The organism is Paenibacillus sp. J22R56, assembly GCF_056269375.1.
Map to the genome: position 1 here is coordinate 403,701 of NZ_JBWDNV010000002.1, position 230,686 is coordinate 634,386.

Consider the following 230,686-nt stretch of genomic DNA (forward strand, 5'->3'; position numbering starts at 1 on the left):
AGAAGTACATGATTTGCTTCACAAATATTCAGGTCGTCCAACTCCGCTTTATTATGCGGAACGGTTAAGCCAGCATCTTGGCGGCGCTAAGATTTACCTCAAGCGCGAAGACTTGAACCATACAGGCGCTCATAAGATCAATAATACGATTGGGCAGGCGGTTCTTGCGAAACGTATGGGTAAAACAAAGGTTATCGCTGAAACTGGCGCAGGTCAGCATGGTGTAGCATCAGCTACCGTTGCAGCTTTGCTTGGTCTCGAATGCAAAGTGTTTATGGGCGAGGAAGACATGAAGCGCCAGCAGCTGAACGTATTCCGTATGCAGTTGCTTGGTGCAGAGGTTGTTCCTGTACTATCTGGCACGCGTACACTTAAAGATGCTTGCAATGAAACGCTCCGCTACTGGGTCAGCCATGTAGATGATACGTTCTATATTCTTGGTTCTGCGACAGGTCCGCATCCATATCCAATGATGGTTCGCGACTTCCAGCGGATTATTGGGGATGAATCACGGAAACAAATCGTGGAAGTAGAAGAACGTCTTCCAGATTACATTGTTGCGGCTGTAGGCGGCGGCAGCAATGCCATTGGTATTTTCTATCCGTTTATTGGAGATGAATCCGTTCGTCTTGTTGGGGTTGAAGCGGCAGGACGCGGTATTGATACAGAAGAACATGCAGCAACGATGACGATGGGCAGCCACGGCGTGTTCCAAGGATCATTCAGTTACTTGCTGCAAGATAAGTTTGGTCAGGTACAGCCGGCACATTCGATCTCAGCGGGTCTGGATTACCCTGGTATTGGTCCAGAGCATGCTTACTTGAAGGATTCTGGCCGTGCAGAGTACTTCCCGATTACGGACGCAGAAGCGCTTGATGCGCTGCAGCTGCTGTCCCGCACAGAAGGCATTATCCCAGCGTTGGAATCTGCTCATGCGATCGCCCAAACGATTAAGCTTGCTCCAACACTCGATCAAGACAAGATCGTTGTTGTAAGCTTGTCCGGCCGTGGTGATAAAGACGTGGAAGCGATCATGGGATATCTGGGAGGTGCAGAGGCATGAATTTGATCGATACTGCTTTTGCAAAATTAAAACAAGAAGGAAAGACAGCACTTATTCCTTTCTTAACGATCGGGGATCCTGATATCCCTACATCTATTGCGATTATTAAAGAACTCGAGCAAGCAGGCGCCGACATGGTGGAGCTTGGTGTTCCTTACTCCGATCCTCTGGCAGATGGTCCAGTTATCCAACGGGCATCTGAGCGTGCGCTGCAGAACCGTATCTCGATTCTGGACTGTATTGAAACAGCTGCACAAGCCAGAGAAGCCGGCGTTCAAATGCCATTTATCTTGTTTACTTACTTCAATCCCGTGCTGCAGTTTGGCCTGGAACCGTTTATGAACCTAGTTGTTGAAAAAGGAATCAGCGGCTTGATCATTCCTGATCTTCCGATTGAAGAAGACGAAGAAGTTCGTCAATTGGCAGAATTAAAAGGAGTTCATTTGATCCCGCTTGTTGCGCCAACTTCTAAGGATCGTGTAGTTCGGATCTCGCGTAAGGCACGTGGCTTCGTCTATTGTGTATCGTCACTTGGCGTTACCGGCGTCCGCGCGGAATTCCACAGCGGTATTGATGATTTCCTTGCTACTGTACGTGAAGCAACCGAGCTTCCGATTGCTGTAGGCTTCGGGATTTCGAGCCGTGAGCAGGTTCAGCGCTTTGAGAGCATCTGTGACGGCGTTGTTGTTGGCAGCGCCATCGTTCGTAAGATCGAAGAGTCACTGCCACTTCTGACCGATGAGAAGCAAAGGGAAGCAGGGCTTACACAAATCCGCGAATTTGTTGCTGGATTAAAGGGCTAATGAGTTAGGACAGAGCAAATCGCTCTGTCCTTTTTCTATTCTCCTATTTGCACTAAAGAAGTGCTCAAAAGACAGTACCTTTGTCATATTCTGTCCTAATTTACTTGCATACCCTTTAAAACCTTTACGAGATGTGAGACAATAGAAAACATGCAGTTAGCCAATAAGACAAAGAGGTGAATGGCGATGCAGCCAAAAAGTAATATTGTGCATCTTCCTGTTTATCAGCCAGGGAAACCGGTTGAGGACGTTAAGAGAGAGCTTGGATTAGAGGAAGTAATTAAGCTTGCTTCCAACGAGAACCCGTTTGGTTATTCCGAACTGGCGAAAGCAGCTATCATAAATGAGTTAGGTCAAATTGCCACATATCCGGATGGTGCCAGCTTTGAGCTGAATGCAGCGGTTGCGAAAAAATTTGGGGTAGAGTCTAACCAGATTATTTTCGGTAACGGATCAAGTGACATTATACTTATGCTTTGCCGCACTTATCTCGCACCTGGCGATGAAACGATCATGGCAGATGAAACGTTCTCCCAATATAAGCATAATGCAGAAATCGAGAATGCGCGCATTATTGAAGTACCTTTGAAAGACGGCAAACATGATCTCTCGGCTATGCTTGCCAAGACTAACGACCGTACAAAGCTCGTATGGGTATGTAACCCGAATAATCCGACAGGTACTATTGTCAAGGAAGATGAGCTTACTGCTTTCCTCGATAAAGTGCCTAAAGATGTTCTTGTCGTGCTGGATGAGGCCTATTGCGAGTTTGTTGATGAGCCAGGTTTCCCGGATGGAATCAAGCTTTTGAAAAATTATCGTAATTTGATCGTCCTGCGCACATTCTCCAAAATTTATGGACTGGCATCGCTCCGGATCGGTTACGGGATTGGTCATGCAGATGTGATTCAATACATGAATCAAATTCGCGAACCCTTTAATACGAACCGACTTGGACAGGTTGCAGCAACAGCTTCCATAGCAGATGATGACTTTGTCACGTTCTGCCGTGAACAGAACAATGCGGGAATTAAATATTTCTACAGCCAATTCGATCGGCTTGGTCTGAAATATTTCCCTGCATTCGGCAACTTTATTATGGTGGATGCAAAACTTCCGTCTGCTGAAGTATTCCAGGCATTGCTCCGCAGGGGGATTATCGTTAGACCTCGTTGGACTTATTATCCGACCTATATTCGTGTATCTATAGGCACTCCGGAACAGAACGAGAAGTTTATTGCCGCTTTCGAGCAAGTTCTTCAAGAAGCGGCGGTGCGCGGATAGCCTTATGACAAAGATTGCGATATTTGGAGTAGGATTAATTGGAGGATCACTAGCGCTTTGCTTTAAAGGCAAGCCTGGTCTAACGGTAGTCGGATATTCGAACCGTCAATCCTCTGTAGAGAAATATATGAAGCGGGGAGTCGTTGATTATGCAACGACTTCCTTGCAGGAAGCAGCTGAGGGAGCCGATTTTATATTCCTATGCGTGCCTGTAGGCAACCTGGAAGAGTATGTTACAGAACTCAGCAAGCTTAACTTGAAGCCGGGCTGTATTATTACAGATGTCGGCAGCACGAAAGCTTCGGTTGCTGAATGCGGCAAAAGACTGGAGCTGAACGGAGCAACGTTTATTGGCGGCCATCCTATGGCAGGCTCCGAGCGTTCCGGTGTAGAAGCGGCATCTACAAATCTGTTCGAGAATGCTTTCTACGTGCTTACACCTGATGAATCAACATCAGTAAATGATTTGGAACGCCTTAGAAATCTGCTTGTGCATACAAGAGCGCATCTTGTAAGCGTAGATTCCAAGTCTCATGACGAGATTGTTGGGGCGATCAGCCATCTTCCACATATGATTGCAGTAGCGCTCGTTAATCAAATTCGTGGCTACAATGAGAATAATGGTCTGTACGAATTGCTCGCGGCAGGCGGATTCCGTGACATTACAAGAATTGCAGCCAGTGACCCGGTTGTTTGGCGGGACATCCTCATTAATAACCGTGAGGTGCTGCTTAAGCTTCTCAAGGATTGGAATGGTGAGGTCGAGCGATTCGCTGTTATGCTTGAATCTCTAGACGGAGATGCAATAGAGGAAGCCTTCCAGACGGCGGGTGAATTCCGCAGTAAATTGCCGGAGCGCCGCAAAGGGATGATTCATTCCTTATACGATTGTTATGTGGATGTCCCCGATCATCCAGGGATTATCGGCAACATCGCTAGTGAGCTTGGCAGTGCCCGGATTAATCTTAGCAATATTAATATCATTGAGAGCAGAGAAGATGTTCCTGGTGTTCTTCGTTTATCTTTCCGTACACAGGAAGATCTGGATCAAGCGATGCAGCTGCTCGATAAAACCGGATATACCGTTCGCCAATAAAACCTCGAAAGAGGTTTTTTTGTTGTGTATGAAAAGAGTAAGGATTTCTCTATACGTGGTTGTTAACCGCAAATGGTTGGATAACGCTTTCAAAAAAAGTTTAAGCGTTTTCAAAAAAAGCATTGACTTAGTGGAAGCGTATACATATAATAAAAGTACAGTATGGTTTCTCTCCACTCCTATCCAAAACTATAGCGTTCATCATGAACGCTGACCACTCTTCGGAGTGGTTTTTTTTTGTTCATTTTATTGGACGAGTATATCCTTCTTATTCCGACAAATTCCTGCTTTTAAAGAAATGAGAGTTTACTTATTTTTTAAGACTAATGCAGGTTCGTATGTTACAATACGTAATGACAGTCCTGTTGTTAAAATATGGATGAAAACCCTTTTTGTCGAAAGAAGAAGGAATTTGACTATTGAGCATCGAATTACATACATCGTATTTATTGAAAATTTTAATGATAATGACCGCAACTTTTCGCTTCCGGTTCGGTACAATGTTACATAATCGAACTGGGAAGAAGAATTCGCAGGTGAGGAGGTTCGCCTGTCATGACTGATTCCCAATTAATACGTGAGATCAAGGACGGAAACATCGAGCTTTACTCTGAGCTGATGCGACGTTACCAACGAAAGATATTATCTTTTATCTATCATATGTTGAAGAGTGCAAAGCTGGAGCTGCTTGCGGAAGATTTGTGCTCGGAAACTTTCTATAAAGCATACCGCAGCCTTCATTCTTTTCGTGAGGTAGATGCTTCTTTTTCAACATGGCTGTATACAATTGCACGTAATACGGTACTTAGTGAGCTGCGTAAGCAAAAGTCGGCTCATGTACCATTAGACGAGTCTAATATGATGCCTGCGGCCCCGCCTGACCAGGTACCTGAGCAGCATGTGCTGCGCAGTGAGCGAATGGCGATGGTTCGGGAAGCTATTAATAATTTACCTGAGAAACAACGCTCAGCACTCATTCTGAGGGAATATGATCAGCTCGACTATCAAGAGATTGCTAATATCTTGGGTCAAACGGTGAGTTCTGTAAAATCGTTGTTATTCCGGGCAAGAGCCAGCGTAAAGATGCAGCTTGAGCCTTATTTTGGCGAATCGCCGATGATGGAAGAATACGAGGGGATGAACACACGATGAAATGCGATGACGTACAAGACAAGTTCGATCTCTTCGGGGATTTTTCTGAGGAAGATGTCGAGCGTGAAGCGATGGAAGCTCATTTGCTCGATTGTGAGCACTGTGCAGAACAATACCGTCTATGGGAAGAAAGCGAAGAAATGATACGCATGCTTTCGGAAGAAGATGAGGTTGTCAGTGCTCAAATGGAACATGTGAATCGCAGCGTCATGGATCGCATTTATGCTGAACAATCGTGGCTGTTGCCTGTATCTCAGAAAAGCTATCATTTTTCGCCTGCTTTTAGACGTAACTTAGCCATTGTGCTGGCTGCATGTTTGACTATTTTTACATGTACATTGATCTTCTTCATTAAAGGCAATGAGAATGGCACTTCCGAAGAGAAGATGGCGCAGTTGACTGGTTTAATGGATACAGCTAATGCTTCTGGCAGTGACTTTGTTATTAGTGCTGAATTTGAAGTGCCTGTGGCGAGTGTCAGTGATCCATTCGTGCTGCAGGTCGTCCCGACCTTCCCGCAATATTGGATCGCTCTATCGCTTTTAGGTGTAGTTATGTCATTATTAATATTGAACTGGTTGTCTAGAACTCGAAGCTGATGCAAAAGCTTAGGACATGCGAAGTCTCTGTTGGGCTTCTGTAATTATACCTCTAACCGTGATCGTCATCTTCAAATGACCACGATAGAGGTTTTCTCATTTCCGCAGGAAAGCAGGGATAGTAAGATGATTATTGGAATGGTTCGTCACGGTAATACCGATTGGAATGCACTGGGAAAAATTCAAGGTCAAACAGATATTCCTTTAAATGAACTCGGAATCAAGCAGGCGAATGCACTGGCTGAACGGTTAAGCCATGATGAGAAGCTGTGGGATGCTGTTATTTCCAGTGATCTGCAGCGGGCTCGTCTGACTGCCTCTGTAATTGCTGAAAAGCTGGATATTCCTCTTCTTGATGGCGATTCAAGATTGCGGGAAAGAAATTTTGGCGAAGTCGAAGGCCTTATCTTACAAGAACGGATTGATCGCTGGGGAGAAAATTGGCGTGAGGTTGCACAGGGCTTGGAATCCGATGAGGAAGTCCGTGCCCGTGGCCTAGCTTTTATAGCGGAGTGGCAGCAGCGCAAGCCGGAAGGACGGCTGCTTGTGGTGTCTCATGGCGGATTCCTCGCGCAGATGTTCGATACGTTATGTGCCGATATGGAGAAACAGCATCTCGGTAATTTATCCTATTCGATTCTTCAGTTTAAGGACGAGCAGTGGCAGCCATTGTTGTATAATTGTACTCGTCATTTGGAGCAGGAGAAGGAAGCTCCGAGTTTGAAGAAGTGATTTTTGATTAATCGACTGATGTGTCCCTCTCGGGAATGTATCTCCTTCCGGTCGCTGTTGTCATTTTGAATTTTGATTAAAGATGTTATTTGTTTATTCAAAATGACAAAGGCGAGCGCTTCGCTCCTCCAGGAGATACAATTCGCCGTTCATTCCCTCGTCAATTATATTGTTTTAACAAGTTATGGGCTGCCGATTATTGGCAGCCCTATTTTTGTAGTTCTGAGAAGTGCCACGCTGGATTTCATCCAACGTGATCACTGTATTTGCTGTTACTCGCTCGCCTATGTTGGATTTGATACAGTCAGATGAACTCGAAAGCTCCAGTAACCTCGTTACAGATGAATAAGGTTGGAGGGAATCCAACGTATGGCCACGAGGCTTGGAGAAAGATAGATAATGTTGGAGTAAATACAACGTGTGTGTGACCAGAGCATTATGGGTACTGAAGCAAGGTTATAGAGGATGTAATGGAGTAGATAAATTTGCAAGCGAGCAAAGGAGGCGGGACGGAGCAAGAAATGTTCTGTAGAAGCGAGATTATGCTTTCGAAGTAGCTTTCTTTCAGAAAGGCTTTTAAGCGTTCGCTTTTGATTACCGGATTCCTAACCTTAACCACAACTAATCGAAGGAATCCGGAATCAATGGCGATCGAAGAACATTTCTTGCGCAGTCCAAGCACAGCCCTCGCCATCGCGATGTAAACCTTTTTCACACAAGTAGTTTTAAAATTCAAATATTTTCCCATAATGATACTAATTATTGCTAGCGAATCAAATAACAAGCTCGCGAAGCAGAGCTTAGGCGGCGCGGGTATTTACGGAAAGGAGAGATTTAATGAATTTGTCGGATATGCTGGGCTATGCTGATATTCAGCAATTAAGCCGGATCGCTACCGTGTATCAATGTGAGTGCAATGGTCACTCCAAAAATGATTTGATTCAGTCTATTCTCTCAACCGTAAGCCGGAAAGATGTATTTGAAGCGCAGATCAGCAGTATGAAACTAGACGAAATGCGGTTCTTGAACTCTTTGCTGTTCGAATCGAGAGATTCATTCAGTCTAGAAGAGCTTGTAGCGAGGGTTCAGCAAAGCAAGTTTGGTGAACTGGAGCCGCCAGCGGAAGAGCCGCCGCCGCAGAAAAAAACGAAACGTACCTCTAAGAAAAAGCAGGCAGAAGCAGAAGCGCCTAAAGAAAGCGGACCGCGGGAGATGATCTCCAGGTTTAAGCATCAGGGCTGGCTGTTTAATGGTGTAACTGGAACGAACCGTTATATGTTCCAAGTTCCGCAGGATCTACGAACAAGATTTCGTGATACGCTCCGTAAAAAATTCGCAGCTGAGCTGCATTATACGGATGAGCCGCAAGTGTACCGGGATGAGCAGATGCTTGCACAGGATGATATTTATCATCTGCTTCATTATATTTATCACAATGAAGTGCAGCTAGCTGCAGATGGCTCAATGTACAAACGATTCAGTGGACAAATATTAGAGAAGCTGGCTATCCAGGAGGAGCTGCCATCCAAAGGCGAATGGCGCTTTGGATACGGCCGACATTTCCACCATTATCCGAACCGGATGTCTCTCCTTTATGACTACTGCAGCTATATGAAGTATTTCGCAGATAATAATCTGGTACTTGCTCTATCGACGATTGGTGAAGAGCGGCTGCATAACAAACCGGTTAATGAAATGGAACAGCTGTATAAGTTTTGGTTGAAACTCTACAAAGGACCTATCCCTAATTTGCTGGCACTTGTTCATTGGATGAACAGCTTGGCTGAGCAATGGGTTACAGTCGCATCGCTTCGCAAAGTACTCGTACCCTTCATTAAACCGTTTTATTATGATACGGCGGATATGGTACTTGATGTTCGACTGATTGGGATGATGGTGCATCTGGGCATGCTGCGCGTTGGTGAACATCAGGAGTATGGACCAGTTGTCCGGATGACGAAAATGGGAAGAGCGCTTATCGCAGGAGTAAGCCTCGAAGATCAAGATCGTATGTTTCTCTATTAGAATTTCTATGAAACCAACTAGGCGATGGCATATTAATTGGAATGGGGGCAATCGTACTTATCGGCGCGCAGAATGGTGAATATGCTTAAAGTAGGAGCCGGTTCGATTGTGACAGAGAACGATGTAAGTTGACCTATACTCTTTCACTTTAATCACCGCGTGACGAAAGTCGAAGACGATAGGATCTCTTAAACGCCGGTTTGGAGGTGTATCCTATGGACAAAATGAAAGTTGCGTATGAAGCAATGCTAGGTTTAGCAGCGGAAATGGTATTAGATGAAGCCGTCCACAAATTTCGCTCCGATCAGATTTACAAAGGGATTGATCAAGCGTTAGCTGTTGGGGACGAGGATACGTTCTACCGTTTAGCTGCTCAATTAAATCAATTGAAAAGCTAATTTACGCAAATAGAAACTTCCGCCCTATGATGGAGGCAAGCAATCCGTCATAGCTGCGGGAGTTTTTTTGTTTGCAATGATTGGCAAGATCCCCCTTTATGGGTAACATAGAGGGATGGGTTCAATTTAAGCAGGGAGAGGGAGCAGGAATGAAGTTTAGTGATATTGCAGATGAACAATGGGACGAGCTTAAGCCATATCTAGACACTTGTTTGCTGCCGGTAACAGGCATGACGGGGATAGAACAGCCTCATGAAGCGCGAGTAGCGCTTGAACAATTGAGGGATGTTATGGATCTGATCGAAATTCCGTTTAAAGGAAGGATCGTTACTTATCCTGCATTGCATTACATAAGCGAAGGCACTGATCAGAACATCGTCTCACGAGTTTGCCGTTCATTGAAGGAAACAGGATTCCGATTTGTCATTGTCATTTCCGCGAAGAATCAAGAAGGGCTGACATGCCCGGAAGCGGATCTAATCATTTGCCCGGAACAAGATGGAGCGGCACCAACTGCGGCATCTGTGTCGAAAGCAGTGGTGGCAATGTGGAATCCCGGCGAATCCTAGTCGGATGTCAAGCTGTGAACATGGTCTTTTTGAATAAAAAAAATGGGATTTGGGGAAACAAAAGTTATGGCAAGGTTAATTGTGACAAATTGCCAACAAATTTATGAATGGCATTTTATAGGTAAACAAATCGCGAGCCATATTCTTGACGCTCCCAAGCACCTAGGCTATTATAGTGTATGTCCTAGTTCGTCAAGCGTTTTGCCGTGTGGCTGAACGCGAGAAATGGTTGGCAAAGGGGGTTAGAACAGAAGATGAGTAACCACGAACATCAAGAAACCGCGCATCGTCCGGTTCAACGCAAAGAGATGTCCCGGCGTCAATTTTTGTCGTATACACTCGGCGGTACGACTGCCTTTATGATGGGTGGCGCGGTTTTGCCTATGGTCCGTTTTGCGGTTGATCCTCTCTTAGCAAAAAAAGCAGAGGGTACATGGGTTAAAGTAGTTGAAGAGAGCAAAATAACAAGTGAGCCTCAAGAATTCAAGTTCCAAATTCATCAGGTCGATGGTTGGTACGTAAGTGATCCGGAGCTTTCAGCATGGATTACGAAAGATGCGAATAACCAAGTTTTTGCACTTTCGCCAGTTTGTAAGCATCTGGGTTGTACGATTGGCTGGAATACCTTAGGCAAACATGAGTATGACTGCCCATGCCACGGTGCAAGATATACCGTAGATGGTAAGAACCTTGCAGTTGCTCCAAACCCATTAGATGAATATGAAACGAAAATTGAAAACGGTTTTGTGTACTTAGGTCCTGTTAAGAAAAACTCTCGGGTATAGGAGGCTGATAGCAGATGTTTAAATCGATGTACAACTGGATTGACGAACGTCTTGATATTACGCCGCTATGGCGGGATGTTGCGGACCACGAAGTTCCTGAGCATGTTAACCCTGCTCATCACTTCTCCGCTTTCGTATACTGCTTTGGCGGTTTGACGTTCTTCATTACTGTAATTCAAATTTTGTCCGGCATGTTCCTTACCATGTACTATGTACCGGACATCATCAATGCTTATGCAAGCGTTGACTATTTGAACCATAAAGTAGCATTTGGTGGGATTGTTCGCGGGATGCATCACTTTGGAGCAAGTTTAGTTATCGTTATGATGTTTTTACATACCTTGCGTGTATTCTTCACCGGTTCGTATAAAGCTCCGCGTGAAATGAACTGGGTCGTAGGGATGCTGATTTTCTTCATTATGTTAGGTCTGGGCTTTACAGGTTACCTGCTGCCTTGGGATAACAAAGCTTACTTCGCGACGAAGGTTGGCGTACAGATCGCAGAATCAGTTCCGTATATCGGACCTTATATCGGTGAATTCCTGTACGGTGGCGACATCGTTGGCGCGCAAACGCTAACACGGTTCTTCGCGATTCACGTATTCTTCTTGCCTGGCGCTCTGATCGCAATGCTCGCAGCGCATTTCCTGATGATCCGGAAGCAAGGCATCTCTGGACCACTTTAAGCGAAGGGAGGATTTATTATGGCGCACGGTCATAAATCGAACGAGAAGGTCGTTTATGTTGGCGACTCACGGGTGAAGAAAAGCAATCATCCAAACATTCCGCCAGATTATACGTCCTACCCCGGTAAATCGGAAGCGTTCATACCGAACTTCCTGCTTAAGGAATGGATGGTCGGATGTGTCGTTCTAGTCGGGTTCCTGACATGGACAATTGCTGAGGGTGCACCGCTTGGTTATCCAGCGGATCCTACAAACGCAGCTTTTATCCCAATGCCAGACTGGTATTTCTTGTTCCTGTATCAGTTCCTGAAATATCCATGGGTATCTGGTGACTATATCGTACTTGGTACAATGGGTGTTCCAGCTGTAATGTTCGGCGGTTTACTGCTTGCTCCATTCCTGGACACAGGTAAAGAGCGCCGTTTCTATCGTCGTCCTATTGCTTCATCTCTTATGTTTCTGTCATTAATTTCCTGTGTGTATTTGACCGTTATTTCTTGGAATCACTACACGCATGAGATGAAGGCTACGAACTCGATCCCTGAGCATCATGTTCGTGAAGAGAAAGCACGTGAGGCCCACGAAAAAGGCCAAGAAGTACCAAGCGCAACGAAGAATGAAGATAAGGCAGTTGCACTTGTTGATGCTAACGATCCAGCAATGGATATTGTAAAGAAAGCGCAATGTGTAACTTGTCACGCAGCAGATCTGAAAGGCAATCCACCGCAAATCCCAGCTTTGACTGGTGTTGGCGATCGTTTGTCGAAGGAAGAACTAGTTGAGACGGTTACGAATGGTCGCGGCGGCATGCCATCCTTCAAAGGCACACTGACTGCAGAAGAGATTGACCAATTAACAACTTGGCTGTCGAAGCAAAAAGCACCAGCTGAATAATAGCAGCACCTTGAAAACCTGATCGTATTTATACGATCAGGTTTTTTTCGAAGTTTTCCTTACTATATGGGTAAAATGGAGGGACGTATATTCCAATGGGGTTACCGATATCTTGGTTTTGGAGCAGATCGTTTCTGTTGAATCGCCTCTTTTTATGGCTGATGTTTATTTGTAATTTCCTAGGTACCATCTATGGGTACATTTGGTATGGAAATCAAATTGAGGACACTCTCAGCAGCCATCCGCTATGGCAAATTGTTTTTGTGCCGGATAGTCCGACGGCAAGCTTGTTTTTCACCATCACCCTACTGTATTGGCTGTTTCCACCGCGTGGTAACTCCAAATTTGTTAATGGCGCAAGGATGATTATTGAGGGTCTGGCGGTCGTTACCTCTATTAAATATGGGATCTGGGCTGTATCGATGATTGTTGCGGGCAGTATGCAGGGAGATCCGCTGCATTGGGAGCATTGGATGTTAATGTGTTCACATTCGGCAATGGCTATTGAGGTGCTTTTATACGCTAGGTTTATGAAGGCTAGAGTAGGGGCTGCTGTTATCGGTACCTTATGGCTTTTGCTTAATGATACGGTGGATTATACCTATGATGTCTTCCCATGGCTGTCAGATTCCCTCATGGATAACCTGACACAGGTGAAGTGGTTTACGTATAGCTTAACGATCTTCAGCTTTATTGTTGGAGGTTTAGCTTTAAAGGCAAAAAAACAGACATAAGGATGGACATCCCTTCATAAAGTGGTCATAGCAGTGGCTTACGAAGTAAGAATCACCGCATAGGCAAGTTGGACTGGCCTATTATGCGGAAATTCTTTCTAGCAGATGCTTACGATGTAAGAATCACCGCATGAGCCAAGTTGGACTTGGCCTCTTGTGCGGCAATTCTTTGTAGGAGGGATGTCCATGAAGATACGAATTGCACTGCCCTTATTCTTATGTATCGTCATGACCGTCTGTTCGGTTACGGTTGCTAAAGCCTTTCCATCGGAACGGATTGGGACAGGTCATGCTAACGAATCACGGAGTGGGCTGCTTCGTCTGGACGAGACGGCTACAGCTTTATACGAAGCTGCTTATAGGAACAATCGCCAAGCTGGCTATAAATATGTGCAGCAACTCGCCAAGCTTGTGGACAAACAAGAAGTTCGGCAAGCCGGACAAGCTGCTGGATGGATGTTGATGGAGGATAGTATCTCATCTATCGCATTCACGCTAAAGAACGGTAAGATGACTTCGGATTGGTTAACAGCTTCGGCGCGTATCCATCTCACAACTGATGCGCTGCTGCGTCCGGAACATGCCTTATGGCTACAGTATGAGAAAGTGATGCTGGAGGATTTGGAGCGTGTAAACCGTTCATGGAACAGACAGACAGATGACGGTGCTACTGCAGCCCGCGCTGCGATGAACAGCTTTAATGAACACTTGCTGCGGATTGAAGCAGCTGCTTCGATGCAGAGGCCAGCGGATCGGATTGAGGAATTAAGGGAACGCATGCATTATACCAATGTCCTTCTTGAAGCGGGGATGAAAGGTCAGACTAAGCAGGACTGGACGGACAATTCGATTCAGGATTTGGAATATTCTCTAAACCGGTTATTCGATAACGGTCATTCCGAAGAAGAAGAACCGGTCATCGCCCCACCAGGTGAGGCGAATCCGATTAGCTGGATCTTGCTGCTAGGCGCAATCATTATGGCCGTTCTTACGTACATAGGCTGGCGCAAATATAAGCAGCAGCCATATGGCATAAAGCCGCTCTCCTAATTCTCATTCTTCTTTGAAGCCTTCACCAAGTACATCATGAACTTCGCTAATTACAGTAAAAGCTCTGGGGTCGATACGGCGTATAATGTTCTTAAGCCGGCGCATTTCTTGCCGCTGAACAACGCAGTAGACGACCTCTTTTGATTGCCCGGAAAAAGCGCCGAGTGCTGGCATTAAAGTAACACCTCGGTCAAGCTCGGAAGTGATCTGGGCAGCCATTTCCTTGCCATGCTCGGTAATAATCGAGAAAGATTTGGCCGCATACGCGCCATCTTGAATAAAGTCAATCAGCTTGGATGCGACAAAGACAGTAACGAGGGTGTAAAGTACTTTCTCAATTGGAATATAGAAAAGCGAGATGCCAATGATAATGGCATCAGTAAGTAAAATAAACTGCCCCATACTGAAAGCTTTGCGCCTTGAAGCAATTCTGGCGATGATATCGACGCCGCCGGTTGTTCCTCCTGCCCGAAAGACGATACCTAATCCGCCGCCTAACGTCACACCTGCATAAAGAGCAGCCAGCAGGTAGTCATGGGAATTGCTTAACGTAACGATCCAGCCCTTTTCAATCATCCATTCCATCAATGCAAGGAAACCGGATAGTGAGATAACACCAACAAGGGTGTAGGCCATTTCGCCAAGGCCTAGCTTCCTCCAGCCAATCACAAAGAGCGGAATATTCAGAATCAGGGTTGAGATTGAGAGCGGCCAGCCGGCAGCGTAGTTGAGCAGGACGGCGATACCAGTCACGCCGCCTTCCATCAGTTGGTTTGGTATCACGAAATAATGAAGCCCAAAGGCATAGATGGCTGTACCCAATAGAATGGGTAATATGGTTCGAAGTTGAAGCATGTATTTCTGCGGCATATGAGGAACTCCTTTTAGGTTCATGAACAAGCTATTTAAGTATTATAGCTTAATGAACGGCTCAAAAAACATTGTTTTCAGTGCTTCTTTACGTTAACATAGGTGTTATTAGCGTTATACATAAGAAAGAAAGGGTCATCAGCAATGACAGATAAATCGTTAGCCGATATCCAGCGCGAAGTAGATGCCTATATCGGTCAATTTAAAGAAGGCTATTTCAGCCCATTAGCTCTTATGGCGCGAATGAGTGAAGAAGTAGGCGAGCTCGCCAGAGAAGTGAATCACTATTATGGTGAGAAGCCAAAAAAGCCTAATGAAGAAGAAAACTCCATTGAGATGGAGCTTGGCGATATTTTATTTATTTTGTCCTGCTTTGCGAATTCCCTCAACATTGATCTGACGGAAGCGCATAACAAAGTCATGAATAAATTCAATACTCGGGACGCTGACCGCTGGACGAGAAAAAACGCCGAACAGTAGAACACCCTCCTACATATGCTGTACCATCAACCTGTGTACAAGGAGGATGGGCATATGGACGGGGAAAGCTGCGTGAAGAAGGCGTATGAGTTTATTCTAAATAGTGATTTCGAACAGGCGATTTATTGGTTCGAGCAAGCGATAGCGGCAGAACCTCTAAATGCGAGCTATCAACATAAATGTGCGGTTTCATGCGCCAGAAGCGGCAAATGGAGCAAAGCGCATCAATATGCGAAGCAAGCAATAGAGCTTGATGGTAATCATCCCGAATATTTATATCATCTGCATACGATTGAGTCGAGACTCTTGGTATCCTCGGCTGAGCTTAAGCTAGCTGAAGTACCATCTCGGTACCTGGATGCGCTGCCCCTGCTTCAGCAGGCGGCTGAGCTTGACCCACTTAGCTTCGAGGCCTTTTATTTACTTGCATTGACATACTCGGAGATGGGCCGTATTGAAGATTCGGTGGTTAATGCCAGAGAAGCAATTAGACTAGATCCCGGACATTCCGCAGCGCGTAGATTGTTCGCTGATGTAAATCGGAAGCGCAGGATGATGCGCAGACGGGTGATGGGCAAACAACAACAGAAAGATTAGGTGATCTTGGTGGCTATTAAGGTAGCAGTAATCGGAGCAAGCGGCCGAATGGGCCGTGAAGTTGTGAAAATGGTGCTGGAGGACGAGGCGCTTGAGCTCGTTGCTGCTGTCGCTCCTTCAGCAGGTCCTGTGGATGCTGGACTATTTGCAGGGAAATCGAATACAGGGGTTATCGTTAGTGCAACGATTGAAGAAGCACTAAGCGGCGCAAAGGCAGATGTACTAGTTGATTTTACAGTGCCTGCGTTAGCTTATCAGCATACAAAGGTCGCGATTGAATATGGCGTCCGGCCTATTATGGGTACAACAGGCTTCACGCCTGAACAAATCGAAGAGCTGGACAAGCTTTGCCAGGAAAAAGGGCTGGGTGGCTTGATTGCCCCGAACTTCTCCATTGGCGCCATTCTGATGATGAAATTCGCAGCAGAGGCATCCAAATACTTGCCGCATGTCGAGATTATTGAGTATCACGGCGATCAGAAATTGGATGCACCATCGGGTACATCCATCAAGACTGCTGAATTGATCTCACAAGTACGCGAAGAGCTTCGTCAAGGTAACCCGAATGAAGAAGAAGTTATCGAAGGGGCTCGCGGAGGTTACTATAATGGCTTCCGTATACATAGTGTAAGGCTGCCAGGCGTATTTGCTCAGCAAGAGGTTGTATTTGGCGGCTATGGTCAAACGCTGAAAATTCGTCATGACTCTTATGACCGCGCTGGTTACATGCCAGGTGTTAATGTTGCGATCAAAAAAATCATGACATACAGTGGTATGATTTATGGTTTCGAACATGTAATGGACTAATTTCTTATACAGCGTAGAAAGAGTGGGGATTGTAGATGTTGAAAATTGCTTTTATCGCGCATGACCGCAAAAAAGAAGAAATGGTTAACTTTGTAACTGCTTATGAAAGCGTGTTTGCTCCCCATGAATTATTCTCGACGGGTACAACGGGTACTCGGATCATGGAACAAACAAGCCTTAAAATACATCGCTTTATGTCCGGTCCTCTTGGCGGTGACCAGCAGATCGGTGCCATGGTTGCACAAAATGAGATGGATCTTATCATCTTCTTGCGTGATCCGCTTATGGCGCAGCCTCACGAGCCGGACATCATTGCTTTGCTTCGTCTTTGTGACGTGCAGGGCATTCCGGTAGCAACCAATGTGGCTACGGCAGAGCTGCTCGTAAGGGCACTTGCACGCGGAGACTTTGCTTGGCGCGAGCTTGTACACAAATATAAACCAGGTATTGATCAGCCATGAGTGAGCCATTAGATCTTCTCGTCTTTGGTGCTCATGCGGATGATGCAGAGATCGGAATGGGCGGCACAATTGCGAAATATACGGCTGCTGGTAAACGGGTTGGAATTTGTGATTTGACCGAAGCGGAAATGTCTTCAAACGGCACCGTGGAGCTTAGGAAGCTGGAAGCTTCCAATGCTTCCTCGGTGCTTGGTCTATATGCCCGTACGAATCTGGGACTGCCAGATCGTGGTCTGGAAATGACAAAGTCACATATTGATGCAATCGTAGCAGAAATCCGCCGTACCCGGCCTCGGATAGTATTCGCCCCATATTGGGTGGATCGTCATCCTGATCATATCGCTTGCAGCAAGCTAGTTGAGGAAGCCGTATTTAATGCCAAACTTCGTCGTTACATGCCAGAGCTGCCGGCTGTTCAAGTGGAGCAATTGATTTATTATTACATAAATGATGTTGATAACGTTTCGCTTATGGTAGATGTGTCTAAGTATTACGATGAGAAGCGACAGTCTCTTATGGCTTATCAGTCACAATTCCAGACAGCTGCACCAGGTGAAGACCGTGTCGCAACACCGCTGACAGATCGTTATATCGAACGGGTAGAGGCTCGCGACAGCCTGCTTGGTCAAACACGAGGCTGGAAGTATGCGGAAGGATTCGCGATTAAGCGTCCGCATGCGGTGGAATATTTTTAACAAAAGGTAAAAAGTGATGGACGACATAACATAGAACATTGTCGAATATATAGATTATCATCATGTTATGAAAGGGCGGACGACTAATATGGCACGTAAACTCAAAATTGGAATCACGTGTTATCCTACCCTGGGGGGTTCCGGCGTCGTTGCAACGGAACTTGGAAAATTAATGGCTGAGCGCGGCCATGAGATACATTTTATTACGCACAGCATACCTTTCCGTCTCGGGAAATTTCATAAAAACATTTTCTTTCACGAAGTAGAAGTCAATGATTATTACGTCTTCCGTTATCCGCCATATGATTTATCCTTGGCAAGTAAAATGGCACAGGTTGCGAAGATGGAAAAGCTGGATCTGCTGCATGTTCATTATGCCGTTCCACATGCCGTTTGTGCTCATCTGGCGAAACAAATGCTTGGAGATGGCTTTAAGACCGTAACGACCCTCCATGGTACGGATATTACCGTGCTGGCACAAGATGAGTCGCTGAAGGATCTGATTCGTCTTGCCATTAATCAGAGTGATGCTGTAACAGCTGTGTCACAGGATTTAATTAATGAAACAAGACAGCTTCTCGATATTACTCGTCCCATTGATCTAACTTATAATTTCGTCGATAAACGGGTGTATTACCCGCGGGATGCAGTATCTCTTCGCGCCGATTATGCGGAGCCACACGAGAAGATTATGATGCATATTTCCAACTTCCGTCCTGTTAAGCGTGTAAGTGACGTTGTAGAAATATTTGAACGCGTGTCCAAACAACTTCCTGCTAAGCTGCTTCTTGTAGGCGAAGGCCCTGAACTGTCCAAGATTCAGTGCAAGATCAGACAAATGGGCTTGGAAGACCGTGTTCATTTCCTTGGCAAACAAGAAGATGTCGCACAGGTTATTTCAATGGCCGATCTATTGCTGCTTCCTTCGGAGAAAGAGAGCTTTGGTCTAGTTGCCCTTGAAGCAATGGCATGCGGCGTACCTACGGTTGGTTCGAATGCCGGTGGTATTCCGGAGCTTGTTACTCACGGAGAGACTGGCTACTTATGTCCGATTGGCGATGTGGAAGGGATGGCAGGCTTTGCAACGCAGCTGCTTAAGGATGAGAAGCTTCATAACTCCTTCAAGGAAGCATGCCTATTCCGTGCACGCAATGAGTTCTGTAACGATGTAATTACGACTCAATATGAGCAAATATATTACCAGGTTTTAGGGATTGAAGCCGATCTTCCAATTCCGGTATGCGAAGCTTAGAAAAGGAAGGGGAGTGCCGAAACATATGGGGATACGCTTCAATTTGCCGACCATCATGCAGCAGGCAATACCCGTACTCGAAAAGCTTGGGGATCAAGGCTATGAAGCGGTATTTGTTGGTGGCTGCGTTAGGGATACGGTTATGGGGCTTTCAATCAAGGATGTAGATATTGCTACATCGGCGAGACCAGAGCAGGTATTGTCTTTATTTCCCCGCTGTATTCCGACCGGTCTCCAGCATGGCACAGTAACTGTCCTGCATAATGGCATTCCTTATGAAGTGACGACCTACCGGACAGAATCGGAATATGAGAAGCACCGCCGTCCAGCGCAAGTCGAGTTTATCGACCGTCTGGACGGCGATTTGCTGCGCAGGGATTTAACGATTAATGCAATGGCGATGTATGCTGATGGTGAGCTCTATGATCCATTTCAGGGCATAGATGATCTGCGACACAAGATGATTCGCTGTGTAGGTGATGCGGACGCGAGATTTCAGGAGGATGCGCTCAGGATGCTGCGAACGATCCGGTTCGCTTCCCAATTCGGATTCGCCATTGCTCATCAGACTTGGAGAGCTTTAATTAGACATCGTGAGCTGCTTTCATTCATCGCTATGGAGCGTGTTTTTGCAGAGCTTGACCGTATGATGAGCGGAGGTGTCCCACAACATGCGTTACACCTGCTCTCAGTAAGCAGACTGCTGTTTTATTGCGGTACCCCGCTAGTCGCAGCGGACAAGCTTGGAGAAGCTTATCTGACTAATCCAGATGGTTTTAAGCCTTTTACTCAAATACACGAGCTTCAACATTCAGATATGCGTTATGCTGCACTGCTTATGGTTGATTATATAACGACTATAGAGGCAGAAGAGACATTAAAGGCACTACGTCTGCCAACAGCTCGCGTGAACTCGATTATGGCCGTCCTGCACATGCATTCAGAATTGATTATGAAGCAGGATGAAGATTTGCGGCTCATATGGACAAATGCCGTTATTCAATATGGTGAAACAGCGGCTCGTGGGTGGTTATCCATTGCACGATGGGATCCGCATCAAGTTCTTCACCCCTATGCGAACCTCTTCATGGAATGGTTAGACAACATGCCGGCAATAACTTTAAAGCAGTTAAAGCTGAATGGCAAACAGCTCGCAGGAGGCTTAAATCAAGAGCCTGGAACGTGGATGGGACGGATGCTGCAGCAGCTCCTCCTGCAAGTTGCATTAGGTAAACTGCCGAATGAACAAGAAGCGTTACTTGCGCAAGCTCAAATATGGAATTTCGAGGATTGATAAAGATGTCAACCAACCGATTGCTTGAATTGTTTGAACAAAATCCTGGCGAGTATGTATCTGGAGAATTGATCAGTCAGCAGCTAGGTGTCAGCCGTACGGCTGTTTGGAAGCAAATTAAAAAATTGGAGTCGATTGGCTATCAGTTTGACGCTTCGCGTCGGTTAGGATACAAACTGATTTCTTCGCCAGATACCTTATCGGTACCTGAGCTGCTCAGTCAAATGAAATCGAAAATATTTGGCAGCTCGATCCAATGGTTCGAGTCTGTTGATTCTACGCAAAATATAGCGCAGAAGCTGGCGGAGGAAGGTGCGCCGGAAGGTACGCTTGTCATAGCGGAGCAGCAGCAGAATGGCCGCGGTCGAATGGGGCGTGGCTGGGTATCCCCGCAAGGGAAAGGGATCTGGATGAGCATGATCCTTCGTCCTTCGACTCCGATTCATTTTGCACCACAGCTTACACTGCTTACTGCTGTCGCGTTATGCCGCAGCTTGCGAAGAGTGACAGAGTTATCAATAGGTATCAAATGGCCCAATGATTTGTTAATCGAAGGCAAGAAAATCAGTGGGATTTTGCTGGAATCTACAGCGGAAGATGAGAGACTGCGCTATGTTATCGCAGGAATTGGCATCAGTGTCAATCTGGAGAAGACGGATTATCCGGACGAAATGCTGAATAAGGTTACCTCGCTCCGTATTGTCAATGGCGGGGACGGCTTTGATCGGACGACGATTATTACCGACTTTTTGCATGAATGGGAGCAGCTTTATTTGCTTTATTTGGACAAAGGCTTTGGTCCAATTATTACGTTATGGGAAGCGTTATCGGTATCTCTGAACCAACCTGCACGACTTATAACCCCTCAAGGTACAATTGACGGCGTTCCGATTGGTCTTGATGCCAGCGGTGCATTAACTGTACGCAAGGAAGACGGAAGCACGGTTGTTGTGTTTTCCGCAGAAATGGGCGAGCCCGTACGCTAAGGGGCGTTTACGGGCACACCTTTTTTTGTTACTATAAGAGAAGCAGGCGGTATCTGGTAAGAGCTGCACTGCTGAGGGTAATAGATGTTGTGGATTAGCAAGGCAAACTCTGCTCTGAGCCGTAGGGACCGAGACAGAAGGAAGCAAAGACTTAGCATACGTTTCCTTTTTAGTTCGGGAACCTTTTTAGCAGCGGCTAAAAGGTTTTTTTGTGTTTATCCTAAAACTTAAAAGGGGATGAAGCGTAATGAGGAAGCGTCTGACAATTACCAACCTCAAGAAAATGAAGCAGGACAAAAATCCAATCTCAATGCTGACCGCGTATGATTATCCGTCTGCCGTATTGGCGGAGGAAGCTGGTCTGGATGTTATTCTGGTCGGCGATTCATTAGGGAATGTTGTACTTGGGTACGATACAACGATTCCGGTCACGCTCGAAGATATGATTTACCATACACGCGCCGTAGCACGAGGTGCCAAGAATACGTTTATTGTTACGGATATGCCTTTTATGACTTACGGCATCGGTCGGGAATCTACGCTGCGTAATGCAGCAAGGCTGATGCAGGAAGGCGGAGCCCAAGCTCTTAAGCTGGAAGGTGGTACGGATATTGCCTTTGAAGTAGAGGCGTTGGTTAAAGCCGGAATCCCTGTTATGGGCCATATCGGTTTAACTCCCCAATCAGTTCATCAGCTTGGCGGTTACAAGGTGCAGGGCAAGCTTGAACGCGAAGCAGAAAAACTGATGGAGGATGCCAAGGCGCTTGAAGCTGCTGGAGCATTTGCTATCGTGCTGGAGCTCGTTACAGAGCCTTTAGCAGAAGCCATCAGCAAAGAATTGTCGATCCCAACCATTGGCATCGGCGCAGGGCGTGGCTGTGATGGTCAGGTACTGGTTTATCATGATATATTGCAATATTCATCACCTTATATCGAGAAGAAAATGGTCAAAACGTATGCAGATATCGGATCTACAATCCGTAATGCCATCAGCAGCTACGTAAACGAAGTGAAAGCTGGCGCTTTCCCTGCGGAGGAGCATTCCTTTGGCGCTAAGTCGGCAGCCATCAATCATCTATATGGTGCGGGAGCAGTTTCAAATAACAGCAGTAATCAAGCAAGCGGAGAGGAGTCCCCCAAGCGTGATTTTGTGTCGAACCATAGCTGAGCTAAAAAACGAACTTATTAAAATCAAACAATCATCCAATCACCCAACTATTGGTCTTGTACCAACTATGGGATTTCTTCACGAAGGTCATGCAAGCTTAATGCGTCAATCGGTGGCTGAGAACACAGCCTCGGTATTATCAATATTTGTAAATCCTATGCAATTTGGGCCTAATGAAGATTTTGAACGTTATCCGCGGGATGAGGAAAGAGATCTCGCTATTGCCAAAGAGAATGGCATCGACATCGTCTTTATGCCGGAAGTGAAGGAAATGTATCCCGTGAAGCCTCGTACTTCAGTTATCGTAAGTCAGCTTACGGAACGATTATGTGGTGCTTCAAGACCTGGACATTTCGACGGCGTTGGGCTTGTTGTGAGCAAGCTTTTCCATCTCGTTCAGCCTGATCGAGCATACTTCGGTATGAAGGACGCTCAGCAGATTGCGGTTATTCAGCAAATGACAGACGATCTGAATTTCCCGGTGGAAATCATTCCTTGTCCAATTGTAAGGGAACCAGATGGACTTGCGCTTAGCTCGCGTAATGTTTATTTAACAGCCGAGAATCGGCAGCAAGCGGTTGTTTTATCGCAGTCTTTGGCTCTTGCGAAGCAATGGGCGAATGAACCGGGTATTAAATCTGAAGAGCTGGTATCACGCGTTAAAGCCAAAATCAACGAAGCAGGTCAAGCGGAGATTGATTATGTAGAATGGTTGACTTATCCTTCTTTGGAGCAGCCTTCTTGGAATGAGCCGATTGAGCTTGAAGAAAGCAAATATATTCTGGCACTTGCCGTAAAATTTGGTTCGACTCGATTAATTGATAATGCCTTATTTGTACCAAATGTAGTCGCAGAGGTGAAGGATCATGTATAGAACAATGATGAAATCAAAGCTTCATCGGGCAACCGTAACAGAAGCAAATTTAAACTATGTAGGCAGTATTACGATTGATGAGGATTTAATGGATGCAGCAGACATTTGGGAAAATGAGAAAGTACAGATTGTAAATAACAATAATGGTGCACGGTTTGAGACGTATGTCATCACGGGGCAGCGCGGATCAGGTGTTATTTGCCTTAATGGTGCTGCAGCTCGCCAAGTTCAGCCTGGAGACCAGGTTATTATCATTTCTTATGCATCCATGACCGACGAGGAAGCAAGAGTGCATAAGCCGATTGTAACCATTCTGGACAGTGATAACCGACCACTCAAAAATCTGTCTGAGGAAATACACGCGACGGTTCTTTAACGCTTCAGTTCCAGCACTATGTAACGATTGGCACGGGGTATGAAAAGCCCTGCCGAAACAAAGAATGAGCATAACACTCCTCAATTCTTTGGTGAAGGCGGGATGCGTAATATGTTTCAGCAAATGTTCGAAGCCATGAATGAAATGCTTGACCATCTTATCGATGTGTATCCAACTGCAACCGGTGATCAGAAGCTTCAATATGACGAGCAAATGGCAACCCTCAAAAAAATGAGCGATTCCCTCGTCGAACAATGGATTGAATTCGAAGAAAAGTTTTCTTGTTTTGTGGAGCAGCAATCAGGTTCACCTGAAGTTCCTCCATCGAAAATAACACCGCCGCCTTCCATGGCCATGGAGAGCAGCACAGAGTTAGGCGAGACCCAAGCGGCATCATCGTCAGTGCCTTCGGTGCCTGAAACAGTCAAGCAGACAGAGAAGCCAGAACCGGCTGCTGCCGAAGAAGCTTATAACGCTGAGCTTGATATGGAAGTTCCGTATGAGTACGCCATGATGATTTCGAAAGGGCAGGGATATTATAAATTATTTATGTTTTCCGATGCTGCCACTCATTTTCAATCAGCGGTCTCAACCCTTCCGGAATGCAATCTGGCAAGGCTGTATCTGGCGATGACCAATATGCATCTTCAAAACTGGAGTGAGGCGCAAAGACATTTCCAATTGCTGATTTCATTAACGGACTATCCGAAATGGCGTGCTTTAGGCTATAATGCCCTTGGGTGCATTCAAGCGATCTATATGAATATGGAGCAAGCAGAACGTTTTTTCCTGAAGGCATATGAAACTTGCCCAAGCTTTAAAGACCCGTTAAACAATTTGAAATGTTGTAAAGAAACGCCGCAGCAATTATCCTTATTTTTCGGCAGTACCGAGCTTTGCTGCTTATGAGGGGATAGAAAATTAATGAAATTTGCAGTATTGGATTTAGAGACGACAGGACATGGCGTTGGAGACGATATCCTTCAGGTCGGATTAGCCGTGCTGAATGAAGACCTTGAAATTGTGGAAACGTTTAGTTCCTTCGTTCGTCCTACAATAGAAATTCCGGCATTTATAACGCAGTTAACAGGGATCGATGCTGCTATGGTAGCGGACGCTCCCGAGCTGGATGAGGTGCTTATGCAGCTCATCCCTCATTTAGAGGATGCCGTACTCGTTGCTCATAACGTAAACTTCGATGCTGGCTTCCTGAATCAAGCGCTCGACCGATGCGGGTATCATCCCTTTATCGGTCGCAGGCTTGATACGATTGAGCTGCTTAGAGTTCTGTATCCTTCGATTACTACGTATCAGCTTGGCGCTGTAACGGAGCTGTTTGGCATTACCCATGAACAGCATCATCGGGCAGACAGTGACGCGGTAGCTACAGCGCAGTTATTTGCCCTATCGGTACGAAAGCTCAGACAATTGCCGCTGCTTACTTTGCAGCGGCTATCCTTTCTTATAGACAACGGAAGCGATCTAAGCTGGTTTATGGCCGAAACCCAAAAGCAAGCTGAGCTTCACACCTCCATTGATATGAATACTTATCAATATTTCAATCAGTTTGCCTTGAAGGCTGGCGAATGGACCGAAGAGCAGCCAGCACGTGCAGACCAGGAAGCGGATCAGCTCAAGGATATGTCTTTCGAGCAGTATTTGGATGGCATCAAGCAGCGTTTCATGGAGAAGTACCCGAACTATGAGGAACGGGAAGCGCAGACGACGATGTTTCATGAAGTATATGACTCGCTCTGCAATGAACGGCATCTGCTTATTGAAGCGGGTACAGGAACCGGCAAATCACTTGGTTATCTGATTCCATCTCTGTACTACGGGATTAAGCAGGAAAGCAAAATTGTTGTCAGTACCCATACCATCAATTTGCAGGAGCAGCTGAGGCATCGAGATGTACCGCTTCTTCGTGAAATACTGCCTTTTGATTTCCGTGCCTCCATCTTTAAGGGAAGAGGCAATTATTTATGTCTGCGTAAATTTGAAAGTAAAATTAATGCGAAAGATCTAGTTGCTCCCATTGATGATGCGATTACAGCTTCTCAAATGGTGGTCTGGCTCAGCGAGACCGAGACCGGAGATCAAGAGGAACTCAACTTTGGCAATAAAGGATCTGACTTCTGGTCGACGGTGGCCAGTGACGCGGATTCCTGTTTAAATCGCCAATGTCCATGGTTTAAGCGTTGTTATTATCACCGCGCGAAGCATGAAGCCAATATTGCTGATGTATGCATAACGAATCATTCCATGCTGTTTACGGATGTTCAAGCGGATCATAGGCTTCTTCCATCGTATAGCCACTTGATTATTGATGAGGCTCATCATGTTGAAGAGGTAGCCGGCAAACATCTTGGCATGCAAATTAATTACTTCTCCTTGACTCATCAAACGACGAGATTATTTAAAGATAACCGTTCTGGTCTCTTGCCAGCACTTAGACTACGTCTGCAGCAGGAGGATGATGAGCGGGTACAAGCATGGACGGAAACCATTGATACGGTTATTCCGATTTTCCAAGACGTCAAGGAGCATTGGGATAAGCTGTTTGAGCTCCTGTATGCCTTCGTTGGCGAGTCTGGAGAGGCCGGCAATGATAACGGTCAGGCCGTTTGCCGTTTGCGCAGTGACACCCCGAAAACAGGCTGGGACGATGTGTTGAATATAGAGACAAATGTGCATACCGAGCTCAGCCGGGTCGTTAAGACAGTGGATAAAATGGCATCGGATATTAAAGAAAGACTCGATGACCAGACGATTCAAGGACTTATTACCGACCTCAATGGCGTTGTTCGTGATTTGACGAGAGTGAAGGATGATCTGCGTACCTTCCTCAAGATGGAGCAAAATTCGGAAGTGTATTGGATTGAAGCGAGTATGGCTTACCGTTATCGGTCTGTCCATCTTTATGCCGTTCCGGTGGATGTCAGCAAACAGCTTCAGCAATATTTCTTTGATGTGAAGGACAGCATTGTGCTAACTTCTGCAACATTGTCTGTTCATAAATCGTTCCAGTATGCGGAGGAGCAGCTTGGCCTCGAAGGGTTTGAAGAAAATAACCGGCTCAAGACCGTTCAGCTTCCCTCGCCGTTTAATTATCGCGAGCAGGCTCTGGTCATTATTCCACGGAATTTCCCAACCTTGAAAGGTGCTGGGAGCGATCAGCAGTTTACTTCTATGCTTGTAGACTCGCTTGCGGATGCAGCAGTAGAGACAAAAGGACGCATGCTTGTGCTATTTACTTCATATCGGATGCTGAAGCAGGTCTATGAGCCGCTTAAAGAAGCTTTGGCAGGTTCGGGTATTCAGGTCCTTGGACAAGGCATTGACAGCGGTAATCGGACAAAGCTTACGAGACGGTTCACCCAGTCACCCGAAACGGTTCTGCTTGGCACGAGCAGCTTCTGGGAAGGGGTGGACATTCCAGGTGAGGCTTTAACCTGTCTTGCCATCGTCCGCCTGCCGTTCCAGCCGCCGAATCATCCGCTTGTTGAAGCGAAGTCGGAGCTGCTGCAGAAGCAAAAGCAAAATCCGTTTATGAAGCTGTCTATCCCACAAGCGGTTATCCGCTTCAAACAGGGCTTCGGAAGACTTGTTCGTACAACGAAGGACAAGGGGATTGTTATTATCTACGATACGCGAGTCATTGATACGTATTATGGCAAACATTTCCTTTATTCATTACCAGGACCGAAGATTGAAACCATGCATACGGATCAGATGGTAGCGCGAATGCGGGAATGGCTGCAATCGGAAGAGGGGGCAAACGGGTGAAGCAGGCGAAAATATCAGAGGCCGTCGTCAGACGGCTGCCCATCTATCTGCAGGTGTTAAACGAATTGTACAACCGTGAAGTGCAAACCGTTTCCTCGCAGGAGCTGGGACTCAAGCTAGACCTCAATCCCGCCCAAATTCGGAAGGACCTTGCTTATTTCGGTGATTTCGGCCGTAAGGGTATCGGGTACGACGTCTCCTATTTGATTGAGAAGATTCAACAAATCCTAAAGCTGGACCAGCGGATTAATGTTGCACTCGTTGGTGCTGGTAACCTAGGACATGCATTATGTAATTACAATAAGTACTCCAAAGACAATATGAAAATTGTCGCCGTATTCGATGACCATCCTAGTAAGATCGGGACGATGATTAATAATCTTCCCATCATGCCTATGGAAAAGCTGAAGGCTGTCGTAGAGGAAAATAATATCCGGATCGGCATTATTACCGTGCCCGGTCCGGAAGCACAAAATGTAGCGAATCAGTTCGTAGAAGCGGGGATTGAAGGGATCTTGAACTTTGCACCGGCTATATTGCGGTTACCAGATCATATCCGGATTCACCACGCAGACTTTACAAGAGAATTACTGAGCTTGGCTTATTATTTGAACAAAGAAAGGAATGAACTTGAAGATGGCTCAATTATGGATTGAAAATGGCCTGTTCGTGACGATGAACGATACCAATTCGGTCTTCCGGGGACACATGGTAGTAACCGACGATCAGATTACATATATCGGTGAGACAGCTCCAACTGGGCTGGATGAGAAAGTAGAACGATTAGACGGCAGCAAGCTTGCTTTTATGCCGGGCCTTATTAATACACATGGTCATGCAGCTATGTCTCTGCTCCGTGGTTACTCCGACGATCAAAACCTGCAAGTATGGCTCGAGCAAAAAATGTGGCCGATGGAAGGCAAATATATCGATCAAGATACTCGTGCTGGCAGCGCCTTGGCTATTGTCGAGATGCTGAAGACGGGTACAACAGCGTTTGTTGATATGTATGACAGAATGGATCAAGTGGCTGCAATGGTTGAGCAATCGGGTATTCGCGGCTGTTTGACACGTGGCGTTATTGGTCTTTGTTCCGAGGAGATCCAGCAGGCGAAGCTGACAGAAGCAATCGCATTCGCGCGGGATTGGAACGGCAAAGCAGATGGACGTATTACGACCATGATTTCACCACATGCCCCTTATACTTGCCCGCCTGATTACATTGAGAAGTTTGTCCAAGCTGCTCATGATTATGATCTGCCTGTTCATACACATATGTCCGAGACACTTGCTGAAGTGGAGCAAAATGTCCGGGATTACGGTACTCGTCCTGTCGAGCATCTGGATAAGCTGGGCTTTTTCTCGCGGCCGGCACTTGTTGCCCATGCGGTACATTTGAATGATGAAGAGATTGCATTGCTGGCTGACCGTAAGGTAGCCGTATCCCATAATCCTGTCAGCAATCTGAAGCTGGCAAGCGGCGTAGCTCGTGTACCTGAACTGCTGCGTGCAGGCGTTACTGTGTCGCTTGGTACGGATAGTGTTGCGAGCAATAACAATTTGGATCTGTTTAAAGAAATCAAATTTGCTGCTTTGCTGCACAAAGGAGTATCCGGTGATCCAACCGTTATCCCTGCTATGGAGGCATTACGCATGGGTACGGTTTATGGTGCACGTTCCATATGGCAGGAAGAAAAAATTGGCCAATTGGTTGAAGGCAAAAAAGCAGATTTCATTGCCATCGATATAGAACAGCCTCATTATTATCCCCTGACAGATATCGTATCGCATCTTGTTTATTCCGGTTCAGGAAGAGATGTTAAGCATGTGTGGGTGGATGGACGTAAAGTTGTTCATAATGGCGAGTGTACGCTAATGGATGAAGAGAAGATCCGTTACGAGGCACAAGCAAGCTTCGAGCGGCTGCTGCAAGCATAATGAGAGCGACAACTAAAAAACGTTCTTCGGTCATGAGTCCAAAGCGCTGGCTGGCCGTGATTCTTGTTGCCTTGTTGGCTGTTATCGCAATTGTAATCATGTACTACAATACGATTCAACAGCCATTCTGGGACTCAGAGAATCCGATTCGCAAGCAAGCTAAGGAAGCAGCAAACTTGACCAAAGTAACGTCCATCACGAAGCAGGTATGGGATACGACTTCTTGGATCGTGAAGGGCGAGAATGACGCGGATGAAGTGATTTATGTATGGTTAATTGGTCCGGATAAGACCGTGCAGATTGTTAAGGAAACTGAAAGTGTACTTAAAGCCTCAATCAAACAAGCTGTGCTGAAAGCCAAACCGGATGCAGAATTCAAACGGATTCAGCCGGGAACGTTAAATGGACAGCTTGTGTGGGAAGTCTTCTATTCAGAAGGCCATAACCCCGAGAAATACAGCTACGCATTCTATGATTTCCGTACGGGAACGTATGTGACGGAATATCATCTTCCTGCCAAAACAGCGAGCTAGCCGCGTAAGCGGCTGGCTCCTTTTCCTGTTTTTACACCGCCCTCTTGATGTCGATATATGATATACTTTCGTATAGCAGAGATGATATACGGAATTTTATATTAACGCTTAAAGAGGAGGAGTAAGAATGAAACTTCGCATTGTCCCATTCGTGTTGTCCGCTGTAGCTACAGCATTGCTGCTGTTTGGCGGGTGGATGTTATATAAGCAGTTTGCTGTCGTTTCTCCTTTTCAGAAGTCTATCGGACAAGTTGAAGGTGTCGCCTCGGCGAATGCTCCTACTATAGATCAAGATCATGTGTCAGTACAGGTTACGCTTGAGCCGGATGCGAAATTAAAAGATGTCTATGAAAACATTGCTAAAGAAGGCAAGGATGCTATTGGTGACCGCGATTTGCAGCTTGATATTACTAATGCAGTTCCTAGTAGTCAATTAGATAAAGTATGGTCTTCGGTGTTATTTAATGTTGCAGAAGCGATGGAGAAGAAGAATTATTCCGAAATTCCGAATGCTCTTCAAAAAGCAGCTGCTGCGAATGCAGGTGTCCATTATGAAACAGCACTTGATGACAATAATGTCTATATCACACTAAAGGATGATACCTCAACGAAGTATGTTGTACTTCCGCGCGTTCCTGCACAGCTGGAGGTGTCAACTTATGCGTAAATACGGGATTGAGATCGCAGCCGGCTTTGGCTTAATGCTGTTTATTTTCCTGGCTTTTGAAGGAGTTAATGTGATGCCCGTCTTGTTACTAGCTGCTTTAGGAGCAGGGGTATGGTTCACTACGCGCGGCAAAGGCCGGATGATGGCTAGTTCAGGTGCGAAACGCAGCAAAGAGCTTCGTCTGGAATCGATGAGCTTTGACCAGATTGGCGGTCAGGATCGAGCAAAACAAGAGTTAATTGAAGCCCTTGATTTTCTTGTTAAACAAGAGGAGATTGCTAAGCTGGGTATCCGTCCGATGAAAGGGATTTTGCTCACGGGCCCTCCGGGTACTGGTAAAACTCTACTTGCGAAGGCCGCAGCTCATTATACCGATTCGATTTATTTGGCTGCCTCAGGCAGTGAGTTTGTTGAGATGTATGTGGGTGTAGGTGCAGGACGGATTCGTGATTTGTTCAAGGAAGCAAGGGAGAAAGCGAAAAAAGCCGGTAAGAAAAGTGCCGTTATCTTTATTGACGAGATTGATGTCATCGGTGGTAAAAGGGACGGCGGTCAGCATAAAGAATATGATCAGACATTGAACCAGCTGCTCACAGAGATGGACGGTATTCATTCTGATGAGGCACCACGTATTCTTATTATTGCAGCAACGAACCGGAAAGAAATACTCGACAGCGCTTTGCTGCGTCCGGGTCGATTCGACCGTCATATTGGAGTTGAACTGCCGGATAAAAAAGGGCGCCTTCATATTTTGCGTCTGCATGCGGCGAACAAACCGCTTAATGAAGGTATTAATCTGGAACGTATTGCTTCTGAATCCTTTGGTTTTTCAGGCGCACAGCTGGAGAGCGTAATGAACGAAGGTGCGATCTACGCTATGCGTGAGAACAGTGAGACCATTCTGGAGTCACATCTGGCAATGGCGATTGATAAAGTGATGATGGGTGAGAAAACAGACCGGGAATCAACGGCTGAGGAACGCGAACGCGTGGCGCTTCATGAACTAGGTCATGCCATTTCAGCAGAGCTGGTACGTCCAGGCAGCGTCTCGCAGGTTGCTTTATCCCCGCGTGGTCAAGCGCTTGGTTATGTCCGTCATAACCCGCAGCAGGATCGATATTTGTACACGAAGGATTTTCTGGAAAGCCAAATCATGATCGCGCTTGGCGGAGCTGCAGCAGAAGAGATTTTCTATGGCGGCCGCAGCACAGGCTCACGCGGTGACTTTGATCAGGCAATGAATATTGTTCGGACAATGGTCGAATCTGGGCTCACTGAGCTTGGTATTATTGATGCGAACATGATGACCCCGGATAAATGGGCAAGTATTACGAGCTCCATTCTGGATGAACTGATGGTGAAGACGAAAGCAATGCTGGAAGCAAAAAAAGAAGTGTTTACCCAATCGCTGGACGTTCTGATTCGAGATGAAACCCTTAGCGGTGATGAGTTCCGGACATTACTAAGTCAGCTGTCAAAAAGCGCATAAGAATAAGGCTTCTTAGCTTGGCTAGATATACAAAACGAACGGCAGGGTGTTAGACCTGCCGCTCGTTTTGCTGTTCACCAAATCATCACCAGTTGCCTTCTTTATTTGTGTAAAAAAGGTTATAATGGATTTGATCGATAGGTAAAGAGAATGATTCTCAATGCCGCAAAAAAGAGAATAGTTACAAGGAGAGAAACAAAAGAATTATGGTTATTAAAAAGATTGGTGTCATCGGCGCCGGAACAATGGGTCAAGGAATTGCAGAAATGCTTGCTTCTAAAGGGCTGGATGTGTATTTAATCGAAAGCTCTGAGGAACGCTTAACATACGGTATGCAAATGATTGAGCTCAACTTAGAGAAGCAAATTGAGAAATGGGCTCTCACGCAAGCTGAGAAAAAACTGATCCTGAATCGCATTCATCCTTGCCAGACATATAACGAACTGGCAGACTGCGAACTGGTCATTGAATCCATAACAGAAGATCTGGAAAGCAAGAAGCTCGTGTTTAAACAGCTGGATGAGATTTGTGATGAGTCAGTAATTATTGCGAGCAATACCTCCACGTTAAGCTTAACGGAGCTGGCAAGTGTAACTAGCCATCCGGAGCGTGTCATTGGCCTCCACTTTATTTATCCCGTATCCAAGATCGACCTGGTCGAGATTGTGCGTGGTCTGAAAACCTCCGATGCAACATTTGATTCGATGAAAGAATTCGTTGATGAAGTCATACAGAAAAAAGGAATCATGGTGTTCGAGTCTCCAGGCTTTGTGACGACTCGTCTTATTTGTCTGTTCATTAATGAGGCCCTTCATGTACTTGAAGAAGGCGTTGCATCAGCTGAAGATATCGATAATGCAATGCGAATCGGTTATTCTTTCCAAAATGGTCCGTTCGAGATGGCTGACCGATTTGGACTTGATTCCATCCTTGCTGCACTAGAGCGTATGTTCCGGGAATACGGGGAGCTGAAATACCGTCCGTCCATTGTATTGAAGAAAATGGTACGCGCTGGGCATCTTGGTGTGAAGTCTGGCGTAGGATTTTTCAAATATGACAAGGATGGGGACCGTATCTAATGAAAGTACTCGTAATTAATGCAGGAAGTTCCTCGCTGAAATATCAGCTTTATAATATGGAGACGGAAGAAGTGCTTGCAAGCGGGCGTGTAGAGCGGATCGGCATGGATTCTTCGATCGTTACTCATGAGCCTCCAGGTAAACCGGATGTCACACAAGTTAGTGAGATTCTTGATCATGTCACAGCGGTTAAAAAAGTTGTCGATATGCTGATTCATCCCGAACATGGCGTTGTAAAATCAATGCAAGAGATTGATGCTGTTGGTCATCGTGTTGTCCATGGCGGCGAAGTGTTCAAGAGCTCGGCACTTGTTACCGCTGATGTGAAGCAGGAGATCCGCAAGCTGTTTGATCTTGCTCCACTTCATAACCCAGCCCATATGATGGGGATTAGCGCGGTAGAAGCAAATATGCCAAATGTGCCGCAAGTGGTTGTATTTGATACCGCCTTCCATCAATCGATGCCTAATACTTCTTACCTGTATCCAATTCCTAAAGTCCTGTATCGTCGTCATAAAGTACGTCGTTATGGCTTCCACGGGACATCACATCAATATGTAAGCCAGCAGGCTGCTGACTTCCTTGGCAAGCCGCTTGAATCGCTGAAGATGATCTCCTGCCATATCGGTAATGGCGCAAGCTGTACGGCGATTCTGGATGGCAAGTCTTTTGATACAAGTATGGGTATGACCCCCCTTGAAGGTCTGATGATGGGTACGCGCAGCGGTGATCTTGATCCGGCTATCGTTCCATATGTCATGAACAAAGAGGATTTGACCTTAAACGAAGTAAATTCCATGCTTAATAAACATAGCGGCATGCTTGCGATCTCTGGGATCAGCAGCGACATGCGTGAGATTGTAGAAGCAATGGGCGAAGGTGATACAAATGCCAAGCTGGCATTTGATATGTATACGTATCGCGTACGGAAATACATTGGTGCCTATGCTGCAGCGATGAACGGTGTAGACATTATTTTGTTCACAGCAGGCGTTGGCGAGAACTCGAATGTTCTGCGCAAAGCGGTATGCGAAGGCATCTCGTTCCTAGGCGTTGAGCTGGACGAAGAGCGTAATAATGTACGCAGCAAAGAAGTCCGTCAAATCTCGACGGATACATCACGTGTGAAAGTTCTTGTTGTTCCAACGAACGAAGAGCTGCTGATTGCCCGTGATACGTATACGATTGTTAAAGGCGATTCGAAATAATCGAATAGAGTAGTAAGCTTCGGAGGGATCGGTAATTATGAGCAACGAAGACATGTGGAAAGCCTATTCGCGCGGCATGGCGGCCGTAATGAATGAGGGCGGAGTGCATGTGTCCGCACTGCTGCTCCGCTCATACCGCCACTTGAATCTTTCTGAGGCTGAAGTGATGCTGCTTTTGCAGCTGATGCTGTTCCGTGAATCGGAAGGCATTGAGTTCCCAACGATGGAGCAGCTCGCAGAACGGACAGGCTCTACAGAACGAGTTGTTGAAACAACCATTGGTCGACTGATGAAGGAAGGCTTCCTTACGATTGATGAGCAAATTGATTCCATGTCGGGCATCCAGTCGGAGACGTATAACTGGAGCGGATGGATGCTGAAGGCTGCAGAATGGGCAGCAGAAGAGAAGCGGGAGTCGAGGAAGGCAGAGCGCCGAACGGTGAAGCGGGCGCCTGATCCTGGTAACATATTCTCCGTCTTTGAGCAGGAATTTGGCCGGCTGTTATCACCGATGGAATGTGAGACGATTACAGGATGGGTGGATCAGGACCGGTATCAGGATGAGTTGATCCGTTTCGCCTTGAAGGAAGCTGTCTTTGCCGGCAAGCTTAACTTCCGATACATCGACCGTATTCTAATTGAGTGGAGCCGCAATCGGGTGACGAATGTGGATGAAGCTCGCGCACATTCTCAGAAATTCCGTGGACCACGCGGCTAGCCATTATAACGTTTATAACAAGTAAAAGCCTTGTATTCTCTTTTGGAGAGTACAAGGCTTTTTTTCGTACCTGTGCTTATCCGGCTTGACCAAAGAAATAAAATACGGCACCTAAGACGACAGTTAACACAACTGTAAGAAATACCATTCGTGGTGCAGGCTTAGGACCGTCTCGCAGTACTTTTACACCAAGGGGCACAAGCGCTATACAAAGACCTGTAACTGCGATGATTGAGAACATGGTTGTGCCTTTTAGCACACCAAGTGGAAGAGCAGACATAAGTGCTAAAGCGATAGATCGGAGTAATCCAAGCGTCTTGGACCTATACGCGCCAATGGCAAGAACAATCCATCCAAGTAGAATCGCTAGGTTAAGAAAACTGAAGATATGATAAGCGCCATAAGAATCGGCAACAGAATTGGTTGCTGGTTCGAGGCCTTCAATACGAACCAATTGATAGGCTAAATGATCAACCCCAGCATGGAATATCCGGGCAATCAGGCCAAATATAACGAGGAGGCCTCCCCATTTCGCCCAAACTGGTTTTGTTTGTTGAATCATCCTTATAACGGTTAATATGGCAGGCCATAGGAGCAGAATGCCAGCGTTAAAGGCACTGAATGACCAAAACATTAATCTCGGGTACTCTTCAAAAGCCTTCAACTGATCGGGAAAGAAGAAATGGAATCGGCTTCGTAACAGTACACCGACTAGAAAGAGAATTGGTCCTGCTATTAATGTGATACCGCCAATATATCGGCCAGGGAACCAGCCAGTGTTTGCTGCATTGGCATTGTTCGGAGACGGATTCATCTTCTTATAACTCCTTTGTGGACTGGTTATGGTGCGAATTGCTTGCGATATCGCAGCGGTGAAATACCCGCATAGGCTTTAAAGCAGTTCGAAAAATAAGGCTGGTGACGAAAGCCGGTTTTGTCCGCAATATCTGCAATTGCCCATTCTGTCTTGATTAAGAGCAGCTTGGCCTGTTCTAACCGGTATCGATATAAATACTCCATTGGAGAGCAGTGATAGATTTCTTTCATACATCTGACGATATAGTTGGGATGAAAATGTAGAGCTTCAGCCAGCACCGCATTGGTTAGATCGGATTGGTAATGCTGACGGATATAAGCCTCGGTTTTATTGGCAAGCTTCATGGCTGATGAATCCGCATTAGAACGATCTTGTCTTTCTTCCAATAAACCAATCAGCTCGATAAATAATTGCTGCTCCAGCCAATAGACACCTCTTTGATGCTCATTGGAATAGGCTAATAACTGATAGAGATGCCGTTCTGCTAAAGCAAATTCCGGTGGTGCGGCATACTGGGGAAGATGAATGAGATATGGATTTTCCCATGATTGACGAATGGGAAGTGGCATACTGGCTGGATCTGATTCATGCTGTGTCCATTCTCCCTTGAAGTCGAAGTGAATCCAATAAAAGTCGGTGTCACTATCACAAGGCTTGACGGAATAGTGATACTTGTTAGGCAACAAGAGCAGCGTTTCTCCTGCATTAACCTCCCACTGCTTGTTTTCTTCGCCGATGTACAAGGTTCCTTTGACCACCCACAACAGATCAAACATGCCTAGATTCCTACGATCAGGATGCTGGTCGCCAGGCTTGTATTCCGATAGTCCGGTTGTAATGTAATAAGGGATAGGAGGCAGTTGTAAGGAAATATAGGAGGTATCAATCATATGGGAACCACTCCTCCGGCAGTGTGATATTTTATATAAAATAGGGTCGTTTTATAGGTAGTTTCCTTATCCTTTCAAGAATAAACTAGAAATCAGAATGAATCAAATTTTTAATATTCGATCAGGAGGAACTTTCATGGCGAAGCAATTAAACGGACAGCTGGGAAGCAGTGAGGTACATATTAAGGATGCATTTTGGAACCGCTTTACCGAATTGGTACGTGAGACGGTTATTCCCTATCAATGGGATGCACTGAATGACCGAATTGCGGATGCAGAGCCAAGTTATGCGATTCGTAATTTCCGCGTAGCGGCAGGGCTTGAAGAGCAGCCTTATGGCGGCATGGTGTTCCAGGACAGTGATGTTGCGAAATGGCTGGAAGCCGTTGGTTATTCTCTAGCGAATCATCCTGATGCAGAACTGGAGCGTACGGCAGACGAAGTTATCGATCTCATTGCGATGGCGCAGCATGAGAACGGATATTTAAATACGTATTTTACAATTAAAAACCCGGGCAAACAGTGGACCAATCTCTATGAAGCACATGAACTGTACTGTGCAGGGCATATGATCGAGGCTGCAGTTGCCTATTATGACGCAACTGGCAAACGCAAGCTGCTTGATGTGATGTGTAAGTTTGCCGATTATATTGATTCGTTATTTGGTATAGAGCCCGGCAAAATGAGAGGGTATGACGGCCATCAGGAGATTGAGCTGGCTTTAGTGAAGCTTTATCAGACGACAGGAGAAGACCGTTACTTGAAGCTTGCTCAATTCTTTATTGATGAGCGTGGGGCGGAACCGAATTTCCTGATTGAAGATATTAAACAGCGTGATGGGCTCAGTCTATGGACAGGAAGAAATATGCCTATTCCAAAGGTAGAGCAATTAGCTTATAACCAGGCGCATAAGCCGGTACGTGAGCAGGTGGTCGCAGTTGGCCATTCCGTCCGCGCAGTCTACATGTACACGGCAATGGCTGATCTGGCAAGACTAACAGGTGACCAGCAGCTTCTTGAGGCATGCCAGCGTTTGTGGAATAACATGACCAGAAAGCAGATGTATATTACAGGAGGGATTGGTTCAACTCATCACGGCGAAGCCTTTTCCTTCGATTACGATCTGCCTAATGATACGGTGTATGCGGAGACTTGTGCATCCATCGGCCTTATCTTCTTTGCACAGCGTATGTTGAAGCTGGAAGCAAAGAGCGAATACGCTGATATCATGGAGCGGGCGTTATTTAACAATGTCGTAGGCAGTATGTCGCAGGATGGCAAGCATTATTTCTATGTTAATCCACTTGAAGTATGGCCGAAGGCTTCTGAGAAAAATCCGGGTCGTCATCATGTGAAAGCTGAGCGCCAGAAATGGTTCGGCTGCTCTTGCTGCCCTCCGAATGTGGCACGTCTGCTTAGTTCATTAAACGATTATATTTATACCGTATCTGCCGCAACAAATACGATCTATACGCATCTGTTTATTGGCAGCATAGCTCAGTTTGAGCTTGATGCCGGCTCTGTCACATTAAAGCAAGAGTCAGAGCTGCCTTGGAAAGGGAATGTCCGTTTCGAGTTTACGGAAGTACCGGGTGCAGCAGTAACACTAGCCCTTCGTATTCCTTCCTGGTGCAGGGAGAAAGCAGTACTCCGTATTAACGGCGAAACAGCCGATTACGAAGCAGAGAATGGCTATGCTCTTGTTAATCAAAATTGGCAGCAAGGAGATGTTGTAGAGTGGGAGCCAGCTATGGAAGCGCAGCTGACAGCGGCTCATCCGGAGATTCGGGCAAATGCCGGTAAGGTTGCCATTGAACGTGGACCACTTGTCTACTGCCTGGAGGAAATCGACAACGCAAGTCCACTTGCAGCCGTATCCCTTGTGACCTCCTCCGCTCTGGCAGTAAACTTCGATTCACAGCTGCTTGGTGGAGCGATTGTCATTGAAGCGGAAGGCCGCTTGGATGAACAAGGGTCCTGGCAGGAAGAAACGCCATATCGCCCTTATGGGCTGCAGCAGGCATCGCTGCCGGTAAAATTGAAGGCTGTGCCTTACTATTTGTGGGGGAATCGTCAGCGTGGCGAAATGACCGTTTGGATTCGAGCGTAGAGTTAAGGTGGAATAGAAGAAGGCATACGAATTTTCGTATGTCTTTTTTGTTAGAAATGGGATGGATAATAATGGTATGATAGTGATGTTAATCATTTACCAGGAGGGGATTTTGTTGAAAAATAACCACGAGATCGATTATTTCATTCATGGCGATGATATGCAGTTTGTAGAAATTGAGCTGGATCCTTCAGAGACGGTTATTGCGGAAGCAGGAAGCCTGATGATGATGGATGACGGCATACATATGGAAGCGATATTCGGTGATGGCAGCAGTCAGTCTCAGAGTGGATTCATGGGTAAGCTGATGAATGCTGGCAAACGGATTTTGACGGGTGAGAGCTTATTTATGACGGCTTTTACGAACGAAGGCTACGGTAAGAGGAAAGCGAGCTTTGCAGCACCATACCCAGGAAAAATCATACCGATCGACCTTAATGCTGTTGGAGGTAAAATGATTTGCCAGAAGGATGCTTTCCTCGCTGCAGCGAAAGGTGTATCTGTAGGCATTGAATTCCAGCGGAAGATTGGAACAGGTTTCTTTGGCGGAGAGGGTTTTATAATGCAGAAGCTCGAGGGTGACGGCCTTGCCTTCATGCATGCTGGAGGTACGATTATCCGTAAAGATCTGAATCCAGGTGAAAAATTGCGTGTGGATACCGGTTGCTTAGTTGCCTTCACGCCTAGTGTTAATTACAGTATTGAGATGGTGAAAGGCGTTAAGACCTTCTTATTTGGCGGAGAAGGCTTGTTCTTCGCAACATTAGAAGGGCCAGGTTCCGTCTATATTCAATCGCTGCCGTTCAGCCGGTTAGCAAGCCGTGTATTTGCTGCGGCTCCTCGTGGCTTCGGTACAGGCGGCAAGGATGAAGGCAGCGCAGCTGGCGGCATCTTTAACATGCTGAAGGGCGATTAATACGAATGATAGAGGTGATCTCATGCAATATGAATTTAACCGGCTGTGGTTAAAGAACAAATTCGAAGAGATCGAGCGGCGTACCCTAAAAGCGCTGGATCAGCTTAATGATGAGCAGGTGAACTGGAGCCCGGATTCCGGAAGCCATAATATTTCGACCTTGATCAGGCACATGGAAGGCAACATTTTGGAGCGGGTTAACAAAGGGATTCTTTTTCAAGATTTTGTGCGCGATCGGGAAGCCGAATTAAAGCCTGTTTTTATGAAGAGAGATGAGTTAGTACTCAAATTCCGCTCTCGAATGCAGGTTGTTATGGATACCATTCAAACGATGACGGATGAGCAATTTGAACAAACACAGACTATTCGCGGCAAGAAACGAACAAATCTGGATATACTGCATCAATGCGCGGCACATTTTTCTGAGCATATGGGACAAATCTTTTATATTGCGAAACAGCAATTGAAAGAAGACTATAAATCGACATCAATCTAAGAGGAGCATGGCAATGCAAAGACATACTCATCTTGGGGTATATGGCGTATTAATAAGAGATAATAAAGTACTTCTAATAAAGAAATGCAGGGGACCTCACACAGGCAAATGGGATTTACCGGGAGGTTCTATTGAGTTTGGAGAAGAGCCTTATCAGACACTTCTGAGAGAATTTGAAGAGGAAACTGGGCTTACTGATGTTCAGGGATCGATACTCGATTCTTTATCCTATACCCTCATTTATCCTTATCGCGAGAATGTTATGGAGGAGCTTCACCATATCGGTATCCTATATGATGTTCAATTGCTGAAGAATGACGTGGAGCTCAAGACAGATGGGGATGGTCAAGACTCCCTGGGTGCAGCCTGGATCGATCTAAATGAAATTCGACAATTCCCAGTAACTCCATTTGTAGAAAAAACTCTCTTTAGCCGCATAGACAATTCAAGTAAGTTTTGCTAAACTGTTCGACGGTGCAATTTTATGGTATCCAACTTTCATGGAGAAGGGGACTATATATGGACAGAACAGAACTTGCAAGAGAGATTATCCAGACGTCAAGACTGACGGGAGAATTCAAGCTGCGTTCAGGGAAAACATCGAATCATTATTTCGATAAATACTTGTTCGAATCCAATCCCGTAATTCTAGCTGCGATTGCTGAACAGCTTGCACCCCTAGTTCCTGAAGGAACAGAAGTATTAGCCGGACTTGAGATGGGCGGTATTCCGATCGCCACAGCACTTTCCCTAAAGACGGGTATTCCAGTAGTCTTCGTCCGAAAGAGAGCGAAGGAGTATGGAACCAGCAAATTAGCAGAAGGAATGGATATTACAGGCAAGAAGGTCTGTATTATCGAGGATGTGATCACAACCGGTGGTCAAGTACTGCTAAGTGCTGCAGATTTGCTCACTCATGACGCGGAGCTGAAAGAAGTATTATGTGTCATTGAGAGAGACCCGGCCGGAAGAGCCAACCTCGAAGAAGCGGAATTCGTGGTTCACTCCTTATTCAAGATGGAAGAGTTATTTGAGTCTGAAGAAATAAGCCTATAAATAAAGAACTGGTCCTACTCGTTACGAACGAGAGGGCCAGTTTTTTTATTAGTGAGTAGGGGATATTAACAAACAAGGCAGTTCTACATGTTTGTTTCATGAAGAAAGGGTGCTCATGTTTGTTCCTTCAAATAGGTATATATGGTTTACTTTTAACATTACTTGCGCCTAGCGTAAATGATGTTGATCAAGCCAATATCTTGATTCAGTCCATTCAATTTTCCTCTCCGGATCTGATAGGCATACATAAAGCTGAACTATTTACTTCAAGTCCAAAAAGACATCAAAATCTAACTCTAAAGATTGATAATAAAACGGTTCAGCAAAATATATATTGGAACAGTAAAATCATGATCGGTGATGTAGATGATGATCGTGTTAATGAGATTTTCTTGTACGAATATTCTGTAGGCAGTGCGGGGGCTATGGGACTAACTGTGTTTAGTAGGGTTCATAATCAGTGGACCCGTATTTTCACCGATCCCAGAATAAATGAGGAAGGAGTAGAGCATCGATTTTCAAACAAGTATCTGGGAAAGAATCAACTGCAGTTCTACGATAATTTAACCCAACTTTCTGGGATTCTGGATATGTCGCGCTATGATTATTCACAAGAGCAGTTGAAAAAGATGATGCTCCAAACGGATCCCGTCTCCGAATATATCATTCATTATGAAAATATAGGATGCCAAATCGAGACTATGCGCTGGATATTTGCTAATTCTCATCCTACAACTGTTTTATCTGTTCATGATTATTATCAGTATCGCTTTAGAGAACATTCGTTTAGCCTCTATGAGACTAAAATCCTCGAGAATGACACGGTGTTGGGAGTTAAGTCATACCCTTTAAATGAGTCTTGATTCTACAAAAGATAAAGCTGCCCCTGACCATTATTGCAAACGGCCGTTAGGGCAGCTCTTTTTATATCTAATTTACTTTTTGCCGTTCAGCATTTCCCAGCGGTACACGTATTCGAAAAGGAATTCGAACGCTTCAATATGGCGTTTTGCTTCGAATGCATTTGCACCCCATGCGTAGATGCCATGTTTGCGAAGGATAATACCTGGGATCCGCTTGTCGAGACGCTCCGTTACTTCTGGAACGATACGAGGAATTTCTGCAAAGTTGGAGACAATTGGAATATCGATATGAGCTTCCTCATCCCAGATGTTCAGTCCCTTGATCAGCTCAACGCCGTCTACGGGAACTGCTCTGCGTTCCCAGAACCACTCGGACATTACAGCACTATAAACGGAATGAACGTGGAAAATGGCTCCTGCACCGGTTAAACGGTAAATCTCATTATGGATTAACGTTTCAGCGGAAGGCTTAAGGTTTGTTGCTTCGCAAGCTTTGCCGTTCTTGTCTACGAACAGATAATCCTCTGGCGTATGTACGGTTTTGTCTTTGCCGCTTGCTGTAATGGCGAAATAGAATTCATCCGGCGTAAAGTCACCTACACGTACCGACAGGTTGCCGCTAGTTCCGGCAAACCAGCCGCGGGAGGCGAATAGTTCTTTAACGCTGCGCAGGTCGGCGAGCGCCTGTTGTTTGTGTTCCAGCTTAATATCTGTAAAAGCCATATTAGACCGCCCTTTCTTTCTTCAGCTCATGCACAATATCATGGAAGGTTGTGAATTCGGTATGCGGGAGTCCAAGCTCCTTGCATTTTTCGGTAAGGTACGCACGTGAGAAGACAACTTCCGCAAGCTTTGCACCCTCAAAATCCGTCACGCTGTCCCCGATAATGATACGCTCATAATGACCATTTGCGTAACGGCGCATGATGGTTGTTTTACACATCCCGCAATCATTCGTACAATGTCCGTCACAAGGATGCGGCCATGTAATCTCGATCTGTTCACCGCTGAAATCACTGCCGTTGCAGTAAATATGATCCTCAGGAATACCAAAGCGGGCGAGAACCGGGAAAACAAAGAAGTCGATGCCGCCGCTTGTCACGTAAAACTCAATTTGTTCATCCTTACAATATTGAAGCAGCTCCGCAAAGCCGTCACGAATCTGAACATTGTTAATGCCATATTCGATAACTTCCTGTTGCTTGGAAGTGGGGAGAAGTCGGAACATTTGGCCAACGCCATCGCGGATTGAGATTTTTTGAGAAAGTACACTAGTTGCAATCTCTTCCCAGCCCGGCGGGTTGAAATGCTTAATAATCGCTACGATATTATCGTTGACGGTGATGGTTCCGTCAAAGTCACAGAAGATGATACGTTTCTTAGCTGTTGTCATTATTCTTTAATCCCCCATGCATCAATCGCTCCTTGAAGTGCTTCATTGCCTGGCTGTGCTGCAGCTTCGCGAAGTGGTACTCCGTTCATTGCTGCCGTAATCGCACTGCGGAAAGCTTGCCCGCCAGCAGCAGTTCCCATTGGATGACCGTGGATGCCTCCGCCTGCATTCACGACAACATCGGTTCCGAAGTCACGCAGAATAAGTGGTACAAGTCCAGGGTGAATGCCTGCCGATGGTACAGGGAAGCTTGTACGAAGCGTTGAGGACGGCGCGAGCAGCGCATCCTTAACAGCCAGATTCTCTTCCTTCGGCATAACAACGGAGCCATACGGAGAAGGGAAGAGAACTAGATCAGCCCCAGCAAGACGCATCAGCTTGCCAAGCAGCACGGAAGCGCCGATTCCGTAATGTGGTGACGGATAGAAGGCACCTGCAAGTGCAGGGTGAGCTGCGATTGGCACATTAATCTCTGGATCTTTGCTCAGCTCATGCAGAACATCATAACCATAAGACAAAACGTTAAACAGCAGGGCATTGGCGCCTGCGGCAATCGCTTTGCGGGCTTGGCTTGCCAGCTGTGAGGTAGGGCCAGTCAGGTTAACGGCATAAAGCAGCTTTTGTCCCGTTTCCTGTTGTGCTTTACGAGCAGCCTCCATACACACTTCTACACGCTTCTCAAGTGGAGTGAGTGGATTCTCGAACAGAATCTCATCATCCTTGATCAGATCAACGCCGCCAAGCGCCTGCTTGTAGAACTGCTCCTGCAGATTTGGCAGGTCATGACCAACTACGGATTTGAAAATACTCATCAGAAGTGGACGGTCATGAACTCCAAGCAGCTGACGTACACCTTCCAGCCCAAATTTCGGGCCAGGGAACGCAGATTGAAACTCATCCGACACATCAAGGTCAATCAGCTTGATTTTGCCGTCCATTGACAGCTTGCCGAAGATGGTCACGAGCAGGGCAGGGATGTCTCGGCTGAAGTTGATATCCGGATAAGCGATTCGAATATCGGCATACCGTTCGCCGCCTGCTGGTTCATGAACATCAACGGACAATACTTTGCCCAGATGCTTTTCCATCTCAGCTTTGCGCGCTTCCGGAAGCTCTGTCCAGCTGCCAACGGTCAGACCAACAGCGATGGATAATGCTTTTTTATCAAAATCCGCTTTCTCGTCATAGCTGCGGTAAGTTGCAACACACATTTGATTCATTAGGATAACGTACTCCTTTCGATATCCGCTCCGATTTCACCGGCGCGTTCAGCGGAACGCAGCATGCCGCGTACGACAGCTTCTGTCAGTCCGCTCTCCGTCATCGTTTCAATTGCTGCTTGAGTTGTACCGTTCGGGGAAGTTACTTTACGCCTTAAGTCAGCTGGTTCTTCACCTGTTGTACGCACCATCTCGGCTGCACCTAGAACAGTCTGTACGATCAGATCTTTGGCTTGATTGGCAGGAAGGCCAAGCTTAGCTGCAGCTTCCATCATTGCTTCCATGAAATAATAGACATAAGCAGGACCGCTGCCCGATACACCTACGATGGAATCCTGCAAGGATTCTTCAACAACCGCATTGATGCCGATCGATGCGAACATCGTTTCTGCCAGTTGACGCTGCTCGGTAGTTACAGAACCCGAATAGCTGATGCCCGTAACGCCAAGACCAATCGTGCTAGATGTATTTGGCATTGTCCGTACAATGGCTGCTGGTCTGCCCAGAACACGCTCCATAGAGGAAATCGAGAATCCGGCAATGACGGAGACGATAAGTTGATTGTCCGAGAGCAAATGTTTAATGGATGAAATCGCAGTAACGGCATCTTTTGGCTTCATGGCCAGAAAAATAATATCTGCATCTTGGAGGAACTGTTCGTTACTCGAGCCGTTTAATACGGTTTGAACGCCGTACCGTGACGACAGCTCATTCAAGCGATCGGCATTTTGCCGGTTCAGCATCGAAATTTGTTCAGGCTTTGTAAGCTTCTGATTAATAAGACCACGTACAATTGCTTCTGCCATTGAGCCTGCTCCATAGAAGCTGATTTTCAAAGCTTCGATATTCGCGCTGGCATTTGTTTTTTCCATAGATAACATATCGTTTCCCTCCAACCTATTCACTGTATCTTTAACCGCGGATTTGTCCGTTGCCGTAAACCCGGAATTTCGTTGATGTTAGAGCAGGCAAGCCCATTGGGCCGCGAGCATGGAGCTTCTGTGTGCTGATGCCAATCTCTGCACCAAAGCCAAATTCGAATCCATCTGTAAAGCGGGTAGAGGCGTTATGATATACCGCAGCCGCATCAACCTCCATCAGGAACCGCTCTGCATGAGCAACATCTTCCGTTACGATACATTCCGAATGTTTCGTACTAAACTTACGGATATGGTCAAGTGCCTCATCTAAGTTTGCTACAATACGAATATTTAAAACATAATCGTTATATTCCGTCGCAAAATCTTGTTCCGTCGCAAGCTTCACCTGAGCAATGCGCTCGACGGCTTGTTGATCACCACGTAATTCAACATTTGCGGCAAGGAAACGATCAGTAATTTGGGACAAATGACGTTCGGCAAAAGCTTTATGCAGAAGAAGCGTCTCCATCGAGTTGCATACGGAAGGGCGCTGTACCTTTGCATTAAAGGCAATTTGTTCTGCCATATCATAATCGGCGCTTTCGTCCACAAATGTATGACAGATACCTGCGCCAGTCTCGATTACTGGCACCGTTGCATTCTCAACCACGTTGCGGATCAGAGCCGCGCCGCCGCGTGGGATAACCACATCAAGCAATCCGTTCAGCTTCAGCATTTCGTTAACAGACGCACGATTTGAATCTTCGATGAGCTGAATAGCATCTTGAGGCAGGTCCGTTGTGGTGAGTGCATGACGCAATACTTCAACAATACGGCGGTTCGATTCAAGGGCAGCAGAGCCGCCGCGAAGCACAACGCAGTTGCCAGTTTTTAGACATAGGCCAACCGCGTCAACCGTCACATTCGGACGAGCTTCATAGATCATTCCGATTACACCAAGTGGTACACGTGTTTTCTCTACACGAAGGCCATTCGGACGATCGAATTGCTCGAGCAGCTCGCCAACAGGGTCAGGAAGGTCAACCACTTGCCGCAAGCCCTCAGCAATTCCAGCAACCCGTTCTTCATTCAAAGCCAGACGGTCAAGCAGGGAAGGGCTAGTGCCAAGCTCCCGTCCGCGTTCCAGATCTTTACCATTTGCTTCAATAATAGAAGCTTGATTTTCAATAAGGGCATTAGCCATCGCTGCAAGAGCTGTATTTTTCTGCTCGGTTGTCATTTTGTTCATGACACTGGCCGCTGCTTGCGCTAGTGTTGCTTTTTGTCTCACTTCGCTAGTCATCGTAAATTCCTCCTTAAATAAACTCATAAATCGATTATCGCAGCGATACCCACTCATCACGATGGATGACTTCAATCCTGCCAACATCAACCCTGCGCTTTACTTCTTCGGTACTAAGTCCGGCGACCGCCTGGATCTGCCAAGCTTCATAGTTCACGACTCCACGACCAATTGTTTCTCCCGTAAGGCTGGTTACTTCAACGACATCCCCAGAGTGGAAATCACCTTGAATGTCACGAATGCCTGCTGGCAGAAGACTTTTACCACCAACAAGCAATGCATGTTCAGCGCCATCGTCAACTACAATGCGTCCATGAGGCATGGAGTGGAAGCCAAGCCATTGTTTCTTCATCGGGAGACTATGTAACTGGGTATCAAAATAAGTGCCTTTGCCAACGCCATCAATAGCTGACTGTAGATCGCCAGGCTGTTGAACTTTCCCGATAAAAGCTCTGACGCCGCCGCGCATGGAGATCCGTGCAGCCTCAATCTTGGAACGCATGCCGCCGGTACCAACGGCTGATCCGGCCCCGCCTGCAAGCTGCATAATCTCTTCTGAGATTTGATCTACCCGTTCGATCTTAACGGCTTGTGGATTTTTACGAGGATCTTCTGTATATAAGCCATCCATGTCTGTAATCATGACCAGCTTGCTAGCTTTCGTCATGGCAGCGACTAATGCGGAAAGCTTATCATTATCACCAAACTTCAGCTCAAGCTCATCGGTAGCAACCGTATCATTTTCATTAATAATCGGAATAATGTGCAGGCGAAGTAATTCTTCAATTGTCTTGAGAGCATTTTGGATTCGTTTCCGGTTGGAAAAGTCTGCCCGTGTCAGAAGAATTTGAGCGACACCAATGCCGTACTCTCCAAAGGCTTCTTGATAAGCTTGCATGAGGAGCGCCTGGCCTACTGCAGCAGCAGCTTGCTTCTCATGAACGAGTTTTGGCCTTGAAGCGTATCCGATTTGGCGAAACCCCGCAGCTACTGCACCGGAGGTTACGAGGATAAGAGGACATCCTTGCTTATGAAGTGCAGCGAGCTCAGCAGCGAAATAGGTGATTTGCTCGCGGTTAAGGCCGCCTTCTTCTGAGGTTAAGGAGCTGCTACCGATTTTGACAACGATTCGTTCCGACATGTTCTCATCCCATTTCATGGCAAAATAAAAAGACCTTCGTCCTGTAAAGGACGAAAGTCTATAGCTTCCGCGGTACCACCTTTGTTGACCGAGCTAACACACTCGATCCATCTCAAGCCTCATAACAGGAGGCGCTGTCCAGCTCTCGCCGGCCGCTCGGGGGTTGGATTCAGCAAGGAGCCGAGGCAAATCTTGCAGCCTAATGAATTTGCTCTCTGTTCACGGCCATTCTCGCTTACTAGTCCCGTCATCACGTTACATCTTTAGTTAGTGTTAGCATATCATGATCAAAGATTGCTGTAAAGCAAGGCAAACGCCATATAAACAGGCAGCAGACCGGGGGTTAGCCGATCTGCTGTACCTCATTAAAAGATGCCTAGTTTGCCAATCCGTTCGATGGCTTCAATTAACCGTTCTTCACTTGTTAACAGGCCTAAACGGACGTAACCTTCACCATGTGTGCCAAAACCATTACCTGGCGCAACAACAACGTCTGCCTGCTCAAGAACTAGATCCGCAAATGATTCGGAAGTATAACCTTCCGGTACAGGGAGCCAACAGAAGAAGGAACCGCCAGGGCGATCCGCTTTCCAGCCGATTCGATCGAGGGCGCCAAACACCGCTTCACGGCGGCTTTCATATTTCGCTGTAAGCTCAGTAACACAATCCTGAGGACCTGTAAGCGCAAGTGCTGCCGCTTCTTGAATGCCGCCAAACAGACTGCAGTAGTAATGATCCTGAATCAGGTTAATCAGCGATACAACCTTTGCATTACCAATCGCAAAGCCTACACGCCAGCCTGCCATGTTATAAGTTTTTGATAAGGTGTAGAATTCAACGCCAACTTCCTTCGCTCCAGGCGTTTGCAGGAAGCTGACGGGTTTCTTGCCGTCAAAGCCGATAGCGCCATAAGCAAAATCGCTAGCTACAACAACGCCCGTACGGCGTGCAAATTGCACCGTTTCTTCATAAAAGTCCGAATCAGCAATGGCACCAGTAGGGTTATTCGGATAATTAATAAACATCAGCTTTGCACGCTTCAGCGCTTCGTCATCTATTGCTGAGTAGTCAGGCAAGAAGCGATTGTTAGCCGTAAGCGGCATGAAGCTCATCTCTGCACCGGAGAGAGCAACACCAGACCAATAGTCCGGGTAACCTGGATCTGGAACGAGACAGACATCACCAGGGTTAAGAAGACATTGGCTGATTTCAACCAATCCTGTCTTACCGCCAAAGAGGATAGCCACTTCAGTAGCAGGATCAACGTCAACACCGTAGTCTTCCTTGTAACGCGTAGCTACCGCTTCCTTCAGGAAGGAATAACCGCTGAAAGGCGGGTACCGGTGATACATTGGATTAGCCGAAGCCTCTTGCATCTTGGCCACAATATGGGGAGGGGTAGGCTGATCGGGATTGCCTTGCCCCAGATTGATTACATCACGGCCTTTGGCTGCCTGTGCATTTGCTTTGCCAACAAGCTTGGCGAAAAATTGAGTAGGCAGAACCGTCATGCGGTCTGCAGGTTTTATCACATGTTCATTAATTTGAGTCTCCATTTGCTCACACTCCACCATAAATGCTCTCTAATCGAATAACGACATTAGATTAAATGTAGCATGGCAAAACCTTAATGTCGAGTGAATTAGTCGGCATAGAGCGATGAAATGGTGTTAGACCATAAAAGCCTATGTTGCAGGAATACCGACCTTCTTAATAAATGGTGTAATATCTTCTTTGAAGAGAAGGAGGTACGGTCTGCGCTGCTCATCAAATACGAGAAGAAGCGGCGGCTTGCCATCACAATAGAATAAGAAAACATCGTCAGCCACCAGCTTCGTTCCGTTAACAGCAATCGTAACGGGCTTCTCTAGAGGTACACGATAAACATAATTGCAGCTGTCATCATTCGTAAGCTGCGGGGCGAGGCCAGTTATGGAAGCAATCCATTTGTTTGCAAATTCTTGATATTGCTTGTCATTAGGCGTTGAAAGTACAACTTTACCTGCTTTCACATCAAACACTTGAACAGGCTTAAATGGCTGATCCTCTGGTGCTGCAGCGAAGGCAGAGGATGCGTATACGAACATTAAAGATAGTACGAGCAGCAGGGCTGCCAATCGTTTCTGGCGCATATTTGTTCTCTCCTTTAACGGGAATGATTAACCTCTTCTCCATTAATCTGTCCATCTTGACACAGAACCATGAGAAGGTATCATTAGGGAAAAGCATTTTAAGTGATATTTTATATAAGAAAGGACCTGACACAAATGACACAACCATTAAGAATTGCGTTATTGCAAATGAACATAGAGGTAGGACAGCCGGAAGCGAACTTTGACAAGCTGGCAGCGATGCTGGAGGAAGCAGCTTCCCAGACAAATAAACCTGATGTTATTGTTTTTCCAGAAATGTGGAATACGGGGTATGCCTTGACGGAGATCACGAAGCTTGCTGACCCTTATGGAGAGCGTACAATTACATACTTGTCGGAATTCAGCCGTCAGCACAGCATTAATATTATTGCTGGTTCGATTGCGGAAGGTCGAGAAGAGGGTGTATACAATACGATTTTTGCCTTTGACCGGGAAGGTAATCAGATCGGGGATTATTCGAAAATTCACTTGTTCCGCCTGATGGATGAGGAAAAATATTTGGCAGCAGGGGATAAGCTGGGCAAGCTGGAGATAGAGGGTGCAGGCGCCGGTATGATGATCTGTTATGACATCCGGTTCCCGGAACTTGCACGGAAGCTTGCGCTTGATGGCGCAAAGCTGCTGTTTGTCCCGGCAGAGTGGCCGCATCCACGGCTGCACCACTGGCGGACACTTCTAACTGCTAGAGCAATCGAGAACCAAATGTTCGTTATTGCCTGCAACCGCGTAGGTATTAGTGGAGAAACTCATTTCTTCGGCCATTCGATGGTTCTTGACCCATGGGGCGAAGCAATCGCAGAAGCGGGCGAAGAGGAGACCATCGTTTATGCGGAGATCGATTTATCTCTAGTAGATACCGTACGCGGCAAAATCCCCGTATTCGAGGATCGCAGACCTTCCTTATATTAGAGGAGCAAAGTTTATTTATATTGACTGATTGTCTTTGTCATCGTTTCAATAAACGCCACGGCCGCTTTGGACAAATAACGTCCTTTGCGGCTGGCAATAATCAATGTACGAGTGGGATGACTTTTAAGCGAAAGATAGACGGGAACAAATTCTCCGCCTGCACTCCGGGTCAGCATCTTTGGAACAAAAGTGATCCCCATCCCGCCAGCTATAAGCGACTGAACGGTCTCGATATTACTGCTCTCAAACACGATATTTGGAGTAAAGCCGCCTTGCTGGCACAGGTTAACTAATATTTGCCTGAAGCCCTGGCCTTTCTTCAAGCCTACAAACGACTCGTCTCGAAGTTCTTCGATTGAAATCTCATCTTCCCGGCTGGCCAGAGGATGGTTAGGCGGTACCGCAAGACAGATTTCCTCTTCCATTAAGGGTTCCCATTCCAGTGACTGGTCCACCAAAGGCAGTGTAAGCAAACTGATATCTGTTCCTCCGCTTGCCGTCAGCTGCTCCAGCTTAACAGTCGTATCCTCTACCAATACCACATCAATCTGTGGATACAGCTCACCAAAGACAGGAAGAACTAGCGGCAATATATGCGAGCCTGTAATAGGCAAAGTGCCAACAACGAGACGGCCGCGTTTCATTTGTGCCATATCATCCATTTCCTGCTTTAATTGCTCAACCTCATCAAGGATCGACTGCGCTTTATCCACGAATACCTGACCCGCCTGCGTTAACTCAACAGAGTTGGTGGTGCGTCGGAATAATAGAACGCCGAGTTCTTGTTCCAGTTTGGATAACTGCTGGCTCAAAGAAGGTTGTGCAATATGCAGCTTCTCAGCAGCACGGGAAAAGTTTTTCTCAATTGCAATTTGTATCACATATTGTAGTTGTCTAAGTTCCATTACCATCATTCCCCTTATAGTCCAAATGAGAATAGTTATCGTTCTTTTATAGTTATTGCCTATAATCATTATAGATATTATATCTTGGTTCAATCAATACGGAAATGCTATGCTAGGAACATCTAATAGAGCAAAGCGATGATTCGCTTGAACGATGGGGTGAGTATAATGACGAAAAGAACACTATTTGAAAAAATCTGGGATAATCACGTCATTCATCAGGAAGAGGGCAAGCCGAGCATTATTTATATCGACCTGCAGCTGGTGCATGAAGTAACATCGCCGCAAGCATTCGAAGGTCTTCGTATGACTGGCCGTAAAGTTCGCCGTCCTGATCTGACATTCGCAACAATTGATCACAACGTGCCTACAAAGGATCGCTTCAACATTAAAGATCCAATCTCCAAGCAACAAATTGATACACTGCAGCAGAACTGTAAAGACTTCGGTGTTAAGCTGTTCGACCTTGATAACATTGACCAAGGCGTTGTACACGTTATGGGTCCTGAGATTGGTCTGACACATCCAGGCAAAACAATCGTTTGCGGCGACAGCCACACTTCGACTCACGGTGCATTTGGCGCACTAGCATTCGGTATCGGAACCTCCGAAGTTGAACACGTAATGGCTACACAATGTTTGCAACAGGCAAAACCAAAAACAATGGAAATCCGCTTCAACGGCAGCCGTAAACCAGGCGTAACAGCAAAGGACTTGATCCTTGGTGTTATCGCAAAATACGGTACAGACTTCGCAACTGGATACGTTATCGAGTACACAGGCGAAGCAATTAGCTCCCTGACAATGGAAGAGCGTATGACTGTCTGCAACATGTCGATTGAAGGCGGCGCACGTGCTGGTCTGATCGCACCGGACGAAACAACATTTGAATACCTGAAAGGCCGCGAGTACTCGCCAGCTAACTATGAGGAAGCGGTACAAGCATGGAAACAACTGACTACAGATGAAGGCGCAACATACGATACTATCGTTGATTTCGATGTTGATTCCTTGATCCCGCAAGTAACTTGGGGCACTAGCCCAGGCATGGGTACGGACATCACTTCTTCCGTTCCATTCCCGCAATCTCTGCCGACTGAGAATGAGCGCAAAGCAGCAGAAAAAGCGCTTGAATATATGGATCTGAAACCAGGTACGCCAATGACAGAAATCGAAATCGACTATGTCTTTATCGGTTCTTGTACGAATGGCCGTATCGAAGACCTTCGTGCAGCTGCTGAGATCGCTCGCGGCTACCAAGTAAGTGAGAAAGTTACAGCAATCGTTGTTCCAGGTTCAGGCCGCGTTAAGCTGCAAGCCGAAAAAGAAGGCCTCGATAAAGTATTCACAGAAGCTGGATTCGAATGGCGTGAAGCAGGCTGCTCGATGTGTCTTGCGATGAACCCTGACGTTCTGGAACCAGGACAACGTTGTGCATCGACATCGAACCGTAACTTTGAAGGTCGTCAAGGCCGTGACGGACGTACGCATCTGGTATCGCCAGCAATGGCAGCTGCTGCAGCAATCAAAGGCCGCTTCACAGATGTACGTGACTGGAATGTTAAATCCGAAGTGTTGAACTAATTGAACGTGTGAGAGAGGGGTATTACCGATATGGAAGAATTTAAACAACTGACGGGCATCGTTGCCCCGGTCGACCGCGTAAACGTCGACACGGACGCTATCATCCCTAAACAATTTTTGAAGCGCATCGAGCGCAGCGGGTTTGGCCAATTCTTGTTCTACGAATGGCGTTTCCATAGAAACGGCGAGGTAAACGTTGATTTCGAACCAAACAAACCACGTTACCAAGGCGCTTCCGTCTTGATCTCCCGTGCGAACTTTGGCTGCGGATCTTCCCGTGAGCATGCACCTTGGGCGATTCTTGACTACGGCTTCAAAGTTGTTATCGCACCATCGTATGCAGATATTTTCTACAACAACTGCTTCCAAAACGGCATTCTTCCAATCAAGCTGAGCGAAGAGCAGGTCGAAGACCTGTTCCAACGTACAGCGCAGCATGAAGGCTACCAATTGACGGTTGATCTTGAGAACAAAAAGCTGACAGACGAATACGGTCTGGATCTTGCGTTCGATATTGATGAGCACCGCCGCCAGTTCCTGCTTCAAGGTCTGGATAATATCGGCCTGACACTGCAGCACGAAGATAAAATTACTGCTTATGAACAAAAGCGTCCTGCCTATCTTGGTTAATAGATGGACTTGGAAAGAGGGCAGCTCTTCATTAAAAGAAGAGTTGCCCTCTTTTTTCCTCTATACGCAACTTTTTCTGACAAGAAGCGTCTATTATTTCGTCTAGCAAAGTCGAATGAGCACATTCGATGCAGGCAATTTCAGTCATCGAGGTGGAAAATGAAAAAGAAGTTTGTGCCTATTTTGTTGTTTATGTCGGTTTTGTTTTCTTTATTCTCTGGAGTGGGACAAGCTGCTACTGCAAAACCGGTTGTACCCAAGCTTTATCTGAATGATCAATTACTTACCCCAACTGATGATCCCCAGATTGTAAAGGATGTAACTCTTGTTCCTATCCGGGTCGTATCGGAAAATATGGGGTATAAGGTGGATTGGTCATCAGCCACGAAGAAAGTTACCATACATAACGGACAAAACGAAATTATCCTTACTATTGACGACAACACCGCACTCGTAAATAACAACAAGGTGCAAATGGACATGTCCCCAAAACTTCAAAACGGAAGAACGACATTAATTCCCGTTCGTTTTGTAAGTGAGCAGCTTGGTGTCACAGTGAAGTGGGAGCAAAGTACAAGGTCTGTCTTTTTGTACAAAACCGTTGAGCCAGAACAGCCAGTGGAAACACCTGATCCTGCTGAGACAAGCACAATTACGTCCATCCAGTATGACAGCAATTTCGGCATTATTATTAATTATACCGGTAAGATAACGGCAAATAATCCTTTTAAGCTCGACAATCCGAAGCGTATTGTCATCGACTTCCCGAATACAACTTATTCAGATATGCTCTCCTCGCAATTCATGGGGGCAGAAGCACGTGTTAGTGTTACAGATAATCCGTATTTAGCAATGTTCCGATATTCGGTGTTTTCTACGAATCCTGCAACAGCTAGACTAGTGCTCGACTTGAATACGGATATTGATGCCGATGCTACGGTTCAAGATGATGGGGCTGGGGTACTAACCATTAATCTCACAGAGCCAACGACGACTACCCCAACAACACCGGTAGACCCGACGCCTCCAGTTACTACGCCTGGGGATAAAGTTTATAACGTCGTTATTGATGCTGGCCACGGGGGCACAGATCCTGGCGCACAAAGTATTAATGGACGTTGGGAGAAGGAAGCAAATCTTAGCCTTTCTCTCAAAGTAAAAGCATTGCTGGACAAAGAAAAATATATTAAGCCGCTGCTCAGCAGACCGGAAGATAAATTTGTCACACTAGCGGGCCGTGTTACGTTCGCTAAGAACAATAAAGCTGATTTGTTTATATCCATCCATGCTAACAGTAACCCGACAGCAAGCGTTACGGGTACCGAGACGTATTATACACGCGACAGCAGCAAGGCGCTTGCGAATGTCATTCATAAGCATCTTGTAAAAGCAACTGGCCTGAAAGACCGTGGTGTGAAGTATGGAAACCTTCACGTTACAAGGGAAACAACGATGCCTGCTATTTTGCTTGAAACCGGCTTTTTATCTAATAAAGGTGATTCCGATATTTTGTACAATGACGCTGCACAAAACAAGATGGCAGCCGAAATCGTAGCTGGGATTAAAGAATATCTGAAACTTTCTTAAGAGAGCGGGGGGATTCGAAATTGCGTAAACCGGCATTTATCATTCTGTTATTCATTGTTATGTTAACAGCAGCTTGTGGGAATACGAATAAGCCAGGCGAGCAGTCAGGCGGAAGCAGTAATACCAATGCCAATGTGCCGTCACCAAGTCCAACCGTAGAAGCGGCCGCAACAGCAGAGCCAACGCCAACTCCTGTTACGACGGAGGAAGCAACCTTCTCCTCAGAGCCGGTTAATCCAATTGAAATTTATTATGCGGATACGGAATTAGAGAAGTTGATTGTTAAGGAAGTCAATTTGTCTTTTGAATCTGGTCAGGATCTGGTGAAGAAAGCCCTGATGGCCTTGCAGGAGGATGGACCAGAAGGAAGCGTTGCATTATGGAAGAAGATAGAGTTTAAAACGATAACGTTAGATGATAATAACGCGGTCACCATTGATATTCACCTTCCTGACGAAGCTAGACTTGGGTCGTCTGGCGAGCAGATGTTACTGGATTCGCTTCAGAAGACCTTGTTCCAATTCGATTTTGTACAATCTTATGATCTCTTAGTAGATGGACAAGCCTTGGAGAGCCTGATGGGCCACTTCGATCTTGAACATCCAACGGTTCGATCAACTAATAATTAGTCATTTTCTAAGGAGGATTATTCATCTATGCCTATGCATTCGTCCCGTTCCAAACTTATTGCCGGCGTATTAGCTTTCTCCTTGCTTGCCGGAGGCACTTCCATCGTACTTCCAACTCAACAGGCTTATGCTGCTGCAGTTTCCAATACTCCATTCACAGATTCCATTCCTGCTTGGGCAGAGAAGCATGTTGCTAAGCTCGCGCTGCAGGGTATTGTAAATGGTTACAATGTCACAGGAGGGGCGGAATTCCGTCCTTTAAAAAGCGTTACACAGGAAGAGGCTGTTGTAATGGCTCTTCGTTTCGCAGGTCTTGCGGATGAAATCAAAGCGGATGATATAATTGCATACCCGGATTCTTTCAAGGTAAGCAATTTCTTCAAGCCTTATATTCTGCTGGCCTTTAAGAAGGGCTTACTTGATCAAAATGAAGAATATGCTAGCGCCGCTGCCAATCCTAAGCTGGCGTGGGGTTCAACTCCTGCATCGCGGGAATGGGTAACGAAGCTGATGGTTAAAGCCATTGATAAAAAAGACTTAGCAGATGATCTTAGCAAGACTGCCTCTACCTTTGCTGACGGCAGCCAGATTACTCCGAAGTATTTAGGTTATGTGAATGCAGCGGTGTCGCTCGAACTGGTGAAAGGCGTTTCCGCTACAAAGTTTGATCCAAAAGCACCGGTCAACAGAGCGAGTCTAGCGACATTGTTCAGCCGTGCTGAAAAGCAATATCAAGTGCCGTACGAAGGTCAAGTGAGCGGCATCGTTACTGCTCAAACGGCAACGTCCATTACTTTGTACAGCGAAGGGAAAGAAACCAGCTACACGCTGGATTCAAGTTCCTTGTTCTATACGGCGGACAGCGACAATCCAATTAAGGCTGGTGATATCAAGCTTTACACCGATATCACGCTTATTGGCAAATCGGGTAAAGCATTATATGTAGAATCACAAGGTACCGAGCAGCATGTTAAGACAATAACCGCAAAGCTGGACCGTGTGAATACAACGGACCGTTACTTCTATGCTTGGGTTAATGATGAGCCGGTAAAATTCCCTTACAGCAGCGCAGTAACGATAAAGGACAGCACAGGAAAGACGCTGACAGTTTCCGATCTGAAGCGTGATACCAATCTGACGATTGTCGAAGATACATTCCGTACTACTCCTCAGGTTGTTTCTATAACAGCTGAGGCACAGACGGTTGCTAATACGGCGACAGGTCAATTTTATTCAGCGGGCAGCGGCCTGATTAATTACCTGGTAGATGGTAACCTGCAGTCCAAGTTCCTGGCTGATAATGCGGAAGTTATTATTAATGGTATTGAAGAGCCTACCGTCAGTGATCTGCTGAAAGGAATCGATAATATTAAGCTTACCTTGAATGATGAGCAGGAAGTTACGCGTATCGAAGTGGTTAACCGGAATGTCTCGACACTTGATTCTGCAACGGTTGTAAACTACAGCGGCGATAACAAACTGCTTACGGTGGTTGATCCTGTCACTACGAATGCAAGTGCATTGTTCCTGACGGATTCTAGTAAAATTGATTACAATGGATCGTCCATTACGGTCAGCCAAGCGAGGGCGTATCTCGTTGCGAATAGAAAAGTTAAGATCACATACTCGGGAAAAAATATTATCTCGTTAAGCTTTATCTATAAACAGACTGGTACACTCGTTTCGGTAAACTCAACTGACAAGTTACTGTCTGTTAAGCTTGATACAGGTGAGAAGGTAAGCATTCCTTATACATCGCCGCTGCTTCAAATTCCTGGTGTTTCGGTGCCGACATTATCCAGTTTGCAAGCAGGAGATACAATTACTGTGCTGCTTGATTCAAATCAAGAGAAAGCAGCAACTATTCAAGTGCACAAGACGCTGCAATATCAAGTTACAGCCGTTAATACATCGACTAAGCTTGTCTCTGTGAAGACCGCTGATAACGCGTCAAAAGATATTTCGCTTGTGAATGTTCCGATTACGGATGAGAATGGTACTGCCGTAACGATAAGTGCGCTAACGAACGGTACGATTATTAATGTCCCTTACATCGGCAGCACGATTTTGTCTGTTAAGCTAATCAATATGAGATATGGCACGGTATCTTCCGTTTCGGCAAGTAGTTTGTCTGTCACAGAAGCGAATGGCACGACAAGCACTGTATCCCTGTCTAAAGGGGTTAAAGTAATTAAAGGCACTCAAACGACGTATTCTACCTCAGCAATTGCATCAGGCGATATCATTCAAGTGTACAAGGACGAGAATGAGCAGGCGATCGTAACGGTTGCTGTGGGCGAGAAGCGTACGTATTGGAAATATGATGCTCCTAATGCAACAATCTGGACATACAAGACAACTTCGGAAGATAACGGCAACTTCAGTTATATTACTTCTGACACGAAAATTTTGTATAATAACGCAGCCATTCAAGTTACGGCATTGAAGGATGGCGATTCGATTACCATTTACTCCTTCAACAATAAAGCTCTCAAAATTGTAAAATCTTAATGTAAAAAGAGCTAAAAGTAGTCTAAATTCTTATATTTTGTGAAAAAACCATCCAATAGGGCGGTTTTTTCTTTTTTTCAGGCGTAATAAGGTTGCGCCGCGTGACAAATTTCGCTACACTTTGAACGATAGTGTTTGGGATTAGGAGAGAGACGATGAATGCGAAGCAGAAGATGCGACATATATTGGATACGTTAGCGGAGATGTTCCCCGATGCACATTGTGAATTGCATCATAGCAATCCGTTCGAATTGACCCTAGCGGTCCTGCTGTCGGCGCAATGCACGGATGAGACGGTAAATAAAGTAACTGTCAATCTGTTTCAGAAATACAAACGGCCGGAAGACTATTTATCGGTGCCGCTGGAAGAACTGGAGCAAGATATTCGCCGAATTGGGCTATTCCGCAGCAAGGCATCCAATATTCAAAAGCTATGCCGCATCCTAATCGATAAATATGAAGGGGAAGTTCCTTCGGGGCATGAACAGTTAACGGAGCTGCCTGGCGTTGGACGTAAAACCGCTAACGTTGTTGTCTCGAATGCGTTTGGCGTTCCAGCGATTGCCGTAGATACGCATGTCGATAGGGTATCGAAACGCCTTGGCGTGGCTAAGCTGGATGATACCGTTCTCGAAGTTGAAAAGAAGCTGATGAAGCTTGTGCCTCGTGAGGAATGGACGCTTACCCATCACCGGCTTATATTTTTCGGCCGCTATCACTGCAAAGCACAAAACCCGCAATGTCCAATATGCCCGCTGCTTGATTTATGCAAAGAAGGAAAGCAGCGTATGAAGCCGGGCGGACAAACGAAAACTAAAATTAAGACAACGAAACCGAAAAAAGCCAGTGAAGGATGATGACAAATGAAATGTATTTCCGTGTATACGAATAATTTTGAGCTGTTCTCTGATATTTATGAGCAAGTCCTGGAATCACCACCACAAGAAAACGAAGATATTCTAGTAGAGGGCGTAACGGTTAGCGGTTCCGGCGACGTACCTGACCAGTATATCGAGCGTATGCGTGCAAAGCCTGAAGTTGTAGTTATGAAAGAGAAAGAACGTAACATTATGATTTTGCAGCATGGTAATGTATTTGAAATTTGCCTGCCTGCTGAAGAGGAAGCTGTATAGACAATGATGGAAACGACAGTACGAGGCATGACGGATGCGCTGCTGCAGGCCGCTTCAGAGATGCAAGCGGCAGGCGACAGTCTGCACGAAAAGCAAGTATTGGAGTTAAACAGTAAGCTGGCCGAGGGCCGGCTTACTGTTGCATTTTGCGGGCATTTTTCCGCGGGGAAATCAACGTTAGTCAATCGTTTGTGCGGCGCTCAGCTGCTGCCATCCAGCCCGATTCCGACGAGTGCCAATGTCGTTGCGATTCGCGGTGGAGAGACAGCTAAGGCCAGCGTGGTCAGCATCAAGAATGGTGAGCATGTTAGTGTAGATATTCCGCTCGAACAATTAGACGCCTATTGCAAGGATGGCGAAAATATCGAGTCTGTCTCGATTTACTATCCAACAGAGCGTCTTGGCAATCATACGGTACTTCTTGACACCCCGGGTATTGATTCAACGGATGATGCGCACAGAATGTCGACCGAGTCGGCACTCCATTTGGCGGATGTAGTTTTTTATGTAATGGATTATAACCATGTCCAATCCGAGATTAACTTCGCATTTGCGAAGCAATTGAAGGACTGGGGCAAGCCCTTATATTTTATTGTTAATCAGATCGATAAACATCGTGATCGTGAATTATCATTCGAGCAATACCGGAAGAGTGTAGAGGAAGCGTTTCAAGCTTGGCATTTGGAGCCAGCTGGAATCGTTTATTTGTCGTTACGCCAGCCGGACCACCCTCATCAAGAGTGGGAACAGCTGGAGCTGCTGCTGTCTCAATTGGCAGCGGAGAAAGTGTCTTTAGCCGCTTACAGCGTGGATGCTTCGCTGCGGCATCTTGTTGTTGAACACGAGAAATGGTGGGATATGCGGGATGAGCCGGAGCGGGAGCGTCTAATTGCCGTGGCAGGTGGAGAAGAAGCGGCTGCCAAGGTGAAGGAAGAGATGGCTCAGCTTGAAGCAGAGAAGCACAGACTTGCGGCTGAACCAGATCGTATTCGTACGGAGCTTCGGCGGAGTGTACAGTCGCTGCTCGATAATGCGATTATTACGCCTGCTCCACTTCGGGATAAAGCACATGTCTTCCTCGAAAGCCGGAAGCCTGGGTTTAAGACAGGTCTCTTATTCGCCGGGGCAAAGACAGCTGCGGAGCAAGAGCGCAGACTGGAAACGTTCCGCACCGAATTTGGCTCGCAGGTTAATGCTGCAGTAGATTGGCATGTGAAAGATATGCTGCGCAAAGCAGCGGAGAAGGTTGGCTATCCAGCCGAGCGCATCGAGCAAGAGCTGATCGCATCCTTGTCATGGCAGCCTGAACCTCAGTGGCTGGTGGAGAACGTGAATACCGGTGCTACTTTCGGCAACGAGTATACGATGGTATATTCCCGCGAGCTTGCCGCGGAAGTGAAATTGATCTACCGCAAGCACGCATTCGATATTATCGACGTGCTTGTGGAGTATGTTACCGCTGCGAGCAAGACCGGAGCGGATGAGGCAGCAGCTCAGCTAGCGGCGCTAGGCTCGCAAGCTGGCGCGCTGGCGCAGCTTGCAGCGCTGACGCAGCGCGCTGCCGCGCATGCGGCGCAGCTCGCCGCTGCGCTGCCGCCGCGCGTGCAGCGCCCGGCGCTGCCGGCGCCACGCGCCGCAAGCACGCCAGCGGCGAGCGCCGCGGCTGCGCCAAGCGGCAGCGCCGCAAGCGCCGGCGCGTCAGCGCAGCCACGCGCTGCAGGCGCCCGCGCAGCTGCGCCGCAGGCGGGCGCCGCACTAGCGGGCGGCGCAGCGCTCGCGCAGCAGCATGGCGCTGCTGCGCGGCTAGAGCGCGCGGCTTCGCTGCTCGCGCCTTACGCGCCGCTGTCCGCCTCTGCGGACGCGATGCGCGACAAAGCGAACCGGCTGCGTGATAGCCGGTTCACCATCGCGCTGTTTGGTGCATTCAGCGCGGGTAAATCTTCGCTCGCGAACGCCTTGCTCGGCGAGCCGGTACTGCCGGTGTCGCCGAATCCGACGACCGCAGCGATCAACCGTCTCGTACCGCCTACGGCAGAGCACGAGCATGGCACAGCTCTTGTCGTCATGAAGTCGCATGACGCCATTGTAGAAGACCTGCGCTATTCGCTCGCTTTGCTTGGCGAAGACGCGTCAGTAGCAGCACTGCCGAATGCATCGGCTATCATGCTGGCGATTGATATGCTGACGCCAGATGCTATTCATGCCGGCGGACGGCCGCATTACAGCTTCCTTCGTGCAGCACGTAAAGGCTGGGAGGCGCATGAAGCGCTGCTTGGCACACAAATTTCTGTATCGCAAGAGGAATACGAGAAATTTGTTGCTGAGGAATCCCGTTCCTGTTTTGTCAGCGAGATCGAGCTTCATTATGACTGCCCGCTGACACGTCAAGGCATCGTACTCGTAGATACACCAGGGGCCGATTCTGTTAATGCCCGTCATACCGGTGTTGCTTTCAACTATATTAAGAACGCGGACGCCGTTCTGTTCGTTACCTATTACAACCATGCCTTCTCGCAAGCGGACCGTCAGTTCCTGATGCAGCTTGGACGGGTGAAGGATCAGTTCGAACTGGATAAAATGTTCTTCCTAGTTAACGCGGCTGACCTTGCAGCTGATGCTGAGGAGCTCACAGGCGTTCTGAGCCATGTGGAGACGAATCTGCTCCAGCACGGCATTCGAAATCCTCGTTTGTTCCCGGTATCCAGCCTTCAAGGACTGGATGGGAAGGTGGAAGGCAATGCAGAGCTGCTTAAGCAGTCTGGTATTGAGGCCTTTGAGCAATCGTTCCTCGGCTTCGTACAGAATGATCTAGGTAAGCTGGCTGTAGATGCTGCTGAGCAGGAAATTACAAGAGCATCTTCTACTGTTTCAGGATGGCTGAAAAGCGCAACGGGCGACGCAGCTTCTCGTCTGGCCGAGAGTGAGCGGCTTGGGAAACTCCAAGTGGAGGCCAATAGCAATATTGCAGCATTCCAGGAAAATGATCCGCCAGCACAACTGCTTCAGGAGCTTAATGAGCTTCTGTATTATGTCATTCAACGGATTCAGCTTCGTTTTGGCGAGTTTTATAATTATGCATTTAACCCTTCAACCCTTCAGGATGACGGTCGTGATCTGCGTAAAATGATCTGGACGGCATGGCTTGAGCTGCAGCGCCAGGTACAAATGGAACTGTCGCAGGAGTTGCAGGCCACTACGCTTCGCGTAGATCGCAAATTAAACAGTCTTCTGAAAAAGCAGTATGCTGCTCTCACTGAACAACTGGAATCACTGATTGATGGCTACAGCAGCGCTGCTTACACAGCCAAAGATCTCCCAACGCCAGATGCTGCTTCCGAATGGCAGATGACGGGTGTGGATGCCAAATGGTTGTGGGCTCGCTTTAAATCGCCTCGTCATTTCTTTGAGGGAGAAGGCAAAGCGGTACTTCGCAAAGAGCTGGAGACGTCTATTTCTCCAGCGCTTCAACTTTGGATGAATGAGCATATCGACAGTTGGTCAGGCTTATACACGGGCTTATGGAGACAATCAGCGGATGAGACTGGTGCTGCATTAGCTGAGGATCTGTCCCGTTATGTATCCGGTATGCAAAGATCATTATCCAACGAAGCGGATACGGAGCAGCTTCGTCAGCTTCATGAGGAGATTCTCGTCCTCCAATCGTCAACAAAAGCTTAATGTCTAACGCATTTATCTCTTATTGCCCACAATGGCTTGTTTAGCCGTTGTGGGCTTTTTTTTGTTACAGCTGGTTCTTTGGATGCTGATCGCGCACATTACATTGGAACCACTTCGTAAAAAGACAATCCAACGTTGGTGGTGGAGTGGTTTCATGTGTAGACATTAACCGGGGATACACGCTGATATAGTCGGGTTTTTGACCGAAAAACACTGTTTTTTTAATGGGATTTTATACACGTTCTCCTATAATGAAGGGGTCAATTACCATTTTTTAAAATATAAGAGTGTATAAATTTACTTTATACTACGCTTATATTTCACCCGCGAAACGATGCTGCTCCTCCTAAGGACGGCGCAGCCGTTTACGCTTGCTTTACTAGGAATAAAGGAGGAGGCTTAGTTTCGTTAGCTTTTGTAAGCGTTTTTATCACCACATTTGCGCTAGGAGGAAGAAGTTAAATGACGAAGCGATTAAACGGTGAAAAAGCATTGCGAAAAGTAATGACAGGTGTTTTAGCCATATCACTAACGATATCAGGAACCGCGTCGGTATCAGCCCAAGGTTCCGATTCCATTCATCAGTCGGAGGGGGTCCAGGGACGCGTGCAATTAGAATATTTGGATCGTGGGCTTGTAGCTGCAACGACATCTCAAGGTGTTTTTGTCAGCTGGAGGCTGTTATCTAATGAGGTAACGGGAAGCACAGAGAAAGGACTTACAGGTCCAGCCTTTAACGTGTATCGGGATGGGAAAAAGATTGCTACGGTGACGGACAGCACGAACTATTTGGACACTGCTGGTATAGCTTCATCGAAGTATTACGTGTCGGCTGTTACGGCTGGGGCGGAGACGGACCAGAGTGCTGCCGTAAAGCCATGGGCGGATGCCTATTATGATCTAAAGCTGAACAAGCCTGCGGATGGTGTAACGCCTAAAGGTGAAGCTTACACGTACTCGGCTAATGATATGAGCGTAGGTGATGTTGACGGCGATGGACGATATGAGTTTTTCGTCAAATGGGATCCGTCCAATTCCAAAGATGTCTCACAACGGGGTTACACAGGCAAAACCTATATCGATTGTTATACGTTTGAAGGAAAGCTGCTATATCGGATCGATCTTGGTGTGAATATCCGTTCAGGAGCGCATTACACCCAGTTTCTCGTCTATGATTTTGACGGTGACGGCAAATCCGAAATGATGTTTAAGACGGCTCCAGGCACTAAGATAATTAATTACGGCAACGATGGAAAAGTCGTATCCGAAAAATATATTACGATGCCGAAATCAGATATTAAAGCCGGCTATAGCAATGAAGACGATTATCGCTTGAGCGCCGATGGCTATTATGATCACGTAGTAGACATGTTCATGGGCTGGAGCGAGCGGGAAGAAGTGAAGAACGGCAGCTGGCCTAAGACGCTGGAAGAGTGTTTTGGCATCGCGCCGAAATACAGTTATCCGTTGTCACTTGAAGATGCTCAAAGCCTGACGGACTACTTCATGGACGTGTACGCGCCAAGCCGTAGCGTCAATAATAAGCTGCGTGAATTTGAGGGCTTTATCGTGGACGGACCTGAATATTTGACCGTATTCGAAGGTGAGACGGGCAAGGAGCTTGAGACGATTCCATTCAAGACTGCTCGTGAGGATGATGGTCTGTTATGGGGAGATTATGCTATGGGCCGCATCGAGCCTGCCAACCGGGTAGACCGCTTTCTTTCAGGCGTTGCCTACTTGGATGGACAGAATCCATATGCTGTATTCGCACGCGGGTACTATACGAGATCGACCCTCGTATCTTACGGGTGGGATGGTAAACATCTTAAGGAGAATTGGTATGTAGACAGTGGTTTTACGCCAATGACTAATCCGTTCAACGATGGTCCTCATGGCAGAGACGGGACAGATCCAGAGTTTGGCACGTTGACGACACAAGGCGCGCATTCCCTTAGTGCTGCAGATGTAGACGGGGACGGTAAGCAGGAGATTGTCTATGGCTCCGCTACGATCGACCATGATGGAAGTCTGCTGTACAGCTCGATGGATGTTATGCCGCCGCAAAGCGCTGCACCTGGAACGATCGCGAGACTTGGGCATGGTGATGCGCTGCACGTAACCGATATTGATCCGAACCGTCCAGGTCTCGAGATATTCATGGTACATGAGGGAGGCGCCTACGCCCCATATGGATACTCGCTGCGTGATGCAAAGACCGGCAAAGTGATTTACGGCGGCTACACAGGCAAAGATACAGGGCGCGGCATGATTGGCGATGTAGATCCAACTAAGCCAGGTCTGGAAACATGGGCAGTAGGGCTCTGGTCGGCAGACGGTCAAAAACTGGGGAACACAGCGCCAGGTACGAATATGAGCATTAAGTGGGCGGGAGATATGTCTACACAAATGGTAAACGGTGCGATTGATGTTACGCCTACCATTGAAGATTGGACAAGAGGCACACTGTTGAAAGCAACCGGAACGCTTACGAACAACTATACGAAAGGTAATCCATCGCTTGTGGCCGACATCTTTGGAGACTGGCGCGAGGAGCTGCTTGTCCGTACGGCAGACAGCAGTGCGATCCGAATTTACCTGAGCACCGAGTTAACAGACAGAAAGATGTACACTTTGATGCATGATCCGCAATACAGAGCTGAAGTAGCACGCCAAAACACGGCCTACAACCAGCCTTCGTACACGAGCTTCTATTTTGCTTCGGACACGAATTTCGCGAACGTACCAATTCCAAAAGCTTCACTCCCAGGTCTGTTCAACAGCCTGCAGGACAAGCTGAATGGTTATATGGATGACGGGATCGTAAAAGGAGCTATTGCAAGTCAGTTGTCTAATTCGCTTAAGCAAGCGGAGCAGCAGTACGATAAAGGTTCGATGGACAAAGCCGCTGATTTTATTGACAAGTTCTTATCTCAGCTAGAGAAACGTTCAAGCAAAGACAAGGTATCAGACGATGCTGTCAAAAACCTGACTTCGACTGCAAAGCTTCTGCTTCAACAGTGGTCGTAACAACCATCCAAATCAAATAAAAGTGCAAGAGCCCCGGATCGAAATATCCGGGGCTTTTGCTGTTAACCTGCTTTAACTTCACCACTTAATCATAACCACCTTCTGCTGCAGGCAATGCTTTATAGGCGTCTTTGTCTTCAACAAGCTGTTGAATGTATGTTCTTAATTCCAATAATTGTTTTGCCTCGTCTGATACCGTACAATGTTCATCCGTCCACGAGAACGATTTCGTTTCACCACTAACAGTTACTCTCCAGCTGTCCGTATTACTAGGTGTCTTGGAGCAGCCTTCTTGTCCTGTGAAATCTTTTGTCTCCATAATATTGAGCTCTTTCATCTTGGCGTAAATACTCTGCAACTCATCTTTACTAAAAGTAACGTCTGCAGCCGCAGTGCCTTTCGTAATGAGATCCTTTGTGACCTTATGGGTATAGGTGTTAATTTCATTCTTGTTTACTTCTCCGTATCCGAAGCTGACTGAGAAATTGAAATCCTCAGGCATTTCCGCAGGCATTTCATGCTTTTGATTATTAACTTCTTCTGTACAGCCTGATAGAAACAAAATGGAAAAAACAATCGCTAACAGCATCTTTATCATCCTTATCCCCCCGATACAATGATAACGATTACCACCAGTGATATGTTGCGTTCGTTTATCTCAATAGATCTTGGTAATTTGGCTGGAGACTAGTGTTTAAGTTCTCATCAACGATTAAAAAACGGTTTAATAAGCGCTACAACCTTTAACGGTTCATAGCGATTTTCTGGTGATAAATGTTCCAATTGAGGTATCTCTATAACTTCTGACTTTGCGATCGTGTTGTTTAGGGTATGGATCATATCCTTGACGGCCTGAGGGCTTTTTCCTCCGTATGCAAGCAGAACCTCAGCTTGTAAAGGTTGATAATGGTGATAAGTTTCTGCCAGTCGTTTCACTTCCTTATGCTCCAACAAATTTTGCTGCAGCAGAGCTTTAAGCCCTCTCCAATGCTCTCCACGAATAAAGAGTCTGAGCATTAATTTTGCGAACCATAAAGGCAGCTTGGATAGGGGAGAATGGCCAGCCCCTTGCACAAAATGAGCGAACGCACTCCGATTATCTTTCTTCTGAATCGCCTTTTCATAATCTAATAACCAGTTCCATTCTTCAGGCTGAGATTGGAGAACAACACCAGGTTCATACAAGGCGATGCTCGAGAAAAGGTTAAATAATCGAGCGGTCTCCAAGGCAACGAGCCCTCCGTAGCTGTGTCCAAATACCATTTGCGCTTGAGTGGCTTGCTGCACGGCAGCAACATCTTCACATTCTTTTTCCATGGAATACTCCAGGCCTTGAGGTCCGCTCATCCCACGTCCACGCCGATCCATCAGGTGAACCCGGTAAGTTCCAGCTAATTCAGTAGCCAACGTTGTGAAGTGGCTGGAATCACTGAGGGCACCGTGAATAATAAGCAGGTCAGGTCCTTTTCCTTTGCTTTGATACCCGATAGTTGTACCGTCCTGTGAAATGACAGATGATCTTTCAAAAGCAACCTCTGTAGGAATATTCATGTGAACCTCTCCGTTCTATTTTTTGATTGAAATTTAATTCAATAATAAAAGGAAGACAAGTTATACGTCAACTAAAAAATTGCAATCTCAAGAAGATCAGCTACAATTGAATATAAATTCAATTAAAGGAGTACGTTGATGCCAAAGCAAAAGGAACAGTTCGACGAGATGAGATTACATACGATTCAAAAAATAAAATTGGCCGGATTGAAATTATTTGCAAAGAAAGGTCTGGCAGCCACGAATATAAAGGGAATTGCGAAAGAGGCAGGCATCAGCTTGGGATTGATCTACCATTACTATAAATCAAAAGAGGAGCTGTACTTGTCTTTAGCCAATGAGGCGATGGAAAAGTCACAAAATGCTTTTGATGAAATAACAAGACAATCAGGCAGCATAAAGGACAAGATCTCTTCTTTTATTGACTCCTACTTAAACGGAGTGCAGAAGGAAGACGGGATTTATTATTTTATTATCATTTCTCAGCCTTACCTAACGGGGAATGAGGAGGAAGATCAGAAGCTGAACGAAAAGAAGATGCTGGCGATCAAAAATTTAGAAGTGCTTATTCGAGAGGGACAGAAAACAGGTGAATGTGTCCAGGGAGATCCTTTTGAGCTCTCTGTCACTTTTATATCCGCAACCCAAGGTATTGCTTCCTTCAAACTGATGTTTGGAGAATCCTTTGTACTCCCGGAAAAAGATCTTCTGCTGCGGATATTAATAAAATGATCATTCCGTTCTGCCTGTTACTCCCAATACCTGTATAACTGCCAACTGGCTGCTTACCTTTGTTTTTTTCATAATGAAATAGAAGATGACAAGAACAAGGAGGCGCTATTGATGCGTGCAATGATCATTCCTCAATTTGGTGATGCTGAAGTATTGACCCTTACGAATGTAGAGGTTCCTATGCCGGGACCATTCGAAGTAACGATAGATGTGGCGTACGCTGGTGTTAATTATGCCGAAGTGTTATTCCGTAAAGGGGTTGTACAGGACCTGCCACTTCCCTTCGTACCGGGAATCGAAGTGTCTGGCACCATTCGTGAAGTAGGAGAGCAAGTTACAGGGTTATATGTTGGTCAGCAGGTTGCGGCACTTTCCATTGTAGGTGGAGGTGGCTATGCGGAGGTTGTAAAAGTGCCGTCTGATCTTGTGTTCCCGCTCGCTGAAGCGGGGAATCAGGCGATAAATATGATTAGTGCGGCTGCATTCCCGTCGAATGTAACGACAGCGTATATGATTATTTCGAATGTATCACGCATGATGCAAGGGGAAACAGTGTTAGTCCATGCTGCGGCAGGAGGCGTAGGCAGTGCGATTGGCCAAGTAGCCAAGTCGCTGGGCGCCGGACTTGTTATTGGAACTGTTGGAAGTGTGGAAAAGATGGCATATGCTAAGAGTCTTGGTTATGATGCGGTGTTTTTACGGGGAGAGTTTGAAGATCAGGTGAAGAAGCTTACTGACGGGCAAGGGGTTGACATTGTTGTTGATCCGGTTGGCGGCAGTATGCGTGAATCTTCTCTACAGCTGCTTAAGCCTCTTGGACGGCTGATTGCAATGGGGAACGCAAGTGACGCCGAAGATGTGAAGCAATCGCTCAATGAATTATGGTTTTCAAGTAAAGCCGTATTAGGCTTTAATCTTCAGCTATTGAGTATGGTTGCTCCCCAGCTCGTGGCGGATTCCGCACGCAAAGCTCTAGCTTTGGTTGCTAGAGGGGAAGTAAAGGTAGATGTTACGGATCTTTTACCGCTGCACAATGCCTGGGAAGCCCATAAACAGATTGAAGAAAGAAGATCAACAGGGAAAATCGTTTTAAAAGTAGGCTCCTGACAGAGACAAGGTAAATACTTATCGCCGGAGGAGCAATTGTAATTTTTCATTCGTATCAGTTCCTTCCGTTGGAATATACACACAGCAATGTGCAGTGCCATTTCCATTAATTTGCGAGAAGGAGTTTATGTTAAAGGAGAGTAACCCAGCTTCCGGATGATAAAGCCGAATCGTCTTGATCGTCTTATCCATAATATCGTGCGTTGACCATAACTCGCGAAATTCCGAACTAGCACTACTTAGTCGGTCAATCAGCTTACGAAATACCAGATCGGTTAGATTCTTTTCATAGCGTCCACGAAGAACGCCAGCTGTATACTGGGCGTATTCTTCCCAATCCGGCATTGATTTGCGCATTTCTTCGTTTGTGAACGTAAGCCAGGCCATACATCTATCCTCTTCAGGTATGGAGGAGAAATCACAAATGATACGGCGAGCAGCTTCATTCCAGTTCAATACTTCTGTACGGTCTGTCGCAATGAAAGCAGGATAAGGAAGCTGATGAATGATTTTCTCGATGTCAGGCGAGAGCTGCTGCATAGATGGAGCGGGAGTCGGAAGCTCCAGACTAGCAAGGTGAAGCATGTGAAGATGCTCATTCTTGCTGAGCCGAAGAGCATTGGCGACACTGTCTAGTACTTGCCTGGATGGTGTTGACGCCCGACCTTGCTCCAGCCAGGTATACCAGGTTGTACTGACATGAGCAAGTTGAGCAACCTCTTCACGGCGGAGGCCAGGTGTCCTTCTTTTGCCATAACCCGGAGGAAGACCAGCTTCGGAAGGATTCAATTTCTCTCTGCGTGATTTAAGAAATTGTCCGAGCAGCATGGCTTTTTGCTTATCCATTGCGTTGTACCCTCCTCAAATAGTCATAACAATCATTATACTCGAGGAGAAAAATGTAACAATATATAAAAGACGCAGCCCATTTGGTCATAGGGCTGCGTCTTTATTTTTAAATATGTGGGTTTGCCCTATTTTACATATATTTGTGTGTTTCTGTGCAAAAATGGAGGAATTGCCACACATCTAGGTTGATTTTTGATTATTTAGGAGGATACCCCGTTAATCTTTTCTAATTCGCCATAATCGGCGGTTTCAGGTAAATATACGTGATTATCTACCGTTTGCCGGGTCATGGCAGTACCTGCTAATATTCATCACATACAAAGGTGTAACGGCTTTATCGTGTTCTATTTTGCGCCGGAGGTCGTTACATACTGTAGAAAACTTTTAACAATAAAGAACGGGGAGATGGATTTTACTTGGACGTCTTTAGGCAATTGAAACGGTTTTATTGGGTTGAGCGGAAGTTTCTGCTATCATCAATTTTTTGTCTGATGTGTGCGACAGCGCTTGGTCTGGTCTATCCGAACCTGCTTCGTTATTTGATCGATGATGTCATTACACCAAGGGACTTTGACAAAGTGCCGATGCTGGCCCTCTCCGTTGTTGGGGTAGTCACGTTCAAAGGCTTAATGCAGTTTTTACACGGATTTTTTGGCGGAAGACTTGGCAACCGGGTGACATTCCGGCTTCGTAACGCCTGTTACGACAAACTTCAAACGCTTTCATTCCAATATTACGACAAAGCGAAGACAGGCGATTTGATGTCCAGGCTGACGGCAGATCTTGAAGCAATCCGTCAATTTATCGGCTTTGGCTTTGCTCAAATCTTAAACGTAGTGCTCATGATCGTGTTTGGCGGAGCCATGATGATGTCGATCGATTGGAAGCTGACGCTAATTACGCTCGTCACCATCCCGTTTCTTGCATTCACAGCGATCCGATTTGAGAAAAGAATCCATCCAGCCTTCCGCGAAATGCGTAAAGCGATGAGTAATCTGACGACTGCTGTACAAGAGAATATTACAGGTGTACGGACCGTCAAATCATTCGCACGTGAGCCGCATGAGGTTGATAAGTTCTCGAAGCGCAATGAACAGTACCAAATGAATCAGATTGGAGCATCTTCGATCTGGGCGAAGTTTTTCCCTTCAATGGAGCTTCTCGCCAACCTAAGCGTTGTTATTTTGCTTATTGCGGGCGGTACATTAGTAATCCAGAAGACCTTATCACTTGGTGAATTAGTCGCGTTCTTCAGCTTAATCTGGTACATTATCGGCCCAATGTGGGGCATCGGCTTCCATATTAATAACTACACCCAGTCCAAAGCTTCTGGCGAACGGGTGATGGAGCTGCTTAATACACATATTCATGTCAAAAGCATTGAAAACGCGGTTGAAGTGGATAGTGAGATCGTTAAAGGGCATGTCCGTTTCAACCATGTAACGTTTAATTATCCGGACAAAGCTCCTGCCTTGACCGATATTACAATTGATGCGCCGGCAGGAAAGGTTATTGGCCTCTTAGGGGCAACCGGTTCCGGCAAATCGACGATTATTCAGCTGCTGATGCGAGCGTATAATGTAAAAGAAGGTACGATTACGCTCGATGGTATTGATATTCGGAACTTGGATGTGGAAAGTCTGCGCAGCCAGATCGCACCGGTATTCCAGGAAACCTTCCTGTTCTCGGCATCGATCCGGACTAATATCTCTTATGGCGTAAGAAATGTATCTGACGAACAAATTATTAAGGCAGCGAAGATGGCCAAAGCACATGATTTTATCATGGAGCTCCCGCTTGGGTATGAGACGATTGTCGGCGAGAGAGGGATGGGCTTATCGGGAGGTCAGAAACAGCGGATTGCTATTGCTCGCGCGCTTATCCGTAATCCGCGCATTCTTATTTTGGACGATGCAACGAGCGCGGTGGATATGGAGACCGAACATGAGATTCAAGCCGGCTTTAAGGAGCTGATGGCAGGGCGCACGACCTTTATTATTGCGCACCGCATCTCATCGCTTCGCCATGCTGACGAGATTATTGTCTTGGACAAAGGACATATCGTTCAACGCGGCACACATGATGAATTAATTGCACAGCAAGGAGCTTATCGCGAAACATATAACATTCAGTATGCCGATCGGCCGCTTGCGAGTTTGAATCCTTCAGAGTCGGAGCGGAAAAGGAGCGTAGTTCAATGAGCAGTTCCAATAAAGAATTGAAAGATAGAATTAAAAATGCAAGCGATAAATCTGAACGGTTTATTTATCAAGATGATGAGGCTATCGAGAAACCGTTCAACTGGGCTCAAATGCGGCGCTTGTTCTATTATATGAAGCCTTACAAACGCCAGTTAATTCCTGTTATTATTGCGATGATTATTGGTACCATTACAAGGCTGACAATCCCAGCATTAACCATTATGGCGATTGACAAAGCGATTGATCCACCAAGCGGCGATCCTAGCTACAGCAAGCTGTATACGATTGCAGCAATAATGGTTGCTTTGTTTATTATTCAATGGGCATCTAACTCGTATCGGATTAAGTACACGAACATAATCGGGCAGAAAGTCATTTATGATCTCCGCCATCATCTATTCCAGCATATTCAGAAGCTCTCGTTCCGGTTCTATGACAAGCGGCCTGCCGGCTCGGTTCTTGTTCGGGTAACGAATGACGTTAATGCGTTGCAGGATTTGTTCACGAACGGTGTTGTCAACTCGCTTATGGACTGCGTGCAGCTTGTTGGTATCGTTGTAATCCTGCTGGCTTGGAACTTCAAGCTAGGTCTTGCGGTTATGATTACCGTTCCGATTATGTTCCTCGTATCGTCTACGCTGCGCAAACGTATTCGGTTTGCGTGGCAGGACGTTCGGAAGAAGCAGTCGCGAATTAACTCCCACCTTAATGAGAGCATTCAAGGGATGAAGATTACGCAGGCTTATGTACAGGAAAAAGAAAACATGCGCTTCTTCGATAACATGAACGCTGTAAACGTTAAAGCGTGGAACAAAGCCTCTGCGCTTAACCAAGCGTTTGGTCCGGTTATCGAGATTACTTCCGCCATCGGAACGTTTATTCTGTTCTGGTACGGCTCTTACTTAATTGAGCATCAAGAGATAACAGTAGGTCTCCTTGTAGGATTTGCCAACTATGTGGGCAACTTCTGGGACCCGATTAACCGACTTGGTCAAGTGTATAACCAGCTGCTTGTGGCTATGGCTTCCTCGGAGCGTATATTCGAATTTATCGATGAAGAGCCAACCGTTGCAGAGCTTGGTAATGCCATGCCACTTGCCAGCATCCGCGGCGATGTGAAATTCGATAATATTATTTTCGAATATGAGAAAGGCCGTCCCGCGCTTCATGGTGTCACTATTGACGTCAAAGCTGGTCAATCGATTGCGCTTGTTGGTCATACCGGCTCGGGCAAAAGTACAATCATTAACCTTTTGTGCAGGTTCTATGATCCGGTTCAAGGAAGTATTCGCATAGACGGTCAGGATATTCGTAATGTGACGATCGACAGTCTTCGTTCGCAGGTTGGTCTAGTTATGCAAGACACGTTTATCTTCGCTGGAACGATCCGCGACAATATCCGTTATGGCAGATTGGATGCAACTGACAATGAAATTGTTGAGGCAGCAAAAGCGGTTCACGCACATGATTTCATCATGTCGCTGCCTGACGGCTATGACACAGAGGTGGAGGAACGTGGCAACGTGCTCTCCATGGGTCAGCGTCAATTGCTTTCTTTCGCCCGCGCCTTGCTGGCAGATCCACGAGTTCTTATTCTTGATGAAGCAACAGCAAGTATTGATACGGAGACAGAGCTTAGAATTCAAGAAGCTTTGAAAGCACTATTAAAAGGCCGTACGTCCTTCATGATTGCTCACCGTTTGTCTACAATTCGCAATGCCGACGAGATTATCGTTCTGGATCATGGCCGGATTGTCGAGCAGGGTAACCACGAAGCGTTAATCAGGAAGAATGGCATTTATAATGGTCTTATCGAGGCGCAATATCGATTCTTGTCGGCGTAGTATTGATTTTTAAGTGAAGAACCTCCACAATGGAAGAAAAATAACCCAGACCTCGAGGGATGCCGCTGGCATCTCCTCGAAGTCTGGATTCTTCCGGGAGGTTCTTTTTTATTATGTATGGATCACCACTGATGGCGGATGCACGCAAACTTCTTCTGCTCGGCTCGGGCGAGCTTGGCAAGGAGGTTGCACTTGAAGCACAGCGCCTAGGCGTAGAGACAATTGCAGTAGACCGTTATGCGAATGCGCCGGCTATGCAGGTTGCCCATCGTTGCCATGTTACCGATATGCTTGACGGAGCTGCAATCAGAAGAATCATCGAGGATGAGAAGCCTGATTTTATCGTTCCGGAGATTGAAGCAATTGCTACAGAAACACTGCTGGAGCTTGAGAAGGAAGGCTTTAACGTCATTCCGACTGCTCGTGCTACACGTCTTACCATGGATCGTGAAGGTATTCGCCGACTAGCTGCTGAAACGCTTGGTCTGCCCACTGCTCCTTACCAATTCGCTGATTCGCTTGATGAATTGAAGCTAGCGGTAAAGGAGATTGGCCTTCCTTGTGTCATTAAGCCAATTATGAGTTCTTCTGGTAAAGGGCAAAGTGTATGCGAGACGGAAGCTGACATTGAGAACTGCTGGAACTATGCGATGGAGGGCGGACGTGCGAAGAAAGCACGGATTATCGTTGAAGGTTTTGTTACCTTTGAATCGGAGATTACGCTGCTAACTATCCGTTCCGTTTCGGGGACAAGCTTCTGCGCACCAATCGGCCATGTTCAGAAGGATGGCGACTATATCGAATCCTGGCAGCCGCATGCGATGACAGAGGAGCAAATTAAGCAAGCGGAAGAGATTGCTTTGCGTATTACAGATGAGCTTGGCGGTTTTGGCTTATACGGCGTAGAGCTGTTTATTACGAAAGAAGGTGTCTTGTTCAGCGAGGTTTCTCCTCGTCCGCATGATACTGGAATGGTAACCATGGCGACACAAGATCTGTCTGAATTTGCGCTGCATGTACGCGCGATTCTTGGCTTCCCGATCCCAACTATTCGTCTGTTGACACCAGGGGCGACACACACGCTGAAAGCGGATCGTGAGTCGTCTTCATTCCGCATTGGCGGAATCGAATCGGCACTTGCGCTGCCTAATACACAAGTTCGAGTATTTGGCAAACCGGAGACAAAGGTTGGACGCCGGATGGCTGTTGCTTTAAGCACAGCAAACGATACGGATGAGGCTCGTGACCTGGCCCGACAAGCAGCTGAATCTCTTCATATTCAATACGATAATTAAGACGATAGTGCGGCGGCTTTCCTTGATCTTAAGCAAGGAGAAGCTGCCGCTTTTTTACTCCAGCATGAATGGAACATGACAATTACGTGCATGAATAATTTAGCGTGGGACGCGAATTTATGTTATTCTGTTAATCCAACAAGCGCTTTAACCGATATTGATAGAGGCACGCACTTCATAACAGACGTTCTCTTTAGCGTCTTTACTAATCGGGACAAGTTGAATTAAAATAGCTTGAAGATAAGGTAACGTGAAGCTTCGCAAAATTTAGGAGGCATACCCATGGCAGAGCATATAGATACTTTCGCAAAAACAGCGGCCCCGGAACGGAACTATGAGGCCGATGATATACAAGTGCTCGAAGGCTTAACCGCTGTAAGAAAGCGGCCAGGCATGTACATTGGCAGCACAAGCAGCTCAGGCCTTCACCATCTGGTTTGGGAAATCGTTGATAATGCCGTGGACGAGCATTTGGCGAAATTTTGTTCGGCAATTGATGTGACACTGCATAAGAACGGTGCAGTGACCATACAGGATAACGGGCGCGGTATTCCAACAGGAGTGCATAAGACAGGAATTCCGACTCCGCAGGTTGTGTTCACAATCTTGCATGCGGGCGGCAAATTCGGCGGCGGCGGATATAAAAAATCCGGCGGCTTGCACGGGGTTGGTGCTTCGGTAACAAATGCATTATCCGAATGGCTTGAAGTAGAGATTTTCCGTGACGGGAAAATACATAAGATGCGCTTCGAGTATTGGGTCGATGACAAAGGCAAAGAGCATGTCGGCGAACCGGTAACGGGCCTTGTTATTGCTGGCAATACGCATCGTACGGGAACAAAAGTAACGTTTAAGCCTGACGCTCGTGTCTTCCAAGGTGGAATATCGCTGAACTATGATACGCTTGCAGAACGGCTGCAGGAAATTGCTTTCCTGAACTCCGGCCTTAAAGTGTCGATCAAGGATGATCGCAGCGGCAAAGAGGATGTATTCCATTACGAAGGCGGCGCACGTCAGTTCGTACAATTTTTGAATGAGGATAAGACAGTACTTCACGAGGTTGTCCATTTCGCAGGGGAAAAGGACGAGATTGAAGTGGAAGTAGCACTTCAGTATAACGATGGATATACGGAAACGATCGCATCCTTCGTGAACTCGATCCCGACACGCGGCGGTGGTACGCATGAGACCGGTTTCAAGACTGCTTATACCCGCGTAATGAACGATTATGCCCGTAAAACAGCGATGCTGAAAGAGAAGGATAAAAATCTCGAGGGCAATGATCTGCGTGAAGGTATGATGTCCGTCATTAATATCAAGATGTCTGAGGTAGAGTTCGTCGGCCAGACGAAGGATCAGCTCGGCAGTGCTTCGGCGCGCAGCGCAGTGGATGCAGTTGTGTCCGATAAAATGCAGGTATTCCTTGAGGAGAATCCGCAAGTTGCACAAATGCTCCTTAAGAAGGCTGTACAAGCCTCAAGGGCTAGAGAAGCGGCACGTAAGGCACGTGAAGAGATCCGCAGCGGCAAGAAGAAGAGCGAAAGCTCCAATCTGAACGGCAAGCTGACACCAGCACAGTCGAAGGATGTCACAAAGAACGAGCTGTTTATCGTCGAAGGTGACTCCGCGGGCGGTTCTGCGAAGCAAGGCCGTGATTCGAAGCATCAGGCGATTCTGCCTTTGAAAGGCAAGCCGATGAATCCGGAGAAAGCGAAGCTGCTTGATATTCTGAAGAACGATGAGTATAAAGCGATTATCTCCGCGATTGGAGCGGGTGTTGGTCCGGAATTTGATGCGGATGAATGCAATTACAATAAAATTATTATTATGACCGATGCCGATACCGACGGCGCGCACATTCAGGTGCTGTTGCTGACCTTCTTCTATCGGTATATGAAGCCGCTGATCGACTCGGGACGAGTCTTTATCGCTCAGCCTCCGCTTTACAAAATTACACGCAAATCCGGTAAGCTGGAGACGGTTCGTTATGCTTGGACAGATGAGCAGCTGCAGAACTATCTGAAGGAATTCGGCAAGAACTTTGAGCTGCAGCGCTATAAAGGACTAGGAGAGATGAATCCCGATCAGCTGTGGGAGACTACCATGGATCCTGAGACTCGGACACTGCTCCAGGTACAGATCGATGATGCAGCTAAGGCTGAGCGCCGTGTATCCGCGCTGATGGGCGATAAGGTCGACCCACGTAAACGCTGGATTATCGAAAATGTAGATTTCACAGAATATGTTGAATAGGAGGTAACGGCATGGGCATGCTGGAACAGTTTTTACCGGCGTATTTGGAAGAGGTCGTAGGTGACCGCTTCGGCCGTTATTCGAAATATATCATTCAGGACCGCGCCATTCCGGACGTAAGGGATGGACTTAAGCCGGTGCAGCGCCGTATCCTGTACGCGATGTATGATTCGAACAATACACCTGATAAGCCGTACCGCAAATCAGCGAAGACCGTCGGTGACGTAATGGGTAATTACCATCCTCATGGTGACTCTTCGATCTACGAAGGTATGGTACGTATGGCACAGCCTTGGAAAATGGGCCATGTCCTCGTAGATGGACACGGCAACTGGGGCTCGATGGATGATGATCCTGCAGCGGCGATGCGTTATACAGAGGCGCGTTTGTCGCCTATCGCTATGGAGATTTTGCGGGATATCGATAAACGGACCGTTCAATTTAAAGATAACTTTGATAACACGACGAAAGAGCCGGTTGTACTGCCATCTCGTTATCCGAACCTGCTTGTGAATGGCACAAGCGGGATTTCGGCAGGCTTCGCAACGGAAATTCCACCGCATAACCTGAGGGAGACGATTGATGCCTGCATTGCAGTCATGGCTCGTCCGGATATGCCGGTAGAAGATCTGATGGGCATTGTGAAAGGCCCCGATTTCCCGACAGGCGGCGTTATTATGGGCGAAGAGGGAATCCGCGAGGCTTATACCACAGGTAAAGGCCGGATCCATATCCGCTCAAAGGTTGAGATTGAGGATGTACGAGGCGGACGTCAACAGATTACGATTACTGAAATTCCGTATCAGGTCGTCAAATCTCGTCTTGTCAGCGCGATGGAAAATATCCGTCTTGAGAAAAAGGTCGAGGGGATCTCTGAAGTTCGAGACGAGAGCGGCCGTAATGGCCTGCGTATTGTCGTGGAGCTGAAGAAGGAAGCCGATGCGAACGGAATTCTGGCTTATTTGCTGAAGAAAACGGATCTTCAAGTGACTTATAACTTCAATATGGTTGCGATTGTGAACAAAGCACCTCAACAGCTGGGCATTAAACAGATTCTAAGCGCTTATATTGCCCATCAGAAGGAAGTTGTCACTCATCGTACCCAATATGATCTAGAGAAAGCTGAAGAGCGTGCACACGTGGTAGAAGGGCTTGTGAAAGCTCTGAATATCCTCGACGAGGTCATTGCAACGATTAAAGCCTCGAAGAACCGTGCTGATGCGCAAAATAACTTGGTTGCTAAATACGGCTTCTCCGAGCGTCAAGCCGATGCGATCCTGACACTCCAGCTATATCGTCTGACGAATCTTGAGATCACATCGCTTGAAAAAGAACTTAAGGAAATGCAGAAGAAGATTGCTTACCTGCGTTCCATTCTGGAGAGCGAGAAAAAATTGATTGGTGTTATTCGAGACGAACTAATTGAAATCCGCGACAAATTTGGCATTGACCGCCGTTCGTCGATCCGCGGCGAAGTGGAAGAGCTGAAGGTGAACCTAGAGGTTATGGTGCAGTCGGAAGACGTAATCGTTACCCTCAGTGAAGAAGGTTATATGAAGCGGACAAGCATCTTGTCATTCACTCGTTCTGGCGGAGACTTGCAAACAGCAGGAGTGAAGGACGGCGATGCGATCAGCAGCGTATATGAAGTGAACACAATTGACAACTTGCTGCTGTTCACACGCAAGGGACAATATTATATGCTTCCTGTTCATCAGATTCCAGAGTTCAAGTGGAAGGATACCGGTACGGCTGTTGTCAATATTGTACCGATTCCGAAGGATGATTCCATTGTAGCTATTATTCCGGTTAAAGATTTCAATGTGCCAGGTGCATCACTTGTCTTTGTAACAAAACGTGCGCAAGTGAAACGGACTGAGCTGAAGGAATATATGACGACGCGTTCTACCGCGATCGCTGCCTCGAAGGTAGCCGACGGTGATGAAGTTATCCGTGTCATGCTTAGTGACGGTTCAAAACAGCTGCTTCTGGTAAGTAAACTTGGTATGAGCATCCGGTTCCATGAGCATGAAGTGAATCCGATGGGACGGGTTGCAACAGGCGTTCGCGGTATGCAGCTAAGAGAAGATGATGAGCTTATCGCAGCCGATTGGGTTGCTGATGATGAGGGTGAAGTACTGGTCGTGACAGATTTGGGTTATGCCAAACGTACGCTGCTGCTGGATTATCCGCTTCAAGGCAGAGGCGGCAAAGGCGTTCAGACGTTTGAGTTTAAAGAAGGCAAGCGTGTGAAGCCAAATGGTTCAGCACTTGTATCGGCTCTCTACTGTAAGGAAGAGATGAACATTATAGCGCTTACATCCTCTGGAGGCCAGCTTGAGGCATCATCGGAGAAAGCGCCAATCGAGGATCGGAAGTCTATCGGGCGAATTCTGCTTCCGGTCGAGAAGAATGATGTCATTACCACGATCTTCGTTAAACCTGATTTATCCGCTCAATCGTAAGGGCGGTTAGGTGGATCAAAGCGTTCAATTAATCGAATAATCGCGTCAAACATGACCCACATTGGTACCAGCTCATCCGGGCGGTCGAGCCACTGTGGGTCTTTTATTATGCCGTAGGCTTTGATTTTACGAATGATTTCAGCTTTTTGGTCATCCATCGGGATCACTCCTTCGCACACCATTTCGACGTATAGGTAAAGCGCCTATGCCATTGTATGTCTACTCCTGTCATAATGTTCGACTTTATAGCGATTAATGACTCAAATTATTAATTGGGTTAACCTTTTATTCGACATTTACGAATGCTATAATTGGTATAAATGAGAGATTTGGACAGAAAGCGGGTGTAATTATGGTTTCTGAAGAATTTACTCGTCTGTGGACAAAGATGACAAGAGATTGGAAGGATAGTATAGAAGAGGGGCTTGCGCCTCTAACGGAAGGGCAGTTGAACGTGCTGGATATTTTACTGCAGCATGCACCGATGAAGCCTTCTGAACTTCTGCAGTACTTGGCTACAACGCCGGCTGCGATTACAACGCTGCTTGATCGAATGGAGCGCAATGAATTAATTGAACGTTCAAGAGATAATCAGGATCGAAGAATTGTATGGGTAACTGTAACGGAGAAAGGAAAGAGTGAGGCCCAGCGTGGAACGGAAATTCGTTCCAAATTAATTGGTGAATCGCTGGACCGTATATCTTCCCATAACCAGCAGCTGCTTGTATATCTGCTTGGCAAGGTTGCTAATGCGTAGTACATATTTAAATATTAACTTATAAATAATGCCTTATTGCACGTTCAGCATGGATCTCAGACGATTACGAAGTACCTTGATCTGCTGCTTCATGGAATCATAATCCTGCTTCGTTAGTAAGCTGTCGCTGGCAGCTGCAATTGTCTGTTCAACCGGCAAGATGCGGAATCGATAGTAGCTATCCGGCTGGTAGCGATGCACATAGGTTGGAGTTGACTCAATATCCGATAGCTCAATCGAGCCGTCGGATTTATTTTTTCGAATGGTTACTTTAAAGATCACACCGTAATCTTTCGTATCGCCCCGCTGTGCAGATATGAAGTTCCCCATAGAATAAATGATTAGTCCTTGTCTGGCATGACCAGATGCATCTGTAGTGTCGAGCACTTCATAAGGCTGAATGACATGCGGGTGAGAGCCGGCAATAATATCTGCTCCCTCAGCTACAAGCTTGCGGGCAAGCTGTTTCTGCTCCTCATTAGGCGTTGTCTGGTATTCGATGCCGAAATGCAGGGCGACCGTGACAAAGTCGGCTCCAATCTCTTTCAAGTGATGGATATCATTGATCATTTTTTGCTCGTCAATCATTGAGACGGCGTAAGGCTTGCCTTTCGGCAGCGGAATGCCGTTAGTGCCATATGTATAAGCGAGCAGTCCCATCTTAATTCCGTTATGTTCCACAATAACAGGGGTATCCGCTTCTTCTTGTGATTCAGCAGTTCCTTTTAAGACAAATGGATACTCTTTCAAATGCTGCAAGGTGAGCATAAGCCCTTTATCGCCTTTGTCTAGCGAATGATTGTTAGCATTGGTCAAGATGTTAAAGCCGGCATACTGGAGTGCGTCCAGCAGCTCTACAGGTGCGTTAAAGCTCGGATATCCCGTATAGCCATAGTTTGAACCTGCAACGGGAGTCTCCAGATTAGCCATTACCCAATCACCTTGCTCAAGGATTGGCTTTACTTCTTCAAAGAAATAATTGAAGTTGTACTTCTTCGTTTTCTTATCATAAGCACCTGGAAGCTCTGGCTTATGCATCATGATATCGCCAACACCCATCCATACAGCTTCATCGTATTGCGGCGTTGGCACCGGTGTTGGTGTCGGCTCTGGCGTCGCAGTTGATACGATGGTTGGTTCTGGCTGGCTCGTAGGCCGCGGATTCGAGGCGGTATCTGTAACGTGAGTATCCTGCCTCAACGTAGTTGCTAGAATAAATAGAATTCCAGCAGCTGATAGTAATAAAAGAATAAAATGAATAGTCAAGCGCTTCTTGCTTCGCATTCTGCGCATGAAGGTCTAATCACTCCTTTATAGGAACATTTTGGATGCTTCCTCAAGCTGTTCACTTGTCCACCAGGACCAAGCCGGTGAACCATACGGGATGGAGCGGAAGCATTGGCGTTCCTTCGTGACCGGATGTGGAGCCTCAACGGAAGTTGACCACAGTGCAATATCGGATACATTAGCCGTGTTAGGTGCTCCATATTTACGGTCTGCAACGAGAGGACAGCCGATATACGCCATTTGGGCACGAATCTGATGTGATCTGCCCGTATGCAGCTTCACAGCGATGAGAGAGTAGCCTCCGGCTTCAGCACACACTCTATATTCCAGAATGGCTTCTTTTGCTTCTGGTGTTGGATCCTTATAGACGGTTACCTGATTACGCTTGGCGTCTTTCCAGATATAGTGTCGGAGCCGATCCTGCTCTTTGGCAGGTTTGCCGTGAACAACACAAATATAGGTTTTCCCGAACGTACGACTACGTACTGCTTCGGATAAGCGGGATGCTGCCTTAGAGGTTTTGGCGAACAGCATAGCGCCTCCAACCGGGCGGTCAAGTCGATGAACAAGGCCGAGGAATACATTCCCCGGCTTGTTATGACGGATTTTCAAATCCTGTTTAATGAGAGTCAGCATGTCAGGATCCCCGGTCTCATCCTCTTGAGAAGGGATACCAGGGAGCTTGACTACGGCAATGATATGATTATCTTCGTACAGCACCGGAATAACCGGGCTCATGCTACCGGTCATTATTCCGACTCCCAACGTCCCAGGATGCCGCAAGGCAAGTTCAGGCCGGATTGCGTGATAGGAAGACCAATCTCGCCACAGTTAATGACGCCGCCAAATTTGTTCTTCATTGTTGTATGGAGCAAATTGTGCAGTACAGACGGAGATAGACCAGTTGTGTACGAGTTAATCAGCATGAACAATGGGTTATCCGATAAAATCGTCGTACAGAACTCGAGGAAGGGATACAAATTCTCTTCGAGCTTCCAAGTTTCGCCGTTAGGTCCACGTCCGTATGAAGGCGGATCCATAATGATCGCATCATATTGGCGGCCGCGGCGCTGCTCACGTTGTACGAATTTAAATACGTCGTCCGTAATATATCGAATTGGAGCATTTTCAAGGCCGGACAATTGTGCGTTTTCTTTTGCCCACTGAACCATACCTTTAGAGGCATCCACATGCACGACATCAGCTCCAGCAGCTGCAGCGGCAACCGTAGCACCACCGGAGTAGGCGAACAGGTTCAACACGCGAATTGGACGTCCAGCCGAACGGATCTTGTCCATCATCCAGCTCCAGTTCACCGCTTGCTCAGGGAACAGACCAGTATGCTTGAAGCTTGTTGGTTTGATGTGGAACTTCAGCTCGCCGTAAGTGATCGTCCAGCGTTCAGGCAAGCTGGATTTGAATTGCCATTGTCCACCGCCGGAGGAGCTGCGATGATAATGTCCGTCAGCTTCCTTCCAAGCACCGGATTCATTGGCGATAGGCCAAATAATCTGTGGATCCGGACGGCGGAGAATATATTGCCCCCAGCGTTCAAGCTTGTCTCCAGCCCCTGTGTCGATGACCTCATAGTCGGTCCATTTATCTGCTAAGTACATGTTATAGTAATCCTTCCTTGGTGTATAATTTTCGTTGTATTATAATGAAGTCTTCGACTATTATAACGAAGCGCACAGAATGAAGCAATTAGGCTAATGCTTACGAAGTAAGAATCGCCACAAAAAGCACGTGTCAATTCTTTTTAGGTTAATGCTTACGTCGTAAGAATCGCCACAAAAAGCACGTGTCAATTCTTTTTAGGAGGGTACCTATTATTCGAAAACAAGGGTGGTTAATCGGTTTAACTGTAAGTATGCTGCTATTTATAGGGGCAGCGATGATGGCTACACGCTCGAAGGCCTCATCGTTTGATGTATCAGTAGCAGATTGGTTTGCGAGTATACATAGTGGAGCGTTGACGGATGTATTTCAAGCCATTACGTCACTGGGCTCAACAATAGGCATCATTGTTATTACTCTTGTTTTAGCCATATGGCTTGCATGGAGACAAGGGTGGAAAGGAGCAGTGCTGCTGATTTCGGGGGTAGCTGTGGCCTATGTGGTGAACACACTTATCAAATCAGGATTTGATCGTGCAAGGCCGGTAGCGGCTTGGGGGATTGAGGCGGATGGATCCAGCTTTCCGAGCGGAAATGCGATGCTGGCGATCGTGATGTACAGCTTGGCGGCCATATGGATTATTCAAGACAGAGGGCTTAATCATATAGCTAAGCGCATGATTACGGTTGTCGCTGTGGCTCTTATTATTTTAATGGGAGCTTCCCGTCTGTACTTCAGCGTTCACTATGCAAGCGATATTATAGGTGGTTACGCGGCAGGATTTGCCGTTGTGTGCCTGGTGATGGCTGTTACAGGACGAAAGAGGCTTAACAGCCGCTAGTCCTGCAGACAGCGGCTATCTAAGACTCTCGAATAGCATCTAACATTTTGTCGATTGATACTTTGCGTTTGTCCTCGTCCATGGTGTTGAGCAGCCGAATGATTTCAAACGTATCCGCTGCAAATGGAGACTCCGCACCTCGCGCATCGCCATCAATAATATAATCCGTGGTGACTTCAAAAAAAGCCGCGAGTTTAATCAAAGTCTCATAAACGGGCTGCCGGTTGTTGATCTCGTAGTGGCTGTAAGCGGATCGCGTGATGCCGATGGATTGTGCAACTATCTCTTGCGACAAGCTTCTTTGCTGGCGCAGCTCCTTTAGGCGATCTCCCATCGTCAAGGTCATTCGCTCCTCACATTGGATATAAAGATTGGCAATATGTTACACTCACTACTAGTAATTTATGATACAAATCGTATCATTGTCAAGCTTTAAATGGGAAAGTTACTAATAAAAATAGAATATTTTAGAAAGAGAGATGGGCTTGGAATGGTTTTGATCTTTGAATGTGAATGCGGCAATAATACAGGTTTGTTTGCAACCGGTGACCGTGATGAAACGGGCAGAGAGTTTATTGAGCTTGAGGATGATGACCGCTTGACGTATGTCGTTGGTGAGGATGGCGTTTTATTCAAATGTAAGTTCTGCGGGTACACTTACCGCATGGATAAGCTGTAAGTAAGAAATTGATTGAGTGTCAAATGCTGTGTGACGGGGCAAGCCTTCGGCAGTGATCGAGAAAAACAGGCCACGGTTCACATTGAACCGTGGCCTGTTTTTTGTCAGTGTCCAATGAATAAGTCGCAAAAACTGTACTGCAGTGGGTAAGAGTTGGTGCAGTGCGGAGAAAGCGCCCGCCCACTAGCTGAAACGAATGTCATGTTCTTGCCCTGGGGCGGTGAATTGCAGCAGCTTTTCGCCTTCTATAATTAGTTCAGCCTGTTCCTCATTAGTTAGCAAACGGAAGGGCTCGATGAGGAGAGAAGCTTTATTTCGTTCTCGCTCGATTTTCCATATACCAGCGATGAAACCGTTCAGTAGGATCGTTGCACGCAGGATGCCATTAGCGGTGAAGATTCGTTTGGCATATGTGATATCCATCACCCGTGATCGATCGACAACTCCAAGAAGCATTTGATCGAACTCGCCAAGGAAGCGGACTGGTGGAGTTACGTCGGCGTCAGGGCGCGGTGCATCAGGAAGATCAAATAACTCATTGCCTTGTTCGTCCCGGAATGTAAGGAGCTGTGGACGCAGCTTTTCGAAATGTTCTTTGAGACGCGTGAGTCCACACCATGCCTGCATATCCTTTACCGTCGCTGGCCCATATGCAGCGAGATAACGCAGTATTAGATTGTCCGTATCGACATGTTCACTAAGGGATTGTCCCAGCCAGACTTCTGAGGAGGTGTGGGTTGCTTGTCCGCTTTCTCCCCACAAACCACGTGGCGGTATTTGAATGAGTGGAACGTAGTTGCGTACAACAGCAGCGAGGGCTTCACTATTAACACCTGGCCACTGGTCAGCTAGAAATTTACCTAGCTCACTGAGTGTGCGTGCTTCATCCTCGACAAGTTTTCTGCCCTCAAGTGCTACGCTGTCCAAATCGATTCCAGACAAAGCCTTGCCAAAAGATCCTTTTAATCCTCGTTCGAGTACAGGCTGTACCCATGGTCTGAGCAATAGACAGTCTTTAGCAGATACAAGATGCAAAGTGGAGCGCATAAGAGCGATCCTCACAGCTTCACGATTTTGAATTAGAGTAGACAATTGTGACTGATCAAATCCATTCAGTCTTGTCCAAAGAGAGTAATACGGCGCGTTTGGAGCTTGAGCCTGCAGGCCGATAAACCATTCCAATGTATCATGTACAGACATATCCGAACGCGATAACAGCATTTGCCTTGCGAGCAAAGCTCGATTAATAGCCAATGCACTTAATTTAGGTGTCTCCTGAGTCAACCTGTATCCACCTCAAAGTAGGATCATATTTCCATTTAGATTATCTTTCTTTGTATTAAGTTACAAGACGGATAAGGTGAAAAAGTTACTAAATAGAAACATTTTCCATAAAGTCGGCGTTTAAACAATATGGAAAACGCATAGTTTAGGAGGGAATGAGATGAGTTCGGTATGCGCTATGAACTGGAACCAGGCGAGGAACAATTACTTATACATTAAGTGAAAAAAGCCGAATCCAGAAGCCATGAGGCTCACTGGATCCGGCTTTTTTATCAGGAAGATACTGCGGTGGTTGATGACTTCACGGTCTTGCTTCGTTTGCCTGCGATCATACTTACGCAGGAGACAATTAAGAAGAGGACCATGGCAGCGGCAGCGTATCTGTACATCTCTGCATAGCTAGTAGCGGAGGCAATAATGCCTAGCAGCATCGAGCCGGCAGCAACGCCGAGGTCAATCGTGTTGTAATACAAGCTGTTGGCAAAGCTTGTTTGATGTGGTGCAGCCTCACGCAGCATCCATGCTTGTGTCGTCGGCTGAATGGCGCCAAAGCCAAATCCGTACAACAAGGCCGAGATAATAATGAGTGGCATCGAGTGTGCATAAGACAGAATAATCAAGCTGGCAATGACGATAAATGCAGAAGGTATAAGGACGAGCATTGGTCCGCGGCGGTCGAATAATTTGCCGGATATCGGACGAATAACAAGAACGGTAAACACAATAAATAGGAAGAACAAGCCGATCTGCTCAATATTTCGTTGTGCACCATATAAGGCAATAAAGCCAAGAATACCGCCGTAAGTTATCGACATCAGCATGTTCAATACGGCAGGTACCATCATGCGAGCAGTCGAAGATGATCGCTGCCCTTGATCGGCAGTAGTCTGAACCGGAGCTGGTTGAATTCTGGCAGGCTGCTGCGGAATACTGCGTGTAAGCAGGAGAAGTGGAATTATAATGACAAGGGCGATTGTACCGATCACAGACAAAGTAGTAAATCCGGATTGTTTGATGACGGAGAGGCCAATCATCGGACCAAGCGACATCGCTAAGCTTGTGGAAATACCGAAATAGCCGATCCCTTCACCCGTTCTTTTCTTTGGAATGATCTGTGTAACTAAAGTAGGGATAATTGTACTAGTCATCCCGAAGCCAACCCCGAAGACAGCCCGCAGAATTAATAATACAGTCATGGATTCAGCGAACGGATAGAGGATAGTGGCTATTGTTGCGAGAACAAGTCCGGAAAACAAAATCACGTTTCGATGAACGACACGAAGCAGCGGCGTCATTGCAAAGCGTGTAACGATCGCTGCTAAGGCGAACAAGCTGGTGACAAGACTTAAGGTGAAGTTATCTGGATGGAATTGTTCTTTTGCATAAGTAGGGAACGGAGACAGCAGCATTTGCAGGCTTAGAAATAACAGCAAATAACTGGCGGTCAACGTAATAAAAGACTTGGTCCAAAGTTTCTCTGGATGTATGTTCATGGTGTATCATTGCTCCTTTTCATGCTCCAATAAGCTGGTTGTATGGTCGTTAAGTTTTCTTAGCAGTTGATTCATAAGCTCATATTCCTCGATGGACATCACTTGCGCGATCTCAGCAATGGTGCTGTATTCAATAGGTTCAATCGCATCCGCAGTTTCTTTGCCTTGCTCGGTAATAAATACCTGGAAAGAACGGCGGTCATGCTCACTAGCGCGCTTCGTTACAAAGCCTTTCGCCTCAAGCGTATCTAATATACGAGTAGTTGTAGGCTTATCCTTGCCCGCCCGATCTGCAATTTCCTTCTGGATTAATCCGTCTTCCTCTCGTACGCGGAAGAGAACAGCCCATTGTTCAGGAGTCAATCCAAATTCCTTGATGCGGCCTGCAAAGAAATTCGTAAGCTTTCGATAGGTGGCACCAAGCAAGAAGCCAAGCGAATGATCCAATCCCTTTTGATGCATTTTACTCACGCTCCAAATTAGTTGTTACAACAACTATATCTCTGACAACTAATTTTGTCAAACCGCAAATACAGGATTGGAATTTCTGAAATGGGGGAAAATAAGCGGACTACACATAGAGGAGTAAAGCCAAAAATGAGAAAAAAATCAGCATGGATCCATATGTTATGGATCGCGGCCGTTTTGTCTTTGCTGGTCGCCCAGCATCCGGCTGACGCGCTGGCCGGGCCATTTCATTTTGGATTCAAGAAAAGCGTAGGCGGGCAGCTGCCTTCGATTAATGAAGAGGGCTTCAAAGATGTAGTGATGAAGCATGGAGCGATTTTTCTAGGAGACACGACCAAGAAGGAACTGTATCTCACCTTTGATAATGGGTATGAGAATGGCTATACGGCTAAAGTATTGGATGTGCTCAAGGAGAAGCAGGTGCCTGCTATATTTTTTGTAACGGGGCATTATGTGAAGGATCAGCCTGAGCTGGTGAAAAGGATGACGGCCGAAGGGCATCTTGTAGGAAATCATTCATGGACTCACCCAGATATGACACAAATTTCAGCCGAACAAATTCGTACCGAGCTGGAGAAGGTGAGGGAGCAGGTCAATACGCTGACCGGGCAGCAGGCTATGACTTATTTGAGGCCGCCAAGAGGGATCTTCAGTGACAATGTGCTGGCGGTAAGTAAGGAATCCGGCTATACGAACGTATTCTGGTCCGTTGCTTATAAGGATTGGGATGTAAACATGCAAAGAGGAGCGGGCTTCGCCTATAATCAAGTCGTCGCACAGCTTCATCCCGGAGCGGTCATTTTACTTCATACCGTGTCCAAAGATAATGCCGCTGCGCTCGGATCGATTATCGACGAAGCCCGCAAGCAAGGTTATGAGTTTAAGAGCTTAGATCAAATGTCTGTTAAGACTTATGGCAATTAACGTGCAGCAAGGTGCTCGGACGGTTCAAGAATAACGGACCAGCCAAACGGATCTTCTACAGTACCTCTTTGAATACCGGTCAGCGTGTCGTACAGCTTTTGCGACAGCTCGCCGGTATTTCCTTCGTTAATGACATAACGAGTACCTTCCCATGTCAATTCCCCGATTGGAGAAATAACCGCGGCAGTACCTGTTCCAAATGCTTCGACAAGGCGGCCTTCTTGATGAGCTGCTACAACCTCATCGATCGACAGCTGTCTTTCAACAACAGGCACATTCATATGCTTAAGCAGACGGATGATCGAATCACGTGTGATCCCATCGAGAATACTGCCATTCAGTGCAGGTGTAACCACTGTACCATCAATGTTGAAGAAGACGTTCATGCTGCCTACTTCTTCGATATATTTACGTTGAACACCATCGAGCCAAAGAACCTGAGATGCGCCTTGAGCTGAAGCTTCTTCCTGCGCTTTCAAGCTTGCCGCGTAGTTACCGGCAGTTTTCGCGTTGCCGACACCGCCGCGTACGGCACGAACATATTGGGATTCCACATGGATTTTAACAGGATGAATGCCTTCCGCGTAGTAAGAGCCAACCGGTGACATGATGATCATAAACATGTATTGTGTCGAAGCATTAACGCCAAGCTGTGCTTCCGTTGCAATAACGAAAGGACGTACATACAGAGAAGTTTCCGCATCAGATGGGATCCAATCGCTGTCTGTCAGAATAAGCTGCTTCAGCGCTTCAAGCGCCAGTTCTTCGTCTACTGCAGGAATGCTAAGACGTTCATTGGAACGATTAAGACGTGCCATATTTTGCTCCGGACGGAACAGACGGATTTTGCCATCACCGGTTAAGTAAGCTTTAAGGCCTTCAAAAATCGTTTGACCGTAATGGAACACTTTCGCTGCTGGATCAAGCGAAATCGGCTGATAAGGCACGACGCGCGGGTTATACCAGCCTGTAGCTGCATCATAATCCATAATGAACATGTGGTCGGTATAATACTTGCCAAATCCAAGCTCAGATGCTTTTGGTTTCGGTTTTTTGTTCGTAGAAAGTTCTATTGTGATGGTTGGTTTCATCGTATTTGATCTCTCCTTGTTGCTAGTTATAGTTGAATCGTACCATGCCAATCGATATATTTAAAGTATCTGTTTTATTGTGAACACATACCGAAAAGGTATATTGGGGGCTGGCTATGGATATACGACAGTTAAGGTACTTTCTGGCGATCGCCAGAGAAGGACAAATCACTCGTGCGGCGAAAGCGCTCAACATGGAGCAGCCTCCGCTGAGCCGTCAGCTTAAGCTGATGGAGGATGAACTAGGTGTTACCTTGTTCGATCGAAGCGGGAAAGGGCTTGTTCTGACCCATGCCGGCGAGCTGCTGCAGAATAAAGCAGAACGGCTGCTGCAGGAATTTAACGAGACCATTCATGAAGTGAAAGAGCTGGATGCTGGACTTCACGGCACACTTGCAATCGGCTCTGTTGTGTCCTGTATTTCCTTGCTTCCGAGGCCTATTGAGCAATTCCGCAGGCTGTATCCTAACGTCACATTTAAAATATGGGAAGGGGACCATTTTATCCTCGGCAGTCTGCTTGAGAAGCGGGATATTGAACTGATTGTTGCGAGGATCCCTTTCGAATCGACCTTACATACACAGCCTTACTCGGTCTTGCCGCTGCCTTCCGATCCCTATGTGGCCGTACTTCCATCCGGCTGGGTAAGTGACCCGAATAAGCACACATTATTAATGAGTGAGCTTGCGGATCTGCCGTTCCTGACTCTTAAAACCGACAAAACCATCGCCATGCATCATCGCGTTATGATTGAGGCAAGGGCTCATGGCTTTGAACCAAAGGTAATCTGCGAATGCTCTAGTGTAGCAATCATCGTAGCGTTGGTAGCAGCCGGCATTGGAGCAACCGTATTTCCGAAGTCGGTCATGGCTTCTTTTCCTCTTCCATCTATAAAGATGCTCACGATATCAGATGCAGATTTTCAATCAGATGTCGGTATTATTTGGCTGAAGGATCGGTATTTATCCAGAAGTGCACAGAACTTCATCCAGCTGTTCGAAGAATGAAAAAAAAGGATGCAGCATCGTATGCTGCATCCTATTCTTTAGTTGTTCACTTTGATCTCAAGCAGTTCATATTTAATGACACCAATCGGCGCATCAACTTTGATAATATCTCCAACTTTTTTGCCGACTAACGCTTGGCCCAGAGGGCTCTCATATGAGACTTTGTTATTAAATACGTCTGCTTCTGCGGGACCAACAAGGCGGTATTCGATTTTCTCAGATACCTCAATATCGTTCAGAACAACGCTCGAGCCAACTCCAACCTTCGACGTATCTACTGAGTTAGATACACGTGCAGTCTTCAGCATTTTCTCCAGCTGTGTGATTCTTGTCTCCATAAAAGCTTGGTCATCCTTGGCCGAGTGGTACTCGCTGTTTTCTTTCAGATCGCCATAGCTGATGGCTACTTTAAGACGGTGAGCAAGCTCGGAACGTTTGACGGTCTTCAGCTCTTCAAGCTCTTCCTCAAGTTTCTTAAGACCTTCGGGTGTTAGAATGATTTCGTTTTTTGCCAAACCCCACAACTCCTGCCATTTATTTGTATCTTCTGAATCGCTTTCTACATCTTACACTATCCATGGTGGAAAAGAAACTTGGGCATAGCTCCCAATTGCACGGAAAATCTAACAATTTTCTAACTTTAAAGCAATGGAAAACTCAAATTTATAGTGTAGGATAAATCGTGCTGGCATCACGTTAATCTTTTACTAAGTGTGACCTCGCTCAAAAATGAAAAAAGGCAAACCCGCTGAAAGGCGGGGACGCAAAGCCACGGGTCTAAGCCGAAGCAGGTAATTGCAGCTGGTATGATCGCCGGGCCGCTCACGGAAAGCAGAGGTCTTTTTGTTGTGCCAACCGACAACAATGAGAGGGTGCATAGAAACAGATGAAGAAGAGGTTCAAATTCCCCCGAATATTCCAGACACGCAAGATTGCGCATCGCATGTTGATTACCACGCTGATTATCGCCATAGCGATCGTTGCGTCCATGTCTGTTGCGTTATTCCTTTCCAACTCCTCCTTATTTAAAAGCCAGATCAAGAAGGACCTCGCCCTGCAGGCGGATGTAATTACGGCAAGGATGGACGAGGAATTACAGTCGAAAGTGACCAAAATAAATGCGTTAGCAGGAATCGGACAATATTATGGTCAAGATGCACAGAAGCATGACGAATTGATCCAGCATTTTATAAAAGAAAATCCTGATTTAATGTCTCCAGGCTTTTCCCTCGACATGACGGGCAAGAATTTCACAGTATCAGGAACAGGTGACCGGATTGATGTATCTGAGCGGCCTTATTTCAAATCAGTGTCTGAGGGCAAACTAACGGTTAGTAATCCGCTCGTGAACAAAGTTGATCCTTCCAAAGTTTCTATTGTCATCGCCGCACCACTTATGCAAAACGGCAAAGCTTATGGATTCTACATATTTGGTTATGAGATCAATGCTGCAGCTGCAATTGTTCGTGATACGAAGGTTGGTGAAACAGGTTATGCCATCTTAATGGACAACAACGGCCTCGTTGTCAGTCATCCGAGAGCAGATTTGGTCATGAACAAAACCGTATATGACCTGAACATGCCTGCAACTGTGAAAGCATTCGAATCTGCGAAACAAGGAAATAATACGAACTATTCCTTTACCTTTGATGGCGTGAAAAAAATCGGCTATGCCGAAGCGACAAAGAATGGTTATGTGATTCAGCTGTCGATTCCGGAGAAAGAAGCGATGAAGCCGGTAACGGATATGCTGTGGAAAACAATTGGAGTTGCATTAGTGGTGACGCTGTTGGCGTTGATTGCTACCTATATCTCAGCAACTCAAATGGCGAAGCCAATCGTGTACATAACGAATGTCATTAAAGTGCTCGCAAGCGGCGATTTAAGGCCAAGGCTTGAAGTGAAAACGAAAAATGAACTGGGCACTCTAGCGGATCATATGAATCAAATGCTGGATTCCTTCTCGGATACCATTGGCAAAGTAAGCTTTGCTGCTGAACAGCTCGCTGCATCCTCGGAAGAGCTGACGGCAGCGTCTGTTGATTCTGTCGATATTTCCAGCCAGATCGGTGAAGCGATTAACAATGTTGCAACTGCCGGAGAGAATCAAATGGTAGCTGCGGAGCAAACTTCAACAGCGATGGAAGAGATGGCTAGCGGTGTGCAGCGGATTGCAGAATCGTCCTCTGTTGTTGCAGAAGCATCTCAAACCTCACTGGATGAAGTTCAGCTTGGACAAGTTGCTGTTACACACGCTGTTGAACAAATGAAGCTGATCCATACTTCCGTTGGCAAGTCGGCTGAAGAAGTGCGTGAGCTGGAAGTGAAATCGAATCAAATCGGCAATATCGTATCCGTTATTCAAGAGATTACGAATCAGACACAGCTGCTGTCACTTAACGCTTCCATTGAAGCAGCAAGAGCAGGGGAGCACGGCAGAGGATTTGCCGTTGTTGCGAATGAAGTGAAAAAGCTGGCGGAACAATCTGCTCATTCAGCGTCTGAAATTACGAAGCTGATTCAAGAAGTACAAGGAACAACGGTAAGAGCGGCACATGCGATGAATCAAGGGGTTGAAGATGTCGGAATCGGCTCCGAGCTGATCAATGAAGCTGGTGAAGTATTTGGCAGAATCACAGCGACCTTCCAGGAAATCTCCAGCCAAATCCAAGAGGTATCAGCTGCATCGGAACAAATGTCCGCAGGCACAGAAGAGGTGACAGCGTCTATGACAGAGATTGCTACCATGACCCAATCGACACATAGCCACTCCCAAAGTATATCGCTGGGCTCGCAAAAACAGGTGGCCTCGATGAAAGATATTTCTGCATCTGCGGAAGATCTTAGCCATATGGCACAGCATTTGCAAGAAGTGCTGTCGAAGTTTAAGACTAGCTAGAAATTTTTGATTCTTACTGCGAGAAATGGTACATTATTGAAGGATTGCCATTGAGCAATCATAATACGAGTCGTACAGGGAGAGATCTAGATGTCCGTTGATGCTTATTTGAACTTTAATGGGAATTGCCGAGAAGCGGCGGAGTTTTACGCAGTAGTATTCGGTTTGGACAAGCCTAAGCTCATGACATTTGGTGAAGTGCCACCGCATCCGGATTATCCATTGCCTGAAGAAGCAAAAAACCTGATTATGCACACTCGCCTGAACATTGGTGGAAGCAATGTGATGTTCTCCGACGTCTTCCCTGGTATGCCGTTTACTGTAGGTAACAATATTACTCTGGCATATGTTGAAGACGAAGAAGAAAAAATTCGTACGGCATTTAACCGATTGAGTGATGGCGGTACGATCGTTATGGAGCTTCAAGAGACGTTCTGGAGTAAACTGTATGGACAGGTTACCGATAAGTTCGGTATTCAGTGGCAGTTTAACTTGGGAATTAACGAGTTCTAATACTTGTCTAACAAAATAGGGGGAACCAGTTGTCTATAGGACAAGCTGGTTTCTTTTTTTATATTGAAAAAGTGGCTATTTCATTATAGGAACAAATGTTCTATAATGGTGATATGGAGAACACTAATAATATGAGATTGTCGAAGAGGGGAACACCATTGGCTGAGCCGTTAAAAGAAATGTATCATGAAGCCTTTCTAAGGCAATTTACCGATAAATTAAAGGTCGCATACCCTTCATTTGATATAGAATCGTTTGTATCACAGGTAATGAATGAGGCGTGGGAACAATTAGAGTTGAAAGGACGGATTCGTCAAATTGCCGTCGTGCTTGGCAAGCATTTGCCTTCCGATTATAAGGATGCGTTAGCTGTTTTGTATGCCATATATGAGGAATGCTCGGGCTTTCCTTATTTATTTTTCCCGGATTTTGTAGAGGTGTATGGAGGGGCAGAGGAGCATTGGGAGCTGTCTATGCAAGCATTAGAACGATTCACTACCAAATCTTCGGCAGAGTTTGCTGTACGTGTGTTTTTGCTTCGAGATCCGGAACGTATGGTCCGACAAATGTTAATCTGGGCTCAACATCCTGATGAACATGTACGCCGATTGGCAAGTGAAGGCTGCAGGCCGCGTCTGCCATGGGGACAAGCACTTCCTGTCTTCAAGAAAGATCCATCGCCGATTCTTCCAATTCTAGAGTTATTGAAGGAAGATCCATCTTTGTATGTCCGTAAGAGCGTCGCTAATAATCTGAATGATATTGTTAAGGATCATCCGGATGTTGTTATCGAGACAGCCCGCAGATGGAAGGGACAGCACCCCTATACGGATTGGATTATCCGGCATGCCTGCCGGAATTTGATACGCAAAGCTCATCCGGAGGTACTCGCTTTGTTTGGCTATGCAATGGAGGCGGAGGAATCAGATCCGATCATAACTTCGGCATCCTTGCATGCTCGTCCAGCGTTGTTGGAGATTGGAGATACCTGCCGTCTGGAATATGAGCTGCAAGCCAAAGACGGTGAGCCGATGCATCTACGGATTGAATACGGCATAGATTTCGTGAAATCTGGAGGGAAAACTTCTCGTAAGCTGTTTCTCTTATCAGACAAAACCGTTCCAGGCGGTTCAACGCTCTCGGGCAGCAGAGTTCATCGTTTTGCAGACCTATCAACCCGCAAACATTATGCTGGAGAGCATCGTATCACCTTGCTGGTAAACGGAGTTGAAGTGGCAAGCTCGACAGTTGAGCTGGGTGCCGCTGAAGTAGAGTGAAAAAAGAGAAGAGCTATGTCGCAGCCTTAGGCTTCGGCATAGCTCTTTACTGTAAATTGGTAGAAGGCAGCAGAGTATTTCTCCATGACTTGCGCTTCACGGACAAGCTGAAAGCCATGCTGCTCATATAATTGGCGAAGGGAAGGGCGATCAGAGGCACAATCCAGCTTCAGATAGCTTTTATGTAAGTTATGTGCACGATTTTTAGCGAATTCAAGCATTCTGCTAGATAATCCGGACTTCGCATATTTTCTTCTGATGCACAGCTTGTGGAGATAGAGGGAATCGTTGGACAGATCCTCCGGCCAGAAGAAGCTGTCTTCTTCTTGTAAGATCATGACGGCGGCGACTTCCCCGCCAATTATGGCTGCATACACGTTGTCTTTGGTTAGGCCGTGTAATAGTTGATCTAGTGTTAGATCGGACTCATCCCACATCGGAACGTTATTGTTTGCGATCCATCTTGCCCCTTCAGTCAAGACATCAATAAAAGAGTTTAACTCCGAATCATGAATTCTTCGAATAGTTATTTCCATTTCGTGTTGTCTCCTTTTAGAAGGAAATCATTCCGCCTCGTTCGTCAAACACGGCAGTGGGATTCCACGCCACTTCCCATAGATTATTTTCCGGATCTGCGAAATACGCGGTTCTTCCTCCCCAGAATGCATCGCTAGGTTCCCGTAATATTTTTCCGCCAATTTCCCGGATTTGTTCAATGGTGGAGTCTACTTGAGACGGCTCGTCCACATTAATAGCATACGAAACAGCAGAGTAAGATTGTTTATCCTGAGTGAACGTTACGCCGGCATCTTGGGCTAATTCTTCAATCGGGAACAAGGATAGGATTACACCTGCAGTAAGAAAAGCGGCATATTTATCCGAGCTGCTCGGAGTTTCTTGCCATCCTAAACGCTGGTAAAAGGCACGGAGTGCAGGCAAATCATAAGCACCTATGGTTATTAGGCTTACTCTTTGTGGAATCATCGGTGATTCTCCTTCTGAGGAAGATGGGATAATGCTCCAATTATATCTTGTTGTATTTTAGGGTGGCAATATCAAAAAAGTGAGTCGAATATTCGTGCTGGAGTAGTTATGATGAAAAGCTTTACAACGTAACTATATAGGTTGTAGTAAATGGAGTTGTCGGTGGATTTTTTATTAGAGTGGGACAGTGTGTGCATTTTACTCCACTAGTTGGTGGATTTACATTGCGTTGATCGGGAATCGAACAGGTACAGCGGATAAAAGGAGGTGCTGTTAGTGAAGCGCCGCAAGCTGAATCGAGCACATTCTGGATCCTCACGGAAAATGAAGGGATTTGGTCATGATACAGGGACAGTTTTGCTGCTTCTACAAGAATTGAGAGCCATTATTCCAGTCTTATTCCAAGAAAATGCGACTGAGAATGTCGTTTTGCATTTACGGGATATTTTGGGACGGCTGTTAACATTGACCCACGCTTCTCGAATAAAAAATGCCAATAAAGCCCGGCTGCTGGCCAAATTGGAGCTTACTCTAATTGCAGCAAAGGTCACGCCTTTTGCACCATTAAGTGTAGGAATGGCTTTACAACAACTGATGGATGTTCTGTTGTCGATTGTGAAGCAGGGATGTTTGGATCCGAATTATACGAGTAAGTTTATTGCCATTATCTTATCTATTCAGGTCATGATTACGAATGGACTTAGATGCCATTGTCCACCTGGTCCTACTGGACCAACTGGTCCGCCAGGACAGACAGGGCCAGCAGGATTGGTTGGTGCGACTGGAGCAGCTGGAGCAATAGGAGCAACAGGAGCAACTGGTGTACAGGGAGCCATGGGAGATCCAGGTGCAGCGGGGGCAACTGGAGCAACAGGGGCGACTGGTGTTGGGGAGATGGGAGCGACTGGTGCAGTTGGGCCTACCGGACCGACAGGCAGCAGTGGTAGCGATACGGGTGAGACGGGAGCGACCGGAGCAACAGGTGCGACAGGGGCAACTGGGGCTACGGGTGAAACTGGGGCTACGGGTACGACGGGTTTTGGGCAGACAGGGACGACGGGTGCGACAGGGGTAACGGGAGTTACGGGAGCGACTGGTGATACCGGTGCAACAGGAGTAACGGGCTTTGGGGAGACAGGAGTTACGGGAGCAACTGGGGCAACAGGTGCAACGGGCGAAATAGGATTATTAGGGGCAACGGGTGCGACAGGGCCAACGGGAGCTACAGGAGAAACTGGAGCAACGGGAACAACAGGTGTAACGGGTGAAACCGGAGTGACAGGAGCGACAGGAGCAACAGGGGTCACGGGAGCAACAGGAGCCACCGGAGCGATGGGCGAAACTGGTGTAACAGGAGCAACTGGCGAAACTGGAGCAACAGGAGCAACAGGTGCAACGGGAGCGACAGGGGCAACAGGTGCAACGGGAGTTACGGGTGCGACAGGAGCAACTGGCGAAACAGGGGCAACAGGAGCAACGGGAGCGACAGGTCCAACTGGAGCGACTGGCGAAACTGGAGTAACAGGAGCGACTGGCGAAACTGGAGTAACAGGTGCAACGGGTGCGACAGGAGCCACGGGAGCAACAGGGGCAACAGGGGCAACGGGCGAAACTGGTGCCACGGGAGCCACAGGAGAAACAGGAGCCACAGGAGGAACAGGAGCAACGGGAGCAACAGGAGTTACAGGTGCGACAGGAGCAACGGGAGCGACAGGTGCAACGGGATCAACAGGGGCAACAGGTGCAACGGGAGCGACAGGTGCGACAGGAGCAACGGGAGCGACAGGTGCAACGGGATCAACAGGGGCAACAGGTGCAACGGGAGCGACAGGTCCAACTGGAGCGACTGGCGAAACAGGGGCAACAGGAGCAACGGGAGCGACAGGTGCAACAGGAGCGACTGGCGAAACTGGAGTAACAGGAGCGACTGGCGAAACTGGAGTAACAGGAGCGACTGGCGAAACTGGAGTAACAGGAGCGACTGGTGAAACTGGAGTAACAGGAGCAACAGGAGCTACCGGAGCAACAGGTGCAACGGGAGCGACTGGTGCCACGGGAGCCACGGGAGCAACAGGAGTGACGGGAGTAACAGGCGAAACAGGAGCTACCGGAGCAACAGGTGCAACGGGAGCGACTGGTGCCACGGGAGCCACGGGAGCAACAGGAGTGACGGGTGCGACAGGAGCAACGGGCGAAACAGGTGCAACAGGTGCAACAGGTGCAACAGGAGCCACCGGAGCAACAGGAGCAACGGGAGCAACAGGGGCGACGGGAGTAACAGGCGAAACAGGAGCTACCGGAGCAACAGGTGCAACGGGAGCGACTGGTGCAACGGGAGCCACGGGAGTAACAGGTGCAACAGGTCCAACTGGAGCGACTGGCGAAACTGGTGTAACAGGAGCGACTGGCGAAACAGGAGCCACCGGAGCAACAGGTGCAACGGGAGAGACAGGCGAAACAGGTGCAACGGGAGCAACAGGGGCAACAGGTGCAACGGGAGCGACAGGTGCAACGGGAGCGACTGGCGAAACAGGAGCAACGGGAGCAACAGGAGTTACGGGTGCGACAGGAGCAACGGGAGCAACAGGGGCAACAGGTGCAACAGGGGCAACAGGGGCAACAGGGGCAACAGGTGCAACGGGAGCGACTGGCGAAACAGGAGCAACGGGAGCAACAGGAGTTACGGGTGCGACAGGAGCAACGGGAGCAACAGGTGCAACAGGGGCAACAGGTGCAACGGGAGCGACAGGGGCAACGGGAGCGACTGGCGAAACAGGAGCAACGGGAGCAACAGGAGTGACGGGTGCGACAGGAGCAACGGGCGCAACAGGAGCAACGGGAGCGACAGGTGCAACGGGAGCAACAGGTGCAACGGGAGCGACTGGCGAAACAGGAGCAACAGGAGCAACAGGTGCAACGGGAGCGACAGGGGCAACGGGCGAAACAGGAGCGACTGGTGCCACGGGAGCAACAGGTGAAACGGGAGCGACAGGTCCAACTGGAGCGACGGGTGCAACGAGCGAAACAGGTGCAACGGGAGCGACAGGGGCAACAGGGGCTACTGGAGCAACGGGAGTAACAGGAGCAACGGGAGCAACAGGGGCGACGGGAGTAACAGGCGAAACAGGAGCTACCGGAGCAACAGGTGAAACGGGAGCGACTGGTGCCACGGGAGCAACAGGAGTGACGGGTGCGACAGGTGCAACGGGCGAAACAGGAGCAACAGGTGCAACAGGTGCAACAGGTGCCACGGGAGCAACAGGAGTGACGGGTGCGACAGGAGCAACGGGCGAAACAGGAGCAACAGGAGCAACAGGAGCAACAGGAGCAACAGGTGCCACGGGAGCAACAGGTGCAACAGGAGCAACGGGCGAAACAGGAGCAACAGGTGCAACAGGAGCAACGGGGGCAACAGGAGCCACAGGCGAAACAGGTGCAACAGGAGCTACCGGAGCAACAGGAGCAACAGGAGCAACAGGAGCGACAGGTGCTACGAGCGAAACAGGTGCGACGGGAGCAACGGGAGCAACGGGAGCAACAGGAGCCACGGGAGCAACAGGAGCCACGGGAGCAACAGGAGCCACGGGAGCAACGGGTGAAACAGGAGCCCTCGGAGCAACAGGTCCAACTGGAGCGACAGGCGAAACAGGTGCCACGGGAGCAACAGGAGCAACAGGAGCAACAGGAGCAACAGGAGCGTCAGGTACAACAGGAGCAACGGGAGCAACTGGAGTAACGGGAGCAACGGGTGCCACGGGTGCAACAGGAGTAGCGGGAGCGACAGGTGAAACAGGAGCAACAGGAGCCCCCGGAGCAACGGGTGCGACAGGTGCAACAGGAGCAACGGGAGCAACAGGGGCAACAGGGGTAACGGGAGCGACAGGAGCAACGGGAGCAACAGGGGCAACAGGTGCAACGGGAGCGACAGGGGCAACAGGAGCAACGGGAGTAACAGGAGCAACGGGAGCAACAGGAGCAACGGGAGTAACGGGAGCGACAGGAGCCACAGGAGCCACGGGTACAACCGGAGCCACAGGCCCAAATATTTTGTCTGAAGGTTTTTCTGGTTTTATTAGTACGTTAAGTCTTTCTGCTAGTCAGCAATTGACGAACTGGTCGACGGCATCTCCTTATTTTCCTAGCGCAAACTTTAATGCGACGACCGGAAACTATACGGTTCCGGTAACGGGTCGTTATGAGATACTTGCGACGATTAACTATTCTACTTCGGCTGCTATTTCCCTTTCTCTAGGTGCAGGCGTCAATCCAGCCTTTGCTGTTCAGCGAACATCGCCTGTGGCTACGACCCTAATTAGCGGATTGTTTCCATTACTCAACATAAATGTGACTCTCCTTAATCTTCGAGCGGTATTAGGCAATGGAACCGTTACATTGTCAGGGGATGTTACTTTAACAGCAGGAGATGTGATTGGTTTGTTTTATGTAGCAGATGGACTTACTATCAATTTAATATTAGGAGGTGCCAACACTGGCGGTATTGTTTGGAGCATGCACCGTTTAACATAAAAGTAGTGAGCGGCCAGATAGCCCAGGGAGCTAATGGCTGCTCTTTTTTTTGCTTAATGATGGTAAGTCGTAATACTTTTACCATGTTCGTGAATTAGCAATTATGTGAAAATCCGAGTATGAAGTTGCTAATGAAGGGATGATCCATATGGCGGTTATACAATTAACATCTACTAACCCGAAAGTGTCTTTTATTATAAAGAAAAATCCGAATTCCAATATGCAAATTAGATCGGTTCGTAAAGGTCTTGCCTGTGGCTGGTACTCAAATGAGTTGACCTACAATGTGTACTTCAAAGATGCAGATAATGAAGTGTCCTATAAAGAAAATGAACAAGATCAATTCGAATATCTGAATGTGTCCCGATACAACACGGCATTATTTCCTCTGAATGCAATTAATGAGTATTTCTCTGCCCCATTTAAAGTTTGGGATGACCGAGATGTAGAAGGTTATAAGCATACGTTCTTCATAAACATGATCCATGTCGAGTGGATCCGATACATTGATTTCTTCGAGAAGCATATGAAGGATTTCAGCTTCGAGAGCAAGCAGCTTTCTCACAAAAGCTATTCTTTGACCATAACAACTAACAAAAGTATTTATCACCTGCTTCATGTTGTCAGCGTTTTATGTCTATTCCTGGCTATGTCGGGCAAAGAGTACTTTGATGTGAATGACAGTATTCTGGAAAAATATATTCATAGTATTCATGTCATCGATGCTCCGTTCTACATACGGAGCTTGTTCGTAAGGAACTTCTTATCGTCTAAAGCTAATTTCAAAAAATATAAATCTGATCTGGAGAAAACGGATCGTTATGAAATCGACTTCGATTTTGGCAATACAGCACTTCAAAGAAGAAGCTTTATCGGTAGTTCTCTTCCATTTGATAAATCAATCTTGGATGTTGGCTGTGGGGAAGGCTATTATGCCATTCCATTCTCCGGGAAAATCGAAGGGAATTATTATGCTATCGATGTAAATGAGGAATTACTAGAAATCGTTGAACGGAAAGCAGCTGCCAAAGATATCGATAATATTATTTTGTATCGCTCCATTCATCATTTCGTGGAGGAATACAGCGGAGAACAAGTCGATATAATTATGACCGAAGTCATTGAACATATGAGTCAAGATGAGGCTAAGCTGCTGATTCAATATATTTGTGAACATATTGATTTTGATCGTTTTATTATAACGACACCTAATGCTGATTTTAATCCATTCTACGAGCTTGAAGGCATGAGACATGAAGATCACAAATGGGAGATGGGGCAACAAGAATTCAGACAATGGTTTTCGGACGTTTTACAAGAGGTCAGATGGGATGTGGATTTCGTCGCAATCGGCGATGGGGTGAATCAGATTCAAACCACACAAGGAGTTATGTTGAAGAAAAGGGGGGCTTAGCAAGTGCAAATCACATCAAAAGTTCATACTATCTTTATGCTAATCGGATCTACGGAATGCGGGAAGACGACTTTCACTAACGAAGTGCTGATTCCTGGTCTTCAATTCCAATATGAAGAAAGAGGAGCTAAAGCGAATATTCAATATTTATCATCAGATGCTATCAGGCAAGAAGTGCTTGGTTTTGAATATGACAAATATGATCGTGTCATGCTGGAAGCGAGTGATCAGGCTTTTCAGCTGCTATTTACGAAACTAAGATTAGTCACCTCTTTCCCTGTGAATGCGGATTTTGTTATTGTGGATACAACGGGATTAGCCGAAGAGTTCAGAACTAAAGTTAAAGAGATTGCCCAGGAAAATAATTATAATCTGGAAGTCATTTTGTTTGATTATAGAAATCGCAGTGATTATTATGCATCTGAGCGTTCTAAGAAACTCATTACTTCTCACATAAACCGGTTGAAAAAAGATGTTCTCCGTTCCTTGTCCAAAGAAGGCTACTCGCAGGTTCATAAGATCAGAGCGAAAGATTTCTATTCGGTAGCGGAGCAGAAAGCAAATGCTGATTATCGGGTTAAGGTAGAGAACTTGGAGGAGTATTTGTCCACTACATTGCCTAAGGACAATAAGTACATCATTGTAGGGGATATTCATGAATGTATAGATACGTTCATAGACTTGCTTCGCAGTCATGGATTTAAGATAGAAGGCAGCAAGCTTATCGCCGCTGATCGGGTAAAAGATACGAAAATTGTGCTTGTAGGAGATTGGATCGATAAGGGGAAACATACGAGGGAAACGGTGCAATTTCTGTATGAGAATAAAGAGCATTTCTTCTTCGTGCTTGGGAATCATGAGAACTTTGTCTATAAATATTTGAAAGGTGATGTACAGGGTGTAGATCAAGAGCTGCTGCACACCTATTTCGATTCTACACAAGCACTCGCAAGTGATTCTGATTTACTGCATAAGTTTAACGAGCTGGTTTCGATCTCCAAGCCATTCTATCGTTCATCACCTGATGATTCGGTAGCATCCTTTTATGTTACACATGCACCATGCAAAAATAAATATATTGGCAAGCTGGATGCTCATTCGATTCGACATCAGCGGAATTTTCGTATAGATAGAGATACAGAGCTTGAACCTCAGCTTACTTTCTTGAAAGAAGAAGCCGTAAGTAATCATCCTTATCATGTGTTTGGGCATGTAGCTGCTAAAAATGCTTTTCGGATTAAAAACAAAATTCATGTGGATACGGGTAGTGTTCACGGTAACGCTTTGACTTCCGTAAGCCTCACATTCAAACCATTTTTCAAATCCCAGCCCTCAAGGCAAGCGGTTATGACAGATGATCTAAAGCCATTATTTGTCTCGCAAAGAAAAGTGAAGCTTGAGGATTTGGGAGAAGTTGAAATACGACGTTTGCGTTACTCTTCACATAACAAGATCAGCTACATTTCAGGGACAATGGCACCGGCGGATAAAGATGAAGCAGCAAATGAATTAGAGTCAATGAAGCGTGGACTACAATATTTTAAGGAACGTGGGGCGAAACAAGTCGTTCTGCAGCCCAAATATATGGGTTCTAGATGCAATATTTATCTTCATCAGGATATTGAACAATGTTTTGCGATTAGTCGAAATGGCTACAAGATTAAAAAAGTTGACTTAACGGAAGTTTATAGTCGTCTATTACACAAGTTCGGCGGATACATGATAGCGAACGATATTTCAATGCTTTTGCTCGATGGGGAGCTGCTTCCTTGGCAGGCCATGGGGGAAGGACTTATTCAAAGACAATTTAAGCCAATTGAAAAAGCTTTGGAAACGGAGCTCTCTTTTCTGAAACAAAATGGATTTGATGAAGCTCTTCTCCAGTTAGCGAATGAATATCATGCAAGCGGATTTGAACAGGATCAATATCATATTTCTAAGACCATATTAAGTGAAAAATATGGCTCACATGTTTATCAGAACTATAAATATCTTCATGCTGTTTTAGAATCGCATATTCCTATCGAGGCTCATCAGGATGCTTATGAAACCTATAAGATGCAGATGGAGCTTTATGCAGAAGCAGGAGATCTGGTCTACAAGCCATTTGCTTTGTTAAAAATCGTTTATCATAACGGTAAAGAACAAATTCCGGATTGGAAAACTTCTGAAATGTACACTTTCTTATCTGATGATGAACACTTGTTAATCGATTTAACGGATGAAGATTATGTGGAGAAGGGCGAGCAATTCTTCTCGAGGTTAACAGTAGATAAACAAATGGAGGGAGTTGTCATTAAACCTGAAAGTATGGATGACCATCTTATTCCTTATATGAAAGTTCGAAACGCGGAATATCTATCCATTATTTACGGTTATGATTATCGATTCCCTCACAAATATAACAAGCTGATGAAACAAAAGAATATTAGTCAAAAGTTGCGTACTTCAATGACGGAGTACCGGTTAGGCCAAACCATGCTTGAAATTCCAAATACGGAGATTTCGCCGGACAATAAAAGGTACAAAGAAGTTGCTGCAAGTCTGCTATTCGAAGTTGCTAAGGAGAAAGAAATAGATCCAAGGCTTTAATGATTATCTGAACGCACCTAACCGGTGCGTTTTTTTACTAGCTAATATCTTAACGTACATACAAGCTTTCTCTTTTTTTCATATAATCTAGTATTCATGAACAAAAAGGGTGAGCTAGAGTATGAGTGATGGGATAACGGGGCTGACGGGTCAGACCGGACCTGCAGGGCCGCAGGGAATTGCCGGGCCACCAGGGCCGCCGGGGTTAACAGGAATGACAGGGATGACGGGAGCGACTGGTCCGACAGGACCTACCGGGTTAACCGGACCTAGGGGGCAGCAGGGTATTCAAGGACCTCCAGGGCCAGCAGGGCTGCCGGTTAGCAGCTTTGGAGATGCAGGAATGCTCTCTGAAGTTAAAATAGTAAAAGGTGAGCCAATCGTAGTTACAGATTTCTTTGAATCGGAGAATGCAGAGCTTCAAAGCGGTTCGATTGTTGTACCAGATGCAGGACTCTATCTTGTTACTTATTCGGTCAACGTTACGCTGCAGCCGGTGTCGGAGATTACTTTTATTATTGCTGTAGATGGTGATCTGGAAGGGAAGACACGAGGCAGACTTGCTAACGGTAAGAATAACGATTCAATAACAGTAGGACTCAGCAGAACACATCTGTTATCCCTATTGCCTAATTCCGCGATCACCTTGGCATGTGAAAATATGAATGGCACGGTAACGGCTTTTGAACCGGTTTTAACGGTTATCAAACTTCGAGATTTTTAGAATTTCCAATATTTTATAATAGATGGCTATATGTTATCCTCTCTATATCACAATGATAAGGGTGAAGCAGGTGGCCGTTTCTAAGAAGGCTCAAAAGGTTTTGGATCAACATTGTATCCGATTGGAGCAGGAACTCCCTAATGTGGTCGAAGCTTATCATCTATTTGGCTCGGTTTCATTAGGAGCATTTCAAGAAGGGCTAAGTGATCTTGACGTTGTAGTTGTTACCAGTAGACCGTTAGTCGAGCGCGAAGTGCAAGCTCTGGAGCAGATCCATCGTGAGCTGGAGGAGAAATTCCCAACGATTAGTCTGGACGGCAGATATGTCGTGAGGGAGGATATAGAGAACCTGGCTTATAAAGATTGTCCTTATTACTATTTTAATAGCGGGAAGCTAGTGGGTATGGAGAGACTTTACAAGAACTCGATAGATGCATATCAGCTCAAGCAGTACGGTATCCCAATCTTGGGCAAAGATCCGCGTATGTACGATTACACTGTCGATTGGGACATTTTAACTCAGAACTTGAAACGGAATATCGAACAGTATTGGATGAATTGGAAAAGAAAGGTCGAGAAGTTCCCTTCCAAAAATTACTTTGGCATGTTGTATAAAGGTTGGATGATCGAGTGGGGTGTCTTAGGGGTCTCACGTATCTATTATTCCATTCGGGAACAGGACATGATCTCTAAGACCGGAGCTGGTGAGTACGCCCTTCAGCATGTCCCGGCTAGATGGCATCGCATCATTCAGGAATCGATACAGTTACGCAGTGGCTCGAAGAGGTCGTTGTATCGCTCTAAACTCCAAAGAAGGAAAGATGCACTAGCTTACATGGATTATCTAATGAAGGAGTGTTTACGTGAGTAAGATTGAAGCGGTTATCTTTGATCTAGATCAGACTTTACTCGATAAGCACGAATCCTTAATTCAGTTCGCAAATCATCAATATGAAGCTTTTTCATTAATGTCCTGCAACGTCGGTAGAGAGCTATTCATTGAGAAGTTTGTGGAGCTGAATCATGCTGTTCGACCAAAAGATGAAGTGTATGAGGAGTTAATCGCCTTTTTCCATATCGAGAGCGCTTTATTTCCTTCTCTGTTAGAAGACTTGGACCGTAACTTTCATGAATTTGTTATTGGATACCCTGGTTTAGTGGATATGCTGCATGCGTTGAAAAAAGAAGACTGCAAAATTGGCATGATTACGAATGGGAGAGCCTTTTATCAGCTGAGCAAAATCAAGTCACTTGGAATTGAAGGTTATTTCGACGATATTATTATTTCTCGTGCAGTAGGATTAAGAAAACCAGATCCTGCAATCTTTCAATTAGCTCTTACTAATCTCGAAGTCTCCGCAGAACGAACGGTATTTGTAGGAGATAACGTTAAGGCAGATATGATGCCGGCAAAACAATTGGGAATGAGAACGATATGGAAAAGTGAGGCTGCTCAAAGTGAATATGCGGATGTGGTCTGTGATAATTTGTTTGAACTGCCAAGCATAATTGCAAAGTTTGCATAATAAAACCGGGATACTAGACGAGTGCCCCGGTTTCGTTGTTTTGTTATTTCGCTGCTAGGAATTTCTCCATTTCAGTACGGTTGGTGCCATCTTCAGAAGGAACCGTATTGGTTACACCCCAATAATCACGTTGGACGGTTTCTTTATTAGGGAAAGCGTATAAGTCCAGATCATGAAGGATACGATGCATGAAGCGCAGGGCGTCCGGGTCATGCTTTTCACGGGCAATATTGGCTAGATCGACTAAAGTATTCATATCTAATTGCAAGCCCTGAACGCTCGATAGCGCCTTACCGATTTCCTCATATTTCTTCGTATTGAATGCTTCTGAGGTTAAGAATTCATTCCATGCATCGTCATTGTCAGATGCGAAATTATCCAGACCTCCTCCAGTAACCTTAAGGTCAAAGGCTGCATGGAATTCTTTTATCGTCGTAATCGCACGGCCTTCTGTTGAGTTTGCCTCAAAATCAACCTGAGGAACATGCAGTGGTTTGTTCGTAACTGCGGTATTTGATTGATCAGCAGCCTCGACTTTATCTCCATCGCCCATCGCTTTCAGAACGAAATTAGCGCCAATTGCCCCAGCACCACATATCAGTACGAAAGCGATAGCCGCTCCAATTAAATTCTCTTTCACTCTCAAAAGGTTAATCCTCCTTAGATGACTGTTAGGAATAGTAAACTTTAGTTTACCAAAATATAATTTCTAAAAGGTTTCTCTTAAATTATTTTAATAATTATTTACTTCGAATATAGGTTTCGTAGAAGATTGCTAGAATAAGACGGTCATGAATGTTTTTCCTTATTTATACAATTGTACGCATTTTTGTTGGGTTGGTTGCGGTGCATAAAAAGAGAAAAGAAAGGACCTCAGCTTCATGCTGAAGTCCTTTCTTACGTTAGTCACTTACTCAGATAGAAATTGGAATGACTTGAAATGGAATTGACTTCCCGGAAGGAAGATAAAGGTGACGGTCTGAGGACCGGTAATACGTTTCAGTGTATATTCGCGCTCGCAATAATCTTCGGAATAAGCGAATTCCAGGAGCTGTTTCGAATCGCCATCGGGACCGCTGAACAGGACATGAATCGTATTGTTGTCGATTGGAGACTGTCCATTAATTACGAGCTTAGTCGCTCCCACATCTCCAAAATCCATATCCTCAAACACCAAGGAAACGTTATTGCCGATATTTTGAATGGAATCGCCAGCCAGTGTGTAGGTATCCCCATAGATCTGATTATTATCCAGTGCATCAAGGCGTTCAAAGGCTTTAATAGCTTTGTAGAATTGGAAACCTTTCAGATGGATCTTGCGATTCAGCACAAAACTCAGGGAAGTAATACCCTTCAATTTCCGTGGCAAACGGTAGGTCTCTTCTTGATAGACATTCCATTTGGTCTCCTTATGATAGGATACTTGGGTGATCAAAGATGCGTTTGGCTCGCCAGGAATACCTTCCCAGATATCCATCAAGAACTGTGCGCTGTCCAAAGAGAAGATCGGTAATGTCAATTCATCCGTACCATAGCTGCCGAAATCAATATTGTCAAAGCAGATCCAGCTCTCGCCATCTCTGCTAGTCGCAACTCCACGTTCATTGCCATTTGTTAGATTGCGGCTTGACTCGCTATGATAACCGGCGGATACAAACTCATACGGATTAATAAAAGCTTGTCCGACGCCGTTAATCCGGAATTCCATTAAGGAATAAAGCCGGGTTTTGTCAGCACCATTCTTCGTCGCACAGCGGATATAGAAATCCCCATCGCTTAAGGCTGTTACGATAGCTTCTTGGCCGTTTGCCTGCAGGCTTGCGATATTTGCATCTACTCCGGCTACATTCGTAACCCGCCATTCGATCTCTTTATAAGTCGCATTGCTAGGGTGAGTAACGACTTGAACCGGAAGGGAGCGGGTATCAGCAGTAAGTTCATTACCTTGCGGGCAGATGATCTCCAGTTTACGAACTGGAATTTCATCTGTCTCCAAAACTTCAACGCCAGCTGCAGAAGACATAGCCGGGTTATAAGCATACAACGAATATTCTGCTGCAGAATCGGTAGTAGCCGTTACAGGAGCAACAGATGTTAGTGTAATCGCGCTGGTCGTTAAGCCGTTGGAGGCTGCACGAACTGTAATTGTTCCGCTCTCCAATGTTGATGCGATAACAGCGAGCAGCTTGCCGCTGAACATCCGGCGGTTATTTCCTTTGTACGAATCATAATCCGTACTGTCTCCATTATCCAACCCTACAAGTCGGCCAGGTCCATCAACCGATACGTGTATCCGATTATTCGCATTATCTACCGGCATACCTTGGTGGTCGAGAGCAGAGATCTCGATGAAGATCAGATCGGAACCATCGGCGGTTACTGTATCTTTATCTGGTGTGAGCTGGATAGCGGCCGCATCTCCGAAAGAGGATTTCACATCGGTTGCAATCGTGTTGCCGGACTCATCGTAGGCAACTGCACGCAGGACACCCTTCGTATAAGGGATTTGCCATTCACCAAGCAGTTTCTGTCCATGAGCATGGTCGATTTCATAGGTACCCATCGACAAATTATTAAAGAACAGCTCAATCTTTGGTGCATTCGAGCATACACGTACATCAATTAATTGACCTTCAGAGAAATCCCAATATGGGAAAATATGAACCATTGGCTTCACTTTATAATTGGTCCATTCCGCTTGATAGATATAGAACGAATCTTTCTTGAACCCAGCGGTATCCAGCTGTCCGAAATAAGAGTTCTTCGTATGGTAAGGGGTTGGCTCACCAATATAATCAAAGCCGGTCCACAGGAATTGTCCCATCGAGAAGGTTGCATCACGGTCTGCAATGATGCAGGCTTCCGTACTTCTTGCCCCCCAGCTGGTGGAGCTGTTGCCAAGCGACGAGCATTGCTCATCATCATCCGCCAAGACGGATTGGGCAAGAGGGAAGTGGTAAATACCGCGGCTTTGTACCGTCGAGCAGGTCTCACTTCCATAAATGAACCAGTCCGGATGTTCTTCATGATGCTGCTGATAATATTTGTCTCCGTAGTTATAACCGGCGAACTTGACCAAATCCGCGCACTTCTGGGCGTTCTCCCATGGCATATAGTTAGAGCCGATGGTGACAACAGCATTGCCCTTTGGATCATGATAGTGGACCTTGTCCCGAAGCTCAATTGTAAGAGCTTGTCCACGTTCATCAGCATGGGTATCGTAGATTTCATTGCCGATACTCCACATCAGCATGCTGGGATGATTACGGTCTCTGCGAACCCAGCTGGCAATATCCTTTTCCCACCAGTCGGCATAAAATCTCGCAAAGTCATACGGTGTTTTCGCCCGTTCCCACATATCGTACGCTTCGGATACGATAAGGACTCCCATCTCATCGGCTAATTCCATTAGCTCTACAGCAGGCATGTTATGAGCAGTTCGAATGGCGTTTACGCCCATTTCTTGAAGAAGGGCAATTTGTCTTCTTAATGCCGTTTTATTCACGGCTGCGCCTAGGCAACCTAAATCATGATGTTGGCAGACACCTTGGAGCTTGACGTGACGGCCATTGAGGAAAAATCCTGTTTCCGTATTAAATTCAAATGTGCGGAAGCCGAAGGTTTGTTGTTCGACATCGATAACGACATCATCGGCAATAAGTTCCGTCTGAAGCTTATAACAATTCGGCTGTTCGATATCCCATAGGAGTGGATCCTGAACCGTCAGGATGCTGCTAAAGGTTACCGTCTGATCAGCTTCTGATTGGACGGAAACTTCAGCTTGGCCAATAATAGATGAGGATGTATCGAAAATACTGTGGCGGAGCTTAAATTCTGCTGCACTAGACTGTTTCGCAAAAACGACCTCGGTATCCACCTCAACGGCCCACGCCTCACCTTTATTGGCAGCGGAAATATAGATTCCATCAGAAGCAAGATGTGTATCAGGAGAGGTGATCAGCCATACGGGACGGTAGATCCCTGCACCAGAATACCAGCGGGAGTTCGGAGACTCATGAATAACCTGGACGTAGATTTCATTGTCACCATTTATTAAATAAGAAGTAATATCGAGTTCAAATGTTGAGTAACCATTTTTCCAGGTACCGGCTTCGCGTCCGTTGACGTAAAGGGTCGAGTTCATGTAAACGCCTTCAAATCGCAGCGAATAACAGAGGTGAGGGTTGATCTCAGTAAGAGTTATGGTTTTGCGATACCAGCCAACACTGTTCTCATACAGATTGTTCGAATCATAGATCAGCCAATCATGTGGGATGGTGATGGGGGACCAAGGAATCTCACCAGCTTTAATCGTATCTATCTCGGTTCCTAGCGGATGCTTGGAGAAATACCAATCATTATTCAGCTTTTGTTTTTGGCTCATGGGATGAACTCCTTTCAATCTATCAATTCTACTTCGATAGTGGCATTGAAGTGCCTTGAAGTGCAATGAAAATACAAAAGAAGTAATATTATTCGAGTATATCATTTAATTATTAAAGTAAAGACCGTAGGAAGTATTGAATTGAATAATGAGATTAAATCCTATAGAATTAAGGCATAAGTCCCATTTTTGTAAAACTATCGGATGAATTCGAGGAAGAGCAGGGGAGCTGAGGAAGATCTCGACAATTCGATCCATCTTATTGTGTGCTAAGTTATCACAGCAGTTCGTAGCAATCTTGACAGAAGAAGGCAAGAAGTGGAACGGAAAGATCGAGAAGGTGGAAGATAAGTTTGTGCAGCTTCGATATGATGACAGCATGCTCATTCATGTACCCATCTGTATGATTGAAGAAGTAACAATGGCATAATAAAGTCGCGGGGCAAGCTGAGTCAGCTTGTCTTTTTTTACATAGTAGTAAGCCGTTATCCTTGTGCATGAATTGTCGGATAGACAGGAACAGCTTTTGCTATTCTATTGATGAGGAAAGGAGGAAGGCAATGAATACGCTGGACAATATGAATAAAGCCTTGAAATATATTGAAGACAATCTGACAGAGGAGATTGATTTCAAAGAAGTAGCGAAGCGGGCGTGCTGCTCTGAATACCATTTTACAAGAATGTTCTCATTCCTTGCCGGAGTAACGTTATCCGAGTATATCCGCCGCCGGCGCTTGACACTCGCAGCCTTTGATCTTATGGATTCGTCATCTACTCGAGTTATTGATATTGCTGTCAAGTATGGTTATTCTTCACCAGATTCATTCACGAAGGCATTCCAAGGCGTACATGGGATCACACCGTCTGAGGCGAGACATAGCGGCCAGTCTCTCAAAGCTTTTCCACGTATGTCCTTTCAATTATCTGTGACAGGGGGAGACGAAATGAATTACCGGATTGAAGAGAAGGAAGCATTTAGTATCGTTGGCATTATGAAGAGGGTTCCGATCGTATTTGAGGGAGTGAATCCAGAGATTGCTGCAATGTGGCAAAGCTTGAATGAGGAACGGATTAATAAGATGAAGTCTTTGTCCAATATTACTCCGAAGGGTCTGTTAAGTGCCTCCGTTCATTTCTCAGAAGGGCGTATGGAGGAAAAAGGGGAGCTGGATCACTATATCGGGGTTGCAACTACTGAAGCTTGTCCGGATGAATTTAGTGAGCTGAAGGTTGCTCCAAGCACCTGGGCTGTATTCGAAGCCGTTGGTCCATTCCCAGCAACGCTTCAGAATATTTGGGGCCGAATCTATTCGGAGTGGTTCCCGTCCTCGAATTATGAAGTGGCCGAGGGTCCAGAAATCTTGTGGAACGAGCATAAGGATATTACATCGCCGACCTATCGGAGCGAGATTTGGATTCCGGTGGCGAAAAGAGCATAGCTGCTTATAATGGAGGGCACCTGTAGAGGGTGCTCTCTTCTTTTCGTAAATAGATAGGTTGAAAATTATTTGGTTAATTTTAACAAGAAGATATGCCATAATAGCCTTATTGAATCTAGGGAGGGAATCATGTGATCAAGCGTTCATTGGAAGAGATCGGAACCATGATCCAAAGAAACGGTGTTACTGCTTCTATTCGTTCTCCTGAACCTATAGGCATCCAAGGCGTCTCCATTGATTCCAGAACCGTAAAGGAAGGCAATTTATTTGTCCCAATCGTAAGAATCGATGATGGACATAACTATGTTCTGAAGGCATTCGAGAACGGAGTAGTCGCTGCGTTATGGCAGGAAGATCATGATCCCATGCCGGAGGGTGTACCGTTAATTATCGTGAATAATACCTTGAAAGCTTTGCAAAATCTTGCTCAAGCCTATCGCGAACAGCTTAGCTGTAAAGTGATTGGCATTACCGGGAGCAATGGTAAAACGACTGTCAAAGATATGACAACATCGATATTAAGTACCAAATATAAAGTTCATAAGACACACGGTAACTTTAATGGCATGTATGGTCTTCCGCTCACTTTATTAGCAGTTGAAGAGGATACCGAGGTCGTAGTTCTCGAGATGGGAATGAGCAATGCTGGCGAGATAAAAAATCTATCCGAAATTTCAAAGCCAGATTATGGTGTTATCACGATGATTGGTGTATCACACTTGTCGAGTCTTGGCTCGAGAGAGGGAATTGCATCAGCTAAGCTGGAAATACTCGAAGGCCTGAATCCTAATGGAGCCATTCTTATAAATGGAGATGAGCCTCTGCTCACCGAAGCACTGCCGAAATTGCAGCTTGCTGAGTCTATTTCGGTTATCCGTTTTGGAGAATCTCATCATAATGATTACTTTCCATTGACCATTAGCCAAAATTCAAACGGTCTTACTTTTACTATGAACGGATATAAGAATGAGTTTTTTGTCCCTTTGCTTGGACGTCATAATATAGTTAATGCGCTTGCTTCCATCGCGTTGGCAGAACGTATGCAAATAAAAGAACAGGATATTCAATCTGGGCTTGCGCACTTAGAGATAACTGGAATGAGGATGGAGAGGATCAGCTCTCCAAGTGGGTTTTTAATAATTAACGATTCGTGGAATGCAAGCCCTGTGTCGATGAAGGCAGCTATTGAAACCGTAGCGAATCTTGAGGGCTATCATCATAAGGTTTTGGTTCTTGGCGATATGATGGAATTAGGAGAACAAGAGCAACAATTTCATGAGGAAATAGCTAACAGTATTGACCCGTCCCACATTCATTCCGTTTTTACCATTGGAAATTTAAGCAGAGCGATTGTTGATACCTTACGTAATAAGGATTTTGAAGGAGAAATAAAACATTTTACTAACAAGGAAGAGCTAGTGTCAGCATGTAACCGCATATTGAGAAATAAGGATGTCATTTTAGTGAAAGGCTCACGGAGCCTGAAGCTTGAGGAGATTTGTGAAGCATTAAATCAGTAATTATTAGGAGGCAGCATGAACAGCGGTTTTTTATTGGATACAGAACACAACAGGCGTAATACGCTCAGGCAAACGAAACGAGCGGCGCTTACCGCCCTGCAGGGATATGAGCTGGAATGGGACTCTATTCATTTCATCCAAGTGTCTGAGCATGTCACTTTCCGAGTTGATTGCGGGAAGTGTGATAAGTACTTACTTCGGATACATGCAGGGAACAAATCAGCTGAAGCAACGCTGTCCGAATTGGAATGGTTAAATCACTTGAGGCGTAAGGAGATTATAGTACCAAATGGGGTCATGAATCGGGAGGGCTCACTCATCACAACCATTCCAGTTGAAGATGGCCAAACTTACTATGGAACCTTGCTGCGCTGGGTTAATGGTGAGCGCCTAGATAAATGGTCACTTACCGATGAGCATATTCAACAGATGGGGATGCTGATGGCAGACCTTCACACAGGGAGTTCTGATTTTGACGCTAGTAGAGAATTTACTCGTCCTCACTGGGGCAGCGACAGCTTTAAACGGGATTGGGAGCATTTGCAGCGGCATCATCATTCCTTTATTACAGATGATGCTTTTCAACTGTACACGATTGCTGCGGCAAAAGTCGCGGATATGCTTGATACCTTTGTAGCAGAGGAACAAGATTATGGTATGATTCATGCGGATTTGCACAGCGGAAATGTTGTGTTTCATAATGGCAAACCGTACGCAATAGATTTCGGAAGATGCGGCTTTGGCTATCATACTTATGACATCGCTCAATCAGTTATGGGGCTTCGACCTCATCAAAGAAAGCTTTTTATAGAAGGCTATGAGAAGGCTCGACTGCTAAGCAGCAAGGCTATTTCGATGCTTGAGTGCTTCTTCATTATGTCGATCATCGAAGCCTACAGTTTCCATGCGGAGAACGAGCTTGAGACGGAAGGCTTAATCGAGGAACAGCCATACGCTAGAGCAATATTGAATGCCTATCTGAACGGTGAACCTTTCTTGTTTCAGGTGCTGAATGAATAATTATGAATGACAGGAAGCCATCTACAAGTAGGGCTTCCTTTTTCATGGTTCAGACAATGTCGGTTGATTACGAGTCAATAAGCTTCAAACTAATGATGCAGCCTATAATTCCTGCTATGAACAAGATTCTCTTCGGATTACGTGGTTCCTTGTAGAAAAGCATGCCAACAATTGCTCCTCCAACTGTACCGATTCCTGTCCATACCGCATATCCGGTGGAGAGGGGGATTGTCTCTAAAGCTTGAAGCAGCAGCTGGAAGCTGATAATGAATGCAGCGATCATCAAGAGGTTGTTTGGCCAGTTGTTCTTCTTTGCGACCTGTTTGATTCCGATAACCCCAACGACCTCCAGTAATCCCGCTATGATCAAAATAGTCCAACTCATTGTTTTCGTCCCCCATCTGATGTTAGCTTCAATCCAATAATGAACACCAGCAGAAGCAAAATAATACCGATTTTGAGCAGTGAGATGTCGCCATTCTCAAAGATAGCTTCAACGGTCACTGTCCCGATGGTCCCGATGCCTGCGAACACCGCATAGGCCGTGCCGATCGGGATGACTTTTGCTGCGCGAATGATGAGATCAAAGCTGACGAGCAAGGAGACAAGGACGATTAAGGAGGGGACCGCTTCATACTTGAAGCCGGATGCCCAGACGATCTCCAAAGCACCGCCAATGGCGATATATAACCAAGCTCGATTTTGAGAGAGTACTTTTTCTTTTTTTAAAGGCTCCTCAGTCATTCCGGGTCACATCCTTCCAAATAATAATCAACAATACGATCAATGTAAGCCATGGTTGCTTGATCAAGGCCAAGAACCTTCTCCGTTTCGCCATCTTCATGACGAATGTAATTCCAATACTTATCAACGAGAGAGTCGTTATCCCCGAACCAGCTTTGCATGATACGGATCAATCTTTCAGCCAATTGCTGCGAAATCTCGGAGTGAGACGGCTCATCAAGATGGTTATGGATATCCAGCAGCAGCTTAACCCACTCTGCATTACGAGGATCATCCGAATCGATGCGTGGGAGCGAAGAAAGGGTCTGCAGCTCATCATCTCTAAAAACTGACTGACGCTGAGTGTATTGGGGCTGCTGATCTGCGGACGGTCTATCTGCTTGCAGAGAATGAATAAATTGCAGCAGCTCAGAAGCGTCGATCTTCCTTCTCAACTCTATGGTATGAAGGGAAACATGCAGCATCCGATCCAGCAGAGCTAGACATAACAGACCCAGCTTATCGTAATATTGCAAGGTTCTTACCGAAATTCCTGCCTGTTTCGCAAGCTCGCCAATTCTGTACATAAGAGGGATGCTCCTTCCCTTGAATTAAGTTATTTGTATTATAAAGCATGACGTATACGTAATAGTCAAGGGTGAGGGTAGTGGTTTCAACTATCGTTTTTGATGAAAATAGTTGTTGCATTTTGTCATATTGGCTTTTATAATAAAAACATCTTAAAATTAAGATAATTAAATTAAAGATAAATACCTGGATGAAGAGGAGGCGGGCCACATGAAAGATTTCGTGTCCGTAGTTACGGAGAGAAGATCTGCAAACAAATTTAATAAAGGTATCGCTATTGAGGATAAAGAACTGAATGAAATCTTTGAACTAGTCAAATACGCACCGTCATCTTTTAATTTGCAGCATGCTCATTATATTGTTGTAAGGGATGAAGAGCTTAAGCAACAGGTTTATGAAGCCGCAAATAAGCAATATAAAATTCAGACCGCTTCTGCAGTCATTCTTGTTCTTGGTCATATGGATGCACACCTAAATGCTGCGGAAATCAACGAGGGATTACTGAACTTAGGAGTCATAAATAAACAGGAATTTGATTTTACTGTTTCTTCGGTTCAGCAATTTTATGAAGAACGTGGGGAAGCCTTCAAACAAGATGAGGCGATTCGTAATGCTAATCTTTCCGCTATGTTATTTATGCTCGCAGCCAAAGAAAAAGGATGGGACAGCAGCCCAATGATAGGCTTTGACTCTGAAGCAATCAAAACACTATTAAACGTCCCGGATCGCTATGTTCCTGCACTGCTTATTGCAATTGGGAAAGAAGATACATCAAGCCGCAGAATACGGGGTTATCGCAAACCGGTTGGTGAGTTTGTTAGCTTTGAACGTTTTTGATTACATAAGTGTGAGGTAGAAAGGGTGAGTAAACAGAAAAGGATGCAGTCCTAATGGGCTCCATCCTTTTTTGTTTGATTTATAAGAGATCGGCACGAAACCTGCTTGCAAGTAAACGGGTAGCTTGAGTTGGATCAATATCGTAGACTAACAGCGCTTCTGCTCCAAGCGGAGCTGCGCACAAGCGTTCACCTGAAGGTGAGATGAGAGCTGATGAGCTTTTTTGATTGTTCAAGGAGTAGTTCACACTGGCAAAATAAATGTTATTTTCCGTGCTTCTGCCTATCATGGCTTGGTTGTAAAACTCAGGATTATCAACATCCCCAGTAAATTGCGGGTGGAAAACAATGCTTGCTCCTCTAATGGCCGCCCATCTTACGGTCTCCGGATATCTCCAGCCTTCATGGCAAATGACAATTCCGAATTTGATCTGTTTGATTTCGAACAGATGGCGGCACTTACCCGCGACATACCCGAAGAAGTCCTCGCCCGGATCTATTTGGTTCTTTGTCTGGTAGCCTAACAGCTCACCTTGCTCATCGATGACGAAGGCGACAAGGTGCAGGCCAAGTTCATCCTGCCATTCCATCGGTAAAATGACTGCGATCCCAGCTTGCCGTGCATGTTCACGGACTTCAGCGATAGCGGATTGTTGGAACTCATGATCATAAGCATCAACCTCGTACCCGACGCCTCTTAAGCCTGGAATAATAGATTCAGGGAAACAGATCAGATCACATTTTTGCTGGGAAGCTTGTTCAATTTGCTGTTTAACTCGAGTTAATCCATCTTCAGCAGAGTGGGGGAATTGCGTTTGTGCTAATCCAATTCTCATGATTGTCTACCTCTCCTCAGCGAACTTGTCATGTGTAAGTATAGCATGTAAATTTATTGTTTTTATAATCAATTAGATATATAAATAATGTTTAACGTATATTATAATCCAAATATAAAGCGCTTTCATAACTATGTGAAATCTGCAGCTTCCATAAGGCGTTTGCCCCAACTTACATCCTCTATGCAGCGCCTGTCTGTATCCCACATCATGCTAGGCTCCATTCATTCCGATCATCCAACCAGACCCCTCAAATGCTATGCAAATCACACCTTGGAAGGAGGTGGATTCGCACACGATCCATATGCAGTAGAGTATGACAAAGCTAGAATGAATGCAGGGCGGAGGCTGGATTTCGACTGCTTATTTCCCGCTTCCGATCTTATACCGAAAAGAGGCAAAGATAATGGGAATGAACGTAAAAAGGGTGTGGATTAAAACAATAGGCTTAGCCTTATTAGCCTGCTTGATGCTAATGGGGGAAGCTAGTGCATTTGGTCCTTCAACGATGTATACATCACCTTCAACAGATCCTGGGCCAGGAACCTTGTATCCTAGAGCGATCCGACTGCAATACAATGGAACTTCCAACGGTAACATGCTTGCTACCTTTGAGCATTATGTAAATGGAACACCAACATTTCCGATCTACCGCAGTACGGACGGCGGTGTAAGCTGGACTCAGATTTCCCAGGTTTCGGATACGGTAAATGGTTGGGGTATGCGTTATCAGCCATTCTTGTATGAGCTTCCGCAAGCCATTGGCAGTATGCCAGCAGGCACGTTACTGTGTGCGGGTAACTCCATCCCTTCCGATCTATCGCAAACGAAGCTTGATCTATACAAAAGTACGGACAAAGGCTTGACCTGGACATTTGTAAGTTCAATTGCAACTGGCGGGAAAGCAGATCCAAATGGTTCTTACGATCCAGTATGGGAGCCGTTCCTGTTTGTAGCCAACAACAAGCTCATTATGTACTACTCGGATGAGCGCGATGCTGCACATAACCAAAAACTTGTTCACGTCACTTCGACTAACGGTACAACTTGGAGCTCCGCAGTTGAAGACATTGCACTGGCAGATTCGACGAAACGTCCAGGTATGTCTACCGTTGCAAAGCTTGGTAATGGCAATTACATCTTGACCTATGAATACGGCGGATCACCAAACGGCAACTTTGCGGTTTATTACAAAATCTCGTCCAATCCGGAAAACTTCGGAGCTGCTACAGATCCAGGTACTGTACTTAAAACAAGAGACGGTGTTATTCCTTCAAGCTCTCCTTACGTTGTCTGGCTCTCTGGCACTGGACCAAACGGAACAATCGCTGTATCATCCAACTCCAGCACAGATCTCTATTTGAACTCGGAGAACGGTGCTTCAGATACGTGGACGAGAGTAAGTACAGTTGTGCCACAAGGTTACAGCCGTGCCTTATTGCCGATGGCTGATAACCACAACGTGCTTATTTTGACAGGTGGACCACTAGGCAGTGGACATAACTCGGTTAGATACGGCAGCAAAGAGTTAGGTGACGCCGCGCAAATTCACCAGCTGGAATCCAGCCGGTATGCAGGATACTATATGCGCCATTATAATTTCTTGGCTCGAATTGATACGAACCCTTCACCGATCAATGATTCCAAATTCCGAATGGTGCCTGGCCTGGCAGACTCCGGAGGTGTATCCTTCGAATCTGTCAACTTCCCTGGCTATTACTTGAGACATTATAACTATGTGCTTCAAGTGAGCCGTAACGACGGAACAACAACATTTAATCAAGATGCTACGTTTTATCAGACAGCGGGTCTTGCGAATTCGGCACAAGTATCGTTCAGGTCGTATAACTTCCCGACTTACTACATCAGACAATTGAGCTATACCAGCATGCGGATTGATCCGCTTAGTGCGTCAAGTTCGACGACAGATAAACAGGATGCTACGTTTATTATTCATTAAGATAGAGGGCTGCCAGGCGACTGGCAGCTTTTTTAGTGTGAAGGGAATTGAGTAGTGAATCTATCTAAATATGGTAAAATGATAGGGATCTATAAGAAGGTTTACCTGATACCAAATCACTTGGAAGAGGTGTGGAAATGATTGCTTTAGGCTCACTGAGCATTAATGTCATTACTTTATTCGTTGAAGATCTGCAAGCTGCAAAGTCGTTTTATGAACAGGTATTCAGCATTCCAGTCGTTTATGAAGACGACAACTCCGCCGTGTTTGACTTCGCCAACATGAGCATTAATTTGCTTCAGAATTCCGCCGCCCACGAGCTTATTGCTCCTGAGGTAGTCGCAAGCAGAGAGAATGGATCGCGGTTCCAATTCACAATTCGGGTTGATGATGTGGATGCTGTCTGTGCTGAACTCAATGCACGTAGTGTTCCCCTTCTCAACGGTCCTATGGACCGGCCGTGGGGTGTACGCACTGCAAGCTTCACGGATCCAGGCGGACATATTTGGGAGATAGCGCAACAGTTGACTTAATAGTGCTCAGTATTTTTAATGCTTGTAAAAATCCCCGGCCCTCGCCATAAGCGAGAGCCGGGGATTTATCCATTTAACCCTGCTTCAAACGAAGCATCATCGTCCAAAGATCAGAAGATTCATAGCCGAGGCGCCAGGCGGCAACGCCGGCGAGGTCGTATTTTTTAGCAATATTAATTCGTGCTTGTACGCTGCTTGCGGTCTCCGCCCAGAATACATAGGTGAAGCCGTCTTTCACGTATTTGTATTTCGTTTGACCTGGAGTAGCAGGATCGGAGACACCAACTGCGTTCGTATCTGCGATCAGCTTCGGAATGTCGCTCATCAGGACTGCACGGTTGCTGACAAGATTGCCAGAACCGTCGACTTTCCACTCTCGTACATAGAATGGAATACCAAGCATCAGCTTACTGCGAGGTACACCGTAGGTAAGGAATTGCTGAACACCAGCTTCCACCCAAGGCAGGCTCGCAACGGATCCTGCTGTTGATGCTCCGCTCCAATGCTCGTCATACGCCATGATGATAATTGTATCCACGACAGCAGCAAGAGCCGCATGATCATAAGCGGTCAAATGATCCCAGGACACGTCCCCACGCGGAAGATCGATGGATACTTTTAAGCTTTTTGCGTGAGCAGCCTTCGATAGAGCAGTGACAAATGAGGTATATGCCGCTCGATCTGTACCCGCTACTTCTTCGAAATCGATATTAACCCCGTAAACACCTAGTGCAGCAAGCTTTGTCACAAGACTCGAAATAAACTGCTGTTGAGCCTTGGAATCCGCGAGGAAAGCCGTTGTCATCTGCTTATCGAAATCGTTTGAGACAAGGGGCATCACTTGTATGCCATGCGACTCTAAGCTGGTTACCACCGCAGGATCGGATAAATCCGTTAGTGAACCGGCAGCATCTTTGAGCTCGAACCAGGAAGGGGAGTCGATCGACAATCCTTGAGTCTTTGCCGTCTGGTTCAAGATGGTCTCACTGTTGGAAGAACCATTCCAAGCCAGATAGACGAGGCTCTTCGTGTTGCTCCAAAGCTTGCGTCCATCCGCGTTCTGGACATAGCTGTTTGAATATCCTTTCGCATAAGCAACTGCTGAAGCTCTCGAGAAGAATGATTTCAGTTTGGTATCGCCTTGATAGACGGCTAAGTAAGGCACGCTTGTCCACCAAGTTGTTCCGTTATGTTTGACTTCCGAGTTTCCGTAATATTTGGCATATTGCAAAGCGGGATCAAGTGCAACAAAGGATTTAATGGTTTTGCCGCTTTGCAGTACATCGTAGGTGGGCACATTCGAGTGCACAATAAGGCCGGAAACATTATTAACAACGGTGCTGCTAGGAATAGCTGAGGCTGCTTTTATCGCATCGTATAGAAAAGCATACGTTTTTGTCCCCTTAACTTGGACCTTATCTACCTTAATAGAGTAGACGGCATTGCCGCTTCGTATTTTCTTCTCCGTTGCTTCCGTCATATTGTCCCAAATCCAGCTGTTAGAAGACAACTCCATAATATGAGCATTTGTCCAACTCTTTGCTTCCTTTTTTGCCGCATCTAACGTCGTGAAACCCCAATTCGTATTGGTTTTATCACCTTGATAGAGCTGATATTTCGGATAAGACTGATAAATCCAGCCCGGGCTTTCGAGATCCCGGATATGTACGCTTTTCAAATTCTTGGCTGCGGCCAGTGCCTCATTGTACGTGCGATACTCCCATTTCGTGCTGGAAGTGCCGCCTTGATAAATCTTGTACTTGGGCAGATTGTCCCACACCCATACACGGCCCGTAATCGCTTCCACATGACTGTACTCAAAGCTTGAAGCGTAAGCGATCGCCTGCTTATCGGTAGCAAATTCACGCAATGCTCGATCGTTCTGATAGACGCGATACTTGGTCATTGTGCCGGAAACCGGGCTAGCTGCCATGCTGGTTACACAAAGTCCAATGGTTTGGGCAACAAACAGAAGCAGAACTGCCGCCGATAGTTTTTTAAACATGCTGTTCTATCACTCTCCTCTCAAAGTCTACTAAATTAGACGCAATTGAGCCGATTAGGTTGCGATAAAATTTGGCATGTTCTCCAGTGTAAATATTGCCAAGAGTTCGAGCTTGACAGCACTGATGGATAAAAGTAGTGGAAAAGAATAACAATAAGGCCATGAAGGAAAAAGCTGGATGAGGTGATGAGATGGCACAGCTGTACGAGCGGCTGAACCTGAAGGAGCTGCTTGATGGTGATGGCGTTGAGCCATTAGAGCTTGAAAAAAGCTTACGCGAGGTGTGGGGCGTTAATCGATATCTCGGAGGTAATCCCGCTTTGTTTGTTCATTTGGAAAAGCTTATGCGGGGGCTTAATCAAGCAGAGCCTATTCGAGTGCTTGATGTCGCGACTGGGCTTGCAGATCTGCCAATTGCTTTTGTGAAATGGTGTGAGAAAAGAGGTCGGAAAGCGTCTGTTGTTGCAGTCGATAATCATCCACAAATTATAGAACTCGCAGCACGCAGGACAGATGCCTATCCGTCAATTGAGGTGCTAAATGCAGATGGAACAGCTCTTCCCTTCGAGGATAACAGCTTTGATATTGCCTTTTGCAACCTTGCCCTACACCACTTGGACGAAGGATCTGCGGCGAAGCTGCTAGGGGAAATGTCCCGCGTTACCCGTTCAGGCTGGGTAGTGACGGATTTAGAAAGGCATCGGCTTGCTTATTGGGCTGCTAAGCTGCTCGCTAAGTTTGTCTGGAGGAGTCCGGTGACGCGGCATGACGGGCCGCTATCGGTACAGCGCTCCTTCACTCAACAGGAAGCGAAGCTACTGGTCCATCAAGCTGGTGTCAAAGCTACAGTACATAAGCATTTTCCATTCCGCTTGGCAGTTGTTGGTCATGAATAATTATGATGTGATCGTAGTGGGGGCAGGCCCATCCGGAAGCACATTGGCGAAGTTACTTGCGGGTAGTGGTGCTCGCGTCTTAATGCTTGATGCAGAATCCTTCCCGCGTCGCAAACCATGCGGAGAATCGCTTAATCCTGGTGCAGTTGCTGCATTGGGAAGAGTGGCGGGATACACGAATGTGGAACAAGCTCTTGATTTTCCATACAGCCATTTAAACGGATGGCGGGTTGTAAGCGGACGAACAACGCTTGAAGCAGCTTACCCAAAAGGGGTTTTTGGCATAGGCTGCCGTAGAGAAGTAATTGATCAATGGATGGCCCAGCAAGCCACTCGGGCAGGGACGATTTTCGAGCATAGTACGAGAGTTGAACGCTTGATCTGGGAGGGAGAGAGGGTAACGGGTGTTGTTGCCCGTTCTCCTGAAGGCAGACCTCTAACCATACGTGCAGCTATTGTGGCAGGAAGTGATGGTCTTCGATCAGTAGTTGCAAGAAGTGCCAAAGTGAACCGATATGGTTCTCTTCGAAAGGCAGCATTCACCATGCGGCTGAATGGGATGCAAGGTTTAAACGGTAAAGTTGAACTATTTACAGGGCCGCTTGGAAAAGTAATTGGTCTTGCCCCTATTGGTGGTGGACAAGCGAATATGACCGTTGCATTAGATAGTAACCAAGCGTCGGCACTTGCGGGGCGAGAACGTTCTGCCTATGTGCTCCAAGAAGCGAGAGCGATACCGGAGTTATTCGATCGCTTAGTGGAGGCGGAGATTGAGGGAGAAGTATTGGCATGCGGACCATTCGACCGTCCAGTTCTGCCACATTTCATTGAAGGTATGGTTCTGCTCGGTGATGCAGCGGGTTATTATGATCCATTAACCGGGCAGGGGATATATCGGGCACTCAGAAGCTCCGAGCTTGCGGCACCGGCATTACTGCAGTCGCTTCAAAGTGGAAGATCGGAGCCGATCCGGCAATTTGTGGTTGATCGTAACCAGGAATTTGCATTTGGCACCAAGTTGCAGCACTTCATAGAGCGCCTAAACAGGCAGCCGCTCTTATGGAGGTCAGCCTTAAGGTTAGTGGGGGCAGTACCACTCCTTAGGAATAAGCTGGCGGAAGTAATAGGAGATTGTCCGAAGGAGACAGAGCCATGTATACCCGTAATGAAATCACCATAAATTGCGATCAAGAAACGGCATTTCAATATGCTCGGCAGGTGGAAAGATGGCCATTGCTGCTTCCGCATTATCGGGGAGTTCAGTTTGAAGAGGGCAGCAGCGATCAAGGCGGACTGGTGATGATGAAGGCGGTTAGACCGTTTAAACCATTCAGGTGGCCAGTATGGTGGGTCAGTCAGATGGATATCGATCAGCAGCGCCGCACGGTCTTTTACAAGCATGTTCGAGGTGTAACGGCAGGAATGGAAGTGGAATGGCAGATTGAGCCGCAAGGGCAGAAGGATCAGGTGAAAGTCGTTATTATCCACCGTTGGCTGCAGCCGCCATTTGGCCGAAAGCTTGCTTCGGGGATGATTGGCGATTTATTCGTCTATGCCATAGCGGATCGAACGCTGCAAGGACTTAAGAGGCAAATCGAACAGAAAGAAAAACAGGAAGAGGTGAGCTGATATGGCAGAGATAAAGGCGGTTGTGACTGGGATTGGCTGTGTAACGCCTATTGGTATAGGTGTAGAAGCATTATGGATCGGTGTGCAGCGTGGAGAGAGCGCTGTTAAACCGATTGATAGGTTTGTACCGGAAGGGCTCCGCAGCCGGATTGCTGCGCAAATCCCGCATTTTGATGCAACGGCTTTTATGGATAAGAAGCGTGCACATCGGATGGATCGTTATTCGCAGCTGGCGGTTGCAGGAGGCATTATGGCGCTTCGTGATGCAGGACTGGATGCGCAAGATATAGAGTCGGAGCGGGCTGGTGTATATATGGGATCTGCACTTGGAGGGATCGCGTTTGCTGAAGAGCAGTGCAGCCAATATATGCAGGGTGGATTTCGATCAGTTTCACCAACACTTGGTTTCTCGGTATTCGGAGGAGCGGCTTCCTGTAATCTTGCGATGGAATTTGGCTTTACAGGTCCTAATGAGACCAATTCGATGTCCTGCGGCTCTGGGGCAGTTGCGATCGGACGAGCTTTGCAGGCTATTCAGCGAGGGGAAGCCGATGTTGTTATTGCAGGGGGCTCAGAAGCGCCGCTTGCTCCTTTATCGTTTGGTGCATTTGATATGCTGCGTGCCATGTCCACACGTAATGAAGAGCCGTCAAGTGCGAGCCGGCCATTCGATCGGAACCGTGATGGCTTCGTTATGGGTGAAGGTTCGGCCATTCTCGTTATTGAGGCAGAGCATCATGCCCGTGCTCGTGGCGCGCGAATTTATGGAGAGCTTGCTGGATTCGGGTTAACGAATGACGCCCATCATATGAGTGCACCTCTGCCAAGCGGCGCACAGGCGGCAAGGGCGCTGAAGATGGCACTTGCCAGTGCAGATATGTCGCCGGATGATGTCGGGTATGTAAATGCACATGGTTCTTCTACGATGCTGAACGATGTGACGGAATCGAAAGTGATTAGAAGTGTATTTGGCAGCCGGCCTGTTGCCGTTAGTGGTACGAAAGGATTGTACGGTCATCCGCTTGGAGCTTCCGGTGCGATTGAAGCAGCCATTACGCTGCTATCCCTCAGTAACGGCTGGCTTCCGCCAACGACGAATTTACTTGATCCTGATCCGGAAGCGGAAATCGATCTGGTTGCACGGCATGCAAGAGAGGTTCGAGCAGACGCGGCAGTATCTAATTCCTATGGCTTCGGCGGCGTGAACGCCGTGCTTGCGTTCCGCAGAGCATAAATAAAGGGCATCTTCCCAAAAAGGGAGATGCCCTTTCATTTTTACATCACCCGATACTCTGCGCTTCTTCTTTGAAGGTTGTGCCCTTTGCTGTTAACCGATACAGACCATATACAACAGGATTCACTTGTGCCAATCCTGCTTTCACTAAGTCTTTAAGTGACTGATTAACACTGTATAGATTTCCCGAATCTTTGGGAAGACGTTCGCTGAGTTGCACGGGTGACAACCATTCTTTCGTTAAGGTGAGCAACACGGTTTGTTGAGTTGGAGTCAAATTCATTCTTTCTTCCTCCTGCTTTGTTAGGTCATCATTTATAACTATACGTTCTGATTGACGGATAGATTCAAAGTATATTTAAGCTGCTCAAATATGCGGCAATAAAGAATGTGAATCGCTCGGCCTGATCTCGAATATTGTAGGAATAAGGAGAAGGGCTGGTATTACTCAGATCGGAAGGGCGGGATTCAGTATGGAAATATCCGTTTATCGCCCGCAATGCCATGTTAGATTCATAACAGCAGCTGCTTTATTTGATGGGCATGATGCATCAATCAATATTATGAGGCGGATTCTGCAAGCATCCGGTGTCGAGGTTATTCATCTTGGCCATAACCGGTCGGTTCAGGAAGTGACGGGCGCTGCGATTCAAGAGGATGTACAGGGGATTGCGATCAGCTCTTATCAAGGTGGACATATCGAGTATTTAACGTATATGTACGATGTATTAAAGCAGGCAGGAGCCGACCATATTAAAATTTTCGCAGGTGGCGGCGGGGTTATTATTCCTTCAGAGATGGAAGCTTTACACCGTTACGGAATTGCAAAAGTATTCTCCCCGGAAGACGGTCGTATGATGGGGCTGCAAGGTATGATCAATTACATGATTGAGGCAAGTGATCATCCTACGCCAAGACAGGCTGAGCAGGATCTTAAGGGGCTGAAATCAAGAAATTGTGGAGCGATTGCTAGGCTTATATCGGCTGCCGAAGATAAAGCAGCCAATCTGTTTTTGGATCACACGACAACAAATGTTCTGCAACAGCTGCATGAGCAAATTCCTGAGACGCCGGTACTTGGCATTACAGGAACAGGAGGAGCGGGGAAAAGCTCACTCACTGATGAGCTGGTCCGCAGGTATCTTGATTATTTTCCATACCGAACCATTGCCGTTATTTCGATTGATCCTACCAAGAGGAAGTCGGGTGGAGCGTTGCTTGGAGATCGGATTCGGATGAATGCGATCCATGATCCAAGAGCTTATATGCGCAGTATGGCAACTAGAAACTCTCGTTTGGAGATAAGTGACGCCACGAAAGACGCCATTGCTGTCGTCAAACAAGCCGGTTATGACTTTATTATTATCGAAACGAGCGGGATCGGCCAAGGTGGTGCTTCGATCGTGGATCTATGTGATGTATCGATGTATGTGATGACGAGCGAATACGGAGCGTCTACTCAACTCGAAAAGATCGATATGATTGATTACGCCGATATCGTCGTGATTAATAAGTTTGAACGCCGCGGCTCGGAGGATGCACTCCGGGATGTTCGTAAGCAGTTTAGAAGAAGCAGGCGGCGCCTTGAAGGGGTTCCTAACGAGCAGCTTCCTGTATTCGGGACTATTGCAAGCCAATTTAACGATCCCGGTGTGACGATGCTTTTTCATCATGTGATGAAGCTCATTGAGGACAAAGCAGCTGGAGATTGGACGCTAATGCGAAATATCCCTTATGAGCAGGCTGCTAAGAAAAAGGCAATCATTCCTCAAGAGAGAACCGGATATTTGCGGGAAATTATACAAACCGTCCGTTATTATAAAAAATTTACCGAAGAGCAGGTCGCCGTCGTCCGAACGATTGCCCAACTGAAAGGCACGCGCCAACTGATTCACGCCAATCAAGGAAGGCTTCTGACAAATGAAGAGACCGTTCTTTTCGCTGAAAAGTTAGATGCCATGCTGATGGAATGGGAGGATGATCTGCATCTTGACTGCCGGAAGCAATTGTCGGATTGGCCGGATGTCCGCAGGTCCTATCAGCAATACGTGATGGAATCGCTTTCTGGAAGTCTTGTACCGAAGGTCAGCTTACCAAAGTTTCATGAGGCAGGTGAACTGCTTCGCTGGCTGCTGAAGGAGAATTTGCCTGGTAAATTCCCTTATACAGCAGGCGTATTCGCTTTCAAACGAACAGATGAGGACCCAAAACGCCAGTTTGCAGGGGAAGGGACTCCCGAGCGGACGAACCGGCGTTTTCATTATCTATGCCGGAATGATGAAGCGAAGCGTTTATCCACTGCCTTCGATAGTGTGACCTTATATGGGCAGGATCCAAGCGACCGTCTCGATATCTATGGGAGAATCGGGAATAGCGGAGTTAATGTGTGTACGCTGGATGATATGAAAAAACTGTACGAAGGTTTTGATCTATGCCATCCTTCCGTCAGCGTATCCATGACCATTAATGGCCCAGCGCCAATCCTTCTTGCCATGTTTATGAACACGGCTATTGATCAGCAGATTGATATATTTGCAAGTGAGCATGGGCGACAGCCGGATGAGGCGGAGTACGCATCAATCAAGGTGCGAGCGCTGCGTTCTGTTCGAGGGACGGTGCAGGCGGACATTTTGAAGGAGGACCAAGGACAGAATACCTGTATTTTCAGTACCGAATTTTCTCTGAAAATGATGGGCGACATCCAGCAATATTTTATCGATCATAACGTACGCCATTATTATTCGGTCAGCATCAGCGGGTATCACATTGCAGAAGCAGGGGCGAATCCGATTACACAGCTGGCTTTTACGCTGGCGAATGGATTCACGTATGTGGAATATTATTTGGCGCGCGGGATGCACATTGATGACTTTGCACCCAACCTGTCTTTCTTTTTCAGCAATGGCCTTGACCCTGAGTACAGCGTGATGGGACGGGTAGCGCGCCGGATTTGGTCGACTGTCATGAAATACAAGTATGGGGCAAATGAGCGGAGTCAGAAGCTGAAATATCATATACAAACGTCAGGCCGTTCGCTGCATGCGCAAGAGATGGACTTTAACGATATCCGGACGACGCTGCAGGCCTTAATGGCTACTTATGATAATTGCAATTCTCTTCATACAAATGCGTACGATGAAGCCGTTACGACACCTACGGAAAGCTCCGTACGCCGGGCGATGGCGATCCAGCTTATTATTAATCGGGAGTTTGGGCTGGCGAAGAACGAGAATCCACTGCAGGGCTCTTTTATCGTCGAGGAGCTGACTGATCTGATGGAGGAGGCTGTACTCGAGGAGTTTCAGCGAATCCATGATCGTGGAGGGGTACTTGGGGCAATGGAAACGCAATATCAGCGGGGCAAAATCCAAGATGAATCACTATTTTACGAGCAAAAGAAACATACGGGGGAGCTGCCGATTATCGGAGTGAATACGTTCTTGAATCCTGAACCAGGAGAAGAGCGTTACGATATGGAGCTTGCACGTTCCACGGAAGAAGAGAAACAAGCGCAAATTTGTCATTTGCAGGCTTTCCAAATGAAGCATCAGCAGAAATGTGCGGAAGCATTGGACAGTTTGAAGAAGGCAGCCAAATCAGACGGGAATCTGTTCGAGACTTTGATGGAGGTTGTGAAATTCGCGTCTATCGGACAGATTACAAATACTTTATTTGAGGTTGGCGGGCAATATAGAAGGAATATGTAACTCAGGAATAGAAAATATAGGTAAAACAATTCGAATGAGAGGTGAAGACTTGAAACGAATTGTAGTTGGGCTAATGGTCCTCTGCTTACTAATTCTCAGCAGCTGTAGTCTTGGAGAAAGTGGAGAAAACGTCTACTCAGGTATTAATAGTAAAGATATTCCTCAAGTTGCAAAGTCCAAGGAAGTCTATTCGTTTCAGGGGCATAGTGATAACTGGGCTGTGTCGGTGTTTATTTATAAGCTGCCAGGAACTGAACGGTATGATTCTGTGAGCTTCTTAAAGTTTCTAGGGCCTAAACCTTATCCAACAGGAGAAATCAAAACTAATTATGATGGCGGCAGCGGGTTTGTTGGCGGCAGTGGTGCGATTATCACGGAGGATGTATCTGTAAGCGGAATTTATTTCTTGCTCTTAAACGTAACGAAAGCTGTACCTGATAAGAATACGGTCATCAAATTACAGGTTATATGGGACGGACAATCCGACTATTTTGACCTAAAAGCTTAAGCGGAGGTAAATTAATCGTGCTTGTTCTTACCTTTCTACTAACGGTTATGAACTCTATTCTATTATTTATCATTTATCTTAATCTTCCAAAGCGGGATATTACGAAAGAAGCTATTGATCAAGCATGGGCGAATGATCGTATGAAGCGGGAAGAGAAGTAGACAGGTATAGAAAAAGCCTCCAACCCCACTCTTACAGTGGAATTGGAGGCTTCGTCATTTCTAATCTAATCTTCGATGTCCGCCCACATCTCTTCGTCCACATCCAGCTTAATATTGGAGCGGAAGACGCGGCGGTTATACTGCCGGTACATATATTGCTCAATCGCCTCGAGCAGATTTGCTTCGATAATATATTGGCTCCGACCTTTAACCCATACTTCTGCGGTGAAGCCGTACTCTTCATCCCAGGACAGCTGCACCTCCACGTCCGAAGGTTGCACGCCTCTGCGATCTGCCATATGCAGACAAACGGCATTAATAATTTCGTCCGTGTAAATTCTTGTCATTAGTAAGGTCTCCGTGTATCGGGATTATTTTTCTTCTTAAACATTCGGAACAGCGAGATAACAATTCTTACGAGCACGAAGATTGCAAGCAAGTTGATGATCAGACCAAAGAACTGACCCATACCGCCCATGCTGCCCATCATGCCGCCAAACAACATACCTGCGATTCCACCTACGAGCATGCCTTTCATAAAGCTGCCTCCGCCGAAAAAGCCTTTGCTTGCCGTTGTGCCTGTTTTAGATGTTGTTGCACCAGTGTTTGTCTTCGTACCAGAAGTTGATTCTGATGCAGCTGGCTTCTTAGGTGTTGTCGTGTAGCTTTGTTTTGGCGATTTGAATCCGCCGCCTCGTTTTGCAGCATCCGCTTGACCAAGACCAAATGTCAGGAACAAAGCGAAAGCGATCATGACCAGTAACCCTTTTTTCATTGTGTACTTCTCCTCCTGCTTCGATGTGTAGAGTATTCGTTGCTATCATACACATTTACGGCTAATATTAACGGAGGTTTCAAAATTATTTTATACACAATGTTCCAAATCATATATATGAACAGGAGAGAACCCATATGTCTTATCCTTCAGCTTATATCTCCTATTTAGTGGAATTTAATGGTACACGGGATTTTTTTGAATGTCATGAGCTGCTCGAGGAGTACTGGAAAGAGCATCCGGATGATTCTCGGGCATTCATTTGGGTAGGTCTCATTCAACTCGCAGTAGGTCAATATCATGAACGGCGCGGCAATGAAAAAGGTGCGGTCAAGATGTACGAGAAAGCGCTCGAGAAGCTGGATGAACAATCGATTGACGAATTAGGACTTGATGGCAGCGATGTCATAGCCGAATTATTACTTCATTATGGTTATTTATCGCGAGGAGAGCGGACGCCTTATCAGGATATGACGTTAAAAGTGACTGATCCGGATCTAGAACAGCGTTGTATTCAGCTATGTGACACGTTAAATGTGCAGTGGGGGAGTAGCAGCCCAATGGATGAGGAAGCGCTTATCCACCGGCACAAATTACGTGATCGGAGTAGGGTTATAGCAGAGCGGGCCGCGGCAGCAGAAACGAAAAAAAGGAACCGCCCAGTGCAATAAGCGCTGGGTCCGGTTCCTTTTTGTTTTATTTCAAATGTGTGTATCCATCTACGATCAGATCCAAAGCACCTGTATCCGGGTGAATGGCCATTCCGTGAACTGGAATATTTGGTGGCAGAAGCGGGTGGTTACGCACGATGCTTACGCTCTTTTCCACGCTTTCTTTCAAGTTGTCAAAGCCGGTCAGCCAGCGGTTAAGGTCAACGCCGGAGTTGCGAAGAGTATCGATTGTTTGCTGCGGAATGCCGCGTTCCAGCATATGGCCTACTACCGTTTCCGGGTTGATTCCAGTCATACCACACTCGTGGTGCGCAATAATAAAGACTTCGTCTGCCTTGAGCTCATAGAGAGCAACAAGCACGCTTCGCATAATGTTGCCAAAAGGCTGGGTAATGATCGCGCCAGCGTTTTTAATAATTTTTGCATCACCGTTTTTCAAGTTCAACGCTTTTGGCAGCAGCTCGATGAGACGGGTGTCCATACAAGTGACAACTACAATTCTGCGGTCAGGAAATTTATCAGTCAGATACTGCTCATAATCTTTGTTTTCTACAAAAGCCTGGTTGTGAGTTAGAATTTTCTCTAAATTGTTCATTTGGAAAGCCTCCTAAATAAGTTGAATATTAGTTCTTTAAAAAACGTAGGTTCAGCGAGTAAATCTGATTGTCGCTCTTAAGACTGTAAAAACCGCTTGATACATTATAATCAATGCGAAGCTCTGGCTCAAAGAAAACTTCATGCCGAGGTTCATACCAGAACGGGAATGGATCGCCTTGTGCCAGCTTGTCATCCGGGCCGCCTTGCTCGATTAATTGGAGAGCCGGGACACCGCTGACCACACAGCCGCAGCCTTCGGTATCATGCAGCAGCTTGAGCTGCTTGCGGCCATCCTCTATGTAAGGGGTTAAGGCCTCTACAGCAGGAGCAGTAAAAGTAATACGCATCGTATGATCCTCTCTTTCTCTCTACTCTACTAAAGACGAAAAGGTTAAAGTTGATTATACGTTTTGTAATCGGTAAGATCAAGTTATGCTCTGCTGAAAATGAGCAATTCGAAATAGGGAAGGTGGATGGAACTATGACGGTACATAATGAAACAACAACAGCAAAGTTTATGGAAACAATCCGTAAAATTAAAAGCTATGAGGAAGCGCTTGGCCTTCTGTATTGGGATCTTCGGACAGGGGCTCCGCGTAAAGGCATGGATACTCGTTCGGAAGTAATTGGCGTTTTATCCGGGGATATGTTCAAGTTATCGACATCGCCAGAGCTTGGCGAATATTTGAACGAACTGGAGCAGCCTGCTGTGCAGGAGCAGCTCTCCGACATCGAGCGTAAACTCGTCATCGAAACGCGGAAAGACTATGATCGAAGCGTCAAAATTCCTCCTAAGCTCTATCAGGAATATGTCGTGCTCGCTTCGCAAGCGGAATCGAAGTGGGAAGAGGCTAAAGCAAACAATGATTATGCAAGCTTCCAACCGTATCTTGAGAAGGTCATCGATTACACGCAACAGTTCATTGACTTGTGGGGGCCAAAGGCAACCCGCTATGATACATTGCTTGATCAGTACGAGCCAGGCATGACGACGGCAGAGCTGGACCGCGTATTTGGCGGTTTGCGTGAACAGTTGGTTCCACTTGCTTCTGCCATTGCAGCTTCGCCTCATCAGCCGGATACTTCATTCCTGGGGCAAAAATACGCTAAACAAGCACAGAAAGATTTCAGTTTGTTCATTTTGAATCAAATGGGCTACAACTTCGAAGCCGGACGTCTAGACGAGAGTGTTCATCCATTCGCAACAGGTCTCAATCCAGGTGATGTTCGGATTACGACACGTTATCTGGAGGACGATGTAACGAGCGCACTATTCGGCACAATTCATGAAGGCGGACATGCTCTGTATGAGCAGAATCTTATGCCAGAGCTGATCGGAACGACACTCTGCACAGGTACATCGATGGGTATTCATGAATCACAATCGCGTTTCTGGGAAAATGTGATCGGCCGCAGCAAGCCGTTCTGGGAGCAGTATTTCGGCAAGCTGCAGGAGAAATTCCCTGGACAGCTTGATGTGTCCGTCGAAGAGTTTTACCGCGGCATTAACGTTGTTGAGCCATCCCTCATTCGGATTGAAGCGGATGAGCTGACGTACAACCTGCACATTATTATTCGTTATGAGATCGAGAAAATGATCTTTAATGAAGGAGCTAAGGCTGCAGATCTGCCACAGATCTGGAACGACAAGTACAAGGAGTATCTTGGAATCGAACCTCCATCGAATGCCGAAGGCGTGCTGCAGGATGTGCACTGGTCCGGTGGAGCATTTGGCTACTTCCCATCTTACTCGCTTGGCAACATGTATGCGGCTCAAATCGCCGATACAATGGAGCGGGAGCTGGACGGCTTCTGGAATCTGGTAGGCCGTGGCGAGCTGCTTCCGATCAAAGAATGGCTGACAGAGCGGATCTACAAGTTTGGTAAGCTGAAGTCGCCTTCGGAGTTGATCCAAGACGTAACCGGCAAGCCTCTTGATCCTCAGTATCTGGTTACTTACTTGGAGAGGAAATATAAAGATATTTATAAGCTGTAATTTTGCTTGTCTTAAAGGAGCCGCAGGAGAATATTCCTGCGGCTTTTTTTGTTTTTAACGGAGCATTTTGAATGATTCTGTAGAAGCGAGATTATGCTTCCGAAGAAGCTTTCTTTCAGAAAGCTTGAAGCGTTTGCTGTTGTTCCCGGATTCCCTCGATTTATTTATTCAAGGAATTCGGGAACAACGGCAATCGGAAGAACATTCAAAATGCGGAGTGCATAGGCTATTGTACCTTACTTAATTTAAGTATCTACGGGAGGATTAGAGATGAAGAGAAAGCTATGGCTGTCGCTGCTTCTCATTGTGGCGTTGACAACAACGGCTGCATTGGCTGGCTGCGGCAAAGGAAGCTCGGAGAAAACAAAACTGACCATTGGCGAAGTAACACGGTCAGTCTTTTACGCTCCGGAATATGTGGCTCTTGCAAAAGGCTTCTTTGCAGATGAAGGGCTGGACGTGACGCTGACGACAACAGCAGGTGGGGACAAAACAATGACAGCACTGCTGTCCAACTCGATTGATGTTGCACTTGTTGGTTCGGAAACATCTATTTATGTGTATCAGCAAGGCTCGGATGACCCGGTTATTAATTTTGCGCAGGTGACGCAAACCGATGGTACGTTCCTTGTGGCACGTAATGACGCGAATTTTGATTGGAATAACCTAAAAGGTTCAACATTCCTCGGACAGCGTAAAGGTGGAATGCCGCAAATGGCAGGTGAATTTACGCTGAAGAAGCATGGCATTAATCCGCAAGAAGATCTGGAACTAATTCAAAACGTTGATTTCGCGAATATCGCTCCTGCATTTGCTTCTGGTACTGGGGATTATGTTCAGTTGTTCGAACCAACGGCATCCGTATTTGAGAAAGAAGGAACTGGCAAAGTTGTCGCATCATTTGGTGTAGAAAGCGGACATCTGCCTTATACCGTGTTCATGACGAAACAAAGCTATATCAAGAAAAATACAGCTGTGATCCAATCATTTACTGATGCTATTCACCGCGCTCAGCTGTGGGTACAGGAGAATGACGCCGCAACGATAGCTGAAGTTGTTGCGCCTTACTTCGAAAATGTAGATAAAGATATTCTGATCAGTTCAATCGACCGTTACAAACAGCAAGGTTCTTATGCGACCGATCCAATCATTGATGAAGGCGAATGGAATAACCTGCTGGATGTCATGACTTCGGCTGGAGAGCTGAAGGAACGTACAGAGCATGACAAAATTGTTGATAACAGCTTTGCAGAAAAAGCAATTGAAGATGTGGAGAAGTAAGCTGAGGCTTACGGAGTAAAGAGGATGCTTACGAAGTGAGAATTACCACAAAATGGCCCAATTCAGGCCACTTATGTGGTAATTCTTTAATATGATGCTTACGAAGCAAGAATTGAAACATACTGCCGGAATCGGCAGTTAAGTTTCAATTCTTTAAGACAATGCTTACGAAGTAAGAATCACCACAAATTGGCCAAAATCGGGCCACTTATGTGGTAATTCTTTTTAGGAGGGACTACAATGGCTGGCGAAGATTATCGACTCGAGCTTAAGGACGTATCCCATGTTTATGTCAACGAGAAGGGGGCTTCCTTGGCCGTCGAGAAATTAAATTTGACGGTACGGCGCGGCGAGTTCGTCAGCCTCGTCGGTCCTAGCGGCTGCGGCAAAACGACCATTCTTAGCATGCTGGCGGGTTTATTTCCTCCAAGCAGCGGACAGGTGCTTCTTGCTGGGGTGCCTGTCCTTGGTCCGTCAAAGCTGGTTGGCTATATGCTGCAGCAGGATTTTTTGTTTCCATGGCGGACGATTCGAGACAACGCTGCGATAGGACTTGAAATAACCGGCGGTAAGACAGCAGCAGCCTTGAAGGAAGTAGAACGGCTTCTGACCGAGCTGGGATTGCCAGGTTCAGGGACCAAATATCCGCATGAGTTGTCTGGCGGTATGCGGCAGCGCGTTGCCTTGGCGCGTATGCTGGCAACCAATCCGGAGGTTATGCTGCTGGATGAACCATTTTCTGCGCTTGATCTTCATATTAAGCTTCAGCTTGAAGATCTAGTTGATGAAACGCTGACACGTCTAGGCAAAACGGCAGTTCTCGTTACCCATGATCTGGCGGAAGCCGTTGCCATGAGTGATCGAGTGATCGTGCTTGCCGCGAACCCAGGAAGAATCGTGAAGCAGCTTGAAGTACCGGAGGAGATCCGGCAGGTTACCCCGATGGAGGCACGTAAGCTGCCGGGCTTCCAGGATGTTTTTGATCAGCTGTGGGCAGAGCTTAATCGTGTGGAAGGAGGCGGCGGGCATGCCGAATAAATGGCCTAAAAAGAATATTTCGTTATCCGGTATTCAAGAAGATCGCGTAAGTGATATGAAGGAACTTCATACGCAGTATAAGCAGAGGGCAAGACGGCTTTCCGCAGCTGTTGGAACCACTCAAGCAGCGATTTTGCTGCTGTTTGTTGCCTTATGGGAAGCAGCAGGTCGACAAAGATGGATAGACCCGCTGCTGTTCAGTTACCCTACTAAGCTTATTAAGCAGTTGTGGAGCTCCATGGCTGACGGATCCATCTGGCCGCATATCGGGATGACGGTGTCGGAGACGATTATCGGATTTTTACTTGGCACACTGGTAGGAACAGCGATTGCGGCACTGCTATGGTGGTTTCCTTTTCTATCAAGGGTGCTTGATCCTTATCTCGTCGTATTGAACAGTTTACCGAAGGTAGCGCTTGGACCACTGTTTATTGTCAGTCTTGGACCGGGCTTCACTTCAATTGTGGCGGTAACCTTATCGGTGACCGTTATCATTACAACGATCAATATATATAACCGGTTCAGAGAGATAGATGCCGGTTATATAAAGGTTGTCCGCTTGTTTGGTGCGAATAGGGCACAGTTGTTCCGCCTTGTAATTTTGCCAGCGTCCTTTCCTGTGATCATCTCAGCGTTAAAAGTTAACGTAGGCCTTGCCTGGATTGGTGTTATTGTAGGGGAGTTCCTCGTTGCGAAGCTTGGACTCGGTTATTTGATGATTTATGGATTCCAGGTATTTAACTTTACCCTCGTACTATCGACCCTGATCGTAATCGCGGTCGTTGCGACCATTATGTATCAACTTGTGTCGATATTGGAACGGAAGTTGACGTCAGGCTGGCGCGAGCGTTAGGATAAGGTATTAATAAATCCGAACGTGAGGGAATTTAGTGGGTATTCGCATTATCAAAACAGCTCTAGCAGCCATTACAGCCATTTACACGGCTGTATATTTACATTTGGATCCGCCGCTTGGTGCGGGTATTCTTGCTATTCTCGGTGTTGAAGTCAGCCGGATGAAAGGGCTGAAGAGCGCTATTGAGCGTTTCGTGGCTTCTTCACTGGGACTTTTTTTTGCCTCTTTGGTATTTATAATCTTTGGCTTTCATATTTGGGTCGTGGCGTTATTTATCTTAATGACTTTCCCGGTATTAGCACGTTTCAACTTGAAAGATGGAATTGTGACGAGTGCGGTTATCGTTTTCCAGCTGTTTGCTCATGGTGAAGTAACGGTTGATGTGCTTGTAAATGAAGTCTATCTTATGATTGTTGGTCTCGGCTGGGCAACGATCATTAATTTTATTTACATGCCGAAAGATCAACATCTGCTTGAATCGCTCAAAGATTCCGTAGAACGGCTATTTGGTATTGTTTTTACCGAGATGGCTTTAACACTGCGTAATCCTTCCCACATCTGGAACGGAAGTGAGCTGCTTGAAGCTCACAGGATAATAGAAGAAGGTGCGCGGAGAGCGGTTCTGAACAAGGAAAATCGTTTAATTGGCCAGGAGCATTATTGGTCCACATACTTTGAGATGAGACGGCTCCAGCTGGAATCGGTTCAAGGGATGCTTGAGGAGCTTGCGCTGATCTATGAGAAGCTGCCGCAGAACGAACCGCTGGCTGAAATATTGGAGCTGCTCTCTGAAGAGGTCAAATCTGAGGTCTACCGGGGGATTACGGAGCAACGCTTGTCCGATCTTAGGCAGATGTACCGAGAAATGGAGCTCCCGCGAACACGTGATGAATTCGAAGTTCGAGCTGCCATTTTGAAGATGAGGATGGAGCTTGAAAGATATTTGGAGATTGCGAAGAGATTAAAGAAAAGAAATGTCATGTTAGACAAAGCGGAGCCATAAAATAAAGAGGGATAAAATTCGTGGCGGCGCGGGAAAAGAATCAGTCACCCTAGACGAATGACCTGCATACACTTTAATTGAATGATTGTATGGAGGAGGTTAAATCGATGACATTTGCAGATAAACAGCTACAAGGTAGAGAGATTATAACGAAAGCTGTCTGCGGGAAAGGTCGTAAGTTTTCCACTGTCTCTCATACCGTAACACCGCCTCATCATCCGACTAGCATCTTAGGTGCATGGATAATCAACCACCAATATGAAGCGGTCAGATCGGGCGACGGCATTGAGGTAATAGGTACTTACGATATCAATATTTGGTATTCGTACAGCAAAAACTCGCAAACGGACGTAGCAAAAGAATCCGTACATTATGTTGAGCATGTTCCTCTTTCTTATCTGGATCCGAAGCATCGGTCTGCTACAGAAGAAGTATCTTCCGATTGCATCCAAGAGCCAAATTGCATTGAGGCGAACATCTCATCGAGCGGTTCAGGTGTTACGGTTCGTGTTGAACGCGAATTTGCCGTAGAAATGATCGCCGAAACGAAGGTTTGGGTAGCCTGCTTCCCAGGCGGCTACGACGACGGTAAAGAACTTGACTTCGGTCTCGGCGACGGGGACTACGAGGATTTGGATCCGGATTTACTGGACGACGAGCTGTAATCCGGCTTTCCGCTTCTGTACTGTAAGATATGCCGCGAGAGCGGCAAATTCGAGGGCGAAAGCCCTCTTTTTGTTGAATTCGCACAATTTGGGCATTGGTTACGGGAATTTGAATCGAAGCAAAAGAAGGTGGCGGGATGGCTGGAAACCGGCTGAACCGGCTTGATGCAGCAGTCATGACTGACCAAGAGATGCTCCGCAGGTGGCGCCGCGCCGGCCTTTCCCGTGAGCAGCAGGAAGACGAGAGGTTATATCGTGTTGGGATTGCTAATTTGGTTCTCCTTGAGCTGAGAAGGATTAACAGGTTCGGTACTGGAGAGGCGATAGTGCAGGCTCTAGACCGTCCTGCTGAATGGCCGGAAGATGGGATGCTTCGTGGTGTCATCCGCACAGCTATTGCCGGATTATACGCCGTAGGCATTGATATTGGAGAGGCTGATGTTGCACTTGGTACGGACGGACACGCATCGATGAGAGCGGCACGAAAGATGAGGAAGGAACCTCCAGCAATATGGGAAAAGGATAGCTTACCGCAGAATGCTAAGCTTCTTATCGGGGCTGATCCGGAATTTGTGTTGATTCGGCCAGATGGTAAAATCGCACCTGCCTCACGGTATTTGGGTGAAGGCGTTGGCGGTGCCGCGGGCAGCGACGCGATGCTGGTTGGGCGGCGGCTTGTTTATCCCGTCGCCGAGCTTCGGCCTGAGCCAGCCGCCGATGTGGCGGGGCTCGTCGCTAATGTGCGGCGGCTCTTGCTTCGCGCCGCCGAGCTTGTCCGCGACCCGAGCCTCCGCTGGGCCGCAGGTGCCATGCCCGTGCCGGGGCTTGCGCTCGGCGGGCATATCCATCTGAGCGGCGTGCGGCTGACGCCGCGCCTGCTCAGGTTGCTCGACAGCTACGCGGCGATGCCGCTGGCGCTTGTCGAGGATCCTGCCGGACGCGGGCGCCGCCCCCGCTACGGCATCTTGGGCGATTACCGCCTGCAGCCGCATGGCGGTTTCGAGTACCGCACGCTGCCGAGCTGGCTCGTGTCACCGGCAGCGGCCAAAGCCGCCTTCGCGCTTGCGCTTCTTTGTGCGCGCGAGGCGGATGCCTTGCATGACATACCCGCTCTTGATGAGCGGTATGTCGAAGCCTATTACGCCGGCGATCGCATAGAGCTCGCCGGCTGCCTGGATCGTGTCGCCGCCGCTATGTCGGCGACAGACAGCTACGCCGCGCTGGCGCCGTACATCGAGCCTGTGCTCGATGCGGCGAGGCGCGGCGTTACTTGGGATGAGCGGGCTGACATCCGCGTCAAATGGCGTATCCCGCGCCCTGAATAAGCTTCATTTTTTTCAATATTACTTAATAATGCCATGCTTCTTAAGGGCATCAAGCATTTTGCTCGCGCGATGGGTATACGTATGCGAGGCGATGGCCTGGCGTCCGTTTAATCTTACCCGTTCACGTTCTTTTGGATTGGCCAAATAATGCCGGACTAGTCGAAGGGTTTCTTGAGGAGAAGAAGAGAGCGCCGCATCCCGCCCCGATTGTAGAAGCTTTCTCACTCCACTGGTATTACTGGTGAGCAGGAAACCACCCGAGCCTACGATTTCATAGGTTCGCTGAGTGGCCATATCCGTATAATTTTGCAGTCCAAGCATAATCTTCGCAGAGCTGTATACTTGATTAGCATTTTTGTAGGGAATAGGCTTCTTAATCCAGGACTTCGGTAATGATCGTCCCAGGAAAGGCTTCATCAGATGCCAATTACGTCCGTAGAAATCGATCCGGTATCCCGCCTTGATGAGCGGCCGGATCAGGATATCGATCGTTTTGCGCCTGTATAACTTAGGGTAACGCTTTAGAACATCGGGATAGGCATTGGCTACAACAGCAATGTCTGCTTTATATTTGGCTATTGGACGAACCCGCCTGTGAATATTGGAGTGGAAGCCAAAATCCATATAATCACACGGATAGCCTAATTTACGGAAGGTTACAGCGGTCTTGGCGGAAATGGTGAACACATACTCAGGCTTCATTCGTTTCAATAAAGGCAGTGTAAATTCTTCAGTGAAATTAGGGTCCTCAACCGACCAATAGATAATCGGAATTTTGTGTGTATCAGCTAGCTTTCGTATGAGTGTTTGCTTGGCAGGCGTATGATCATAACCCCACCCCACATAAAAAAACAGATCAGGTTTAAACTCATTTATTTGGGTGGTAATGGAGCGTAAGGTAACAGGTCCTGACATGCGAACCTCATGCCCCAAATCCCTCAGGCCATCGGGGAGTCCGTACCGCCATATCCCGCCGCGTTCCAGGAACAGAATTTTCATACTCTCACCGTCCCTTTGCAGATAATCCGATCTCCTTCTTGCCTAAAATACCTTCCTCATAAAGCTTTTGAAGGATAAAGCCAGCCCGAACCGTGTAGGAGTAGGCTGCCGCGGCTTTAACTGCGTTTGCCCGTATACGCTCCCTCAGTTTGGGCTTTGTATTGTAATACGCAATTAATCTGGCGGTTTCTTGTTCAGAAGAAGTGACAAGTAAATCCTGCCCCGGCTTGAACCATTTGCGAACTTCTGGTGTGTCATCGGTGATCAACAACCCGCCCGAAGCCAGAATTTCATAGGTACGCTGAGTAAGGCGGTCTCTCGCATTCTGCGGTCCAAGCACATAATCGACAGAGCTGTATACTTTACTCGCCTCTTTATAGGGCAAATAGCCATGAATACGGTTCGCGGCAATGGGGCTCTTGAAGATCGATTTCATCTCATTCCAGTACCTGCCATACAGATCGGTCTTATAGGCAGAAGAGAGGAAGGGATTAACCAGCCTTCGTAAAGATTGAAACCGATAATTATGCGGACGTGTCTTAAATAAATTCGGATACCCGTTTGCAACAAGAGCTGCGGTCCCTTTGTACTTCTGCAGCGGCTTCATACGCCGGTGTACGCTTGAATCACTTCCGAAATCCAAATGGGCAGCTCGTATGCCTAATTGCTTAAACTTGGAGACAGTCGGCCGGTGTATTGAAAATACAAAGTCCGGCTTTGTCCGTTTAATTAATGGAAGGGATACACGTTTCGTAAAACCTGGATCCTCGGTGGACCAGTAAATATAGGGTACTTTTGCATGCTGAACAAGAGACGCAATACGCTCTTGTTTTTTTGGCTTGTCATTCGAAGGTGTCCAGCTGATCGCAATGATCAGATCCGGTTTAAATTTATCCATTGCTGCATATGTCAGCGTTTGAGGCAGACTGGTCATAACCTCATGTCCCAATTTGCGAAATCCGTTAGGCAGACCATGAATCCACATGGGGTGGTTTTCCAGAAACAAGATGTTAAGCCGATGTTTGCTCATTTCTTCTCCCTCGATTTCGGACCTAGTTACTGGACATTGTATTCATTGACAAAGCTCAGGTATAGGCAGCTTCCCAGCCTGGGAGCGCTTTTTCTGACAATTGCCTGTATAGCTCGGACCATCGCAGGTTGGCGCGCCGCAATCCGCTTGGTATAATAGCATGATGATGTTTATATAGAATCAAATAATGCTATTAACCTGGGAGGGGCAACAGTGGCTGGCTATACCCCGATGATTCAACAATATCTTGCGATTAAGGAACAAGCGAAAGATGCGTTCCTCTTTTTCCGTCTCGGCGATTTTTACGAGATGTTTTTCGATGATGCCATTCATGCATCACGTGAACTTGAAATTACATTAACGGGCAGAGAGGGAGGCGGTACGGAGAAAATTCCGATGTGCGGCGTCCCTTATCATTCTGCAGAGAACTATATTGCAAGGCTTGTGGAAAAAGGCTATAAAGTCGCGGTCTGTGAGCAAGTAGAGGACCCATCCGCAGCCAAAGGCGTTGTACGCCGTGAAATTGTACGAGTAATTACGCCAGGCACGGTGATGGAGACCAAATCACTATCCGATAAATCTAATAATTTTATCGTCTCCGTTGGATCGGTCTCTGCTTCCGCGATGGGGCTGGCTGCTTGTGATTTATCGACTGGCGAGCTGTATGTAACTTCACTTGTGTACAACCTTGATACGCTCATTGATGAGATCAACGTTTACCAGCCGGCAGAAATTGTTGGTGATGAGGCATTACTTACGCAGCTGCGGGAGAATGCGGTCTGGAATCGTCCTGTTCTGCTAACCGCGCGGGAGCCTATGGCAGAGGACAAGCTCATTGAACAATTTGATCGCTCACAGCTCGAAGGTTTGAATGATGCCCGATATCGTGCAGTCAGCCTTTTGACGGGATATCTTGAGGAGACGCAGAAGCGTTCACTTGGCCATGTTCGTACCATACGTACTTATGAACCCAACCAATATATGATTATCGATCACTATACGCGCCGTAACCTGGAGCTTACTGAGACGGTGCGCGACCGGAGCAAAAAAGGCTCACTTTTGTGGCTGCTGGACCGGACGCAAACCTCGATGGGGGCAAGGCTTCTCCGCCGCTGGATCGATAAGCCGCTTCTTAACCGTTCGAAGATTGAAGAGCGTTACGAAGCGGTTGATGCTTTATATCGGAATTTAATTGCAAGGGACGATATTCGTTCTGAGATGAATCATATTTATGATCTTGAGCGTCTAGTTGGACGGGTTGCCTTCGGCAGTGCGAACGGCAGAGATATGAATGCACTTAGAAGCTCCATTCGCCGCACGCCTCAACTGGTGGAGCTTGCAAGGAATGCGGGTTCTGAGCGGCTTCGCCTGCTTGTAGATGGACTTGATGATTGCACGGATCTTGCGGAAATGATCGAGACGGTCATTGTGGACGAGCCGCCTGTATCGATTCGGGAGGGCGGATTAATTCGTGCCGGTTACGATGATTATCTGGACCAGCTTCGTGAAGCAAGCACCAACGGCAAGAAATGGCTGGCTGAGCTTGAGCGTCAGGAGCGGGAAGCAACAGGCATCAAGACGATCAAAATCGGCTTCAATAAGGTATTTGGTTATTTTCTAGAAGTATCTAAGGGTAGTCTGGCGCTGCTGCCAGAAGGCCGTTACGAGCGCAAGCAGACGCTCGCGAACGCTGAACGGTTTGTCACACCGGAGCTGAAGGAGAAGGAACGCCTGATCCTTGAAGCAGAGGACAAAATGGTCGATCTGGAGTATGCACGCTTCATCGAGCTTCGCGATCATCTGGCTTTGCAGCTGCACCGACTGCAGCGTCTGGCAGAAGTAGTTGCTGAGCTTGATGTTTATCAGTCGCTTGCAACAGTTAGTGCAGAGAGAAGATTCACTCGTCCAACCATTACTGATCAGTTTAATTTGGTTATTGAAGAAGGAAGACATCCCGTTGTTGAGGCGATGATGGAAGGTATTCCATTCATCTCTAATTCTACTGCACTTCGTCACGATGAGCAGTCGATGCTGCTGATTACTGGACCAAATATGGCAGGTAAAAGCACCTACATGCGCCAGGTAGCACTGATTTGTATCATGGCGCAGATTGGCTGCTTCGTACCAGCGAAAGCGGCAGAGATTCCGCTCATTGACCGTATCTTCACACGGATTGGCGCAGCAGATGATCTCATTGGCGGTCAAAGTACGTTTATGGTCGAGATGAAGGATATCCAGCTGATGACGGAAAAAGCGACCGAGAACAGTCTTGTTATCATTGATGAACTTGGCCGAGGGACTTCAACAAGTGAAGGCATGTCGATCGCTCAGGCTGTTATTGAATTCGTCCACCATCATATTGGCTGTAAAGCACTTGTCTCGACGCATTTCCATGAGCTGTCGCATCTGGAAGCCACATTACCGAAGCTGGTAAACGCCTGTATGGCCGTTCAGGAAAGCGGCGATCATGTGACGTTCCTGCGTAAGCTGATTCCTGGTGCTGCAAGCACGAGCTACGGGATTTATTGTGCAAGACTGGCGGGTTTGCCTGATTCAATTATCGACCGTGCTTACGTTTTACTGGAGCACTTGGAAGCCGATGCTGAGAACTTGCTGCAAGTTTCAAGTGACAAGAAGCAGCCTGCGTACAAAGTGGCCGAAGCTCAGACCGTTCCAACTTATATAACTGCGTCTGAACCTGAACTAGCAATCAAAGAGACGGCAGCTGCTGTTCAGCTCTCCATCTTTGATGAGCCTGGTGTACCTGCGGTGCATCAGCAGGAGCAAGGACGCCGCAAAGCGTCGCCTAAGGCCGAGCAGCTTGCAGATCAGCTTCGGAAGCTGGATCTGTTTAATATGACGCCGATGCAGGCGATGCAGTGGTTGAATGAAATGAAACAAAAGATAAATGATTAATTGTAAGTGATTGAGGAAGGAGGGATTTGAAGATGGGGAAAATCCAGGTGCTTGATGAACAGCTTGCGAACCAGATCGCGGCGGGTGAAGTCGTGGAGCGTCCGGCATCGGTTATTAAGGAATTGGTGGAAAATGCCATCGATGCGGGGAGCTCCGTCATTGATATTACGATCGAAGAAGGCGGATTATCGTACATTCGGGTAACGGATAATGGCTCGGGCATCGAGCCAGCCGATATGGAAACGGCGTTCCAACGCCATGCGACCAGCAAAATCTCTTCCAGTAGTGATCTGTTCAGAATTGCAAGCCTAGGTTTTCGCGGCGAAGCGCTGCCAAGTATCGCGGCTGTGTCGCGGCTCGAGTGCGTCTCATCAATTGATTCGAGCGGTCTTGCACAGCGCCTTTATATTGAAGGTGGTACGGTAACGGCTAACGAACCAGCCAATGCTCCTCAAGGCACCGATATGTCGGTGCGGGATTTATTTTATAACACACCGGCAAGGCTGAAATATATGAAAGCTATCCAAACGGAGCTTGGTCATATTACCGACTATGTCTACCGTATTGCGCTGGCCCATCCGGGTATTGCCGTGACCTTGAAACATAACGGTTCCGTTCTGCTTCGTACGCTTGGTACTGGAGATCGGCAGCAAGTTATTGCGGCTGTGTATGGAACGAATACGGCGAAGGCGATGCTGAAGGTGGAAGGCGAGACATCCGATTATGATCTGCGCGGTTATATTTCGAAGCCGGAGCTGACTCGGGCGAATCGCAACGGGATGACGGTTATCGTGAACGGACGGTATATCCGCAGTCATGCGGTGAACCAGGCGATCCTGCAGGCCTACCACACGCTTTTGCCGATTAACCGATTCCCAATTGTTGTACTGGAGATTGGTATGCATCCAAGCCTGCTTGATGTTAACGTGCATCCGTCCAAGATGGAGGTTCGATTCAGTAAAGAAACCGAGCTTCGTACGTTAGTAGAGCAAGCGGTGAAGGAGGCCCTTGGGCAAGTTCGTCATATCCCAGGACCTGCAGAGAAGCAGGAACGCGAGAAGCCGTTATTCGTGCAGGATGCGATCTCTTTCCATCGGCCAGATCCAATGAATCAGACTCAACCGTCCGGTCAGGAGCGGTCACCGTTTGCAAGCCCATCCCCTTCATCCGGAGGCGGGTTTAGTCCAAATCGTCAGGCATCTTCTTCCTACTCAAGCGGCAGCAGCTCCTCTTACAGCTCAGCTTTCCCGCAGCCTCCAAAGCGTGATTATGTGCCAAAGGATGCAACGGAACGGCTCTATAAGCCTGCTGAGCAGCGTGAAGTATCGGTGCATGAGGCTGCAGCTCCGTGGGAGCAGGCTGCTCCTGCACTCCAGCAGACGGAAGAGGTATCACAATTACTAAGTAATAATGGAGAGCATCCTTCTGCTAGCGAATCAGAATTAGGGAAACAAGGCCCTACATTCCCAGAGCTGTACTGGATTGGTCAGCTGCACGGCACGTACATTGTGGCGCAAGCAGAAGAGGGATTGTACCTCATCGATCAGCATGCCGCCCATGAACGGATCAATTATGAGTATTATTATCAGAAGTTTGGCAATCCTGAAGCGGCCAGCCAACAGCTGCTTGTTCCATTAACTCTTGAGTTTACTTCAGGAGAATCGGAGCAGCTGCGCGGTATGATTGGATTATTTCAGGAGGCAGGAGTGGAGCTTGAGCCGTTCGGACAGCAGACCTTCCTGGTACGTGCTTATCCGGAATGGTTCCCGCAAGGCGAGGAACAGGCCATTATTGAGGAAATGGCAGAGCTGCTGCTAAGCGAGCGTAAGTCGATTAATATAGCAAAGCTCAGAGAAAAAGCGGCTATTATGTGCTCTTGTAAGGCTTCGATTAAAGCCAATGACCGGAAGACGCGTGAGGAAGGCGAGGTATTGCTTGCTCGTCTTGCCGCGTGTATTCAGCCTTATACCTGTCCTCATGGACGGCCGATAGTAGTCCATATCTCTACTTATCAATTGGAAAAAATGTTTAAACGGGTGATGTCATGATTGTAACAACTTCCGACAAGCCGTATCAGAAGGCGCTAGCTACCGCCAAGCGGCTTGCGGATGAACTATCAGCTCCTTATGTTGTACGAGGCAGACAGACGCTTCGGCAATTAGCGGAGAAGATGGAGAAAATTGAGCTGATTGTGGTAACGGAGAAGGAAGTCCGATTTTACGATGGTCAGACGGAAACACCGTTATATTTTCATCCAAGTATGGCCTTTGTTCGTGTGAAAAGGCTCCGCAAGGGTGAGAGCGATCCTCTTATCGATTTGACGGGCTGTAAGCCCGGAGATCGTGTTATTGACTGTACAGCAGGACTTGCGTCAGATTCACTGGTGTTTTCTTATGCAGTAGGAGAAACGGGAGCCGTAACCGCTATTGAGAGTCAGGCAATCCTCTGTGCAGTTGTACGTGAAGGTTTAGCGGTCTACCAATCCGGCTTACCGGATGTGGATGCGGCGATGCGGCGTATTCAAATGATAAATGTGAATCATGCGCAATATTTGACCGGACTGCCGGACAAGAGCGTAGATATCGTCTATTTCGATCCGATGTTTCGCCAGCCTATTCATGAATCGAGCGCACTTGAGCCGTTGCGGAACCTCGCTAATGACAGTGAGTTAACAGCTGATGCCGTTCGGGAAGCGATAAGAGTTGCTCGTAAGTCGGTTGTAATGAAGGAGCATCGTGACAGCGGAGAATTCGCTCGGCTTGGGTTCGAACGGCGGCATGTGAATACGTCGAAAATAGCTTATGGAGTGATAGAGGTTGCAGGAAGCAGGAACGAATGACCGAAAGCAGCCGCTGCTTGTGCTGGTTGGACCAACAGCTGTAGGGAAAACACAGCTTAGTCTGGATCTGGCCAAAGCTTGGAATGCCGAGATTATTTCCGGTGATTCTATGCAAGTGTACAAGACGATGGATATCGGTACGGCAAAGCTGCCGTTTACCGAGCGGCAAGGGATCATCCATCATCTGATCGATATTAACGAGCCTGAAGAGGCTTATTCCGTTGCTGATTTCCAAGAGCAATGCCGAGAAGCGATTACAGATATTGCGGCGAGAGAGAAGCTTCCTTTTATCGTAGGCGGAACGGGCCTTTATATTGAATCGGTCTGCTATGACTTTGAATTTGACGATAACGGTGCAGATCCTGCATTTCGCGAGGAACAGCAGCTTTACGCGGAAGAAAGTGGAGCAGAGGCACTTCATGCCCGGCTGGCTCTTGTTGACCCCAAATCTGCGGAACGGCTTCACCCAAATGATCAGCGCCGTATTATACGCGCACTCGAGATTTACCACCTCTCAGGTGAGACGATGACGGCTCAGCTCGAGCGACAGAAAAAAGAATCGCCCTACGAATTATGTATACTAGGTCTCAATATGGACAGGGAAGTGCTGTATTCACGGATCGAGCAGCGAATTGATCAAATGCTGGAGGAAGGTTTGGTCGAAGAAGTGAAGGGTCTGCTCGAACGTGGTGTACCTGCGGATGGAGTTGCCATGCAGGGGCTCGGCTACAAAGAAATCGTCATGTATTTACGTGGTGATTGTACGCTTGAAGCGGCTGTTGAGCTGCTAAAAAGAGATACACGGCGCTTTGCTAAGCGCCAGCTTTCCTGGTTCCGCCGCATGAAGGATATCGAGTGGATTGATATGGGGGAAAATTTTCACAACAATTTACTTCGGATTCATGATATAATAGCAGGAAAGTTTCAAGTCAATCTTGAATATACTTCTAATCAATCTTTTTTAGACGGGGGTAACGTCCAATGAACAAATCGATCAATATTCAAGATACTTTCTTGAACCAACTGCGCAAAGACAACATTCCGGTTACGGTTTTCTTAATGAATGGTTTTCAAATCAGGGGCGTTATTAAAGCGTTCGATAACTTCACGATTATCATTGACAGTGAAGGTCGTCAGCAAATGGTGTACAAGCACGCGATCTCGACGTTTACTCCACAGCGTAACGTTTCATTAATGCAAGACAACAGTGCTTCGGAAGCATAGAACGTAATGTTATTTGTGAAACCTTCTATTCACGGATAACGTTTAACTTGATAGCGGAAGGCAAGAACAACCCGCTCCAGCAGGGTTGTTCTTTTCATTCCAGGGTATATTGAAGAATAGAGAAACAGATTTTGGAACAACAGGAGGGAGCCAAATGGCTGAACAACCTAGACGCAGCAAACCTAAGGAGATGAAACGAGGGACGATAAAGAAAAAGAAAAGGATGACGCCTCGTAAATGGTTTTTTGCGTTCTTCTTTACCGTCGTGTTTGCAATCGTCTGTGGCATCATCGGATATTTGTTTATTACTCTGAACGGCGAGCGAATCTTGACTGAGAAGGCGGATAAGCTTGAACTCGGCGAAGCGTCGATTATATATGATATGGACGGGAAAGAGATTACAAAGCTCTATGACGCTAACCAGAATCGCGAGAACGCCGAATATAACGAAATGCCGAAGCTTCTGCTAGATGCTTTCGTAGCAACGGAGGATCAGAGGTTCTATGAGCATTCCGGGATTGACTTCTTCTCCATCGGACGTGCTGTCGTGAAAGACGTTATCGCTAGAAGCAAGGTGGAGGGAGCAAGTACCATCACCCAGCAGCTGGCGAAAAATATATTCCTGACTGCGGACAAAACCTTTTTCCGTAAAGCGACAGAAGCATCCATTGCGGTCGCGCTTGAGAATAAATACTCGAAGCAGGAAATTCTGACGATGTACCTGAACCGAATTCCTTTCGGTAAAGGGATTTATGGCATTAAAGGTGCCGCGGATTTTTATTTCGATACGGACCTGAAGGATTTGAAGATTTGGCAGATAGCGACACTCGCTGGCATGCCGAAGGCGCCTAACCGTTATAATCCAATTAATGATCCAGAATCTTCTATGGCACGCCGGGCTGTCATTTTGAAGCTGATGTATGACCAAAAATTGATTACAGAGCAGGAAATGGAAGAAGCGAAAGCGGTCGTTTATGAGCCGCCAGCTAATCTGGAAGAAAAGAAAAGCGATCCATATAAAGCTTACGTCGATTATGTAATCGAAGAAGCCGTTAAAGTCATTCCGGACATGACGGAGGAAGAGCTGCGGATTGGCGGTTACCGAATCTATACATCGCTTAATCCAACCGCACAGACGGCCGTTGAGAAAGAATTCGCTGATGATGATAACTTCGAGAAGAGTCCAGACGATCAGAAAGCGCAGGGTGCTATGATCATCATGGATCACCGTGACGGAACAATTCAGGCGATGGCTGGTGGACGTGATTATGTCCGTAAAGGCCTTAACCGTGTAGAGGTTCAACGTCAACCGGGTTCTGCGTTCAAGCCGATCGTATCCTATGGTCCGGCGCTTGAATCTGGAGATTATTATCCTTGGACAGTACTTAATCAGGATTCACAAAAATGCTTTGGCGATTATTGTCCGAATGACAGCCATGGTTCAAGTCCAGTGACGATGCAGCAAGCGATTAAGGAATCTCGCAACTTGGCAGCCGTATGGACGTTGAATCAAGTCGGAATCGGCAACGGTATTGCTTTTGCCAAGAAGCTGGGCATGGAGCTGGAGCCGGAAGACCGCAACCTGGCGATTGCGCTTGGCGGCCTTTACAAAGGGGTTACACCTCTGCAGATGGCAGAGGCCTACAGTGTATTTGCCAATGGAGGCAAATCGGTTGACCCGCATACAATTACGAAGATTGAGAACACAGCTAACAAGAAAGTATACACGTACCGTGCTCCACAGGCGAAACAGCTGATGAAGCCGGAAACAGCGTGGTACATGACACAAATGATGCAAACCGTTCTGGAGAAGGGCGGTACAGGTACAGGTGCCCGTATTGACCGTCCTGTAGCAGGTAAGACAGGTACATCACAGCATGGTATTCCTGGCTTTACTTCTAGCGCGAATAGGGATGCTTGGTTCGTCGGTTATACACCGGAATGGACCGCAGCTGTCTGGATGGGCTATGACAAAACCGATAAGCAGCACGTAATTAAGAAGAGCAGTGCGCAATCAGCTGCGATGTTCAGCAAGGTAATGTCTCAGGCGATGAAAGGTGTTCCGAAGTCATCGTTTGTACAGCCTAGCGGCATTAAGCAGGAAGTGAAGGAGCAGGCAGCAGTAACGGGCTTTAAAGCGGAGTTCCTGCCGGATCAATTGAAAGTTCAAATGTCCTGGACTGCTCCCGCAGACAGCGAAGGTGTAACGTACCGGGTATATCGTAAAGACTCATCTGAATCCAAATTCTCGGTATTCGCTGATGCAGTTACACCACAGATGGATGATATGAGCGTATTCCCTGGCATGTCATACCAATATTACGTGGTAGCCTATAATGCGGAAGACGATAAAGAAAGCAAGCCTTCTGAGACGGTTACAATCGAGGTGCCGGAGATAGATGTTGAAATCCCTGAACAGCCAATGGAACCGGATCAGCCGAATGATGGTAACCTGCCAGATATTCCGGATGATGGGACGAATGGCGGAATAACGCCAACCCCTACTCCTGATCCGAATCAGCCGGTTGAATCGGAGACGCCAGATAATGGCGGAGTTGTTTCACCGGATCCTGGCAACGGTGCCGGTAATGGCAATGGCAATGGGAATGGAGAACCAAGTGAAGGTGCTGGGGGATCGGTCGATCCGACTGATCCCGGCACCGGCACAACGGGCAAAGGCACTACCGATAAAATCGAAGCCGGAAGTGCTGGCGGCAAAACGTAAGGAGCTGGACGTTGAAGATGGGCAAGCTCAATAAGATAAGCTGGAGCATCGTCATGACCTTTACAGTCATCGCTGTATTATTGACGGGCTGCGGCTCATCCGGTAATTCGTCTGATAAACCGATGAAGTGGGACAAAATGCCGGAGATGTCAATCAATTTGAATAAGCAGTATTCGGCCAAATTTACAACCAGCAAAGGCGATTTTACTGTTAAGCTATATGCGGCAGAATCACCGGTTACGGTTAACAATTTTGTTTTCCTCGCCAAGAGCGGTTATTATGATGGTCTTACTTTTAACAGCATTATCGAATCCTTTATGATTCAAGGCGGAGATCCAAAGGGGAATGGCACGGGTAATCCGGGGTATTCCATTCCTGATGAATTTGATACAAGTATCAAATTTGAGCCTGGCGTTGTTGCGATGATGAACAGCGGTAAGCCAAATTCGGGCGGCAGTCAATTTTTTATCTGCACTGGTCCTGATGCGGTCAATTTGAATCAAACGCCTACCTATTCGATCTTCGGAAAAGTAGACAGCGGCATGGAAACGGTCATGAATATTGCGAAGACACCTGTCAACGACAAGCATGTACCGAAAGAAAAGGTCATCATCAATTCGATTACGATCTTGGAATCATAAGCTGGATAAGGGATAGAACGAACAATCCGTTCTATCCCTTTTTTTTGTTTTTTGGGCAAAAGAAAGTGGCATACATGCTATTTCACATGGAAAAGTGGGGGATGGCTTGGTTTATTTTGCATGCGTGCTGGAGAAGAGCGTTAAGTTATGGTAAGCTTTTTACAACGCTATCCATCATCATCGAAAGCCAAGCATCAAAGGCTTATCTCAACGGAAAGGTACGTTCCGTATGAAACGAAAATTTTCAGACCGGGCTAACTGGCGTCGCATTATACGCAAAAGTTACAATTGTCTGGTGCTCGACAGTGATGAGTTCAAAGGCCTCGTTACGTTTTACCGGATTCATGAGTTGCGCGAGCCGCTTTGGAAGGAATATAACGGGCGGCGTTTATGTCTGGCAGACCGCGGTTATCTTTGGATGCAGCATTTCCCGCGGGGAGAGCATTTTGTCGTAACGACGATGTTTGACGATAAGGGTCGTGTTGTACAATGGTATATCGATATTTGCAAGACGCAGGGGCTGACGGATCAGCACGTGCCTTGGTTTGATGACTTGTATCTGGATGTGGTCGTTCTGCCAAGCGGAGAAGTATTCCTGCTTGATGAGGATGAACTGGAAGACGCCCTGCGTCAAGGAGAGGTAACCGGGAAAGAAGCGGCACTTGCCCGCAAGACAGCTGGAAGATTGCTTTCGAGTATTCGCAACGGCCGATTCCGGTATTTTACACTCAGCTTGAAGCATCGTAAAAGCTTGACTGAGAGAGAGCTTAGAGAATCATGAAAAGTATTGTTCATACGAGGAGCAAGTCACGCAAACGTCGCGGATTGCTCCTGTTTCGTATCTTTGCAGCATTCGTATGTTTGGGATTATTGTTCTTCGGTTATTTGATATGGCAGATCAACAGCTATGATGAATCCCAGCCGATTGAACAAGCTGATGCGGCGATCGTGTTAGGTGCTTCATTATGGTCAGACAAGCCTAGTCCTGCACTCAAAGAACGGCTTGATTATGCGGACAAGCTTTATAAAGACGGAAAAGTTCAGATGCTTATCCTATCCGGCGGTCTTGATCGTAATGGTTCGAAGCTGACCGAAGCGGAAGGTATGCAGGTTTATTTGATGGCGAAGGGTATTCCAACAGATAAAATGCTTCTGGACAATGCAGCAAGAAGTACATATGAGAATCTGCTGAACAGCAAGGTAATTGCCGCTGATCAACATTTGGATAAGCTCCTTATCGTGACACATGACTATCATGCGCCAAGGGCGATGGAAATAGCTCGTTATCTCGGCTACAAGAATACGCAGGCTGCAGCCTTCCATTCTGAGGTTTTGAACCCATTCCGCAATCAATCACGGGAAGTACTTGCTTACACGAAGTGGAAGGTGGATTCTGTTCTCTTGAAGTTCGGATACCGCTCCCCAGACTCCCTGTAATAAAATCTGTTAATATGACCGATTCCGATAGAATACACTTGTTAGAAGCGGGATATGCCGGGGTTGTTTTCATTGGCATACCCAAGCTAGTGACGGTGCGAAGGATAGGTGATGCGATAGATGAGCGGACATGTCATATCGGGATCGAATAATGGAGCAAGGCCGTCCCGTCAGATCAATGTAGTCCTTAGAAGTCAGGAACCCATTCAAATGGCGGCTTCTGCGCCTGTAGTTGATAATGAGCCGCTGCCAGCCGTTAAGCCGCTCCCTCCCGGGGATCATTTTGCTGATATTCAGAAAGAGCTGGAACCCATGGTAGGGATGGACAATGTGAAAGCTCTTATATATGAAGTCTATGCGCTTTTATATATAACCCGGATGCGTTCGGAAGCGGGCTTGTTTGGCGGATCACATGTCTATCATATGATTTTCAAGGGGAATCCCGGGACCGGCAAAACGACAATTGCCAGAATCGTTGCGAAGCTGTTCCAGAAGATGGGTGTACTTTCCAAAGGTCATCTGATTGAAGTAGAGCGGGCAGATCTGGTCGGAGAATATATCGGGCATACAGCACAGAAAACGCGGGATTTGGTGCGCAAAGCGATTGGCGGCGTTTTATTCGTGGACGAAGCGTACAGCTTGGCGCGCGGCGGAGAGAAGGATTTCGGCAAAGAGGCAATTGATACCCTTGTAAAAGCGATGGAGGATCATCGTAATCAATTTGTCCTCATTTTAGCGGGTTATCCTGCTGAGATCGATCATTTCCTCCTGACCAACCCAGGGCTGCCGTCACGTTTTCCGATTCAAATCGATTTTCCAGACTATAATATTGATCAATTAATTCAAATTTCAGAGCTGATGGCGAAGGATCGAGATTATTATTTGATGCCGCAGTCCATATTTAAACTAAGGCAGCATTTAATCCAAGAGAAGATGAATGACTTGTTCTCGTTCAGCAATGCCCGTTATGTGCGGAATTTGATTGAGAAGGCTATCCGATATCAGGCCGTCAGGCTGCTGAATCAATATTCGAATGGGATTCCGCCGAAGCAGGAGCTGATGACGATTAAACCGGAAGACTTTAAATGGGAAATAAAATAACGCCACTTTAGAAGGAGCAATCATGCGAGATAAAACACATAATACGACAATGAGTATGCTGGAACGTGCCGTGCTGGTCAGTCTGGTTACACCCGATATAAAGCGCAGCATCAGTGATCCGGAGCATTCGCTGGCGGAGCTTGTTGCGCTGGCTGAGACAGCGGGAACTGAAGTACTGACCACCATGACGCAAAATAAAGAAGCAAAAGATACAAAGTGGTTCATCGGTAAAGGCAAAGTGGAAGAGTTAAGAGCAATTGCCGAGGAAATGGGTGCGACTACTGCGATCTTCGACCAGGAATTGTCTGGCGCACAGGTTCGGAATTTGGAGGAAGCTCTAGATTTAAAGATCGTAGACCGTACCCAGCTTATTCTTGATATTTTCGCACAACGGGCTAAGACTCGTGAAGGCATTATTCAAGTTGAGCTGGCGCAGCTCAGCTATTTACTGCCGCGCTTGTCCGGTCATGGCAAGAACCTGTCGCGGCTTGGCGGCGGTATTGGTACAAGAGGCCCGGGTGAATCGAAGCTGGAGACGGACCGGAGGCATATCCGGGGTCGTATCACTGATCTGAAAGCCCAGCTTGATGAGCTTGTTCGTCACCGGAAGCTTCATCGGGAGAGACGTAAGAAGTCTGGTGTTATTCAAGTAGCATTGGTTGGTTACACGAATGCCGGGAAATCAACGATGCTTAGGGAGCTTACTAGTGCAGATGTCTATGTAGAGAACCAATTATTTGCAACGCTTGATCCTACATCTCGAACGCTTGAACTGCCTAATGGCCGAGAAGTTATACTGACGGATACGGTAGGCTTCATTCAGAATTTGCCTCATGACCTTGTTGCTGCATTCCGCGCGACGCTTGAGGAAGTACTGGAAGCAGACCTTGTGCTCCATGTTGTGGACGGCAGCTCACCAATGCGCGATGAGCAAATGGCGGTTGTAGAGAAGATCCTAGGTGATCTTGGAGCAGCGGGTACGCCTAATCTAACGATTTATAATAAGAAAGACCTATGTGAAGAGAATAACGTGGATGTGCCAATTGCAGGTGCAGATACGCTTGTTATCAGCGCTTACGAGGAAGCCGATTTGACGCTGGTACGGAATAAAATTCAAGATAAGTTGACAGGTGATACGGTAACTTTCACCTTACCTGCAGACCGCGGAGATTTGATCGCACTTGCTTATCGAAGTGGGGAAGTAGTAGAAAATGATGTTAGCGAAGATGGCGAATCGTTACGATTGACCGTTCAGGTCAGTCGTCAAGCATATGAATTACACGGATACAAACTACAGCCCTATATAGAATAAGGATTTGGGTTACGATAACAAAGGGAGAGACAGGCTAGAATGATTGACCATCAGGAGCAAGAAAATGAATCAATATGGAATGATCTGGAGCAATTATCGGAAGAAGCGGAACTACTAGCTAGCGAGCAGCTGCGCTTGATTGACCGTATTGCTGAACGTAATCAATGGAAAGTAATCCGAGCGTTTCAGCGGCATCAAGTAAGCGATTTTCACTTCACAGGCTCGACGGGCTATGGATACAATGACCGCGGCCGTGAAGTGCTTGATCTTGTATACGCGGATGTATTTGGTGCCGAAGCGGCACTGGTACGTCCGCATTTCGTGTCGGGCACGCATACAATTGGCTGCGCTCTGTTTGGAGTGCTGCGTCCTGGAGATGAGCTGCTATACATTACAGGGAAGCCGTACGACACCTTACACAAAGTGATCGGCAAGCCAGGAGATGGGACAGGCTCCTTGCAAGACTGGGGAATCCGTTATAACGAAGTGGACTTACAGGAAGACGGCAAGCTGGATTGGAATAGTATAGAAGCCGCAATTAATGAGCATACGAAAGTAATTGGTATTCAGCGCTCAAGAGGGTACAGCTGGAGAGCATCATTTACTGTAGATGAGATTGGCGATATGGTTCAGAGGGTTAAGCAACTCAAGCCTGATGTGCTTGTGTTTGTTGACAACTGTTATGGCGAATTTACCGAACTGCGTGAGCCAACTCAAGTAGGCGTAGATTTAATGGCAGGTTCTCTCATCAAAAATCCCGGTGGCGGTCTTGCAGCAACCGGTGGTTATATCGTTGGAACTGCCGCTGCAGTGGAATCGGCAGCCTTTCGTCTGACTGCGCCGGGCATTGGCGGCGAGGTTGGCGCTATGCTGGACACGCTTCGCGGAATATATCAAGGGTTGTTCCTTGCACCACATCTGGTCGGACAAGCTGTGAAAGGAAGCGTCTTCGCCTCGGCAATGTTTGAACAGCTTGGCTTTGAGACTAAGCCTCATTGGTCCGAGCCTCGCACAGATCTTATTCAAGCGGTTAGATTTGGCGGAGCAGAGCAACTGATAGCGTTTGTACAAGGCATCCAACAGGCGGCTGCGGTTGATGCACATGTCGTACCTGAGCCGTGGGACATGCCAGGATATGAACATCCTGTAATTATGGCGGCGGGAACGTTTATCCAAGGCGGAAGCCTTGAATTATCCGCTGATGCGCCAATACGCGAACCATTTATTGCTTACATGCAAGGTGGCTTGACGTTTGCCCATGCGAAGTTTGGTGTACTTACAGCGTTACGTCGACTCATTAAGAACGGACTTATCGCAATTAAACGTAATTAAACCTAACACAACTTGACACGTTTTTGGTAGGTGGGTTATTATATACGTATAAATGAGCGACTGGAAGGTTGATGTGAAATGGGTGACGATATACGTAGAAACATGGCCTTATTTCCGATCGGTATCGTAATGAAGCTAACGGATCTAACGGCGCGTCAAATTCGTTATTACGAACAGCATGAATTGATTGTACCGGCAAGAACTGCCGGCAACCAGCGTCTGTTCTCTTTTAATGATGTAGAGCGGCTGTTGGAAATTAAAGCATTGATTGAAAAAGGCGTTAACATTGCTGGCATTAAGCAAGTCATGAATCCGGTTTCAAAAGAATCGGACGATGCTACAATCGTAAGTGAGCAATCAGAAGTGAAACGTAAGGAGCTGTCCGATGCGCAGCTGCATCGCTTGCTGAAGCAGCAATTGCTCGAGAAACGTCCTGGCCAAGCATCCCTTATTCAAGGTCAGTTGTCGCGTTTCTTGAACAAGCGTTAATCTAAGTCTTACTAATTTATGAACCAGCAAAAGGAGATGAACGGTGTGAGTTACACGAAAGAGGATATTAAACGCATTGCAGAGGAACAGAACGTTCGATTTATCCGTCTTCAATTTACCGACTTGCTTGGTACAATCAAGAACGTGGAAATTCCAGTAAGCCAGCTCGATAAAGCACTAGACAATAAAATGATGTTTGACGGATCTTCCATCGAAGGTTACGTTCGTATCGAAGAATCTGACATGTACTTATACCCTGATTTGGATACTTGGGTTGTATTCCCTTGGGTTGCACAAGATCGCGTTGCTCGTCTGATCTGTGATATCTATATGCCTGATGGCACACCATTTGCAGGTGACCCGCGTGGTATTCTGAAACGCTCCCTGCTTGAAGCAGAAGAGATGGGCTTTACAGCGATGAACGTAGGTCCAGAACCGGAATTCTTCCTGTTCAAAACCGATGACCGCGGTGAGCCTACAACAGAACTGAACGACCAAGGTGGATATTTCGACCTTGCTCCTATGGATATGGGCGAGAACTGCCGTCGCGAGATCGTACTTACGCTAGAAGAGATGGGCTTCGAGATTGAAGCTTCTCACCATGAGGTAGCTCCAGGTCAGCACGAAATTGACTTTAAATATGCAGATGCTATTAAAGCGGCTGACCAGATTCAAACATTCAAGCTTGTTGTTAAGACGATTGCGAGACAACATGGTCTTCATGCAACCTTTATGCCAAAACCATTGTTTGGCGTGAACGGTTCCGGTATGCACTGTCACCAATCGTTGTTCCAAGGCAGCACAAACATGTTCTATGATGAGAAAGATCGTCTTGGCCTTAGCCAAACTGCACGTTACTACATGGCCGGTATTCTGGAGCATGCACGTGCAATGGCAGCTATTACGAACCCAACGATCAACTCTTACAAACGGATGGTTCCTGGTTATGAGGCACCTTGTTATGTAGCTTGGTCGGCAAGTAACCGTTCGCCGATGATCCGTATCCCGGCATCCCGTGGCCTCAGCACACGAATCGAGGTTCGTAACCCGGATCCAGCTGCTAACCCATACCTGGCACTTGCCGTAATGTTGAAAGCTGGCCTTGACGGCATTAAGAATAAAACTCCGCTTCCGGCACCAGTAGATCGCAACATCTACATTATGACGGAAGAAGAACGTCTGGAATCCGGCGTGCCAAGCCTTCCATCCGATCTGAAGGAAGCTCTCGACGAAATGCTCCGCAGCGACGTTGTCTGCGAAGCACTTGGCGAGCACGCTCTGGCACACTTCTATGAGTTGAAAGAAATCGAGTGGGACATGTATAAGACACAAGTTCATCAATGGGAACGCGATCAGTATCTGACGCTGTACTAGGATTTCTATTTAAATGATAACACCCTCGACATAGCGTCGAGGGTGTTATTTTTTATACAAAGAAGGGGGAGGGTCAGGAAGGATGTTAGCCAGGATCATATAGATAATGAGATTGGCTGGGATAAAAATGAGGAATATAACTCTTACGAACAAAGCGGATAGTTCAAAATAATTGGCAATTCCGCCACATACCCCAGATATCGATCTATTGAATTCTGATTTCATTAATCGCTTCTTCAATCACAGTCACCTCTCGGTCAGGAGATCTTATTCCATCACAGAAATAATACCATATAAAGGTATCTGGGTAATATTACAATTTTCCATTCTAATCCAAATCAAAAAAAGAGGCTGTTCTCACTACCCGAATGAAGCAATCGGATCAGCGGGAACAGCCTCTTTTTGTTAGTCATTAGTGGAAGTCACGGAACAACCCAACCACTTTACCGAGAATCGTTACTGTGTTCAAGCGGATGGGCTCCATTGTGGAGTTCTCCGGTTGAAGGCGAATATGGTCTTTCTCTTTGTAAAAAGTCTTCACAGTCGCTTCGTCATCTTCCGTCATTGCTACAACGATATCACCGTTGTTCGCCGTTTGCTGCTGGCGTACGATGACAAGATCACCGTTATGTATACCAGCTTCAATCATGCTCTCGCCAATGACATTCAAGATAAATACTTGATCATTTCCGACGAAATGAGCGGCTAATGGGAAATAATCTTCAATATTCTCAGTCGCAGTAATCGGCACGCCTGCCGTTACCTTACCGACGATTGGTACTTGTGCTACAGCAGGGAGGATGATACCGTCAACACCGTCTTGATCTAAAATTTCGATCGCCCGGGGTTTAGTAGGATCGCGTCTAATAAGGCCTTTCTTCTCTAACCGATCCAAATGCCCGTGTACGGTGGAGCTTGATGCCAGGCCAACCGCTTCGCCGATTTCGCGAACAGAAGGCGGGTATCCTTTGTCCCGAACCTCATTCTTTATAAATTCAAGAATCGACTGTTGGCGGTTCGAAATCTTAGACACTGAAATCACTCCATTAATATATTTGAAGCAAATTATAACATAGAACCGGAGTTCGTACAAACATAAGTTCCTAAAAACAAAAGTTCGCATTTTTGTTGACTACAAACATTTGTTCGTGTTATTCTAAGAACAGAAGAAAACAGAACAAACGTTCGGGGAGCGATAATAATGATAATGAATCCAGCTTTTTATAAAAGTATCCATAAGGAAGAAGCCGTTAAATCTTTCAAATCGCGAGGCCATATTGTTAAACGACATGCGTTTAAACTTATAGTAAGTGCAGCGGTGTTCGTCCTTCTCTTTACAAGTTTCCTAATGATGCGTACGAACGCATCATCCGATCATATAGAAGCAGCAGCCTTGAATGAGCAGACTGTGGTTGTTACAGCAGGGGATACACTTTGGGGAATTGCAGACCGTTATCTAGATGGTTCCAAGGATATTAGAAAGTACATCTATAAGATCAAAGAACGTAACCAATTAAGTACCGTTGAGCTGAGGCCAGGACAAGTCATAATTATTCCTCAATAACCTATTTATGAAGATGGACAGGGAGTAGCGCACAGGATGTGCGTTTTATTCCCTGTCCATTGTCTATTCTTATATCATTACCTTGACAATTGCTCGCGTAAAAAGTCAAAATAGGTAAGAAGAGATGAGTAATGTACAAAAGAGGTGAAGGCAGTGGAAGAAATCATCGCGCGTATTAATGAATTATCCCGCAAAAATAAAACAGTTGGTTTAACTGAAGAGGAAATTGCTGAACGTGCCGTATTGCGTCAACAATATTTGGATAATTTCAAAAGAAATTTCCGACAACAGTTGGATACGATTGAAATTGTGGACGACGACGAGCAGAAGGGTGTAACCCATTAAGTTGGTCTGGATTTTATATAGTTAGCATGGGCGCCGTTCCATGAACGGCGCCCTGCAATATACACTAGGAGGAATAGGCTTGTCACGTACGTGGGAGCGCAAAGTGCGCAAAAATACGAACCAAATTAATAAAGCGCGTAAAAAGCATGGTGTTTCACAGATTGGTACTACAACATCTGGAAAACCCAAAACGGATCGCTTTACCGGCCGTAACTACATATTTCCAATCGTGCTCGTATTGATGATCGGTATGTATACCTTTATGGTAACGTCTGCTCCTGATTTCGAGCCATCAACGATGTTATGGGTAACGATTGGCTGTTATTTATTCCTGGCATTGATCTTCTTATTGCGCCGTCCGTATATTTCGATTGGTAAGGATTATATCCAAACCCGCAAAATGACAGGTGATAAGCAGCTTCCAGTGTCGAATATTAAGGGGATCAGCGTACAAAAAGGTGCAGTTATCATCATGCAGCATAAAGGTGCCAATTGGGTATTCTCCCGTCTGCTGAACCGTTATCCTACGGATGAAATCAGCGCTAAACTAAAGGATTTTGCTAAAACACACAATTTACCTTTTGAAGAAAAATAGAAGCAGAGTAGGAGAGTTATGCGAATTATGGGGAAGCAAGCCGTTTTATTTGATCTTGATGATACTTTGCTGTGGGATGACCGCAGTGTAAAAGAAGCATTTGAAACAACATGTAAAGCTGGCGCTGAAGCTGCTGGCGTGGATCCTGAACAATTGGAAGAATCCGTGCGCAAAGAAGCGCGTGCGTTGTACGAATCCTATGAAACGTTCCCGTTCACGAAGATGATTGGGATTAATCCTTTCGAAGGACTATGGGCTAACTTCCGCGAAGGAGAGCAAGAGGAGTTCCGTAAGCTTGAGAAGCTTGCACCTGGCTATCGTAAAGAAGCTTGGACTCGCGGCCTGCGTGCGCTTGGTGTAGAGGATGAAGTGCTCGGCGCTAAACTTGCTGAACAATTCCCTGCAGAACGCCGCAGCCGTCCTATCGTTTATGATGAAACCTTCCGTGTGCTTGATGCACTAAAAGGAAAGTACAAGCTGCTCCTGCTGACGAATGGTTCGCCTGATCTGCAGCGTGAGAAGCTGGCAGGTGTTCCTGAGCTTGTTCCTTATTTCGACCACATTATTATTTCTGGAGAATTCGGAGAAGGTAAGCCCGCTGCATCGATCTTCCGTCATGCATTGGAACGCCTTTGCATTGAACCGGAACACGGTATCATGGTTGGCGACAAACTGACGACCGATATTCTCGGAGCTAACACCATTGGTATGACATCGGTTTGGGTGAATCGTCATAGTGCTGTACGCAATGATGACATCATCCCGTCGCATGAAATCGCTCATTTGGAAGAGCTTCTGCTGTTGCTGGAGCAATAATGGACAAGACAAAGCCCCTAGAGCCATCTGATGATGGTGCAAGGGGCTTTTTGATTTCCACAATGGAAATTATAAATTTCTGAAATAATAAAATAAAAATTCTTATTTTACGAATGCAGGGTCTTCGAATGGATGTGCAATCCAGCCTTCTGTTTCGATGAACAGACGTACCGCTACGATTTGGCGATTGTCCATCAATGTGAAGAAGTGAGGGATTCTCTCTGGTACGGAAATAACGTCGCCAGCTTCAAGCTCAACGTCGAAGTAACCAACTTCTTCTGTACCTTTGATAACGAAGATACCTTTACCAGCTGTAATGGCACGTACTTCATCTTCCGTATGTGTGTGTACGGATTCGAATTTTTTCAGCAGTTCATCCAGGTTAGGAGTAGCATCGGACAACGTGATGATGTCCCATGTTTTATAACCGCGACGAGCGGCGAGATCTGTAATCTCATCGTTAAAGGTAGACAAGACTTCAGCCTTCTCTTCATCGGAGAGAATAAACTTCTCTTTCAATTGTGCAGGCAGCTTAGTAGCGTCCCAATGTTCATACAATACTTCTTGATTTTCTAAAAATTCACGAACGTTCTGTTCACCAGAAATACGCTCATTTGTATTGCGAATGCGAATTTCAGCCATTCTCAATCCCTCTTTCCCTATAGAAATTAACTGATAAGCCCAATTATAAAGCAAATGTAGTCAAATGTCGATGGATTGCCTTTTCAGCGAGCGGCTATTCTGTTACACTATTTGTTAATGATTTTCGGAGGAAGGGTGTACGAAATTTGTTGAAACCGACCATGCAAGAATTGATGCAGCAACGCATCCTCATCCTTGACGGAGCGATGGGAACGATGATTCAGCAGGCAGATCTAGTTGCTGATGATTTCGGCGGAGAAGAGCTGGATGGCTGTAATGAAATGCTCGTATTGACACGTCCGGATGTCATATCGATGATCCATGAGAAATATCTGGAGGCTGGAGCAGATATTTTGGAAACGAATACGTTTGGTGCGACAAGCGTCGTACTGGCGGAATATGATATCCCGGAAAAAGCCCGTGAGATTAACCTTGCAGCGGCAAAGCTTGCAAGAGATGCAGCGGATAAATTCTCGACACCTGACCGCCCTCGGTATGTAGCCGGAGCGCTAGGCCCAACAACGAAAACGCTGTCGGTAACAGGCGGTGTTACATTCGATGAGCTCGTTGACAGCTATTATGAACAGACACTTGCGCTCATTGAAGGCAATGTTGATGCCATATTACTTGAAACATCCCAAGACACGCTGAACGTTAAAGCAGGCAGTATTGGTATTCGGAAAGCGTTCGAGGAACTTAAACGTGAGCTTCCGATCATGATTTCCGGTACAATTGAACCAATGGGAACAACCCTTGCGGGGCAATCCATTGAGTCTTTCTATATTTCACTTGAGCACTTGAAGCCAGTCTCGATTGGTCTGAACTGTGCGACTGGACCGGAGTTCATGCGTGACCATATCCGTTCGCTTAGCGAAATAGCAGATTCGGCTGTTAGCTGTTATCCGAATGCAGGTCTGCCGGATGAGAATGGTAATTATCATGAGTCACCTGAGTCTCTTGCGCGAAAAATGTCGGCATTTGCCGAGCAAGGCTGGCTGAATATTGCCGGCGGCTGCTGTGGAACAACTCCAGCACATATTAAAGCGTTGGCTGAGACGATGGCTACATTCGCGCCTCGTACGCAATACGGCACCCATCCTGCGGCTGTATCTGGTATTGATACGGTCTTTATCGAAGAAGACAATCGCCCGATTATGATCGGGGAACGGACGAACATTTCCGGTTCACGTAAATTCAAACGCCTGATTAAAGAAGGCAAGTTTGATGAAGCATCTGAGATCGCCCGCGCACAGGTAAAAGGCGGCGCACATATTATCGATATTAACCTGCAGGATACAGATATCGATGAAGCTTATGCGGTTCATGAGTTTTTACCGCAAGTTGTGAAGAAAATTAAAGTTCCTCTGATGCTCGATTCCACGTACGACCATATTATCGAACTTGGTCTGAAGTACTCGCAGGGTAAAGCCATTATTAACTCGATCAACCTCGAGGACGGCGAATCGAAATTCGAGAAAATCCTTCCGCTTATTCACCAATATGGTGCATCGGTTGTCATGATCCTGATAGACGAACGCGGACAAGCGGTATCCCGCGAAGCGAAGATGGAAGTGGCGGAGCGTTCTTATAATTTGCTCGTTAATAAATACGGTATGAATCCGGAAGATATTATTTTTGACCCGAATATGTTCCCGGTTGGTTCTGGTGACCCGCAGTATATTGGTTCAGCAGTAGAAACCATCGAAGGCATTAAGATGATTAAAGAGAAGTTCCCGAAAGCGAAGACGATTCTTGGCCTAAGTAATATTTCGTTCGGTCTGCCAGATGCCGGCCGCGAAGTGCTGAACTCGGTTTATTTGTACCATTGTACAAAAGCCGGTCTTGACTATGCGATCGTAAATACGGAAAAACTGGAACGGTACGCTTCGATTCCCGAAGAAGAGCGCAAGCTGGCAGAAGACCTTATCTACAACACGACCGATGAGACGCTTGCTGCATTTGTCGCTGCATTCCGTGAGAAGAAAGTTGTGAAGAAAGAGAAAATTTCGAATCTTTCTCTGGAAGAACGTCTTGCTTCCTATATTGTTGAAGGTACAAAAGAAGGGCTTATTCCTGACCTTGATCTTGCGCTTCAGAAATATACGGCGCTGGAAACGATCAACGGACCATTGATGCGCGGGATGGAAGAGGTTGGCCGACTGTTTAATGGCAATGAGCTGATCGTAGCAGAGGTGCTTCAAAGTGCCGAGGTTATGAAAGCATCGGTTGCACATCTCGAGCAGTTCATGGAGAAGAATGAATCTTCCGTGAAAGGCAAGATCATTCTGGCAACGGTAAAAGGCGATGTACATGACATCGGTAAAAACCTGGTCGAAATTATTTTGTCTAACAACGGTTACAAAATTATTAACCTTGGGATCAAGGTACCGCCTGAACAGCTTATTGAAGCTTATCGTAAAGAGAAAGCGGATATTATCGGCCTCTCCGGCTTACTTGTAAAATCTGCTCAACAGATGGTGATAACAGCGCAGGATATGCGTAATGCGGGTATCGATGCTCCAATTATGGTCGGCGGTGCAGCACTTACGCGAAAGTTCACAAAGACAAGAATCGGCCCGGAATACGATGGTCTTACGCTGTATGCGAAAGATGCGATGGACGGTCTTGATATTGCGAACAAACTGATGGACAGCACACATCGCAGCAGAATGGAAGAAGAAATGCGTGCTTATAAGGAATCGGGTATAGATGAAACTGAGGAGAAAAAAGTACAGCCGCAGCTTACTCGCGTAGCTCGTTCCAAGATCTCGGTTGATGCGCCTGTCTTTATCCCGCCGGATACCGACAGACATATCCTTCGTGATGTGCCGATTCCGCATATTATTCCTTACATCAATATGCAGATGCTGCTTGGCCATCATCTTGGTCTTAAAGGCAATGTCGACAACCTGCTGCAAGAAGGCAACGAGAAAGCCGTACAATTAAAAGAAACGGTTGATGCTATCCTGCAGGAAGGCACAACTAGCGGCATCTTGAAGGCGAATGGGATGTACCGGTTCTTCCCGGCTCAATCGACCGGTAATGACATCATTATTTATGATCCACAAGATCATACGAAAGAGATCAAACGTTTCACCTTCCCGCGTCAGCAAGTGGAGCCTTTCCTTTGTCTTGCTGATTATCTGAAGCCAGTTGAGAGCGGCGTAATGGATTATGTAGGTTTCCTCGTCGTTACAGCAGGGCAAGGCATTCGCGAGCTGGCAACAGAGTGGAAGGATCGTGGCGATTATCTGCGTTCACATGCTTTGCAATCAGTTGCGCTTGAAACAGCAGAAGCGATGGCAGAACGTGTCCATCATATGATGCGTGATGTCTGGGGTTACCCGGATCCAAGCACAATGACAATGAAGCAGCGTTTTGGCGCAAGATATCAGGGCATTCGTGTATCCTTTGGTTACCCGGCATGTCCGAACCTTGAGGATCAAGGACCTCTGTTCGAATTAATGAAGCCAGAGGATATCGGTGTTGAGTTGACGGAAGGCTTTATGATGGAGCCTGAAGCATCTGTATCAGCAATGGTATTTGCTCATCCAGAGGCACAGTACTTCAACGTTGAAAAAGTAGAACGATAGATGCAAGCTAAGCCTCCGTAAGTGGGAGCTGGTATATCCAGCTTCCCTGCGGGGGCTTTCATCCTATATTGCGGAGACTATTTGACGCGAGGTGACAGCAGAATGGAAGTTTGGTTTCTGGGAACAGGCGCAGGGCGGCCGATGAAGCATCGTAATGTCACATCCATTGCACTAAAACTGCCGGACCCGGATTGCTCTTTATGGATGTTTGATGCAGGCGAAGGTACCCAGCATCAGCTGATGCGAACGCCGCTTAAGCTCGGGAAGCTCGAAGCCTTATTCGTAACACATTTGCATGGCGATCATACATACGGAATACCCGGATTGCTTAGTACACGGTCATATGTAGGCGGCAACGGTCCGCTTCAACTGTTTGGTCCTCCGGGCATTCGGGAGATGATTGAGACAGCATTAACGTTAAGCAGCACGCATCTTGATTATGAGATTACTTACCATGAAGTAAGCGAAGGGATTATTTTTAAGACGGAGCGGTATACCGTTGAAGCGCTGCCGCTTGAACATCGAGTTCCTTGCTTTGGTTACCGTATTACCGAATGCGAGAGCCCAGGGAAACTAAATGTTGAGATGCTTCAGCAATTAGGAGTTCCGGCAGGTCCGTTATTTGGCCGTATTAAAAAAGGGGAGGACATTACGCTGCCAGACGGTACATTGATTCGTGCTGCTGATGTGGCGAGTACCCCGTTATGCGGCAGGACCATTGCTATTGCTGGGGATACCAAGCCATGCGACAACGCAATGCGGCTGGCTCAAAATGCGGATTTGCTTATCCATGAAGCAACCTTCGCTGCAGGGCAAGAGGAGAAAGCCCATTTATACGGTCACTCCACAACCGTTGAAGCGGCGAGAACAGCACTTGAAGCGAATGCTAAGCGACTAATCATGACCCATTTCAGTACACGATTTGGCGATGATGATATTGCCGCTCTGGAAGAGGAGGCAAGGACAATATTCCCAAATTCCTCGGCTGCGTATGATCTTTATCATACTGAGGTTCCTCGAGCTAAGGGATGAGCATCTCCTTACAAAATCATCATGGTTTGAAAATAATCCGCTAACGGAGCCGTATTATGCTGACCTTAAATCGACGATTGAAGGGATGAGGACAGCATGGATACGGGGAGTCATTTACTGTTTGGTGCAACACTTGGTGGTCTAGCCTTCTTGAATCCGACGGTATCGAGTCAGCCGGAGATTGGGTTCGCACTCCTTGCCGGAACGATCATCGGCAGTCATGCACCAGACTTTGATGTATTTGCAAGGTTAAGAGGGCATGCCGCTTATATCCGCCATCATCGTGGCATTACGCACTCTCTGCCTGCTCCATTCCTATGGGCAGCGAGCATTGGTTTACTTTCTGCATGGTTGCTTGGTGTCATGGAGCATGTTCTGTTGATTATGCTATGGACTTTAGGCGCTGTTTGCTTCCATATCTTCCTCGATCTTTTTAACACATACGGCGTGCAGTGCCTTCGGCCTTTCTCAAGGAAATGGTGGCATCTGGACGCCTTATGTCTATTTGATCCTTATCTGTTCGGAACTCATGCCATAGGTTTAATCATCTGGCTGCTGGGAATATTTCCGCCAGGTCCCATGTTTGCTCTTATCTATGCAGCAACATTTATCTATATAGCAATACGCTTGCGCATAAAGTGGTGGATAAAGCGACGTCTGAAACAACAGTTGGGAATCGCAGCGAGCATTACACTAGTCCCCGGGCTTACGGGTGCAAGCTGGCAGTTTACAGCAGACTGCGGAGATTGTTATCGTGCAGGTAAAATAAATGGCAGACAGATTCACGTAGAATCGACGGTTAAGAAGCATCCTCAAAGCCAGCATTCCCATGTGGTAATGGCAGCAATGGAAGCAGACGCTGTAAAAGCATTTCTAGGCTTCGCAGATCAAGTACATCTTCATGTACATGAGCATCAGAACGGCTTCGAGGTATCCTGGAAAGACGTCCGCTTCTGGCGCGACAATCAAATGGCGTTTGGTGTAGATGTCACGCTGGACCGCGAAATGAACGTGCTTAGGCATCATTTAGGCTGGAGCAAACGATCATGGGAATCACCGCACGTATGAACTTAGAAACGGTCGTGTAATCCTACACGGCCGTTTTTTATGCTGTTTCCTTTCACATATTTAAACAACTTTTGTGATGGTTCACAGGTTAATGGCAAACGGAGTAATTCGAATGATTCTGTAGAAACGTTAGTGTTCGCTTTTGCTCGGAGATTCCTACCTTAGTGGATTAATTGAGAGGAATCCCCGAGCAACGGCGATCGGAAGAACATTCGAATGCGTAGTTTGCTTTAAACCTAAGTTTTATCACAACTCACCGGCAAAATATGTCTTTCCCTTCTCCTCTAGCCAAGCGAACAAATATTCGCTAAACTGTTGGTATCAAGGGGTGACGTCCGATTATGTTCAAGAAGAAAACTTTACCTGAATTAATAGATGAATTACGTTCCAATGAAAATATAGTGAACTGGTACGAGATGCAGCCACAAGAGGCAAAAACAACGCCATTCGACGAGAGTGTGGATCCTCGCATTCGTGCAGCATTACAAAAACGCGGGATATCCGACCTGTACTCCCATCAGGGAACGGCATTCCGTCTCGCTTCCAAAGGGGAGAACATCGTTGCAGTAACACCAACGGCCTCAGGCAAAACGATGTGCTACAACCTGCCTGTTCTGCAGGCGATTGCGAAGGATGATACAAGCCGTGCGTTGTATTTGTTCCCGACCAAAGCACTTGCACAGGACCAGAAAAGTGAGCTCAATGAGATCATCAACGAGATGGGCATCGATATCAAGAGCTACACTTATGACGGTGATACCTCTCCAGCGATTCGTCAGATCGTCCGAAAAGCCGGTCATATCGTCATTACAAATCCGGATATGCTTCATTCGGCTATTTTGCCTCATCATACGAAATGGGTAAGCTTATTTGAAAATTTAAGATATATCGTTATCGATGAACTTCATACGTACCGGGGCGTGTTCGGCAGCCATGTTGCCAATGTTATTCGAAGACTGAAGCGAATCTGCAAGTTTTATGGAAGTAATCCTACTTTCATTTGTACATCTGCCACGATCGCTAATCCGAAGGAACTGGCTGAACAGCTGACTGGCAGCCCTATGCGGCTTATTGATGATAATGGAGCGCCAAGAGGGCGCAAGCATTTTGTATTTTATAATCCGCCAATCGTCAATGTACCGCTAAATATCCGCAAGAGCGCAACGGTTGAGGTTAATCATCTGGCAAGGGAATTCCTCAAGAATAAAATCCAGACGATCGTATTTGCCCGCAGCCGGGTGAGAGTTGAAATCATACTCAGCCATATTCAAGAGCTAGTGAAGAATGAGATCGGTACGAAGTCAATTAGGGGATACCGAGGCGGTTACCTTCCGAAGCAGCGTAGGGAAATCGAGAAAGGTCTGCGTGATGGCGAGATTCTTGGCGTTGTCAGTACAAATGCCCTGGAGCTTGGCGTAGACATCGGGCAGCTGCAGGTTTGCGTGATGACCGGTTATCCGGGCAGCATCGCGAGTACTTGGCAGCAAGCTGGACGTGCAGGGAGAAGGCATGGGGAAGCGTTGATTCTTATGGTAGCCAGCTCTACACCAATCGATCAGTATATTGTGCAAAATCCGGAGTATTTCTTCGACCGAACGCCTGAATCCGCGCGTATTAATCCGGAGAATCTGATCATTTTGGTTGACCATATCCGCTGTGCAGCTTATGAGCTGCCATTCAAGAATACAGAGGAATTTGGTCCAGTGGAAGTAAGCGAGATTCTGGAGTATTTGCAGGAGGAACGTGTACTGCACCGCAATGGAGATACGTTCTATTGGGCGAATCAGGCATTCCCTGCAAGCGAGATTAGCTTACGTTCCGCATCGCAGGAGAATGTCGTTATTGTGGATCAATCCAATGTAGCCGATGTAAGAATTATTGGGGAAATGGACCGGTTCAGCGCGATGACGCTGCTGCATGATGAAGCGATCTATTTGCATGAAGGTGTACAGTTCCAAGTCGAGAAGCTGGACTGGGATCATAAGAAAGCTTATGTGCGTGAAGTGGACGTCGAGTATTACACAGATGCTAATCTGGCAGTGAATCTTAAAGTTCTAGAGATCGATAAGTCTAGAATCTCCGGCCATGGTGCGGTTCATCAAGGTGATGTAGCCGTTACGATGATCCCAACGATATTCAAGAAAATCAAACTAACGACGTTTGAGAATATTGGATCAGGACCGATTCATCTGCCTGAGCAGGAGCTTCATACCCGTGCAACGTGGCTTGAGTTGAAAGATACGGACCCTGAGCTGGGGACGAAGATCCTGGAACAGCTGCTGCTTGGTATCGCAAACGTGATTCAGCATATCGTTCCCATAATGGTTATGTGCGACCGCAGTGACGTCCATGTTACTTCACAGATCAAGGCTGCCCATACAGGGCTGCCAACTATTTTTATTTACGACCATTATCCAGGCGGAATTGGGCTTGCCGACGACGTATACAAACGTTTTGATGAAGTGAAGCAGGCCGCTGCCAATCTAATAAAAAAATGCTCATGCAAGGATGGATGTCCATCATGTATCGGAAACGAAATCGAAGGAATAAACGGGAAGCAGAAAAGCATTCAGCTTTTATCTTATTTATAGATATGACCCAATTTGATGAAATGGAGGGAGCACGATGAGCAGTTTACGTGACCGTATGAACCGGCTTCGCGGGAACAGCGCATCCGCAGCTCCCGCAGTAGAAGCGGTTGAAGATGTCGTAGCAGCAGAACCAACACCTTCTCCGGCTGCTCAAGATCATTTGGAGACCTTATCTGAGGAATGGTCATCCATGGGGGTTAAGCTGCTTCATAACGAAGCGGGCAGCTTCCTGATTCGCCGGCAGAGCTATCCTGCTGCTCATAAGCACGGAATACACGGTCTAGATGAGCTTTCTTCATCTGTTGCGGGACTCGCTGCCTTCCATCAGGAAGAGTCTCCGCTAGAAGCAGAGCAGCTGCTCTACTTGGATCTAGAGACTACAGGACTTGGTGTAGGGACAGGTAATATTCCATTTATGGTAGGTCTGGCTTATTGGTCAGGAACAGAATTGATTGTTGAGCAGGCGGTAATCCGTCATCCCGCGGAGGAGCGGGCAATGCTGTATTATTTGAGCGGAAAGCTTGCAGGATATCGGTACCTGGTTAGTTACAATGGCAAAACCTTCGATTGGCCAGTCATGCAAACCCGGTTTATTATGAATGGCTACAATCGCAGTTTATGGCAGCCTCTCCATTTAGATTTTCTACATCCCTCTCGAAGCATATGGAAAAATACATTAACCTCCTTAAGGCTTAGCCACGTTGAGGAAGAGAGGCTTGGCATTGAGCGGGTGGATGATGTGCCCGGATCATTGGCTCCGCAGCTTTATTTTCAGTTTCTTGCTGATGGTAATCCAGAGCCTCTTAGAGGAGTGTTCGAGCACAATGAAATCGACATGCTGTCTCTCGTCTGTTTGTCTATTCGATTCGGCCATCTGCTTAATGGGACGGAAGGCGGATATCAGCTGCCAATGCCGCAAGAACCGGAAGAGCTCATAAGGACAGGTTTATGGCTGGAGAAGATGGGACATACAGAGCGTGCGGAGCGGATGTTTGAACTTGCTGTTCAGTCCGAGCGTGCTGCCGCATCACCGCTTTCCATGCTGGCTGCCAGAGACAAGAAGGCTGGAAATTGGGAGCGAGCTGTGTTATTGTGGCAGAAGACTGTTATACAATCCGTCCAATATGGCTCTGCTGGCATCAACGCGAGTGTTGAACTAGCTATGTATTATGAACATAAGCTGAAGGATTATGATTCAGCTCTATCATATGTGACAGAAGCACTAGAACAGGCGCTTAGCGATCCCCTTGGACGGCGGGATGCTAAGCGCCGCGCCGAACTTGATAGCCTTCGTAAGCGTAAAGAGCGGCTTCTGCGCAAGACGGGAAGGAAGCTTGCTGAATGAATGAACAACTAGCCTCGATGAAAGGCCTGCTCCTAGATTTGGACGGCACTTTATATCATGGTACTCAGCGAATCGATGGGGCAGATCTGTTAATCAAGCAGCTGCGGGAGTGGAAGCTTCCTTATCGTTTCGTGACGAACAATTCGACCGTTTCCCCGGAAACCGTTGCTGACCGGCTGCGGAAGATGGGGATCGATGCCGAGCCTGATGAGGTGTGTACCTCAGCACAGGCTGCGGCGCAATACATAGCAAACAAGAAGCCTGGCGCATCCGTGCTTGTTATTGGTGAGAGTGGACTGTTAGAAGCGGTTGAAGCAGCTGGGCTTCAGCTTGTTGAAGACCAGCCTGATTTTGTCCTGCAAGGACTCGACCGGCAGCTCTCTTATGAACGATTGACGAGAGCTGTACGTTCGATACATCAAGGTGCCGAATTTGTATTAACGAATCCGGATTTGCTTTTGCCTGGCGAAGGCGGGTTATTCCCGGGTGCAGGCTCGATTGGCGCTATGCTGACGGCGGCTGGAGGGAAGGAACCAACCTTGATCGGCAAACCTTCAAAGATATTGATGGATTACTCGCTGCGTCAGATTGGCCTGCCTGCTGAACAAACTTGGGTTATTGGCGACAATATGGCGACTGATATCGCTGCTGGTCATGCCTCCGGCTGCGGGACACTCCTCGTATTGACCGGATTAACGAATGCGGATAACTTCGAATATTACGCGGAGCGCGCAGGGTGTAAGCCGGATGTCATTTGTGAAGATCTACATAAGCTTCTCTCGTATATTTCGTCCTCGATCGGGATATAAGAGAAGGAAGACAGGAAGGAAGCGAGCTTGAATGCCTGAACTACCAGAAATGGAAAATTACCGATTGCGTTTATCGGAGCTTATTATCGGCTCGCCGATTTTAGGCACAGAGGTTACGCGGGACAAATCGATTAACGTAAGTGCCGATTTATTCGAAACTGAGCTTGCCGGACGGACGATATGGTTCGTCGAGCGTAGAGGCAAGCATCTTTTATTTCACCTCGATAACGGCAAGCGCCTTGTGCTCCATCTGATGCTTGGAGGCACGATTTTTTATGGAACGGATGAAGAACGACCAGACCGTACTGTACAGGTGACTATACGGTTTGCCGCGGGGAATTTATACTTTATCGGCCTTCGATTGGGTTATCTCCATCTCATGTCTGTGAAGGAAGCAGATGCGAAATTGTCAGAGCTTGGACCTGATCCTTTTGATAAAAGATTGACGCTGGACCGCTTTAAAGCTCGCTTTGATAAGAAGAGAGGCTCGATTAAGACAGCTTTAGTCGACCAGCATGTGTTGTCCGGAATTGGCAATTGCTATGCGGACGAGATCGCTTTCTCGGCAAAGATTCTCCCAGATGCAAAAATTCCTTCCTTGACAAGTGATACATGGGAACGACTCTATGAATCGATGCATAGTGTGTTAAAGGAAGCGATTTCAAAGGGCGGCTATATGGAACAGCCATTAACGACAGATGATACATTAACCGGTGGTTTTAACGACCATTGCCAAGTGTATGACCGTGGAGGCGAGCCTTGTTTCGTGTGCGGAACGCCAATCGAGCAGATTGAAATTTCATCACGTAAAGCATTCGTCTGCGGTACTTGTCAGAAGGAACAATAGAACTTATGTATCTCGGCCGTCATCTCAGTATAAAAGAAGGCTACGCTGCCGCTGCCAAAGCCGCCTATATGGGCGGCATTAGTGCTTTTCAGTATTTCCCCAAAAATCCTCGCAGTCTCGGTCTGAAATCATTCGATCGAAGAGATGCTGAGCGTTGTGCGGAACTGTGCAAACAATACGACATCGTTACGATTGCACATTCCCCATATCCAACGAATCTTGCATCTGAACGCGAGGATGTACGCCAAAGAACCGTTGAGTCTTTGCTGAATGACCTGGATATCGCTAACAGCTGCGGCTCAATTGGCGTTGTGGTTCATTTTGGCGTCTATAAAGGGAAAGAACCACTTCTTGGCTATCAGTCCATTATCAAGTCTCTTGACGAAGTGACCACCAGATGGGAAGGCGACGCCAAGCTGCTGATTGAGATTCAATCAGGCGAGCACAGCTTTATGGGAACGACCATAGAGGAACTGGCGCAAATTCGCGGGTTATGTTCGCAGTCAGAGAAGCTGGCCTTTTGCCTCGATACCTGTCATATGTTCGCAAGTGGACTCTGGCATGGGGAAGAAGGTGCCGAGTGGCTGAATAAAGCGGCAACGTTAGGTGTGCTGGATCATGTGGCAGCTATCCACTTTAATGATTCGATGTTTGCTGCAGGAGCTCGCCGGGATCGGCACGCAGCGCTTGGAAGCGGGCATATCGGTGAAGCGGGATTGAAATGGCTTATGACTGTACCGGCGCTTAACAAGGTTCCTTTTATACTGGAAACGCCTTCAGACGAAGACGGCACTTATGTTAGACAATTGAATCTGATGCGCGAATGGGGGACACAATGATGATTCATGTGTATTTGGATGATTACCGCCCATGTCCAAAAGGCTTCGTGCTCGCTCGAAATGTGGAAGAGTGCAAGCTTCTGATCGATTCCGAGTCAATTGATATATTATCTCTTGATTATGATTTGGGCTGGAACGAGCCTACAGGATATGAAGTTGTGCGACATATGGTGGAGTCGGCACGTTACCCGAAGAAGGTATATCTTCATACTTCCAGTACGGCAGGAAGAATGCATATGTATCATATGCTGTCCTCCCATGGGCCAATTGAAATGAAGATAATGAACGGACCTATGCCGGATTCGCTGCTGGATGAGATTGCGGCGAACGGCTAATATAGATTGTTGTTTTGGTGCAGCAACGGAGGGGTGTAGTAGTGAGCCGATGGATTGGTACGGCTAATCAGGGGTATTCCCCTTATGCAATTGAAGAACTTCGGCGGCTGTTAGATAGCGTGAAAGTAACGCCTCTAGCCGCCGGAGAGACTTTTTTATTCGATAGTGAGCTTTCTGCTGAGGAAGTGATCTCAGCAGTTGTGAAGGAACAACCGATTTTCCTGCGGCATTTACAGCCTGTTGACCGGACAATTGAGATCAAAGGCAATGCAGACGATCTGCAGGAGTTGTCGGAGACAGTAAGACGTTCTCAGCTGTTGTTTGAGGACAAGCAGGTAGCCATTCATGTTCGCCGAGTCAATAAGACAGCATTCCCTTATTCAGCATCAGATACGAAGGCCGTGCTGGATGCGGTATTGGAGGAAATCGATGCGACACCGGTTGTTCAACAGCCGGATATTATTATTGCTATTTATGCGGCAGCAAGCGAGCTTTTTGTAGGCTTTGGCAAACCGCAGGACATGCTGTCTGATTGGCCAGGGGGAGCCGTCCGCTTCCAGCGGGAGGATGGCCAAATTTCCAGAGCCAAATTCAAACTGCTTGAGGCAGAACGGGAGTTTGGACTGAATTATGCCACATTCCGCAATGCAGTGGATATTGGGGCTGCGCCAGGCGGCTGGACATCGCTTTTACTCGAGAGGGGATTACGCGTTACAGCCATTGATCCAGGGGACATGCATCCATCCTTGGCAGGTCATCCTGCTCTTACTTATCTCAAGCGTAATGCTTCAGATGTTAAGTTCCAAGCAGGATCATTTGATCTGCTCGTATGCGATATGAGCTGGAGTCCGATGCAGATGTGCCGGTTAGTATTGGATCTGGAGCAAGCCCTTGCTCCGCATGCAACAGCTATCATTACAATAAAACTGATGCATAAGAAGCCTCTGCAGACGATCCGAGAAGTAAAGGAACGTTTCTCAACGGCATTTATTATTAAGCGGGCGAAACAGTTGTTTCATAACCGTGAGGAGATCACTCTCTATCTCGAAAAGAAACAATAGGCGAGCTAAACTGCCCTATGCTGCGATAGTGATATAACGTAATACAGCGGGAAAGCATCCCGGTTTGAAGAGGAATCCATAGCGGATTCTTCGTTCAGGCCGGGATTTTTTGTGGATTAATAAAGAGGAGGATGGTTGGTTGTATGATGGCAGACGGAATCTGGGGATCCGGGACGATTCTGGGGGAACGGTATCGAGTATTAAGTAAGCTTGGCAGTGGGGGTATGGGAGAAGTATATGCGGCTGAAGATATAAGGCTTCAAGGAAAGCTCCGTGCTATTAAAGTAGCTGAATCTGCACATGCATCTGAGGAAGCCAAGATGCTGATGCGGCTTAGCCATCCAAGTCTTCCGCATATTATTGACAGCTTCACCCTTGATGGGCAAGGGACGGAAGCTATTGTGATGGACTATATTCATGGCTTAACCTTAGGGGAGTTATTTAACCGGCAGGGGAGGAAGCTTTCTTTTCGTGATGTGCTGCGTATGGCTATTCCTTTATGTTCGGCATTAGTTTATTTGCATCGCCAGTCACCACCTATCATTCATCGGGATATTAAGCCATCGAATATTATGGTTGAAGATAATGGCCATGTTCGGCTTATTGATTTCGGAATAGCGAAGTCAAGAGTGGCCGTTCAGACCCAAACGACGATGAAGCTTGGTACACCTGGCTTTGCTGCACCAGAGCAGCATATGGGACGAAGTGAAGTGCGTACCGACATTTACGGATTTGGTGCATTACTTTATTACTTACTGAGTGAGGGCAGCTATATTAACCATGCTGCATTCAAGAGGAGCAGCTTTCAGAAGCCGCTGCAGACGGATGTTCCGGGTCAATTTGCAGAGATGCTATGGAGAATGGTTCAGCCGAGTGCAGATGATCGATATGCATTGATGAGTGAAGTGGAGAAAGAGCTTCAGACTTTCGCTTCCTATATGCCTGACGGGGAGAACGTAATAAACTGGATGGATTCAGGTAGGTCAAGCTCCTATGGCAGAAACTGCAATTTTAATCGCCTACTAAAGATTGCAGTCGTTTCATTATCTCCGGGAGCAGGGGCAACCTTCATATCCATTACACTTGCGAAATTGCTTGGAGCTCGAGGGCTGACCTGTACAGCAGCAGAATTTCCTACAGAACGGCCTGAATGGGCAACTCTGTTACGAAGCAATATGAAGGGACGCGGTCAACGAGAAGATAAGTATTACAGCTGGAACGAGCAAGGTGTATGGTGGCATGCGCAGCAGCATCCTTTCCATTTGGCTCAGAGAGATGAGATGGATAAGCTTCAGCTTCGGCAGAAAGGGGGAGAAGCGGAAGTGATTATTACCGATCTTTCTGGAGGAGCCAGCCCCCTTCATAAGGAATGGATGCTTCAATCCGATGTCGTGCTTACTGTTGCAGACCCCTATCCTTCCAGATGGAGGACGGAGCAGCTTAAGGAACTGATGCAAATAAGCAGTCAACTGTCCGCAAATGGAGGCTCGATGTTGTGGATTGCTAATAAAGATACAAGCTTCGCTGGACGGAATGAATGGATGAGTATGCTGCCGGAATACCCTATAGCGGCAGTTCCTCTATTGCCTGCAGCTGATTGGCTTGACACCATGTGGCGAGGTCAATGGGCTACAGATAGGAAAGTTCTTTGCAAACAATTGGAAAAAGCATTCCTGCCATTGATTGAATATGCAGCAAAGGAACTGCAAAAGAAAGCTTTTCATGTCAGCTTTAGGCGCTGACCTTGCTTGCATTTGAAATAAACCTTCTTTATGATGAATACGAGTCCATAAGCATATTTGGAAGCAGGTGAACATCCAGAATGAATGAACGAGTTTTGGTAGTGGAAGACGAGGCGGGCATTTCCCGCGTGTTACAACTTGAGTTAGAACATGAAGGATATACGGTCGGTACAGCAGCCGACGGACGTACAGGATATGAGATGGCTTCAACAGGTGAGTGGGAACTAATTCTGCTTGATGTGATGCTGCCTGAATTAAATGGGATCGAGGTGCTTCGCCGACTGCGTCAAGCGGGCAACCCCGTGCCTGTTATTTTGCTTACGGCAAGAGATACAGTTCCCGATAAGGTAAGTGGCTTCGAGCATGGCGCAAATGATTATATTACGAAGCCATTTGCTATGGAAGAGCTGCTTGCGCGTGTCCGTAACATTTTGCGTATATTCCAGCAGTATCCGAAGGAATCTGAAGGCTCAGATTTGATCAAGGTAGGGGATTTGACGATAGAGCTGCGGACACGTAAGGTGTATCGAAAGGATATTGTTATTGAGCTTACACCACGTGAATTCGAACTTCTTGTCTATTTGGTCGAGAATAAGAATGATGAAAAATCGCGTGAAGATATTTTATCAGAGGTTTGGGGTTACGATTTTATCGGAGAGACGAACCTGGTCGATGTCTATATCCGATATTTGCGTCAAAAGCTGGACAAGGGATACCGTCACAAGCTGATTCATACGGTTCGCGGCGTTGGTTACATGATAAAGGAGCCTGACGCATGACGCTTCGCAAACGATTCACGCTCTTTACGATTTTCTGGCTAATCTTTATTCTTATATTGTTTAATATCTTTGTGTACTTCTACGTCATTAAGATTACGACGGAGAGCGAAGAGCGAGTGATTGGGAATAAGGTAAATCTCATGCTGGAAAATCCGAACATCCAAGACGGCAAAGGGATATTCGACCCTGATCTTTTAAACGAATATTATAATGTGAACGAAATGATACGTATTATTAAGCCTGATGGGAAAATTGTAAATATTACCGGCTCGGATCCTGTTTTATTGAATCTTCCGGCGTCCTTTCAGAGCCATCACGATACGGGTATGATCAAAAAGGGCAGCGAGCGGATTATGTATATGCGCGTTCCTATTTATGATGGGGCTAATCTCGTTGCCATGCTTGAGATCAACCGTGTTCTGAACGAGCTTGATGATTATCTGCAAATCTTGGTTGCTGCATTGTCCGTTACAAGTGCGGGTGCTGTTCTATTTGCTATATTCGGAACGTATTGGTTCACCTCTCGGCTTACTTCGCCGATGCAGCAGATGATCAATACGATGCGGGAAATCGACCGAAGCGGAAAGCTGCGCAAGATCGAGCCGTCAAGTCATGAAGAATCAGCAGAGCTGCAGCAGCTTGTACGTGCGTTTAACCAGATGATAGACAGGCTGGACCGTACTTTTGCGAGACAAAAGCAGTTTGTCGCCGATGCTTCCCATGAACTGAAAACTCCGCTTACCGTTATTAGCAGTTATGCGGGTATGTTGAAGCGCTGGGGACGTGATGATGAGAATATCCGTGATGAAGCGATTGAAGCGATCGATAAAGAAGCAAACCGTTTGCAGAACTTGACGAAGTCCATGCTTATGCTGGCTGAAGCTGAGCAGGAGGATTGGCTGAATCAAGAGATGTTTGACGTTGTTCAAGTTGTGGACGAGCTTGCAGTTATGCTGCAGCAGACTTTCCAGCGTCCAATTCGAGTGAAAGCAATGTCCCGTTCTGTTCGCTTGTATGGAGATAAGGATAAGATCCGGCAGCTGCTTGTTATATTGCTCGATAATGCCATTAAATACAGTAAAGATCCGATTGATGTTACGGTCAGCTTGATCAGAAACATCGTTAAGATCGAGGTCAAAGATAAAGGGATCGGCATACCGGAGAATGAAATTCCACATATGTTCGAGCGCTTCTACCGGGTAGATGGTGCAAGAAGCCGCGCGACAGGTGGTGTTGGTCTAGGCCTGTCGATTGCCAAACGTATTGTTGACCTGCATGAAGGCAAGATTGATGTATTTAGCCTGCCGGATCTCGGGACGACCATTTCGATTCAGTTCAAACAAAGAAAGTAAAGGAATTAGTACAAGCTTACGAAGTAAGAATTGCCCGCCAAAAGCAGCGGAAATTCTTTTAAAGGGGAGAGGTCTGTTGAAATACCGTGTTGCCTCTGTACAATATCATCTGGAAGATATCTCATCGTTTGACCAATTTGCTGCACAAGTTACTCATTATGTCCGGAATGCCTCGGAATATGGGACACAGATTATTCTGTTCCCGGAGTTTCTGACGACACAGTTATTATCGATCGGCGATGAAAACGGGAAGGCTCTGCCTATCGACCGTTTACCTGAGTATACAGAGCAGTATGAAGGATTGTTCCGCAAGTTGTCCAAAGAATATGACATGTACATTGTAGGCGGCACACATGTTGTGGATGCCGGTAATGGCAAACGCCAGAACACGGCTCACTTATTCCATCCGGATGGGAAAATTGATCGTCAAGCCAAAATTCATCTTACCCCAACGGAAGTAACCGAGTGGAACATGACACCTGGTGACGGACTTCAAGTGTTTGACACTCCATTTGGCACGATAGCCATGTTGACTTGCTACGACATTGAGTTTCCGGAAATCGTCCGTATGGCGCGTGCCAAAGGGGCGGACGTTATTTTCTGTCCATCCTGTACGGATGATCGTCATGGATTCTACCGCGTACGTTATTGCTGTCATGCAAGAACCGTTGAGAATCAAATCTATATCGTAACGACAGGAACAGTCGGTTCGCTGCGCAAAGTTGATTTCATGCGTGCCAACTATGGTCAAGCAGCGGTAATTACACCTAATGATATTCCATTCCCGCCAGCAGGCATTTTGAGCGAAGGTGTCATTAATGACGATATGCTTATTGTAGCGGACCTGGATCTCCAGCTGCTGGAGGACGTTCGTGCTGCAGGATCGGTGACGACCTGGAGAGACCGTCGGACCGATCTCTATACGGACTGGACATAATTATGCGCAAGCAATTGTTCGTTATTCATGATGGCGTGCCAACCGAAGCTATTATTCGCACTTATACTTCACAAGATTTTAAAGCCTTAATTGATGTTCAGAGTGAAAGCTTCCCGCCTCCCTACCCGGAGGAGCTTTGGTGGAACGAAGAACAGCTGACCGAACATATTACCCGCTTTCCTGAAGGGGCATTATGCTGTGAAATCGGAGGGAAAGTGATCGGGTCCATGACCGGGCTTATTGTAGATATGTCTCATTATCACGAAGCGCATAGCTGGGAGCAAATTACGGACAGCGGCTATATCCTTAATCACAATCCAGACGGTGATACCCTGTACGTTGCCGATATTTGTGTCATCCCCGCCTATCGGAAGGCCGGTATTGGCAAATGGCTTCTACAGTCCATGTATGAAACAGTTGTTCATCTTGGCCTTAAGCGGCTTCTCGGAGCCGGTCGTATGCCCGGTTATCATCTTCACGCTGCTGAAGAGACACCTGAGCAATACTTGGAGAAAGTGATGAAGGGCATCTATAAGGACCCTGTGATTACCTTCCTTCTCCGCTGCGGCAGAACTCCTGTAGGAATCGCTGCCGATTATCTGGACGACGAAGAATCCTGTAACTACGCTGCGCTAATGGAATGGCGCAATCCGTTTTTGCAGGTTTAAAGACTAATATTATATTTCGAGCTTTGGTGCGGAGAGAAAACCTGGAGTCTTCAGAGCGATAGCGCCCGCCTTTGTTTTTGAATGTAAACCACTGGAATTTTTAATCCAAACATTCAAAAACAACAGCGGCTGAAGGCCCAGGCTTTCTCATAGTACCCATCTGCTCTACATAGATTGGAGTGTTTGTTAATGCCATTACAGTATTACCGCATTAATTCCATCAACGATCCATACTTCGCATCACTTCACGCGCTGCTCAAACGGATCTTCCCACCTGAAGAAGTGTTGGCATACGAACTGTGGAAAGAGCCTCTCGAAGACGCAGGCATTCATGTCTACGTAGCCATTGAGAACGGTGAAGTAGTCGGCTCCACAGAGTACCGCTATTATCCAGAGCTTCGTGTAGCGATGACCGACTTTACTATTATCGGCGAGCCAAACAAAGGGATCGGCCGTTTCCTGATGCGGGGACGTGAGAAGGATCTTGCTCGATTGGCACAAGAGTCAGGTACATCCCCAATCGGCATGTTCGCAGAAATCTATAACCCCTATGAAAGTGGAGAGCATGAATTCGGCGGAGTAACACCGATGAATCCGTTTGTACGCCGTGAAGTGTTATCGCACATTGGATATAAAATGATCAATATCCCTTACGTGCACCCGTCCTGGGAGCTTACAGGAGAGGCAGTGGAAGGGCTTAATCTATGCTTCCTGCCTGCAGATGAAGAGTTAGCTGTCATTCCAGCAGCGCTAGTCGTTCAGTTCTTAGAAGGCTACTACTCTGCACTTCCTAATAAGCCACAAGAATGGCTCGATATGATCGAAGGGCTGCGCGGCAAGGAGCAGATCGAGCTGCTGCCGATATGATGAAGATAATTTTCCGAGGAACAGGGGATGCGATGGGTGTCCCTCGTGTTTATTGCGAATGCGAGGTATGCACTGAAGCGAGAACTAGCGGCGTCAATCGCCGCTATCGTTCCCTTGTACAGCTTGAAGATGCTGATTTTGGTACCATGATGATTGACTGCGGGCCGGACTGGCGAACACAGATGGAGGCAGCTGGCCTTCATTTTGTGAATCGGATTCTTGTGACACATGCACATTTCGACCATATCGGGGGTCTTCCTGAGTGGGCGGATGCTTGCCGATGGCTAGGGGTAAAAGGTGAAGCTTATGCTCCTGAAGAAGTTATTGCGGAAATTATGCAGCGTTTTCCTTGGCTGGATCGTAATATTCGCTTTATTGCGATCGATACACCTTGTGATTTTGGCAGCTGGCGTGTCTCAACATGGAAAGTGAATCATGGCAAGAACGGTTTTGCTTATGCTTTTCGATTTGATCATCAAGAGTCAGGTGAAGCATGGGCTTATTGTTCCGACTCAATTGGGTTAACAGAGGAGCAGCAGAAGCCGCTTTACGGGCTGGATCTGCTTGTGCTTGGTACAAGTTTTTATAAAGAAAACTTCGCTTATGAGTCACGATCCGTCTACGATGTGACGGAGGCTCTTGCATTGCTTCCGATTTGGAAGCCAAAAAGAACCTTATTCACGCATATGTCTCATGATATCGATCTGAGGCGAACATACCCGTTGCCTGAGCATGCGGAATTTACTTATACAGGTTTGGAAGTTTCTGTAGGGAAATGAATTGACAAATCGTAAGCCTTTAGCGTACATTGTGATTATAGCTAAGAAAATTAGCTACTTAATTGATTGTGTGATTTCGGAAGGGGAAATTTTAATGTTTGCTGGTGTTCTTAACTTCTAATTGGATAGATCGGTTTTGTTTGTTCGTCTGATTGGCTTGCAGATGCAATTTTTTGTCATCATGCATGTCTTCTATTGTGACGTCTCTAGACAAAGACCGATGCCAAGAGTTAAGAACATGAGGATTTCCACCTGAAGATATTCGGCTGGCTATCACCGTGCTCTTGCAGCACGGTTTTTTTGTGCTTCAAAGGGCTTTGAACGGGATTGGTCTAGGCCAAATCGATAACAGGAACGGAACGCTTCTTGCGTTCTGTTCCTGTTTTTTTTATACCCAAAAACGATTAAAGGAGCATCTAAACACATGAATGAAGCTGTATTTCAAAGACTGGAATATGACAAATTGAAGGATAAAATGATCGGTTATACGGTATCACCAGCAGGTCAATCATTGGCTGAGCGACATGTACCAAGCACGAACCGGAAGCAAATTAGAGCTTGGCTGAATGAAACAGAAGAGGCAGCTGCCTTGCTCACAACTGGTGCGAGTGTACCCCTTTCCGCCATGGAGGGCATTGATCCTTTTCTGTCCCTGCTTGGTAAGGGCCGAATCTACACCGAATCGGAGCTGGATCAGCTGTTAGCATGGCTCGTATCGATTGCCCAAATGAAGCGTTACATGGATAATAAGCGAATGATTGCACCTACGATTGCCGCCTACGCCGATTCGATGAATGATTGTCCTCGGCTGAAGCAGGAGCTCGACCGCTGTATTCGGTATGGAAGTCTTACGGATCAGGCAAGTGCTGATCTTGGCACGATTCGCCGTCATCTGATCGCAGTGGAAGATAAAATTCATAAGAAGCTGGAAGCTTCGCTTTCCAAGTACAAGTCGGCACTGCAAGATCCGATTATAAGTAGAAGAAGAGGCAGGTCAGTTATTGCGGTCAAGCGAGAACATCGGAAGTTCGTTCCAGGCACGGTGTGGGATGAGTCATCAAGTGGTCAGACGCTGTTTATTGAGCCGATTGATGTTGCAGAATTGCAGCAGGAATGGCAAGAATGGAAGGCAGAAGAGGAAAGGGAAAGAACGATAATTTTATCACGGCTGTCAGATGAAGCTGAACTGTATAAGCTGGATTTGTTCCAGAATCGGGAGGCTATGGCATCTTTTGATTTCATGCTAGCTAGAGGTAAATTGTCACTTTCCTATAATGGTCAGCCTGTGACATTAAGCGATGAGCCTATAATTAAGCTGGTAGAGGCTCGCCATCCATTGTTGGGGCAACAAGCGGAGCCCATCCATGTAGAGCTTGGCGTTCGTTGGAAACAGCTCATTATTACAGGGCCAAACACAGGAGGTAAGACGGTAGCCCTCAAAACAATCGGACTGCTCGCGCTGCTTGTCCAATCCGGCTTACTTGTCCCGGCTTCCCCGGACAGCCGATTTGGAGTGTTCCGGCATATTATGGCCGATGTAGGCGACGGACAAAGCCTTGAGCAGTCGTTGTCTACGTTCTCTTCACACATTGCCGTTCTGAAAGAAATGCTTCATTCAGCAGATGAACAGACAATTATACTTCTCGATGAATTGGCAGCTGGGACTGATCCCGGCGAGGGAATCGCCTTGTCGATCGCGGTGCTGGAGGAGCTGCTGCAACGTAAAGCACTAACTGCGGCGACTACCCATTTTAACGAGATTAAGAAGTTTGCAGCAAGTACTGCCGGCTGTATGAATGCGAGAATGGCTTTTGACGCGGAGACGTTACGACCTCTCTATCGTCTTGAAGTAGGGGAAGCGGGAGAAAGCCATGCTTTCGCAATTGCCAGACGTTTTGGACTTCCAGAGCATGTGATGAAACGGGCAGAGAAGCTGGCAGAAGGTCGAACAGTGATCCGTTTGGAAACATCTTTGTCCGGGTATGAGGAGAAGACAGTGGGAGTGGTAGTAGAAGAAGCTGTCGATACTATGAAGGATTCAGTTGAACAAAAAGAAAAGTCCCCAGCGCATGTTTTCCTCAAAGGTGATGCGGTGTGGATTTATCCGCTTCGACGCGCGGGAATTGTCTTCCAGCCGGCAGATGATCGGGGCGAAGTAATTGTTCAGGTGCAGGGTAAAAAAATGGGCTTTAACCGCAAACGATTAAAGCCTTATATCAGCAAGGAAAAACTGTATCCTGGATCTGATTATGATATGGATATTGTGTTCGATACCAAAGACAATCGAAAAAAACGGAAGCTTATTGGTCGGAAGTATGTAGAAGGTTTGACGATTGAGACCAAGCCGGATGTGACTGAGAGTTAGGCAGCTTCTGTATTACAAGTTAGTCTTTGCTCTGAATAACGAGCAGGATACCAGTATGGACGGTTAAGGTACCAACGGGATCTGCAAGTATATTGCTGATCCCCAAGGACTGACCGATCTGCAGCGTTGCCTCATGCAGCGGATAGGCGAACCCATGGAGTGTAATACCGGTAACCTGTTCAGATAAGGGTAGCAGTGAAATATGGCTGTAATCACTTTGTTGAAATTCAGTTGTTCCAGTCTCAGCTAAGGTAATCGTATTATGCTCGTCAGTAATAGATGCTTTAATCCCTTTTTCCAATGCCAGCTTGAGCAGATGCACATTCGCAAGGGAATGATCGAATCGGCTCCCCAGCGCTCCGAGCATAACAACCTCAGAAGGGGACTGGTCCAGAGCATGGCGGAATGCAAGTTCTGTATCGGTATAATCCTTATCGATCGGATCATAGGCAAGCGTCTCCCGACTGTTTGACCGGATAAGCTCAAATTGCTCTGGAGTAACCGAATCGAAGTCGCCAAGCGCCAGATCCGGCGTAAATCCATGCTGCACGAGGAATAAAGCGCCGCGGTCTGCGCCAATTAATGTATCTCCGGAGTGGATCAATGGAAGCGTCCAGCTACCCAATTGACCGCCAGTACAGATGATGATGCGATTATTCATTCTTACTCTTCCTTTCGAACTTCAGGTGTTGAAGCCAGTATAATGCGAAAGTTATGTGTAAAACAATTGTCAAACCGAATAAGCGCGGCTAAAATGATGAAGGACAGTACCGACAGGATCGCGTTAGAGTACGCGGCTGGGCGGTCATCATGGAAGCGGAGGAGTAGGGAGCTTGGACATCTTTGGCGTTTTCAGTATTATTGGAACGGTCGCATTTGCAGTCAGCGGTGCGATCGTTGCTATGGAGGAAGAATACGATATTTTGGGGGTATTCGTGCTAGGTCTTGTGACAGCGTTTGGCGGCGGTGTTATAAGAAACTTGCTGATTGGCCGGCCGGTTACGACCTTATGGAATCAAGGTAACTTGCTGGAAATCGCTGTGATCGCCATGACGGTAGCTTTTCTGCTGCCAGTATCATGGATTCACAAGTGGAGGAAAAGCGAGTCATTCTTTGATGCTATCGGATTGTCAGCATTTGCGATTCAAGGCGCTTTGTATGCGACCGAGATGAATCACCCGATCAGTGCTGTACTCGTTGCGGCTATGTTAACAGGTATCGGAGGAGGCATCATTCGCGATGTATTGGCAGGTCGGAAGCCACTTGTGCTCAAGGATGAGATTTATGCGGTATGGGCGATGCTCGCAGGCCTAGCAGTAGGCGAAGGCTGGTTCCATACAACGTTTGAACTCTTGGTCTTGTTCGTTATTGTTATCGTGTTCAGAATGCTGTCGGTATACTACAAATGGAGACTGCCTCGTAGGTCGCTTAAACAGAAGGGAGGAGGCATCATATGAGAAAAGTACGCGTAGTGTTCGTTTGTCTAGGCAACATTTGCCGCTCGCCGATGGCAGAAGCCGTATTCCGCAGTCTGGTGGAGAAAGCTGGTCTTGTGGATGTGATCGAGATTGATTCTGCTGGTACAGGTGATTGGCATATCGGCAAACCGCCTCATGAAGGAACCCGCAAGCAGCTCGACCTTCACGGCATTTCTTATACGGGCATGAAAGCAAGACAATTTACAGCCAAAGATGAAGGTTTTGATTACATCATCTGCATGGATACGAAGAATGAGGCCGATGTTCGTCGTATTATCGGAAGCGCAGCAGATTCAGCAAAAATCATTAAGTTTATGGACATGCTCCCACAACATGCCGAAGACGACGTTCCAGACCCGTATTATACAGGCAATTTCGACTATGTCTATGAACTAGTCGTCGAAGGAAGCGAGAAGCTTCTAGAACGAATCGTTAATGACCTAAAGTAAAATGAAGTAATTGAATTTAATCGTAAAAAAGCTCGGTCGGGTAAATACCTGTCCGAGCTTTTTCACGCTTTATGGCAAAAAAAAGGGGTGTCTCATCATGTATGATGGTACACCCTCATTCTTACGTTATTCCACTTCGATAAAATGCATCAAGCCATCAGGCAGTTCCTTTTGCCAGAAGCCCCATTGATGCCCGCCGTCTTTTTCAAAATAAGTCAGCGTAGCCCCTCTTTCTTCAAGGATGGAGCGGGCCGTACGGTTGATGTCGAGGAAGTCGAAGATACCGTGACCGGTATCATAGGCTGTCTCCCCAAAGCCGGCGATCATATACATCTCTAACCAAGATAGGTCCTTTTGAGCTTCCATAATTTCACGAGAACGGTCATAATAAGCACCGGATAGCGACAATATGCGAGTGAACAGCTCAGGATACGTCAAAGCGAGGTGGAAAGAGATTGTCCCGCCGAGGGAGTCGCCAGCAAGCAAGCGATGCTCAGGTGAAGTGCGGACCGGATATTTACCTTCTATAAAAGGAATAAGTTCTTCGCCGAAGAAACGGACATACGCTTCATGTCGGTTGCCATCAGGCGAATATTCAGCTGTTCTATACGTCTTGTCGACATCAACGCCAACTATAATGAATGGTTCTATGCCCTCATCGAGAATAATGCGGTTCGCCGTTGTTGCAATCCGCCCAAAGTTGAAGAAGTCTTCACCATCTTGGCAATAGACGACAGGATAGCTGAGCACTTCGTTATAACCTGGCGGTAAATAGATACGCAAACTGCGTTCGCCTTCTGGTAAGTAGCTGCTTTTTACAATTTCTTTCACCACGGTGCGTTTTAGGTAACGTTGATCAGTCATATGTGAATCCCCCTGAATGGAATGGTTAGCTTGTGGGTAAACAATAGTAAGGTAATGAGAATCTGCCCGTACCCAGTCATCATCTGGTTTTGAACCCTGATTGTATTATGCTGTTATACAGAAAAAACAAATCTGTTACATATACAATTCATTGGTGAAATCGGCCAGATTAGCGAAAAAACAACGGTTTTTTTGTTTTTTTCTTTGACCATCTTTGGTAAACAGGTGTATTATGATTCTATAACAGAGAGCTCCGATTTTCAAATATTAATGATCGAGGTGAGCGTTCAAAATGAGCAAAGTGCTTAACAAACTGCCATATGAAGTTCAAACGGAACCTGTAAAACCATTATCCGTGTTGTCGCTCGACGGCGACGTAGTTAACCCGGAATATATGCCGGATCTGACTGACGACCAATTAAAAGAATTAATGTACCGCATGGTATTTACGCGCACTTGGGATGAGCGTGCCGTTAACCTTGGCCGCCAAGGCCGTCTAGGCTTCTATGCTCCGGTATCTGGACAAGAAGCTTCGATGATCGGCAGCGAATATGCGATTAATAAAGATGATTTCATTTGCCCAGGCTACCGGGATATCCCGCAGCTTGTATGGCATGGTCTTCCTATGTATCAAGCCTTCCTTTATTCCCGTGGTCATCAACATGGCGGCCAAATTCCAGCTGATGTACATGTGCTTATGCCACAAATCATTATCGGCGCACAAGTGCTTCATGCAGCAGGCGTAGCAATGGCATTCAAGAAACGCGGCGAGAAACGTGTAGCGATTACTTATACAGGTGATGGCGGTTCCTCTGAAGGCGACTTCTACGAATCTATGAACTTTGCTGGAGTATTCAAGCTTCCAGTTATTTATGTCGTACAAAACAACCGTTATGCCATCACAACGCCGTATGAGAAACAAACAGCAGCTTTGTCTGTTGCTCATAAATCGGTTGCTGCCGGTATTAAAGGTGTTCAAATTGACGGTATGGACGTTCTTGCTGTTATTAAAGCAGTATCTGAAGCGGCTGAACGCGGCCGTAACGGTGAAGGTGCAACATTGATCGAGATGTTGACTTACCGTTTCCGTCCGCACTCCCTGTCTGATGATGCGACGAAATACCGTACGAAAGATGAAGAAGCGGAATGGGGCCTTAAGGATCCTCTTATTCGTTTCGGCAAGTTCTTGGAGAAGAAAGGCCTTTGGACAGAAGAAGATACAGCTCGCGTGAAAGAAGAAGCGAAAGCGGCTGTTAACGAGAACATCAAGAAAGCAGAAGCAACTGAGAAAATGACAGTTGGCGGCTTGATTGATTCTATGTTCGAAAAAACGCCTCAGCATCTCGAAGAGCAAAAGGCTGATTTTCAATAATACCCTTGCCTGACGATGGGATTTTGCACGAGCAAAAATGAAGGAGGATCTGACGATCATGGCTCAAATGAATATGTTGGAAGCAATCCGCGACGCTATGCGTGTGGAGCTTAAACGTGATGAGAACGTACTTATCTTCGGTGAGGACGTTGGTAAAGTCGGCGGTGTATTCCGCGTAACAGAAGGTTTGCAAGAAGAATTCGGCGAGGAGCGCGTATTCGATACGCCACTAGCTGAGTCCGCTATCGGCGGTTTGGCAGTTGGTATGGGTATCCAAGGTTTCCGTCCAGTTGCTGAAATTCAGTTCGTTGGTTTCATCTATGAAGCAATGGACCAAATGTTTATTCAAGCGGCGCGTATGCGTTACCGTTCCGGAGGCCGTTACAACTCGCCAATCGTATTCCGTACGCCATTTGGCGGCGGCGTTAAAGCAGCAGAACTTCACACGGACTCCCTGGAAGGTCTTGCAGTTCAAACACCAGGTATCAAAGTTGTTATTCCATCCAACCCGTACGATGCAAAAGGTCTTATGATCGCTGCAATCCGCGATAATGACCCTGTATTCTTCATGGAGCACCTGAACTTGTACCGTGCTTTCCGTGCTGAAGTACCAGAAGGCGAGTACACAGTTGAGATCGGTAAAGCAAACGTAGTTCGTGAAGGTTCGGACGTAACAATCATTGCTTACGGCATGATGGTTCACACAGCTGTGAAAGCAGCGGACGAGCTTGAGAAAAACGGTATTAAAGCGGAAGTTATTGACCTTCGCTCCTTGGTGCCGCTCGATATCGACACTATCGTTGCTTCGATCAAAAAAACAAACCGCGCAATCGTTGTTCAAGAAGCACAAAAAACTTCCGGCGTAGCAGCAGAAGTTATTGCTCAAATCAACGAAAAAGCGATCCTGCACTTGGAAGCTCCTGTACTTCGCGTTGCTGGTCCGGATACGGTATATCCGTTCGCACAAATCGAAGATACTTGGCTGCCAACACCAGCTCGTATCGTAGATGCGGTTAATAAAGTCCTGAACTTTTAATGTTATTCATCCTCATGGATGATGGATATAAATTGCCCGCTTAATAGCGGGCAAAGTCGTCATTAGGCGACAATAGATGTGAATGCTTACGAGGTAAGAATCACCGCAAAGAGCACGGCAATTCTTTAAGCACATGCTTACGAGGTAAGAATTATCACAACCGGCTTTAACAAGCCTGTTGTGCGACAATTCTTTTTAGGAGGATACAACAGTGGCGAAATTTGAATACAAATTTCCAGAGCTTGGCGAAGGCTTGCACGAAGGCGAAATCGTAAAAGTGCATATTAAAGTCGGCGACAAAGTAACGGATGACGATATCATCATGGAAGTACAGAACGATAAGGCAGTTGTAGAAGTTCCTTGTCCTGTAAATGGTGTTGTTACGGAAGTACGCATGAAGGACGGCCAAGTATGCCATGTCGGCGAAGTTGTAGCGATTATTGATGCAGAAGGCGATATTCCTGAGCAAGATACTCCTGCAGCAACTGAAGCTCCAGCTCCAGCGGCAGCGGCTCCTGCAGCACCAGCTGCTCAAGCAGCGGCACCAACTGCAGCTCCTGCTGTACCAGCAGAAGCACCGAAAGCAACAGGCGGCCAAGTACTGGCTACACCTAGCGTTCGTAAATTTGCCCGTGAACAAGGCGTTGATCTGACGACGGTTGCCGGCACTGGCAAAAACGGCCGTATCACGCGTGAAGATGTAACTAACGGCGGAGCAGCAGCTCCGGCAGTGATTGAAGCTCCAGCAGCTGAAGCAGCAGCACAAGCATCTGATGTACCTGCAGCAGCTAAACCTGCAGCAGCGGCAACTGACGCATACCGTCCAGAAGAGCGCGTACCATTCAAAGGTATCCGTAAAGCGATCGCTAACGCGATGGTTAAATCGGTATATACTGCTCCACACGTTACAATCATGGACGAAGTGGATGTTACAGAACTGGTTGCTCTTCGTACGAAATACAAACCATACGCAGAGAAAAAAGGTTCCAAGCTGACTTACCTGCCATTCATCGTGAAGGCACTTGTTGCGGCATGCCGCCAGTTCCCAATCATGAACGCTACGCTTGACGAAGCTAGTCAAGAAATCGTCTACAAGAAGTTCTACAACATCGGTATCGCGACAGATACAGACAACGGCTTGATCGTTCCTGTTATCGAGGACGCTGACCGTAAAAATATCTTCATGGTTGCAGACAAAATCCGTGACCTGGCTGTTAAAGGCCGCGAAGGCAAATTGTCCGCTGCTGAGCTTAAAGGCAGCACAATCACAATCTCCAACATCGGTTCCGCTGGCGGTATGTTCTTTACACCAGTAATCAACTTCCCTGAAGTTGCAATCCTGGGTACTGGCCGTATCTCTGAGAAACCGGTTGTTCGCAACGGCGAAATCGTGGCAGCACCTGTAATGGCACTGTCGCTGAGCTTCGACCACCGTCTCATCGACGGCGCAACAGCTCAAAACTTTATGAACTACATTAAACAACTTCTGGGTCAACCAGAATTATTCATCATGGAGGTGTAACTACAATGGTAGTAGGAGATCCGTCTTTAGATATTGATACTCTAGTCATCGGTGCAGGTCCTGGCGGTTATGTTGCCGCAATCCGCGCAGCACAACTTGGTCAAAACGTTCTGGTTGTTGAGAAAGAAAATGTGGGCGGCGTTTGTTTGAACGTTGGCTGTATTCCTTCCAAAGCGCTTATCTCGGCATCACATCAATATGAATCCATCAGCCATGCATCGGCGTTCGGCATTACTGCTGGCGACGTGAAGGTGGAATGGAACAAAGTACAGGAGTTCAAGAACGGTATCGTTAAAAAACTTACCGGCGGTGTTGCATCGCTTCTGAAAGCGAACAAAGTGCAATATTTCAACGGTGAAGTTATGTTCATTAACGAGAACGAAGCACGTGTCTTCAACGATCAAGAAGCACCGCGCTACCGTTTCAAAAACTGCATTATCGCAACTGGTTCCCGTCCAATCGAGCTGAAAGCATTCCCGTTCAGCGGCCGTATCGTTTCGTCGACTGGTGCATTGTCCCTGCCTGAGATTCCGAAAAGCATCATCGTTATCGGTGGCGGCTACATCGGTATCGAGCTTGGTCAAATGTACTCCAAATTCGGTACAAAAGTAACAATCATCGAAGGCGGCGACGCAATTCTGCCAGGCTTCGATAAAGATATGGGTTCGATCGTTGCTAAGAAACTTAAAGGCACTAACGTTGATATCGTTACTGGCGCAATGGCTCAAGGCGCTGAGCAAACAGATAAAGACGTTACACTGACTTATAAAGTTGGCGACAAAGAAGAGAAAGTAACAGCAGACTACCTGCTCGTTACAGTTGGACGTCGTCCTAACACAGACGGAGACCTTGGTCTTGAACTGGCTAACGTTAAAGTTGGCGAGCGTGGTCTGGTTGAAGTTGACGCACAATGCCGTACAAGTAACCCGCATATCTATGCAATCGGCGACATCATCGCTGGTCCTGCACTTGCTCACAAAGCAATGTACGAAGGCCGCATTGCAGCAGAAGCAATCTCTGGTCTGCCAAGCGTTATCGATTACAAATGTGTGCCTGCAGTATGCTTCTCCGATCCGGAATGTGCAGCAGTTGGTCTTTCCGAGAAAGAAGCAAAAGACAAAGGCTACAAAACAAAAGTGGGCAAATTCCCATTTGCAATCAACGGCCGTGCAATGTCGCTTAACGCGACTGAAGGCTTCGTGAAACTCGTTTCCGATGCTGAGACTGGTCTTGTTCTGGGCGCACAAATCATCGGTCTTGAAGCTTCCAACATGATTGCTGAGCTTGCTCTTGCAATCGAAATGGGTGCTACACTCGAAGATATCGCTCTGACTATCCATGCGCATCCTACACTGGGCGAGATCGTTCTTGACGCAGCGGAAGTAGCGCTTGGACACCCGATCCACACAGTAGCTAAATAATAGCTCCTCTAGTTGATATTTAATCGAAGAGGCCCCGCAGCTTGAACAGCATGCGGGCCTCTTTTTGCATATTATAACTGTACATAGCGTAAGGAGCGGTTGTTTATGGAAAAGCCGGCTAGTGCATCCAGAACGGTAATGACGCAGATCATTTTCCCGCTGGATACGAATCATCATGAGACGATGTTTGGCGGCAAAGTAATGGAGTATATGGATAAAGCAGCCGCTATTGCAGCGATGCGCCATGCTCGAATGCAGGTTGTTACAGCTTCGACGGACAGTATCGATTTTGTCGCTCCGATTAAAGTTGGCGAAGTCATTGAGGTGGAAGCATTCGTTAGTTGGACGAATGACAGCTCAATGGAAGTATGTGTTACCGTCCAATCCGAGAATTTGTATACGGCACAGCGAACGACGACGGTAACAGCTTTTTTCACCTTTGTAGCCTTGAATGATAAGGGCAGGCCAACCAAGGTGCCGAAGGTGTATCCGGAGTCAGAAGGAGAAATCCATTTATTTGCAACGGCTCCCGAACGATATGAATTACGAATGAAGAGAAAACGGGAAAGACAACACGCGGCGAAAATGTTAAAATAGTTAAATAGTTTTGTTCCCTTGTAGATCGAAATTCAAGGAGTTGAAAGAAACCGTGACTGTTCAATCGACAGAAGTCGAATATTTGGAATTACTGCGTTATGTATTAGCTAATGGTGTGAAGAAAGAGGATCGTACCGGTACGGGAACGATCTCGACCTTTGGCTATCAGATGCGTTTTGACTTGAATAAAGGTTTTCCGCTTTTGACGACAAAGCGTGTGCCTTTTAAATTAATCGTAAGTGAATTGCTATGGTTTATAAAAGGGGATACGAACATTCGATATCTTCTGCAGCATAACAATCACATTTGGGATGAATGGGCGTTCAAGAGGTGGGTGGAGAGCACCGATTACAATGGTCCTGATATGACCAATTTCGGCTTACGCTCACAGACGGATGATAGTTTTAATGGCCTTTACAAAGAGCAGATGGAGAAGTTTATCCAGCTTGTGCTGACAGACGATGAGTTTGCAGCCAAATACGGTGAACTTGGCAATGTATATGGCAAGCAGTGGCGGGAGTGGCGTACGACGCAAGGGGAAACGATTGATCAGCTTAAAGATGTAATCGCAACGATCAAGAAGAACCCTGACTCGAGACGATTAATTGTATCGGCATGGAATCCGGAAGATGTACCTTCGATGGCGCTGCCTCCATGTCATACGATGTTCCAGTTCTATGTTATCAACGGTAAGTTAAGCTGTCAGCTTTATCAGCGCAGTGGAGATATTTTCCTCGGTATACCATTTAACATTGCCAGCTATGCCTTGCTTACTCATTTGGTGGCGCAGGAATGCGGGCTGGAAGCAGGAGAGTTTATTCATACGCTTGGGGATGCTCATATTTATATGAATCACTTGGATCAAATTGATATTCAATTACAGCGGGACATGCGTGACCTGCCAGTCCTTGCGATCAATCCAGATGTGAAATCGATCTTCGACGTTGAGGTAGAAGATATCACGATTGAGAACTACCAGCCACATCCAACCATTAAGGCTCCTGTAGCCGTATAAGAAAGCAGGGTCGCATTATGTCGATTACGATGATTGCAGCCATGGATCGCAGCCGTACGATCGGAATCGGGAATAAGCTGCCTTGGCGCTTACCTGCTGAGATGGCGTTCTTTACCCGTCATACAACAGGCAAAACGGTCGTTATGGGTCGTAAAACCTTTGAATCGCTGCCGAAACCGCTGAAAGACCGCGTCAATGTCGTTATTTCCAGACAATCGGAATACGCCAAAGAAGGCTGTGAAGTCGTTCATTCGGTGCAGGAAGCGATTGACCGCTATGGGGAAGGCGAATTGATGGTTATAGGCGGTGCGGATATTTATAAACAGTTTCTCCCCTATGCGAACAAACTGCTGCTCACGGAAGTTGATACCGAAATTGAAGGCGGAGACGCTTTCTTTCCCGAGTTCTCATCCGATGAGTGGGAGCGGGTAGATGCTGAGCAAGTTGAACGAGACGAACGGAACGCCTTTTCTTTTACCTTCCAAACTTTTACTCGTCAAAAGTCGTAAGGAAGCAAAAATAAAGAAATGACGAACGATATGTCATAAAGTGCAAATGATTGTGCGGATAATCCATTAACGACAGAAGACAACAATGATAGGCTTTTTTAATATAATATTCGCGTGTTTAATGAAGTTTTTTGTTGAAATATTTAAAGATACCCGATATAGTTTTAAGAGAATAATATATAGCTTTTCGGGAATATTGGATGGAGGAAATTCGCACATGTCTACACCTACAGGTTTTATGCAGTATCAACGTGAATTGCCGGCCGATCGTGATCCGCTTGAGCGGATTAAGGATTGGAATGAATTTCATAAACATTTGTCGGATGAGCAGCTGCGTACGCAAGGCGCTCGCTGTATGGATTGCGGAACTCCTTATTGCCATACTGGCATGGAACTTGCAGGCTCGGCATCCGGCTGCCCGGTTAATAACTTGATTCCAGAATGGAATAACTTGATTTATCGGGGATTGTGGCGTGAAGCACTTGACCGTTTGCACAAAACGAATAACTTTCCAGAATTTACTGGCCGTGTTTGTCCTGCTCCTTGTGAAGGATCTTGTACAGTTGGCCTGATCGGTGATCCGGTAACAATCAAGACGATCGAAAATGAGATTATCGAGCGCGGCTTTGCAGAAGGATGGGTTGTTGCTCAACCTCCTAAAGTCCGCACAGGTAAAAAAGTAGCCGTAGTTGGCTCTGGTCCTGCAGGTCTTGCAGCAGCAGCTCAATTGAACAAAGCAGGCCATAAAGTAACTGTATACGAACGTGCTGACCGCTTAGGCGGACTTCTCACTTACGGTATTCCTACAATGAAGCTTGAGAAGCATGTTGTAGATCGCCGCGTGAACATCATGAGAGAAGAAGGAATTGAGTTCGTAACAAGTACTGAGATCGGCAAAGATATTTCAAGAGACGAGCTTCTGAAGGAATTCGACGCTGTCATTATGTGCGGCGGCGCAACGAAAGCTCGCGACGTTGAGATGGAAGGCCGCAGCTTGAACGGTATCCACCTTGCGATGGATTATCTGAATGGAACCATTAAGAGCTACCTGGATTCGAACCTCGAAGATGGCAACTACATCTCGGCTAAAGATAAAGATGTTATCGTTATCGGCGGCGGCGACACTGGTACAGACTGCGTGGCAACGGCACTGCGTCACGGATGTAAATCGGTTACACAATTTGGTACGGTTGCGAAAGCACCACTGGAACGTGATATCGTGAACAACCCTTGGCCGCAATTCCCTAATGTTTACACGCTTGATTATGCACAAGAGGAAGCAAAAGCCCTTTACGGTGAAGATCCTCGTGCATTCTCCGTACTGACGAAGAAATTTGTTGGCGACGAGAATGGCAACCTGAAAGAGCTGCACACGGTACAAATCGAGCGTACAGTTGATGAAGAAACTGGCCGCAGAATTTATAAAGACATCCCAGGCACAGAAAAAGTATGGCCGGCTGATCTTGTCTTTATCGCGGTAGGCTTTGAAGGTCCAGACAGCTCGCTGATCGATTCGTTTGGTCTTGAGCAAGACCGTCGTACGAATGTGAAAGCAACTTACGGCAAATACAAAACAAACGTTGATAAAGTATTCGCAGCAGGCGATATGCGCCGCGGACAAAGCCTTGTTGTATGGGCAATCAACGAAGGACGCGAGGCAGCTCGCGAAGTGGATAAATATTTGATGGGATCGTCGATGCTGCCTTAAGCAGGAAGTTAATGACGATAACTATCTTTAACAGGAAGCGCCTACGGGCGCTTTTCTTGTCGATTACGGATATAAGCATTTGCTTACGAAGCAAGAATGGCTAACCATTCTTTTTTAGGAGGACAGTTGATGATTAAATATGGATTAGATCGTGTAACAGAACTGCGTTTCGAAACGTTTAAGGCTGAGATAGAGCGGAGAGACCATCAGTGGGTTGATATTACCCTTCGATTCGTGGTAACGGATGAGACACCTATTCCCGAAGATCTAATTGATTTTAGCGGACTAGTTATTTGTACGTTAGGTGGCGCAATCGCGCAAATCGTCCCTCAGGATGAAGATATCGATTGCGAGTATCAATTTACGACTTTCGAAAAAGAACAAATTCGTACCTTTATCGAGAGTGATGAAATCCAGCAGCGTATTAGAAATCTATCCTCCCCGTTGTAAGGAAACTTGTGGTAAAATCGGTTTGAGATGACGTAAAGGGGAGAATTCGTCATGCCGGCCGATCAAGCAGAAGCTTTTGTGTTAACCCCGACCGATGTACGCAAAATCAGACAATACGTTCAGCATAAATATGCGGCTATGCCGCAAGATAAGCGGGCAGAGATTGTAGCAGATGCTGTCAGCCGCATTATCCATAAGCAGCTTCCTTCCTTCGAGGAAGCGATTAAACATGAGGTTACAGCGAGACTGATTCGGACAACCGTGTTGGAGAAGCAAATGCCGGTCCGAGCGGATGATATCTTTGAAGCTTGCTTATCCCTTGATATGACGGATGCCAAAGTAGTTACGCCGCTTCATCAATGGGTAGAGGAGCAGACTGGTGCCGAGCTGACTTGGGACTTGTTTCATATTCAATTGGACAAGCTGGTGCAGCATCGACAGCCTGCCATACAAGGCGCATGGGAGCAGTTGAAGGAATGGATGAGGTCTGAGCATCTTATAGAGGTGAAGATGAATCCGCCGGTTGCTGAGTTGGCAGAGGTAGTTCCTCTGCCTGTACAGAATGTTGGCAGGAAGTTTGTTAAGCCGTATAAGTCGAAGCAAACCTTGACTTATCTTCTTTTATCTTTATTACTGGTTTGTGCATCCCTGCTATATGGGTGGTCATTATTGAAACCATCTCCTAACAAGCTCCAGCCACCTGTAAATTTGCAATCCTTCGAAAAAGCCAAGCCGGTGGTAAAGAATAACGAATTACCGGAAGAGCTTCGTTATGCAGATGTGGACAAGGTCAGTCTTGTTGATTTTTTAAACAGCAGAGATTCGTTATTAGCTGAGCAGCCTTATTTGGATGCCATTATTGATGCCGCTAGAACATTTGATATACATCCCCTCTTTTTATTCGCGATTACCGGTCAGGAGCAGGCTTTTGTGCCGAAGTCGAATAAACAGGCGAAGAAGATCGCCAATAATCCGTTCAATGTTTTTTATAGCTGGAAAGACTACAATACGACCATTCGAGACTCAGCACGGATCGCTTCAGAGACTGTCTTGAAATGGAGCAGGAATCGGCCGGAGGGCAAGGACCCGATTGCATGGATCAACCGCAAATATGCAGAGGATCAGCATTGGGCCGATGGCGTGAGTAAAATTTTTGCAACGATGAAAAGCAAAGTGGAACGAACAAGCTAGAGTTAGAGAGGCGATTTGTTGAAGACATTAATTATTGCGGAAAAGCCGGATATGGGACGGACGATAGCTGCGGTTGTTGAACCAAAGGCATCTAATAAGCGGACGTACTTGGAAGGTGACCGTTTTATTATTACATGGGCGATCGGTCATCTGGTTACTTTAGCGGAGCCTGACCAATATGATGCCCGCTATAAAAAGTGGAATGATCAGGACTTGCCAATCATCCCGCAAACATTCAAGCTGTGGCCAAATGCCCGGACAAAGGATCAATTAAAGACGATCGGTGAGCTTGCGAAGCGATGCGGCCGTCTCGTTAATGCCTGCGATGCTGGGCGAGAGGGACAGCTTATTTTTCATCTGATTAGACAATATTTGAAGCTTCCTCAGCCGACAGACCGTCTCTGGATCTCTGATTTGACGCCTGAGACGATTCGGAAGGGGTTTGATACCCTTCGAAGTGATGAAGAGTACGCACCACTGACGAGGGCAGCACGGGCGCGCAGTGAGGCAGATTGGCTGATTGGGATGAATGCTTCGCGTGCGTTTACAATCCGTCATAAAGCTCTGCTGTCTGTTGGCCGAGTACAGACACCTGTACTTGCGCTGCTGTATGACCGCCATAAGGAGATTGCTGCTTTCCAGTCAGATATGTATTATGTGGTGAAAGCTTCCTTCGATCAGAGTGGATTTGGTTACTCCGGTATATGGCAGGGTGATCGGTTAACAGATAAAGCAAAGGCGGAGGCATTAGCAGCCAAGACTCAAGGCAAGCCTGGCATCATTAAAGATTATCAGACAGCGGAGAGCAAAGAGTATCCGTTCCGTCTTCATGATCTTACGCTACTGCAGCGGGAAGCCAATGGCCGTTATGGTTATTCGGCGAAAAAGACGCTTGATATTGCGCAGGCTTTGTACGAGAAGCATAAAGCAATCACTTATCCGCGTACGAACTCCAACTACGTGACGGAAGAAAATTTGCCTGTTATGCAGAAGGTGCTTTCGATGCTGCAAGGCAACGATACGTACAGGGAGCTTGCGAATGGTGCAGACCGCAGCCGGGTGCATAAAGGCAATAAGGCCGTGTGTAATCCGGCAAAGGTCGAGGATCACCATGCGATTATGCCAACGCCAAAACGGCCTTCGGGACTTAACCCGGAAGAGCAGAACATCTATGACATGATTGTTAGACGTTTCTTGTCGCAATATTACCCGCCGGCAGTTTATAAGAACCATACGGTATTAACAGAAGTAGAAGGCGAAACCTTCCGTACGAAAGCGAAGGAATTGCTGGATATTGGCTGGAAGGTTGTTCAGCAGGATCAAGCACAAACGGCGAAGAAGACAAGCAAGCGTAAAGGCAGCGAGAAGGACGAAGCTGAGGCTGATGAAGAAGAACTGCTAATGGATAGGCCATTCTCTATTGAGCCGAGCCAAGGTGTACGCTGTGTGAAGTCGGAAGCGCTCGAGAAAACAACTCAGCCGCCGAAAGCCTATACTGAGGGGACTTTGCTTAAAGCGATGGAAAGTGCGGGCAAGTCGATGGAAGATGACGAGCTTCGTGAAGCGATGAAGGATACCGGCTTAGGGACGCCTGCTACACGTGCAGCAACGATCGAGCGTTTGAAGCAGGTTGGTTATGTTGGACTAACCGGCAAGAAGCTGGAGATTTCCTCAAAAGGCTGCGCTGCGATTGAATTGATCCGAGGAGCGGGCGTAGATTTGCTGGCATCACCGGAGATGACAGGCCGGTGGGAGCAGCGGCTCCATCAAATTTCACGTGGTGAAGCATCTGATGATCAATTTATAATGAAAGTGAAGCAATTTGCTGCTATGATCGTCGATAAGGTGCGTCAGCAGCGTCCGGCAGCCCCAGGTACGTTCGAAGAGCGGGAAAGCGGCGGTAAACGCGGGACGGCTGCTGCTGGTGCGAAGAAAGGCAGCCGTACGACTAAGGCAGCCAGCGGCAGTAGAGAACGTTCTACAGCAGCTTCTGCCTCATCCTCGTCTAGGTCTTCATCATCTGGTACACGGACAGCAGCAGCTTCCTCCAGCAAGCAAAGCGCAGCAAGTCCATCATCGACACGAGAACCGATAGCAGCTTGTCCAAGAGCCGGCTGCCATGGTCATATCATTGAAGGTAAACGTGGTTTTGGCTGCAGCGCGTTCCGGGATGGCTGTACCTTTGTTATCTGGAAGGAGCAGCAAGGGAAGACGATATCGATCACGATGATTAAATCCCTGCTGGAAAAAGGGGCGACAAGTCAACTGACCTTCAAACGTCCAGATGGCAGCAGCACCAAGAGCAAGTTCGTGCTTATGGACAGGGATAAAGGAACGTTAACCGTCCAGTAGATCAGTAGGTGCATGCAATAGGAGGAACGTTATGATAATGAGAAAGCTTGCTCGAATAGCTGGAGGCACGATTATCGTAGCAGTCATTCTGTTATTTGTTCTACTATGCTTAGGTGGGATTCTTTTCTTTTCCGGGGTTTGGTACGAAGCATCGTTTATGTGAGAAAAACTCCTATCGTAGTACTTCGAGGAAGAACGACCGCGTTTAAGCGGAAGTTTTTATCGCCAATCGGAATGATTTCTTAGTAAAAAAGGAGTAAAGCAGCTAAGGCCGCTTTACTCCTTTTCTTTGTTACCCACGATTAATGTAGTCATGGATTGCAGGAGGGACCTCCAGCAGGTTATTCAAGGTGAAGAAAGCGCCTTTTGGCTCTACTTCGATATTGATCACATTATATTGCCATTCCGATTCTGCCATCATATGGATGGCGTGAATGCCAGCAGTTAAGGCCGGAACAACATCCGTGCGGATGGAGTTGCCAATCATCCAGGTTAAGCCGCGGTCGTAACCGCCTTGAGCCAAAATTTGCTCCAGTGCCTCGCTGTTCTTGTGGCGGCGGATATATACCCGATTATCGAAGTAGCGTTCCAGATGCATACGTTCAATCTTACGGCGCTGGATCGTCAGCTCACCACCGGTATAAAGATGGAGGATATGACCATCTCCAGCTAGCTTATCAAGCGTAGATTCCATATTGGGATAAGGCTCAGTCTCATGCTCGTATACGCTAAGACCAAGCTTCCACAAGAAGTCCTGCTCCGTGGAGGAACGCTTGCGGCCGGTCAGGTCACTGTAGTAGTTATATGTATCGATAAAAGACTGCGGGAAATGCTCGCTCTTAAATCCGAGCACAGCTACACCCGCAATATCAATTTCTGTCTGTTTATTACGCACGGCTTCGGCACTAACGCCTTCGTAACCGGCAAACCATGTCGTCATCGCATCAACAAACTGCTCGATAACGAAATAGAAATATTTATTACAATGGATTAGAGTGTCATCCAGGTCAAAAAATAGATTTTGCTTCATATAAAGCACGGCTCCTTTGGTGAAGTTCATCGTATGAACAATCTACCTCATTAGAAGCCCTACGTCAACGAAGGGGCAAATGGGATGTTTATTTCAGGTGAATTATGCTAATCATTCTCATAAAGAGCAGGGAGGTGATGAGCATGCCGTTTAATAAAGCTGATAAAACGCAGAACCGCCAAAACCACTCCAGCAGCAAGTCTGAAGCTATTGGCCTGAAGCTGAACAAAGTTGCAAACCGCCCCCCAAGCTTGAATGGAATTAATAAACAACTGCCGTAAATAAGGCAAACGGAATGCAGGATGCCACTTAAGGTCATCTTGCATTCCGTATTACATCATTGTATTTAAGCATATTAAGCATATTTCATCTGAGCATTGGTCAATTTATTCTTAATAAAGGCGATACGACGCCGAACATAAAAGTCCATGCTGTCTCCCTTCAAATCATTTGGCGAAATCACCTCCTCTGCATGATTATCGATAATCTTTAATGTTCCGTCCGTATAAAATTTAAACGTTAAGTCCCGGCGCGGCCATCCTTTCTCTAAATAACGAAAGTTTTCGCAGCTCTTATTCATGGTGATTCAGCCTCCTTCAAATGATTATGGGATGATGGATATCAAGAACACTTGTTCTGTTTTTATTATAGCAAACATTTGTTCGCGTGGAAACTATTTTTTGTTTCTCGTAAACTAGATTTATAGAGTTGCGAAGCGTTTACAAAAAGGGGCATGGACTAATGTTGAAAATAATGAATCTGACACAGCAAATTCCCGGCGGGCCTACCATTCTGAAGAACATCAGCTTTGAAGTATTGCCCGGCCAATTCATTGCGATAAAAGGGGCTAGCGGGAGCGGGAAGTCGATGCTGCTCAAATGTCTGGCACTGCAGCAAAAGTGGACTAGTGGAAATTACTTTTTCGAAGGGGAAGATATATTCAAGTCGGGCCTTTCAGGAAAGCTGAAGATCCGCCGGGCAGTCGCTTATTTGGAAGAGAAGCCTGCGCTCCATCAGAATAAGACAGGCCTTAAGAACGTCAGCATCGGGGCGGTTACTCAAACACCGGCATGGCGCAGATGGACAGGGATGCTGCGTAGTGATGATTATATGGGTGCAATGGATACGATTGAAAAGTTAGGCTTGATCGATAAAGCACATCAGAAAGCTAGCACAATGAGCGGCGGCGAACGCCAGCGTATTGCCATTGCCCGAGCATTGGTGCATGGCGCAAAGGTTATTGCGGCAGATGAGCCAGTAGCCGGCCTGGATCCGCATACAGCTGACCGGGTGTTGTCTGACCTGAAGAGACTTAGCCAGGAGCAGGGAGTTACCGTTATTGCCGTGCTCGATCAAGGGGATTGGGCGGAGCGGTTTGCCGACCGGATCATTGGCTTGAATAATGGTGAGCTTGTTCTTGATGTAAAAGGCAGAAGATTGACTGAACGGGAGAAAATGCTGCTGTGAGCAATATCGAGCTTAGACTGATTAAGGAAGACGAACTGGAAGAAGCGCTGCATCTCGAGCAGCGTTGTTATGTACCGGATGCTGCCGCTACGCGGGAAGGGTTCCGTTATCGCTTTGATCATTACCCGGGATATTTCTGGTCGGCATGGTTGGGAGATAAGCTGCTTGGCATTACGAACGGCATTCGTACTTCGGCGTGGTCCTGCGGCGATGAAATGAAGGGCGACCAGCAGGATGATGAACAAGGGAATAACTTCTGCATCCTGACCGTTGCAGTAGCGGATGAAGCAAGACGGCAGGGGATTGGAGCCATGCTTTTGAACAAGCTGGTTAAGGAATGTGATGAGGCAGAACATGACGTCATTATTCTCATGTGCGAGCCTCATCTTATCCGATTCTATGAGCAAGCGGGTTTTACGTATATTGGAGTATCTTCATCATCACATGGCGGTATAGAGTGGCATGAAATGAGACGTACCCTGCATATAATGGAGCATCTGACCAAATAGGTAGGTGTCTTCGAAATGGCATTTCAGTCTCCAGTTATTGTCCAATCGGCAAGAGCGGCTTCCCCCAAAGCGGAGCTATGGATTCCTTATGTAAGCGGCGGTCCGAATGATGATGCGATCAAGCGAATCAATGAATCCATTCGAAAAGCGGCTCAACAGCTGGTAGACGAGCAGGGCTCGCTGGACGATCCCCGGGCTGAAATGACCGGGTATTACGAAGTGAAGACCAACGAGAGAGATATTCTCAGCCTATCATTATTTAATTACACCTATTCGGGGGGCACGCATGGATTAACGCTGCAGGTATCGCTCACTTTTCGTGTATCGACTGGACACGCCTACAGTCTTCCGCAGTTGTTCAAACCGGGGAGTGCCTACATTCACCGGATATCCGAGATCGTCGATAAGCAGATTAAGGATCGGGACATCAGTACTCTGGAACCGTTCCAATCGATTCGGCCAGATCAGGATTATTATATTGCGGACCGTTCGATCGTCATTTATTTTTCGTTGTACGAATTGACACCTTATGCTTATGGTTTTCCGTATTTTCCGATTTCGGCCTATGATCTTCAGGATATCGTGAGTGAGAATGGGCCATTAGGTGTTATGGTACCAAACAACTAAAGCAGAGACGGCAATGGACATGCTAGGGGAGTTGCCAGAAGGAGCTGATCCGAATGGCCAAAAAGAAATGGCTTGGCTTAATCGTACATCTTGTGCTGGGCGCTTTGTTTCCCTACGTACTCATTGGCGGTATTGTACTACTCTATGGATTTATGGCACCATCAACCGGATCCCAAAAGGCATATGGTTTAGTTATAGTTTCGGTCTACATCTTACTCCTCATCGGGATTAATGTTTGGACACTTAGAAGATTGGATTTTCAGGCGAGATGGCGATGGTTGATCATTCATACTTTGGCCTGGGCGGCGGCTGTTGTTACATCATTCGCAATGCTGCGATTCTCGGAATTATAAAAGCCCGGCTGCTTGCCGGCATGGAGGGCTGTCCTTATGGGCAGCCCTCTTCTTGTTGCTTGACATGACCGATCTTTCTCCCTCATACATTATCGTAGTAGGGAGGGGTTCCATGATGGCCGCCGTTTGGATTGGTCTCTTGCTGTTTGCTATTGTTTGTGTCTGTGCCTTGATGATTACGGCAAGGGCACAGAATAGTATTCGTGCTTCGAAGCACATTAGTATGATTGCTTATGGCGAATATGCCCAGTCACAGCAGGATAAGCATGACCTTAATTTATTTGGGCTCGCCCAGCAGCTGCGGAGGCGGTTAGGCGCCGCCGCGTCATTTGGCCTTTCATTTCAATCCATGGGCTTCATTGGAGCCATATTTCTGTTAGCTGGTCCTGCTCTGAAGCAGGGGGGACCCTCAGTCGTCAGCCTTGGATTACCGATCCTTGCGTTGTTTGGTCTTCTCGTTAGTGCTTCACTTGCGGAGTTGTCATCAGCCGTACCGACTGCTGGTGGTGTCTATCATTGGTCGTCAGCGCTTGGAACAAGGCGGTGGGGCTGGTATGCCGGATGGTTCCATCTCGCCGGACATCTTGCAATCATGACGGTTATGAATGGGGCATGTGCATATATATTGGATAAAATGCTGGCTGTATGGCTCGACTATTCTTCCTCGTGGCTATCAATTGGATTGCTTCTAATCGGGATTACTGCCCTTCAAGCTGTGGTGAACCATTGGGGAACAGGCCGTCTCGGCTCTATGCTGGAAGCAGGGATATTGCTGCAGGCTACGATTCTTGCAGCCATTATTGGCGGGATCTATATTACTTTCGGGCAAGGCGTGTATTCGCCTGAGCTGCTATATTCCTTTCAAAAATCCACGCTGGACGGTCATGTAACGCCGTGGGCTTTTATCACTGGTGTATTTGTACTGCAGAAGCTGTTTCTGGGGATGGATGGAGCCGCCCAGGCGTCTGAGGAAATTAGGGATCCAAGAGTTCGTGTTCCGTGGGCGATCTATTTATCATCGGTGTACACGATGATTGGAGGATTCGTTCTCTTGATGTGCCTTACGCTAGTTCTTCCGGCGATCGTGGGAACTACCTTATTCAGCAGTAGTGACAACCTGTTCGCGGCTGCTGCGCTCGATGGCTGGCAGGGCAATTCACTTATTGTTCTGGTTATTGCTGCTGCATTATGGGGGAGTGGGAACAGCGAGATGCTTGTGTGCTCGCGGGCTGTCTTCTGTTTGGCAAGAGATCAGGCACTGCCATACAGTAGAGTGTTATCTCAAGTAACTAGGAAACTTCAGACACCTTTACCAGCCATACTAGTTGTTTCTGTTTTATCCGTTATTTTGTTTGGAGTAGGGAGACTGGTCGATGGGGGAGAGGTGGGTATCTCCAGCTTACTTGGATTAGGAGTATTATGCTTGCAGCTGGCCTATGCGATTCCAATTGGGATTAAGTTGAGATTGCATGGAAGGCATCGCTTGCTGGAGGATGCTCCCTGGCATTTAGGTGTATACAGTTCGTTCGTCAATTGTACGGCATTTGTGTGGCTGATCGTCTCTGGAGTACTGTCTGTCTTTGCGCTTGGGATATGGGGAGCGGTTGGAACGGGGGTGCTGCTTGTGCTGATCATGGTCATGGATCGGAAATACCGGAAGCAGCATCTGGCGAAACTTCAAAGCCGGTTAAAGCGGCCAAGAGGCGAAATCATCCGAATTGAGCGAAAATTCCATATTCACTGAAAACTTTGGGAAATGAGGAAATATTGCGCCTGTTATTTCCCGGGGAAGCGCATAAAACTACACAAACAAAACGTTTTCGACATTACAGGCTCGAATGCTACAAAAGGTGTCGAAGAGTAGTCTTGAAAGACTAGTTATTCATGGCTGAAAAGACTGGTTTTATAGGTGTTTTAGGCTGATTAATGGCATTAATAATAGACAGGCAAAAGATGTTTTTGCCATCTTCTCCCTAATAAGATTATAATAGTGGAAGAGTAGATTAGGACAGGAGGCTAAGAGAAGCAAATGTCTTGGGAAATAAAGAACAGCCGTATTGTATCTCTAAACGTCGGAATTCCTGTAGAGGCCATGTATGGAGCAAAGCCTATACAGACCGGCATATTCAAGTCGGCATCGAATGACAAACATTATTTAAGCACTACCGGATTGTCCAGTGACGGGCAGGCAGATCTTGTTCATCACGGCGGGCCGGACAAAGCGGTTTGCGTCTATTTCGAGCGTCATTTTCCCTATTGGGAAGAGTGGCTGGGAAATAAACTGAGCTATGGTGCTTTCGGAGAGAACTGGACACTATCGGAATGGTCAGAGCAGGATTTATGTATTGGAGACGTCCTTCAGGCAGGGAATGTTGTCGTGCAAGTCAGCCAGCCTAGACAGCCATGCTTCAAGCTTGGCATTCGTCATGAGCGGCCTGAGCTGACAGCCCATGTTCAGCAGACAGGATTTACAGGCTTTTATTTCCGAGTGCTGCAAGAAGGAGAAATTGGTGCAGGCGAAGACCTCAAGTTGGTTAAGCGGCATCCTGCAGCGATCTCTCTGGCGGAAGCTAATCGCGTCATGTATGAAGGAAAGACTGACCTCGAGGGCATGACTGCTTTGCTTGCGGTAGATGAGCTGTCAGACAGTTGGAAGCAAACGTTAAAGAGCCGTGTGGAGCGGCTGCAGCAAATGTAAGGAGGAAGCACGGTTTGAAAGAGTACGAAATCGCTGCACTGATTGAGCAGTACCGACTCGATTCCGATTGGATGATTGTGCCGGGAGACAGCGGGATGAACAACACAACAAGAATGATCAAGGCAGGCGATGAACGTTACGTGCTTCGCATCTACAACAATCATCGGAATAGGGATATTGTTAAGCTGGAGCATCATGTGTTATATGCTCTTCACGAGCAGGAGCTTGGATTTCAAATCCCAGTTCCCGTGTTGAATCAGTCGGGTGAGACAATTTCCCAATGTGAAGATGGGGCACTTGCAGCCATGTATCAATATATTCCGGGAGAACGGCCGAAAGCTGTTCACAAACCACATATTCAATCGCTTGGTCAAATCGCTGCTAGATTGTCTAAAGCTCTTGGGAAACTATCGATTCAGCAAGCTCCTATTTATGACCCGTATTACTTAATTGAAGAGACTTACTCTTCCCTTATCCAAGATGAACTTCCCATGATTATTCAGTCATCTGAGAAGTTTGTAAATCTGGCGGACAAAGCTGCTGTAATCATGAATCAATTAAAAGGTCTTTCCGTCAAAATGAGAGAATTGCGAGGATTACCACATCAATGGATTCACGGGGATCTAAATTTCAGCAATACAGTTGCTGACCGCGATTCCATTATTGGTGTTCTGGATTTTGAATTTTGCACGATTGATGTAAGACCAATGGAGCTGGTTGTTGCTCTCATCGACTTTTTCAAAGGTGAGGATTCAGAAATTTGGGAGTCGATTCAGCTATTCTGTGAAGGGTATGGCCCAGAAGGCAGTCTGACACAGGAAGAGTTGGAAGCGTTACCGCTTCTCATTAAGCTTCGTGTGCTGGATGTGTTTCTCCACTTCACGAACCGCTTCAAGGAAGGGCTCGATGAGGCAGACATTCTAGCAGGCTTCATCGATCAGACATACCGGATTTGCGAATGGGTAGACAGTAATGAGAAACAGCTGCTCGAGCTGTTTCAAAGTAGGCTTATGTAGGGCAGATCAAGTCAGGCATAGTTCGTTAATGTTGCTAATTGTAGAGAGGATGAGTCGATATGAACGTCGCAGAATCACTTGGATATGGCAGCCAGGAACGATTGTTAATTATTAATGCAGATGATTTTGGGTTATGTCCATCCACGAATAAAGCAATTGAGCAGCTGCTTCAAGAGAATGTGGTAAGTTCGGCAACGATTATGATGCCTTGCAAGTCCTCTAAGGAAGCGGCTCTTTGGAGCGCCAAGCATCCGGGGTACGATGTCGGCATTCATTTTACTTTCACGAGTGAGTGGGATGCTTACCGGTGGGGGCCAGTGAATAAAGGCAGTGATACGCAGTCGCTTATTACTAGTGACGGCTATTTCCCGAAAGATTGTAAAACCTTTGAAATGCAAGCTGATCCGCGGCAGGTAAAAGACGAAATGATTGCTCAGATCGAGGCCGCTCTTGCTCTTGGGATAAAGCCTACTCATGCTGATAATCACATGGGAAGCTTGTATGGACTTGAAACAGGCAGACATTTTCTGAAAGAAGTGTTTGAAGTGTGTGCGGCATATGGCTTGCCTTTCCGGCTGCCTCGTAAGGTTGCTGCAGCTAATGAACAGATGGTCCCGCAAGAGCTTGTGGAACAGGCAAGGCAGCTTGGCTTATTAGCACATGCGATGGGCGTTGTCGTCCTTGACTATTTGCTCGGATTACCTTTCCCGCTAAAACCAGGTGAGACGTATCAGTCCGTCAAAGCGGATCTCAAGCAGCTGCTTCACCATCTTCAGCCGGGTGTTACGGAACTGTTATTCCATCCATCGCTCGTGACTGACGAGCTGCTTGCTTTCCATGGTCAACCTGAGAAGCGGGGAATGGAGTTTCAATTGTTCCGAGACCCGGAAATCCAGCAGACGCTTAAAGCGGAAGGGATTCGGGTTATTCATTGGAGAGATCTTCAGCAATTGCAGAAGACAATTTACGGTAGAGCGTAATAGCAACTGGAGCCATTCGATAACGAAAAAGGAGTCTTGTACATGTCATTCCAATCGATCAACCAATTAGCAGAAAAGCTGAATACGAATATTGGCCGGGTTATTGTCGGCAAAGATAATGTCACTGAGCTGTTGTTTATCGCATTAATTACTTCTGGTCATGTCCTGCTCGAAGACGTTCCTGGCACGGGAAAAACCCTGCTCGCCAAATCACTCGCACAATCGCTCAAGCTTCAGTTCCGCAGGGTACAATTTACGCCGGATTTGCTGCCTTCCGACCTTAGCGGTATTCAATATTATAATCAGAAAGATGGCGGCTTCGAGTTTCGTCCGGGGCCGCTCTTCACTAATCTGCTGCTTGCCGATGAGATCAACCGGGCGACACCACGTACGCAATCGAGTCTCCTCGAATGTATGGAGGAGCGCCAGATCAGTGTGGATGGTGAGACCAAACGATTGGACAAGCCATTTATGGTTATTGCTACTCAAAACCCTGTGGAGCATCAAGGGACCTTTCCATTGCCGGAAGCTCAATTGGACCGCTTCTTATTTAAAATCCAGATGGGTTACCCCACAACGGAAGAAGCGCTTCAAATTCTTAAACGGTTTAATAATGCCGATCCGCTGGGCCAGCTTGAGCCGGTAGCGACAGCAGCAGATATTGCAGAGGCACAGCGTCGTTACGCGGAGGTTCGTGTATCCGATGAAGTGCTGCAATATCTCTTGCAATTAATTGAACGTACTCGTTCCAGAGAAGATGTTAATATCGGTGTCAGTCCGCGTGGCAGTCAAGCTTTACTGAGAGCATCACAGGTGCATGCAATCTTGCGAGGCCGGGATTACGTCACGCCGGATGATGTGAAAGCAATGGCAAAGCCGGTTCTTGCACATCGATTGTCTCTTAAAGGGATGCACAGATCTCATAAGCAGGCGGAAGTCATCATTGAAGATATTATCCGGCAAACCGCAGTACCTGCGGAAGCTGGGATCGCCTCCCGATAGTGGTGAGCGGATGATTATATTCTGGGTCGCATTCGCAGCTATTCTTGTGTTTTTCCTGCAGGCAAAATTATTTCACCGATATGGTCTAAAGCAAATTGGCTATGAACGGAAATTTCAAAAGAGGGTCAGTTACCGCGGTGAAACCATTGAGCTAGTCGAGCAGCTAACGAATGCCAAATGGCTGCCTGTCCCATGGATGAGGGTAGAATCACAATTATCGTCGGACTTATTATTCCATCGTCAAGATAATCTCGAAGTGAGCAGCGGTACGCTGTCTCAAAATCATAAAAGCTTCTTTACCTTAATGCCAAATACTAAGATTACAAGAAGACATCGCATTGTTTGTACGAAGCGCGGCTGGTACAAACTGCAATCGGTTACAATGACAGCCGGCGATCTCCTCGGCTTTATTCATCAAACAAAGCAGATTGCTTTAAATGGAGAGCTTATCGTTTATCCTACACCTGCTGATGTACCCGTTCATGAGCTTCCATCACATAGCTGGCAAGGGGAATTATCCGTCAGGAGATGGATTGTCGAGGATCCGTTTGTGGTGATGGGAACACGGGATTATCGTTCCGGTGATACGCATAAGATGGTGAATTGGAAAGCGACGGCTAGAGCAGGCAAGCTGCAGGTGCATCAATATGATTATACCGCTGATCGCAAGCTTATGATTTATTTGAACGTGGAAGACAATGAGAACATGTGGCGAACTGTTAATGATGAAGAACTAATCGAACATGGAATTGAATGGGCAGCTGGAGCTGCTCAATCGGTTATTCAAAGCGGGATGGAAGCGGGCTTCTGCACGAACATGCCGATTATCGGTGAGTTTGGCAGCACACTCATCGAACCGCGCAGCGGCGGCGGACATTTGTCTGAAATATTCGAAGCGATGGCGAAGCTGGAGCTGCTCCGGACAGAGCCGTTTATCGATCTGCTGACTCGGGAAGCAGATAGCGGATATGCGCAGCGTGATGTTCTGGTGATCTCAACCTTCTGGAACGATCAGCTGGAATATCAAGCTGACAGACTGCGGCGTAATGGCAATGCAGTTGTTCATTGGACCCTTACCGAACAGCCTAAAGCAGAGCAGCAGGAAGGTGAAGCGGGATGAACCAATCCAATTCGCATAATCTGATAGGGCTGCGACTGCTTCAAGGAAGTATAGAGACATTATTCTACTTGCCGCTTCTATTTATTGCCGCTTTCTATGCTTCAACCAGCAGCTTTATGGTTTCATGGCTGCTTACGCTTCCAATCGTATATACGTTAGGAGCGTTATGGATTCGCAAAGTGAAAGTAAATCGCAGGATTTACCGTTTGCTTATTGCCATCCTGCTCGGTGCGGGGCAGACGATACTATTATTGGCTGTATTAATAGCATTTAATGCTGAGCTTCCAGGTATAATGGTTCTTATACTAGGCCTGTTAGGAGCTTTCATTTCTACTAATGGGATGAGAGCAGCTACAAAAGGCTGGTATGTAGCATTCCCGAATACGCTTATGTTTGTAAGTGTCATATTGTACGTGATTCTAACGATCGCAGCTCATCTACGTGAGCAGCTTGAGCCGTATTTTACCTTCCTGACCATATGCGGGATTGCAGCACTCGTTCTTTTACTTTATATCATTAATGAAAGACTACTTACGTACGAGACTCATTCTGGCGGAGCAATCCAATCTGCTACGACCAAAGTATTCAAACGACAAAACAGGTTTATGCTTAGCATCGTAGCTGTATTATTGCTCATTGCAGGGTTGTTCCGTCAGCTCCAGAGCTCCATCGAAGCATTCTTTCACGTTGTCATGAATCGGATCATGGATTGGTTGAACAGATCAGAAGAACCAGTCCAGGAGCCACCTGCAGATACACCACTTCCAGAGCAAAGTATTATGCCTCCGGTTGAAGCTAATCATCCTCCACAATGGTTGATATGGCTGGAGCATCTTGCTAAATACATCGGCATAACTTTGTTGATCATTGGCCTCGCGGTCCTCTTATTCTTTGTTGGGCGAAAGCTTTATCAGCTCATCAACAAAGCATTGGGCCGGATATGGGAGCGTGCAAGTGATAGGAAGGACAGTGCTGAAGGGTATACCGATGAGGTGGAAAGTCTCGTGTCACAGTCCAAATGGACTGACAGATTCCTTAAACCTGGCAAGAAGAAAGAAGCCCGCTGGGAGGAACTGCGTACTACGGGAGATAAGGTTCGTTATCTGTACCGTTGGTTCGTTGCTGGTGCGACGGGGAAGGGATACTCGTTTAAGCCGCATTTTACCGTTAAAGAAACGGGCTCAGATATTCTTGCTTGGCGTAATAAGCCTCAGACCAATGCAGATGTTGAGCAGCTGACTCGCTTATATGACGAAGTACGGTACGGGGGACAGGAGCCAAACGAAGAACTCGTCCAATCCCTGAGAAAGAGACTGGACGAGCAAAGGAAGTAACTTATTTAAGCGATGCGATATATTGGGCGATCTTTGTACCATGAAAGCGTCCGGATTCAATGAAAATTTCATTCGCTTCATGCTTGGAGGCGACGACACCAGCCAGAAACAGGCCAGGGACGTTCGTCTCCATTGTTGTTTCATCAAAGTAAGGGAAGCCTTCTTCCTCAATCTTCACGCCTGAGCTTGTCAGGAAATCACGGTCAGGATGGAAGCCTGTAAGGGCAAGTACAAAATCATTGGCTACAGAATGACGGCCTTCCGGATTTTCTACGATAACATGATGACTGTCGATTTCAACGACACGAGAATTAAATAGCATACGAATGATACCGTTGTTAACTTTACCTTCGAAGCCTGGTCTTACCCAAGGCTTAATACTCCGTGAGTAGTCGGCCCCACGATAAATAACGGTAACCTTTGCACCAACACGTTCAAGCTCAAGTGCAGCGTCAATGGCTGAGTTGCTTCCACCGATGATCGCAACCTCCATGCCGGTATAGGGATGAGCTTCACGGAAGAAATGCGTCACCTTATCCATCTGCTCGCCAGGGATGCCGAGATAATTCGGATGATCGAAATACCCGGTTGCGACAACGACGTAACGCGCTTCATATTGCTTCTCTACGCCGTATCGATCAGTGCTTGTTAGATGGAATTGGCCGTCTTCCTGGCGTTCAACCCGAAGTACAGTCTCATATGCATTTACGCGAACATTGTTGCGCAGCGCTGCCGTCCGATAGTAATTGATCGCTTCGAGGCGGGATGGTTTATCATTTGGGGTTGTGAAGGGGATATCCCCGATTTCCAGCTTTTCCGGTGTGCTGAAGAAATGCATATAAGTAGGATACATAGAGATAGAATGGGCAATATTACTCTTCTCAATAATAACGGGATGAAGTCCGATCCGTTCAAGCTCGATAGCAGCAGCGAGGCCGCATGGTCCTGCTCCGATAATGATTGCTTCTTCTTTTATCATGCGTGGAGCCTCCTCAATGATAATTTCAAATATAGCGCTGTTGAGCTATATTTAATTACTCATAATTCGTAAACATAGTAACGTTCATTGTACCGCTACCTGCGGATTTAATGCAAATTTGGCGAATGGCTATCTTGTACAGGGTTTGGAATATTGTATAATAATGTGGAACCGTGGTTAGCAGAAGGAGGGGTCAAACATGCGACGGCGATTTGTTATAGAAGCAGTAATGGTTGCAACGTATGGACATCTTCTCATTCCGAGCCGTCCAGTTGATTACGTCGTGCCTTATTCATCGATACTTGAGCTTTACGATATGAGAGACGGGGCGGAACCCGTCATGGATGACTTGGATGACGATGCGCATGTGAAAAGTAAAATTGGGGAGCTCATTACCTTTTTCGAAGATCCTTTGAATCGAAAAAAAATCGAGCGCTCGATGCAGGTGCCGTGGAAAGAAAGCTCTCCGCTCATTTTGAATGATATGATTCATTTCACGATTGTGCATGCTGTAGATAACGCACATTATGGAGAATATTTCGATCCAATCGAGACAGAGCTGCTTCTGACAAGTTCGAAGCTGCAAATCCCGCTCTTGTCTGACCAATTCGAGTTTCAAGATAAGCTGCTGGAAGCAAGAGTCCCTGTCCAGATCTATGATATCGAAGACTTCGAGTTTGCGGTGGAAGAAGGCATTTCCATGACGGACGCAAGTCAATTGGGCGATTTGTAAAATAGATAGCGATTCGACAAAATCAGCTATTGCGTTAGTAAGAGTTGGTCTGTTACGATACGAACAGATTATATGAAAAATATTCCGAAGGAAAGAGGTGTCCGGCATGTGGAATCAACAACAACAGGCAATGATTGTTTATGTTCGTTCTTCCAAGCATGCCGTACAGGCCGCCTTCGCGATACGACCACGTTAAGCGGGTAACTTCTGCTTATTGCTGTTCGATCGGTACGAGGATCTCGAGCCTAGTTACGGCTCGAGGTCTTTTTTTGTTCTTTTTTAAGCAGAGAGGGGAGGCAGAAACACAAGTGAAAGTACTATTGCGTGTATTAGCTTATGTAAGACCAAGCGCGAAATGGGCGGCTGTAGCGATCGTTATTATGATTTTCGCCACGATGTTTGACCTGGTAGCGCCATGGATATTACGGGAAATCTTCGATGAAGGTATTAAGAAGAGCAATGTATCTGTCATTATGTGGCTGACATTACTCCTAGTTGGGGTTCAGGTGCTCAAAAGTGCAGGGATGTTCCTGCAAGGTTACTCCCAAGAGCTCGTTGGGCAAAACGTAGTGCTTAAGCTTAGGGAGCAGATGTATGCACAGCTGCAGCGGTTATCTTTCTCCTATTATGACAAAGCGCAAACTGGGCAGTTAATGTCACGTATGACTGGTGATATCGATGCGGTCAAGAACTTTGTTGGTTTTGGTGCGATGGGGCTGCTGACAGGATTATTAACCTTTGTTGGTACGATGATCTTTATGTTATGGATGAACTGGCAGGTAACACTGATCAGCACGGTGACGATTCCGCTTATTCTGCTTGTATTGTGGTGGTTCAGTAACAAGGTAGGTCCGGCATGGTCCAGTATTCGGGAACAGACCGGACGACTGACGACTACGCTGCAGGAAAATATTGCAGGCATCCGTGTTGTGAAATCGTTCGCAACGGAAGAAGCCGAGCAGAAGAAATTTGCTGAACGGAACAAGCAAAACTTTGATACCAATATGGAACGTGCAAAGCTGGAAGCGAAAGCCTTCCCTTTAATGGGCTTGTTCGGCGGCCTGACATTCGTCCTGATGATCTGGCTGGGAGCCGTCTATGTCGCTCGCGGTGAGATGACACTTGGTACATTCATGGCATTCCAATGGTATACATGGGGTATTATTTGGCCGCTCAATATGCTCGGCTGGCAGATCAATATTATGCAGCAGGCGATTAAGGCGGCACCACGCGTATTCGAAGTGCTGGATACCCCTTGCGATATTGTATCGCCAGAGGCTGGTGTAACGACAGACAACATGCGCGGGAAGGTATCCTTCCAAGACGTGTCTTTTTACTTTAATGATCAAGATCCCACAAAGGATAATCCAATACTTAACGAGATTAACTTCGAAGTTAAGCAAGGTGAAGTTATCGCCGTATTGGGAGCAACCGGTTCGGGTAAAAGCAGCTTGATCGCCTTGCTCTCGCGATTCTATGAAGTGTCGTCAGGCCGGGTGTTGATCGACGGTGTAGATGTAAGGGAATATGAGCTCGACGGCTTGCGCCGCAGTGTCGGCATCGTGCCGCAGGAGACCTTCTTGTTCTCCGCATCGATCCGAGACAACATTGCATACGGGTATCCGGATGCCACAATGGAGCAAATCGAGCATGCGGCAAGAAAAGCACAAATTCATGATTTTATCGTAACGATGCCTCATGGCTACGATACTTTAATTGGTGAGCGTGGCGTTGGACTATCCGGTGGACAAAGACAACGTGTTGCACTGGCTCGGGCGATCTTAATGAATCCGCCGATTCTGGTACTAGATGAAGCAACCGCAAGTGTTGATACCGCGACGGAGTCTGCCATACATGAAGCGCTGCTCGAAGTTATGAAGGGCAGAACAACCTTTATTATCGCACAGCGGTTATCTTCCATTCAGCATGCTGACCGTATCCTTGTTCTGGAGCAAGGGCAGCTAATCGAGCAAGGTACACATAAGGAATTAAGCGAGCGGAACGGATTCTTCCGCCAATTATTCGAGCGTCAGAAGCTTGCAGCCGGACGTTAAGGGACAGGAGGGGAATACATGAGTCAAGTGGAATGGGATGACGACAACGAGATTGAGGAGAAACCGTTTAATCTCGTCTATATGCGAAGGCTGCTTGGATATTTGAAGCCATATCGGAGGCTGCTCAGCATCATTATCGGCGTTGTCCTGATTAATATGATCTTAAGCCTTGCGGAGCCATTGCTGCTTGGGTATTTGATCGATGAAGGCATTACAAAAGGTGATTTTACAGCTATCCATCTATTTGGTATATCCTTGCTTGGTATCAAGCTGGTCGGCTGGGCCTGCGGCTGGGCGCATACGAAATATATTAACTTTACAGGCCAACGTATCTTGTTCGATCTGCGCCAGCAGCTGTTTAATCATTTGCAAAAGCTGTCATTCCGATTCTTCGACGGACGTCCAGCTGGTAAGATCATGTCTCGTATCACGAATGATACGAATGCGATCGGCGAGCTTATTAACGGCGGTCTGATCACCACAGTTATGGAAGTTACGCATCTGGTAGGGATCGTTGCAATCTTGCTTTGGATGGATTGGAAGCTGGCCTTGTTATCCTTTATTATGATGCCGCTGCTGTATCTGATTGTGAATCGGCTACGTCCTCGGATTGAAGGAGCATGGACTCGTTCACGTAAGACGATGTCAGCGATTAACGGGCATCTAAATGAGACGATTCAAGGTATTCGTGTTGTGCAAGCGTTCTCTCGCGGGCAAAAGAACAGTATGCGCTTCGAAGGAATCAACCTCCGCAACAAGCAGGCTTTTATGCGGGCCATTATGCTTGAATCTACCGTATACCCGCTCGTTGAATTGGTCGGGATGATTGGTACGTGTATCGTGATCTGGTTTGGAGCGCAACAAGTGATGGATAACGCGCTGACAATTGGTTTCGTCATGGCGTTCATCAACTACTTATGGCGTTTCTGGGGACCACTTAGCGCATTGTCCAAGGTATACAGTCAAGTACTCTCGGCAATGGCTTCTGCAGAGCGGATCTTCGAAATTCTGGATACCGAACCAGAGGTGACAGACGCGGCAGACGCTCGCCGTCTACCAGCGATTCGTGGTGAAGTGGCATTCGAGAATGTATCATTCCGGTACGAAGACACGAAGCCGGATGTGCTTCATGGGGTAAGCTTCACCGTCCGTCCAGGACAACGAGTGGCATTAGTTGGTCCAACCGGAGCGGGGAAAAGTACAATCGTCAATCTGTTAATGCGATTCTATGACTCAACCGGCGGTAAGGTGAAAATCGACGGGTTAGATGTGAAAGACGTTACGCTGGAATCCTTGCGGAGACAGATGGGTATCGTGCTCCAAGACTCGTTTATTTTCTCCGGGACTATTGAGGAAAATTTACGTTACGGCAATGACGGGGCAACAAGGGAGCAAATGCTGCAGGCAGCTGAAAGTGTAAGGCTCGATCGGGTTGTTGCTCATATGAATGAAGGATATGAGACCGAGGTGGAGGAACGTGGTTCGAAGCTGTCGGTCGGTCAGCGGCAATTACTTGCCTTCGGCAGGGTGCTCTTGTCAGATCCACGAATTCTTATTCTGGATGAAGCCACTTCAAGTGTCGATACAGAAACGGAGCAGCACATTCAAGAAGCTCTTGAGACTCTGCTAAATGGCAGAACCGCCTTTATTATCGCGCACCGTCTGTCGACAGTACGCGATGCGGATCTGATCCTAGTTGTAGAGGATGGACGAATTACTGAGCAGGGCTCGCATAATGAATTAATGAGACATGGCGGTATCTATGCAAAGCTTGTGAATACGCAGCTTAACATGCAAGAAGCGGTATTATCACAGGTGCAGGCTTAATTGGCATTCGCTGCTTCGCTTGCTTGCTTGATCCGGTCGATCGCTTCAGCCATTGTTTTATCTGTAAGGTGGGCATAGATTTGGGTCGTCTCGGGAGAGGCGTGCCCAAGCTGCTCCTGCGTCATATAAATATCGTTACGCAAGTAATAATCGGTTGCAAAAGAATGGCGAAGCTTATGTACACTTAAGTAAGGTTTGCCGAATCGTTTCGCATATTTGATCACCATTTCCTGAATGGCACGTTTCGTCATTCGAGAGCCTTCTTTTTTGCCATTCGCTATGGCAAGGAAGAGGGCTTTTTCGCGTTTTGGCGCTTTGTAATGAGAATCACGCATTTGCAGATAAGCGGTAAGTGCTTCTACGGCTTCCTGACGGAAATAGACAGGTGTCTTGAAGGTATCATCGTTCTTACCTTTGCGATATACGTAGGCGAGCTTTTTTTTCACATCAATATCATCTGCGTTCAGATTCACAACCTCCGATACCCGGAGACCGGAATGCAGAATTAAGCTGATAATACAGCAGTCCCTCGTCTGATTCAGCTTGTAAGAATAAAGGGCTTGTTTATTAGAAGCAATATCTTTCTCATAGTCAGCATGGATATAAGCGAGGAACTCGGATATTTCCTCTTCCTGCAGTAGTTTTCCCTCTAGTTTCGCAGCTGTATCCTTTGGCTTATGAGTCCGCTTAATCGAGACTTTGGCCATCACGTTCCGCTTCAGAAGTGGGTAGAACTCTTCATCCTCCGCAATCTGACTCAAATAATGAAAGAGCGATCGAAGAGAGGATAGTTTGCGCGTAATTGTTGTTCTTGTATTGTTGTGGTTTGGATTGGTCGCAAGAAACATCCTGAAGCTGTCTATGCTGTCCATATGCAGCCTCTCCAGCTCAATAAGTTGAACATCCTTCACTTTGACCGCGTCAGATAATCCCTCTCCAATAAGCCACCCCATAAACGTCTCGTAATCTCTTACATACTCCAGCAAAGAAGAGGGAGACAAGTCCGGAAGCTTAAAGTTAATAAATTTCTCCACATACCAGGGCATCAATGGAACCCGGCGGTCAAGCTCCTGCCGATCCTTGATTTTGATCACATTCAATGCTGTTCACCTCGCTATCTTTCTTCCTATATTGTACCAATTCAATCGAAACGGAACAATGCAGGTAATAGGAAAGCACGGAAAAAGTTAGCTTAGCAAATAAATGTAATTAATGTATTCGGGTTACTATTCCTAATTATCTATGGTAAACTCGTTTGAAACCAGCCGTTACACATCAAAATAATTCCAATTAATGATTTCATACAATTATTAATAAAATGAGAGGAGCATTAATATTGATTAATAATCAAATTTATAAATATAGTATTACCATTATTCTAGCATTTATTATGACGGTAGGGCTTCCGCTTCAAGCGGCTCAAGCCGCCGCTCCAGCTACATTAAGCTATGGCAACTATGGGGAAGACGTACCGGATTTGCAGTTCCGTCTGAAGACGCTTGGTTATTTCGATAACACAGCGATCACGACGTTTTATGGCAAAATGACAGAAGAAGCTGTTCGTAACTTCCAAGCGGATTACGGATTGAAGCCAGATGGGGTTACAGGCAAGAAAACATGGACGGAATTGAAGAAAGCATCCGTAAACCAGGAAGAGCTTGATTTGCTGGCACGGATTATTTATGCGGAAGCACGTGGTGAGTCGTATAAAGGCCAAGTGGCTGTTGCCGCGGTTGTGCTTAATCGTCTTGCATCTGACCAGTTCCCGAAAACATTAAAAGGTGTTATCGAACAATCTGGAGCTTTCACAGCAGTTGATGATGGACAGTATTACATGAAGCCTAATTCAACAGCCTATAAGGCAGCATTAGAAGCGCTTGAGGGCAATGATCCAACACAAGGAGCGCTGTATTACTTCAATCCGAAGACGGCTACTTCGAAGTGGATTTGGTCGCGTAAGCAAACCGTTCAGATCGGCAATCATATCTTTGCGGTGTAAGTAGACAAATGTGGGGCTTTGTATGAAGGATGCCCTAGCTCGGCTTGGTTTATGTGTAAAATAAAGCACATTGCCGCTCATGGAGTGGTAATGTGCTTTTTGTTATTGTATTTCCTATTATTCACCGCTTTGTTATACTAAAAATTAAATCATTTAAACAAATTATAAAAGGTGATCATATGGAATCGAAACGTATTGCAGCAGAAAAAGCGGTTGAGCTTGTGAAGGAAGGCATGAAGATTGGACTTGGAACGGGATCGACCGCTTATTGGGCAATCCAAGCGATTGGCCGTTTAGTGAAAGAAGAAGGGCTTGGCATACAGGCCGTTGCTACTTCTGTACAATCGGAGCAGCTTGCGAAGGAATGGGGCATCCCGATGATGCCTTTTGCAGAAGTGGACATGCTGGATCTGACGATCGATGGCGCAGATGAGGTGGATGCTGAGCTTAACTTGATCAAAGGCGGAGGCGGCGCTCTGCTGCGTGAGAAGATTGTTGCGGCTGCCAGTAAGCAGCTGATTATTATCGTCGATGAGAGCAAGGACGTTAAGCAGCTCGGCAAATTTCCGCTCCCAGTCGAAATTGTGCCGTTCGCTTATGAGCTGACAGTCAAGAAATTACAGCAATTGGGCTGTGAGCTGAAGCTTCGTATTAACGGTGAAGAGTTATTTGTAACGGACAACGGTAATTACATTGCCGACTGTGAATTTGGTGAGATTAAAGACCCTGCAGCACTGCATGATGATCTGAATCGAATTCCAGGTGTCGTGGATAATGGACTATTTATTGATATGGCTAGTCTTGTCATTATAGGTTCCGCAGATGGAGAGATACGGAGCAAAACCCGCCAATAAGATGGGAGGGTACGATTGATGAGCACAAAGATTGCAATTATAACGGATATTCACGGTAATTGGCCTGCGTTAAGAGCTGCTCTTCATGAAATTGATTCTTTGCATGAGGTCCAGCATATTTATTGTTTGGGGGATATGATCGGTATTGGTCCGAATACGAACGAGGTGCTGCAAGCCTTGTTCTCTAGGGAGGATATGTCCTATGTGTCCGGAAATCATGACGAGGCTGTGCTTGCTCTGATCAAGGGGGAAGCTTACCCGGAAAGTCATTTTCATTCCAAGCGGCATCATGAGTGGATCGCGGAAAGAATGGACAAGTCATTTGTTCCGCTGCTGGATGGGCTGCCTCGCTTGATCAGAACAGCTGAAGAAGGACAAAGTCAGCTGTTCACGCATTATCATATCGATCGCGATAAGTTTAAAGATCCCATCAGTACCGATCCTTTCAGCCCAATCGTTGAACCAAGTTTGCGAAATCTAGAACTGCTCTTTGACGGCTGTCAGGAACAGTTAATAGCGTTCGGCCATCATCATCCCGTTCATTATTTCCGAAGCGATAAACAAGTGTTTGTGAACCCAGGTTCTTTGGGATGTAATGATAAATCAACCGCAAGGTATGCGATTATAACCATTAGCAATCAGGGGATTGAAGTACAACTGAGGGAAGCAGAATATGATAATTCCGCATTTTTGGCATCGTATGCCAAACTCGATGTCCCGGAGCGGGAGTTTATATTACGAATCTTTCATGGGAATCAAGTTCGGTAGAGTATAGGGGTCGATGGTGGTACTTGGATTGGATTTTTATGGTCGGGGATGCTGTTTGGGGGACCTTACTCCGTCCGAGCTTGATAGGCTGTTTAATCTTTTGGTTGTGTGGAATAGTTTTGATCTTAATAGAAATAAAAGAAACGTGAAGTCTGCTGTTTTCCTGAGTATCTTTTTTTGTTTAGTAAAATTTGCATGACAAAACAGAAATAATTCGTTATGATGAGCAAGCAAATTGAATACGAGATAAGTTTCAGGTGCCAATAATAGCATTCGTCTGATCGATGATGCTATTGGATTGGTTAAAAGGGAAGTGGGTGCAAATCCCACGCGGTCCCGCCGCTGTAAGAGACGAGTCTATGCAAATATCCACTGGGTAACCGGGAAGGGTGCATAGGCGATGACGCTTGAGCCAGAATACCTGCCTGAATCTTTTTACACCACAATTCTACGAGCGATAGGAGGGTGTTCATTGTGCATGCTTATTTTGACATGTTTACATGATGGAACCCTTCAACTTTATTGAGTTGAAGGGTTTTTTGCATGTATTTCTATTGTCAGGTGTGAAGATAGAGAGAGGGAGTTTTCAATGAGAAAGAATAGAATTGTAATTTGGATGCTTGTTGCGGCATTGATGTTATCCGTATTTGCAACTCCGCTGCGTGTAAGCTATGCCGATCCAGCAGATAACCCAGAAGATTACGTCACGCTGGATGTAGAGAAGTTGACACTGGCGCAGGATACAACAGCTCCTACTATTACAGTGACTGGTCTGACGAACAATCAGGTTGTTACTGAGCAGCAGCTTGCCTTTACTTTGGATGTTACGGATAACGCTCCACAGACGATTGTTCCGGAAGTTACTCTGAATGGTAATCCGCTGCAGCCTGCAGCAGGTGACCAATATACAGCTGACCTTGTGTCAGGTGTAAATACGATTGTCATTAAAGCTAGCGACAATTCTGGTAATCAAGCTTCTCGAACTTATACCGTTTCCTATAAAACAAGTGCGGCCGCTACGATTGAGCAATTTATGGACCGTAATTTGGCTTATATATTGTCCAACGTCACCGAACCGATCTTCGGAACACTGAACGGCGAATGGACTGTTTTGACGTTAGCACGTGGTAATTATCTAGTTCCAGACGGTTATTACGACAGTTATTACAACAAGGTTGTATCGGCCGTACAAGATAAACAAAACGTACTTGATACTAGTAAATATACCGAGCACTCCAGAGTTATTCTTGCCTTGACTTCCATTGCCAAGGATGTGACGGATGTAGGTGGTTATAACCAATTAGAAAAGCTTGCTGATTTCAATAAGGTTATCGTGCAAGGAATTAACGGTCCAACCTTCGCTCTCTTGGCATTGGATAGCCATGATTATGAGATTCCTGTCATTGAAGGTGTAGCGGTTCAATCAACGAGAGAAAATCTGATTCAATATATGCTGGACAAAGAAGTGAAGAAAGACACTGAAAATGCAGGTGGTTGGGGCTTTGGCAATTTTGTTGATGTGGACCTGACCTCGATGGCGCTTCAAGCATTGGCACCTTATTACACCACCAATCCTGATGTCAAATCGGCGGCTGACCGTGCGGTTGCTTGGCTCTCCAAGTCACAAAGCAGCACTGACGGCGGCTATTCCTCGAGCGAAAGTATCGCTCAGGCTATTGTTGCGCTTAGCGCATTGGGGATAGATGCTAATACAGATCCACGTTTTGTGAAAAATGGAAATTCGCTTATTGATGCCTTCCTGTTATATGCCTTGCCCGATGGAGGCTTCAGACATACAAAGACAGGCGGCGTCAATGGGATGGCGACCGATCAAGGCACCTATGCCCTGGTCGCATATGATCGCTTCCTGAAACAACAGCATTCGCTGTATGACATGACGGATGTAACTCTTACAACTGATCCTGGCCAGCCTGAAAATCCAGGCGATCTGACTTTGCCTGCTGGTGATTCACCACAAGTAGTAGTTCCTAGTGATTCCACGGATTACCGTATACCAGTTACAGCTGTCGACAGCGGCAAACAAATCGGTATTACCATTCCTAGTGATAAAACATCTGAGATCAAGTTAAGCCTACCACTCAATACGACGCTTCCACAGATTGAAGCGGTAAAAGGAAATGCGTCGTTATTGATTCCACAAGGCGCACAAGTAACAGCCGGAGATTCGGGCAGCATTCATTTATTTACTACATTAAATACATCCGATTCAGCACTGCAGAATCAGATCAAAACGATAGTCTCGAATGGCAAACAGCTGGCTCAAGTATCACTTGCCTTCTCGATGGGCGGCAGTGCCCGTGTTCAATTCAATCAGTTCGTTACACTGACATTCAAAGGAATGAGCGGAAAAAATGCCGCCTACATCGAAGGTGGCGTAGCAACAAAGGTCACCCAATATGCCAGCGATGCATTAGGCCTCGCCAGCGGTAAAAGCGAATACGCGTACAATAACGGTTCTGATCTTGTTGTTAAGACAAATCATTTTACGGACTATGTTGCTTTCGCTGAAAGCACAACTGTTGTGGATGGAGGAGGCAGCAATCCTCCGCCGACAGCAACGAAATACGTCACGTTATCCGTTGATAAATTGACGATCAGCAAAGGGTATACCGTTCCAAGTACGAAGATTGAGCTGCGTACTGGTGATAACGCATGGAGCGTACTCAAACGGATTTTGGACAGCAAGGGTATTTCATACGATTACACCTTTACTCCTAAATATAACAGTGTCTATGTACAGTCCATTGCTGGTGACGGGGAATTTGATCACGGTGAAGGCAGCGGCTGGATGTACAACGTGAATGGAGTTTATCCGGACTTTGGCTCCAGCCTATATGAACTTAAAGACGGAGATAAGCTTCAATGGCGTTATACAACGGATCTTGGTCTCGACCTAGGTGTTGAACCGGGAGACTGGGAGACGCCAGATGAAGATGGCGGTAACAACAGTGAAGGTAACGGAAATACGGATGGCGATGGTGAAACAGGAGGAACTGGAGGTGCCGTTACTCCACCTGTTGCGAATGACTTAGAGAAGCTCTACTCAGATGCTCCCCAAATCTCGGATTGGGCGAAACGGGAGATTAAACGGGCATCGGAAAAAGGCTTCGTACAAGGAAGCAGCGGCAAGTTCTATCCGCAGGCTTCGGTTACAAGAGCTGAATTTGCCAAAATGCTAGTGTCGATCCTCATTCTTCCGACGACAGCGCTTGGGGCTGATTTCACAGATGTCACGACTAAAGACTGGTATTATTCCTATGTGAATGCCGTTGCGCAAGCCGGCTATATGAGCGGTTATGACAAGCATTTCAACCCGAATGTAAGCATCACCCGTGAAGAGATGGCATCGACAATTGTCCGTGCGTTAGGCATCAAAGCTTCACAATCAAATATGACGATTAAAGACTTACAGAATGCATCCGTCTGGGCGCAAACGGATATCGCAACCATCGTAGAAAGTGGCTTGATGACGGGAGCAAATGGCAAGTTTGATCCACATGAGAAGGTAACTCGCGAGATGGCTGCTGTTGTGGCTATGCGTTCGTATGACTACAAACAATCCGGTAATGGCAGTAATACGCCGGTTGACGCGAAACAGCTTGAAGTACAAGC

The 230,686-nt window shown here is 46.7% G+C and carries 214 protein-coding genes and 2 riboswitches (2 of these 216 only partly in view); of the genes, 164 read left to right on the forward strand and 50 right to left on the reverse strand.

The window, feature by feature from the left end; translation table 11 throughout:
• The 15 genes from trpB to AC0YNT_RS05880 form a co-directional block, all read left to right on the forward strand.
• On the forward strand, nt 1-1,063 hold the 3' portion of the coding sequence (gene trpB, locus AC0YNT_RS05810; RefSeq protein WP_475803709.1) for a tryptophan synthase subunit beta. 134 nt of this gene lie to the left of the window's left edge; 1,063 of the gene's 1,197 nt are visible here — the last part of the coding sequence; its start codon lies off the left edge, out of view; it ends in the stop codon at nt 1,061-1,063.
• Nucleotides 1,060-1,866, forward strand: coding sequence for a tryptophan synthase subunit alpha (gene trpA, locus AC0YNT_RS05815; RefSeq protein ID WP_475803710.1), 807 nt, complete (start codon nt 1,060-1,062; stop codon nt 1,864-1,866). The genes trpB and trpA overlap by 4 nt, the downstream gene beginning before the upstream one ends.
• Nucleotides 1,867-2,052: 186 nt before the next feature.
• On the forward strand, nt 2,053-3,150 hold the full coding sequence (gene hisC / locus AC0YNT_RS05820; protein ID WP_475803711.1) for a histidinol-phosphate transaminase: 1,098 nt from the start codon (nt 2,053-2,055) through the stop codon (nt 3,148-3,150).
• A 4-nt stretch (nt 3,151-3,154) separates the two neighbouring features.
• Nucleotides 3,155-4,246, forward strand: coding sequence for a prephenate dehydrogenase (locus tag AC0YNT_RS05825; protein ID WP_475803712.1), 1,092 nt, complete (start codon nt 3,155-3,157; stop codon nt 4,244-4,246).
• A gap of 555 nt (nt 4,247-4,801) precedes the next feature.
• The gene (locus tag AC0YNT_RS05830) at nt 4,802-5,398 is read left to right on the forward strand and encodes an RNA polymerase sigma factor (RefSeq protein WP_475803713.1); all 597 of its coding nucleotides are present in this window, start codon (nt 4,802-4,804) and stop codon (nt 5,396-5,398) included.
• Complete coding sequence (locus AC0YNT_RS05835; RefSeq protein WP_475803714.1) at nt 5,395-5,997, forward strand: anti-sigma factor family protein; 603 nt, start codon at nt 5,395-5,397, stop codon at nt 5,995-5,997. Before AC0YNT_RS05830 ends, AC0YNT_RS05835 begins: the two co-directional genes overlap by 4 nt.
• Before the next feature lie 126 nt (nt 5,998-6,123).
• Entirely contained in the window at nt 6,124-6,729 is a 606-nt protein-coding gene (locus tag AC0YNT_RS05840) for a histidine phosphatase family protein (RefSeq protein ID WP_475803715.1), read from the forward strand.
• 837 nt (nt 6,730-7,566) lie between these two features.
• Nucleotides 7,567-8,754, forward strand: a complete 1,188-nt coding sequence (locus tag AC0YNT_RS05845; RefSeq protein WP_475803716.1) for a hypothetical protein — start codon at nt 7,567-7,569, stop codon at nt 8,752-8,754.
• Nucleotides 8,755-8,969: 215 nt separating this feature from the next.
• Entirely contained in the window at nt 8,970-9,152 is a 183-nt protein-coding gene (locus tag AC0YNT_RS05850) for an IDEAL domain-containing protein (RefSeq protein ID WP_167273144.1), read from the forward strand.
• A gap of 149 nt (nt 9,153-9,301) precedes the next feature.
• Entirely contained in the window at nt 9,302-9,721 is a 420-nt protein-coding gene (locus AC0YNT_RS05855; protein WP_475803717.1) for a DUF2487 family protein, read from the forward strand.
• 254 nt (nt 9,722-9,975) lie between these two features.
• Nucleotides 9,976-10,506, forward strand: coding sequence for a Rieske (2Fe-2S) protein (locus AC0YNT_RS05860; RefSeq protein WP_167273151.1), 531 nt, complete (start codon nt 9,976-9,978; stop codon nt 10,504-10,506).
• Between the two features lie 14 nt (nt 10,507-10,520).
• Nucleotides 10,521-11,192: a menaquinol-cytochrome c reductase cytochrome b subunit gene (qcrB, locus tag AC0YNT_RS05865; protein ID WP_015844031.1), complete on the forward strand. Its 672-nt coding sequence runs from the start codon at nt 10,521-10,523 to the stop codon at nt 11,190-11,192.
• Nucleotides 11,193-11,210: 18 nt separating this feature from the next.
• Nucleotides 11,211-12,086, forward strand: coding sequence for a c-type cytochrome (locus tag AC0YNT_RS05870; RefSeq protein WP_475803718.1), 876 nt, complete (start codon nt 11,211-11,213; stop codon nt 12,084-12,086).
• 95 nt (nt 12,087-12,181) lie between these two features.
• The gene (locus tag AC0YNT_RS05875; RefSeq protein WP_475803719.1) at nt 12,182-12,820 is read left to right on the forward strand and encodes a DUF1405 domain-containing protein; all 639 of its coding nucleotides are present in this window, start codon (nt 12,182-12,184) and stop codon (nt 12,818-12,820) included.
• Nucleotides 12,821-13,006: 186 nt separating this feature from the next.
• On the forward strand, nt 13,007-13,870 hold the full coding sequence (locus AC0YNT_RS05880; protein ID WP_475803720.1) for a sporulation protein YpjB: 864 nt from the start codon (nt 13,007-13,009) through the stop codon (nt 13,868-13,870).
• A gap of 3 nt (nt 13,871-13,873) precedes the next feature.
• Here AC0YNT_RS05880 and AC0YNT_RS05885 read toward each other — a convergent pair whose 3' ends face one another.
• Complete coding sequence (locus tag AC0YNT_RS05885; RefSeq protein WP_475803721.1) at nt 13,874-14,740, reverse strand: YitT family protein; 867 nt, start codon at nt 14,738-14,740, stop codon at nt 13,874-13,876.
• Nucleotides 14,741-14,884: 144 nt separating this feature from the next.
• On the opposite strand from AC0YNT_RS05885, the gene AC0YNT_RS05890 reads away from it, so the two are divergent.
• From AC0YNT_RS05890 to AC0YNT_RS05990, 21 genes are all read left to right on the forward strand, one after another.
• Nucleotides 14,885-15,220, forward strand: coding sequence for a nucleotide pyrophosphohydrolase (locus AC0YNT_RS05890; RefSeq protein ID WP_475803722.1), 336 nt, complete (start codon nt 14,885-14,887; stop codon nt 15,218-15,220).
• 54 nt (nt 15,221-15,274) lie between these two features.
• Entirely contained in the window at nt 15,275-15,817 is a 543-nt protein-coding gene (locus AC0YNT_RS05895; RefSeq protein ID WP_475803723.1) for a tetratricopeptide repeat protein, read from the forward strand.
• Nucleotides 15,818-15,865: 48 nt separating this feature from the next.
• Complete coding sequence (gene dapB, locus AC0YNT_RS05900) at nt 15,866-16,624, forward strand: 4-hydroxy-tetrahydrodipicolinate reductase (RefSeq protein WP_475804082.1); 759 nt, start codon at nt 15,866-15,868, stop codon at nt 16,622-16,624.
• Nucleotides 16,625-16,659: 35 nt separating this feature from the next.
• Entirely contained in the window at nt 16,660-17,085 is a 426-nt protein-coding gene (locus AC0YNT_RS05905) for a methylglyoxal synthase (protein WP_441890414.1), read from the forward strand.
• The gene (gene bshB1, locus AC0YNT_RS05910; protein ID WP_475803724.1) at nt 17,082-17,780 is read left to right on the forward strand and encodes a bacillithiol biosynthesis deacetylase BshB1; all 699 of its coding nucleotides are present in this window, start codon (nt 17,082-17,084) and stop codon (nt 17,778-17,780) included. The genes AC0YNT_RS05905 and bshB1 overlap by 4 nt, the downstream gene beginning before the upstream one ends.
• Nucleotides 17,781-17,868: 88 nt before the next feature.
• Complete coding sequence (bshA, locus tag AC0YNT_RS05915; RefSeq protein WP_475803725.1) at nt 17,869-19,032, forward strand: N-acetyl-alpha-D-glucosaminyl L-malate synthase BshA; 1,164 nt, start codon at nt 17,869-17,871, stop codon at nt 19,030-19,032.
• 25 nt (nt 19,033-19,057) lie between these two features.
• Nucleotides 19,058-20,326, forward strand: coding sequence for a CCA tRNA nucleotidyltransferase (locus tag AC0YNT_RS05920; protein ID WP_475803726.1), 1,269 nt, complete (start codon nt 19,058-19,060; stop codon nt 20,324-20,326).
• A 5-nt stretch (nt 20,327-20,331) separates the two neighbouring features.
• Nucleotides 20,332-21,312 carry a biotin--[acetyl-CoA-carboxylase] ligase gene (locus AC0YNT_RS05925; RefSeq protein WP_475803727.1) on the forward strand — a complete coding sequence of 327 codons (981 nt, stop codon included), beginning with the start codon at nt 20,332-20,334 and terminating at the stop codon, nt 21,310-21,312.
• A 247-nt stretch (nt 21,313-21,559) separates the two neighbouring features.
• Complete coding sequence (gene panB, locus AC0YNT_RS05930; protein WP_475803728.1) at nt 21,560-22,480, forward strand: 3-methyl-2-oxobutanoate hydroxymethyltransferase; 921 nt, start codon at nt 21,560-21,562, stop codon at nt 22,478-22,480.
• On the forward strand, nt 22,455-23,354 hold the full coding sequence (gene panC, locus AC0YNT_RS05935; RefSeq protein ID WP_475803729.1) for a pantoate--beta-alanine ligase: 900 nt from the start codon (nt 22,455-22,457) through the stop codon (nt 23,352-23,354). Before panB ends, panC begins: the two co-directional genes overlap by 26 nt.
• On the forward strand, nt 23,347-23,730 hold the full coding sequence (gene panD / locus AC0YNT_RS05940) for an aspartate 1-decarboxylase (protein ID WP_475803730.1): 384 nt from the start codon (nt 23,347-23,349) through the stop codon (nt 23,728-23,730). The genes panC and panD overlap by 8 nt, the downstream gene beginning before the upstream one ends.
• A 111-nt stretch (nt 23,731-23,841) precedes the next feature.
• Nucleotides 23,842-24,639: a tetratricopeptide repeat protein gene (locus tag AC0YNT_RS05945; protein ID WP_475803731.1), complete on the forward strand. Its 798-nt coding sequence runs from the start codon at nt 23,842-23,844 to the stop codon at nt 24,637-24,639.
• Between the two features lie 15 nt (nt 24,640-24,654).
• The gene (gene dinG / locus AC0YNT_RS05950; protein ID WP_475803732.1) at nt 24,655-27,516 is read left to right on the forward strand and encodes an ATP-dependent DNA helicase DinG; all 2,862 of its coding nucleotides are present in this window, start codon (nt 24,655-24,657) and stop codon (nt 27,514-27,516) included.
• Nucleotides 27,513-28,172: a redox-sensing transcriptional repressor Rex gene (locus AC0YNT_RS05955; protein ID WP_475803733.1), complete on the forward strand. Its 660-nt coding sequence runs from the start codon at nt 27,513-27,515 to the stop codon at nt 28,170-28,172. The genes dinG and AC0YNT_RS05955 overlap by 4 nt, the downstream gene beginning before the upstream one ends.
• Nucleotides 28,153-29,454 carry an amidohydrolase gene (locus AC0YNT_RS05960; RefSeq protein ID WP_475803734.1) on the forward strand — a complete coding sequence of 434 codons (1,302 nt, stop codon included), beginning with the start codon at nt 28,153-28,155 and terminating at the stop codon, nt 29,452-29,454. Before AC0YNT_RS05955 ends, AC0YNT_RS05960 begins: the two co-directional genes overlap by 20 nt.
• Nucleotides 29,454-29,987 (forward strand): cell wall elongation regulator TseB-like domain-containing protein, encoded by a 534-nt coding sequence (locus AC0YNT_RS05965; protein WP_475803735.1) that lies wholly within the window; start codon nt 29,454-29,456, stop codon nt 29,985-29,987. The genes AC0YNT_RS05960 and AC0YNT_RS05965 overlap by 1 nt, the downstream gene beginning before the upstream one ends.
• Before the next feature lie 127 nt (nt 29,988-30,114).
• Nucleotides 30,115-30,654: a hypothetical protein gene (locus tag AC0YNT_RS05970; RefSeq protein WP_475803736.1), complete on the forward strand. Its 540-nt coding sequence runs from the start codon at nt 30,115-30,117 to the stop codon at nt 30,652-30,654.
• Nucleotides 30,647-32,143 carry an AAA family ATPase gene (locus AC0YNT_RS05975; RefSeq protein ID WP_475803737.1) on the forward strand — a complete coding sequence of 499 codons (1,497 nt, stop codon included), beginning with the start codon at nt 30,647-30,649 and terminating at the stop codon, nt 32,141-32,143. Before AC0YNT_RS05970 ends, AC0YNT_RS05975 begins: the two co-directional genes overlap by 8 nt.
• 206 nt (nt 32,144-32,349) lie before the next feature.
• Nucleotides 32,350-33,222 carry a 3-hydroxyacyl-CoA dehydrogenase family protein gene (locus AC0YNT_RS05980; protein ID WP_167273237.1) on the forward strand — a complete coding sequence of 291 codons (873 nt, stop codon included), beginning with the start codon at nt 32,350-32,352 and terminating at the stop codon, nt 33,220-33,222.
• Entirely contained in the window at nt 33,222-34,430 is a 1,209-nt protein-coding gene (locus tag AC0YNT_RS05985; RefSeq protein ID WP_475803738.1) for an acetate/propionate family kinase, read from the forward strand. The genes AC0YNT_RS05980 and AC0YNT_RS05985 overlap by 1 nt, the downstream gene beginning before the upstream one ends.
• Before the next feature lie 37 nt (nt 34,431-34,467).
• Nucleotides 34,468-35,148 (forward strand): DnaD domain protein, encoded by a 681-nt coding sequence (locus tag AC0YNT_RS05990; RefSeq protein WP_475803739.1) that lies wholly within the window; start codon nt 34,468-34,470, stop codon nt 35,146-35,148.
• Between the two features lie 76 nt (nt 35,149-35,224).
• On the opposite strand, the gene AC0YNT_RS05995 is transcribed toward AC0YNT_RS05990, so the two are convergent.
• Both AC0YNT_RS05995 and AC0YNT_RS06000 read right to left on the reverse strand, forming a co-directional pair.
• Complete coding sequence (locus AC0YNT_RS05995) at nt 35,225-35,962, reverse strand: hypothetical protein (RefSeq protein WP_475803740.1); 738 nt, start codon at nt 35,960-35,962, stop codon at nt 35,225-35,227.
• 26 nt (nt 35,963-35,988) lie between these two features.
• On the reverse strand, nt 35,989-36,855 hold the full coding sequence (locus AC0YNT_RS06000; protein WP_475803741.1) for a helix-turn-helix transcriptional regulator: 867 nt from the start codon (nt 36,853-36,855) through the stop codon (nt 35,989-35,991).
• 136 nt (nt 36,856-36,991) lie between these two features.
• Between AC0YNT_RS06000 and AC0YNT_RS06005 the strand changes: the two genes are divergently transcribed.
• The 6 genes from AC0YNT_RS06005 to AC0YNT_RS06030 all read left to right on the forward strand — a co-directional run bounded on the left by AC0YNT_RS06005 (nt 36,992) and on the right by AC0YNT_RS06030 (nt 42,296).
• Nucleotides 36,992-38,965: a glycoside hydrolase family 127 protein gene (locus tag AC0YNT_RS06005; protein ID WP_475803742.1), complete on the forward strand. Its 1,974-nt coding sequence runs from the start codon at nt 36,992-36,994 to the stop codon at nt 38,963-38,965.
• Between the two features lie 85 nt (nt 38,966-39,050).
• Nucleotides 39,051-39,881, forward strand: coding sequence for a TIGR00266 family protein (locus AC0YNT_RS06010; RefSeq protein ID WP_475804083.1), 831 nt, complete (start codon nt 39,051-39,053; stop codon nt 39,879-39,881).
• 22 nt (nt 39,882-39,903) lie between these two features.
• A complete protein-coding gene (locus tag AC0YNT_RS06015; RefSeq protein WP_475803743.1) occupies nt 39,904-40,377 on the forward strand; it encodes a DUF1572 family protein in 474 nt (157 codons plus the stop codon).
• 13 nt (nt 40,378-40,390) lie between these two features.
• Nucleotides 40,391-40,840 carry an NUDIX hydrolase gene (locus AC0YNT_RS06020; protein ID WP_475803744.1) on the forward strand — a complete coding sequence of 150 codons (450 nt, stop codon included), beginning with the start codon at nt 40,391-40,393 and terminating at the stop codon, nt 40,838-40,840.
• A 56-nt stretch (nt 40,841-40,896) separates the two neighbouring features.
• Nucleotides 40,897-41,433 carry an orotate phosphoribosyltransferase gene (gene pyrE / locus AC0YNT_RS06025; RefSeq protein ID WP_167273276.1) on the forward strand — a complete coding sequence of 179 codons (537 nt, stop codon included), beginning with the start codon at nt 40,897-40,899 and terminating at the stop codon, nt 41,431-41,433.
• A gap of 119 nt (nt 41,434-41,552) precedes the next feature.
• Nucleotides 41,553-42,296: a hypothetical protein gene (locus tag AC0YNT_RS06030; RefSeq protein ID WP_475803745.1), complete on the forward strand. Its 744-nt coding sequence runs from the start codon at nt 41,553-41,555 to the stop codon at nt 42,294-42,296.
• A gap of 72 nt (nt 42,297-42,368) precedes the next feature.
• Here the strand turns inward: AC0YNT_RS06030 and mtnB are convergent, their stop codons facing one another.
• The 8 genes from mtnB to AC0YNT_RS06070 all read right to left on the reverse strand — a co-directional run bounded on the left by mtnB (nt 42,369) and on the right by AC0YNT_RS06070 (nt 50,345).
• Complete coding sequence (mtnB, locus tag AC0YNT_RS06035; RefSeq protein ID WP_441890459.1) at nt 42,369-43,019, reverse strand: methylthioribulose 1-phosphate dehydratase; 651 nt, start codon at nt 43,017-43,019, stop codon at nt 42,369-42,371.
• A gap of 1 nt (nt 43,020) precedes the next feature.
• Nucleotides 43,021-43,689 carry a 2-hydroxy-3-keto-5-methylthiopentenyl-1-phosphate phosphatase gene (locus tag AC0YNT_RS06040; RefSeq protein WP_475803746.1) on the reverse strand — a complete coding sequence of 223 codons (669 nt, stop codon included), beginning with the start codon at nt 43,687-43,689 and terminating at the stop codon, nt 43,021-43,023.
• Complete coding sequence (locus tag AC0YNT_RS06045) at nt 43,689-44,909, reverse strand: 2,3-diketo-5-methylthiopentyl-1-phosphate enolase (protein ID WP_475803747.1); 1,221 nt, start codon at nt 44,907-44,909, stop codon at nt 43,689-43,691. The genes AC0YNT_RS06040 and AC0YNT_RS06045 overlap by 1 nt, the downstream gene beginning before the upstream one ends.
• Nucleotides 44,909-45,790 (reverse strand): pyrroline-5-carboxylate reductase, encoded by an 882-nt coding sequence (gene proC, locus AC0YNT_RS06050; RefSeq protein WP_475803748.1) that lies wholly within the window; start codon nt 45,788-45,790, stop codon nt 44,909-44,911. Before proC ends, AC0YNT_RS06045 begins: the two co-directional genes overlap by 1 nt.
• Nucleotides 45,791-45,821: 31 nt before the next feature.
• Nucleotides 45,822-47,072 carry a glutamate-5-semialdehyde dehydrogenase gene (locus AC0YNT_RS06055; RefSeq protein ID WP_475803749.1) on the reverse strand — a complete coding sequence of 417 codons (1,251 nt, stop codon included), beginning with the start codon at nt 47,070-47,072 and terminating at the stop codon, nt 45,822-45,824.
• Nucleotides 47,073-47,106: 34 nt separating this feature from the next.
• Nucleotides 47,107-48,213: a glutamate 5-kinase gene (proB, locus tag AC0YNT_RS06060; protein WP_475803750.1), complete on the reverse strand. Its 1,107-nt coding sequence runs from the start codon at nt 48,211-48,213 to the stop codon at nt 47,107-47,109.
• Nucleotides 48,214-48,578: 365 nt separating this feature from the next.
• The gene (locus tag AC0YNT_RS06065; protein WP_475803751.1) at nt 48,579-49,769 is read right to left on the reverse strand and encodes an aminotransferase class I/II-fold pyridoxal phosphate-dependent enzyme; all 1,191 of its coding nucleotides are present in this window, start codon (nt 49,767-49,769) and stop codon (nt 48,579-48,581) included.
• Nucleotides 49,770-49,898: 129 nt separating this feature from the next.
• The gene (locus tag AC0YNT_RS06070; protein ID WP_475803752.1) at nt 49,899-50,345 is read right to left on the reverse strand and encodes a hypothetical protein; all 447 of its coding nucleotides are present in this window, start codon (nt 50,343-50,345) and stop codon (nt 49,899-49,901) included.
• A 135-nt stretch (nt 50,346-50,480) separates the two neighbouring features.
• On the opposite strand from AC0YNT_RS06070, the gene AC0YNT_RS06075 reads away from it, so the two are divergent.
• A complete protein-coding gene (locus AC0YNT_RS06075) occupies nt 50,481-51,275 on the forward strand; it encodes a carbon-nitrogen family hydrolase (RefSeq protein ID WP_475803753.1) in 795 nt (264 codons plus the stop codon).
• Nucleotides 51,276-51,286: 11 nt separating this feature from the next.
• On the opposite strand, the gene AC0YNT_RS06080 is transcribed toward AC0YNT_RS06075, so the two are convergent.
• A complete protein-coding gene (locus AC0YNT_RS06080; protein ID WP_167273317.1) occupies nt 51,287-52,180 on the reverse strand; it encodes a LysR family transcriptional regulator in 894 nt (297 codons plus the stop codon).
• A 168-nt stretch (nt 52,181-52,348) separates the two neighbouring features.
• Between AC0YNT_RS06080 and leuC the strand changes: the two genes are divergently transcribed.
• From leuC to AC0YNT_RS06125, 9 genes are all read left to right on the forward strand, one after another.
• Nucleotides 52,349-53,764, forward strand: coding sequence for a 3-isopropylmalate dehydratase large subunit (gene leuC / locus AC0YNT_RS06085; protein WP_475803754.1), 1,416 nt, complete (start codon nt 52,349-52,351; stop codon nt 53,762-53,764).
• A gap of 30 nt (nt 53,765-53,794) precedes the next feature.
• Nucleotides 53,795-54,394 (forward strand): 3-isopropylmalate dehydratase small subunit, encoded by a 600-nt coding sequence (gene leuD / locus AC0YNT_RS06090; RefSeq protein WP_475803755.1) that lies wholly within the window; start codon nt 53,795-53,797, stop codon nt 54,392-54,394.
• A 159-nt stretch (nt 54,395-54,553) separates the two neighbouring features.
• Entirely contained in the window at nt 54,554-55,981 is a 1,428-nt protein-coding gene (locus tag AC0YNT_RS06095) for an N-acetylmuramoyl-L-alanine amidase (protein ID WP_475803756.1), read from the forward strand.
• Between the two features lie 20 nt (nt 55,982-56,001).
• Entirely contained in the window at nt 56,002-56,610 is a 609-nt protein-coding gene (locus AC0YNT_RS06100) for a GerMN domain-containing protein (protein WP_475803757.1), read from the forward strand.
• Nucleotides 56,611-56,637: 27 nt separating this feature from the next.
• Nucleotides 56,638-59,121 carry an S-layer homology domain-containing protein gene (locus AC0YNT_RS06105; protein ID WP_475803758.1) on the forward strand — a complete coding sequence of 828 codons (2,484 nt, stop codon included), beginning with the start codon at nt 56,638-56,640 and terminating at the stop codon, nt 59,119-59,121.
• A gap of 155 nt (nt 59,122-59,276) precedes the next feature.
• Complete coding sequence (gene nth / locus AC0YNT_RS06110; protein ID WP_167273337.1) at nt 59,277-59,978, forward strand: endonuclease III; 702 nt, start codon at nt 59,277-59,279, stop codon at nt 59,976-59,978.
• Nucleotides 59,979-59,984: 6 nt separating this feature from the next.
• Nucleotides 59,985-60,254, forward strand: a complete 270-nt coding sequence (locus tag AC0YNT_RS06115; RefSeq protein ID WP_167273340.1) for an NAD/NADP transhydrogenase alpha subunit — start codon at nt 59,985-59,987, stop codon at nt 60,252-60,254.
• Between the two features lie 3 nt (nt 60,255-60,257).
• A complete protein-coding gene (locus tag AC0YNT_RS06120) occupies nt 60,258-63,932 on the forward strand; it encodes a dynamin family protein (protein ID WP_475803759.1) in 3,675 nt (1,224 codons plus the stop codon).
• Nucleotides 63,933-64,394: 462 nt separating this feature from the next.
• Entirely contained in the window at nt 64,395-66,962 is a 2,568-nt protein-coding gene (locus AC0YNT_RS06125) for a rhamnogalacturonan lyase (protein ID WP_475803760.1), read from the forward strand.
• Nucleotides 66,963-67,047: 85 nt separating this feature from the next.
• On the opposite strand, the gene AC0YNT_RS06130 is transcribed toward AC0YNT_RS06125, so the two are convergent.
• Together AC0YNT_RS06130 and AC0YNT_RS06135 are read right to left on the reverse strand one after the other, a co-directional pair.
• Complete coding sequence (locus tag AC0YNT_RS06130; RefSeq protein ID WP_475803761.1) at nt 67,048-67,560, reverse strand: hypothetical protein; 513 nt, start codon at nt 67,558-67,560, stop codon at nt 67,048-67,050.
• A 107-nt stretch (nt 67,561-67,667) separates the two neighbouring features.
• A complete protein-coding gene (locus tag AC0YNT_RS06135) occupies nt 67,668-68,513 on the reverse strand; it encodes an alpha/beta fold hydrolase (protein WP_475803762.1) in 846 nt (281 codons plus the stop codon).
• A gap of 138 nt (nt 68,514-68,651) precedes the next feature.
• On the opposite strand from AC0YNT_RS06135, the gene AC0YNT_RS06140 reads away from it, so the two are divergent.
• A complete protein-coding gene (locus AC0YNT_RS06140) occupies nt 68,652-69,245 on the forward strand; it encodes a TetR/AcrR family transcriptional regulator (RefSeq protein WP_475803763.1) in 594 nt (197 codons plus the stop codon).
• Between the two features lie 111 nt (nt 69,246-69,356).
• Nucleotides 69,357-70,352: a quinone oxidoreductase family protein gene (locus AC0YNT_RS06145; protein WP_475803764.1), complete on the forward strand. Its 996-nt coding sequence runs from the start codon at nt 69,357-69,359 to the stop codon at nt 70,350-70,352.
• Between the two features lie 18 nt (nt 70,353-70,370).
• On the opposite strand, the gene AC0YNT_RS06150 is transcribed toward AC0YNT_RS06145, so the two are convergent.
• Nucleotides 70,371-71,198, reverse strand: a complete 828-nt coding sequence (locus AC0YNT_RS06150) for a helix-turn-helix transcriptional regulator (protein ID WP_475803765.1) — start codon at nt 71,196-71,198, stop codon at nt 70,371-70,373.
• A gap of 419 nt (nt 71,199-71,617) precedes the next feature.
• Here AC0YNT_RS06150 and AC0YNT_RS06155 point away from each other — a divergent pair, with 419 nt between their 5' ends.
• From AC0YNT_RS06155 to parC, 5 genes are all read left to right on the forward strand, one after another.
• Entirely contained in the window at nt 71,618-73,402 is a 1,785-nt protein-coding gene (locus AC0YNT_RS06155) for an ABC transporter ATP-binding protein (RefSeq protein ID WP_475803766.1), read from the forward strand.
• Nucleotides 73,399-75,246 carry an ABC transporter ATP-binding protein gene (locus tag AC0YNT_RS06160; RefSeq protein ID WP_475803767.1) on the forward strand — a complete coding sequence of 616 codons (1,848 nt, stop codon included), beginning with the start codon at nt 73,399-73,401 and terminating at the stop codon, nt 75,244-75,246. The genes AC0YNT_RS06155 and AC0YNT_RS06160 overlap by 4 nt, the downstream gene beginning before the upstream one ends.
• Nucleotides 75,247-75,359: 113 nt before the next feature.
• Complete coding sequence (purT, locus tag AC0YNT_RS06165; protein WP_475803768.1) at nt 75,360-76,541, forward strand: formate-dependent phosphoribosylglycinamide formyltransferase; 1,182 nt, start codon at nt 75,360-75,362, stop codon at nt 76,539-76,541.
• 282 nt (nt 76,542-76,823) lie between these two features.
• Nucleotides 76,824-78,794, forward strand: a complete 1,971-nt coding sequence (parE, locus tag AC0YNT_RS06170) for a DNA topoisomerase IV subunit B (protein WP_475803769.1) — start codon at nt 76,824-76,826, stop codon at nt 78,792-78,794.
• 11 nt (nt 78,795-78,805) lie between these two features.
• The gene (gene parC / locus AC0YNT_RS06175; protein WP_475803770.1) at nt 78,806-81,259 is read left to right on the forward strand and encodes a DNA topoisomerase IV subunit A; all 2,454 of its coding nucleotides are present in this window, start codon (nt 78,806-78,808) and stop codon (nt 81,257-81,259) included.
• On the opposite strand, the gene AC0YNT_RS06180 is transcribed toward parC, so the two are convergent.
• Nucleotides 81,250-81,417 (reverse strand): hypothetical protein, encoded by a 168-nt coding sequence (locus tag AC0YNT_RS06180; RefSeq protein ID WP_164775626.1) that lies wholly within the window; start codon nt 81,415-81,417, stop codon nt 81,250-81,252. The two genes, parC and AC0YNT_RS06180, sit on opposite strands and share 10 nt — an antisense overlap.
• 194 nt (nt 81,418-81,611) lie before the next feature.
• Between AC0YNT_RS06180 and AC0YNT_RS06185 the strand changes: the two genes are divergently transcribed.
• Nucleotides 81,612-82,016 carry a MarR family transcriptional regulator gene (locus AC0YNT_RS06185; protein WP_167273386.1) on the forward strand — a complete coding sequence of 135 codons (405 nt, stop codon included), beginning with the start codon at nt 81,612-81,614 and terminating at the stop codon, nt 82,014-82,016.
• Between the two features lie 33 nt (nt 82,017-82,049).
• On the opposite strand, the gene AC0YNT_RS06190 is transcribed toward AC0YNT_RS06185, so the two are convergent.
• Genes AC0YNT_RS06190 through AC0YNT_RS06200 form a run of 3 tightly spaced genes read right to left on the reverse strand, consistent with a single transcriptional unit; the run spans nt 82,050 to nt 84,919 of the window.
• Nucleotides 82,050-83,309, reverse strand: a complete 1,260-nt coding sequence (locus AC0YNT_RS06190; RefSeq protein ID WP_475803771.1) for a CapA family protein — start codon at nt 83,307-83,309, stop codon at nt 82,050-82,052.
• A gap of 18 nt (nt 83,310-83,327) precedes the next feature.
• A complete protein-coding gene (locus tag AC0YNT_RS06195; RefSeq protein WP_475803772.1) occupies nt 83,328-84,053 on the reverse strand; it encodes an RluA family pseudouridine synthase in 726 nt (241 codons plus the stop codon).
• On the reverse strand, nt 84,053-84,919 hold the full coding sequence (locus AC0YNT_RS06200) for a class I SAM-dependent methyltransferase (protein ID WP_475803773.1): 867 nt from the start codon (nt 84,917-84,919) through the stop codon (nt 84,053-84,055). The genes AC0YNT_RS06195 and AC0YNT_RS06200 overlap by 1 nt, the downstream gene beginning before the upstream one ends.
• A gap of 278 nt (nt 84,920-85,197) precedes the next feature.
• On the opposite strand from AC0YNT_RS06200, the gene AC0YNT_RS06205 reads away from it, so the two are divergent.
• A complete protein-coding gene (locus AC0YNT_RS06205; RefSeq protein ID WP_475803774.1) occupies nt 85,198-85,761 on the forward strand; it encodes a phosphatase PAP2 family protein in 564 nt (187 codons plus the stop codon).
• A gap of 19 nt (nt 85,762-85,780) precedes the next feature.
• On the opposite strand, the gene AC0YNT_RS06210 is transcribed toward AC0YNT_RS06205, so the two are convergent.
• Complete coding sequence (locus tag AC0YNT_RS06210; RefSeq protein ID WP_415639830.1) at nt 85,781-86,095, reverse strand: helix-turn-helix domain-containing protein; 315 nt, start codon at nt 86,093-86,095, stop codon at nt 85,781-85,783.
• Between the two features lie 156 nt (nt 86,096-86,251).
• Between AC0YNT_RS06210 and AC0YNT_RS06215 the strand changes: the two genes are divergently transcribed.
• Complete coding sequence (locus AC0YNT_RS06215; protein WP_475803775.1) at nt 86,252-86,440, forward strand: hypothetical protein; 189 nt, start codon at nt 86,252-86,254, stop codon at nt 86,438-86,440.
• A 183-nt stretch (nt 86,441-86,623) separates the two neighbouring features.
• Here the strand turns inward: AC0YNT_RS06215 and AC0YNT_RS06220 are convergent, their stop codons facing one another.
• From AC0YNT_RS06220 to AC0YNT_RS06230, 3 genes are all read right to left on the reverse strand, one after another.
• Nucleotides 86,624-87,724 carry a winged helix DNA-binding domain-containing protein gene (locus AC0YNT_RS06220; RefSeq protein WP_475803776.1) on the reverse strand — a complete coding sequence of 367 codons (1,101 nt, stop codon included), beginning with the start codon at nt 87,722-87,724 and terminating at the stop codon, nt 86,624-86,626.
• A gap of 272 nt (nt 87,725-87,996) precedes the next feature.
• Entirely contained in the window at nt 87,997-89,217 is a 1,221-nt protein-coding gene (locus AC0YNT_RS06225) for an MFS transporter (protein WP_475803777.1), read from the reverse strand.
• A 6-nt stretch (nt 89,218-89,223) separates the two neighbouring features.
• Nucleotides 89,224-89,679 carry a MarR family winged helix-turn-helix transcriptional regulator gene (locus AC0YNT_RS06230; RefSeq protein ID WP_167273424.1) on the reverse strand — a complete coding sequence of 152 codons (456 nt, stop codon included), beginning with the start codon at nt 89,677-89,679 and terminating at the stop codon, nt 89,224-89,226.
• 135 nt (nt 89,680-89,814) lie between these two features.
• On the opposite strand from AC0YNT_RS06230, the gene pdaA reads away from it, so the two are divergent.
• Nucleotides 89,815-90,609 (forward strand): delta-lactam-biosynthetic de-N-acetylase, encoded by a 795-nt coding sequence (gene pdaA / locus AC0YNT_RS06235; protein WP_475803778.1) that lies wholly within the window; start codon nt 89,815-89,817, stop codon nt 90,607-90,609.
• Here the strand turns inward: pdaA and AC0YNT_RS06240 are convergent.
• On the reverse strand, nt 90,606-91,700 hold the full coding sequence (locus AC0YNT_RS06240) for a branched-chain amino acid aminotransferase (protein WP_475803779.1): 1,095 nt from the start codon (nt 91,698-91,700) through the stop codon (nt 90,606-90,608). The genes pdaA and AC0YNT_RS06240 overlap by 4 nt on opposite strands.
• 116 nt (nt 91,701-91,816) lie before the next feature.
• Between AC0YNT_RS06240 and AC0YNT_RS06245 the strand changes: the two genes are divergently transcribed.
• The gene (locus AC0YNT_RS06245) at nt 91,817-92,707 is read left to right on the forward strand and encodes a LysR family transcriptional regulator (RefSeq protein ID WP_475803780.1); all 891 of its coding nucleotides are present in this window, start codon (nt 91,817-91,819) and stop codon (nt 92,705-92,707) included.
• Nucleotides 92,708-92,745: 38 nt separating this feature from the next.
• Here AC0YNT_RS06245 and greA read toward each other — a convergent pair whose 3' ends face one another.
• Nucleotides 92,746-93,222 (reverse strand): transcription elongation factor GreA, encoded by a 477-nt coding sequence (gene greA, locus AC0YNT_RS06250; protein WP_475803781.1) that lies wholly within the window; start codon nt 93,220-93,222, stop codon nt 92,746-92,748.
• A 213-nt stretch (nt 93,223-93,435) separates the two neighbouring features.
• A riboswitch (cyclic di-GMP riboswitch) is annotated at nt 93,436-93,533 on the forward strand.
• Between the two features lie 117 nt (nt 93,534-93,650).
• Between greA and AC0YNT_RS06255 the strand changes: the two genes are divergently transcribed.
• From AC0YNT_RS06255 to AC0YNT_RS06265, 3 genes are all read left to right on the forward strand, one after another.
• Nucleotides 93,651-95,606, forward strand: a complete 1,956-nt coding sequence (locus AC0YNT_RS06255) for a methyl-accepting chemotaxis protein (protein WP_475803782.1) — start codon at nt 93,651-93,653, stop codon at nt 95,604-95,606.
• Nucleotides 95,607-95,696: 90 nt separating this feature from the next.
• A complete protein-coding gene (locus AC0YNT_RS06260) occupies nt 95,697-96,119 on the forward strand; it encodes a VOC family protein (RefSeq protein ID WP_475803783.1) in 423 nt (140 codons plus the stop codon).
• A gap of 158 nt (nt 96,120-96,277) precedes the next feature.
• Nucleotides 96,278-97,396 (forward strand): DNA alkylation repair protein, encoded by a 1,119-nt coding sequence (locus tag AC0YNT_RS06265; RefSeq protein WP_475803784.1) that lies wholly within the window; start codon nt 96,278-96,280, stop codon nt 97,394-97,396.
• Nucleotides 97,397-97,422: 26 nt separating this feature from the next.
• Here AC0YNT_RS06265 and AC0YNT_RS06270 read toward each other — a convergent pair whose 3' ends face one another.
• Entirely contained in the window at nt 97,423-97,932 is a 510-nt protein-coding gene (locus tag AC0YNT_RS06270; RefSeq protein ID WP_475803785.1) for a GNAT family N-acetyltransferase, read from the reverse strand.
• Between the two features lie 16 nt (nt 97,933-97,948).
• Nucleotides 97,949-98,380 (reverse strand): VOC family protein, encoded by a 432-nt coding sequence (locus AC0YNT_RS06275; protein ID WP_475803786.1) that lies wholly within the window; start codon nt 98,378-98,380, stop codon nt 97,949-97,951.
• Between the two features lie 276 nt (nt 98,381-98,656).
• On the opposite strand from AC0YNT_RS06275, the gene AC0YNT_RS06280 reads away from it, so the two are divergent.
• The 6 genes from AC0YNT_RS06280 to AC0YNT_RS06305 all read left to right on the forward strand — a co-directional run bounded on the left by AC0YNT_RS06280 (nt 98,657) and on the right by AC0YNT_RS06305 (nt 109,163).
• Nucleotides 98,657-102,907 carry a collagen-like repeat preface domain-containing protein gene (locus AC0YNT_RS06280; protein ID WP_475803787.1) on the forward strand — a complete coding sequence of 1,417 codons (4,251 nt, stop codon included), beginning with the start codon at nt 98,657-98,659 and terminating at the stop codon, nt 102,905-102,907.
• Nucleotides 102,908-103,055: 148 nt separating this feature from the next.
• The gene (locus AC0YNT_RS06285) at nt 103,056-104,321 is read left to right on the forward strand and encodes a class I SAM-dependent methyltransferase (RefSeq protein WP_475803788.1); all 1,266 of its coding nucleotides are present in this window, start codon (nt 103,056-103,058) and stop codon (nt 104,319-104,321) included.
• A 3-nt stretch (nt 104,322-104,324) separates the two neighbouring features.
• Nucleotides 104,325-106,913 carry a metallophosphoesterase gene (locus AC0YNT_RS06290; protein WP_475803789.1) on the forward strand — a complete coding sequence of 863 codons (2,589 nt, stop codon included), beginning with the start codon at nt 104,325-104,327 and terminating at the stop codon, nt 106,911-106,913.
• Nucleotides 106,914-107,034: 121 nt separating this feature from the next.
• Nucleotides 107,035-107,637, forward strand: a complete 603-nt coding sequence (locus AC0YNT_RS06295; RefSeq protein WP_475803790.1) for a hypothetical protein — start codon at nt 107,035-107,037, stop codon at nt 107,635-107,637.
• Between the two features lie 100 nt (nt 107,638-107,737).
• Nucleotides 107,738-108,508, forward strand: coding sequence for an aminoglycoside adenylyltransferase domain-containing protein (locus AC0YNT_RS06300; protein ID WP_475803791.1), 771 nt, complete (start codon nt 107,738-107,740; stop codon nt 108,506-108,508).
• The gene (locus AC0YNT_RS06305; RefSeq protein WP_475803792.1) at nt 108,501-109,163 is read left to right on the forward strand and encodes an HAD family hydrolase; all 663 of its coding nucleotides are present in this window, start codon (nt 108,501-108,503) and stop codon (nt 109,161-109,163) included. Before AC0YNT_RS06300 ends, AC0YNT_RS06305 begins: the two co-directional genes overlap by 8 nt.
• A 43-nt stretch (nt 109,164-109,206) precedes the next feature.
• Here the strand turns inward: AC0YNT_RS06305 and AC0YNT_RS06310 are convergent, their stop codons facing one another.
• Nucleotides 109,207-109,809: a hypothetical protein gene (locus AC0YNT_RS06310; RefSeq protein ID WP_475803793.1), complete on the reverse strand. Its 603-nt coding sequence runs from the start codon at nt 109,807-109,809 to the stop codon at nt 109,207-109,209.
• 264 nt (nt 109,810-110,073) lie between these two features.
• Entirely contained in the window at nt 110,074-113,547 is a 3,474-nt protein-coding gene (locus AC0YNT_RS06315) for a glycoside hydrolase family 2 TIM barrel-domain containing protein (protein ID WP_475803794.1), read from the reverse strand.
• Nucleotides 113,548-113,845: 298 nt separating this feature from the next.
• Between AC0YNT_RS06315 and AC0YNT_RS06320 the strand changes: the two genes are divergently transcribed.
• The 4 genes from AC0YNT_RS06320 to AC0YNT_RS06335 all read left to right on the forward strand — a co-directional run bounded on the left by AC0YNT_RS06320 (nt 113,846) and on the right by AC0YNT_RS06335 (nt 117,526).
• A complete protein-coding gene (locus tag AC0YNT_RS06320; protein ID WP_475803795.1) occupies nt 113,846-113,977 on the forward strand; it encodes a hypothetical protein in 132 nt (43 codons plus the stop codon).
• A 130-nt stretch (nt 113,978-114,107) separates the two neighbouring features.
• Nucleotides 114,108-114,986 (forward strand): AraC family transcriptional regulator, encoded by an 879-nt coding sequence (locus tag AC0YNT_RS06325; protein ID WP_475803796.1) that lies wholly within the window; start codon nt 114,108-114,110, stop codon nt 114,984-114,986.
• 131 nt (nt 114,987-115,117) lie between these two features.
• The gene (locus AC0YNT_RS06330) at nt 115,118-116,506 is read left to right on the forward strand and encodes a UDP-N-acetylmuramoyl-tripeptide--D-alanyl-D-alanine ligase (protein WP_475803797.1); all 1,389 of its coding nucleotides are present in this window, start codon (nt 115,118-115,120) and stop codon (nt 116,504-116,506) included.
• Between the two features lie 15 nt (nt 116,507-116,521).
• Nucleotides 116,522-117,526: a phosphotransferase enzyme family protein gene (locus AC0YNT_RS06335; protein ID WP_475803798.1), complete on the forward strand. Its 1,005-nt coding sequence runs from the start codon at nt 116,522-116,524 to the stop codon at nt 117,524-117,526.
• 67 nt (nt 117,527-117,593) lie between these two features.
• Here the strand turns inward: AC0YNT_RS06335 and AC0YNT_RS06340 are convergent, their stop codons facing one another.
• Genes AC0YNT_RS06340 through AC0YNT_RS06350 form a run of 3 tightly spaced genes read right to left on the reverse strand, consistent with a single transcriptional unit; the run spans nt 117,594 to nt 118,836 of the window.
• Entirely contained in the window at nt 117,594-117,911 is a 318-nt protein-coding gene (locus AC0YNT_RS06340; protein WP_475803799.1) for a DMT family transporter, read from the reverse strand.
• Complete coding sequence (locus AC0YNT_RS06345; protein ID WP_475803800.1) at nt 117,908-118,270, reverse strand: DMT family transporter; 363 nt, start codon at nt 118,268-118,270, stop codon at nt 117,908-117,910. The genes AC0YNT_RS06340 and AC0YNT_RS06345 overlap by 4 nt, the downstream gene beginning before the upstream one ends.
• Nucleotides 118,267-118,836, reverse strand: coding sequence for a MerR family DNA-binding transcriptional regulator (locus AC0YNT_RS06350; RefSeq protein WP_475803801.1), 570 nt, complete (start codon nt 118,834-118,836; stop codon nt 118,267-118,269). The genes AC0YNT_RS06345 and AC0YNT_RS06350 overlap by 4 nt, the downstream gene beginning before the upstream one ends.
• A 211-nt stretch (nt 118,837-119,047) precedes the next feature.
• On the opposite strand from AC0YNT_RS06350, the gene AC0YNT_RS06355 reads away from it, so the two are divergent.
• The gene (locus tag AC0YNT_RS06355; protein WP_475803802.1) at nt 119,048-119,674 is read left to right on the forward strand and encodes a nitroreductase family protein; all 627 of its coding nucleotides are present in this window, start codon (nt 119,048-119,050) and stop codon (nt 119,672-119,674) included.
• Nucleotides 119,675-119,753: 79 nt separating this feature from the next.
• Here the strand turns inward: AC0YNT_RS06355 and AC0YNT_RS06360 are convergent, their stop codons facing one another.
• On the reverse strand, nt 119,754-120,509 hold the full coding sequence (locus tag AC0YNT_RS06360; protein WP_475803803.1) for a carbon-nitrogen hydrolase family protein: 756 nt from the start codon (nt 120,507-120,509) through the stop codon (nt 119,754-119,756).
• Nucleotides 120,510-120,915: 406 nt separating this feature from the next.
• On the opposite strand from AC0YNT_RS06360, the gene AC0YNT_RS06365 reads away from it, so the two are divergent.
• Entirely contained in the window at nt 120,916-122,469 is a 1,554-nt protein-coding gene (locus AC0YNT_RS06365; protein WP_475803804.1) for an AbfB domain-containing protein, read from the forward strand.
• 137 nt (nt 122,470-122,606) lie between these two features.
• Nucleotides 122,607-123,002 (forward strand): VOC family protein, encoded by a 396-nt coding sequence (locus AC0YNT_RS06370; protein ID WP_475803805.1) that lies wholly within the window; start codon nt 122,607-122,609, stop codon nt 123,000-123,002.
• A gap of 73 nt (nt 123,003-123,075) precedes the next feature.
• On the opposite strand, the gene AC0YNT_RS06375 is transcribed toward AC0YNT_RS06370, so the two are convergent.
• Nucleotides 123,076-125,007, reverse strand: coding sequence for a glycosyl hydrolase family 18 protein (locus AC0YNT_RS06375; protein ID WP_475803806.1), 1,932 nt, complete (start codon nt 125,005-125,007; stop codon nt 123,076-123,078).
• Nucleotides 125,008-125,198: 191 nt separating this feature from the next.
• Between AC0YNT_RS06375 and AC0YNT_RS06380 the strand changes: the two genes are divergently transcribed.
• From AC0YNT_RS06380 to AC0YNT_RS06395, 4 genes are read left to right on the forward strand one after another with little or no spacing between them, the layout of a single operon-like run.
• A complete protein-coding gene (locus tag AC0YNT_RS06380; protein ID WP_475803807.1) occupies nt 125,199-125,903 on the forward strand; it encodes a methyltransferase domain-containing protein in 705 nt (234 codons plus the stop codon).
• Complete coding sequence (locus AC0YNT_RS06385; RefSeq protein ID WP_475803808.1) at nt 125,896-127,083, forward strand: NAD(P)/FAD-dependent oxidoreductase; 1,188 nt, start codon at nt 125,896-125,898, stop codon at nt 127,081-127,083. Before AC0YNT_RS06380 ends, AC0YNT_RS06385 begins: the two co-directional genes overlap by 8 nt.
• Nucleotides 127,056-127,532 (forward strand): SRPBCC family protein, encoded by a 477-nt coding sequence (locus tag AC0YNT_RS06390; protein WP_475803809.1) that lies wholly within the window; start codon nt 127,056-127,058, stop codon nt 127,530-127,532. The genes AC0YNT_RS06385 and AC0YNT_RS06390 overlap by 28 nt, the downstream gene beginning before the upstream one ends.
• Nucleotide 127,533: 1 nt before the next feature.
• Nucleotides 127,534-128,766, forward strand: coding sequence for a beta-ketoacyl-[acyl-carrier-protein] synthase family protein (locus AC0YNT_RS06395; RefSeq protein WP_475803810.1), 1,233 nt, complete (start codon nt 127,534-127,536; stop codon nt 128,764-128,766).
• Nucleotides 128,767-128,812: 46 nt separating this feature from the next.
• Here the strand turns inward: AC0YNT_RS06395 and AC0YNT_RS06400 are convergent, their stop codons facing one another.
• The gene (locus AC0YNT_RS06400) at nt 128,813-129,049 is read right to left on the reverse strand and encodes a helix-turn-helix domain-containing protein (RefSeq protein ID WP_167273544.1); all 237 of its coding nucleotides are present in this window, start codon (nt 129,047-129,049) and stop codon (nt 128,813-128,815) included.
• Nucleotides 129,050-129,239: 190 nt separating this feature from the next.
• On the opposite strand from AC0YNT_RS06400, the gene icmF reads away from it, so the two are divergent.
• Genes icmF through AC0YNT_RS06415 form a run of 3 tightly spaced genes read left to right on the forward strand, consistent with a single transcriptional unit; the run spans nt 129,240 to nt 133,142 of the window.
• Nucleotides 129,240-132,473: a fused isobutyryl-CoA mutase/GTPase IcmF gene (gene icmF / locus AC0YNT_RS06405; protein WP_475803811.1), complete on the forward strand. Its 3,234-nt coding sequence runs from the start codon at nt 129,240-129,242 to the stop codon at nt 132,471-132,473.
• Between the two features lie 49 nt (nt 132,474-132,522).
• Nucleotides 132,523-132,981, forward strand: coding sequence for a hypothetical protein (locus AC0YNT_RS06410; RefSeq protein ID WP_475803812.1), 459 nt, complete (start codon nt 132,523-132,525; stop codon nt 132,979-132,981).
• 17 nt (nt 132,982-132,998) lie between these two features.
• On the forward strand, nt 132,999-133,142 hold the full coding sequence (locus AC0YNT_RS06415; protein WP_475803813.1) for a hypothetical protein: 144 nt from the start codon (nt 132,999-133,001) through the stop codon (nt 133,140-133,142).
• A 65-nt stretch (nt 133,143-133,207) separates the two neighbouring features.
• Here AC0YNT_RS06415 and AC0YNT_RS06420 read toward each other — a convergent pair whose 3' ends face one another.
• Both AC0YNT_RS06420 and AC0YNT_RS06425 read right to left on the reverse strand, forming a co-directional pair.
• On the reverse strand, nt 133,208-133,489 hold the full coding sequence (locus AC0YNT_RS06420) for a YxcD family protein (RefSeq protein ID WP_167273559.1): 282 nt from the start codon (nt 133,487-133,489) through the stop codon (nt 133,208-133,210).
• Nucleotides 133,489-133,917 carry a hypothetical protein gene (locus AC0YNT_RS06425; RefSeq protein ID WP_167273562.1) on the reverse strand — a complete coding sequence of 143 codons (429 nt, stop codon included), beginning with the start codon at nt 133,915-133,917 and terminating at the stop codon, nt 133,489-133,491. Before AC0YNT_RS06425 ends, AC0YNT_RS06420 begins: the two co-directional genes overlap by 1 nt.
• Nucleotides 133,918-134,054: 137 nt before the next feature.
• Here AC0YNT_RS06425 and AC0YNT_RS06430 point away from each other — a divergent pair, with 137 nt between their 5' ends.
• On the forward strand, nt 134,055-134,588 hold the full coding sequence (locus tag AC0YNT_RS06430; protein WP_475803814.1) for a DUF309 domain-containing protein: 534 nt from the start codon (nt 134,055-134,057) through the stop codon (nt 134,586-134,588).
• Nucleotides 134,589-134,613: 25 nt separating this feature from the next.
• Here the strand turns inward: AC0YNT_RS06430 and AC0YNT_RS06435 are convergent, their stop codons facing one another.
• Nucleotides 134,614-135,183 carry a beta-class carbonic anhydrase gene (locus tag AC0YNT_RS06435; RefSeq protein WP_475803815.1) on the reverse strand — a complete coding sequence of 190 codons (570 nt, stop codon included), beginning with the start codon at nt 135,181-135,183 and terminating at the stop codon, nt 134,614-134,616.
• Between the two features lie 28 nt (nt 135,184-135,211).
• Complete coding sequence (locus AC0YNT_RS06440; protein ID WP_475803816.1) at nt 135,212-135,532, reverse strand: iron-sulfur cluster biosynthesis family protein; 321 nt, start codon at nt 135,530-135,532, stop codon at nt 135,212-135,214.
• 134 nt (nt 135,533-135,666) lie between these two features.
• Between AC0YNT_RS06440 and AC0YNT_RS06445 the strand changes: the two genes are divergently transcribed.
• The 7 genes from AC0YNT_RS06445 to AC0YNT_RS06475 all read left to right on the forward strand — a co-directional run bounded on the left by AC0YNT_RS06445 (nt 135,667) and on the right by AC0YNT_RS06475 (nt 143,349).
• Nucleotides 135,667-137,181, forward strand: a complete 1,515-nt coding sequence (locus tag AC0YNT_RS06445) for a carboxypeptidase M32 (RefSeq protein WP_475803817.1) — start codon at nt 135,667-135,669, stop codon at nt 137,179-137,181.
• Between the two features lie 270 nt (nt 137,182-137,451).
• Nucleotides 137,452-138,462: an ABC transporter substrate-binding protein gene (locus tag AC0YNT_RS06450; RefSeq protein WP_475803818.1), complete on the forward strand. Its 1,011-nt coding sequence runs from the start codon at nt 137,452-137,454 to the stop codon at nt 138,460-138,462.
• A 240-nt stretch (nt 138,463-138,702) separates the two neighbouring features.
• Nucleotides 138,703-139,500, forward strand: a complete 798-nt coding sequence (locus AC0YNT_RS06455; RefSeq protein ID WP_475803819.1) for an ABC transporter ATP-binding protein — start codon at nt 138,703-138,705, stop codon at nt 139,498-139,500.
• Nucleotides 139,501-139,555: 55 nt separating this feature from the next.
• The gene (locus tag AC0YNT_RS06460) at nt 139,556-140,353 is read left to right on the forward strand and encodes an ABC transporter permease (RefSeq protein ID WP_475804084.1); all 798 of its coding nucleotides are present in this window, start codon (nt 139,556-139,558) and stop codon (nt 140,351-140,353) included.
• 37 nt (nt 140,354-140,390) lie between these two features.
• Nucleotides 140,391-141,359 (forward strand): aromatic acid exporter family protein, encoded by a 969-nt coding sequence (locus tag AC0YNT_RS06465; RefSeq protein WP_475803820.1) that lies wholly within the window; start codon nt 140,391-140,393, stop codon nt 141,357-141,359.
• Nucleotides 141,360-141,466: 107 nt separating this feature from the next.
• Complete coding sequence (locus AC0YNT_RS06470) at nt 141,467-142,024, forward strand: outer spore coat protein CotE (protein ID WP_167273596.1); 558 nt, start codon at nt 141,467-141,469, stop codon at nt 142,022-142,024.
• A 137-nt stretch (nt 142,025-142,161) separates the two neighbouring features.
• A complete protein-coding gene (locus AC0YNT_RS06475) occupies nt 142,162-143,349 on the forward strand; it encodes a putative amidoligase domain-containing protein (protein WP_475803821.1) in 1,188 nt (395 codons plus the stop codon).
• An 18-nt stretch (nt 143,350-143,367) separates the two neighbouring features.
• On the opposite strand, the gene AC0YNT_RS06480 is transcribed toward AC0YNT_RS06475, so the two are convergent.
• Nucleotides 143,368-144,348, reverse strand: coding sequence for a CgeB family protein (locus AC0YNT_RS06480; RefSeq protein WP_475803822.1), 981 nt, complete (start codon nt 144,346-144,348; stop codon nt 143,368-143,370).
• Nucleotides 144,349-144,352: 4 nt separating this feature from the next.
• Nucleotides 144,353-145,378 carry a CgeB family protein gene (locus tag AC0YNT_RS06485; protein WP_475803823.1) on the reverse strand — a complete coding sequence of 342 codons (1,026 nt, stop codon included), beginning with the start codon at nt 145,376-145,378 and terminating at the stop codon, nt 144,353-144,355.
• A 213-nt stretch (nt 145,379-145,591) separates the two neighbouring features.
• Between AC0YNT_RS06485 and mutS the strand changes: the two genes are divergently transcribed.
• From mutS to glnA, 14 genes are all read left to right on the forward strand, one after another.
• The gene (gene mutS, locus AC0YNT_RS06490) at nt 145,592-148,294 is read left to right on the forward strand and encodes a DNA mismatch repair protein MutS (RefSeq protein ID WP_475803824.1); all 2,703 of its coding nucleotides are present in this window, start codon (nt 145,592-145,594) and stop codon (nt 148,292-148,294) included.
• Between the two features lie 32 nt (nt 148,295-148,326).
• Nucleotides 148,327-150,342, forward strand: coding sequence for a DNA mismatch repair endonuclease MutL (mutL, locus tag AC0YNT_RS06495; protein WP_475803825.1), 2,016 nt, complete (start codon nt 148,327-148,329; stop codon nt 150,340-150,342).
• Nucleotides 150,339-151,133 carry a class I SAM-dependent methyltransferase gene (locus tag AC0YNT_RS06500; protein ID WP_475803826.1) on the forward strand — a complete coding sequence of 265 codons (795 nt, stop codon included), beginning with the start codon at nt 150,339-150,341 and terminating at the stop codon, nt 151,131-151,133. Before mutL ends, AC0YNT_RS06500 begins: the two co-directional genes overlap by 4 nt.
• Nucleotides 151,111-152,118, forward strand: a complete 1,008-nt coding sequence (miaA, locus tag AC0YNT_RS06505; protein WP_475803827.1) for a tRNA (adenosine(37)-N6)-dimethylallyltransferase MiaA — start codon at nt 151,111-151,113, stop codon at nt 152,116-152,118. The genes AC0YNT_RS06500 and miaA overlap by 23 nt, the downstream gene beginning before the upstream one ends.
• Nucleotides 152,115-152,357, forward strand: coding sequence for an RNA chaperone Hfq (hfq, locus tag AC0YNT_RS06510; RefSeq protein ID WP_015844208.1), 243 nt, complete (start codon nt 152,115-152,117; stop codon nt 152,355-152,357). Before miaA ends, hfq begins: the two co-directional genes overlap by 4 nt.
• 154 nt (nt 152,358-152,511) lie before the next feature.
• Nucleotides 152,512-155,082 (forward strand): transglycosylase domain-containing protein, encoded by a 2,571-nt coding sequence (locus AC0YNT_RS06515; RefSeq protein WP_475803828.1) that lies wholly within the window; start codon nt 152,512-152,514, stop codon nt 155,080-155,082.
• Between the two features lie 17 nt (nt 155,083-155,099).
• Complete coding sequence (locus tag AC0YNT_RS06520; protein WP_475803829.1) at nt 155,100-155,723, forward strand: peptidylprolyl isomerase; 624 nt, start codon at nt 155,100-155,102, stop codon at nt 155,721-155,723.
• A gap of 229 nt (nt 155,724-155,952) precedes the next feature.
• Nucleotides 155,953-156,504 (forward strand): ribonuclease FAU-1 family protein, encoded by a 552-nt coding sequence (locus AC0YNT_RS06525; RefSeq protein WP_167273635.1) that lies wholly within the window; start codon nt 155,953-155,955, stop codon nt 156,502-156,504.
• A complete protein-coding gene (locus AC0YNT_RS06530) occupies nt 156,501-157,160 on the forward strand; it encodes a YdcF family protein (protein WP_475803830.1) in 660 nt (219 codons plus the stop codon). Before AC0YNT_RS06525 ends, AC0YNT_RS06530 begins: the two co-directional genes overlap by 4 nt.
• Nucleotides 157,161-157,280: 120 nt before the next feature.
• Nucleotides 157,281-158,261 carry an AAA family ATPase gene (locus AC0YNT_RS06535; RefSeq protein WP_475803831.1) on the forward strand — a complete coding sequence of 327 codons (981 nt, stop codon included), beginning with the start codon at nt 157,281-157,283 and terminating at the stop codon, nt 158,259-158,261.
• Between the two features lie 22 nt (nt 158,262-158,283).
• Nucleotides 158,284-159,573 (forward strand): GTPase HflX, encoded by a 1,290-nt coding sequence (hflX, locus tag AC0YNT_RS06540; RefSeq protein WP_475803832.1) that lies wholly within the window; start codon nt 158,284-158,286, stop codon nt 159,571-159,573.
• 39 nt (nt 159,574-159,612) lie between these two features.
• Nucleotides 159,613-160,905: a methionine gamma-lyase family protein gene (locus tag AC0YNT_RS06545; protein WP_475803833.1), complete on the forward strand. Its 1,293-nt coding sequence runs from the start codon at nt 159,613-159,615 to the stop codon at nt 160,903-160,905.
• A gap of 78 nt (nt 160,906-160,983) precedes the next feature.
• On the forward strand, nt 160,984-161,394 hold the full coding sequence (locus tag AC0YNT_RS06550; RefSeq protein ID WP_015844216.1) for a MerR family transcriptional regulator: 411 nt from the start codon (nt 160,984-160,986) through the stop codon (nt 161,392-161,394).
• A 45-nt stretch (nt 161,395-161,439) separates the two neighbouring features.
• The gene (gene glnA / locus AC0YNT_RS06555; protein ID WP_167273653.1) at nt 161,440-162,768 is read left to right on the forward strand and encodes a type I glutamate--ammonia ligase; all 1,329 of its coding nucleotides are present in this window, start codon (nt 161,440-161,442) and stop codon (nt 162,766-162,768) included.
• Between the two features lie 45 nt (nt 162,769-162,813).
• On the opposite strand, the gene AC0YNT_RS06560 is transcribed toward glnA, so the two are convergent.
• Complete coding sequence (locus AC0YNT_RS06560) at nt 162,814-162,993, reverse strand: PspC domain-containing protein (RefSeq protein ID WP_475804085.1); 180 nt, start codon at nt 162,991-162,993, stop codon at nt 162,814-162,816.
• Between the two features lie 187 nt (nt 162,994-163,180).
• Complete coding sequence (lexA, locus tag AC0YNT_RS06565; RefSeq protein WP_167273657.1) at nt 163,181-163,801, reverse strand: transcriptional repressor LexA; 621 nt, start codon at nt 163,799-163,801, stop codon at nt 163,181-163,183.
• A gap of 168 nt (nt 163,802-163,969) precedes the next feature.
• Here lexA and AC0YNT_RS06570 point away from each other — a divergent pair, with 168 nt between their 5' ends.
• From AC0YNT_RS06570 to AC0YNT_RS06585, 4 genes are all read left to right on the forward strand, one after another.
• Nucleotides 163,970-164,332, forward strand: coding sequence for a LysM peptidoglycan-binding domain-containing protein (locus tag AC0YNT_RS06570; RefSeq protein WP_475803834.1), 363 nt, complete (start codon nt 163,970-163,972; stop codon nt 164,330-164,332).
• Nucleotides 164,333-164,485: 153 nt separating this feature from the next.
• On the forward strand, nt 164,486-164,677 hold the full coding sequence (locus tag AC0YNT_RS06575; RefSeq protein ID WP_167273666.1) for a DUF896 domain-containing protein: 192 nt from the start codon (nt 164,486-164,488) through the stop codon (nt 164,675-164,677).
• Between the two features lie 79 nt (nt 164,678-164,756).
• Nucleotides 164,757-165,272 (forward strand): hypothetical protein, encoded by a 516-nt coding sequence (locus AC0YNT_RS06580; RefSeq protein WP_475803835.1) that lies wholly within the window; start codon nt 164,757-164,759, stop codon nt 165,270-165,272.
• A 27-nt stretch (nt 165,273-165,299) separates the two neighbouring features.
• Nucleotides 165,300-166,088, forward strand: coding sequence for an HAD family hydrolase (locus tag AC0YNT_RS06585; protein WP_475803836.1), 789 nt, complete (start codon nt 165,300-165,302; stop codon nt 166,086-166,088).
• Between the two features lie 102 nt (nt 166,089-166,190).
• On the opposite strand, the gene AC0YNT_RS06590 is transcribed toward AC0YNT_RS06585, so the two are convergent.
• Nucleotides 166,191-166,730, reverse strand: coding sequence for a 1,2-dihydroxy-3-keto-5-methylthiopentene dioxygenase (locus AC0YNT_RS06590; protein ID WP_475803837.1), 540 nt, complete (start codon nt 166,728-166,730; stop codon nt 166,191-166,193).
• Nucleotides 166,731-166,876: 146 nt separating this feature from the next.
• Between AC0YNT_RS06590 and metH the strand changes: the two genes are divergently transcribed.
• The 18 genes from metH (at nt 166,877) to AC0YNT_RS06680 (ending at nt 189,739) form a co-directional block, all read left to right on the forward strand.
• Nucleotides 166,877-170,323 carry a methionine synthase gene (gene metH, locus AC0YNT_RS06595; RefSeq protein WP_475803838.1) on the forward strand — a complete coding sequence of 1,149 codons (3,447 nt, stop codon included), beginning with the start codon at nt 166,877-166,879 and terminating at the stop codon, nt 170,321-170,323.
• Nucleotides 170,324-170,425: 102 nt separating this feature from the next.
• Nucleotides 170,426-171,355 carry a ribonuclease Z gene (gene rnz / locus AC0YNT_RS06600; protein WP_475803839.1) on the forward strand — a complete coding sequence of 310 codons (930 nt, stop codon included), beginning with the start codon at nt 170,426-170,428 and terminating at the stop codon, nt 171,353-171,355.
• Between the two features lie 96 nt (nt 171,356-171,451).
• Nucleotides 171,452-172,423, forward strand: coding sequence for a metal-dependent hydrolase (locus AC0YNT_RS06605; protein ID WP_475803840.1), 972 nt, complete (start codon nt 171,452-171,454; stop codon nt 172,421-172,423).
• A 341-nt stretch (nt 172,424-172,764) separates the two neighbouring features.
• Nucleotides 172,765-175,014, forward strand: a complete 2,250-nt coding sequence (locus AC0YNT_RS06610) for a DEAD/DEAH box helicase (protein ID WP_475803841.1) — start codon at nt 172,765-172,767, stop codon at nt 175,012-175,014.
• Between the two features lie 34 nt (nt 175,015-175,048).
• Nucleotides 175,049-176,359 (forward strand): ribonuclease H-like domain-containing protein, encoded by a 1,311-nt coding sequence (locus tag AC0YNT_RS06615; RefSeq protein ID WP_475803842.1) that lies wholly within the window; start codon nt 175,049-175,051, stop codon nt 176,357-176,359.
• The gene (locus tag AC0YNT_RS06620) at nt 176,356-177,168 is read left to right on the forward strand and encodes a TIGR01457 family HAD-type hydrolase (RefSeq protein WP_475803843.1); all 813 of its coding nucleotides are present in this window, start codon (nt 176,356-176,358) and stop codon (nt 177,166-177,168) included. The genes AC0YNT_RS06615 and AC0YNT_RS06620 overlap by 4 nt, the downstream gene beginning before the upstream one ends.
• 31 nt (nt 177,169-177,199) lie before the next feature.
• Nucleotides 177,200-178,015: a DNA-formamidopyrimidine glycosylase gene (mutM, locus tag AC0YNT_RS06625; protein WP_475803844.1), complete on the forward strand. Its 816-nt coding sequence runs from the start codon at nt 177,200-177,202 to the stop codon at nt 178,013-178,015.
• A gap of 5 nt (nt 178,016-178,020) precedes the next feature.
• Nucleotides 178,021-178,854: a deoxyribonuclease IV gene (locus tag AC0YNT_RS06630; RefSeq protein ID WP_475803845.1), complete on the forward strand. Its 834-nt coding sequence runs from the start codon at nt 178,021-178,023 to the stop codon at nt 178,852-178,854.
• Entirely contained in the window at nt 178,851-179,189 is a 339-nt protein-coding gene (locus AC0YNT_RS06635) for a cyclic-phosphate processing receiver domain-containing protein (RefSeq protein ID WP_415639903.1), read from the forward strand. Before AC0YNT_RS06630 ends, AC0YNT_RS06635 begins: the two co-directional genes overlap by 4 nt.
• 41 nt (nt 179,190-179,230) lie before the next feature.
• On the forward strand, nt 179,231-180,250 hold the full coding sequence (locus tag AC0YNT_RS06640) for an SAM-dependent methyltransferase (RefSeq protein WP_475803846.1): 1,020 nt from the start codon (nt 179,231-179,233) through the stop codon (nt 180,248-180,250).
• A 143-nt stretch (nt 180,251-180,393) separates the two neighbouring features.
• Nucleotides 180,394-181,992: a serine/threonine-protein kinase gene (locus AC0YNT_RS06645; RefSeq protein ID WP_475803847.1), complete on the forward strand. Its 1,599-nt coding sequence runs from the start codon at nt 180,394-180,396 to the stop codon at nt 181,990-181,992.
• Between the two features lie 80 nt (nt 181,993-182,072).
• Entirely contained in the window at nt 182,073-182,771 is a 699-nt protein-coding gene (locus AC0YNT_RS06650; RefSeq protein WP_167273720.1) for a response regulator transcription factor, read from the forward strand.
• On the forward strand, nt 182,768-184,123 hold the full coding sequence (locus AC0YNT_RS06655; protein ID WP_167273724.1) for a HAMP domain-containing sensor histidine kinase: 1,356 nt from the start codon (nt 182,768-182,770) through the stop codon (nt 184,121-184,123). Before AC0YNT_RS06650 ends, AC0YNT_RS06655 begins: the two co-directional genes overlap by 4 nt.
• 76 nt (nt 184,124-184,199) lie before the next feature.
• Nucleotides 184,200-185,060, forward strand: a complete 861-nt coding sequence (locus AC0YNT_RS06660; protein ID WP_475803848.1) for a carbon-nitrogen hydrolase family protein — start codon at nt 184,200-184,202, stop codon at nt 185,058-185,060.
• A gap of 2 nt (nt 185,061-185,062) precedes the next feature.
• Nucleotides 185,063-185,728: a GNAT family N-acetyltransferase gene (locus AC0YNT_RS06665; RefSeq protein ID WP_475803849.1), complete on the forward strand. Its 666-nt coding sequence runs from the start codon at nt 185,063-185,065 to the stop codon at nt 185,726-185,728.
• A gap of 189 nt (nt 185,729-185,917) precedes the next feature.
• The gene (locus tag AC0YNT_RS06670; protein WP_475803850.1) at nt 185,918-186,595 is read left to right on the forward strand and encodes a GNAT family N-acetyltransferase; all 678 of its coding nucleotides are present in this window, start codon (nt 185,918-185,920) and stop codon (nt 186,593-186,595) included.
• The gene (locus tag AC0YNT_RS06675) at nt 186,592-187,374 is read left to right on the forward strand and encodes an MBL fold metallo-hydrolase (protein WP_475803851.1); all 783 of its coding nucleotides are present in this window, start codon (nt 186,592-186,594) and stop codon (nt 187,372-187,374) included. The genes AC0YNT_RS06670 and AC0YNT_RS06675 overlap by 4 nt, the downstream gene beginning before the upstream one ends.
• A gap of 424 nt (nt 187,375-187,798) precedes the next feature.
• The gene (locus AC0YNT_RS06680; RefSeq protein WP_475803852.1) at nt 187,799-189,739 is read left to right on the forward strand and encodes an endonuclease MutS2; all 1,941 of its coding nucleotides are present in this window, start codon (nt 187,799-187,801) and stop codon (nt 189,737-189,739) included.
• A gap of 19 nt (nt 189,740-189,758) precedes the next feature.
• Here AC0YNT_RS06680 and AC0YNT_RS06685 read toward each other — a convergent pair whose 3' ends face one another.
• A complete protein-coding gene (locus AC0YNT_RS06685; protein WP_475803853.1) occupies nt 189,759-190,400 on the reverse strand; it encodes a thiamine diphosphokinase in 642 nt (213 codons plus the stop codon).
• A 172-nt stretch (nt 190,401-190,572) separates the two neighbouring features.
• Between AC0YNT_RS06685 and AC0YNT_RS06690 the strand changes: the two genes are divergently transcribed.
• Both AC0YNT_RS06690 and AC0YNT_RS06695 read left to right on the forward strand, forming a co-directional pair.
• Nucleotides 190,573-191,196, forward strand: a complete 624-nt coding sequence (locus AC0YNT_RS06690) for a trimeric intracellular cation channel family protein (protein ID WP_441896511.1) — start codon at nt 190,573-190,575, stop codon at nt 191,194-191,196.
• On the forward strand, nt 191,193-191,666 hold the full coding sequence (locus AC0YNT_RS06695) for a low molecular weight protein-tyrosine-phosphatase (RefSeq protein WP_475803854.1): 474 nt from the start codon (nt 191,193-191,195) through the stop codon (nt 191,664-191,666). The genes AC0YNT_RS06690 and AC0YNT_RS06695 overlap by 4 nt, the downstream gene beginning before the upstream one ends.
• 126 nt (nt 191,667-191,792) lie before the next feature.
• Here the strand turns inward: AC0YNT_RS06695 and AC0YNT_RS06700 are convergent, their stop codons facing one another.
• A complete protein-coding gene (locus AC0YNT_RS06700) occupies nt 191,793-192,530 on the reverse strand; it encodes an alpha/beta hydrolase (protein WP_475803855.1) in 738 nt (245 codons plus the stop codon).
• A 292-nt stretch (nt 192,531-192,822) separates the two neighbouring features.
• Here AC0YNT_RS06700 and pdhA point away from each other — a divergent pair, with 292 nt between their 5' ends.
• The 12 genes from pdhA to AC0YNT_RS06760 all read left to right on the forward strand — a co-directional run bounded on the left by pdhA (nt 192,823) and on the right by AC0YNT_RS06760 (nt 205,866).
• A complete protein-coding gene (pdhA, locus tag AC0YNT_RS06705; RefSeq protein WP_475803856.1) occupies nt 192,823-193,902 on the forward strand; it encodes a pyruvate dehydrogenase (acetyl-transferring) E1 component subunit alpha in 1,080 nt (359 codons plus the stop codon).
• Between the two features lie 58 nt (nt 193,903-193,960).
• Nucleotides 193,961-194,938 carry an alpha-ketoacid dehydrogenase subunit beta gene (locus AC0YNT_RS06710; protein WP_441896503.1) on the forward strand — a complete coding sequence of 326 codons (978 nt, stop codon included), beginning with the start codon at nt 193,961-193,963 and terminating at the stop codon, nt 194,936-194,938.
• A 211-nt stretch (nt 194,939-195,149) separates the two neighbouring features.
• Entirely contained in the window at nt 195,150-196,460 is a 1,311-nt protein-coding gene (locus AC0YNT_RS06715; protein WP_475803857.1) for a dihydrolipoamide acetyltransferase family protein, read from the forward strand.
• Between the two features lie 5 nt (nt 196,461-196,465).
• The gene (gene lpdA / locus AC0YNT_RS06720; protein WP_475803858.1) at nt 196,466-197,881 is read left to right on the forward strand and encodes a dihydrolipoyl dehydrogenase; all 1,416 of its coding nucleotides are present in this window, start codon (nt 196,466-196,468) and stop codon (nt 197,879-197,881) included.
• Nucleotides 197,882-197,986: 105 nt separating this feature from the next.
• Nucleotides 197,987-198,478 (forward strand): acyl-CoA thioesterase, encoded by a 492-nt coding sequence (locus AC0YNT_RS06725; protein ID WP_167273775.1) that lies wholly within the window; start codon nt 197,987-197,989, stop codon nt 198,476-198,478.
• Between the two features lie 52 nt (nt 198,479-198,530).
• Nucleotides 198,531-199,493, forward strand: a complete 963-nt coding sequence (locus AC0YNT_RS06730) for a thymidylate synthase (protein WP_475803859.1) — start codon at nt 198,531-198,533, stop codon at nt 199,491-199,493.
• Between the two features lie 17 nt (nt 199,494-199,510).
• Nucleotides 199,511-200,002 carry a dihydrofolate reductase gene (locus AC0YNT_RS06735; protein WP_475803860.1) on the forward strand — a complete coding sequence of 164 codons (492 nt, stop codon included), beginning with the start codon at nt 199,511-199,513 and terminating at the stop codon, nt 200,000-200,002.
• Nucleotides 200,003-200,219: 217 nt separating this feature from the next.
• The gene (locus AC0YNT_RS06740; RefSeq protein WP_475803861.1) at nt 200,220-201,710 is read left to right on the forward strand and encodes a glutamate synthase subunit beta; all 1,491 of its coding nucleotides are present in this window, start codon (nt 200,220-200,222) and stop codon (nt 201,708-201,710) included.
• A 129-nt stretch (nt 201,711-201,839) separates the two neighbouring features.
• The gene (locus AC0YNT_RS06745) at nt 201,840-202,160 is read left to right on the forward strand and encodes a hypothetical protein (RefSeq protein WP_475803862.1); all 321 of its coding nucleotides are present in this window, start codon (nt 201,840-201,842) and stop codon (nt 202,158-202,160) included.
• Between the two features lie 51 nt (nt 202,161-202,211).
• Complete coding sequence (locus AC0YNT_RS06750; protein WP_475803863.1) at nt 202,212-203,351, forward strand: hypothetical protein; 1,140 nt, start codon at nt 202,212-202,214, stop codon at nt 203,349-203,351.
• An 18-nt stretch (nt 203,352-203,369) separates the two neighbouring features.
• A complete protein-coding gene (locus AC0YNT_RS06755; RefSeq protein ID WP_475803864.1) occupies nt 203,370-205,703 on the forward strand; it encodes a type IA DNA topoisomerase in 2,334 nt (777 codons plus the stop codon).
• A gap of 37 nt (nt 205,704-205,740) precedes the next feature.
• Entirely contained in the window at nt 205,741-205,866 is a 126-nt protein-coding gene (locus AC0YNT_RS06760; RefSeq protein WP_475803865.1) for a hypothetical protein, read from the forward strand.
• A 129-nt stretch (nt 205,867-205,995) separates the two neighbouring features.
• Here AC0YNT_RS06760 and AC0YNT_RS06765 read toward each other — a convergent pair whose 3' ends face one another.
• Nucleotides 205,996-206,733, reverse strand: coding sequence for an HAD family hydrolase (locus tag AC0YNT_RS06765; protein ID WP_167273803.1), 738 nt, complete (start codon nt 206,731-206,733; stop codon nt 205,996-205,998).
• Between the two features lie 143 nt (nt 206,734-206,876).
• Here AC0YNT_RS06765 and AC0YNT_RS06770 point away from each other — a divergent pair, with 143 nt between their 5' ends.
• On the forward strand, nt 206,877-207,014 hold the full coding sequence (locus AC0YNT_RS06770) for a hypothetical protein (RefSeq protein ID WP_475803866.1): 138 nt from the start codon (nt 206,877-206,879) through the stop codon (nt 207,012-207,014).
• Nucleotides 207,015-207,088: 74 nt separating this feature from the next.
• On the opposite strand, the gene AC0YNT_RS06775 is transcribed toward AC0YNT_RS06770, so the two are convergent.
• The gene (locus tag AC0YNT_RS06775; protein ID WP_475803867.1) at nt 207,089-207,313 is read right to left on the reverse strand and encodes a hypothetical protein; all 225 of its coding nucleotides are present in this window, start codon (nt 207,311-207,313) and stop codon (nt 207,089-207,091) included.
• A gap of 161 nt (nt 207,314-207,474) precedes the next feature.
• On the opposite strand from AC0YNT_RS06775, the gene AC0YNT_RS06780 reads away from it, so the two are divergent.
• The 11 genes from AC0YNT_RS06780 (at nt 207,475) to AC0YNT_RS06830 (ending at nt 217,839) form a co-directional block, all read left to right on the forward strand.
• Nucleotides 207,475-208,200, forward strand: a complete 726-nt coding sequence (locus AC0YNT_RS06780; RefSeq protein ID WP_167273815.1) for a phosphonate ABC transporter ATP-binding protein — start codon at nt 207,475-207,477, stop codon at nt 208,198-208,200.
• Nucleotides 208,197-208,709 carry a GNAT family N-acetyltransferase gene (locus AC0YNT_RS06785; protein ID WP_475803868.1) on the forward strand — a complete coding sequence of 171 codons (513 nt, stop codon included), beginning with the start codon at nt 208,197-208,199 and terminating at the stop codon, nt 208,707-208,709. The genes AC0YNT_RS06780 and AC0YNT_RS06785 overlap by 4 nt, the downstream gene beginning before the upstream one ends.
• Nucleotides 208,710-208,724: 15 nt before the next feature.
• Nucleotides 208,725-209,336 carry a DUF3298 and DUF4163 domain-containing protein gene (locus AC0YNT_RS06790; protein ID WP_167273825.1) on the forward strand — a complete coding sequence of 204 codons (612 nt, stop codon included), beginning with the start codon at nt 208,725-208,727 and terminating at the stop codon, nt 209,334-209,336.
• Between the two features lie 53 nt (nt 209,337-209,389).
• Nucleotides 209,390-209,689, forward strand: coding sequence for a hypothetical protein (locus AC0YNT_RS06795; RefSeq protein WP_475803869.1), 300 nt, complete (start codon nt 209,390-209,392; stop codon nt 209,687-209,689).
• A gap of 112 nt (nt 209,690-209,801) precedes the next feature.
• Nucleotides 209,802-211,433 (forward strand): amino acid permease, encoded by a 1,632-nt coding sequence (locus AC0YNT_RS06800; protein WP_475803870.1) that lies wholly within the window; start codon nt 209,802-209,804, stop codon nt 211,431-211,433.
• 285 nt (nt 211,434-211,718) lie between these two features.
• Nucleotides 211,719-212,387, forward strand: coding sequence for an MOSC domain-containing protein (locus tag AC0YNT_RS06805; RefSeq protein WP_475803871.1), 669 nt, complete (start codon nt 211,719-211,721; stop codon nt 212,385-212,387).
• 14 nt (nt 212,388-212,401) lie between these two features.
• A complete protein-coding gene (locus AC0YNT_RS06810) occupies nt 212,402-213,403 on the forward strand; it encodes a phosphotransferase (RefSeq protein WP_475803872.1) in 1,002 nt (333 codons plus the stop codon).
• 59 nt (nt 213,404-213,462) lie between these two features.
• A complete protein-coding gene (locus AC0YNT_RS06815; RefSeq protein WP_475803873.1) occupies nt 213,463-214,383 on the forward strand; it encodes a polysaccharide deacetylase family protein in 921 nt (306 codons plus the stop codon).
• A gap of 42 nt (nt 214,384-214,425) precedes the next feature.
• Nucleotides 214,426-215,385 carry an AAA family ATPase gene (locus AC0YNT_RS06820; RefSeq protein WP_475803874.1) on the forward strand — a complete coding sequence of 320 codons (960 nt, stop codon included), beginning with the start codon at nt 214,426-214,428 and terminating at the stop codon, nt 215,383-215,385.
• Nucleotides 215,327-216,505: a DUF58 domain-containing protein gene (locus tag AC0YNT_RS06825; protein ID WP_475803875.1), complete on the forward strand. Its 1,179-nt coding sequence runs from the start codon at nt 215,327-215,329 to the stop codon at nt 216,503-216,505. The genes AC0YNT_RS06820 and AC0YNT_RS06825 overlap by 59 nt, the downstream gene beginning before the upstream one ends.
• Entirely contained in the window at nt 216,502-217,839 is a 1,338-nt protein-coding gene (locus AC0YNT_RS06830) for a DUF4129 domain-containing protein (RefSeq protein ID WP_475803876.1), read from the forward strand. The genes AC0YNT_RS06825 and AC0YNT_RS06830 overlap by 4 nt, the downstream gene beginning before the upstream one ends.
• 1 nt (nt 217,840) lies before the next feature.
• Here the strand turns inward: AC0YNT_RS06830 and AC0YNT_RS06835 are convergent, their stop codons facing one another.
• On the reverse strand, nt 217,841-218,818 hold the full coding sequence (locus AC0YNT_RS06835; protein ID WP_475803877.1) for a YpdA family putative bacillithiol disulfide reductase: 978 nt from the start codon (nt 218,816-218,818) through the stop codon (nt 217,841-217,843).
• A gap of 199 nt (nt 218,819-219,017) precedes the next feature.
• On the opposite strand from AC0YNT_RS06835, the gene AC0YNT_RS06840 reads away from it, so the two are divergent.
• The 3 genes from AC0YNT_RS06840 to AC0YNT_RS06850 all read left to right on the forward strand — a co-directional run bounded on the left by AC0YNT_RS06840 (nt 219,018) and on the right by AC0YNT_RS06850 (nt 223,432).
• Complete coding sequence (locus tag AC0YNT_RS06840; RefSeq protein ID WP_167273861.1) at nt 219,018-219,551, forward strand: ADP-heptose synthase; 534 nt, start codon at nt 219,018-219,020, stop codon at nt 219,549-219,551.
• A 308-nt stretch (nt 219,552-219,859) separates the two neighbouring features.
• On the forward strand, nt 219,860-221,605 hold the full coding sequence (locus tag AC0YNT_RS06845; protein ID WP_475803878.1) for an ABC transporter ATP-binding protein: 1,746 nt from the start codon (nt 219,860-219,862) through the stop codon (nt 221,603-221,605).
• Between the two features lie 18 nt (nt 221,606-221,623).
• Complete coding sequence (locus AC0YNT_RS06850; protein ID WP_475803879.1) at nt 221,624-223,432, forward strand: ABC transporter ATP-binding protein; 1,809 nt, start codon at nt 221,624-221,626, stop codon at nt 223,430-223,432.
• Here AC0YNT_RS06850 and xerS read toward each other — a convergent pair.
• Entirely contained in the window at nt 223,429-224,532 is a 1,104-nt protein-coding gene (xerS, locus tag AC0YNT_RS06855; RefSeq protein ID WP_475803880.1) for a tyrosine recombinase XerS, read from the reverse strand. The genes AC0YNT_RS06850 and xerS overlap by 4 nt on opposite strands.
• A 233-nt stretch (nt 224,533-224,765) precedes the next feature.
• Between xerS and sleB the strand changes: the two genes are divergently transcribed.
• The 4 genes from sleB to AC0YNT_RS06875 all read left to right on the forward strand — a co-directional run.
• Entirely contained in the window at nt 224,766-225,431 is a 666-nt protein-coding gene (gene sleB / locus AC0YNT_RS06860; RefSeq protein ID WP_475804086.1) for a spore cortex-lytic enzyme, read from the forward strand.
• Nucleotides 225,432-225,610: 179 nt separating this feature from the next.
• The gene (gene rpiA / locus AC0YNT_RS06865) at nt 225,611-226,285 is read left to right on the forward strand and encodes a ribose 5-phosphate isomerase A (protein ID WP_475803881.1); all 675 of its coding nucleotides are present in this window, start codon (nt 225,611-225,613) and stop codon (nt 226,283-226,285) included.
• 18 nt (nt 226,286-226,303) lie between these two features.
• On the forward strand, nt 226,304-227,053 hold the full coding sequence (locus AC0YNT_RS06870) for a metallophosphoesterase family protein (RefSeq protein ID WP_475803882.1): 750 nt from the start codon (nt 226,304-226,306) through the stop codon (nt 227,051-227,053).
• A gap of 238 nt (nt 227,054-227,291) precedes the next feature.
• A riboswitch (cobalamin riboswitch) is annotated at nt 227,292-227,496 on the forward strand.
• A gap of 146 nt (nt 227,497-227,642) precedes the next feature.
• Nucleotides 227,643-230,686: the 5' portion of an S-layer homology domain-containing protein gene (locus tag AC0YNT_RS06875; RefSeq protein ID WP_475803883.1), read on the forward strand. The gene runs 919 nt beyond the window's last position; only the first 3,044 of its 3,963 coding nucleotides appear in the window; it begins with the start codon at nt 227,643-227,645; the stop codon falls past the right edge of the window.

Bases quoted from the DNA above. Each gene is read 5' to 3' on its own strand.
- AC0YNT_RS06000 (WP_475803741.1), bottom strand. From the start codon at position 36,855: ATGATTGATACCTCCTATATTTCCTTACAACTGCCTCCTATCCCTTAT.
- AC0YNT_RS05945 (WP_475803731.1), top strand. From the start codon at position 23,842: ATGTTTCAGCAAATGTTCGAAGCCATGAATGAAATGCTTGACCATCTT.
- AC0YNT_RS05825 (WP_475803712.1), top strand. From the start codon at position 3,155: ATGACAAAGATTGCGATATTTGGAGTAGGATTAATTGGAGGATCACTA.
- AC0YNT_RS06010 (WP_475804083.1), top strand. From the start codon at position 39,051: ATGTTAATCATTTACCAGGAGGGGATTTTGTTGAAAAATAACCACGAG.
- AC0YNT_RS06480 (WP_475803822.1), bottom strand. From the start codon at position 144,348: ATGAAAATTCTGTTCCTGGAACGCGGCGGGATATGGCGGTACGGACTC.
- lpdA (WP_475803858.1), top strand. From the start codon at position 196,466: ATGGTAGTAGGAGATCCGTCTTTAGATATTGATACTCTAGTCATCGGT.
- AC0YNT_RS05965 (WP_475803735.1), top strand. From the start codon at position 29,454: ATGAGAGCGACAACTAAAAAACGTTCTTCGGTCATGAGTCCAAAGCGC.
- AC0YNT_RS06215 (WP_475803775.1), top strand. From the start codon at position 86,252: ATGGTTTTGATCTTTGAATGTGAATGCGGCAATAATACAGGTTTGTTT.
- pyrE (WP_167273276.1), top strand. From the start codon at position 40,897: ATGGACAGAACAGAACTTGCAAGAGAGATTATCCAGACGTCAAGACTG.
- AC0YNT_RS06335 (WP_475803798.1), top strand. From the start codon at position 116,522: ATGAACAGCGGTTTTTTATTGGATACAGAACACAACAGGCGTAATACG.
- mtnB (WP_441890459.1), bottom strand. From the start codon at position 43,019: ATGGCTTTTACAGATATTAAGCTGGAACACAAACAACAGGCGCTCGCC.
- AC0YNT_RS06440 (WP_475803816.1), bottom strand. From the start codon at position 135,532: ATGCGTATTACTTTTACTGCTCCTGCTGTAGAGGCCTTAACCCCTTAC.
- AC0YNT_RS06045 (WP_475803747.1), bottom strand. From the start codon at position 44,909: ATGAATCAAATGTGTGTTGCAACTTACCGCAGCTATGACGAGAAAGCG.
- AC0YNT_RS06245 (WP_475803780.1), top strand. From the start codon at position 91,817: ATGGATATACGACAGTTAAGGTACTTTCTGGCGATCGCCAGAGAAGGA.
- AC0YNT_RS06210 (WP_415639830.1), bottom strand. From the start codon at position 86,095: ATGGGAGATCGCCTAAAGGAGCTGCGCCAGCAAAGAAGCTTGTCGCAA.
- AC0YNT_RS06485 (WP_475803823.1), bottom strand. From the start codon at position 145,378: ATGAGCAAACATCGGCTTAACATCTTGTTTCTGGAAAACCACCCCATG.
- AC0YNT_RS06605 (WP_475803840.1), top strand. From the start codon at position 171,452: ATGGATACGGGGAGTCATTTACTGTTTGGTGCAACACTTGGTGGTCTA.
- AC0YNT_RS06695 (WP_475803854.1), top strand. From the start codon at position 191,193: ATGAGAAAAGTACGCGTAGTGTTCGTTTGTCTAGGCAACATTTGCCGC.
- proC (WP_475803748.1), bottom strand. From the start codon at position 45,790: ATGTTATCTATGGAAAAAACAAATGCCAGCGCGAATATCGAAGCTTTG.
- AC0YNT_RS06140 (WP_475803763.1), top strand. From the start codon at position 68,652: ATGCCAAAGCAAAAGGAACAGTTCGACGAGATGAGATTACATACGATT.
- AC0YNT_RS06530 (WP_475803830.1), top strand. From the start codon at position 156,501: ATGAAAAGTATTGTTCATACGAGGAGCAAGTCACGCAAACGTCGCGGA.
- AC0YNT_RS06015 (WP_475803743.1), top strand. From the start codon at position 39,904: ATGCAATATGAATTTAACCGGCTGTGGTTAAAGAACAAATTCGAAGAG.
- AC0YNT_RS06590 (WP_475803837.1), bottom strand. From the start codon at position 166,730: ATGGCTGAAATTCGCATTCGCAATACAAATGAGCGTATTTCTGGTGAA.
- AC0YNT_RS06180 (WP_164775626.1), bottom strand. From the start codon at position 81,417: ATGGATGACCAAAAAGCTGAAATCATTCGTAAAATCAAAGCCTACGGC.
- AC0YNT_RS05855 (WP_475803717.1), top strand. From the start codon at position 9,302: ATGAAGTTTAGTGATATTGCAGATGAACAATGGGACGAGCTTAAGCCA.
- AC0YNT_RS06775 (WP_475803867.1), bottom strand. From the start codon at position 207,313: ATGAATAAGAGCTGCGAAAACTTTCGTTATTTAGAGAAAGGATGGCCG.
- proB (WP_475803750.1), bottom strand. From the start codon at position 48,213: ATGTCGGAACGAATCGTTGTCAAAATCGGTAGCAGCTCCTTAACCTCA.
- leuD (WP_475803755.1), top strand. From the start codon at position 53,795: ATGGAAGAATTTAAACAACTGACGGGCATCGTTGCCCCGGTCGACCGC.
- AC0YNT_RS05905 (WP_441890414.1), top strand. From the start codon at position 16,660: ATGTTGAAAATTGCTTTTATCGCGCATGACCGCAAAAAAGAAGAAATG.
- AC0YNT_RS06230 (WP_167273424.1), bottom strand. From the start codon at position 89,679: ATGCATCAAAAGGGATTGGATCATTCGCTTGGCTTCTTGCTTGGTGCC.
- AC0YNT_RS05975 (WP_475803737.1), top strand. From the start codon at position 30,647: ATGCGTAAATACGGGATTGAGATCGCAGCCGGCTTTGGCTTAATGCTG.
- AC0YNT_RS06870 (WP_475803882.1), top strand. From the start codon at position 226,304: ATGAGCACAAAGATTGCAATTATAACGGATATTCACGGTAATTGGCCT.
- AC0YNT_RS05920 (WP_475803726.1), top strand. From the start codon at position 19,058: ATGGGGATACGCTTCAATTTGCCGACCATCATGCAGCAGGCAATACCC.
- AC0YNT_RS06550 (WP_015844216.1), top strand. From the start codon at position 160,984: ATGGGTGACGATATACGTAGAAACATGGCCTTATTTCCGATCGGTATC.
- AC0YNT_RS06375 (WP_475803806.1), bottom strand. From the start codon at position 125,007: ATGTTTAAAAAACTATCGGCGGCAGTTCTGCTTCTGTTTGTTGCCCAA.
- AC0YNT_RS06195 (WP_475803772.1), bottom strand. From the start codon at position 84,053: ATGACCGGTAGCATGAGCCCGGTTATTCCGGTGCTGTACGAAGATAAT.
- AC0YNT_RS06560 (WP_475804085.1), bottom strand. From the start codon at position 162,993: ATGAAATCAGAATTCAATAGATCGATATCTGGGGTATGTGGCGGAATT.
- AC0YNT_RS06670 (WP_475803850.1), top strand. From the start codon at position 185,918: ATGCCATTACAGTATTACCGCATTAATTCCATCAACGATCCATACTTC.
- AC0YNT_RS06635 (WP_415639903.1), top strand. From the start codon at position 178,851: ATGATGATTCATGTGTATTTGGATGATTACCGCCCATGTCCAAAAGGC.
- AC0YNT_RS06740 (WP_475803861.1), top strand. From the start codon at position 200,220: ATGTCTACACCTACAGGTTTTATGCAGTATCAACGTGAATTGCCGGCC.
- AC0YNT_RS06585 (WP_475803836.1), top strand. From the start codon at position 165,300: ATGGGGAAGCAAGCCGTTTTATTTGATCTTGATGATACTTTGCTGTGG.
- AC0YNT_RS06005 (WP_475803742.1), top strand. From the start codon at position 36,992: ATGGCGAAGCAATTAAACGGACAGCTGGGAAGCAGTGAGGTACATATT.
- AC0YNT_RS06065 (WP_475803751.1), bottom strand. From the start codon at position 49,769: ATGGAGACTCAAATTAATGAACATGTGATAAAACCTGCAGACCGCATG.
- AC0YNT_RS06080 (WP_167273317.1), bottom strand. From the start codon at position 52,180: ATGGAACTTAGACAACTACAATATGTGATACAAATTGCAATTGAGAAA.
- AC0YNT_RS06380 (WP_475803807.1), top strand. From the start codon at position 125,199: ATGGCACAGCTGTACGAGCGGCTGAACCTGAAGGAGCTGCTTGATGGT.
- rpiA (WP_475803881.1), top strand. From the start codon at position 225,611: ATGGAATCGAAACGTATTGCAGCAGAAAAAGCGGTTGAGCTTGTGAAG.
- AC0YNT_RS06665 (WP_475803849.1), top strand. From the start codon at position 185,063: ATGCGCAAGCAATTGTTCGTTATTCATGATGGCGTGCCAACCGAAGCT.
- AC0YNT_RS06395 (WP_475803810.1), top strand. From the start codon at position 127,534: ATGGCAGAGATAAAGGCGGTTGTGACTGGGATTGGCTGTGTAACGCCT.
- AC0YNT_RS06185 (WP_167273386.1), top strand. From the start codon at position 81,612: ATGGTTTCTGAAGAATTTACTCGTCTGTGGACAAAGATGACAAGAGAT.
- nth (WP_167273337.1), top strand. From the start codon at position 59,277: ATGAATGCGAAGCAGAAGATGCGACATATATTGGATACGTTAGCGGAG.
- AC0YNT_RS06255 (WP_475803782.1), top strand. From the start codon at position 93,651: ATGTTGATTACCACGCTGATTATCGCCATAGCGATCGTTGCGTCCATG.
- AC0YNT_RS06145 (WP_475803764.1), top strand. From the start codon at position 69,357: ATGCGTGCAATGATCATTCCTCAATTTGGTGATGCTGAAGTATTGACC.
- AC0YNT_RS06275 (WP_475803786.1), bottom strand. From the start codon at position 98,380: ATGATTCCACAAAGAGTAAGCCTAATAACCATAGGTGCTTATGATTTG.
- AC0YNT_RS05960 (WP_475803734.1), top strand. From the start codon at position 28,153: ATGGCTCAATTATGGATTGAAAATGGCCTGTTCGTGACGATGAACGAT.
- AC0YNT_RS06765 (WP_167273803.1), bottom strand. From the start codon at position 206,733: ATGAAGCAAAATCTATTTTTTGACCTGGATGACACTCTAATCCATTGT.
- AC0YNT_RS05870 (WP_475803718.1), top strand. From the start codon at position 11,211: ATGGCGCACGGTCATAAATCGAACGAGAAGGTCGTTTATGTTGGCGAC.
- AC0YNT_RS06735 (WP_475803860.1), top strand. From the start codon at position 199,511: ATGTCGATTACGATGATTGCAGCCATGGATCGCAGCCGTACGATCGGA.
- AC0YNT_RS06135 (WP_475803762.1), bottom strand. From the start codon at position 68,513: ATGAATATTCCTACAGAGGTTGCTTTTGAAAGATCATCTGTCATTTCA.
- bshA (WP_475803725.1), top strand. From the start codon at position 17,869: ATGGCACGTAAACTCAAAATTGGAATCACGTGTTATCCTACCCTGGGG.
- trpA (WP_475803710.1), top strand. From the start codon at position 1,060: ATGAATTTGATCGATACTGCTTTTGCAAAATTAAAACAAGAAGGAAAG.
- AC0YNT_RS05925 (WP_475803727.1), top strand. From the start codon at position 20,332: ATGTCAACCAACCGATTGCTTGAATTGTTTGAACAAAATCCTGGCGAG.
- AC0YNT_RS06655 (WP_167273724.1), top strand. From the start codon at position 182,768: ATGACGCTTCGCAAACGATTCACGCTCTTTACGATTTTCTGGCTAATC.
- AC0YNT_RS05895 (WP_475803723.1), top strand. From the start codon at position 15,275: ATGGACGGGGAAAGCTGCGTGAAGAAGGCGTATGAGTTTATTCTAAAT.
- AC0YNT_RS06450 (WP_475803818.1), top strand. From the start codon at position 137,452: ATGAAGAGAAAGCTATGGCTGTCGCTGCTTCTCATTGTGGCGTTGACA.
- AC0YNT_RS06780 (WP_167273815.1), top strand. From the start codon at position 207,475: ATGTTGAAAATAATGAATCTGACACAGCAAATTCCCGGCGGGCCTACC.
- mutL (WP_475803825.1), top strand. From the start codon at position 148,327: ATGGGGAAAATCCAGGTGCTTGATGAACAGCTTGCGAACCAGATCGCG.
- AC0YNT_RS05970 (WP_475803736.1), top strand. From the start codon at position 30,115: ATGAAACTTCGCATTGTCCCATTCGTGTTGTCCGCTGTAGCTACAGCA.
- AC0YNT_RS06700 (WP_475803855.1), bottom strand. From the start codon at position 192,530: ATGACTGATCAACGTTACCTAAAACGCACCGTGGTGAAAGAAATTGTA.
- AC0YNT_RS06525 (WP_167273635.1), top strand. From the start codon at position 155,953: ATGAAACGAAAATTTTCAGACCGGGCTAACTGGCGTCGCATTATACGC.
- AC0YNT_RS06645 (WP_475803847.1), top strand. From the start codon at position 180,394: ATGATGGCAGACGGAATCTGGGGATCCGGGACGATTCTGGGGGAACGG.
- AC0YNT_RS06420 (WP_167273559.1), bottom strand. From the start codon at position 133,489: ATGACAAGAATTTACACGGACGAAATTATTAATGCCGTTTGTCTGCAT.
- AC0YNT_RS06750 (WP_475803863.1), top strand. From the start codon at position 202,212: ATGCCGGCCGATCAAGCAGAAGCTTTTGTGTTAACCCCGACCGATGTA.
- parC (WP_475803770.1), top strand. From the start codon at position 78,806: ATGGGCATGCTGGAACAGTTTTTACCGGCGTATTTGGAAGAGGTCGTA.
- AC0YNT_RS06350 (WP_475803801.1), bottom strand. From the start codon at position 118,836: ATGTACAGAATTGGCGAGCTTGCGAAACAGGCAGGAATTTCGGTAAGA.
- AC0YNT_RS06355 (WP_475803802.1), top strand. From the start codon at position 119,048: ATGAAAGATTTCGTGTCCGTAGTTACGGAGAGAAGATCTGCAAACAAA.
- AC0YNT_RS06285 (WP_475803788.1), top strand. From the start codon at position 103,056: ATGGCGGTTATACAATTAACATCTACTAACCCGAAAGTGTCTTTTATT.
- pdaA (WP_475803778.1), top strand. From the start codon at position 89,815: ATGAGAAAAAAATCAGCATGGATCCATATGTTATGGATCGCGGCCGTT.
- AC0YNT_RS06340 (WP_475803799.1), bottom strand. From the start codon at position 117,911: ATGAGTTGGACTATTTTGATCATAGCGGGATTACTGGAGGTCGTTGGG.
- AC0YNT_RS06055 (WP_475803749.1), bottom strand. From the start codon at position 47,072: ATGACTAGCGAAGTGAGACAAAAAGCAACACTAGCGCAAGCAGCGGCC.
- AC0YNT_RS06685 (WP_475803853.1), bottom strand. From the start codon at position 190,400: ATGAATAATCGCATCATCATCTGTACTGGCGGTCAATTGGGTAGCTGG.
- AC0YNT_RS06365 (WP_475803804.1), top strand. From the start codon at position 120,916: ATGGGAATGAACGTAAAAAGGGTGTGGATTAAAACAATAGGCTTAGCC.
- AC0YNT_RS05885 (WP_475803721.1), bottom strand. From the start codon at position 14,740: ATGCCGCAGAAATACATGCTTCAACTTCGAACCATATTACCCATTCTA.
- AC0YNT_RS05875 (WP_475803719.1), top strand. From the start codon at position 12,182: ATGGGGTTACCGATATCTTGGTTTTGGAGCAGATCGTTTCTGTTGAAT.
- AC0YNT_RS06500 (WP_475803826.1), top strand. From the start codon at position 150,339: ATGATTGTAACAACTTCCGACAAGCCGTATCAGAAGGCGCTAGCTACC.
- AC0YNT_RS06570 (WP_475803834.1), top strand. From the start codon at position 163,970: ATGATAATGAATCCAGCTTTTTATAAAAGTATCCATAAGGAAGAAGCC.
- AC0YNT_RS06435 (WP_475803815.1), bottom strand. From the start codon at position 135,183: ATGAACAATTTAGAGAAAATTCTAACTCACAACCAGGCTTTTGTAGAA.
- AC0YNT_RS06805 (WP_475803871.1), top strand. From the start codon at position 211,719: ATGTCTTGGGAAATAAAGAACAGCCGTATTGTATCTCTAAACGTCGGA.
- AC0YNT_RS06115 (WP_167273340.1), top strand. From the start codon at position 59,985: ATGAAATGTATTTCCGTGTATACGAATAATTTTGAGCTGTTCTCTGAT.
- AC0YNT_RS06125 (WP_475803760.1), top strand. From the start codon at position 64,395: ATGACGAAGCGATTAAACGGTGAAAAAGCATTGCGAAAAGTAATGACA.
- AC0YNT_RS05880 (WP_475803720.1), top strand. From the start codon at position 13,007: ATGAAGATACGAATTGCACTGCCCTTATTCTTATGTATCGTCATGACC.
- AC0YNT_RS06470 (WP_167273596.1), top strand. From the start codon at position 141,467: ATGACATTTGCAGATAAACAGCTACAAGGTAGAGAGATTATAACGAAA.
- AC0YNT_RS06840 (WP_167273861.1), top strand. From the start codon at position 219,018: ATGCGACGGCGATTTGTTATAGAAGCAGTAATGGTTGCAACGTATGGA.
- AC0YNT_RS06820 (WP_475803874.1), top strand. From the start codon at position 214,426: ATGTCATTCCAATCGATCAACCAATTAGCAGAAAAGCTGAATACGAAT.
- AC0YNT_RS06105 (WP_475803758.1), top strand. From the start codon at position 56,638: ATGCCTATGCATTCGTCCCGTTCCAAACTTATTGCCGGCGTATTAGCT.
- pdhA (WP_475803856.1), top strand. From the start codon at position 192,823: ATGAGCAAAGTGCTTAACAAACTGCCATATGAAGTTCAAACGGAACCT.
- mutM (WP_475803844.1), top strand. From the start codon at position 177,200: ATGCCTGAACTACCAGAAATGGAAAATTACCGATTGCGTTTATCGGAG.
- AC0YNT_RS06240 (WP_475803779.1), bottom strand. From the start codon at position 91,700: ATGAAACCAACCATCACAATAGAACTTTCTACGAACAAAAAACCGAAA.
- AC0YNT_RS05860 (WP_167273151.1), top strand. From the start codon at position 9,976: ATGAGTAACCACGAACATCAAGAAACCGCGCATCGTCCGGTTCAACGC.
- AC0YNT_RS06620 (WP_475803843.1), top strand. From the start codon at position 176,356: ATGAATGAACAACTAGCCTCGATGAAAGGCCTGCTCCTAGATTTGGAC.
- AC0YNT_RS06430 (WP_475803814.1), top strand. From the start codon at position 134,055: ATGTCTTATCCTTCAGCTTATATCTCCTATTTAGTGGAATTTAATGGT.
- AC0YNT_RS06650 (WP_167273720.1), top strand. From the start codon at position 182,073: ATGAATGAACGAGTTTTGGTAGTGGAAGACGAGGCGGGCATTTCCCGC.
- panB (WP_475803728.1), top strand. From the start codon at position 21,560: ATGAGGAAGCGTCTGACAATTACCAACCTCAAGAAAATGAAGCAGGAC.
- AC0YNT_RS06535 (WP_475803831.1), top strand. From the start codon at position 157,281: ATGAGCGGACATGTCATATCGGGATCGAATAATGGAGCAAGGCCGTCC.
- AC0YNT_RS06360 (WP_475803803.1), bottom strand. From the start codon at position 120,509: ATGAGAATTGGATTAGCACAAACGCAATTCCCCCACTCTGCTGAAGAT.
- AC0YNT_RS05995 (WP_475803740.1), bottom strand. From the start codon at position 35,962: ATGAATCCGTCTCCGAACAATGCCAATGCAGCAAACACTGGCTGGTTC.
- icmF (WP_475803811.1), top strand. From the start codon at position 129,240: ATGGAAATATCCGTTTATCGCCCGCAATGCCATGTTAGATTCATAACA.
- AC0YNT_RS05830 (WP_475803713.1), top strand. From the start codon at position 4,802: ATGACTGATTCCCAATTAATACGTGAGATCAAGGACGGAAACATCGAG.
- hfq (WP_015844208.1), top strand. From the start codon at position 152,115: ATGAACAAATCGATCAATATTCAAGATACTTTCTTGAACCAACTGCGC.
- AC0YNT_RS06020 (WP_475803744.1), top strand. From the start codon at position 40,391: ATGCAAAGACATACTCATCTTGGGGTATATGGCGTATTAATAAGAGAT.
- AC0YNT_RS06455 (WP_475803819.1), top strand. From the start codon at position 138,703: ATGGCTGGCGAAGATTATCGACTCGAGCTTAAGGACGTATCCCATGTT.
- AC0YNT_RS06795 (WP_475803869.1), top strand. From the start codon at position 209,390: ATGGCCAAAAAGAAATGGCTTGGCTTAATCGTACATCTTGTGCTGGGC.
- AC0YNT_RS05980 (WP_167273237.1), top strand. From the start codon at position 32,350: ATGGTTATTAAAAAGATTGGTGTCATCGGCGCCGGAACAATGGGTCAA.
- AC0YNT_RS06040 (WP_475803746.1), bottom strand. From the start codon at position 43,689: ATGACAACAGCTAAGAAACGTATCATCTTCTGTGACTTTGACGGAACC.
- AC0YNT_RS05990 (WP_475803739.1), top strand. From the start codon at position 34,468: ATGAGCAACGAAGACATGTGGAAAGCCTATTCGCGCGGCATGGCGGCC.
- AC0YNT_RS06475 (WP_475803821.1), top strand. From the start codon at position 142,162: ATGGCTGGAAACCGGCTGAACCGGCTTGATGCAGCAGTCATGACTGAC.
- AC0YNT_RS06515 (WP_475803828.1), top strand. From the start codon at position 152,512: ATGGCTGAACAACCTAGACGCAGCAAACCTAAGGAGATGAAACGAGGG.
- AC0YNT_RS06190 (WP_475803771.1), bottom strand. From the start codon at position 83,309: ATGCGCAGAATGCGAAGCAAGAAGCGCTTGACTATTCATTTTATTCTT.
- AC0YNT_RS06385 (WP_475803808.1), top strand. From the start codon at position 125,896: ATGAATAATTATGATGTGATCGTAGTGGGGGCAGGCCCATCCGGAAGC.
- AC0YNT_RS06400 (WP_167273544.1), bottom strand. From the start codon at position 129,049: ATGAATTTGACTCCAACTCAACAAACCGTGTTGCTCACCTTAACGAAA.
- AC0YNT_RS06130 (WP_475803761.1), bottom strand. From the start codon at position 67,560: ATGATAAAGATGCTGTTAGCGATTGTTTTTTCCATTTTGTTTCTATCA.
- AC0YNT_RS06150 (WP_475803765.1), bottom strand. From the start codon at position 71,198: ATGGATAAGCAAAAAGCCATGCTGCTCGGACAATTTCTTAAATCACGC.
- hflX (WP_475803832.1), top strand. From the start codon at position 158,284: ATGCGAGATAAAACACATAATACGACAATGAGTATGCTGGAACGTGCC.
- AC0YNT_RS06345 (WP_475803800.1), bottom strand. From the start codon at position 118,270: ATGACTGAGGAGCCTTTAAAAAAAGAAAAAGTACTCTCTCAAAATCGA.
- AC0YNT_RS06615 (WP_475803842.1), top strand. From the start codon at position 175,049: ATGAGCAGTTTACGTGACCGTATGAACCGGCTTCGCGGGAACAGCGCA.
- AC0YNT_RS06225 (WP_475803777.1), bottom strand. From the start codon at position 89,217: ATGAACATACATCCAGAGAAACTTTGGACCAAGTCTTTTATTACGTTG.
- dapB (WP_475804082.1), top strand. From the start codon at position 15,866: ATGGGCCGTGAAGTTGTGAAAATGGTGCTGGAGGACGAGGCGCTTGAG.
- AC0YNT_RS06390 (WP_475803809.1), top strand. From the start codon at position 127,056: ATGTATACCCGTAATGAAATCACCATAAATTGCGATCAAGAAACGGCA.
- AC0YNT_RS06815 (WP_475803873.1), top strand. From the start codon at position 213,463: ATGAACGTCGCAGAATCACTTGGATATGGCAGCCAGGAACGATTGTTA.
- AC0YNT_RS06445 (WP_475803817.1), top strand. From the start codon at position 135,667: ATGACGGTACATAATGAAACAACAACAGCAAAGTTTATGGAAACAATC.
- AC0YNT_RS06790 (WP_167273825.1), top strand. From the start codon at position 208,725: ATGGCATTTCAGTCTCCAGTTATTGTCCAATCGGCAAGAGCGGCTTCC.
- hisC (WP_475803711.1), top strand. From the start codon at position 2,053: ATGCAGCCAAAAAGTAATATTGTGCATCTTCCTGTTTATCAGCCAGGG.
- AC0YNT_RS06075 (WP_475803753.1), top strand. From the start codon at position 50,481: ATGACACAACCATTAAGAATTGCGTTATTGCAAATGAACATAGAGGTA.
- AC0YNT_RS06260 (WP_475803783.1), top strand. From the start codon at position 95,697: ATGTCCGTTGATGCTTATTTGAACTTTAATGGGAATTGCCGAGAAGCG.
- AC0YNT_RS05890 (WP_475803722.1), top strand. From the start codon at position 14,885: ATGACAGATAAATCGTTAGCCGATATCCAGCGCGAAGTAGATGCCTAT.
- leuC (WP_475803754.1), top strand. From the start codon at position 52,349: ATGACGAAAAGAACACTATTTGAAAAAATCTGGGATAATCACGTCATT.
- AC0YNT_RS06630 (WP_475803845.1), top strand. From the start codon at position 178,021: ATGTATCTCGGCCGTCATCTCAGTATAAAAGAAGGCTACGCTGCCGCT.
- AC0YNT_RS06315 (WP_475803794.1), bottom strand. From the start codon at position 113,547: ATGAGCCAAAAACAAAAGCTGAATAATGATTGGTATTTCTCCAAGCAT.
- AC0YNT_RS06835 (WP_475803877.1), bottom strand. From the start codon at position 218,818: ATGATAAAAGAAGAAGCAATCATTATCGGAGCAGGACCATGCGGCCTC.
- AC0YNT_RS05850 (WP_167273144.1), top strand. From the start codon at position 8,970: ATGGACAAAATGAAAGTTGCGTATGAAGCAATGCTAGGTTTAGCAGCG.
- AC0YNT_RS06520 (WP_475803829.1), top strand. From the start codon at position 155,100: ATGGGCAAGCTCAATAAGATAAGCTGGAGCATCGTCATGACCTTTACA.
- dinG (WP_475803732.1), top strand. From the start codon at position 24,655: ATGAAATTTGCAGTATTGGATTTAGAGACGACAGGACATGGCGTTGGA.
- purT (WP_475803768.1), top strand. From the start codon at position 75,360: ATGTATGGATCACCACTGATGGCGGATGCACGCAAACTTCTTCTGCTC.
- AC0YNT_RS06680 (WP_475803852.1), top strand. From the start codon at position 187,799: ATGAATGAAGCTGTATTTCAAAGACTGGAATATGACAAATTGAAGGAT.
- AC0YNT_RS05835 (WP_475803714.1), top strand. From the start codon at position 5,395: ATGAAATGCGATGACGTACAAGACAAGTTCGATCTCTTCGGGGATTTT.
- panD (WP_475803730.1), top strand. From the start codon at position 23,347: ATGTATAGAACAATGATGAAATCAAAGCTTCATCGGGCAACCGTAACA.
- AC0YNT_RS06770 (WP_475803866.1), top strand. From the start codon at position 206,877: ATGCCGTTTAATAAAGCTGATAAAACGCAGAACCGCCAAAACCACTCC.
- AC0YNT_RS06325 (WP_475803796.1), top strand. From the start codon at position 114,108: ATGAATACGCTGGACAATATGAATAAAGCCTTGAAATATATTGAAGAC.
- AC0YNT_RS06120 (WP_475803759.1), top strand. From the start codon at position 60,258: ATGATGGAAACGACAGTACGAGGCATGACGGATGCGCTGCTGCAGGCC.
- AC0YNT_RS06160 (WP_475803767.1), top strand. From the start codon at position 73,399: ATGAGCAGTTCCAATAAAGAATTGAAAGATAGAATTAAAAATGCAAGC.
- AC0YNT_RS06675 (WP_475803851.1), top strand. From the start codon at position 186,592: ATGATGAAGATAATTTTCCGAGGAACAGGGGATGCGATGGGTGTCCCT.
- AC0YNT_RS06205 (WP_475803774.1), top strand. From the start codon at position 85,198: ATGATGGCTACACGCTCGAAGGCCTCATCGTTTGATGTATCAGTAGCA.
- AC0YNT_RS06610 (WP_475803841.1), top strand. From the start codon at position 172,765: ATGTTCAAGAAGAAAACTTTACCTGAATTAATAGATGAATTACGTTCC.
- AC0YNT_RS06070 (WP_475803752.1), bottom strand. From the start codon at position 50,345: ATGCGCCAGAAACGATTGGCAGCCCTGCTGCTCGTACTATCTTTAATG.
- AC0YNT_RS06460 (WP_475804084.1), top strand. From the start codon at position 139,556: ATGAAGGAACTTCATACGCAGTATAAGCAGAGGGCAAGACGGCTTTCC.
- AC0YNT_RS06745 (WP_475803862.1), top strand. From the start codon at position 201,840: ATGATTAAATATGGATTAGATCGTGTAACAGAACTGCGTTTCGAAACG.
- AC0YNT_RS06760 (WP_475803865.1), top strand. From the start codon at position 205,741: ATGAGAAAGCTTGCTCGAATAGCTGGAGGCACGATTATCGTAGCAGTC.
- AC0YNT_RS06850 (WP_475803879.1), top strand. From the start codon at position 221,624: ATGAGTCAAGTGGAATGGGATGACGACAACGAGATTGAGGAGAAACCG.
- AC0YNT_RS05985 (WP_475803738.1), top strand. From the start codon at position 33,222: ATGAAAGTACTCGTAATTAATGCAGGAAGTTCCTCGCTGAAATATCAG.
- AC0YNT_RS06270 (WP_475803785.1), bottom strand. From the start codon at position 97,932: ATGGAAATAACTATTCGAAGAATTCATGATTCGGAGTTAAACTCTTTT.
- parE (WP_475803769.1), top strand. From the start codon at position 76,824: ATGGCAGAGCATATAGATACTTTCGCAAAAACAGCGGCCCCGGAACGG.
- bshB1 (WP_475803724.1), top strand. From the start codon at position 17,082: ATGAGTGAGCCATTAGATCTTCTCGTCTTTGGTGCTCATGCGGATGAT.
- AC0YNT_RS06200 (WP_475803773.1), bottom strand. From the start codon at position 84,919: ATGTACTTAGCAGATAAATGGACCGACTATGAGGTCATCGACACAGGG.
- AC0YNT_RS05840 (WP_475803715.1), top strand. From the start codon at position 6,124: ATGATTATTGGAATGGTTCGTCACGGTAATACCGATTGGAATGCACTG.
- AC0YNT_RS05845 (WP_475803716.1), top strand. From the start codon at position 7,567: ATGAATTTGTCGGATATGCTGGGCTATGCTGATATTCAGCAATTAAGC.
- qcrB (WP_015844031.1), top strand. From the start codon at position 10,521: ATGTTTAAATCGATGTACAACTGGATTGACGAACGTCTTGATATTACG.
- AC0YNT_RS06800 (WP_475803870.1), top strand. From the start codon at position 209,802: ATGATGGCCGCCGTTTGGATTGGTCTCTTGCTGTTTGCTATTGTTTGT.
- rnz (WP_475803839.1), top strand. From the start codon at position 170,426: ATGGAAGTTTGGTTTCTGGGAACAGGCGCAGGGCGGCCGATGAAGCAT.
- AC0YNT_RS06095 (WP_475803756.1), top strand. From the start codon at position 54,554: ATGAAAAAGAAGTTTGTGCCTATTTTGTTGTTTATGTCGGTTTTGTTT.
- AC0YNT_RS06370 (WP_475803805.1), top strand. From the start codon at position 122,607: ATGATTGCTTTAGGCTCACTGAGCATTAATGTCATTACTTTATTCGTT.
- AC0YNT_RS06830 (WP_475803876.1), top strand. From the start codon at position 216,502: ATGAACCAATCCAATTCGCATAATCTGATAGGGCTGCGACTGCTTCAA.
- AC0YNT_RS06295 (WP_475803790.1), top strand. From the start codon at position 107,035: ATGAGTGATGGGATAACGGGGCTGACGGGTCAGACCGGACCTGCAGGG.
- AC0YNT_RS06725 (WP_167273775.1), top strand. From the start codon at position 197,987: ATGGAAAAGCCGGCTAGTGCATCCAGAACGGTAATGACGCAGATCATT.
- AC0YNT_RS06710 (WP_441896503.1), top strand. From the start codon at position 193,961: ATGGCTCAAATGAATATGTTGGAAGCAATCCGCGACGCTATGCGTGTG.
- AC0YNT_RS06545 (WP_475803833.1), top strand. From the start codon at position 159,613: ATGATTGACCATCAGGAGCAAGAAAATGAATCAATATGGAATGATCTG.
- AC0YNT_RS06425 (WP_167273562.1), bottom strand. From the start codon at position 133,917: ATGAAAAAAGGGTTACTGGTCATGATCGCTTTCGCTTTGTTCCTGACA.